Genomic DNA, 230,686 nt, shown 5'->3' on the forward strand with positions numbered 1-230,686 from the left:
GGTAAACGCGGTGTTCTTCGCGTTATTTTCTCTAAATATAGGTCGATCGTTTGCATGTACGGCCGAGAAATAATACCGCGCCCCTTGCACAGCGCCATTGAGCGAAAGGTTGTACTGCTGTGTCAATGACGATTGTAATATATTTTTCTGGATTTGCTCCCGATTGTTTAATTGGCCTAGTTCATTGAGCAGGACGTCTCGTTCGCTGATACTGATTTCACCGCGCTCCGCCTGGAACATAATAGACAAGGCTTCGCTGATGTTGGCATAGCGCCACGCAGTTGATGGATCCGGATAAAAATTGTTATCGAACATTTCCCGTTCAAAATCGATGTATTCGGCAGCGTCCATCGTTTTTAGTTTATGCATACTTGGTGCCGAAGAAATACCGAGTGTACTGGTAAAGTTGACACTGTTGCGTCCTGCGCGCCCTTTTTTTGTTTCAATAACGATAACACCGTTCGCGGCTCTAGATCCCCAGATGGATGCGGCAGCGGCATCTTTTAAGACCGTTATACTGGCGATATCATCGGGATTGAAATTGTTCAGGATACTGGGACTGTGGTCGGTGGCTGTTAACCTGCCGCCATCTCCTGTCGGGTTGGTGCTCAGTTGCTGCTGCATGGCAGGAAAACCGTCGATAACGATTAATGGACTGCTCGTAGCATTGCTGAACGTATTTGGTGACCGTACAAGTAGACGATTTGATTTCATGTCGAATTGCACGCCCGAAATCTGCCCTTCTAATCGCTGCATTAAGCTGAGTGCAGGGCTTTCTTTGATCTTTTCTTCATCAATAACGACCATTGATCCCGTAGCTTTACTGGGATCAAGTTTCTGATAACCGGTATTGGCCTGCACGGTGATTTCTTCAATGGCCGAGGTATGCTGTTTAAGGATAAAGATCGGTCCCAGTTCCTGGGCCTCTGTAGCGCTAAGATCGATCTGACGGGTCTCGTATCCGAGATAACGTATCTCCAAGACGGCGTTTCTCGGTATATTGTCCAGGCGAAATACGCCTTTTTCATCGGTTCTGGTTTGGTTTGAAGTGCCCTTGAGCCGGACACTTGCGCCTGCTAAAGGAACTTTATTGGCGTCCGTAACAACTCCGGTAATGGTTCTGCGCTGTTGCTGACCGGTAACAATGATGGTGTTGTTTGTTACTTTATAGGTTAAAGGCTGACCCTGAAAACATAAGTCCAATAGCGTGTTGATATCCACGCCTTTAAGTTGCAGGGTTAGTGGCGTGAATGCCTTGATGTGGTCTGGCTGGATGACGTAATCTAAACCGCTTTGTTGGCGGATGTGTTGTAAAACATCTTCTAGAGATGCTTGGCGTACGTCTAGGCTTAATTTTGGTTGAGCATTTACGCCTAACGCCGTCTGCAGGAACATGACAAGAAAAAATAGACAGAATAACTGAAACCGCATGAGTAATCTATGTGTGTTTTTAAAAAAGCGGTTGGCCTCAACGGTTAGTTTCAAAGCCTTTTGCCTTTCATTAGCTAAAAAATATTGGTACATTTGATTGCTGATTTTTTGTCGTAACATATCCTGTATACGGAAATGGCACGTAATTCATAATTTGATACAAAACGAATGATCGCTTATCAGAAAGTCAGTCGCTAGGGGCGCGCCAACGCTCCTAGTTTTTTCTAATAAACAGTGTCTTTAAGTCTGTTTAGGGGATAACCATGAGCCTCCTTTCTTTTCCTTTTTGTTGGATGTCAAAAGTTAGTCCTGTCGTACTCTCTAAAATTTCAAGTACTTCTTTAAGTGTTTTATTGCGGGAGATGGTACTTATGTACCGCTGCTCATTGACCGGACCCAAATATTGGACCTCGACGTTATACCAACGCGTTATTTGATCTAACATCTCTGGCAGGGTATTGTCCTCAAAATAAAAATCCCCATTTTTCCAGGAGAGTTCCTTGCGGATGTCGACCTCTTCCAGACGGAGGTCCGATTCGTTGGACAGGCTTGCCCTTTGACCCGGCTTGATTAATAATGCGGTGGGACTGCTTGGTGTTAACAATGATATAGATCCAGTTTCGAGTACAAAACTTTTGCTCTTGTCGGCCGGATATGCCTTGATGTTAAATTTGGTACCCAGGACGTGTACCGCGGATTCTCCCGTGTGTACGACGAATTCCCGGGAGTGACGTTTACCTTGAACGTCAGAAACTTTTTTATTTACTTCAAAATAGGCTTCTCCTTCGAGATACAGGTCATTTTTGATGTCGTTAAAATGTACTGGAAAGGTAAGTTTACTTTCTGCATTCAGCGAGACACGTGAACCATCGGCCAAAATAACGTCATAAATGCGGCCTCTGGGTACGACGATCGTATTTGTCTGTACTTCATTTGTGCTATAGTCGGACGGGGCTCCTTGATAGGCTATTTGACCGCTTTTGCTGAAGTCAATAGTTAGATTTTTATCGATTTTTTTGTTGTTCGCATGCCGCTCATCCAGATTGACTTTCTCGCCGTTGGATAAGATAAGTATGGCACCACTCCGGGCGGGGGCAACATCGGTTTTTGCGTATCTAACAGAATGCGAGCGGGGAACGGCGAGCGTGTCGCTGCGGACGATCTCCGGCCGTTGCTGCGGTATGATATTTTTCTCTTGGGACGTGAAATAGTAAACAGAAATACCCAATAGCATTACAGAGGCGGCTATTGCCAGCCACGTCTTCCGTTGTTCTTTTGGTTTAGGGCGACGGTTGTCTTGGGTGTATTGCTGTAAACGGGCCTTCACTTCCTGTAGATCTTGTATCAACATATCTTCTTCTAGGTCGAAGGAAGGAGAAAGACGTTTTTGTTCGATATACCACGAATCAATGAGCGCCTTTTCCTCCGGGGTACAACGGCCCTCGACGTATCGTTGGAAGAGTGCTGCATCTATTTTGATATTTTTATTCGCGTCTCTCATATTGAAGTTTCATTTATATAAACAGGTAACTGTTGTGATAGTCCCATAAGAATTTACAATTTTTTAAAAAAAACTTAAAACTGAGTTTTTATAACTAGGGTCGTGCTTGGAATAGAACTAACAAAAATATCAGGTGAGGAAGCCTCGACTTTAAAAGTTTAAGCGCATTGGTGATCTGGTTTTTTACGGTTTTTTCGCTAATACCTAATTTTTCAGCAATTTCGCGATGCGTGAGATACGCTGTTCTGCTTAGTTCAAATATTTCCCGCATTTTAGGAGGGAGTTGCTGGATTTCAGATTGAATACAGGCCTGCAATTGTTTTTCACGTATGCGATAGTCGGTATCTGCCACATAAGTTTTGGCATACCCGGATAGGTTGTCGAGGTATCTGTCGATAACTTTGTTATGCGCCAAGCTATTGATGAACATATTTTTGAGCATTTGGTAGAGGTAGGCAGAAAGATTGATTTCGCTATGCAAGGTGTCTCTTATATCCCATATCTTCGTGAAGACGCGTTGAAGGAGATCTTTAGTATCCTCCCGATTTTGGATCAGTCCATAGGCATGTACATATAAGGCTCCACTGTAACGCTCGTACAGGACAGCAAAGGCCTTTTCGTCGTCTTGACGAATAAGATTGATGAGGACTTCATCAGCAAGTTTGTTGTAGTCGCTATTTTTTATCCCGTTCATTTGCTGATAAAACGAAAAATGGTTGGAATCGATTACGTTATTTTTATATAAGTGGCAGTAAATATAGTTCTTTATTGAAAATTTTGTGTATTTGTTACGATATTTTTACCGCCGCGCTACATTGGCTTCGTAATGGGGATGTTTGCGGAGTCATTGATAATAGTTTTGGCGCGTTTTATCTACTTTGGGAAAGATAGTTCTTTTCTTTCGGCGGAAATCGGTGTCGTTATGTACATATACATGTGGATGCACGCACGTGATATAACGGTTTTGTACCACGACATAGCCGGTATGTCTGGTGTATTATTGCTGTTTTCACTGGACATATGCGTTATGTACTATGCGTTGACGATGCCTGCAAGATACATGTGAGTTTTGTTGGATGACTTGTTGAACAACTACAGGTAGTGGTGTGCGCTGTCCCGTAATTGGACGCATTTGTTGCCGGACTTCTCGACGATGTGCCTTGCATTGTTCGTTTTGTACCGTGACACAGCCGTCAACTACAATGCGGTAGACGCTATGTATAGGTACAAAATGGGGCATTTTTCGGTTAAATTTTATCAAATCTTATCAATTTCTATCAAATCCTATCAAAAGTTCATTTGAGGCAGGGTTGCTTTTTACGTTTGTACTGTTCGATCTCGCGAGGAGAACATAAAAAGCATAAAAAATGGCTATAAAATTTAAAGCGCTTATCGGCTTTACACGAATGAAAGACGATGAGCTCATGGTAACCGGTGCAACGATTATCGGTGCCATGACAGACAATGTACATTTCGAGCAACCAACGCCTGAACTGGCAACGGTACAAGGACTGCTGGATGATTTCTCAGCGAAGCTAACGGCTGCAAGACGCCGCGGCTCACCGGAGGAGACAGCCCTCAAGAATGAAAGCCGCCTGCCGCTGGAGGCTGCGCTGCGCCAGCTGGCGTATTATGTAAATGGCGTGGCAGAGGGACACTTATCGACTTTGTTAAGTTCGGGCTTCCCGACCAATGGCGCTAACGGCTCCGTCCAGTCTCCGTTAAAGGTGGAAGGTGTAAAACTCAGCGACGGGAGGCAATCGGGGCAGGTGAGGGTGGATTTTGATAAACAGCGGAATGTGTTGATGTATGAGTATCAATACCGCCTGCAGGGCGAAAATGAGTGGAGTGAGCGCTTCGCGACGAGCTCATCGCGTGCCAACATTATTGCACCGCTGACGGCAGCTGAACGTTATGAAGTGCGGGTGCGCGCACTAAACACGCAGGGAACCGGGGATTGGAGTGATAACGCAACAATGGTGGTTAGATAAGATGGCATTGAAAAGCACCTTTGTTCTCCGACGGACTTACGGAGAACAGGGAACCAATGGAACGATTTATTTCGACGGTGAGAAAATCTGCCATACGATCGAGCTACCTTGGCGAAACAATCTGCAGCGCTTGAGTTGTATCCCCGAGGGATGCTATAAGCTGGAAAAGCGAAAGTATACCAAGCATGGGGAGCAGATCGGTATCCCTGCAGTTTTAGGTCGAGAAGCGATCTTGATCCACGCAGCCAACAATGCCCTGAAGCAATTGCTGGGCTGTATTGCACCTGTCAAGACGCTCACGGGCCAAGGCACGGGCGATGAGAGCCGTAAAGCTTTAGCGAAACTTAAAGCATTGGTCTACAGCTTGTGGGATCGGGGAGATGAAGTGTTTCTTTTAATCCGGGAAGGGCGATGAAAAAGATCATCCGAAAAATCAGCCAGGCAGTACAGGTGGTACTGCTGGCACCGATCAAGCTCCCCGCCAAGGCCATGAGCGTATTGAAATACATCGCCGTGGGTTTGGGCATCATCGAGCAGGTAATGGATGACGGGAAAGGCGACTCCGAAGCAGAAAGAAAGGAGGGAAGCGATGCGGATGATGAGTAATGTGCAATTTGGTACGCTTGGTGGTACCGCCTGTTCTATATGGAACAGTTTCGACTGGAGCAATCTCTTGCACACGGCCTTGGTTGCTGTGGTAGGCGCTGCGGTAAGCTACCTTACGAGTCGGCTTCTCGAAGGCAGAAGGCGAAGGCGACGACGGTAACTGGTAAATTGTTGGTTTAATGTTACTGTGAACTCCCGGGGTGTGAACCTCGGGAGTTTTTTTGTAGCCATTTTCTTCACCGATAAGAAAGGCGACAAGCTTTGCTACATGCTCCGGTTGTCCTAACGAGCGAGTAGGGTTTCGCTACTCGAATAGGTTGGGCGCTGTTGTTAGCGCATACAAGGGTATGTTAGTCATCCAGTCCTCTTCTCGATAATTGCTCATAGAGGTTCGTATAGCTGTGTCGGGCTTATACTTGTCGTAATAAACGCGAAGGCTTTTGGCCTGCAGGTTTTCTTCGGCTTTTACCTCTATCGGTATAATTTTGCCGTTTTTTTGAATTAAAAAGTCTATTTCGGCTCTCGAATTTTCCAAAGACCAATAGTAGATACTCATGTCTCCGCGGGCGGTTAATTCTTGCAATACGTATTGTTCTGTCAATGCGCCTTTAAATTCCTGGAATAACGCTTGGCCTTCTAGCAAAGTGCGCACATCTAAATCGGTCATAGCTCCTAATAGACCTACATCTACCAAAAATATTTTAAACGAATTGAAATCCTCATAAGCTTTAAGCGGTATACCAGGCTTAGTTACATTATGCACGCGGTGTACAAGACCACAGTCAATCAACCAAGCGATCGCGAGCTCGTAATCCTTGGCGCGTGCACCTTGCCGAATAATACCATATATAAATTTTTTATTCTCTTTTGCCAGCTGTGCTGGAATAGAGTTCCATAGCATGCGTATTCGTGGTACGATCGAACTAGGAGCATGTTTGGAGAAATCTTGCTCGTATGCGGCAAGAATTCTTTTTTGTATCTCGCGTACTTGCTGGAAGTTTTTGTTTTTAGCAAAAGCAGTTACCGCTTCAGGCATCCCGCCAACGTAATAATACTGTCGCAGAAGTTCCACATAGCGAGAAGAGAATCCAGCAATGAGTGTCCAATCGGGATTCTCCAACAGGGTTAAGAGCGCATGTTCTCCTAATGCTGCAGCAAACTCGGAAAATCGTAGTGGGTATAAATCTAAAAATTCAACCTTGCCTACCGGAAATGACGTATGGCGCGTCAATGCTACTCCCAACAGCGATCCGGCACAGATAATATCATATTGAGGAGCATTCTCGTAAAAATATTTCAATGAGGTAATTGCCTCGGGTGATTCCTGTATTTCATCAAAGATGATTAAGGTATCCGTATCGATAGGCATACCGGTCTCAATCTGAAGGCCTAACAAAATGCGGTCGATGTTGAAGTCTAGCTTAAACAAATCACGGATTATAGCATTACTCTCCATATTAACATAAGCTACGTTTTTATATTCTGTTTTACCAAAATGTTTCATTAACCATGTTTTGCCTACCTGGCGTGCACCCCGGATAATAAGTGGTTTATGCGATTTTCGCCCTTTCCACTCGAGTAGCTTTTCGTAAAGATCACGTCTCATGAAAACAAAAATACAAAAATATGTACGACTTTTTGTATGAATACTACATTTTTATGTACGACTTTTTGTTCGATAGCTACACTTTTATGTATGAGTTTTGAAATTCCTGCGTTAAGACGTCTGATCTTACTGGAAAGAGGGTAAAATGAATTGTATTGGATGATGAAATCTGGGTGAAAAAGCAGGTTGCAAAGGGACTTCCGGAGCATGTCGCCCGATTTACCCTAACCATGTTTCAAGCTTCTAGAACGGACAAATTAGATAACGGCAGTAGCCTACTGGCCATATTGCGGTATGTTAATGAGTGTGTTGTCAATCGGTGGTTAAATAAGAATGCGCGGGGATAACATGTATTATTTTTTCATTTTCGACAAAGCGGTCTGTCTGGGAAAATGTCACGATGGTGCCTTCCTCGAGACCGAAAAAATCCATGGCTTCCAGCAACCCGTTCATTTCTCTTTCAAGATTGTCCTGATTGAGCGTGTAACAAACTTGTATAGCTGCTTGGATATCAGTCTTGTCAAAGACGACGAAATCGCATTCTCGTTGTTCTGAGAAATAATAGATCTGCTGATATGACCGTCGTAGGTGTGTATAGACAAGGTTTTCTAAAAGTCTTTCATCATCTTTTGTGAAGGAAGAGGAGTTTACCTTGATGAGCCCGGTGTCAATAGCATATACCTTCTTTGGTTTAACTGCCTGTTTTCGGAGAGAATAATCAAACTTGGGAATCAATTGTATTAAATAGCTATCCTCAAGATAAGATAAGTATTCTGTAACGGTGCTGGTGGATCCGATATCAACTGTACTTTTAAGCCTATTGGCACTAACCGGCTTCCCCACATTGGAAATAAGGTATAGGGCCAGTTTTTGAAGTTTGTCTACGTCACGTATGTTGTGTCGTATGGCGATATCACGTAATAGAATGTCTTCTAGAACATAATGCAGAATATCTTCAATACCCTGTTTGATGTATTCGGGGAAACCACCTATTTCTAGGTAATCTGCCAAAGACTCCGGAGAAAGCTTTTTAGTAGTAAATTCAGCAAACTCTTCAAAAGAAAACGGAAAGAGTTCTTTTGTAATATGCCGTCCGGTGAGTTTCGTGCCAAGTTCTTTACTCAGTAAATTGGCATTTGATCCAGTAATAACAATCTGGAAAGATTCATCGAGTTTCTGTCGTACGTATCGTTCCCAGTCGGTTATAATTTGTATTTCATCAAATAGTAAAACACGGGTTCCTAGACGTGCAATGATCTTATCCAGACGTACAAAATCTTTCAGGTCAAACCCATATAACCTAGGATCTTCAAAGTTTAGATATAGTGCATCTTGATATCGCTCATCCAAAAGCTGATAAAGCAGGGTGCTTTTTCCACAACGTCGTACGCCGGATACGATTAGTGCAAAGTTAGCTAAATCTGGTAACGAAGAAAGAGCCTCTCTGCGTTGCCCTGTACCGCGATATGCCATGTTTGCTCGTTGAGCAGCGATGACTTGTTCTATTGTTTCTTCTATAACCATAGTGTCTACATGTTTGTGTCCATTACAAATGTGCAAAAGTTTCCATTAGTAATGGATAAAAGTTTCCATTACTAATGGATGCTTAACTTGAGCTAGTGGAAGATTACCTTAGTCGGAGATAATACCTCTTTGAAAAATATGACAAAACAATGATGTAAGAATAAATCTAAATAATCAAGGTGTGTTTACCTTTGCTTTGCAATGAGAAAGGCGGTCTCTATATTCTTTTTAATGAGTTATATCCTCTCAACGACTTCTTTCGTGGAAGTATTGAAGTTACCGATATTGGTGGATCATTACCTAGAGCACGATGATGGTTTCTTGGAATTTATGGTACACCATTATGGCGGTCACGAAAAGGATGCCGATTGGGATAGAGATATGCAATTACCATTTATGACGGGCTCTACGCTTATGATCTTCGCTTTTAATATCCCGGTATCGCATATGGCACCAAAGCCGGTATCATCACCTTTAGATCCGGATAGTCGCCGTATTATGGACGACTCCCATTTCTCCTCTAATTACCTAGCAGACGTATTCCAGCCACCGAAAAGCTGTTAATTGATTTTACAATAGTATGTCGCTACACGAAAATAAGCGTGTAGTATAATTTTCTATTCTAAATTTTTTAATAGCACAGTTTATGTTGAACAGCATAATTGAGTTTTCTGTTAAGAATAAACTCATCATTGCATTGTTCACGATAGGGTTGATACTCTTTGGTTTATACGAGCTACGTAAACTACCGATTGATGCACAACCTGACATCACGAACAATCAAGTACAGATTATTACCGTTGCGCCGTCTTACGGAGCGGTAGATATTGAACGGCTGGTTACTTTTCCGATTGAACAGGCAACCAGCAATATTAAAGGTGTAACCGAGACACGAAGCTTTTCGCGCTTTGGACTTTCTTTGGTTACCTTGGTTTTTGACGAGTCTACTGATGTCTATTGGGCTCGGCAGCAGGTCTCTGAAAAACTTCAGATGGTCAAAGAGGAAATTCCCGATGAAATCGGCATTCCCGAACTGGGACCGATTTCTACAGGTCTGGGGGAGATTTTCCAGTATATTGTCCGGGCAAAAGAGGGATACGAAAAGCAGTACGATGAGACGGAACTGCGGACAATACAAGATTGGGTTATTCGCCGGCAGCTCTTGGGTACGCCTGGCGTCGCGGAAGTCAGCAGTTTTGGTGGCAAACTCAAGCAATATCAAATTTCTGTTGATCCCAATAAGCTACTGTCCTTTCATATTAACATACAAGATATTTTCCAGGCGCTCGAAGAGAATAACCAGAATACGGGAGGAGCATATATAGAGCGCAATGAAACGGTTCTTTTTATCCGTAGTGAAGGCCTCTTGGGGGGAATTGAGGATATCGAAAAAATACCGATCAAGATATCCGACGAAAGAACGCCGATCTTGTTGCGGGACGTGGCAACCGTACAGATTGGACATGCTATCCGTTACGGGGCAATGACCTATAACGATCAGGGCGAGGTATCCGGTGCAATTGTGATGATGCTGAAAGGTGAAAATGCAAACGAGGTTATAAAAAGCATCAAAGAGAGGCTTCGGACGATCGAAGAAGATCTCCCAGAAGGAATCGTTATAGAACCTTTTCTTGATCGGGCAAAGATGGTCAATAACACAATCGGCACGGTGAAAACTAATCTTATCGAAGGTGCGTTGATTGTCGTCTTTATCCTGGTATTATTTCTTGGTAATTTTAGGGCGGGTTTTCTAGTTGCCTCTGTTATTCCTTTATCCATGCTATTTGCGGTCATCATGATGAACTTGTTTGGCGTGGGCGGGAATCTCATGAGCTTGGGCGCATTAGATTTTGGCCTGATTGTAGATGGTGCCGTGATTATTGTCGAGGCTGTCTTGCATCAGCTGGCGCACCGTGGCGTCACAGGTGGAAACCATGTGCTAAGCCAGCAGAAAATGAATAAGCAAGTTACGGGATCAGCCACTAAAATGGTTAATAGCGCAGTCTTTGGGCAAATAATCATCCTAATAGTTTATCTTCCCATATTCTCTCTACAGGGAATCGAGGGTAAGATGTTTGTGCCAATGGCGCAGACGGTCACGTTTGCTTTGATTGGTGCTTTTATTCTTTCATTGACTTATATTCCGATGATGAGTGCATTGGTGCTGAGTAAAAAGATCAACGACAAGCCCACTTGGTCTGACCGTATGATGCATCGTTTGGAACGACTACATCGTAGGATGTTGGTCAAGGCACTGCGTGCAAAAACCGTAATTTTAATTATCGTCGCTGCACTGTTTGTTTTTGCAGCCGTATTGTTGTCTCGTATGGGGGGCGAGTTTATCCCGTCACTGGAGGAAGGTGACTTCGCGGTGGAAATGCGTATTTTGCAAGGAAGCAATATCAGTAAAACCATCGAAGTAACGACAAAAGCTGCCAAAATACTGAAAGAGCAGTTTCCGGAGGTTGAAAAAATCGTAACTAAAATTGGGAGTGCGGAGATTCCTACGGAACCCATGCCGATGGATGCCGGCGATATGATTGTGGTTCTCAAGCCCAAGAAAGAATGGACGTCTGCCAAGACCTTTCCGGAACTATCTGAAAAAATGAGTCAGGCGTTAACGACCATCCCGGGATTGACTACCGGATTCCAATTCCCCGTGCAAATGCGTTTCAATGAGCTGATGACAGGTGCGCGGCAGGATGTTGTTTGCAAGATCTATGGTGAGGATCTGGATAGCCTTGCGGCCTATGCACAGCGTCTTGGAGGAATTATTCAATCGGTGCGGGGAGCGGAAGATTTATATATTGAGCCGGTTGTGGGTGCACCTCAGGTTATTATTGATTTCGACCGATCCGCGCTGGCACGGCATCATATTTCCGTTTCTGATGCAAATAGGGTAATCAATGCTGCTTTTGCCGGGCAACAGGCAGGGATGCTGTACGAGGGGGAGAGGCGTTTTGATCTGGTCGTTCGGCTGGCGGACGAAAAACGGCAAAGTATAGAACATATCCGGAATTTATTGATTCCAACACCGACAGGTATCCAGATTCCGTTGTACCAGCTGGCGGATGTGGATCTCAAAAGCAGCCCTAACCAGATTCAGCGCGAAGACACTAAAAGAAGAATCGTGGTTGGCTTCAATATTCGGGGGCGGGATGTACAATCAATCGTCGAGGAACTGGAACAGAAAGTAAATGCAGATATGCCGTTGCCGAAAGGATATAATATCAATTACGGCGGGGCTTTCGAAAACTTGAACCATGCGAAAAAACGACTTGGAATTGCTGTCCCGATCGCACTGAGTCTTATTTTCTTGTTGTTGTTCTTTGCGTTTAGATCTGTGAAGCAAAGTTTACTGATTTATACCGCTATCCCGTTGTCGGCCATTGGGGGTGTATATTTTCTTGTGTTACGTGGAATGCCATTCAGCATCAGTGCGGGTGTGGGATTTATAGCTTTATTTGGGGTGGCGGTGCTAAACGGTATTGTCTTGATCGCTGAATTTAATAGACTACGCAAACAGGGTATAACAAGTGTTGTACAGGTGGTGTTACGTGGCTCTAAAGTGCGGCTCAGGCCAGTATTGATGACGGCTTGTGTAGCCTCACTTGGCTTTTTGCCTATGGCACTCAGCACGGGTTCGGGGGCCGAGGTGCAACGTCCGCTGGCAACGGTCGTGATCGGTGGACTCATGTTAGCCACGTTTCTAACCTTGTTTGTACTACCCATTCTTTATTTAATAAGTGAACAGACTAAAAGCAAAAAAATGAATACCAAAATCGTGCAGATTATTGTTTTCGCTTTGTGTTGTTTCTCGGGGGGGAGTTTGTCGGCTCAGCAACCTATTACGCTGCAAGAAGCATTGGAAATCGCGAAACAAAATAACCTGGAGATAAAAAACCGACAATTGTTTAGTGCGTATAAAGCTAAACTGACCGAAACATCGTTGGATATACCGCAAATGGAAGCGTATGTAGAATACGGTAAATTGGAGGGTTTTGAAAACGATAATCGATTAGGATTGAATCAGCAGATTAGTTTCCCTACGGTTTATGCGAAAAAAAAGCAGGTGTTAAAAGAGGAATCGCAGACAGCGCAATTGGAGGAAGCCTTGACGGCTGTTCAGACGGCACGGGAAGTCCGTCATGTGTTTTATCAGATCCAGATTTTGTATGATCGTAAAGCGATCCTGCAACATATAGACAGCATCTATAGTGAATTTGTTGATAAAAATAAACTTAGGCTAGAGCTTGGTGAAGCTAATGTACTTGAAACGACAATCGCTGAAACACAGCGTGAGCAAATAGCGGTTCAGCGCCGACTGGTTGAAAGCGGCTTACGTAACGCGATAGTAGAGTTTCAATGGCTATTGCAGGGTAACCAAGAATATGTTCCATTGGATGTCGATTCTAAAGCGATATATCTCCTTAAAGACCGTAGCGACATGGTAGGAGCTCACCCCGAATTGCAATTACTGAAGCAATCGATACGGACAAGCGAGGCGGAAACAGCGTTGGCTTCTAGCCGGCTTCTTCCGGATTTGTCGTTAGGTTTTAGCAGCCAGTCATTCAAAGGGATCAATAACGACCGTTTTAATTCGGTACGGATTGGCGTGGGGCTTCCCATTTTTACACAGGGACAAAGAAAGGCAATCCGCGCGTCAAAAATTAAAGAGCGTGTCGAAATGCAGCAACTGGATAACAAAACGGCTGAAATGCGTAAAGAGCATCGAAAATTGATCATCGAATTGGAGCAGCAGCTGGCTGTAGTAACAAGTTATGAGCAAAACCAACTGCCGCAGGCTGCAAAAATACTACATACGGCGAAACAACAGTTTTTGGCTGGTGATATCAATTACTTGGAATGGGTAATCCTCACAAATCAAGCGATCGATATAGAAGTTAAGTATTTGGATGCCGTGTCTGAACAAAATAGAACCATTACTGAATTATTTTATTTGATAGAGCAATGAATAACAAAAAATATATAGTAGTCATCATCATGTGCATGATTTTGCTACAGCTTGCTGGGTGTGGAAATGTAGAAAGTAATGTAGAAGAGCGTAAAACGACGGATTCTACAGAAAATACCCTCAGACTGAATGCAGAACAACTGCGTATGTTGGAGCCTTCCTATACGTCGGCCACCTACCGGGATATGCCGAAAACGATGCGGTTTAACGGAAAAGTAGATATCTTGCCGGAATATATAACGTCGGTATCTCATCCCTTGGGGGGGCATGTCAAGGCCATTCGGGTTGTGCCGGGCCAGATTTTTCGCAAAGGTGAGGTATTGGCGGTACTGGAAGACTATAAGTACGTGCAACTACAGGAAGATTTCTTAATGGCCAAAGCCCAGCTGAAAACGGCGGAGCGAAATTATAGGCGTCAACAGGATTTAAATGTAAACAAGGCGAGTAGTGATCGGGTGTTTGAAAACGCGGAAGAGGAGTACAACAAGCTCCGTATTGCTATTCGCTCGTTGGAGCAAAAATTGATACTGGCTGACTTAGACCCTACATCGATAGCAGAAAATAATATAAGTCGTTCGACGACCATTACAGCGCCGTTTAACGGTATGGTAAGCCATATAAATGTCCAAAAAGGTCAATATGTGAACCCTTCGGATATCTTGTTCGAGCTGGTAAATGCACAGGGATTGATTATTCATATCAAGGTTTTTGAAAAGGACCTACCGAGTATACAGAACGGACAGGAACTGACGGTCTATACTAATTCGCATCCTGATCAACCCTTGAAAGCCAACATTATGACAATCAATCATTATATTCAGGAAGATGGTTCTGCAGATGTATATGCTAAATTTCAGGACTCGCCGTCTAGATTGGCATTAGGCATGTATCTCAATGCTATCGTTACAACGTATAAACACAAAACTATTGTCATACCGGAGACAAGTGTGGTATCTTATGAGGATAAAAGTTATGTGTTTGAAAGGCTTCCCCAGAATGTATTTCGCTTGGTGCCTTTGGAGGTCGTATCGACTTATGAGGGCTATGTGGAGCCTGGGAAATCGGAACTGTTGGCGGATATGGAGATAGTGGACCGCGGGAGTTATGATTTATTGATGGCTATGAAGAATAAAGGGGATACGGAATAGCGGACGAGATGCATAAAACTGAAAACACACATGCAATCCATATCCTAGTTTTCGTGGACAATCTGTTATCATCTCCGCTACACAAATATGTTTTTTGCAAGTTCGAACAGATGTGCTTCTGATTCGTAAAAATGCATCATATATCCGGCGGTATTCGGAAATAGAATCAAATCGCCGATTTCCGGATACGATTTGAGGTAGACTTTTCGTTTAAGGATCAATTCCTGTTCCAGACAATAGCTCCCGACGAGATAGGCGTAGCAAGGATCATCGGTCTTCTGGTTTAGTTGTTTCGGCAGATGGATAGGGTCTACCAAAAAATCGGCACTGGAACTCCGGAGCTGCGTGCGGTTCATTTCGAGGCCTACCAGCAGACGGCCTTCGCTATCTTTTTTACGGAAGACAACTTTGGCCACCGTACAACCCACTTGATCCAGCAGCGACCGGCCAGGCTCCATGCGGAATTCTAGGGCGCGTTCGGTAAACAATTGGCGGATCGGAACGTTGAAGATAGCAGAGCGCGTGGTTAGAATCTCTTCCAATAATTTCGCCTTGTGCAGTTTATTGAAATAGGGGTATACCGTGGGTTCACCATAGAGCTGATCGTTGATTTTGACCATACCGAGCGCGTCATTCTGATAGGTTAGTTCCGACCGTGTCCCGAGTACGGCTTCGCGTAGTGCCTTATGGAAGTCGAGCCATTCCTGTTCAGATTGTAGGTAATTCATCAAGATACCACCACCTATGTCGAGCGATTTCGTCTGGATTCCATAGGTCAATAGTTCGTCGATGACGCACACCGATTGTTCGATGGCTGCCACACGCTCCTTGACAGAATAACCGTTGAGATGGAAGTGTAAACCGGTGTATTCGAGATTGGGATATTTATCCGCTAAATCGCTGATACACGCGATTGCGCGATCGATGGGAAAGCCGAAGCGCGTGGGCAAACGCTTGCCCTCTACGAAAAAGCCACCCACGCGAATGTTTACCTCCATGGTTTTATCCTTTTTTTGTGCTACGTCTTGAGCCAGTTGCAGTTCATCCTCATTATCCAATACGACAGGGATGTCGTGCTGCAGGGCAAGTTCAAGAAGTTTCCGGTTTTTAACCGCTGCGGTAAGCACAAGTTGTTGGCTATCAATTCCGGCCTCGACGCATTGCTGAAGTTCACGGTAACTTGCTGTATCAACCCCTTGACCCGTCTGTACTACAGCTCGGGCTATTTCCAAGCATTTATTGGCTTTGCGTGCAAAGAATATTTTGTGAGTGATCTGGTATTTGTTTAGTACCTTTTCATACGCGTTGATGTTTTCTTTCAAGGGTGATAGGTGGTGTATGTTTATAGGCGATCCTTGCCGTTCGATCGCTTGAAACAAAGACGTGGGTTGTTCTATAATATCTTGCACCCAAGGATGTAGGATGGGTGTTAGTGATAAAAATGTGTTATCCATAAAGTTCTTTTTACATTTGACGAAGTGTCTCTTGTACCCAATAACAGGCGGTATCATTTTTTGTTCGCGATAAGGTGTCGTTATCGAAAAAGACACCTTCGGTATTCGATCCGTAACAGTAAACAGGTAGACCTCCTATCGTGGTGCATTTCCCGCATTTATCGATGGACATGCTGCCCGGGATGTAATCTTCATTCTCGTGTGCGCGTATAGACCCTTGCAGTAGCAGGTTGTCATATAGTGCGGCATTTCTTTTTTGGAGGGCGGGGCGAGCGATGCGCGCGTCAATCAGGCTGTGTATCTGGATTACTTTTCCGCTCACATCATAAACGGAAAACGTTTGCTGATCGGCCTGCCAGCTAATCGTGGGGTTGGGCAATGCCCCGAACCGGATGATGCCGGCTTTAGCCAGAGCACATATTTTTTCCATGTTTGCTATCGGTGGACCGTAACTCACCCGGTTGAAGGCGCCAAAATAGTATTGATCCAACTGCTGCTGGGATGCACCGGTGAAGCCTACGGTCTTGTATAACGCAGCGATATGCGTACATATTTCCCCCCAAACGGCTGCGGCTGCCATCAGCGGACTTTTTTCTTCTCCTTTACGGGCCTCATCAATATTCATCTGGATATACTGGATGATTTTTTCTTCGCTGTTTAAGGCGGGTCGTAACAAATCGTTTAGCATAAAACGCTCGGACACGGGTATTTGTGTTATCTTATTTCGTGTCATCTCCAGATCTGTAATGTTAAACATTACCGCGTAATAAGCAAGTTGTACTTCCTCTTCGATCAAAGGCAGTACTTCCGTAACGAAATCAATTTTTGCTGACCGACGCATCCATTTCTTAAACTGTGATTCTGTCAAGATATACAAGGTGCGTTGCATCTGGTATTGCGGACCACGGCATAGTATAGGAAGTGATGTCCTGGAAAAGGGATAAATTGTAGGCTCTTTTCCGGAGCGATGATAGGTGCCCTGTTGAAAGGAGCCGCCACGGCCTTCGGTAAGGGCCAGAGCAATATCGATGAAGGTTAACCCTATGCCGATAATACCAACGTGCGCTTGCGGCGGAATATTCTCAAACTGCGAGACGGGGTAGGGTGTGCGTATATATTGCGCTGCCGGTATTCGCGGGTGATCGATTAAGGAACTGTTTTGGTAACAATGACCTGTGGTCAGCAGTAGGCTGTCGACGTCCCAATGCCCGGTATTGGTTTCTATTGTTGCCTTCGAGTCCCGATCGGTTATCGCGATAACCGGCTGCGAGATAAGCTCTATTTGTACATGCAATGGAAGGTTACGAATTGTTTGGGTAGCGACCCACTGTAGATAGTGGCCTACTAAGGCCCGTGAGGCAAAGTCGGTCGGCTCGACAGCTGTGTCGACAATCTTCACAGCAGTCAGCCAATCTACAAAGCTTTTTTGGTTTTCCAGGTCTCGATATGCCGGATGGAAGGCATGCACATGCCCTATGCAATAGTTGATCAACAGATAATTAGGTTGATGTATGTCGTAATTTGGGCCGCAAGCAAATAGCTCATCTCGATTAAACCACAAAACTTGATAGTGTTTTGTGGTTGGATTGAGGTGTATTTGATTAACAAAATGATTCAGGGCATACATTCCTTTCGGGCCGCCTCCCACGATGGCAATCGTATTGCTTTCGGTCGATGGAGAAGAGTTCTTCCTAAACGCTTGGGTAAAGGAATACAGGTCGTTCTGTGGTGTAATGTGTTCAGTTTTCCAGATCATGCCATTACTTTTTCAAAAGTTTGCTGGATCCATAACTCATTGTAGATGGTATCAAGATAACGTTCTCCGCTGTCAGGAAAAAGTAATGCTACCGACGCGTTTGTCGGGATATAGTTTTTTAATTTATGTAGTGCAGCGATGAGAGCACCGGAAGAACCACCGATTAACATGCCTTCGCGTTCCCGCATGATTTGACATCCCTGAACTGCTTCATAGTCGGAGACAAGTGTGTAATGGTCAATCTGATGTTTTTGCAGAAAGGCAGATGGGTGGCTAGCGCCCATTCCCGGGATGTGTCTTGCTTTCGCATTGTTTTCAAAAAGGATGCTTCCTTCCGCATCCACCGCAATCAGCCGCGTTGACGAAGCCGTCTTCTCGATGGCGTCAGCAATGCCACGGATCGTTCCACACGTACTAGTCGCAACCAGCATGTAGTCGGGTGCCGTGCCAAGCTGGTCGAGAATTTCACGAAATATTTGCTCGTGTGCGATATGCACGTTGGGATTCCCGTATTGGTTTGTCCAATAGCTATCGGGCACCGTGTCTAGAAGTTCCTGTACCTTTTTTAAGCGATTGCCGAGGTAACCTTGGTTTTTATCCTTTTCATTTACCTCGACCAAGTTTGCTCCATAACTGCGTAGTAATTTTCTGGCGTGCTGATTAATGTAAGGGTCGACAACAATATAGGAATCTAAATGCAGCAATTTGCATAGTCGGGCCAAAGCAATACCCATATTTCCAGAGGAAGACTCAACAATGGTGGTCCCCGCATTTATCTCGCCCTTCCGGATCGCCTCGATCAGGATGTTGGTGGCCGATCGATCTTTGACACTGCCGCTTGGATTTCCCATTTCCATCTTTGCATAGATTTGGATGTCTAGGGTGGAGGATAAGGATTCCAGTTTGAGCAATGGTGTATTTCCGATTCCCCGCTCTAGGGTAGCCGTGATATTTTCCTTGTTTAATAACCTCATAATCTGAATTCCGTAAGTTTATTGACTTCTGTTCTTACGCCAGCTCCAAAAAAAATGCCGTAAAGTAGGAGGGGCATGTTTATGGGTACTATATGCAAAAAATACGCGGTTTATACGCAGTATTCACCGCGTATTTGAATCTGTTTAAGTCACCTGATAACTTAAGGGACGTTCAGCTAACATCATATTGCCGAATGATCAAATGCTGCAATGGGCAGCGGCTGGATTTCTGTTGCGCTGTTCCGGGAAGTCGTCGTAAGATACGGAAGTTCCCACCAGCTAACATCGACGATGCTGTTTCAGCTGCTTGTCCATAAGGCTAGCAAAAGGGTTTTTCCCTTCCTTAATGTACGCCAGAAATTGATCGACGGAAAAAGTATCTTGTTCCGTCCAAAAATCAGGAGCGAACAGTTTCTGGGAATCTTCAAAATATTCCCATATCCATTGCCAATCTTTATTTGGATGCGCGCCCACTGCTATATCATAACGGGAAGCATGATCGCTTACTTGCATATGCACAAAATCCCCTTCTGCGCTGCCAGGCATGCTGTGGTCATCTATCAGAATATAAGGCGTATGTAGCTTTCCATAGATATCCAATTGACCGTCGTTATACTGCCCATATATGCCCTGGAGGATATGGGCATCGCCTTTAATTATTTGTTGTCCGTTGTAGGAATAAAAATAGTCACACTGGAGGTTGCCTCGTACGTACAGATGTAAATAGTTCTCATCAAGTATATCTCCGTTAACTAGCAGATCCCCGTCGACAATAATGCCATATATATTTTTGGGGGCTTCAAGCTCAGCGGCTTGCCGAAATACCCATTCCATGGTTAACGGGCCTTGCACGTGCAGGTCGCCAAGAAAAAGAAGATAAGCTGAATCCGCTGGCAGATAGTCGGGAAGACCATATTTTTCCGTCGCATCGACTCTGCCGATGACATTCTTGGTAGGTGCTTTTTCGGAAAAGTTTTCTCTACTTGCTTGCGCCTCCGCCAAGCCTTCTCGGATCTTATGGGAGATAGCTTCTGCTTTCTGTAAAAACTGCCTTTCTTCGTCACTGAAAACGATATGTTGACGACGCTCAAATTCTTTTTTCCACTGTCGGTAATTGTCATCTGCAAGGATGTCGTCAAAGTGGTTTACATAAGGATCATTAATTAGGCAGGAGCGCGTGATTTGATAGGCTTCCTCTTTACGGTCAAGTTTGAGCAATAATCGGACTTTTGTATCCAGTAGATAGCTGTGTTCGGGAGCATCGACATAGTTTTCGCCTAACGACAACAGTTCAAGGGCCTCTTGGAGATCTTGCCGGTTGTCGGTTGTCAAACAGGTATGCCAAGCTATACTGTTGGTGGCATATCGGATGACCTCCTCTTGAAACTGTCCTTGCTCGCTGAAATGCATGATCGCTCCGCTTTGGATAGCGGAATCTAAGATTTCAAGACATTTTCTGGCGTACGCGGCTGCTTGTTCAGTATTTTCGTCGGCATGCATGCGCATGAGTTCGTAATGGGCATATAGATGCTCAAAGTTGTCGTCTTCTGATCTACAAGCCTGAATAGCTTGTTGGTAAAGCTGTTTGGCCGATGCTTTCTGTTGATCATCTCCAAATTGGAGATCCAATGCTTTTTCAATGTATTCTCTAGGATTCATATAACTTTCTCTCCTAAAATTTCCGGAAGCCTTCGTTCTTTTTTTTAATATGTTTGTCCAGCAGTTGGAAATGCTGAAGTGCTTTTTTGAATTTAGCAAGCTCGGATACGGTAAGCTCATAAATGTCTGACGAAAATCAGATGCTTTATATCATCAAAATGAACTTTTTTCATAAGCCTTTTATCATCGTGTGTCCCTTACAAATATATAGGATCGATCCAATTTTCGTTATCCCCAAAAACCGGTATTTTACAGCTAAATCACGGAAGTGAAGCCTCTATCATCGCGATATTCGGCTCAGAACTCTTTCCGCATAACATCATGGATAACATACAGGTACACGAATAAGATCGACGCCTCCACTGTACATATTGAAAACCGCACGAGACTCCCAAACGATATTTTTGCAACCATTTCCATTTCCAGTGGATTCACCGCTGCTTTCACTGGCTAATTCCAGCCGTGTAGCCAAAATTGACCCGGCTGTTATTTCGAGCCCTCGAGGTACAAAGTCGACTTTGTCTTCCCTACGTAAGCTTTGCCATTCATTTTGCTGTTGAACCCATTTTCTGAGGAAAGATCATCCGAAGTGCCTTTTGAGCAGGCGGCAATAAGCATGAATCCATAACATCCTATCATCGCGCAAGCTATTCGTTTTGTCCAATTTTTCTTTATCATGTTAACCTCCTATATCAACAAATTTAAAGTTCCGTAAAAAAGATGGCGTGAGCAATCCACGAAAACAGGGGTTTTAAGGATAACATTTACGGTGTCGAACATATCCAAAATGATTGCGTAACAATTCAATTAGATTGGTATAAATATTGGGGTATACATATCGGATTCATTAAAAGAAATACAAATGGAAAAGACTTTTTTACTCGCTTTGTTTTCTATTATCTTATCTACTACGCTATATGCACAAGCAAATAATACCGAATGCGGATGCCCTGTAAATCAATTCACGGACGTAAATGCAGAAGCTGTGTTCAGTTTTTCCAACGATCGAGCGATAGCGGTATGTGGATATAAAAATACAGATGACACTCATCCCACTTATTCGGAATTTGTACTTGCGGTGTGCGGGGAAAATAAGGTTATTGATTTCTGGGATGCCACTACCGTATGTCGTTTAACGTCCCACCACGACACGCTGTTTGTACAGGAGATTTATCCATTGCCCATAGCGGATAATTTTGAATTTGAAGAAACGGTTTGGACAACAGAAAAGATTTATTTTACGGATAATAAAGTTAACCGTAAAAAGTCGGTTAACAGCGGTATAAGAAAATATAGCGCAGCGGAAATTAAAGAAGTTCTTGAAACTTATAGAAGTGCGGGTTCTGGTTTTGATGAAAGTAAGATGAAAATTGCCAACCAGTTATTTGTTGCAGCCCTATCTGGCAGCAAACAGGCATGGAGGAGCTTTACAGAGTTCAAAGATAGATTCGATGTTCCTGATGGCGCATATTCGCAGGAATATCGGGTTCTTAAGGAAATGTTAGCGCAATGGGAGGCACAAGAGGGTCATACCCAAATTGTTTCTTGAAGGCAAACGAAAAATGCGATAGATTTATAAAACCTGTTTCGTAACAAACATCGATGGGTTTCTTCTCAGCTCTGGCATCATAGTGAAGCTACTTGTTCTTAACGAGGTATTCGTAGCTGTTATCGTACTGCAAGATTTGGCCATAAGCATCTTTCATTAAGTAATAATATAGCGGATAATCGTATTGGGTATCTTTATCATCCCATTCTTGATGGAATTTATCTATCAACGTTAGAATATCTTCTTTACCCTCGGCTTTTGCTACCAAGCTTTCCTTCTTACCTCCGCGATAGTACAGCAGCATCTTACTGGCTGATATAGTTTCTTCATCAGTCTTGTCTAAGCTTTCACGTCCGATCAATTTGCGAAATGCCGAATTGATACTGCCTCGTACCGAGTCGCTTTCTACCATGATGACATACTTTTTACCGTATGCTACGGATGAAACCATATAGAGGGATTTATTCATGTCCGTCATCGCTTTGCGATCGTCATCACTCATCTTATAGGACATATCTGCGAAATCGATACTCATGTGGGTAGCTATCTCGCCGTTAAAAGAAGAGGAATAGGGTTTGCGGATTACGGTAGAATCGTTGACGGTGGCTAGTTCCAGGAACTTCTGGCGATCCACATTGTCGGGTAATAGACCTTTTATCAGTGCATAGTCGTCAAAGCTGCTCCCAGATCCTGCTGACGCCTGCGATCCTATAGCGGGTTTCGTCGTAACGACATAATCCCGCATCGCTTGGAAACTGGGGATGGTGGTTGTCTGCGGTATGTTTACGTTATCAAAGAAAAGGACGCATTCAAAAAGCGAGAATGGGAATTCTTGTTTTTCTATTATTACTTTATCTGTTGTATCCTGCAAATGCCACAGGCTGCCGAGGTATAAGTCTTGCTTAATATCACTTGCTGTATAATGTTGATTAACGGGGTTTCTCCATGTCTTTGTCGTGTAGGATTCTTTAGGGGATTCATCGTCATCGTCATTGTTTTCTTCTTTTCCTGGTTCTTCTTTCTCGGTTGGAGAGGGGGTGATCGGAGATTTGCTACATGCGGTAAAGCATAATGTGATGGCGAATGCGTAATATATGAACTTCATAATGGAGTGTTTTTTGAACTGCACGCCAAATATAATTTTTTTCAAGTATAAATGAAATTAAATGCGAACAACAGTCGAAGCTGGGATCAGTTACACGACCAGCCGCTTGTTGGAAGGTAGGCGGCGCAGAGGCGCCCACTCCTTGGCGGGGTTCGCTTGGTCCCACGCCTTACTAAGCTTTCCAAAATCGTACCCTTGCGAGGCGATATAGTTATTTACGATGCCACGGTATTTATCCCACAACTGCTTTTGTCCGGAGGTCTATCAGGGGATGTTGGTTGGGCATACCTTGGCTCCTGTAAATGCAAGAGAACTATCAACCACAAAGGAGTACGCTATAACACAGACAGTAACAATTGTTACAGAGTTAGAAAAGTGTCTATGTCTATTTATATCAATAATTCTATGTTATTACGGTTCATTTTTATTTTACCTTCATTTTCCAATGCTTTCAGTAATCGTGAAATGACCACTCTCGAACTGTTCAATTCGTAAGCAATCTCCTGATGGGTTTTTGTAATGATATTGGATTCGTTTATTTTACTCTTTTCAAACAAGTAGTTATAAAGTCGCTTATCCATATTAGTAAATGCTATATTGTCTATGGCAGCTAACATTTCATTGAAGCGATTGTTGTAACTTTCAAAAACAAAAGCACGCCAGCTTTTATATTTACCCATCCATTCTTCCATTTTACCAACCGGAATCATGGCTACTAAACCATTGTTTTCTGCCACGGCACGAATTTCACTTTTTTTATCACCCATACAGCACGTAAGTGTCATGGAGCAGGTGTCGCCTTTTTCGAGGAAGTATAACAGAAGTTCGCCAGTGTCAAAATCTTCCCGCATAATTTTAATGGCCCCGCTGATCAGCAAAGGCATGGTTTTTATGTACTTGCCGATATCTATCAATACATCGCCTTCTTTAAATTCGACAATTTTAGCGACAGAAATGATTTCGTCAATCAACTCTTTTTCGAATATCCCCCGGTAGGTTTCACGGATTAATTCTTCCATATTTATTTTGATTAATGAGGCAACTTGTCTTTGATCAAACCATAGAACCAAGTTCCTAATATCGCTCCTAAAATTACAACTAAAATAGGGAAATAGCCTGCTCCTGTCAATACAAACATTGGTCCCGGGCAAGCACCCGCCAACGCCCAACCTAAACCAAAAAGAATACCGCCTATTAAATAACGTGGAATACTTTTTTCTTTGTCTGCAATAATGATGGGTTCCCCATTGATATTTTTTACTTTATTTCTTTTAATGTACTGTACTACGACTATTCCTACTGCTAAAGCGGTTCCCATTAAACCATACATGTGAATGGATTGGAACTGGAACATTTCATAAATTCTGAACCACGATGCCGCTTCGGATTTGTACATGACAATTCCGAAAAATGTTCCGATGAGTAAGTAAACTATATTTTTCATTGCTTTTTAAAAATTAAAATTTGTTATTAGATTGATTTGGTTTCATAGCTTAATACGCCTCCAATAACCAGCCTCTTCATTGGTATTAAAAGATTAAAGGAAAAATAAGATGTACCATAACAAGCCCTCCAATGAAAAAGCCAATTGTTGCAATAAGTGAAGGAAGCTGTAAGTTACTTATTCCCGATATAGAATGACCAGAAGTACAGCCACCTGCATAACGTGCTCCAAAACCAACCAATATTCCGCCAATTAGTAGTATAGCCAATGTCTTAGGATCTGAAAATGCTTCCGATCCAAAAAGTTCAGTCGGTACGTATGCTTTTCCTGCACTTTCAAAACCTATTTCTTTTAAATGCTCAACTGTTTTCGGGTTTAAATCAGGTATTTGATTATCAGACAAATAATTTGAAGCTAAAAATCCACCGATGATAGCTCCGCTCATTACCAATAAATTCCAGCGTTGTGCTTTCCAGTCAAAACAAAAAAAATCACAGGTTTTGTCGGCACCGCACATAGTGCATAGCGTTTTTAAATTGGACGACATTCCAAAATTCTTACCTACGTAAAGTAGAATAAACATCGTCAGTGCAATCAATGGTCCGCTAACATACCACGGCCACGGTTGTAAAATCCATTCCATAAATTATAGTTTCATTCTTTTTTATTGTTGCAAATTTCGGCTTATAAAAAGAGATAGTCTGTTACATAGGTTACACAGGGCTAAACATACAGCTTTTTCTAAAAACTTAAAAATAAAAAACTCCCGAGGCTTTTACACCCCCCGGGAGTATGTTGGATCATATCTATGGCGGATCGGAAGTCTAATATCTTCCGTTTCATTTAAAAGATATCTTCCGTTGGTAATGGAAGATATTGGGGGTGCCTATATACCTGTATTACCCTTGGATAGGGGATCATCATTTTTTATCTTTACCAAGAAACTAAATTTGGGCTAGTGGAAGATTTTAGCAAAAGTATACAGCAGCATTTCGGCGAGCTTACACAGCAAGAATGTGAATTGATCATGCCCTTCTTTACCGAAGAGAAACTGCAGAAAAATGATTTCTTTACCATCACAGGTAAAGTCTGTGACAGATTGTGCATCATCCGTTCCGGAATTATCAGGGTTTACGCCTATGCAGATGGTAAAGATGTGACGCAGTGGATCGCGACAGACGGCTCGTTTATGACGGAAGTGCTGGGCTTCTTTTTCGATCAACCCAACCGCTATAACATCCAGGCATTTACAGATACGACTTTATGGAGCATTACCAAAGCAGATTACCAAAAACTGGGTGAAGTTTTTCCAAAATGGAAAGAGATCGAGAAGCAGTTTATGATGAAGTGCTTTGCCATGATCGAGAACAGGGTGTTCGCACATTTGTCGATGAGTGCAGAAGAACGGTACACTGTTTACTTTGAACAAAATAAAGACCTGTTCAACAAAATTCCGCTGCACTATATCGCTTCCGTGCTGGGGATGTCTGCCGAGACCTTTAGCCGGATCAGGAAGCGCCAAATGGAAAAACCTTGACTTTTGTCAAGAGGATTGAAGCAGTTATCGGCGTTGTTGGTTTTAGCCGTGGGGTTCTTCTTCCGGATCCCGGTATTGTCCTTGCCGGTATCATCCTTTTTGGCCATTCGGCTATGGATCGAATTTTCGGTTATGGACTAAAATATGGCGACGATTTCAAACATACGAACCTCGGCTGGATCGGAAGAAAAAAATAGATCAAATGAGGCGGAAAGCGTGCAATAAGTATTTTATTTCACGCTCTTTTATTTTCACAATGATTTTTTAAACGAAGCAAAAACATCGACCAATTGTAATTACACCACTGGTAATATTCTGTCAATTCTCTCCAATTTGAATGTTTTAATACTACACTCGTTATCCCTTCTTTTTGTGTTAGCTCAAAAGTTACCGCGGTACCAACCCATTCTTCGTCGGAATGAATACATTCCCAGTGAATTTTTCTGTTTTCGACGAGCTCCAATATTTTCATTTCTGTCAACTCCTCCTCACCAAAGTCAAATTGGTTGACAAAACCAATGTCTGCTTTTACCGTGAGTTTTCTTGTCCAGATGCTACGCAATCCTTCCGCAGTGATCAGCGTTTGATATACCTCCGAAACGGGTGATTTTATATAATTGATTAATTCAATAGTATACATATCTGCAATTTATTGTTCCTACAGCGACAAAGATATCAGTTTACTGATGAAAAAAACTTCGCACAGGGCAAGTTTGAGATGGCTGCACGCTAACATGCGGAGAGCGGATTTTTTCAGATTACTGAATTATAGAAATGCGACTAATATTTTTGTTTTTACCAAACAAAGTTAAGCTGCAGCGGTTTTCGTTAGGTAAACCCTTAAGTCAGTAATATGAAAACTATTCTCCCTATCGCCAATAGTCTTGCTTTGATCATCACCATCTTTGTCAATTATTACGCTAATACTGGAATCTTTGATGGTAATACCATGGGGACCGTGTCGGATCGATATGCCAATTTTTTCACACCGGCCGGATATGCATTTTCCATATTGGGACTTATTTACCTCGGACTATTAGGCTTCGTCGGCTACACGGGCGCAGTCTTTTTACGAAAAAGGAAACTGATCCTATTCTTTTCAAAATAGGGTGGCTTTTCGGCCGTGACATGGACCATCATCATGATCGGTGTGGCGGGCTTACTGAATGTGTTGATGATCGTAACGCGCAATCTACGTGAATATGGCCTAGTTGGTATCTGGGCGTTGATCGCTATTGCAGCGGCTAATAACACCGACAATGGGGAGAGCACTGTCGTGTATACGTGTTATATGGTAGCGTTTGTGATACTTATTTTCGCGGTGATCAATGTTGTGAAAAATCGTAGGCTCTCAAACAAATTACCCACCTCGGCTGGATAGGCAAGGAAAAACGAGCCCCTAGAAACCAAAAGCAAGCGCACCGCCATCTACACTAAAATCCTGTCCGGTGATATAGGTTGCCGCCGGCGAAGCTAAAAAACAGGTCATAGCAGAGAGTTCTTCCGGACGTCCAAAACGATGAAGGGGCATCCTGTTCAGTATCTTTGACTTTCGATCAGGATCCATCACTTGCTGGCTCATGAGCGAAGGAAACCAGCCCGGCGAAATAGAATTGACGAGTATATTGTCACGGCTCCATTCGACAGCTAAGCCTCTTGTAATGCCTAAAACGGCAGATTTGGACGAAGAGTAGGGGACGACCTCCGAAAAGCCAAGATAGGAAGCCATGGAGGAAATGTTGATAACTCTTCCTACGTGGGTAGATTTTTTTAAATATGGATAGGCTGCCTGCGAACACCGGAAAACACCGTCTACATTGACATCGTGGATAGAGCGCCATTGTTCTTCACTGATCTGCTCCGCTCTCACGCGTTGCGTGATGCCGGCATTGTTTACCAAAACGTCTATTCCGCCAGCTTCTCCAATTTCGTCAAATTTGCGACGGATATCCGATGGAGAAGAAACGTCAAGCTTATCAAAGTTGATGCTTTCGGGCATGGTGGTGTCTACTTCGACTTTCGGTGTTCCCGTTCTGCTCAATGCAAAGACTGTCGCGCCGCAATTGGCCAATGCAATAGCTTGGTGTAGTCCCAAGCCACTGGAGGCGCCAGTAATAACCACGCGAAGTCCTTTTAAGGAAAATGTTTTCTCAAGATAATTCATAAAATCAAGTTTAGGTGTTATATTATATCTCCTGTAAAAGACTATCTTTAAAGGAGAATCCCCATCCGGGTCGATTGTGTGGCAACGCGAATCCATTATTGATTTCTAACGGATAATCTATTAATGGATCTATCCAATCAAAGGATTCGGCACCGGTGCCATTGCTTATGGTACACAAAAGAGGGACATCATAATCTTTGTAATAATGGGGTAGCACCGGAATATGGTTAGCATTTGCTAATGCAGCACTGTCTCTCCATGCTTCGACGCCACCCAACCGGAGAATATCCGGCTGCCATATATCGATCGCATCAAGTTTAATTAATTCGCGCAAAGGGAGTGAGCTATATTCTCTTTCGCCCATAGCTAACGATATTCCCGCCTGATGGCGTAAGTATTTATATCCGTGGAAATCTGTGTGGTCAATAGGTTCTTCAAACCAGTGGATGCCGAGTTCCCGGGCGGCCTTCGCCAAGGATAATGCATCGGGTACCTTCATCCCTTGATTCGCATCCATCATGATCCCGATATCCTGGCCTACAGCATCCCGAACACGTCGTAAGCGTTCTAAATCTTCCTTCCAGTCTGGTTTTCCTACCTTTATTTTTACCGCTTTGAAGCCACGTTGTTTGTAGTCCGTAACCTCAGCAATGAGTTCGTCAATGCTATATGAGCTCCAACCGCCGCTTCCATAAATAGGGATGGGGCGTGCAGCTCCTCCAAGTATCTTCCAGATGGGTTGTCCTAATATTTTGCACCACGCATCCCACATGGCGATATTGAAAGCTGATTGTGCCCATCTGTTGATGCCCTCCATGCCGAAGTATTCATTGTGTTGATTTATCCGCTCAAAACAACCGACAGTATCGTGCACTTCTTCTCCGATTAGCATTTCACCCACATCTTTCAACGCGCCAACGATAGCTCTCGGACTATATTGGAAGCTGAGCAGGTAGGATTCTCCGATCACGCCTGAGGTGGTCTCAATCCGTAAAACGATAAAGGAAATTTCTGTGAGTGTATGCGTAGCGTCTGATATCGGGTTGCTCAAGGAAGCATTTGCCTTGAATAACGTGAAGTTCTTAATGTTTGTCATATATTAATCTGCGGAGTTATAAAAAGATTTACCGGTAAGTATTCAACCGCTGTAAATCGAGCTTTACAAGGTATATAATATCGTAAACATAGGTGTCCTGTAGCATCCTGTTGCAGCGGGCCGGGAGTTTTTTATGGCGTGTTGTTAATCCGTTGTTAAATGTCTTCCATCATCTCTGGTAAAAAATGAGGGATTTATTTTAATGAGCCCGGCTGTTTTATGACTTACTTTCCACATATGCTCCTTGCTAAAGATGGTCTTTGTCAGTAACTTCGGGTATGACGAAAAAGTTCGTTAGTAAAGAAAAAACTAGAGGATAAAAGAAATGAAAATAGAAATTTGGAGTGATGTGATGTGTCCGTTTTGTTATATCGGGAAAAGAAATTTTGAAACGGCGTTGGCAAAGTTTCCCGAAAAGGAACATATTGAAGTGGTTTGGAAAAGCTTTCAATTAGACCCTACGATTCCTGAAGTAGCCAACGAAACCCAGGAGGAATATTTGGTAAAACGAAAGGGAATGAGCGTAGAGCAAGTCAAAGGGATGCTGGAAAATGTAACCCAATCAGCCAAACAGGTAGGATTGGATTACCACCTTGACAAGTCGGTCATGGTCAATTCGCAAAAGGCGCATCAGTTGATCCAATTTGCTAAAACCAAGGGCTTGGGCGATGAAGTAGAAGAACGCTTGTTCAAAGCTTTTTTTACGGAGGGCAAAAGTATTGCAGACCTCGACACGCTGACCCAATTAGGAAAAGAAATCGGATTGGATGAAGCCGAACTGCAAACGGCGTTTACGGACGATAAATATGCTTATTTAGTAAAGCAGGACATCCAGGAAGCAAGGCAGATCGGTGTAAGGGGAGTGCCGTTTTTTGTCATCGACAGAAAATATGCGGTATCTGGAGCCCAGCCGGCAGAGGCTTTTGTTCAAAACCTCGAAAAAGCCTTTCCCGAGTGGCGCAAGCTAAATCCTGAAAGTCAATTGGAGATTACGGAGGGACAAAGCTGTACGACGGACGGGAAATGTGACTGATTTTATAGCAGGGGCTTTTTTAGTAACGTCCCAGGCTCGCTAGAGCAGCGTACGCCTATTATTAAAATAGCAAATTATTTTTTATGTTTGTGTGCATAACAAGGCAGGCAATTTATGGCCAATTGTAAATCTCACAAGACATCAAATCTATTATCCCGCTCACAAACACAGGATGAGCAGGCTTTTACTGCGCTCTATGAAGAGCATTGGGCGTATGTCTTTGAGCAAGCATTTATACGCTGCCGGCAATACGACATCGCAGAGAATATTACCCAGGATATTTTCGTCGCCTTATGGGATCACATGGAAGAATTAGGTATCGAAAATATTCGGGGATACCTTTATGCTGCGGTGAAGAATAGAGTGCTCAACTGGTTTGAAAAGGAGAAGCGCTATGTACCCATTGCAGAACTTTTGATAGAATATCAGGCCGCAACGGATTCCAGCGATACGCCGTTGTTGGATAAGGAGTTGGTTGCCGTGGCAGAGGCCCTTGTTAAGTCTTTAAGTGCTAAACAGCAGCTAATTTATAGAATGCGGTATGAACAGGAGCTGGACACGGCAGAAATTGCCAACCAGTTAAAAATGAACAGGAAAACTGTTCAGAACCAATTAAGTTTAGCGCTTGCACAATTGCGTGCCTCGTTAGCATTGTTACTCGTCCTGAGCAAGATTTTCTAATTTATCCGCACCGGTTGTTTATACCTTTTTTTATTTTAATAGGCTGGTATTTAGTTTTTTATATCCTTTTTTAAAAAAAAATGACGCTATTTTCGGGAAAATACCGCCGTCTTCTGTCTTATTAGTGTAAACCTCGCTAATCATGGACAGGAAAACTTTTTTAGAGCTTCTGGAAAAATATCGAAATGGCACAGCCTCTGAGGAGGAACGACATTTTGTAGATGTGTATTACCGGTTATTTGAGAAAGATAAAGATGTGCTGCGGCAGCTGAACGAAGATGATCGGAGAAGGCTGCAGGAGCGGATCAAGCGGGGGGTAGATAAAAAGATAGCACACAACAGACCGTCACGTCGATCTCTGTCATACGGCTACTATGCGGCGGCCGCTGCCTTGATAGTGGGGTTGTTGATCTTTCTTTATAGACCTACTTCTCTGGAGCAAGATGTTATAGCAACACAGCAGGATAGTATTGTGCCGGGCAAAAATAGGGCAACCCTCCTGCTCGAGACTGGGAAGGAAATTGCACTGAGTGATCTGCATAGTGGTATTGTAATCGGCGATTCGATTAAATATGAGGATGGCCAGGTCGTTAGCTCCGCGATCGCAGGGCAAATGCTAACCTTAAAGACACCGCGTGGCGGACAGTATGCGCTTACACTCCCGGATAGTACCCGTGTATGGCTGAACGCGGAATCATCACTACGTTATCCTGCGCATTTCGGAACGAACGAACGTTATGTAGTCTTAGAAGGCGAAGCTTATTTTGATGTAGCCAAAGTGGTGTCACTGGACCAAAACGGCCTTTCACGTAAGGTGCCATTTCGCGTTCAGACAGGCGTGCAGACGGTGGATGTACTGGGAACTCAATTTAATATTTCTGCTTATGCGGAAGACAATAAGATTCTGACCACACTTATCGAAGGAAACGTTAAGGTGTCCCTAGGTGATACGGAAGGTGAAAAGGAACGGATGTATCATCCGCTCAAACCGGGGCAACAGACTATTTTACAAGGACATAATTTGACGATAAATAAGGTTGATGTAAGCCTCTTTACGGCATGGAAAGAGGGTAAGTTCGTATTTGAGCAGGAACCTTTGGAGAATATCTTAAAAATGTTGGCGCGTTGGTATGACGTCGAAATTGTCTACCAGGGCGATAAGCCATCTGTTACCTTTACCGGTTCGATGAGCCGATACGAACATATCTCCGAGATTTTGGATAAGATTAGCTATACACAGGCGGTTCAGTTTGAGACGGAGGGAAGGAGGGTGAAAGTGATGTAAAAACTAACTTGTTGTAGGAACCCAACAAAAAGACGGAAGTGCTTGAGACCCCTTCCGTCCGATATTTGGCCGTTCCCTTTTCATCGTCTAAACAATTGAAGAATAACCAAACACACAAAGTTAATGATTATAAACTATACGAAGGTATTCGGCTGTACACAGCCGGATTATCGAATAATATCGAAAGCGATGCGCATAACCGTATTCTTTTTAACGCTGCTGATGCTACAGGTCTCTGCAGAATCACGCGCCCAAATCAATATAACGAAGAAAAACGCTCCACTAAGAGAAATCGTAAAGGTGTTGAGTGAGCAAAGTGGGGTGGATTTTATCTATGCAGACCGCGATTTAAAACAGACACGTCCAGTAACGGTAAAATTGCATAATGCTAGTCTGGAAAAGGCCTTAGCGGTATGTTTCGATGGGCAGCCGCTCGACTATACCATCCGCGACCGGACAGTACTCGTACGCCCAAAGGTAGCAACAAATATCACCCGCAAACGGAGCCCGGCTCTGCCGGAATCTCCAGAACAAACAGTACAAAGCCGTATGACAGGAAAGGTGACCGATGAAAATGGGTTACCGTTGGAGGGCGCAACAATATTGGTAAAGAATTTTTCTGCGGCAACAAAAACAGATGCCGCTGGAAATTTCAGTCTTGACTTGCCGGCCAATGCGAGCACTTTAGTGTTTACGCGCCTGGGATACGAAACCCAAGAAGTGGAGCTGAAAGGTCGCTCTAGTCTGGAAATTAGTATGCGAGCCGCCATGAACGACTTGGAAGAAGCTGTGGTGATTGGATACGGCACGCAGAAAAGAAGCGACCTAACGGGCGCCATTTCTCGCGTGGATGCGCGTGATTTCGAAAGCCAGTCGGCTACCAATCTGAGCGAATTTTTAAGCGGAACGGTGGCCGGTATTGCCAGCAGCCAGGCAACAGGTGCTGGGGGAGGTGGATCGTTGGAGGTGAGGGGAGCCAATTCCATTACTGCGGGTACGAGTCCGCTGATTGTATTGGACGGTGTGATTTATAACGGGGAGCTTCAGGATATCAATCCTTTCGACATTGCCACGATAGATGTACTGCAAGATGCCAGTTCGGCTGCCGTGTATGGTGCCCGCGCCGCGTCGGGGGTGATCATCGTGACGACGAAGCGTGGTAATAGCGAAGTGCCTACCGTGACGCTTTCCTCCATGTGGGGGCTGGCATCCGTATCCAACGATTATAAACCTTTTGATGCCGCAGGTTACTTAAGGTTTAGGCAGGATCTTATGCAGCAAATGGCACCACGGGATGGGGAAGGTTATTATTCGAATCCGGGGCAGCTGCCGGAAAATGTTTCGTTGGAGCAGTGGCGGAATTACAGCAATAATGCTGATGCGGATAATACGGTGGAATGGCTAAAACGATTACGCTTGAACAATCTCGAAATCGAAGGTTTCCAACAAGGACGGATCATCGACTGGTATGATAAACGGATGCAGCAGGGGCTCCGCCACAACAACGACATCGCATTGTCTGGAAAAGCATCTCGGCTAAACTATTACCTCTCAACTGGATATACAGATAATGAAGGGATCATCTATGGTGATCGGCTAAAGACCTGGCGGACGCGTTTAAACCTGGAAGGGGATGTTGCTGAATTTTTAAAAATCGGAGTAAATACGCAGTTTGCAACTTCTGACAACAGTTCTGTATCTGCCGGAGGCATAGATAGACTCAGCCCCTATGGTAAGTTTATGGAGGATGATGGCATGCTGGTCAGGTTTCCGCAGGAAGATCCTTCGTTTTCTAATGCTTTCTTGGAGCCCTATTATAAGGATCAGTATCGAAAAAATAACCGCTTGTTTGCCACGTTCTATGCCGAGTTGAAGTTGCCTTTTGGCATTAAATACCGGGCTTCTTTCCAAAACCGCCTCGTGACGGAAAAAGACTATAATTTTTGGCCTTCTACAACGATGTTGGGGGGCGTGACGCGCCGTAATGGATATGGAACGCGATCTGATGAACACTCCTATGAATGGATGGTTGATAATATCTTGACCTGGTCGCAACGATTCGATAAGCATGCGCTCGATTTTACCTTTTTGGTCAATGCAGAAAAATTGCAGATACAGCAGTCTTTTCAGGAAAATGAGAATTTTGGCCCGAATGAAAATCTTTCCTGGCACGGCCTACAATACGGCGCAAATCCTTCTATCAGCAACAACGATAGGGTGCGTACCGGTGATGCTTTGATGGCGCGTATGAACTACAATTACGACGAACGTTACTTGTTTACTTTGTCCTGGCGGAGGGATGGGTTTTCGGCTTTTGGCCAAAATAACCCCCGTGGTTTCTTTCCATCGGCAGCGTTTGCCTGGAGATTGTCACAGGAACGGTTTTTTGACGTGGCTTGGATAAATGATCTCAAGATGCGTGTTTCTTGGGGGGTGAACGGAAACCGGGATGTGCCTGCCTATGCGGCGCTTTCTAACCTCGCGCGCAATGCCTATTTTGACGGCTCGGCTGTTGTCGTAGGCCTGACCAACAGCTCGATGGCTAACCCTAACCTGAAATGGGAGGGCACGGAGGCCTATAACATTGGATTTGACCTAACCGCTTTTAACAGCAGGCTTACCGCGACAATGGATGCATACAAGGGAACGACCTACGATCTTTTATTGGACCGGAGATTACCGCGGATTATCGGCTATGAATCGGTCACGACAAATCTTGGCGAACTTTCCAACAGGGGTATAAATGCAACGGTACAGGGGCAGATCATAAAGAAAGAAAATCTAAATTGGCGGAGTAGTTTTGTGTTCTCGTTAAACCGTAATCGTATCGATCGCCTCTGGGGGGATATGATGGAAGAAGAGGTCAATGGAGAGCTTGTGCAACGGGAGGTTCCGGATTATGCAAATGGTTATTTTCCGGGGGAGGCCTTGGACAGGATCTGGGATTACCGGATACAGGGAATATGGCAGGTTGAGGAGGCCGAAGCAGCAGCACAATACGGCTTGCGCCCAGGTGAATACCGTGTAGAAGATGTTAACGCGGATGGTGCCTACCGGCAGTTTGACGATAAACAATTTATCGGTTGGCATCAACCACGGTATACACTGGGCTGGCGGAACGACTTCAGTTTCTGGAAACATTTTGATGCCAACATCTTCATCAGGGCTGACCTTGGCCACATGGGATCGCGCGGTGATTTTAATCACTCGAGTTCGAATATCTATGACCGGGCAAATACCTTAGATATACCGTATTGGACGCCCGAAAATAGATCGAATACACACCCAAGGCTCAATGTGAATTACCGCTTGTTTGAAGGGGGCATCAATATGTACGAGTCACGGAGTTTTTTGCGGTTGCAGGATGCCGCGATTGGTTACCGCTTACCGAAAGAGGTGCTGGACAAAGTTTCCATGAATAATCTCCGGTTTTTCTTGAGTGCACGCAATCTGCTCACCCTGACAAAATGGACGGGTTGGGATCCAGAATCACAGAATAGCCCAATGCCGCGGATTTTTACCCTCGGATTCAATGCATCGTTTTAGTTTATTTTTAATAGTTGATGAAATGAGAATAAGAATTTTATATAGTTTAATCGCAGTTGTAAGCATGTTGGCTGTTTCTTCCTGCTCTAAAGGATGGTTGAAACCAGAGCCGCTTTCATTTTATGCGCCAGAAAATCTACTGATCAATAAGGCTGGATATGAGTCGATGTTGGTTACCGCACGCAAGAACCTACGAAATTCGTTTTATGGAGAGCTCAATACCGTGGTGTCGGAATCTATCTTCACGGAGCTAGGGGTGGCTGGGCCGCTCAATGACAACGGTATACGGAATATGAACCTACAGCTGACGCCAAATGCCGATGGAAATTATTACGTCCTGGATAATTTCCAGTGGGCATATCGGCCGGTACGTGTGGTGAATGCGCTTATCTCCCGCATAGATGATATTACTTGGGAAAATGAAACGTACCGGAATGAAATACTGGCCGAGGCTTACTTCCATCGTGCTTACTGGTACTATCTACTGGTCAATCAGTTTGGAGATGTACCTTTTCTCGATAAGGAATTGCTGGAAGCCAAATTGGATTTCTATACCCATTCGCGCTGGACGATTCTGGATCGTATACAAAGTGATTTGGAATTTGCCGTAACGTGGTTGCCGGAACAGATGCGACCCGGCGTACCAAGCCGGTCGGCAGGCAAACATTTGTTATCGAAAGTATGCTTGGCTAATCGAGCGTATGAAAAGGCTGTTGAAATGGCTACGGATGTCATCGAGCGGCACCCCTTGATGCAGGAGCGGTTTGGACCGGAGGTAGAGATTGCACCTCATCGAAATCTGTTCTGGGACTTGCACCGTCCGGCAAACGTGCATAATGCAGCCAATTCAGAGACGATTCTTGGTGTGCTAGACAGAAACGATCTGCCGGAAGAAGTACGTACAGGAGGGCTGCACACCATGCGCAACTATCACCCGGCTTGGTGGAATGCCCGTGTGTTGGATAGTAAAGCGGCTAGAGGCACGTTAGATAGAGGTGATACCTATGACTCGCTCGGTCGCGGCAATTCGAACCTCAGGCCTTCAAATTATTACCTCTATGCGCTGTGGAAAGATGAAAATGACTTGAGGCGAAAGGATGGCAACTGGGTACTACAGGAGGAGTTGTTGTATAATAATCCGGCATCGGTCGATTTTGGAAAACCTATAGACCCGACCAACTTTTCGGCCGTGGTAGATACTTTCCAACATTACCATTCTTTCCCGTTTTATAAAACCTTTGTACCGCAAGCCACAACAGACCAGGTGCCGAATGGTGGACAGGGCGACTATTATGTATTCCGCTCGGCAGAAACCTATTTGCTGCGTGCAGAAGCTTATTATTGGCTGGGCAGGATGGAATCGGCGGCGGCAGATATCAACCAAGTAAGGAGACGGGCTGATGCAGCGGAAGTTGCTGCCGGCGACATGACCATAGAAACCATCCTCGATGAACGGGCGCGGGAACTTTTCGCAGAGGAACACCGTAAATCGGAGTTGGTACGGATTTCGTATATCATGGCAGCTGAAGGCCGCAACGGTTATTCGTTGACGGATTTCAGCAAGAAGAATTTTTGGTACGACCGGGTTATGGCGACGAATAACTTTTATAAGACTCATTTAAAGTGGGGTTCTTCTGAATGTCGGATTAGCCCCTACCATGTGCTTTTCCCCATACCGGCTGATGCGATTAATACGAATACCTTGGGTGTCATTAATCAGAATGAGGGATATCAGGGAACCGAACGAAATTTGCCACCGTTGACCACGATTGACGATTAAACGAACGACGATATGAGATTTACTTTTTGGATACTCGCTGCCGGAATGCTATTTTCCGCGTATGCGGCAGTCGGACAGGTTGTACCAGCTGATCGCCCCAATATTATTTTGATAATGGCTGACGATATGGGGTATGCTGATTTGGGTTGTTATGGAAGTGAAATTCATACACCAAACCTCGACCAATTGGCCGGGGATGGTCTTCAGTTCCGCTCTTTTTATAATGCGACACGGTGCTGCCCTTCCCGGGCGGCGCTGTTGACGGGATTATATCCGCACGAAGCCGGGATGGGAAAGATGGTGAGTAATGCCGGAAGCACACCGAAGCCGGGGCCCTATCAGGGATTCTTGAACGAACAAAGTGTGACGTTGGCAGAGGTGTTGAAAGAAGCGGGTTACAAAACCTATATGGCCGGGAAATGGCATGTGGGTGAACGTCCGGAACACTGGCCGCGGCAACGTGGATTTGATCATTATTTTGGGCTGATCAGCGGAGCAAGTAGCTATTTCGAACTGGTGGAAGAGCCGCGTAAACGGCAGATGGTACACGAAGATGAGTTATGGTTTCCGCCAACCGAGAATTTTTATATGACAGATGCCTTTACCGATACGGCGCTATCTTTTCTCGAAAAGCACAACCGGAAGGAACAGGATAAGCCTTTCTTTTTGTATCTGGCCTATACAGCTCCACACTGGCCACTACATGCACTGGAGGAAGATATAGAACGCTACGACGGGATGTATGATAAAGGCTGGGAGCACATTCGTAGGCAGCGCTACGAGCGGATGCAAAAGCTCGGAATAATCGATGGACGGCATAAACTTTCTGCTAGCCCCACAGAAATACCGAGATGGGAATCGTTGGATAATCCCGTAGCATGGGCGGATAGGATGGAGGTGTATGCGGCGATGGTAGACCGCATGGATCAAGGGATCGGTCGGATTGTAGCGACATTGAAAAAACAAGGCAAACTCAATAATACCCTGATTGTTTTTCTGTCCGACAATGGCGCAAGTGCAGAAAATATTGATGGACGAAAATTGCACGACCCGTGTGCAAAAGTTGGCCGACCAGGATCTTATTTGGCCTACGATGAACCGTGGGCCAATGTGTCCAATACACCTTATAGGAAGTACAAATCATGGACGGAGGAAGGTGGGATCATTACCCCCTTTATTGTGCACTGGCCTGATGGTACTCACAAAAGACAACATCATCAAACGAATGCGGTAGGGCATATTACGGATATCATGCCGACCTGTATCGATATTGCAGGAGCCAACTATCCTGAAAAATTCAAAGGTCATGCCATTAAGAACATGCGGGGGGTGTCTTTATTGCCTGTTTTTAAAGGTGACACTGGAGCGGAACGCATATTATACTGGGAGCATTTTGGTAAGTGGGCAATACGAGACGGGGATTGGAAGTTGGTAGGAGGAGATGCAGACGGAAACGTCAGGTTATTTAATATGCAGGATGATCCGGTCGAGCAGCACGACCTGAGCCAACAGGAGCCAGCTATGGTGGATAAGATGAAGAGGGCGTACGACAACTGGGCGATGGGGGTTGGTGTAGAAGATTGATGGCAACGTTTCGCTGTGCCCGTTGGATTTCATGATCGATCTTACTAATCTTTTTGTTGATCACAGATTGTTTGATACCGACTGAAGTAGAGGTGACTTTCAAAATATGTACCTCGGTCGGATCGGAAAGATAAAAGAGGGATAAGCCAAACGTTGGATTGATTTGGAGGAAGACACTTTGGACAAAAAAAGCAGGAAACATTTCCTGCTTTTTAACATTTGTTGCCCTTGTAAGCGTCCGGGCTGCTGTTGGGCAGCAAGCGAGGGATTACTGGCTTGGGCTTTCGCTGCGTATATAGATGTCACGTTGAGGAACCGCTATTTCAATTCCTGCATTCTCCAACGCTATTTTGCAATCGATGAGTAATTGTTCGTTCATGGTCCAGAAATGCTCGTTGGCGGTCGTTACCCTGACCGATAAATTCACCGCATTCTCTCCGAGTTCTGTGACCGCAACTTGGGGGGCTGGCTCTTTAAAGGCATATGTATTGTTTTCGGCCACAGCTAATAAGATCTCTCTTGCTTGCTTTAGATTGACCTGATAAGATACACGTATGTCAAACCACGTTCTCCGGGTGCCGAGTTGTGTATAGTTTGTAATACTGCTATTGGACATGGGACCATTCGGAACCACCACCAACTGGTTTTGTGGTGTGGTAAGCTTGGTGTTAAAGATGTCTATTTCCTGCACGGTGCCCGATACGCCTGTATCGGAAGAAATGTAATCGCCGACTTTAAAGGGTTTGAGAAGAAGAATTAATATTCCTCCCGCAAAATTTGCCAGCGATCCCTGCAAGGCTAATCCAATGGCGAGTCCTGCCGCACCGATCATGGCCACGAAAGCAGAGGTTTGCACACCGAGCTGGGTAACCACAACAATGAATAGAAGGATACTAAGTGTCCAATGGATGAGGTTTAGGAGAAATCGCTGAAGGGAGATGTCCATATTCCGTCGCTGAAAGGCTTTTTCAGCGATACGTTTTATAATCTTAATCAGCCAAGAGCCGATAAGGTATACCAGCAACGCAGAAATAAGTCCTGTTAAGATTCTTGGAGCCCACGCAATAGCAGCGGTGGCAAAGTTATCCCAATGTTGTTGCACATTATCAAATTCCAGATTATCCATAGTAGAGATGTCAATTTTTCAGTTTTATAATAGCTGGTTTTATAGCCGGTTTTTGGCTAAATATTCAAAGAAGAAAGTTCAATTTCCGCACAAAATATTTGTGTTTTAATATAGTCCGTGGATACCTTAAAAATGAGATAACTATACATTCTCTACCACAGACAACACATACCAACCTTAGTTATGTATGATGGGGCGGTAAGTCTTGCTACAAAGCACTGGCACCAGCTGTTGCGACGGCATGATCATCGTCGACGGTGCTGCCGCTTACACCCACTGCTCCAAGAACGTTTCCGTTGCTATCTTTTATCAGGACACCTCCTGGAAAGGTGATCAAGCCGTTGTTGGAGTGCTCGATATTGTACAGCGGACCGCCCGGTTGTGACAGTTTGCCTATTTCGCCGGTATCCATATTGAAATACCTAGCCGTACGCGCCTTTTTCTGTGCGATATCAATCGAGCCCAACCAAGCGTCGTCCATTTTGTTGAACGCGACTAGATTGGTTCCCGAATCGACAACCGCAATATTCATTTTTACCCCTAATTCTTCTGATTTTTTGATCGCAGCATCCACGACTTTACGTGCATGTTCTAATGTGATACTATTCATGATTGTTTAATTTATAACCCGATAAACAGGAATGATACTGCCTATACAACAAAAAGTCATCACAATAGTTTTCAGGTAAACAGAAAGTTTATCGAGCATGGCCATGCCATCACATTCATGGTGAGAAACGGCCGTAACTATGTAACCGTAAAACTGGTTCCAAAACAGGATGGGGGTGTAACCATTAGTCAGGGATGTTCTCGCCTATTCCAGGAATGGTTGGGGCGGTAGATCAAATAGCGCCATAAAAAAACTCCCGGGTATGGGCCGAGAGTTTTTTTATGTTTTATATGATTTTAGTTTTCAACATCCCACCATACACGGGAGGTCATTTGATCGCCATTTTGCAACCTGGAGACGGCCTCTCGATAATGCGTGGGATTTACCGTAGATTCCGAGTTGGGATAGGTAAAGCGTCGCGGAATAGTGCCGTTGGTGACATTGCCGATGTAATTGACCGGCGTCAAAACGGGATAGCCCGACCTGCGCCAATTGGCAAAAGATTCGTATTCGTCTGAGAAGGTATTGATATAATATTGGGTATTGATCTGCTCCAATGCCGTAGCTTCTTGATACGGATTAGCTTGTAGATAGCTGGAAATTGCAGCGTCGCTGATGCCGGATATACCAAATTGTTCAAACTGTTTCATCGCAGCGGTGACGCCTGTATTGTAATATTCTTCCGCGGTTCCGGTAATCCAACCACGGTAGGCTGCTTCGGCCAACAGAAGTTGGTTCTCGGCGTGGGTGAGCAGAAAGGTTGGGGCATCTATGCGAGCATACGTATAGCGGTTTGCTACCGAATAGTTATTGATGGTATCTGGAAATAAAGGGTGGTTTTTGATGTTTGTTGCGCCAGTTGTTGTTTTATCGTAGCCATTGGGCATACCGATTTGTTTGGTCGCGGTAGTATCACCAAAATCCCAAGCTTCGTTATCTAGTTTGATACTGGGATCTTCAACGACGGTCGCCAGAAAACGCAGACGTGGATCGTCTGTGTCTTTTAGCAAATTGATAAAACTCTCGCTCATTCGATAAGCGTTCGGGTCTTCATGCACATACACTTTTCCAAAAGGTTCGCCAGAGTTATTTGCGGTTACCGCACCCGGGTGTAAAATGATGGCGCTTTCACTATTATCCGCAAATAAGCCACCATTGACAGCTTCATTGACCCATTTTTTTGCTTCCTCTTCATCAACTTTGGATAGGCGCATCCCTAAACGAAGCATAAGTGAATACGCAAATTTTTGCCATTTAACTACATTTCCTTTGTACATAATATCGGCATTGCCAATGGATGAGCTTGTACCTTCTAGGGCGGCCGCGGCTTCCTGTAGTTCTTTCAACATATCTTTATAAATAGTTTCCTGTTGATCGTATTTTGGATAACCATTTCGGTCGATGAAACCTAAACCTGCTTCGGTATAGGGTACATCCCCATAAAGGTCGGTCATCCGGTGAAATAAAAAGGCACGCAAGATCCTCGCCATTTGATATTCGGTTTGGAATGCTTCGTTGTCTTTCCATTCGTCAAGGAGAATGACCACATCGCGGATGCCGTTAGGGAAGATCCTGTCCCAGTATGCGGCGTTGTAACCAGGGTCATAGGTATATTTATCGCCGTGCCAGTAGCTTTCTACGGAAGCGGTATGTTGGATCATGGTGCTGATGTAGATCAAACCAGTCCGCCAAGATTCATATTCCGTACCGTAGGCGTGTTGTAGCACATTTGTAAACAGCATACGGAAATCCATCTGCTCCTCGGAGGCGGCCTCGGGATCGAGGTTCATATCGTCAAATTTGTTGCAAGATGTGATCAGGAGAAAACCTGCTGCAACGATATATAAAATGTTCTTTTTCATTTTCTCTGCTATTAGAATTTAATATTGAGATTAAAACCAAAACTACGGGTATAGGGATATCCATTGAGATCCAGACCCTGACCGTTCGAATTGTTGATAGACGATTCCGGGTCAATATTGGGTGTGTTTTTGAAGATTGTCCACAAATTACGACCTACTAAGGAAATCGAGGCACCTCGGATAGGTACGTTTCCGAAGAGGGAAGTTGGCAGGTTGTAGGCAAAGGAGAGTTCGCGAAGTTTAACAAAACTGGCATCGTAGACAAACTCTTCTGTGATACCTTGGCTCACAACATGTTTCCAGTATACCTGTGCGTTTGCATTTTGACTGTTTACCTCGCCAGTTTCGGTTACCCCAACACCCACGATTCCGTCTTCTCTGCCGGCTACCGTATTTTGATGCAAACCGCTTCCATAGAGGTTAAGGTTGGTCCCCGAAAATATCTTCGCGCCTAACTTGGTGTCCAAAAGTAGGGACAGCCTAAAATTCTTGTAGGTGAATTCATTTCTGAAGCCTCCCGTAAACCGATAAACACCGCTGCCCAACACTTCGAGATCATCGGAACGCAACGGGAGTCCATCTGCATTGAAGACCCGGTTGCCCTGAGCGTCTGTTTTATACTTGTAACCTACGATTTGTCCATAGGTAAGACCTACAATGTTTTGGATCGAAGCGTTTCCGCCATTGGCTACCGCGCCTTCGATGGATATCCGGTCTTGATTTCCGAGGTATTGAACTTCACTGTCGTTGAAACCGAAGTTGATGGAACCATACCACGTAAAGTCCTTGGATCGTACAATATCACCATACACTAACGTCTCGATACCGCGGTTTTGGATTTCACCGATGTTTTGGATGGCGCTGGAAAAACCAGAGGCCGAACTGGTGGTGACATAAGCAATATCATCCGTCGTTTTCTTGTTATAGACGGATAGGTCTAAGCCGAATCGGTTGTTAAAGAATTCAAGGGCTGTTCCGGCTTCATATTCTTGAATGTGTACGGGTTTTAAAATAGCGTTGGGCACGGAAGTGTTTTTTACCGTTCCGATAGGTTGCCCCTGTAGCTCAAAATTTAAAGACTGGTAGGTCATCGCCGTACGGTAAGGATCTGTACCATTAGAAGATGCAGCATAAGCTAACCGAAATTTACCCATGCTGAGCCAGTCTGGTAGGTTTAGGTGATCGGTAAAGACATAACTTAAACTTGCGGAAGGGTAGAAGAAGCTATTACTGGTCGGCGAAAGGGTAGAAAACCAGTCATTACGCCCTGTAAGATTGAGGAATAAGTAATCTCGGAAACCGATCTCTGCTGTCCCATACAGGGAATTGACCTGATACTCTTCGTACAGCTTTTTAAAAGTTCGGGTTCCGGCGGCAACGTTGCCTGTAGAGTGGAAGCCAGGTATAATGAAAGGGCGTATGCCGCCATCTGTACCCCAAGTCTGCGATTTCGTGTTTTGTATGTTTCCGCCCATAGTAGCTGAGAGGGTAAAATCACTGAAGCTGGTGTTGGCACCGATCAGGTAGTTGACGTTCAATTCCTCAAATTCGGTGTCGTATTCGTTGATGAAACCATTTGGATCTGCAGCGGCTCCCATGGGCTGAACCTGTTTAAATGCCAGGTTATACCCATCCCTTGTTACAGCGCCCTGCGCATACAGCCAATCGGTTACGTCATACCTTAGGTTTAAACCGCCGGTCAGGCGTTTACGGGTAGATTGGTTGGTCTTGCGATGTTGTAAAAAATAGGGGTTGTTAAAGAAAACATTGTTACCCGGTTTCAATTCTAATCCGTTTGCATCTACGGCGGGCTCTAGCCAGCGTACATCGTAACTGTTGGCCAAATACAGTAGGGTAGCATTGGTATTACCGTTGCCATCGGAAAGATTCGGTCGGTTGTCAACAAATTCAAACATGTAGTTCGCATTAAGTCCTACTTCGACGCGCGGGGCCACTTTATAAGTGGTATTTAAATTGAGCCCACGTTGATTGGATTTTGAATTGGGAAGAATGGCCGACTCATGGGCATTGTTAACGCCTAGACGAAAGCTTGATTTCTCGTCGCTTCCGCTAATAGCGAGAGACGTTTGGTTCGTCAATCCGGAGCGATAGAAGTTCTTCCAATTGTCAACGGGATTGTAAGCATAGGTGTTTCCTAATATATTGACCGCGTTACTCCCGTCCATAGGAGCACCCCAGCTTTGGTTATAGGTGTCAATAGCTGCGTCGGCAGAGGTGGGTTTCGTTCCTTGTACACCTTGACCATACTGGTTTTGAAACTCCCGGTAATCATAGATAGTGTTGACCGTAAAATTGTTGTTCAGGTCGATTCCCAGCCCCGTTTGTCCTTTCCCTGATTTGGTGGTGATCATGATAACGCCATTTCCTCCGCGATAACCATATAGCGCAGAGGCAGCAGCACCCTTCAGGACTTGGATGTCTTCTATATCGTCTGGATTAATGCTATTCATCCCATCGCCCATGTCCATACCGCCCCACTGTCCGGCTTGTCCCTGATTGGTATTGTCTAACGGGATTCCGTCAATAATATAGAGAGGTTGGTTGTTACCTGTCAATGAGCTGTTACCCCGGATGACCACACGGCTACTACCACCAATGCCGGTAGAGTTGCCGGCTACGCTAACCCCCGCAACTTTGCCACTGAGCGCGTTTCCAAGGTTAGGGTCTCGTGATTCGGTGAACTGGTCTCCTTTGACGCTTGTGGTCGAATATCCCAATGACTTTTTTTGTCGACGGATACCAAGGGCCGTAACCACCACTTCTTCGATATTCACATCGGCAGCTGTGAGGGTAGCGTTGATAACCGTTTGGTTGCCGATGGGTTGTTCGAACGGATTGTATCCTAAGAGATTGAATACAAGTACTCCTTCGGCCTCCGATACGGATATGCTGTATTGCCCGGAGGTACCCGTCGTTGTCCCGTTAGTCGTCCCTTTCAAGGAAACAGTTACTCCAGGTAAAGGTTTTCCATCCTGATCGGAGACTGTACCCGTGATGGTTCGTTGCTGGTACGATAGCGTACGATTCGGGATGTGATAGTGGGCATGAGATGCCGCTGTAACCGGTTGCATACTACAGTACAAGGTTACGGTAAGTAAAGGAACCATGCAAATGATTGCTTTCTTTGTACGTTTTAGTACATACGTCTTTAACATAAAATTAGAAAATTAATGTATCAAACCATATTCTGTCCAAAAAATGGAGCTGATCCCAAACGTAAGTATTTTTTGAAAATAGTATCTTAAACAATTATGTGTATAAATACGTAAATGTTTATTAATGAGTATTATAATTTTTGTTTAGTACGTTTTGTTTGTAACAAAAGCGTCACATGCAACTAGTTTAATTATGTAGCGGTGTTTAGTTATTATCAGCGACCTTCCCGTTGAGTAAGCAACGCCGTTGGGGCATACCCAAATTGTTTCTTGAAGGCAAACGAAAAATGCGATAGATTTTCAAAACCTGTTTCGTAACAAACATCAATGGGTTTACTTTTTCGCTCGGAAAGTTGGTAATGTGCCAGTTCCAATCGTTTTTGTGTGAGCCACCGCTGCGGTGTCGTGTTAAATGCTTTTGCAAAATCACGCTTAAAAGTGGTCAGGCTTCTGCCGGTTAAATAACTAAACTTCTCTAAAGGCATATTGAACATATAGTTCTTTTCCATAAAGCTTATTAAATTCACCTTATACGGCGCGTCAAAATTTGCCAGCACACCGTCGATCTCCATGTCAATTACCCGCAGGATACTAATTGCTTCCATAATTTTTAGCGAAGCAATGTCCTTCGGAAAGTTATCCTGCAGCTCAAAATAGGGTATCAGTGAAGCCAGGCAACTTTGTAGTATGGGATGTTGGAGAAAACGCACTGCTCTCCTCGGAGCCGTTGTTACTGCTATCTCTATCTTGGCATAATAGTTCCGAAGTCTTTCGGTAGACAGGTGCATGGCAACTGCTTTGTGCGGCAATCCATCTTTTGGTGTATTGATAATCGTCGCCAACTGGTTCCGGTGAATTAAAAAAACGCTACCCGCCTCAAAAGTTAGATTTTCGTGTGCTTGCACAATTTTCGTTTGGCCGGAAATCAACCACACAAGCAAATGGTCATCAAACGCCGCTTCCGTTCTAAACAGTTTTCCCTCATAACAGGAGAGTTTGATTTCCGGGCTAATATAATTTACGTGATAGTCCATATTGTTTGTGTGGTCATAAAATTACAAATATCAGTCAAAATCGAAAAATACCCCGGTAGATTTTTCAGCCCACACCCACAAACGTTTTGCATTTGTTTCATCCAGAGAGTAGGGTTTTACACCGCCGATAATTGTTGTGTCTTCCCTTAGACTGGCCACGTCTACATTTTCACAATATAGCCCGCCAATTTCATTTAGCAACGGACTTGTGGCACACCACACGGTAGTAGCAGCACCTTGCGGAATGGTTTTGAGCGATGCCGCAACCTCAGGTAAAATATTTCCGTCTGCATCGCTGTATCCTAATTTCTGAAACAGATCGAGTGGAGCCTCTCTGGATAATTCTGTTCCGCCTACTGAACCGGGACATAATGAATATGCGCTGATACCAAACTTTTTTGCACAATTGTCCAGTTCAACCGAAAATAGGTTGACAGCGGTTTTTGACTGTCCGTAACCAAGCAGTGTTTCGTATTCCCGGTTTTCAAAATTTGGATCGTCAAAATCAAAATCAGCAAACTGATGGCCGCCCGAAGATACGTTGACCACCCTTGCGCCATTGGCCTTTTTAAGTGCAGCCAAAAGTCTTGCGGTCAATTGAAACTGTGCCAGATAATTAGTTGCCAGTTGCGATTCGATACCACGATTGTCCCGGCGTAGCGGCACCCACATGATACCGGCGTTGTTGATGAGCAGATGAAGTGGCCTGCCGGAAGCAATAAACTTTTCGGCAAATGCATCAATAGATGCCGGGTCCATCAAATCCATTTCTTCTATTTCCGTACGTGCAATACCTTTCAGATTACGCTTAGCCTTTTCTACATCTCTTGCAGGAACGATCACGGTTGCTCCTGCCTGTGCCAATGTTTTGGTCGTTTCCAGACCGATACCGGTATTGCCTCCGGTTACAATAGCGATTTTTCCCGTCAGATCAATTCCTTTGATTACCTCTGCTGAAGTTGATTTTGCGTGGAAGCCTGAACCGATCGGTTGTTGTAATGCTCCCTGATAATTATGCTGTTCCATCTCTTTAATTTTTTATTGTTATTGATGAAACAAAGGTAGGCAGGCCACGAAAAATTCATTTTGTTTAAACGTCCGAAGTTACTTTGTTTAAAAGGCCATGTATAATTTCAATGTCGATACTGGCGAACACACTACTACATATGATATCCGGAAGTCTAATACATGTCAATGTAGATACGCTTTATTGATCTATGTAATCTTCGGCTGGTGGGTGGCTTAACATCTGCCGAAAAATATCATTTATCGTTTTTTTTTGTATCTTCGAAAGCAATTTATAAACTGCTTCATTATTTAATGATAAATTAACACGCTAACCGTTACATTTGTCCATGCAACCGGTTCAAGGAAGATGATTACAAGGAAGAACATATCGAGAGAGACATTGTTAAAGCTTAAAAGCGGGGATGCGAAAGCCTTTGTTGAGATATATGATGCCTATCATAAGGGTATTTTCCTTTTCATTCACAAATATCTGCGAGACGATATGTCGACAGAAGATATTGTGCACGAAGTCTTCATGAAAATATGGGAAATAAAAGAAAGGATAGACCCTGATAAATCATTTATAGCTTATATGTACCGTATTGCTAGAAACGCTACCTATAAGGAATTAAAAAAGCGCTTGGAACATGCTTCATTGGATATTTTCGAAAGTGAAGGAACCGAACCTTTAGCGACGGAATCTTTGGAAGAGTCGTACCAAGCAAAAGAGTATGACCTGCTTCTTGATCATGCGGTAAAGTCTTTACCTCCTCAACGACAGAAGGTGTTTGTATTATGCCGTCAGGAAGGAAAGACTTACGAGGAAGTTGCGAATCAGTTGTGTATTTCGCCGTATACGGTGAAAGAGCACATGTCATTAGCCATGAAATCTATTCAGGATTATATGGGAAAGAAAGCTGGTCTATCTATTTCCCGTACAGCCTTTATTTGCGCGTTAGCAATGGGTATGTTATAGCGCCGATATATCAACGTTTCTTTTTCGAAAGCGCAACTGTTCCAACATTGCTGCCGTCGTCTTTAATCATATTGATCGTTAAGCTCTTTCGGTCGGCAGCGACATGCGTCATCGTACGGTTTCCTTCTTTTGGACTCCCTCCAATTACGATATGGTACGTATGATCCGGCTGAGGCTTGTATATGCCATAGCGATGCGTATGACCCGAAAGCACGACGTCTACTTGATATTTGTCAAATAACGGAGAAAAAAGTTCCCGACAATGCAGGGTACCATGCCAGTCCCCGGAATGGAAAGGAGGGATATGCATCACCACGACTTTGAATGGTGCTTGCTGATAGTCTTTTGTTTGCATAACCTGTTCCAACCACGTCGCTTGTTCCTTACGATAGTTATCGTAGTCTACAATTCCCGCGTAAACGGGTTCGTCATCGGGTTTGTCTTCTCCGGTATCCAGCATAATCCAAAAGATAGGGCCTTGTCGAAAAGCCTGGTAGTACTTCCCCTCGAGATAGTCAAAATATTGTTTTAAATTACGTGCAAACCGTCCTCTGGTTTCATGATTTCCACGGTTTAAAACAAATGGCTTTTCACTCGCAAATAATTCAGTGCAGGGGTGAAGTAGATGCTCAATAACCTGTTTTTCGTCGGTTTGGTAGTTGAATAGGTCACCATTTAAAACGACGAATTCATAGGGGAGTTGATGCGCAAGCCGAAACATAGTGGCATAGGATTCTGGTCGATCATGAATGTCGTTAAGGACAAGAGCGCTCACGGTATCTGCATCAGTTTTTGGTGTCCTAAAGGTGTATATCTCGCTTTTTATTTCTTCACCGTATTCGAGTTTGTAAGGCGCAAAAGAGATGATTTCCTTCGAAATAACCTGGTAGTAGTATACGGTATCGGGCTGGAGATCAGCTATACGTATACTGGAAAGCGTATTGTTGGCTTGGACCATGCCGTCTTCCACAGCATGTGCCTTATCAGACAGTTGTTCTTTGCCATACATTATCCACGTATAGGCTGGCCGTGATGTAATACTCAACAGCGACACGCCGGTTGGTGTAAGTGCCTGCAGGTAAGGGGGGATTATAAATTGATGGGGTGTGGGTGTGGTGGCACTGCGTGTGGCGGTAGCGGGGATGCTCCCAAAAGCGTGTGCTGTTGCTAAGCTAGTGGTGCCGGTGGCAAGTGCGGCTAGAAATTGGCGTCTATTGGAAATCTTTGACATGGTCATACTTTTTATGGATGAAGGAAGAAATGAATTTTTAATGCAATTTAAAAGTAGAAATAACGGGAAAGTGATCCGATTCACTGTATGCGCGTGTGTCAACGGTATAAGATTGTATGGAAAGTCCCGTAATCGGCGCGTACATGATGTAATCGATCACACTGCGGGGGTTATCTGTTGAAAATGTAAACTGTGAGCAGTTATTATTGAAACACCCCAACGTAAGATGTTGTCGAAGTATACCGATTGTTTCGGAATTGGGCAAAGCATTAAAATCAGCACCTACAATGACGGGTTTCTTGTATTCCTTAAGGATAGTAACAAAGTCTCTGGCCTGCTTTAGGCGGTTCGCCTCATTGCTGAGGTGATCAAAATGGGTACTAATGAAATAGAATTCCTTCCCTTCTTTTTCTACCGTTACTCTTGCTACGGAGCGGATCTCACCGGGAAGCTCGGCTGTTACACCAAGATTATAGGCTTTCGTCTCTTTAATGGGAAGCTTAGACAATACGGCATCACCATATTCGCCGCCATGACGCGGCTCTGCAAGTGCAAAGAAATGCGACATGCCTGTGAGGTCAGCCAGTTCTTTGGCTACGTCGCCGACTGGCTGTCCGTTGCGGGTCGTGAATCGGTCCACTTCTTGTAAGGCCACAAGGTCAGGATCGTGTTTTTTTATCACTTCTGCAATTTCTTGAAGTTGAGGGGTGTGTAAACCACCTTGTCTGGCCCCCCAGATATTATACGTCATGGTTTTTACCAAAACAGCATCGTCATCAGGCGTGGTGTCATCAGGTGTGTCTGCACTTTTACCGCAGGAGGTCAAGAAGAGAATACAAGTAAGAAAACGGATTAATTTCATTATCGTGTTATGGTTTTTAAAGGATTCATGCTTAAGGTATTGACTGCTATTAAGTGAAGCGTAATAGCAGTCAATATTCATCTGTTCTAAAAGGCTTCGATCTCTGCGATTGCACTGGTATCTCCATTATTACTGTGGCTGTTGATCACTGTAATCCTGAAATACCTGCCTTTGATGTTTTGCTCAAAATATAACGTGAACTCGGGGGTGGGGGTTGGCTCGAGTGCAGTGGAATAGATACCTGCCGATTCCCAAACAGAACCATCCTCGCTTACTTCGACGTTCACCAATCGTGGAAAAAGATAGAAGTTGTGGTTCATGTTATCTGGATTCGTTCCCAATCGACCAAATAGCTCTACGCCGTGCAGCGTTTGGCTAACGCCCATATCTATGCTGATATGATGCGGATGGACCGGACGTTGATTGTTCGCATCCCGCCGCCATTTCGTTAGCCAGTGTGTGCTGTTATCGCCATCGATTGCCTTCCAGGCCGGTCCTTCATCATTGACGTCTTCTTCAGACGAAAAGTCATGTATTTCCCAGTCATCTTTGGCGTAGGGGGTATAAGGATTGGTAACATAACCGCCATTTACGACATAATAGGTCGTCCGCTTGGACTCTTCGATAGGCACGTTTCCGGTAGCTGATTTGATTGAAATCGGAACGAGGACAGGGCGAGTACCACCGAAATACAAGGGATTTACCTCCAAATATATGGAATTACTCCCTGTTTTCCCGACGGGGATCGTGACGGTGTTTTGAGATATCCGATAGCTGTCTTCAGGGGCTATTTGATAGTTGGTGCCGTTTTGGGCATTGAAGGTCTCTACTAATTCTGGCGCCACCTCGAAGGTGATTTCCAGATCTTGTGTAAGTTGGTTAAAACCACCGTAGCCGGCACCGAAAGGTATTTGGTGCCATTCGTCGGTAATATCGTAGGTTTTTTCAATTGATGTTTCGCTTGCGGATGACATGAAGACACGGGAATACCGCGCGCTGTCTTCTATGTTGAGCGATTGGGGTTCGCAAGAGAATAAAAGTGAACCCATTCCAATAATAACTATATTTCTTATTGTTTTTGTCATGACATGATTATTTATGGATTACCAACCTGGATTCTGTACACAATTGGGGTTACGCTCCACCTCGCGTTGCGGTATGGGGAACAGGTAGAATGCTCTTCTGAATACCCTACTTTCAAAGGCTGTCCGTTGGAAAAAATTCGGATCGCTATTCGAGGTTCCTCCATCTACGTTCATGCCATAAAAAGGTCCTGCATCGGTCTGTTCTGCAATTTTCCATCTTCGGGTGTCAAAATAGCGTAGGTGCTCCATCGTGAGTTCGATCCGTCGCTCTGTACGGATTTCCTGACGCATTTCAGCCTGACCGGGATCACCCGCCAATGCCGGAATACCACCTCTTTCCCTGATCTGATTTAGGTATTTCAATACGTCAGGATTGCCGGCGTCATATTCATTCAGTGCTTCTACATAGTTGAGCAGAACTTCGGCGTAACGCATCATGACATAAGACCGTTGTGCACAGGTTTGGCGTGGGTCGTAGGTTGGTGACACATTCTTACGAAAAAGATAGCCGGTCTCCGAGTAATCATGCGATCCGCCTTTTCCCGATTCACCGGTTAAATATAATTGTATTTCGCGTGCACCGAGACCAGAGGTCGTATTGATCCAATCGCTACCACTGTACGTGACGGTTGCATAAAAGCGTGGTTCGCGATTGATATACATATGGTATGTGCTGACACTGCGCGTAGCTCCGGGTGCGCGGAAAGAGCTAAATCCCGTTTCGCTGTATCCAGATGCGGTATTGATAATCGGCTCGCCATTACTGTTGTACCCTGTAATGGGAATGGCACCATTAGCCATGCGGTAGGTGTCTACCAATTGTTGGGTTGGCCCCATACTGGCGTACCCACTTGCTAACCGAGGAGTACACGACCGTTGATAACTGCACAAACCGTTGGAATTTCGAGCCATGATCCATTCGATATTCCAGGAATCCAGAAATACATCACGGTAGGATTGAAAGGCATTGATCTCTCCGTTTTGCATTACTTTGTATAGCCCTAATTGGCCAGATGATTCTGCATAATCGATCACGTCTTTGGCTGCTGTAGCTGCTCTTTGCCATTTGGATATATCGTTCGTCGTGTTCATGAGCGGGGTGCCATCCGGATTCGTAAATCCAGCATAGTCGCTATTACCGTTGAATAGGGGGCTCGCGGCATAAAGCAAGAGTCGGCTTTTGACGGCTTTGCACAAAATCTGACTGGCCCGGCCAAAATCAGCGACCATATCCTGCTGGTTGATATAATGAACGGGAAGGTCTTGTGCGGCAAGATCCAGTTCACTGACTATGTAATCTACGCAAACGTCAAAGGGGGACCGTGGTATTTGCATGACCGGATCGTCCGTCGGTAGATCAGGCGCAATTTCTTCATCGCCCAGTAGAATCACAGGTCCGTACTGTTTTAATAACTCGGCATAGAAAAAAGCACGGAGAAATCGGGCTTCGGCTTTACGCTGACGGATGAGTGCCTCTCCCTCTCTTTCTAAGAGTATTTGTTCGTTGCCGTCAATATTATTGATAAAGGTGGTCGCCGATCGAATGCCTTTATAGTAATGCTCCCAAAAATTCCAGTAATTTGAAGCGGCATTCCAATTTCCTAGATTGACGCGGAATGGCGTGTTGCGTTGCGACACATCGGCATCATCGGAGATAACGTCCCACGGCGTGCTATTGGTGCGGTGTGCTTCGTCCCGGATTTGATTGTAGACTCCCGCCAGCCACTCCTCGGAGAGATCGCGCCGGTTGAAAATCTCCTCGATGGTGAGGATATCGTCTGGGACTTGGTCAAAAAAGTCCTTATTGCAGGCGCTGGTATATAAGATCGCAGCAACCAAGAGTAACTTCGTGAAGGTGTTTTTTATTTTTTTCATTCTCTTTAAGATCAGGAAATTAAAAGTCTAGTGTAAAACCGAGGGTATACGAGGCGGTTAGTGGATACCGGGTACCGCGCCCTTCCGGCAGTTCAACATCCCAAAACTTGAATGGACTCCACGTGACGAGATTGTAGCCGGCGAAGAAGATATTGGCGTTGTCGATTTTAGCACGTTCTACCCAGCTTTTGGGTAGTGTATAAGTAAATTGCAACGTTTTTAGTCTAACATACCGGCCGTTTTTGACCCACCAGTTGCTCTCGACAAAGTTATTGTTCGGATTCCCGTCACTCAATCGAGGATAAAAAGCATCTTGTCGGGGGTTTTCTATCGTCCACCGATCTTCGATGTTGCCGAGCAGGTTACCCCGGTTCAAGCCCTGCTGGAAAGGCATCAATCCTTCGCCATTCATGCGGATATCCACATTGCCCACACCTTGGAAGAGTGCTGATAGGGAAAGCGCTTTGTAGCCGATGGTAAATCCAGCACCATAAACCCACTCGGGAATCGTACCATAGCCGTAGGGTATTTTATCGAAGTCGTCGATGATGCCGTCACCGTTGACATCTTGAAAACGGATATCGCCAGGACGAACTGTGCCGGGATGCAACGGACCGTTATCGATCTCCTCTTGATTTTCAAATAAACCTGTTGCTACGAAACCAAAGCGTTGCCCAACTTTGCGACCTCGCTGATCTAACCACGGGTACATCGGTGTGGGTTGGTCGTTCTCGACAATGAGGTTCCGGGTATACGTGAGGTTTCCCATAAGTTGTAATCGCAGTTCATTGAATTGTTTATTAAACGTGACGTTGGCATCAAAGCCTTTGTTGTCTATAATGCCCAGATTACCTAGTGGTAGGGTTTGTAGACCTAAGTAGGCGGGTACTGCACCACGCTGTAAAAAGATGCCTTCGCGTCGTTCTTTGAAGAAATCAAGTTGAAAGTTTAACGCGTTGTTTAAGACTTGCAGGTCTAGACCAAGATTGGATTTGGTAGCTGTTTCCCAAGTTACATTCACGCCATAGTCGCCTATGTTGTGTGAACGTAAAAAGGCATCATTTCCTCTATCGCGACCAAATAGGTAGCCGCCGCTACTGGAGGTGGATATGGTAGATAGGTAAGCGAAACGCCTGCCGGTAATTTGACTGTTCCCTACTTTACCGTGTGAAAAACGGAGCTTAAATAGATTAACTGCGTCTTTCAAAGGCTCAAAGAAGGGTTCTTCGCTCAGTACCCAAGCGACACCTCCTGAGGGAAAAAAGCCGAAACGGTGATCGGGAGCAAAATTTTCGGAACCATTGTAACCAAAATTGGCATCAATAAAATAGCGGTTGTCATAGCCATAAGTAGCTCGCCCCGCCAGACCGAGAAACCGATAGGGAAGAGAAGCGGTCAGATCTCCTGCTTGGGAGTTAAGTTCGTCGCTTTGGTTGTATAACAACATCCCCGTGACATCGTGTTTGCCAAAGGACTTATTATAGTTTAACGCACCTTCCCAATAAATCGTACGTGTACCTTCACTGGATCTGTTAAAGGATAGAAAGCGATCGCCGCGGTAAGTCTCCTCGTATAGCATGCTGCCGTCGGTATCACGGCCGGTTGCAATAAAAGTATCGGGTCGGCGTGTACGCCTCATGGATGTATAGTTATAGACATCAAAGGAGAACATGGCGGTTGCGGAAAGACCATCGGTAATAAAGGGAAGATCTTGCGTAGCGCGTAAATTGGAGAAGAGTTGGTTGCGCCACTGATTCGCGTATCCGGTCTGGGTAATCAATGCATATGGATTTTGCAATGATCCAGAACGCTGATCAGCAATTTTTCCGTCTTCGTACATCACCGGATGTACCACGGGAGTCATGTACCATAGGCCCTCCACTATGTTGTCTTGAGTCGTTCCTGGTATATTGATGTTGAGCAAATGACCGTTAATACCTAATTCCACCTTCGTTGTGTTGCTGGCTTGTACGGTGAGGTTACTGCTTAGATTGTAACGCGATCGGCGCGATCTGTTGTCATAATCGGCATCACCTTGCTTATATAAACCCAGTTCGTCTAAGTAACTCACGCCAACGTAATAGTTGGTTCGGTCCGACCCGCCGTTGATGTTCATGTTGCCTCTGCGCTGATAGCCCCATTTGTTAAATGTCGCAGCGGCCCAATCCACGTTGGGATAAAGATAGGGATCGGTACCTTCAGCGGTCATACGGATGACGTCATCGCTGTATATCGGTGCAGCCCCACGGTTTGTCAGGGCTTCGTTCGACATGCGCATAAAGGTCGCACCGTCCGCGAACTCAGGCATCTGGGTAAAGGTTGTAAGTCCGTCGTAATATCGGAATCCGAACTTTGGCTTCCCCGGAGTACCTTTTTTGGTGGTTATAAGCACTACGCCATTCGCACCTCTCACGCCGTAGACAGCTGTGGCAGCCGCGTCTTTTAGTATGGTAAAATTTTCTATGTCTTCCGGGTCGATATTTGCCATGTCTCGTGGGACACCATCGACCAGTACAAGTGGGCGACTCAGCCCCTGACTGAAGGTCGATATGCCGCGAATAAATACGTCTGAGTTGTCAAATCCGGGTTCGCCACTGCGTTGTACAGCAACTACACCCGCCAATCGTCCGGCTAGTACATTTGTTAGGTTCGCGGCGGGGACTTGTAATTCACTGGGATTCACGCTGGATTGGGCGCCTACGAGACTGATTTTCTTTTGTGTGCCGAAGCCGACTACCACAACTTCATCAATGCCAGATTCAGTAGGGGTAAGTACCACGTCGATGACTTGCTGGTTTCCAATGGACTGCTCGTGTGATTTATATCCTACGGAAGCAAATACCAATACAGCATATGGAGGTACGGATAAAATATACCGCCCATTAAGATCTGTCGTCGTTCCGATCTGCGGTCTATCTTTTACGGACACCGAAACCCCGGCCATGACATTTCCGGTACTGTCCCGGACTGTCCCGCGTACTTCGACGTTGCTTTGAGCGTAGAGGGTTTTTATATCTGCATTTCGTGGTATTTCCTTCAGGACTACAAAACCGTCTTTTACTTCATAATACAAAGCGTGCGGCGTAAGGATTTCTTTCAATATGTCCCGTACTTTTTTATTGCCATTGTACGTAACGCGTGCGTCATTAGGTAACTGCGAAGAACGGTAGGCGAGTGGAAGTCCTGTTTTAGTCTGGAGTTCTTCCAATGCTTTGCTCAAAGGTATGCCGGGGAAAGAAACTTTTGTCTTGTTCTCTAATTCGGCCTGACCAAAACTGGGATGAGAAGCGGATACCAGCGTGATGGTGAATGTAAGGGCAGCTACTAAGCTCGTAATACGCATAATTTTCCCGAATTTAAATCTGCTTCTAATTCGTAATTTTTTTTGCATTTTTGTTAAACTGAAAAATGGGTTAAACAATGTTTGATTCGTTTCACAGCAAGACAGTAAGTTTCTCAGGCTTTGGTTGTCTTGTTGGATCCAGTACAATGCGGGGGAGTATTCGATGAATATTCTCCCGTTTTAGGCTTGGGATTAAGGAGGAATGATTTCTTTTCTCATATAGGTATTATTGAGTTACTACGTTTTTTTGCCTATTGGCATTTTGATCCGGATATGAGCAGTCCGTTCTCGATCGTCTTAATCTGTCCATCGCGGATTAGTCGTACTAGACCATTCAGTGCTTCATCTAAGGTCTTCTTATTTGCCGCTAGCGTAATTTTGCATCCTGATAGCGCCGGATCAATTGTTATCTCTTTGCCATAAAACCGCTCTAATTGCTGTACGACAAGCTCCAAAGACTGGTCGTAGAATGCGAGGTCTTTGTGCATCCAGTTATTGATGTTGGAGACGTTCGTTTTACTTAATCCCGTATGTTCTCCAATACCAGCTTTTTCAAATGGTCCGAGTGCAACTGTAGGGGGGCTGAGGTGTTCGGTTTCTACTTTGGAGAGTTTGGGAGAGTGTACCTCTTGTTTGGTGTCGGACTGCGCAAGATGAAGCCATACTTCAGGTAAGGTATGTAAGCTTTTCGATACACTATTTTCATCAATCTGCATCACTTGTACTTTACCCTCGCGTACGGTAACCGACTGCTCTAATTCGGTGTCGACATTGAACGAAGTACCTAAAACTCGAATACTGAAATCTCGGGTGACCACAAAGAAGGGCCTGCTCGAATCGGGTGCTACGTCGAAGAAAGCCTCTCCACTCAGTTTGATAATGCGGTAGCCCAATGAGGTCATGTTTTTCGGAATCTGTACGGTTGCACCGCCGTTGATGAAAATCACAGAGCCGTCAGACAGTTCTATTTTCTTCTGTTCCCCGAATGTCGTCCGCATTGTTTGCCATTCTACGTCTGGATCTTGTGTATACATATGATTAGACCACCAGCCAATAACGAGCAAAAGTATGGTGGCGACCATTCCTCTAAACCATGCACGTTGGAGGATTGGCTTAATGGATACCACAGGAGATATTTCTTTTAGGAGACGATTTCGCATATGCTCTGAAGTGGTTTCTGGCACAATGGATGCAGCACGTAAGCTGTCGCTGAAAGACTGCTTCATATCTTCGAATAATGTTTCTTTGCCTTCTTCGCTTTTGATATATGCAGCGAGTTCCCTATGCTCGCTTTTATTTAATAGGCCGGATTTATATTTCGCTAGGAGATACTCTATCCGATCTTGGTGTTTCGCCATCGTGATCGTATTTTGACTGTCCGTTTACTAGTATATATCCAAAAATCACAAGACCGGGGGGATCATGTAAGTTATTTTTTGTTCATATTTCGTACTTTGTAAAAAATATGAACAAATTCCATGAATGACTCTTCTTATTTCATTGTCGCGAATAAGATATCCGAGAATATGCGGGCACCAGCCTTGCTAAAAGAGGATCATCCGAAGTTATACCGTATGTTGGATCATATCTATGGTGGATCGGAAGTCTAACGGAAGATATTGGGGAGTTACTTGTATACCACTAAAGTACGGTGATGGTTGTCTCGCAAAGACAAAAAAAGCCCAGCGTATAACCCTGGGCTTTCTTTCTATGTATAATTACTGATCTTAAAGTGCAAATATTTTTGCGAGCTCTTCTTCTACTTTTTCGCCGCGAAGGTTGACGGCTACAATAGTTCCGGTGGGATCAATCAAATAGTTTTGCGGGATGCCGCGTACACCATACAACACAGCAGCTTCGTTGCTCCAGCCTTTTAGATCGGCCACGTGTATCCACGGTAAACCATCCTGTTCGATGGCTTTTAGCCAAGCAGCCTTACCTTTGCTGTCGTCCAGGGAGACGCCCATAATTTCCAATCCTTTGGCATGGTATTTTTCGTAAGCTTTCACCAGATGCGGGTTTTCCGCACGGCAAGGTGCACACCAGCTAGCCCAAAAATCAATCAACAGGTACTTGCCCAAGAAATCGGAGGCTTTGATCACCTTGCCGTTTACATCCGGTTGGGCAAAATCAGGTGCTTTCGCACCAACCTTAATGGTTTTATCGGCTAATATCCTCGCCTCTAGTTCCCGTGCAGCGCTCAATTGTCTTACTTCTTTTGACAGCTTTTGGAATACCGGTTCTATTTCGGAGAGTTTTCTTTTGTTGGCCACATCTTTCAGCGCGTCGATCGAAAAGATAGATTGGGGATTGTTTTTGGCAAACGTAAATTCTTTTTCGCGCCGCTGATCAAACTTGGCGTCGTATTTTTTTCGTATTGCTAAATACTGCGCGTCTTTATCGGGTGCATTTTGATCTACGCCGGAAAACTCCTTATTGGCCGCGTCGATGATATCCATAAACCCGCCGCCGATTTCTTTTTCGTAGGCGGTGTACGCCTCGTGTGTGGCGGACCCTGTAATGTTGGCTGTCCGCAATGAATCTGTAATCGCCATCTTATAGGTTTCGTTTGCGAGATAGAAGTAAAGCCGATCACCATCGTTCTGGACCATCATCTTCCCTTTACCTTCAGGGTCAAATACCATACGCGAATAGTTGGGTTCATTTACCACCCCACTAAAGGAAAAGGTACCATTTTGGATGGTTGCCGAGTCAGCTATGCTAAGGCCATCCTGCGTGTAGTCGAGGTAGACTTTTTTTCCGTCGAAATTTTGTGGCGCCGTGCCTTGCAGTTGGAATCCATTCTCTTGCGCCTGTATAGCAAGCGGAGAGAGGAGTACTAACGCTGCTGTTAATTTTAAGATATCCATATATATTGTTTTAGTATTTTTTGTTTACTTATTTTCTCCAAACCATATCTACTGGTTGCCCGGGTATACCCTCTATTTTTCCTTGGATATTCCCATTCTGGCCAACTTGGATGTCGAGGTAATACACGCTGTTGCCTGATCCAGCGAGGAGGGTGTTTTCGTCGTCATCAAGCTTTAGCATCGTAACCGGACTGGTAAGGCTTGCTTCCAGTTCGAGAATCTGCTCGTTCAGCGGATTGTAGCGATATATTTTGTTTCCAGCGGCAATATATATATAGCCTGTTTTAGTAGCCACTAATTTCGTGTCGGCATGCATCCATTCTTGACGCGCAAAAAGACGCTTATGAAGTGGTCTGAACGTGAATGGGTTTGTATGGAAGGCGGCCGTAAATTTTAGTTCGTATACCTGTCCATCGGCATCTCGCATATAGGCATAAGTATCGGCACTGTTGATCTGCACGATCTGTACCAAATCCAGTCCGACAGCGTGCGGATCAAAAGCGTCTATCGTATTGTCCACGGCGTATTGTGTGCCAAAATAAACGGGACCTGCCTGCACAGCGAGGCGTACAAATTGACCCTTATCTTTTTCGTAGGCAATCATACTGACGTTGTTGCTGATGGTCGTCAATATAAATTGTGGCGCTAACATATAGTTTCCGACAGCGTAAGCACCAAACATTCCGTAAAGATCGTTCTGATCCCACGTGGTGGTCGTACCCCCATAAAGTTTACCGTTTATGGTACCCATGAGTACGCCTTGAAGATGGTTTTTAAGTGAACCGACTTCAATAACTTCTGGCGGGAGAAAGAAATTGTCGTGCAAGGTGCCCGGCTTGGTCGTTTCTTTTTGCAGATCATTTACGTTGAGCCGTACACCGCCATTTTTTGTAATAACCCAGTAGGCCAAGGGGAGCCCGCCACTATTCATGTTTCGGAGATAATGGATGTGTAGGGGATCGTTTGGCAATTGTTCATTGTTTATGGCTTCGTATACGTTGGGCTGCACGGTACTATCTGGTCTGATAAACGATAGTTTTGCGATACCGGCTTCTTCGCTCAGAACGAGTGATCCTTGTGAAAATTCGGTTACACCTTGGATAAAAAAGTTATGAAAATACTTCATGCCATTTTGGGTATTGGTAACCGTTAGCCTTGCGCGGTAACGCTTCGCTTGCAAACCGAATACAATACGTAGATCATTCCCTTCATAACGGTTGTGTTCGGGGAATATTTCCTCCGGTACATATAGCCGCCAATCACATTCAAGATGTTCGGAAGAAATGCCGGTAATGTGGGGCGTGATGATTAAACTGTCGCCCACGATGGCACGATACAGGGTATCCAGACCTGTTACCTCGGGCTCAATCGGCATATCGATTTCATAGTTGCCTTTATCTTTATGGCAACTGGATATACAGCCCAAAACTATTGCTACGCACGCAATAGCATATATTTTTAGTGTTTTTATTTTATACATTTTATCGAACCTCCATTCCGTTTTCATCTATAAATGTGTACTGACCGGTGCCGCTATTTCGTTTTAACAAGGTTATCCGGGCGGGATTATCTTGATGATAAAAATGATAGGTGGCTCCGTTATCTGCTGTGGTCAATAGGTATCCTTTTTCTGGATTGTCCGCTACCCAAGCAAACGGGTCGTTGAGCATCATCGTTAGCATATCCCTAAAGTAAAGGTTTCGTGGAGCGTCTGTGCCCTCCATCGTTAAGCTGCGCTGCTCGGTTACTAAGTAAAAGAGCTCATGCTTGACGCGGGAATAGCTGCCAAGCCACATATTCCACCATGCAGGTTGTTCCAGTCGGGCGGATAGGATAACCTTGGCCCGGATCCGTTGTTGGTTTTCGATACCGAGGTCGTCTGTGCCCTGTAATTTAAGAATAAGCGATACGGATTTTTCTTCTAGGTCTGGATGGTTGTACACGATGATCGGTAAACTATCGCGGCCATTATTCCCCGGCATTGGGTACAATGGCTCCAGCGGTTTATAATGTTGGTCGACTACGGCAGTCGAAGAATCCTGATCGACGTAAGCCTTATAATGTCGGTCATCCGGGGCGCGATGGCCAATAATCTGCACAGGAATATAGATGGTGTCCTCGGTTTTGCTCATATCGTATGCAAAGGTGAATATCATACTGTCCCGTAAGGCTGAATCCAAACTGAAATAGATGTTTGGACGGTGATTATACGTTTCTAATGGTGTCTTCTGGCAGGAGAATAATAGTAGCAGACTGAACCAGACTATAAATAGCGCTTTGATATTTTTCATAAAGTGAAGGGGTTTAACGCTGTCCATAAATAATTTCATCGTTCGGCAGGGGCCATACAAAGATCTGCTGGCTTGCTGGTATAGTTTCTCCTCTTAGGCCGATAATCGGCGCATGGAGCCTTTTGTAGGCATAAAAAAGTTGCCCTTCGGCAAACATTTCTTTTCGGTATTCTTTTAATAATTCCGTTTGAAATTCAGCGAGGCTCGTGACTTGTAGCTTTTCATCAATTCCTCGATTATTACGCACCTCATCGAAGTATTCCAATGCTCTTGTCGAATTTGTTTCGAACATACATTCGGCTGCGATGTAGTACATCTCACTTAGCCGAATGGCGGGGGCTACCATGTAATGGAGATTGGCAATAAAGGTGTCGCCAAGCGGATTTCTCCTGTATTTTATAACGGTCGAAAAGAAGGAATTGTTGGCACTGGCGATAGCAAACCACTGGGTATACCGCCTATCTCCACTGATATCGGAGGTTTCGTATATAGTTTGGGCATCGGTGTTCTCTAAATACATACCATGCTGGGTCGCCGTAAACCAATTGCTGTTCAGTGCGTTGTTCAAGGTGGGTGTATACCAGCTGAAAAGCAATTCCTTATAGAGTATGCGATCTTTCTTATCGTCGGCGACGGCTAGGAAATCCGTAGCGTTTGTCCATGGGAATTTTTGTGCGTTGATAATGATCAGGGCATTTTCCAAGGCCTTTTCTTTGTCGTCTTTATAGAGATAAACACGTGCCAATGCGCCACAAACTGCGTAATAGTTGAGGCGGTGTCTTCTGTTCTGTAAAAAGAGATCCGGGCTGTGGAGCTCCGTATGCTGTAAGGTATCGCTCACGGTGGGGTAATTGATGATATAGGCGGCCGAACGGATGGGATCATCGACAAGCAATTCTTTTGCAAGCTCTAGATCGTTGACAATGGAATCCAAAGCGCCACGGACGGAGGTCATCGGGGTCGTTCTGTTGGAATAAGAAGTGACGTAGGGGATGGCTTCCGCCTCGGGCGCTATTTTGTATGCAGGGGCAAACATGCGCAACGCATCAAAGTGTAGGTATCCTCTTAATGCTAGGGATTCGCCTTTGACGATGTGGTAATTATTCCCCGTAAAAAGACGTTGTTGGTTATCGATCTCTTCCAATATCAAATTTGCATTGACGATGCCGTTATAGAGTCCGACCCAGATCGAATCTTTTCTTCGGATGAAGTCGGCATCGTTATAGCGATAGTTCTTTGTGGGTAGGTACTTATAGTTATCTGCAGACGAGATCTGGTAGTTCTGGACCAAGACTTCGGGCGTACCTACCGTAAGCTCCCGTCCGTACAGATCGGTCTTTGAACAACGGGTATAAATGCCGAGAAGCGCTTCTTTGAAACCTTCTTCGGTCGAAAATAATATCGATCGATCGATTTCACTCTCCGGTTGGATATCGAGCCACTTCGAACAAGAGGCCAACCCGAAAGTGGATAGTAGTAGTAGTATGTATATAATCGTGTTTTTCATCTAATTATCTATTTGTATTCGCCTAGGTGGAAAAAATCATGAATTATAAAGATGCCTGTAAACTAAAACTGATACTCCGGGCAAATGGATAATTTATCCCGCGTTCTACCTCCACAGAGGAAAAGCGGAGTAGATCGTTGGCGGTAAGGCCTATACGAAGATTGCTGAGAGACATTTTTTTGACCAGAGAATGCTGCAATTCATAGGATAGGAAAACGGATTGCAGTGTTAATAAATTATCGGGCATCACAAACCGGGATGATACCTCTGTTTGCCCTTGGTCTTGGATGCTCTTAAAAAACGTAACATCTCCAGGTGCTCGCCATTTTTCTTCTAGCACGCGTCTATCCACGTTGTAACGCGGGTCGGCATTTTCTACCCGGTCTACGAGAGTTTGGTTATACATTTCGCCTCCCAACCGGGCTTGGAAAAAGACAACGGCCATGAACTGTTTATAACGAAACGTTCCGCCAAAGGACCCTTCGATCTTGGGCGTAGCGACGCCCACCACGTCGATATCGCGGGGATCCCAGACATAGGATAAACTGCCGTCCCGCTTCACGAACACTTCCCGGCCGTTTTCCGGGTCAATACCTAAAGACGGCGCAGCGTAAATGGCGTCTACAGATTGTCCTTCTTTAAAACGCAGCAGCGGGACACCTCTCAGATCATCGGTTTGCTGTGCGTCGTCTACACGATCGTTGTAACCGTTCAGTGCATTGGAAATACGTACGATCTTGTTGGTGTTGTGCACCAGATTTGCCATGAAGCTGACGGTCCAATCTGTGTTCTTGACCGCTATCAGGTTTGTGTTGATTTCGACACCCTTGTTTTCGATGTCGCCTAAGTTCTCTTTGTAGGACACAAACCCTGTCGAGGTGGGCAGGCTGATGTCGGATAGGAGATCGTTTGTTTTGCGATAATAAAAGCGCGGGGAAAGCATAATGCGATCGTTAAAAAGCCCCATGTCGAATCCGATATCCGTATTCTGTGTTTTTTGCCAGGACAGGTTCTCATTGCCATAGTTGTTGACGATGGCCCCGATTCCCGAAGAGTACCAATTTCCCTGTTCGTAGGTATAGGTCGTGCGCGACATATAGGGTGAAAATTGGACGGATCCTGTCAAACCTGTGGTGGCGCGTAACCGCAATTGGTTGATCACCGGATTATTAAACCAGCTTTCATTATGTATATTCCATCCTGCACCGATAGACCAGAAAGGTGCTACGCGGTTATTACTGCCAAATTTAGACGAGCCATCGGCACGCACGGTAGCGTCTAATAGGTACCTGTTGTCGAAAGAGTAGTTGGTACTCATAAAAGCACCAAACAAGCGCGAAGCTATGTAATTGCTGGAAGGACTGGCATTTTCCGCATATCCTCTGGCAAATCCAATGCTCGTAAAGCGATCATTCGGAAATCCAATAGCGGTAAAGGATCGCTCATCCAGATTTTCGGTACGTATATTGGTGCCGGCAACCACATTGAAATCGTTCTTCCCAATCCGTTTTAACCAATTTAGGCGTATATTGGCATCCCAATATAACTCGTTATTTGAGTAGCTCGTATAACTGCCTTTTTCATTGGTTCTTTCCGTAGTGTAATTGAAAAATTGATTTGCCATAGGCGATCGGAAATCGTCTCCGGTATGCATGCGTTTCATTAAACTTACCTGTCCCCGAAGCCTTAATCCGCCTCCCAGATCAAAATCGCCAGAAAGATTATTCATCACTTCGGTGTATCCTAACGTTTCGAAACTATTTAGGGTTGCATTATAAAGTGGATTGAGTACATACTCGTTGGTGCCTTGCCCTGATGCGGCTACCCGTCGCCAGGTATCTACGCGTTGGATAATATTGCCATTGTCGTCGGCCATCCGGTAATAGGGGTTCATACGAGCATATTGAGAAAAACTTCCGTAGGGGGATTCATTGCCTTTCACGACGGTGATCGCGAGTTCATTCTGAAATCGGATCTTGTTTTTTAGGTTGTAGCTGAAATTCAGGCCGCCCGAGTATTGATTACGGTCGGAACCTTTCATTACGCCCGGTCTGGTCTGGTAACGCATGTCTACACCGTAGCGAAACACGGGGGAACCGCCTTCTAAAAAGAGTCCGTGCCGTTGCCCGATAGCTGTCCGAACGGGCTGTGACAGCCAGTATGTGTCAACGCCACCTAATACATTGGCACGTTTTTGATAATAAAGTTCGTCCAGTGATTCTTGGGGCTGGCGTTGTAACGTGCCATCAAATAAGCCTGCTAATCGTTCATACTCCAGTTTTTCGGTGGCGTTGAGGAGATTGTATTCGGATAGATCGGGCATATTGACATTGGTCTCGTGGGTATAGGAAACACGGAGTTTGCCTTCTTTTGGTGCTTTCGTGGTAATCACCATCACACCGTTAGCAGCTCTCGAACCGTAGATAGCAGTCGCGGCAGCGTCTTTTAGTAATGTTACGGTTTCGATTCTGGTCATGTCCAGGTCAAGTACTTTTTGCACATTGACTTCATAACCGTCTAGGATAAAGGCAGGCATATTGGTCGTTCCGGTGACATTATCCCGCCGCAATATTTCTCCGCTTCCGCTAGGAAGTGATGAAGCACCGCGGACATTAATGTTTGGTAGCGCATTGGGATTCGACCCTGCGAGATTATTGTCTAATAATTTGAAAGAGGGGTCAAAGACCTGTACAGCCTGTAGCAGATTCTGCGGGTTTACCTGTCGCAGCTCTTCACCGCTTTTGGTAATGGCTGTTCCGGTGTAGGAGTCTCTTTTGATGACTTGATATCCCGTGACGACGACTTCCTCTACATGGGCGATTTCTTCCTTTAGCTGGATCGTATACGATAATTTATTTTCCTGCACGGCAAGTGTTACGGATAGGTATCCAACCATCGTTACACTAAAAGATTGTCCGGGAAGGACATCCGTTAAGATAAAACGACCGTCTGCATCTGCTACGGACACGATTTTACCGTTTATAGCGACACTAGCTCCGCTCAAAGGGGTGCCATCCACACGGAGTACACGTCCATGTATTGTTTGTTGTGTTTTTGTGTCTGTTGGACGAGGCGGTGTGGGGGTGCGTTTAGCGGTACGCTTTCGCTCCAAGATGATCGTGCGATCTGCGATGCGATACGAAATGTCTCTCGGAAGTAAGATCTGGTCAAGGAATGTGGACAGTGCCATGTTTTTGGCGACGATGCTTACGGGTTCTTTATTGACCAAGATATCGTTGGTTCCTAACACTTCGTAAGAAATCTGCTGCTTTAAAGCTTGCAAAACGACGGTGAGCGGTTCGCTTTTTGCCGTATACGTAATGGTTTGTGTGTATGCCGCATAGCCATACTGTAGACATACGACAAAATACAGAATTGCACTTAGCTTGATCACGCTGATAGAGTAACTTAAATTCATTAATTTGTTAAGGTTGGTCATTGGACAGTGTCCGATTCAGTTAATAATGCTTATTCACTTTTTATTTTTTCTTTGGGTAGCCTCCTTCCTATTTTTTTTCTGATATGATCAATTTATTGTCTGCAGTCATATGATACTGTATATTGTTGCTTTCCAGTATACTGAGGATGGTTGATAGTTTGCTGGAGCGAAAGGTTCCGCCGAAAAAGTCTAGGGCAGGGACGTCTCCTTCGTAAATGACGTCGACGTTGTACCATCTGGACAGGTCGTCCATTACCTCTTTTAGGGTTTTTCCGTCGAAATTAAACTTTCCTTGTAGCCAAGCAAGTTCCTGATCAACGTTGACATCTCTTTTTGAGAGCTTACCATTCTGTAGTATGGCCTGCTGTCCAGGATGAAGGAGGAGCTCTGCCTGATTGATGTTTTCTTTTATGCGTATTTCTCCTTCTGTCAACGTCGTTTTTGTGGGGTAGGCGCCCTCGTGTGCCTCGACATTGAAATGTGTGCCTAAAACGGTAATGACTTGATCGGAAGTATGGACAAGGAATGGCTGGTTTTTCTGCGAGGCAACTTCAAAGTAGGCCTCGCCCTTAAATTGGACCTCCCTGCTATGTCCTTTAAACACTGTAGGGTAGTTCAATTCGCTTCCGGCGTTCATTTTGACATATGTTCCATCCGGAAGGGTGAGGTTATATAGCCCGCCTCTGGGTGTTGTAATTTTAATCGACACGACAGATTCTGTTTCGGCAATGAGCGTTCCGTCGCTGTAATTAATGCCACTATGGTCCATGACGATCTCATTTTGCACTTCGTCCAGATTGAACACGCGGCCATCGGATAGGGTTACCGTTGCTTTGTTGTCCGCCGGTCCATAATCGATGTGGGCTGTTTTTTGTTCGTCAGTGACTTTATCTGCATTACTGAAATATACGGTATATACACCGAAAATTCCGACAAGAAGAATGCCTGCTGCTGCAAGATAACGGCTTAGCCTTGTCCTGATAAAAGGTCGACGACTCTCGTTTTCTGTACGCGTATGCTGCTGAAAGCGTGCAAACGCTTTTCGAACATCAATGGATGATAAGTAGCTATAACTTTCGGTCTGTTCTTGTATGTTGTGACATTTTGCGTAAACTTTTTGGTTTTCAGTTGAGTCGGAAAGCCATTTTTTAAGTAGTTCCGTTTCGATATCGCTAAGATCTATGTTCTGTATAGTCTTCGCGATTATTTTTCCGATGATAATCTGCTCGTTTTTCTCTTTATGGGGCATATGTTTAGTGTTCTCATTTAAGTATACCGCACGAAACTGAGAAAGTACTAAAGAAATTTAAATTAATTAAAAATTTTTTATGATAAATGCGCCAAGTAGTAATAAATCGAAGGTTTCTCGATTTAATCTGGATCGTAAAAGGCTAAGCGCCCGTAATTTTTGGTTTTTTACGGTCTGTATGCTGATCTGCATTTCTAGGGCGACTTCGCCGTTGCTTTTCCCTTCTAGGTAGGTCGCTTTGATGATCTTTTGGGCCTTGGGGGGGAGGCTCTGGATAGCGTGGTAAAGTTCACCCATCGCTTCTGCATATACGATCTGTTGGAGGTGGTTTTCTTCGATCTGCTCTTGCGAGGAAACATAATAGTCGGTACGTACGTTTCGGCGGAGGTTTGCTGTTTGGTTATTTAAACCGATGTGACGTGTGGTTTGGTATAAGGAACTTTTAAAGTGGTCAATGTTTTCAAAGTCTCGTTTTCCACGCCAAATTTTCATAAAGGATTCGTCTACAATGTCTTCTGCCTCTCCTGTTTCCCTAACAAATTGTGCTGCAAAGAGGCAAAGTCTACTGTAATAGCGATGGAAAACGAAAGAAAAAGCTTCCTCTTTTCGGTTGTTCAGGTCATCGAGTAGTTGCTGCTGATCTTCGTACTGCATGATGTGCGTTTTATTGAGCCATATCGTTTTCAGATTTAAGCTGTAAATATAAATATTTTATTTACTGTTTATTTAATATAGCCGTGAATCCCGGGCGACTCGGAATTTTTTTTGGTATCTTCGGTCTCACTAAATTTGGGCTATTGGAAATAAAGACTTGTTCAACAAAATTCCGTTGCACTATATCGCTTCCGTGCTGGGGATGTCTGCCGAAACCTTTAGCTGCATCAGGAAGCGCCAAATCGAAAAACCTTGACTTTTGTCAAGAGGATTGAAGCAGTTATTGACGATCTTTGTTGTATCAAAAAATGAAATACCATGACCAAGCAAATGGACACATTATTGAAACTCGAAGAGGTAGGGCAGTTTTTGCTGTCCATCATACTGTTTACGCAATTGGATTACGCCTGGTGGGTTTTTCCGGCTTGCCTTTTATTGCCCGATATCGCTATGCTGGGCTATGCGGTAAATCCCAGGGTAGGAGCCGTTGCGTACAATATTTTTCATCATAAACTCCCGGCGTTGTTGGTATTAGCCGTTGGATTCTGCTTTCAGATCCCAATATTGTCCTTGGGGGGTATCATCCTGTTTGGCCATTCGGCTATGGATCGAATTTTCGGTTATGGGCTAAAATACGGCGACGATTTCAAACATACGCACCTGGGCTGGATCGGAAGAAAAAAATAGATCCGGCGTTACGGCATCCTGCTCCCTAGAAACCAAACGGCTAATAACTCATCTTGACGATTTCGTATACATCATCCGGTGTCAAGGATTGGTATTCGCCGATGCCGGTCATGTTTCGCTTGATGAACGTCTCCTTTACACGTGTTGCCGTATCTTGATAATCCGTTACGTAATCGGAAAGTTTGGTATCGATATCCATGCTATGGAAAAAATGTTCCATTTGCGCGATGCCTGCGGCAGCTTTTTCATCAACGGTACCTTCGGTAATTCCCCATACGCGTGCTGCATATTGGGCCAGCTTGTCTTTTTTAGTCTCAAAATTATAACGGTAATGGGATGGGGCGACGATGGCCAACGTACGCGCATGGTCGATACCATAATAGGCCGTCAGTTCATGCCCCATCGCATGTATCGCCCAATCGGTAACCACGCCTTTCTGAATGAGGCCGTTGAGGGCCATGGTACAGCACCACATGAAGTTGGCAGCAGCAGCGTAATCAAATGCTGCTGTCATCAGTTTGGGGGCCGTTTCCTGCAGGCTGATCAGGATGCTTTCTGCAATCCGGTCTTGTAGATCGGCACCCGAAGGTACGGTCATGTATTGCTCCAGTACGTGCGTATACGCATCGGCGATGCCATTGACGATTTGCCTTTTGGGGATCGAACGTACGACTTCGGGATCCAATATTGAAAATTGTGGGAATAGCCCCGGGCCGCCAGCAGCCAACTTTTCGTTTGTTTCTTTTCTGGATATCACATACCCGGAGTTCATCTCGGAACCGGTTGCCGGTAGCGTCAGAATAGTTCCGAAAGGCATGCCTTGACCTTCTTCTGTCCGAATCCGAAGTGTCAGGATATCCCAGGGATCGCCCGGGTAACCTAATGCAGCGGATAGAAATTTGACGCCATCGATCACAGATCCGCCCCCAACGGCTAAGAGATAGGTTACTTTTTTCTCTTTAATAACGGCCAAAGCCTGTAGCAATATGTCATATTCTGGATTGGCGGGAATACCGCCGAATTCGTAAACTGTATGCTTATGCAGTGCGTCCTTAACCTGCTCGTAAATGCCGTTTTGCTTGATGCTCCCACCACCATATACCATCAATACGATGGCATCCTGTGGGATTTCGAGCGCGACTTTAGGTATCTGACCTTGGCCGAAAAGTATTTTTGTAGGGTTCTTATATTCGAAATTGATCATGTTTCTTGCGTAGTTTATGGTACGAAATTAAAGAATAAAACACATCTCCATGTTGTTTTATTGTCAATTCCGATGTGTATTTTGTAGTTTCAAAACTGCAAAATAGAAACGCTTATGCTCCGCACACCGTAGGATTGAGCGGCTTCATTCTTCCAAAATTTCAGATCGGAAACGTAGGTCCAAACAAGTCCGTGATTGAAGCTGGAGGCGGAAAGCAACTTGATATCATGGGAAAGATCCCTAAATTGTTGACATTATGCAATTACGGATCCCGGTGAGTAAGCATAATAAAAAATCAGGATTACAAACACATTCAAAAGATATTTGTTCATCATAGTATGATACTGAATTCTTCTCGTATTCCCTTACGCTACATGCTTAACAAAGTAAAAAGGGAAGTGACCACAGTCGCTATTGTAGGCTTATTTTTTAATGCCTTTACGTATTTTCTGGGTGATCGGCTTCCAGACATGCCTTTGGGTGTTCCGGCATTTTTAGGTACAGCAATATCGGTGTTATTGTCATTTAAGATGAGCCAGTCGTATGAACGGTGGTGGGAGGCACGCAAAATATGGGGCGCCATTGTAAACGATTCCCGTTCGCTCGTCATACAACTTCAAAATTATATCGACAGCGCATACGAAGACGTGATTAGGGAAGTTTCTTATAAACAAATCGCATGGTGTTATGCCTTAGGAGATTCGCTGCGGGGGCTGAATCCATTGGCTAGGCAACTGAACCTCACGCCGGTGGAACAAGATATACTTCGACATCATAAAAATGTGCCATTGGGCATAACCCAGATGCAGGCAGCCCGTATAAAGGAAGTCGCAGATAAGCAGCCAATCCCCGAATTTTACAGGGTGCAACTGGATCAGACCTTAGTGCGTCTTGTGGATTCTATGGGCAGGGCGGAACGTATAAATACGACCGTATTTCCAGTGACATATCGTTTTTTTCTGCATGCGGCTATTTATCTTTTTCTGATTACGTTATCGATTGCGATACAAGATGTCCACGCAATTTTCGAAATTCCGCTGCTGGTACTTATTGCCGCTTTGTTTTTTCTTGCTGAAAAAACCGCATACAACTTGCAAGATCCTTTCCGTAATCGACCCAGCGATACACCTGTAACGGCGATAGCGCGTAATATCGAGATTAATATAAAGCAGTTGCTAAAAGAAACAGAAATTCCTGAACCGCTAAAACCGAAGACCTTCTTTATTCTTTAAGGGATGCTAATGACAATATAAATATTTATTAACAAGTCGCTCGAAGGTTGGCGGCCCTAGCGGAATTTATCCCTTATTGACGAACTTGAGGGCCACGATCCGCGTTCCTTGCGATGGTCAATGTCCCTTTTGAATATGCTGTTGATAACGAGCCTGTTCGGTTTACAGGTTCGATTAAACCATTCAATCACTTCTCGACTTCGTCTTTCAATTTTTGCAAAGCTGTTTTTTCCGTCCGGATGTTAAGATACTCCACCAGAACCGAGAAAGCCATAGCAAAGTAGATATAGCCTTTCGGTATATGCTGGTCAAACGCCTCAGCTGTTAACGAAACACCGATAAGTAGCAGGAAGGCTAATGCCAGCATTTTGACTGAAGGGTAATCGTTGACAAATCTGGAGATTGTTGAAGCAGAAAGCAGCATAATAACAACCGCGACAATGACCGCTGCTATCATTACGCCGATTTGATCTACCATTCCAACGGCTGTGATGACCGAATCAAGTGAGAAAACCAAGTCTAAAATAATGATCTGTATAATGACACTCCGAAAGGTGATAGGCCTATTTCGGCTGGCAGATGTCTCGATATGCCCTTCTACTTTATGATGGATCTCCGTGGTTGCTTTATAAATCAGGAATAAACCGCCAAAAAATAAGATCAGGTCTCGACCGGATAAGGTTAGGTATCGATACCATGAAGGATTTTCGATATTAAATGTATCGCCCAGATGAAGGAATGGTTCGGTCAGACCCATAATCCATTTGATAGAGAATAATAAACCGACACGCATGACCAAGGCGAGCAGCAAACCAAGCTGTCTCGCTTTCTTTTGTTGCTCCAATGGGAGCTTGCTGCTCTGTATAGAGATAAATACGATATTGTCTATGCCCAATACGATTTCTAACAACGTCAGCGTAAAAAACGAAATCCATATTTGAGGGTCGGTGATCCAGTCCATAATGTATAATTGTAATTTATTGTAATAATACAAATAACCAACCAGAAATGTTTAATGCGCAACCCTAAATATGAAAATTGATGATCTTCTATTTGTTGGGATAGGTATCTCGGGATTTTTTTCATCATAAAAGTATTTTTCAAATAAGGGATACATATGCTATCAAGAGATCGTAAGTAAAGCGTTATAAACCTGCTCGGGCTGTTGCAGCGCATCCATCACCTGCTCATAAATGCCGTTTTGCTCAAGCAGGTGTTGGATGACGGGAAAGGCGACCCTGAAGCAGAAAAAACATCGGAAATATAAACGAATGATGGATTTTACAAAACAGTATGCAGTGTATAATGTTTATTAATAAAAAAATAGACATGACAGTACGCTTTTATCTAACATATCTGGTGATAATACTGCTGGTAAGCTGCGGACAAGATAGCGGAAAGCAGGCGCTCGCTGATCGTGAAAAGGCGCTTGAAAAACGGGAACAAAATATGGCATCAATAGAGGAGGAGTATCACACGTTGTTAAAGATGAGGGACAGTCTGCGGGCCAGCGAATCGATACCATTGGAAGGAGATACCGCCTCCAGTCATGAACCTTGGCCAGATAATGTATTAGGCGAATGGAATAATCGGATGGTGTGCCGTGCTTCACGTTGTGCGAACTATGTTGTTGGTGACCAACGCCATGAGGTCTGGCGATTTTATTCGGATTCCATTGGATCGTATGTTCAGGTGGTCAACAACGACGAACATACTCGCATATTTAAAGGACAACAGAACGGCAATGAAATTACGCTTCATGTCTTAGCCGATACCAATATGACTAAAAATAGTGTAACCAGACGTGCTCAGCTGGATGATATAACGCCTAGTGTAATGAGAGGTACACTTGTCTTAACAGGTAAAAATAATTGTGAAACCGTATTTTCCGTAGAATTGACACCCAGAGCAAAATAACGATATATGATGCTTGCTATTCATCCAATCACCCTTCCGATTGCAGATCCGTTAATCAAATTTTTGATTGAATTGGTTATTATCTTGTTTATCCCCCTTTTGCTGAACAAAATTAAAGTTCCACACATATTGGGATTAATTATCGCTGGAGCCCTGATTGGACCTAACGGTTTTCATGTGCTGGAACGAGATAGCAGTGTTATCGTAATTGGGACCACTGGTCTGCTTTATATTATGTTCCTAGCGGGATTAGAAATCGATATGGGCGATTTCAAACGGAATAAATGGAAGAGTCTGACATTTGCATTATACACCTTTATATTTCCCTTTATTCTGGGTTTTATAGGGGGCTATTATGTGTTGCAATTCTCCATTCCGTCATCCATTTTATTCGCTAGTTTGTTTTCGTCGCATACACTTATTGCGTATCCGCTGATTAGCGGTATGGGAATCGCAAAAAACTTATCTGTAAATATTACGGTGGGAGGAACGATGATAACCGATGTGCTTTCGCTTTTAGTACTAGCTGTCATTGTTGGGATGTCCCAAGGAGAGGTAGGTACAGCCTTCTGGGTAAGACTTGGGGTTTCTATGGCCTTGTTTTCGGCGATCGTATTAATGTTGTTTCCGATCATTGCCAGATGGTTTTTCAAACGTGTGGAAGACAAGATTTCACAATATATCTTCGTGGTTGTGATGATATATCTGGGAGCGCTTCTCGCCGAGATTGCGGGAATAGAAGCTATTATAGGGGCGTTTTTTGCTGGTTTGGCGCTCAACAGACTCATCCCCCATACTTCTTCACTGATGAATCGGGTAGAATTTGTAGGTAATGCCATATTTATTCCTTTCTTTCTGATCAGCGTGGGTATGCTGATTGATTTTAAGGCTTTTATAAACGATTGGGAAACGCTTGGGGTGGCGGCAATTATGCTCGTGGCATCCATAGGCGGAAAGTATATGGCAGCATATTTGACCCAACGGACTTTTAAACTTACTGGCAACGAAGGACGCCTAATCTTTGGCATGAGTGCAGCGTCTGCTGCGGCAACATTGGCTTCTGTAATGGTCGGTTATACGATTATCATTGGCGAAACTGCGGACGGCGAACCAATCAGATTATTAAATGACCATGTATTAAATGGAAGTATCTTACTCATTTTAGTGTCTTGTACAATATCGTCATTCGTGTCGATGTCGAGCGGACAGAAAATAGCGGATGCTGATAAGGACAATACGGTGACCGGTAAAGGTGTCGAAAGGGAACGGATTCTACTGCCGATCAACAATGAGCAGATGACAGAAAAAATGGTAAACCTTGGACTGCTTATTAAAACAGAGTCGAATAAAGAGGGAATATTTGCGCTAAATATTATCAATGAGGATAAAAAGGAGTCTTCGGTCAAAAATGCGGAACGTATTTTAGATGCGGCGGTAAAAATGGGAGCAGCAGCCGATGTCGTTATTACACCGATAACGCGGCATGATGAACAGGTGGTATCTGGTGTTAATAATGTCATTAAAGAGAAAAATATCACCGATTTAATCATTGGTTTGGAACGTGAAAAGGGATTTTCTGCGTCGTTTATTTATAATCTCTATAATGGTTACCTGACAAACGAACATGTAAATTTATTGATATACCGTGCTATTCAGCCAATATCGACGGTAAAAAACTATGTTGTTATTATTCCGCGTGACGCCGAGGAGGAACCAGGTTTTTTTCACGCGCTGTTAAAAATCTGGAACATTGCGCGTAATTCAGGGGCTACGATGACATTTCACGCTAACAAGCGGATGCTGGGCGTTCTCGAACGTATTTTAAAGAAATCAGCAATCGAAGCCGAACTGCAAGAAATGGAATCTTGGAACGAAGCGGAGAATGTATTGCTTGGATTAGAAACAGATCAAGGATTAATTGTGCTCATGGCTGATAGAAATCGATTCTCTTACACTTCTCCAATGCATGCGGTACCAGAATTCCTAAATAACAATTTGCTTCATAATAATTATATCTTGATTTATCCGTATTCGGAAGCACGAGGAAACCCGATCGAGAGGAGAGCCGTCAATAATCTTGATGATTTCGCTGCAATCGGTAAAGTTATCGGTAAAGTTTTTGGATAGAAAGCGCGGTGAGATCTTCTCGAAATGGAAAGAGATCTTCAAGAAACCCGCCTTGCTAAAAGAGGATCATCCGAAGTTATATCGTATGTTGGATCATATCTATGGTGGGGCCGCAGAATCCTGAATGTGGTATGTTAGTATTTTAGTCTACTTGCATATGCCACGTGAGTGTGCGTAATGATAACATAAATATTCGTTAACAAAACCTTTATACGAGTTACGTAACCTTGTAAGGTGAATTTTTCCTTATGAGACCACACGCCAAAGATATTTCCGATGAAGAGTTTACGGCGTTCCAGAATGGAAGCCAGCGCATTTTTCGGAAAATTTTTGATACTTATCAAAATACACTTCTTCGGTATGCGTATTCCGTGTGCGGAAAAGAGGATATTGCTTCCGATGCGGTTCAAGAGAGTTTTGTTCAATTATACCAATGCCGGTCGACGGTTGACGGCCCTAGCGGGATTTACCCTTTGCTGTTCGTCATGACCAAAAGATATCTGTTACGTGTCTTTCGTCGGTCAGTTGTGGAAGCGAAATTTAGGGATGAGCTTAGTAACAGCTGGGATGAACGTTGTACGGCAACAACCGATGAACTTGATGTCAATGATCTGCGTTCCTTGCTATCGGAATTGGTAGAACAGCTGCCTGATAAACAAAAGAAGATATTTCAACTGAATAAATTTGCAGGTTACTCTTACGAAGAGATTTCTGAACTGACGGGAACCTCCAAAAATACTGTGAAAAACCAATTAATAAGCGCGTCGCGAAAAATAAGGCTGAGCTTGCACAAGCTGTACGCTTTTATTTTTTTAATTTATTTCTTTCATCAGTAGTCCTTCTATCAGCTTAAGGTAATTATAGTTATAAAGGACTATAATATTGGAAAAAGATAAGCTATATCTCTTAGTTCAGCGGTACCGTGAGGGAACGATAACAGACCAGGAACTGAAACAACTGAAAACATATATTCATCAGGAATCTTCGGATCACCTATTGGAGGATATTTTTGACGAACTTTCTGACAAAGCACCTTTAGTGTGGCGGACGAGTGAAAATGCGAACGAGCGTTATGACGTGATTCAGCAAAAAATAAATAAACAATATAGTGACGCACCGCACAAACGTATTAGAAAACATACTTTTTTGAGAAATGTAGCTGCTACAGTACTTTTTGTACTGATGGGAATCACGGCCCTTCTCCTTAAAAACACATATTTATTGGACCAGCACAAAGAAGAAACGGATCGGGAGCAGAAAGAATGGTCGGCAATTGTTCCCGGAACGAACAAAGCCAAAATCGTATTGGAAAACGGTCAGGAAATCGATCTGGAGAAACTTGCGGATAATACGTCAGTAATGATGGATGGATATTCGCTGACGAAAAATAAGAAAGGGGAAATTTCCTATAAGATGTCAGGTGGAAAAATGCCCAAAAGTGGTTTATACAATACTATTATTGTACCACGGGGTGGCGAATATAAACTGAATTTGCCGGATGGCACTGAAGTCTGGTTAAACGCAGCGAGCAGTCTCCGCTATCCATTGAATTTTGGAGAGTCGGCTAGAAAAGTTGAACTCACCGGCGAGGCTTATTTTAGTGTCGTTAAGAAAACCGTTGGTACAAAAAAACTACCTTTTATCGTACAGGTGGGCGAGCAGGAATTAGAGGTGCTGGGGACGGCGTTTAACGTAAATAGTTATGTCGATAAGATAAAAACAACCCTGGTCGAAGGGGCAGTTCAATTACGATTTCCTAACAGCAGGAGGGAAAAGCTCCTGCCCAACCAACAATCTATTTACAGCACACGATCAGGGAAAATCCATGTAGAAGAAATAAATCCATACTACACCATAGCTTGGCGGAGTGGCTCGTTCGCTTTTAACAATGCACCGCTGGGAGAGGTTTTGGACTGTCTGTCCCGATGGTACGACGTTTCTTTTGAATATGCTGTGGATAAAGAATCTGTTCGGTTTACAGGCTCGATCTCCCGCTACGAAAATATAGAGAAACTGTTGGGATTGATTGAAATGACAAACAGTGTAAAATTTGAGGTAAAAGAAAGGAGGATTATAGTCAGTAGATAGACACGGAAGACGTATTTATGGAGAAGTAATTATCAGGAGCGCCGCGAACGCTCCCGATAATATAGTAAAAATGTTGATCAACGATTGCATAAGTAAAAAACAACCGCAATAGCAAATGTATAAAAAAAATAGTATTTCAATACGTAGGAAAGGTTCTATTCCTCGAATAAACAGGCTTTTGCCCATGAAATTAGCACTTTTAGTAATGTGCGCAACAACAATACAGGTCAGCGCAATGACTTTTGGCCAGACCATTACGTTGAAGCGAAAGAATGCGAAGATGACCGATGTGCTACAGGAGGTCCAAAAGCAAAGCGGCTATCATATTTTTTATGATGCGGCATTGGTGCCACCGGATTTGAAATTGGATGTCGATTTACGGGGATTATCGTTACAGGCGGCTCTTTCGAAAATTTTGACTGCTTATTATATCGATTATAATGTCGTAGATAAGAATGTTATCCTAACGGAAGGCAAAAAGATAACAGTGGTACATGGCGTCAAACAGGCTCCAGCGGAAGTATACCAACAAGCCGTCGTAAAAGGGCGTGTAAGAAATGTTGGCGGGATAGGGTTAGCCAATGTTTCGGTGATGGAAAAACAGACAGATAACCGTACAGTTACCGACGAACAGGGATATTTTGAGCTACGTGTTTCTAATTCGCCTGCGGTGGTCACTTTTTCCTCTGTGGGGTTCCAACGGCAGGAAGTTACGATTGTTGAGGGAAGGGAGGTGATCGTCGAAATGGTTCCCGCCATCACCGAGATGGATGAGGTTGTGGTGGTCGGATACGGCACGCAGCGCCGGAGTGACCTCACGGGATCTGTATCCAGTATCAAGGCAGAGCAATTGAGCGTGGCGCCCATAGGGCAGTTGTCCAATTCTCTTCAGGGGCTGTCGTCTGGACTTGAAATCGTCTCAGGAGGAGGGTCTCCAGCAGAAGAACCTACTATACAGATTCGGGGCACAGGCAGTGTAAATTCATCTAATCCATTAATTGTTATTGACGGTGTGCCTTCTGGAAAATTGACGGATATCAATCCCAATGATATTGAACAGATAGAAGTATTAAAAGACGCCTCCTCCGCGGCAATTTACGGTACGCGTGCGGCCAATGGAGTTATTTTGGTAACCACGAAACGAGGTAAACTGGGGCAGCCGGCGCAATACAGTGTCAACTTGTATTCGGGGATTACCAGTGTAAATAATAAACTCGATTTACTTCGTGCGGAAGACCTTGTCATGCTTAAAAAGGAACGCTATAGCAATGATGGAATCGCAGAAAATGTCTTTTGGAACGACGCTTATTATGCGCAAGATCGTACCGACTGGCAAAACGAGCTTTTCCAAACGGGTAGGTTGGAGAATCTCGATTTAAGCATCAGAAGCGGTGGAGAGAAGTCATCTTATCTGACCAGTCTGGGGTATTATAACGAAAAAGGGATTATGTTAAGTTCTAAATTTCGTAGGTTATCGGCACGGGTCAATTCCAATCATGTGATTTCCGATAAGCTGAAATTAGTACAGAACTTTCAATATAACTATCGGAACTGGTATAGCCCGTCTACGAGTTCGGTATATAGCGGTGTGCTGTGGCAGGCTCTTCGTTTTAACCCCGCGATTCCGGTGATGGATGAAAATGGGGAGTGGGGAACGGCATCGGCAAATAATGAGCTTGGTGACATCAACAATCCTATCTACGAGCTTTCAACAGAGGATAGGACAAAACACAACCATAATATGTTGGCTTCCGTAACCCTGGAGTATGCGGTTACGGGCGATTTGAAATGGAAAGGCAATGTTGGGTTTGAGGGAAACCTGTATGAATCGCGGGATTTCTTCCCAAGCGTAACCCAACAGATGAGAAGGCGTAATGACGCAGAGCTGGGCATTACCAACCAAAAAAGTTATACGGTTTTGGGCGAAACGTATTTAGATTATAGCCGGGCTTTTGGTAGTCATCATCTCGATGCGGTAGCCGGGGTTTCTATGCAGTCTAAAAACGGCAGTTTCCAAACGGTGAAAAAGATAGGTTATGCAGATGAAAGTTTAGACCAGATTGTATTTGATAACGGCGCGACGATGAACAGCATCATCGGAAACTATGATGTGCCACAAAAACTTGCTTCGGCTTTTGCTAGGCTTAACTACGGCTACGCGAATAAATATCTTTTAACCATGACAATGCGGAGTGACGGCTCTTCTAAATTTATGCCTGGCAGCAGATGGGGGTATTTTCCTGGATTTTCTGCAGGCTGGCGGATATCGGAGGAAAATTTCATGAACGATATATCCTTTCTGGATGATCTAAAGATCAAAGGGGGATGGGGAATGTTGGGCAACCAGGAAGTGGCCGATTTGCAATACCTCACCATCATCAAAAGGAATATCGACTACGGCAATAAATATACGTTCGGCGCTGACCAAGTTGGCGGATCCCGCATTACGAGCCTTGCTAACCCATTCATTACCTGGGAAAAAACGGCAATGACCAATTTAGGGGTAGATGCCATTTTATTCCATGGTAGCTTGACGGCAAATGTCACCTGGTTTGATAAAAGAACAAGTGATATGCTCATCCCCGCAGTGGTCATTGGTACCGTAGGCAGGGCAACTATTCCAGATTCCAATATAGGGGAGATGCGTAACTGGGGCTGGGAAATAGAATTGGGACACCAGAAACAATTAGATAACGGCTTTGCTTATAATTTAGGTTTCAATCTCACTCTCCTTAAAAATAAGGTAACCAAGCTCTATGGGAACAATAATTACATAGGCTCTCTTTTCTACGGACGTCAGTCTCAGGAGATTTCCCGCACCTACGAAGATATGCCTTTGGCATCCTTTTTTGGCTGGAAGACCGATGGTCTTTATCAAAATCAAGCCGAAATCGATGCTGATGTGCACATTAATAATGACGAACGAAGAGGAGATATACAACCCGGCGACGTCAGGTTTGTGGATATCAATGGCGACGGACAGATTGATGAGCAAGACCGGGTATATCTTGGTGATCCAAACCCGGATGCAATTCTGGGATTGCAGTTGGGCGTGGGATATAAAGGTTGGATGTTGCATGCAAACCTAACGGGGAGTTTTGGTGGACAGCTTTATAACGCCGATCGTATGCAGGGGCTTGACCCTACGTATTCGTATAATATGTACGCCGAAGCATTAGACCGTTGGCATGGCGAAGGTACGAGCAACACGATTCCCCGTATGAGCACGCAACGGACCAATTTAAACCATCGGACGTCCGATCTTTTTGTGGAGAATGGAAATTTTGTAAAGTTGAAAACGCTGACGTTATCATACAAGATACCGACCTCGAAAAGAAACTTTATCCGGGAAATGAATGTGTACGTCATGGGGGAAAACCTTTTTGTGATAAGCGCTTATAAAGGATATAATCCGGAAATAGGCTATTCCGATGGAAATCTGCAACGTGGGGTGGATTACGCGAACTTTCCATTTAGCAGAAAAATTAATTTGGGTCTTAGATTTGATTTTTAAAGATGAAGAACAACCGTATTTTAACCGTCATCCTTTTATGTTTATTGTGGGTAGTTTCATCCTGCGATGATCTGTTGGACATTGACGTAAAGGGACAGTATACCGAAGAAAACTATTTCAAAAATGAACAATCTGTCGTGGATGCCGTTACCGGGCTTTACGGAATATTGATTGCGGAAGATTTTGTAGCCCATGGGGATTATACATGGGATATCGCATCCGACGATGTATACCGTGCTGGCGACCATTCCGAGGACGAAGCGATAGAAACGTTCACCTTTGATGCTTCCAATCCACAGTTGAGTGCTGGCTGGACGTGGAAATATGAAATGGTCTCGAGAGCTAATATTATTCTTACGCACGTACCGGGGCTTTCCGATATTTCTCCGGAAATAAAGGATAGAAGTCTGGGAGAAGCCTATTTCTTTCGGGCTTTTGCCAATTGGTGGTTGTACCTGCCCTATGGCGAGTTTCCACTGCTTACCCAAGAGGATGTCGCAAATGCAAATTATAATAAGCCGAAAGCGAGTATCGAAGAGGTGTTGCAAGCTATCGAACAAGATCTCCAGGCTGCAGAAGAGCTTCTTCCCGCAACATCAGGCGCCGGACGTATCAATAAAGGTACGGCGTGGGCTTATTTAACGCAGTTGTATATGCATTGGGCGAGTTACCCGGATAACGATAGTAAACTGGATCTGGCTATCCAATCTGGCGAACATATTACGACCAACACCACGTATAAATTGGCAGACAACTTTCAGGATAATTTTCGTCAGAAAACCACCGCACTTCCCGAAATGCTGCTATATGTGACATCTTCGCAAGCATGGCGGAATTCGTCTACCATATATTATTTCAGTCCGCGCACACTCGGGGGATGGAACTTTTTCCACCCGATGAAAAGTCTTTTTGATGCGTTTGGTGATGATTCACGAAGGTTGGCCTCGATGTGGAGTGATGGAGATATGATTGATGTAGGAAACACAAAGGTAGGATATGATGGTAATAGCTCCGAAACAGGTTATCATTTTAATAAGTATACGACTTTCACTCCGGAGGGTAAACTAAGTTTTGATTTGCTCATTCCGCTGATGCGCTCCAGTGATGTTTATCTATTGGTCGCAGAGGCCAAAATCCGGAAGGCGGGAGCAGGTGCCGGTGATGCCGAAATTAATCTGGTGCGTACAAGAGCACACGCCAGACCTATCTCGGGAGCGGATAAAGATGATCTTATATTGGAAAGAAGGTTAGAACTGGCGGGAGAAAATAGACGCTTTTTTGATCTGATCCGCTGGGACAAGATCGGGTGGGTTGATATAGCAGAAATATTGAAAAATCCGGATGCGGTATACCATACAGATCGTAATCGTATTAATTTTTCAAAACCTAAGCATTACTTTTTTCCACTACCGCAAGTAGAGATTGACAAGAGTGGTGGCGTGTTGGAACAAAATCAAAATTACAAATGAACAAATATATATTTTTGATGCTCCTCATGCTGGGAGTAGCACCTTACTGTAAAGCACAGTTTGGTCCATTTAAATTGATCGCCCATAGGGGCGGAGTCGTAGATGATAACACCGATGAAAATAGTATAGCTTCGATAGAAAAAGCGGCGGAGAAAGGATACTATATGGTGGAACTCGATGTGCGTATGACCAAAGACAGTGTCTTAATCGTACAGCACGACCGAGATTTAAAGCGATTCTTTGGTGTCGACAAAAGAGTAGATGAGCTAAATTGGAATGAATTACAGTCCTTTAAATCTACCAATGGACATATCATACAAAAGTTGAGCGATATGTTGCGCGTGGTGTCGGACAAGGGATTACAGGTTATGATCGATCTTAAGATACCAGGCTACCACCCGCGTAGATTTGAAGAAATCTATACCACGCTGTCCGATTTTCATCTGGCCGATCAAGCCTTGATTATCCCTAGCGAGGATGCAACAGACTACTTTAGGGGGAAAATCAAACTAAGCTGTACAAGAAAGCAAATTGAAGGCTATCAGCAACGAAAGGACTATGCTGCAAATCACTATTATTTATTTAGCAATCCCTCGCCCGACGATTTTCAATGGGCAAAATCAAACAATATACAAGTGGTGGGGGTCATCAACTATCATCCCTCGAAAGAGGACAATTATGAGAAGGTGGCGAGAGAGTTAAAAGAAACAGGAGTGGAATATATCCAGTTAGATAGCCGCTTCGATAAGTTTTTTAGAAAGCGTTAATAAAAACTACAGTCATAATAACTTACTTTTAATAACACCCGAGACGAATGCCTCGGGTGTTTTTTTTAGGCTGTATACTTACTGCCATCCGCCACCTAAGGAACGATATAGGTTCACTTTAGCCATATATTGGTCACGTTGGGCTTCAATGAGCTCCATCTTCGTTTCTAAAATATCGCGTTGTGTCATCAAAACCTCCAGGTATTCTGCGTGCGCAGCGTTGAATAAGTCATTTGCAATTTCGATGGATTTGTTAAGGACATGTACCTGCTTGGCTTTGTACCCAATGCTTTCTGAAATGTTTTGATAATTGACCAATTGATTGGCAACTTCGATATAGGCATTTAGCAACGATTGTTCATAGCTGTATACCGCTTGAACTTGTTTGGCATTGGCGCTCTTATAGTCGGCTTGTATCGCTCTTTTGTTGACCAACGGTGCCATTAAATCTCCAGATAGCGAATAGATCAGTGATTGCGGCGTTTTTAGTAAATACGCGGGGTTGAAAGCTTGATAGCCGAGGTTAGCAGATATGCCGACCGATGGATAAAACCGTGCTTTGGCAACCTTGATATCTAGATCTGCGGCAGCGATTTCCAGTTCTGCCTGTCGGATATCGGAGCGATTGGTCAGCAACTCGGCCGGCAATCCAGGCGCGAGAGACATGAGACTGCTATTGACGGCATAGTCTGCCTCGGGTCGGGGGATGTGTTGAGGATATCGGCCGGCGAGATAGTTTATCTTGTTTTCCGTTTCTACGATTTGCTGCTGTACGGCAAACTGCAGACTTTGGGTTCGTAGCAACTCGGCTTCGAACTTTTTCACCGCCAGCTCTGTGACGCGTGTTGCCGCTTTCTGGACTTTTGCTATTTCCAGTGCCTGCGATTGCAATTGGATGTTTTGCTGAATCATCCTGTTCTGTTCGTCAAGAGCTAACAATTCGTAGTAGGAGCGGGCAATCTCGGCAACAAGGTTGGTTACCATGAAATTTTTACCTTCGATCGAAGATAAATAGCGGAGTTGTGCAGATTTGGTCGCGTTACGCAGTTTTTTCCAGATGTCAATCTCCCAGTTGGCAACAAGCGCAAAGCCTACGTCTGGCATCGGTTCGGGGTTTTCTTTCCCGTGTCGGATTTCAACTTGTCTTTCCATCGCACCCAAAGGCGTATTCTCGCTGCGCTTTTCTATTCCGCCCTCCGCTTTTATACCTACCGCCGGAAGATATTCTCCATGACGTGCCGTCACTTCATTGGCCGTTATCTCGATTTCTTGCATCGTGATTAGGAGTTCCTGGTTGTTTTGAAGTGCGCTATCAACGATAGTCGTCAAATATGGATCGTGGAAGTAGTCTTTCCAGTCAATTTGCGCCATATTGGTTCCGCCGTCGTTTACGGTTTGATGGTCGTATTGCGTAGGCAGTGCTTTATGTACTTCCTGTTTTGCTACCTTGGGGACACCACAGGCTGCGGACAGGATGGATAGCAGGAGAATGCTGCTGTAAGATATATATTTTCTCTTCATCTTTTTTCTGATAAGTTTGCTGGATGTTAATTCTCTATGCGTTCGGATAAAGGCATCTTCTCTTCGTATTTAATGAGCTTGCGTTTGTTGGCAATGCTCCCAAATAGAAAATAGAGACCAGGCACAACAATAACACCGAAGATGGTTCCCAACAACATGCCACCTGCCGAGGCGGCACCAATGGTTTTGTTTCCGATAGCGCCCGGCTCATGCGCAAACAGCATAGGTAGCATACCGGCTACAAACGCGAAAGAAGTCATCAAAATCGGTCGAAAGCGCGCTTTAGCACCGTGGATGGCAGCTTTATAAGTGGATAGTCCTTCGGCATTTTTCTGCATGGCAAATTCGACAATAAGGACGGCGTTTTTGCCCAAGAGCCCAACGAGCATAACGAGCCCTACTTGTGCATAAACATCGTTCGATAGCCCCATCAGTTTAAGCAATAGAAATGTTCCGAAGATACCTGCGGGTAACGACAGGATCACCGCAAAGGGAATGATAAAACTTTCATATTGTGCAGCGAGTACGAGATAAACGAATACTAAAACGATACCAAAAATGTACAGCGCTTCGTTACCGCGTGCAGCTTCGTCTTTTGTTAGTCCTTCCCAACCGATGCCATAACCTCTCGGAAGGGTCTGTGCGGCTACTTCTTGAATAGCTGTAATGGCCTCGCCTGTGCTATAGCCTGCTGCTGGTTCGCCTTTAATGGATGCTGATGGATACATGTTGTATCGCGTAATTTCATTCAGTCCGTGGGTCTTCTTCATTTTCATGAAAGCCGCATAAGGCACCATCTCGTCCCGGTTGTTTTTGACATAAAGCTTCATGATATCTTCCGGGAGGGCGCGGTGTTCCGGAGCGGCTTGTACATAAACTTTGTAAAAGGTGCCGAAGCGGATAAACCCCTGTTCGTAGGTACTGCCAATCAGTATCGACAGGTTATTCATAGCGGTCTCGATATTAATGCCTTTCTGCATAGCGGCTTCATTATCGATTTCCAATTCGTATTGTGGATAATTGGCACTAAAGAAGGTGAATAATCCTGTTAATTCTTGACGTTCGCCAAGTGCTTTCATAAAGTCATTGTTGACCTGTTCGAGCGCCTTATAATCATCTGAATTGGTCTTATCGAGTAACCGCATGGAAAAACCACCTGCAGCACCGTACCCTGGCACCGCCGGCGGACCAAAAAATTCGATCGTTGCTCCGGCGATATCTTTGGTTTCTTCTTCCAGTTCTTCGATGATTTCCGCTGTGGTGTGTTTGCGTTCGGACCAGTCTTTCAACGCGATCAGACAGGTGCCGGCATTGGACCCCCGGCCTTCTGTCAACACTTCATATCCAGCTAATGCCGTCACAGAGGATACATCGTCGATATGTTCAGCAACATGCTGTAGTTGCGTGGTCATGTCATTCGTTCGTTCTAAAGTGGAGCCTGGTGGCGTCTGCACGATCGCGTAAATCATACCTTGATCTTCATTGGGAATAAAACCGGAAGGTAGGGTACTGCTGATTCCGACGATTGCTACAGCGAATATGGCGAATAATAAAAACGTAATGAGCCTGCGGTTAACCAGCCGTTTCATCAACACGGCATATCGGGTCGTCGTACGCTCGAAACGTTTGTTGAAACCATCTAGCAGCTTGTCCAAGATGCTTTTCTTCTTCTTTTTGCCATGCTGGCCTTTTAATAGCATGGCACACAAAACGGGTGTCAGTGTTAAGGCAACAAAACCGGAGATTACGATGGAGCTGGCCATGGTAATCGAAAATTGCCGGAAAAATACGCCTACCGGACCGGTCATGAAGGCTACTGGAATAAACACTGCGGTCATCATCAAGGTAATAGCGATAATAGCGCCGCTAATTTCCTTGACGACCTCGAGCGTTGCGGGATAGGCATGCATATGTTTGTCATGCATCTTCGTATGTACCGCCTCCACCACCACAATGGCGTTATCCACCACAATACCGATGGCTAAAACCAAAGCGAACAACGTAATCAAATTGATCGTCAGTCCGAAGGCCTGCATACAGAAGAATGCGCCAATTAAGGACACCGGAACAGCGATGATGGGAATTAAGGTAGATCGCCAGTCGCCTAAAAAGATAAAAACCACCAAAGCGACCAATATAAAGGCTTCGACAAGGGTATGGACGACTTTATCCATCGAGGCATTCAAAAAGTTAGATACGTCATAGGTAATTTTGTAGTCCATCCCGGGAGGAAATGAAGACGCTTTAATCTCTTCAAGCTTGTTTTTTATCTCTTTTATAACGTCGTTAGCATTACTGCCATAACTTTGTTTGAGCGTGATGGAGGCAGAGGGTAGACCATCTAGATTGGAGTAGATATCATAGAATTCACTTCCGAGTTCCACTTTTGCGATATCTTTCAACTTGATGCTTTCACCCTCTGGATTGGATCGGATAATAATGTTGTCGTACTGCTCAGGCTTATTATACCGGCCTTCGTAGGTTAAAACGTATTCTAAAGACTGTGTTTTCTTACCTGTACTTTGGCCTAAGCGCCCTGGTGTTCCGATGATGCTCTGTTGGGCCATCGCTTCCATGACTTCTTCTGTCGAGACATTGTATGCACGCATGCGGTCGGTATTGAGCCAAACGCGCATAGCATAGGTGCGGCTTCCCAATATTTTTGCGCTCCCGACACCATCTAGGCGGCTTATTTCATTAATGATGTTGACGTTCGCAAAGTTGTATAGAAACTTTTGATCTGCATGTTTATCTTTACTGAACACGTTGACATACATCAGCATGTTAGGAGAGGTATAGCTAACGACTAAGCCTTCGCGCTGTACGAGCTCGGGTAGGTTGTTGGTGACTTGCTCTATGCGAGTTTTTACGTTCACCATGGCCAGACTGGGATCTGTACCAAGGTTAAAATAAACCATGATAGCGGCTTCCCCGGCGCTGGTGGCATCAGAGGTCATATATTTCATGCCGGGGGTACCGTTGATGGCTTTTTCCATCGGAATGAGTACCGATTCGGTAAGGACATTCGCACTCGCTCCGGGGTATGCAATATTCACGACGACAACCGGCGGCGCGATATCCGGAAATTGGGAGATGGGTAAGAAGTTGATGGCCAATATCCCCATAAGTACGATAAAGATGGACATGACGATGGCCAATACGGGGCGTTTTATGAAGTTCTCAAACATATGTTATGTTTTAAATGTGTTATATTTATTATTCACTGGGCAAGGTCAATTTATCTAAGACCTGTTGCGGCTCGTGGTAAGCAAATTTTATTTTATCACCGTCCTGAACCTTGCGAATGCCTTCCAGCAATATTTTCTCGTCACCGTTCAAGCCGTCCGCCACCACATATAGATCCGGGAGCTCGGCTTTAACGGAAATGGGGGTAAGTTTAACCGTTTCGTTAGCATCCACGACATATACATATTTTTTATCCATGATTTCGAACGTCACCTTTTGTGGGATAAGGATACTTTTCTTGAAAGGTTTAGACATCAGGATGGTACCGGTCTGTCCGTTTCGCAGAAGATTATCTGGATTAGGGAAGGAAGCCCGAAAGGCAATATTGCCTGTTTCGTGGTTAAAGTCTGCTTCGATAGTCTCTACTTTTCCTTGTTGGGAAAACACCTGTTGATTCGCCAACAATAGCTGCACATTGCTGACGTCCTGCTGATCTTTATTGGTTTTGAAATCGAGGTATTCGCGTTCCGTGACATTGAAATAGACCCACATGGTACTGTTGTCGGAAAGACTCGTCAGTAGTTCGCCTTCATCCACTAGACTGCCCAGTTTAAGCTCCAGATGATCGATGTAACCATCGTAGGGAGCGGTAATTTTGGTGAACTGTAAATGTGTTTTTGCCAGTTCCATTTCGGCTTCCGCTCTTTTCAGTTTCGTTTGGGCCAAGGCTAATTCGTTTGGTGCAATGATTTGCTTATCCGCTAATGCCTGTGCATTGCTTACTTCCAACGTACTTGCCTCCACTTCGGCTTGAGACTTAAGATATTCTGCCTGATAAATTTTAGGCATAATTTGGAAAAGGAGCTGCCCCTTGTGTACGAATTGGCCTTCATCTACATAGATTTTCTCCAGAAAGCCGCGTTCTTGCGAACGTATTTCAATATGCCTGGCAGAGCGGATCTGGCTGACGTATTGTTGCGTAATAGTGGTGTCTTTAATAAGGGATGAAGTAACGGGGAAAATGTTGTCTTCTTTCTCTGTTTGATGAGAATGACAGGACGATAGGGTCAACAAAGTGCCCAACGCGCCAAAAAAAATGATACGTTTCATAAAAGTTTATTTGAAATAATATGGATTGTTTTTCAATAACGATGTCCGGACACCTATTGAAAAACAGGAATTATTAAGAAAATTTGCGAGGTAGCGTTATCCTAAATTCTAAAGTTGGAAAAAAGAAGGTATCGGCCAGCTGGATGTACGTCTTGTGGAGGAACAAAGCCATAAAGCACCGGTCTTACTTCTGGTAATATGGTATAGTATAAAAACTGGATCAGTAGGGTTGTAAAGGATGCTGCTGAAAAAGGGAAATTGATCAAACTGGAATCACCGTTCTCCAAAACCTCGGAAAGGTTTTTGTGAAACGCTACAGGTATACGCTCGAATGAAACGGAAGTGTCTATCTTGTGGAGTAAGGTCGTTTGCTGAACGTTTGAAGAGCAGCAGGGAAAATGTATAGCCGCGTATAAATCAAAGCTCCCTATGATCTGCAGCATAAGAAGCAGTACGACGGCAATATATTGTTTAATCCTTTTTCGCATATTGCGAAGCAAATGTATAAAAAAAAGCAAAATCTCAATAAGTATATATGTTTTTTTTATTGTAATCTTTTTATAGTGGTTGAAGGGTATCCGTTTGCTCATGAAATTCTTCATTCCATTTTACCAGCTGACACATGATCGGTATCAACGCTTTTCCCTTTGCTGTCAAGGAATATTCAACCCGGGGAGGTATTTCCTTGAATTCTTCTCGCATGACAATACCGTCTTCCTCCAATTCTTTGAGCGAGGAAGTTAAAACTTTTCTTGAAATGCCCTCTATCATAACGGCTAACTGCCCAAAACGAATCTTTCGATCAGCTAACTTATAGACAATGACTGGCTTCCATCTCGTGCCTAATATTCCCATCGAACGCTGCATGGCGCAGGAACAATTTGTAAAATCAGTTCTTTTCATCTGCTATTCAATAACAGTTACATTAAAGTAACTACTTTATACTATTAATAGTTACAAAAGTAAACTAATAAGTCTAGATTTGCAGCATATTAGATTAAAAAAAACAAAAAGATGAGTATACAAACACTATTTAGCCCCTTCAATTACAAGAAACTATCTCTTCAAAACCGTTTCGTCATGGCGCCGATGACCCGTGCTTTTGCTGCCAACGGCATCCCAGATGAAAATATAAAAGGTTACTACGAACGTCGGGCCGCTGGTGAGGTAGGCTTGATCCTGACAGAAGGTACTGTCGTAGAAAGACCGTCATCAAAGAATATCGAGACGATACCTAACTTCTATGGCGCACAGGCGCTAAATGGATGGAAGAATGTGTTAGAGGCCGTTCATCGTAAAGGAGGTAAGATAGCACCACAAATTTGGCATGTAGGTAACACACCCTACCAATGGACGCCCCCGGCACCGTTCGAGAGTCCGGACACGATGACATTGGAGGATATTGAAAACACCATACAGGCTTTTGCGAATGCTGCTAAATCAGCTAAAGATTTGGGTTTTGATGCATTGGAAATCCACGGTGCACATGGTTATCTGATCGATCAGTTTTTCTGGGAGGGAATGAACCATAGAACGGATGATTTTGGCGGTAAAACTTTGAAAGAGCGGTCTAAATTTGCAATTGACGTCGTGAAAGCGATGCGGCAGACGGTAGGACCCGACTTTGTCATTATCTTGCGGCTGTCTCAATGGAAGCAGCAGGACTACACCGTGAAGCTCGCAAAAACACCAGCGGAATTGGAAAACTGGATTTTACCTTTAGTGGATGCAGGTGTAGATATCTTCCACGGTAGTCAACGGAGGTATTGGGATCCGGAATTTGAAGGTAGTGACCTTAACTTTGCCGGCTGGTTGAAAAAAGTTTCCGGTCAACCTACGATAACGGTAGGATCTGTTGGACTTGAAAAAGATTCTGCTGATGTATTCACTAATCCCGAATCAAAATCTTCTCCTGCTTCACTAGACGAATTGGTTAGAAGATTCGAAAGAGGAGATTTTGATCTCGTAGCCGTGGGGAGAGCTGTTTTGCAAGATCCAAACTGGGTAAAGAAAGTTCATCAACAAAAATTTGACGAATTGACCACCTTTGAAGCAAAAAGTTTAGCGACGTTATCTTAATCAATCTTGATTTTTCGTAGATTGCACGTAATCCCAATATGGAAAGTATGAATTACAAGCATCTACAGGAAAAGGCGAAACAATTTGCTGTAAACTTTATCCAACAAAATAAAACGGAGACGCATTGCTTTCACGATAATATACATACGGATGATGTAGTACTCGCAGCGGAAGAAATGGCTGCACATTATGGTCTGGATGAACAGGATCGGTTTGTCGTAACCTGTGCCGCATATTTTCACGATCTCGGATATTGCTCCGGGGGAACCGCAGGGCACGAGGCGCGGAGTGCAGATTTAGCGTTGGCATTTTTACAAAAGGAGGGGATTTCCGAAGATCTGCAGCAAAAAGTGAAAGGCTGTATCTTAGCTACGCAGATGCCCCAATCGCCAACGAATCTCCTCGAAGAAATCGTTTGCGATGCAGATCTTTTTCATCTGGGGGGTGACACATTTGAAGTCAGAAACAAGTTGATGCGTCAGGAGGCTGAACAGGTAGCTGAATTCAAAATTGCTAAAAATGTATGGCGGGATCTTACGATACAGCTGCTGAAAAAACATCGCTATCATACCGACTACGCGCGACAAAAGCTCAATGAGGGCAAGCTAAAGCATATTAAGGAGCTGGAAAAGCAACAAGGGAAATTTTTAGCTAAAAAAACAGCGGATAACGCTGAAAAAAGACCGGAAAGAGGTATAGAAACTATGTTTAGGGTTTCTACGACGAACAGCCAACGGCTAAGCGATATGGCGGATAACAAAGCCAATATTTTGCTCACCGTTAATTCTATTATACTTTCTGTAGTTGTCGCTGTGCTGGTGCAAAAGCTAGACACAAATCAGCATCTTACCCTCCCAACGGTATTGCTCCTGGTGGGTGTGGTGACCACGATGGTGCTCGCGATTTTATCGACTATACCAAAAATCAAGGACGGCCGTTTCAGCCCCGAAGATGTGGGAAATAAGACCGTGAATCTTTTATTTTTTGGGAACTTCCATCAAATGCCGTATGATGCTTATCGTGATGCGATGAGGAAAGCGATGGATGACTATGAATTTCTATATAGCATGCTAACACAGGATGTTTACGCGCAAGGGGTGGTACTGGGTAGAAAATATAAATTGCTGCGATATGCATACGGTGTCTTTATGTTTGGATTGATCATATCTGTCGTGGCTTTCATCATAGCAGTGATTCTTGTACATTGAAAAATTCTAAGCACATGAAGCACTATCTTCTCATTGGATTATTTTTGTTTACCATTGGCATGGGTGGCTGCCAGTCGCAAAGCCCAAAAGCCACCTCCGTAGCCGGAGGTAAAAATTCTATTCCTTACTTGCTGACGGCGGATGAAAGCCATGCCATGCCAAAAAAACTAGAAGAGATATCAGGTATTACGTTTATAAAAGACCAACCAAGCCATATATTTGCCATACAGGATGAAGACGGATTGCTTTTTGAGTACGACCTGCTAAAGAAACAGATTGTCTTAACGACTTCTTTTGCTTCAAAAGGAGACTATGAAGGGCTGACAACCGATGGTCAGTATTTTTATGTACTGAAAAGCAATGGTCACATCTACAGTTTTCCTGTTGAACATACCTCGGCATCTGGAAAGGTGATCGTCAATAAGGATTTGGTGCCGAAGGGAGAATATGAATCCATGGCTTTCGACGCATCCAGTAGTCGTCTTTTTCTGTTGTGTAAAGTGTGCAAGATAGATAACAAAGGGGAAGTCGTTTCTGGATATATTTTGAAGGTAGGTGAAAGCGGTCGATTATCCAACGGGGGAGAGTTTAGCTTACAGATAAGTGCGCTTTCGGCCCTTGATAAAAGAATCAAAAAGACGTTTAAACCTTCGGCCATGGCCAGACGGGAAAGCACGGGGGAGTGGTATATTCTTTCTTCCATCGATCAGGCACTCGTGATTACGGACGACGCATTTAAACCCAAGGAGGTGATACACTTGCCGCGGAAGACCTTTGAACAACCGGAAGGAATTGCCTTTGATAAAGATGATAATCTTTATATCAGCAGTGAAGCGGGTCGACAAAAACAGGGAATGATTTATAAATTTAATCTTATAAAATGATAGCACGCCTCCTATTGATTTGGTTATGGATATACCCGGTTCTGCTGCATGGGCAAGAGATCGGGGACCGGCTTATTTTGATAGGAGATGCGGGCGAGATCAATACAAAACAGGAAATGTTGATACCGGCTGCCGCAGAACTGGTATTACCGGATAAAACCAAGGTTTACTTCTTGGGAGATAATATTTATCCTACTGGAATGGGGCTGGATGACAGTAGCCGGCTGCAATCTGCTGATATACTGCGGTCACAATTTGAGCCGTTTAGACAACGCGGCGTGCCCGTATATTTTATGGCGGGCAACCATGATTGGGATAAATCGGGACCTGACGGACTGGCCAAAATCAAAGCACAGGAAGCTTTTATACACGGTTTGGCAGATAGCGGTCTTCGGTTCGTTCCTTCTGCTGGTAAGCTGGGCCCGTTTGTGGAAATGCTGACGGACAGTATCGTCATCGTAATATATGATAGTGAATTTTGGCTTTTTCCACACCACGACACTGCTCAGTCTGCAGATCTATTGCAACAAAAGAATGAGTTTCTGGCGAAGTTGACCAGCCTGGCAGAAGAACACAGTGAAAAGCAACTTCTGGTGATGAGTCACCATCCGATGAGATCATATGGCGAGCATAGTTTGAAATTTTCTGTAACCGACCATCTATTCCCGCTACGTAAGGTGTGGAGAGGCTTGTATATACCTTTGCCGGTGGTAGGCTCGATATATCCGCTGTTACGATCCACGGTGTTTAGAACGGCAGAGGACTTAAAGCATCCCCGTTACCGCGAACTAATCGAATCCGTGACAAATGCCTTCGGCAGCCACCCTAGCGTGATCTATGTCGCTGGGCATGATCACGGGCTGCAACTGATTCAAGACGACACATTTACGCAAGTGGTTAGCGGCTCCGGTGCAAAAACTTCCAATATCCGCACAGCATCGGATTTGCGGTATAGATTTGGCCAGCAGGGCTTCACGGTAATGGATTTTTTGACAAATGGTGAAACGAAAGTGAGCTTTTATATCGTAGACAAAGATCTGATCAGAAAAGATTTCGAAGCTTCTCTTGTGGATGGGAAAGCCGTACACTAAACACAAACATGAGCTATGTTGTTAAAAGACATCCAAATAGAAAACCTACAAGAATCTCCCTTGGGAACGGGTCATATCTCGCTGGCTCCCTTGACTACCTACCTGCATAAGATACTGGACAGCCTGGGTGGCAGAAGGCACCTAATTCCATGGTTTGGCTTGGAAATGATCAAAGGCGTCGAGCAGACACATGGGGAAATTGGCGAAAGCAATCTGGAACCTTACGAGGGTGTATTCGAGATGATACATTCGTTACAAGACGGTCTGCGTTTGGAAGAAAAGGGACTATGGGGGCTTGGGTACCCTATACCTCAACAGGCCTTTTATGGAACCGCTGAATTTTATACCTTCATTGAATCTGATGCACGATTAATTTCAGAGGATAAAAAGATAGGCTTAACCCCGATCCAGCAACTGCTATATAGTGTCATTCTGGAACGATTTTACGAAATTCCCACGAGCACGAATAAACTTCTTTATAAAGTGGATCAAGAGGGTGTAGACCGTTATTACGAACTCGGGGTGGATTTTTCCTTTGTGGATATACAACGAAAAGGAAAGCTACCGGCTATTGATCTAGCGACATTGCGTGATAAAGATGAGTATTGTCTCGAGGATGTTGAGCCCCTATTTCAGTTGCTGGATCCTAATAATTTTACGTTCAACGGTTTTACGATACTCACATTCGAGGACAAAACAGTTGCTTATGTTTCGGACTGGCTCCATACAATGATCGCTAATCTATCCCAATATAAACAAGAGCGTTTTTTCGGAGAACTGCATGAAATTCTTTCGACAATCGCGGGATCCAAAGAAATCTCATCTTCGTTACTGCCGGTTCTGGAGTTGAATGGATATCCGATATTTTCGTCCGATTTTACGCGGGAGAGTATCTTTTTTCGGGAGCTGCAAAAAAGAAATATTTCGGGCGTGATAGATCCTGCAACGACTGCTTACCTCGAAAAGCCTTATCCTGTACTTTATGGAATAGAAAAATCGCTGGATACGGAGGATCCGTTGTTTCGTGAGCTGATCGAACGGGAGGGACTGGCTTCTTACATTAGTATTCCGCTCAAACATCGACAGAGCCTGGTGGGGTTTGTGGAACTGTATAGCTACATACCTAACAAGCTGGACAAGACTACGATGATGATCTGGAAAACATTTATTCCATTATTAACACAACTCACTGCGGAGATTGTTTTGCTTTTCAAAAACAGCCTCGAACGTATTATCCTGAATAATTTTACAGCACTTAATCCAGCAGTAGAATGGCGTTTTAATGAGGTAGCGGCAGATCGCCTTGCCGCCTATATGCGGGAGGAGGAGGAACCATCGATGGAGAAGGTACGGTTTGAAAAAGTGTATCCTATATACGGCGCCATCGATGTAAAAGGCTCAACGCAGCTGCGTAACAAGATTTACAAAAAAGATAATCTGTCGAAAATAGACCACCTTGAACATTTTTTAGATACCTTACCCCGCGATAATGAAGACGGTTTGATTGCGGAATTGAGACGTCGAGCAGGAAAGATGAGAAATTGGTTGGAGGCGACAGATTACGAAAAACATATGCTCGATGTTTTCTTGTTTCTTCAGGAAGAGCTGTTCGAAATATTGGAAAGTATCAAATCCGAAAACGCGGTTTATAAATCTCTCATCGACAATTTTGTGAACCAACAAAAAGGCCTAGGCGGTAACCATACGGATGTTTTTGAAACATCGCTCCAGCAACTGAATAGCCTGATCAAGGACGAAGTACAGCAGTTCAATGCTACTGTACAGGATATTTTCCCTTCGTATTTTGAGCTCTTCCGTTCTGACGGCGTAGAGTACGATATGTACGTGGGACAATCGATAACGCCCACAAAAGTATTCGAACCTTATTTTTTAAGAGAAATCCGGAAGCAACAGATCATCTCCATGGCTCGTATCGGTATACATGCAGCGCAGATAGCGACATCACTTGTCGTACCCATGCAGGTTACACTGTTAATCTTCGTGCATACCTCGACAATTGATATCAGCTTCAGGGAGGATGAGCGACGTTTTGATGTGGAAGGAGGCTATAATATCCGTTACCAGATGGTGAAGAAAAGGATAGATAAAGCACGGATAAAGAACAGCAAAGAGCGGCTTGTGCGCCCCAATACATTGGCTATCGTGTTTCAGGGGGATATGCTGGAAACAGAGATTGGAGACCTATTAGCCGAAGTAGCCGCAACGGGTTTACTGAAGCCCGATTTTGAATTTTGCACGTTGGAAGAGATACAGGGAGTGAGTGAGCTGCGGGCGGTGCGTGCCGATATCGTGTTGGATGAAGATTAAAGAAACGATGCCACTTGAACGTTAACGTATGAAGAGATTTTTGCGGATTATTGGTTTGATCATGTTGAGTGTTTTAAGTACCTATGCGCAGAAGCGGGACAGCATTACGGCCGTCATCGCCCCAGAATATGATAAGGTGGGTCTGGCACATCGGTATTGGCTTGGCGATAGTTATCGGAAATTGTATAATACACCGGTAAAGATGAGGGTGATGGATCTTAGCGTGGAAAAGGGTGGGCTCGAAGTGGTGAAACTTGGTGGCGGTATGCAAACGCAATCGTTGCGTCTAGTTGACACCACAGGAAGGGAATGGGTATTACGCTCTATCCAAAAATATCCCGAAAGGAGTCTCCCCGAGAGCCTTAGAAAAACGGTTGCCAAAGACATCGTCCAAGACCAGATATCCATAGCACATCCTTTCGGTGCACTGACGGTACCTCCGTTTAATGTAGCCTTAGACATTCCACATGCATCTCCAGAATTGGTGTATGTAGGTGATGACTCCAGACTGGGCGAATACAGGGAAATCTTTAAAAACAGACCGTATATGTTTGAGCCCAGAATGCCGTTTGAAGATAGTAAAACCGATAATACGCTCAAAGTGATCCGACAGCTGCTGGAGGATAATGATAAATGGGTAGATCAGGAATTGACGCTGCGTGCCCGTCTACTGGATTTTGTCTTAGGCGACTGGGACCGACATGAGGACAACTGGCGCTGGGACCCGGAGAAGGAAAAAGGCAAGAAGGTATATACGCCGGTACCTCGGGATAGAGATAAGGTATACTACAAGACGTCTGGTGTGTTCCCCATTTTGCTTTCTTACCAATGGCTTAAAGCGAATGTGCAGCCTTTTGGTCCTAAAATTAGAAATGTGGCTCACTGGAATTTTAACGCACGTCATTTTGATCGTTTTTTTCTGAACAACTTGGGTAAGGACGACTGGCAACGGGAGGTGACCGTGCTGCAACAAACGTTGTCCGATTCCTTGATTAATCGGGCTATGCAGCAAATGCCCGATACGATTATTGCCCTGAGTGCGGACGAGTTGGTAGCGAATATAACCGCTAGACGTGATGGATTGATGGAATCTGCTATGGAGTACTACAACTCTTTAGCACGGGTAGTCGATATACCGTTGTCGGGAAAAAACGAATTTGTAGACGTCCGCTACCGGAAGGATGGTCGCATTACTTTGGATGTGCACAACAAGAAGAAAGATGGTACAGAAGGACGTCGTTTATTGAAACGAACCTTCCTGCCCGAAGAAACGAAAGAACTGCGCGTCTATGGTATTGGGGGGCAAGATGTGTATAAACTACGCGGGTCAGGTCGATCACCTATCAAACTGCGCGTCATCGGCGGAACAGGACATGATCATTATGAAAGGACAGACGCCTTTCAAAACGGAAGAAAGGTCTGGCTTTATGAAAGTAAGGATACGGCATCAAATTCTTGGAATAACCTTGATGCTGTACGTATGCAGCTGCGTGCAGATAGCACGGTGCATGCGTATGTATACGACAGCTTCGTCTATGACCGGAAAGGTATTCTTTTTAATCTCAACTATGGAGTTGATAGAGGATTGATTCTAGGATTAGGTTACCTAATCGAAGACCAGGGATTCCGAAAAAAACCCTACGCCTACCGACATGAGTTTATGGCAAACTACCTCACGGGTCGAGAGTCGTTTATGTTGTATTATTCGGGCATCTTTAAGGAGTTGGTGGGTAAACAGGACCTGACGGTTAAATTCTCGTCTTTGGGGCCAAAGAATCTCAGTAATTTTTTCGGTTATGGTAATAATACGATTTATGAAAAGGGAGAAAAGGGTATTGACTTTTATCGTAACCGCTATGACGTTGTGGATGGCGATATATTTTTACAGCATAATTTGGATGAGCGTTGGAAACTTTACTACGGCTCTTCGTCGCAATTTTACAGTAGCAGTCTGGAAAATAACAACGGGCGGTATTTTGAGGAATGGTATGCTCAGCATCCTGATGAACCGCTATTTGGGAACAAATTTTTTACAGGCTTAACCTTAGGGAGTGCATATGATAGTCGGGACAATGTCGCGAATGCAAAGAGGGGAGTATGGTGGACAAGCAGGGTGGACTGGAAGTCGGAGCTTGGTGGGCAACAGCTAAGCCACATAATGCTACAGTCTTCATTCAGTTTCTACAGATCAACGGCCGATGAACGATTGACCGTGGCTAATCGAACGGGCTTTGAAACTGTTTTGGGAGATCCCTACTTTTTCCAGCATGCGCAGATTGGCGGAGAGCAGAGCCTACGAGGATTCAATTCGAGAAGATTCACCGGAAAAACGGCGCTATATAATAATCTAGAGGGTCGGGTCAAGCTCTTTAGCTTTGCATCTTACCTACTTCCTGGTACGCTGGGGGCAATCGGGTTTTACGATCTAGGCCGAGTTTGGATGACGGACGAATCCTCCGATACTTGGCATATAGGGTATGGGGGAGGCCTCTATTTCATGCCTGGCGATTTATTGACTATCCAGGGTGCGGTTGGCTTCAGCAAGGAAGCAATATTGCCGTACATTCGCGTAGGACTGGCTTTTTAATTAATCCCAAATCCCGTTCATTTCCGTTAATACAATCGGATTTCCGCCGGTAACGACAATGGTGTGTTCGTGCTGCGCCATATACCCACCTTTGTTTCCAACCATCGTCCAACCATCAGGGAGTTCTACTGCATAAGAAGAGGTGGTGGAAATGAAGGTTTCAATAGCCACAACGGAGTTTTTCTTAAATCGTCTTTGGTCAAATCGGTTTTTATAGTTGAGTAATTCATCCGGCTGTTCATGTAAACTTCTCCCGATGCCATGTCCGCCAAGATTTTTAATAACCTGGAAGCCATTTTTTTTTGCTTCTGTTTCCATCAAAGACCCAATTTCCGAAATTTTTATACCGCCTTTGATATGGTCAATGGTTTTTCTTAAAATTTCAACGGAAGTATGCACTAATTTTTGGTGTTGGTCTCTATCATCTCCAAGAATAAATGATGCACCATTATCTGCCCAAAATCCATTAAGTTCCGCCGACACATCAATGTTGATCAACGTACCTTCTTCTATCATTCGGTTGTCTGATGGGATACCATGGCAAAATTCCTGTCCTGTACTGATGCATGTACAACCGGGGAAACCATAGGTTAGGTGTGGTGCTGATCTTGCTCCAAAACTCGCGAGGACTTTTGCTCCATAATCGTCTAACTCCTTCGTCGACATCCCAACCTGAACATAGTCGCGCATTTCCCTTAAAGTGCAGGCTACAGCCTCACTTACTTTCTTCATTCCGATTAATTCTTCTTCTGTCGTGATCAACATAATTTTGCTTTTATTCGTTTAGTATGCGCTATTCCATTTCTACTTTATGATTCAACGAAATTAAAGCTTACGTAAGGAGTAGGAAAGTAAAAATCGGACAATTTTAATGCGTATATTGCAAGCGATATGCCCATCAATTTTTTACAAAATATTAAAGTATCGGATTCGCTCAAGTTAAACCCAATAGCGGATCAAGGTGTGCAACGTTTTGATTTAGTAACGGAGCATATACGAGATGCTTATATTTTCTCCTGTAGCGGTTTGAGAGGTAACCAACCTTTATTTAACGATGGTTGTCCGTCCCTTATTTTTATGCCCCAGAAATCGGATGTCGTAATTTTAACGGAAAAGGGCGAAACGCGAAAAGTTAACTTTGCTTGGATATGTTGCGGGGTCATCAAAAATACGTACTGGGAAATACCAAACGACCTCGAATATATTTTGGTTATCCGTTTCCAGCCCTCATCTTTTTATTCGCTTTTTAACGTGCGTCCCTCCGTCTTTTTTTCAAAACCAATCTGTAATTTGGAAGACATTGTGGGGGAAAAATGGATGCAGATTTTTAATAAAATGTATGAAGAAAAAACATGGACGGAGCAGCTCTCTTTTTTAGATGATGTTTTTTCATTATTCCAAACCAATCATAGCTGCCCACATATTTTAAACGCCGCTACGAATTATATTGAAGATAAAAGAGGTAATGCGACTGTTTCAGATGTTCTTCAACATTTAGGTAAAGGAGTTAATGCAAAATGGTTACATAGGAATTTTGTTAAATATATCGGGATTTCTCCCAAAAGGTATATTTCTCTTCAGCGATTTATTTATACCTATAGACAATACAAAATAAGTAAATCTGAGGGTTTTTTGGACGTCATTCTGCCTTCGGGTTATTATGATTACAACCATTTTTTGAAGGACTTCAAGCGCTACATTGGCATAGCACCGTCTAAGCATTTCGGGATTAAACGATAATGACAACTATGATAAGTTTCTTTCGCTTGATTTTGTTTTCCAGCGGTAACGATTGTGGTGGGACAATCGCCTTTTTAGATGGAAAAAGCTGAGTTTAAAATAATCGTAAAACATCGCCATGATCAACAATCCTACAGCTACCAGAAGGGTTTTAAAATGGAATTGAGGGACGAGAAATCCGCCAAGGACAGAACCTATAAAAAAGAAAAAAATGATGAAACATTTTAAATAAACACCCTGTTTTAAATTTTTTAAACGGTGTTTGTAGCGTTTTCGAAAAATGAATAAAGATAATTCTATACCTAAGTCGGTAAACAAACCCGTTAAGTGGGTTGTACGTACCACGGAGTTAGAAACGCGGGTCACTAGTGCATTTTGAAGACCCATGCCGAATAACAAAACAAGAGCTAATACGTTAGCGTTGGCCCAGGTAGAAGAAGATAAAGCAACAAAAAGTAAACATATTATTTCAACGGAAATCGGAAAAATATAAGGGCTCGCAACCGATCTTCTTGAAAAAAGCTCTATCAATAAACTCGAACAAAATGCACCCAACATAAAGGCGGCGACATAGAATACAAATACGATTGATGACGCATATTTATGGAGTACGATATTTTCTGCAAAATAAGCGAAGTGACCCGTGACGTTGGTTGTAAGGACCTGCAATTGCATCACACCACTGACATTTACCAGGCCGGCAACAAATGACAGCATGGATGCTAACCTTAAATTATGTGTATAGGTTCTTTTTTTTCCTTCGTGGCGAAACATTTTACTTTTAACCTTCTTATTAAGATATGGACAAAGGTAAACAAAATTAACTCGGTATACTCCAATGTGATAATTTTGTCGTAACAGATCAATACGGTTCCATGCCGATAAAAATGCTGCTATATATTGAAATCTGAATGCTTAAAACGAGGAAAATCACGACCTTGACATCCTCCGCGTTACGCTTCGGAGAACATGGAGCGTTGCAACGGAATTTCGAAACGGTCGTATAACTTGGCTTCCATATCATCCGGTTGGGTCAACGTATAATATGCTCCCGTCAGTTTCAGGCCTTCATCCGTTCTGATAATCCCCATTTTAAGAAAACCAAAACGCTCCTCGCAATAAGCAACTAGTTCGACGTTACTGTTCTCAAGTTGTAAAGGGGCGACTGTGAGATCATCATAGGTCGCGATGTTATGAAGAAGCGAATAACCCCCGGCACCGGCTACAATATACGGTACCATATTACCGTCTGGATATGTTTTATGAAAGCGCTGGTAATTGTGTACATGACCGCTGAACACAACATCGGGTATGACGGAAGCTTCTGCGAAAGCGTTCTCTAGAAAATCAATCATGACGATACTTGATCCGTGGTTCGTATCGGCCGAGTATGGAGCGTGATGTATACATACGATAATAGCCTGCTCATCTCGCTGTATGGCGGCATCCCGTAATTCTTCTATAAACCATTCGCGCTGCTCATCGGTAATGATACCATGCTTGGTGGCGTTGGCATACAGACCTATAAAACGTGCAAGCGGTGTTTCTAATGTCCAATATACATTGGGCTGTACCATGCTCTTCCGGTTGACGCCTGAACCATAACTTACGGGTCGGCTGTGTGTATCACAGAAGACATCCATGAAGGCGTCGAGACTTTGGTACGGACTGGACGCACTCGGATTGATATCGCCATCGTGGTTACCCGCTATAGCGAAGATAGGAGCTGGATAATGATTATAAGGCTTTAGAAATTGTACCGGATATTCATGTGCTTCACCATGATTATAAACGATATCGCCCAAATGGAAAAGGAAAGTAGGCGGTGCATCCGGATGTTCTTCAATTTGTTGGGCTAGCGTATGGGCAACCGTTGCCTGAAAATCAGAATGACGGACACTGCCCGTGTCGCCAACCATGTGGAAAAACATACGGTCTTGTATTTCGTTGGTCGTTTTCCCAATGACCTTTTCTATGTTCAAGCGATATGGATATTCGCCCGTAGGAGTAGGTAACGGTTTGAAGTTGTGTGAATCATCACTGGTATGGGTCAACACAACTGGGACATTGTATTTTATATTTTCCATAAAGCAAACATAAGAAATCAATATTAACTTAATGTGAAATGATGGATACTTAACATGATAAGGCAGACTTATGACATAAAAGAAACCAATAAGCCTGCCTTGATTCATTATTTTAAGCCAGTGCTTCTTTAACAGATTCGGCTAACGGCGTTGTGGATCGTCCGATTAAATGGGATAAAACCTTCTTGTCGTCGAATAGATCACCTTTGGAGGCGCCTACATCCCAACTCGCAATAGCTTGTGCAAGTGGTTCAGGTAAACCTAACGACGCCAGTACATCGGCATATTCCGATTCGGAAAGGTTATTGTAAGGGATGTCTTTCCCAGTTTGTCGAGAAATTTCGGCAGCTAAGTCTTTTAAGGTATACGCTTCGTCTCCTGCTAATTCGTAGACCTTTCCAACCTGATCTTCACTGCTCAGCACGATTGCCGCTGCTTCTGCGTAATCGGCGCGTGAAGCAGATGAAATCTTGCCGTGGCCTGCACTTCCTACAAACGCACCGGCACCCAAAGCACCCGGAATGGAAGCAGTGTAGTTTTCCGTATACCAACCGTTTCTTAAGATGGTGTAGGGAATGCCAGAAGCTTTGAGTAGTTCTTCGGTTTCGAGATGTTCGGGTGCTAAGCTCAAAGAGGACGAGTCTGCACGAAGAAGGCTTGTATAGACAATCCATCGGACACCCGCTTGACGTGCGGCATCGATAACATTTTGATGTTGTACCTTGCGCTGCCCAACCTCATTTCCAGAAATGAGCAAAAGGTGGTCGATCCCCTGAAGTCCTTCAATTAGGGTTTCAGGTTTGTTGTAATCAAACGCGGAGGTTGCAATACCTAGATCTGTAGCTTTTTCCGGCGAGCGTACAAGCGCAATCAAATTATCCGCATCTACACGTTGTTTTAATTTTTCTACTACCAAACGACCCAGTTGTCCAGTAGCTCCGGTGATTCCTATTTTTGTCATATTATTAATATTTATTTGTAATAAGATTTGTTACATTAAGGGGCAAAAAAAATTATTCAAATTGCTCTACAAAATTTTTAAGCGTTTTGTGAGAAAGGGCAGTAGACACCATCTCATCCGTTTCGACAAAAAGTTGATCCAATTTTTTGTTGATATGTTTTCCTATGGGGCATTTTGGATTGGGAGTTTGATTTTTTTTTCCTAATACGCTCGTGTTTTTGACAGCTTTGTAAATAGCAGCCAAACTTATTTCATGGGTTGGAACCCCCAACATAGACCCGCCTTCTTTACCTTTTTTGCTGATCACCCAACCTTGATCCTGTAAAAAACCGAGTTCTTTACGAACAATTACCGGATTGATATGGATACTACCTGCAATCCAATCCGAGCTCAGCCACTGTTCAGGAGTTTTACCCAAAAGCGTCAATATATGTATCACTGTTGCAAACCGTGTGTTGTTCATGGAGGCAAAGTTAATCATAAATATTTAACTGTAATAAATAATATTACAGTTAAATAAGGGATGTACTTTTATAGATAATATATAACACATTAGTGACAAATAAGAGCTGTTTAATCCAAACATTTTGGCTATGTTCGCAGCTTTTGGTTTTGAAGTCATGACTATAATTTTTACATATGATCGCGGAATTAGAAGATAAGGAAATTAAACAAGTTTATAAGACATCCATTATCCAACAAACGGCCTATTGGTCTGAAGTGAAAAACTTACAAGGATTGCACACGAGAGCATTCAATTTTAGAACGAAACAATCCGATTTATATATCGATAGTAAAAGTGATGCTTATTTTATAGGAGATTTATTGATTGTTATCCAACCGATCGATAAGGAGCATAGTATTGCTTATGTACCTTATGGTCCCGAAGTAGAACCATCGGAGGAAAATCAAGGTTATTTTTTGGAACAGCTGTCCGAAAGCTTACGGACACTTCTTCCGCCGAAGTGTATTATGATCAGGTATGATTTGCCTTGGCAATCCCTATGGGCAAAAGACGAAAGTTGTTATGATCTGCACGGCAATTGGCTCGGTGTACCGGAAAAAAGTATACAGGAGATCCGGCTCAATTATAGTACGACCCATTGGCGATTGAGAAAAGCCAATACCGATATTCTTCCTTCCAATACGATGTTCATGGATCTGCGGAAGGATGCGGATATGCTCTTCGGGAGTATGAAACCGAAAACACGATATAATATCAACCTGTCGAAAAGGAAAGGTGTAAATGTACGTTCATTGGGAATTGAAAGTTTAGAGATTTGGTATGATTTATATCGTCAGACAGCGGCTCGAAACAATTTCTTTTTGCATGATATCCATTATTTCCGAATTGTACTCTCCGCCAGAGCGAACGATACTTCTTCACCCGCAGATGTGTATTTATTGGTTGCCGAAGTCGAAGACAAGCCGCTAGCGGCGATGTTTTTGGTAATCTCGGCCAATAGGGGGACTTACCTCTACGGAGCTTCCGCTTCAGAAAACCGAAATTATATGGCTACTTATGCACTGCAATGGCGTGCAATGGAAATGGCGAAGGAGCGGGGTTGTACAGAATACGACTTTTTTGGAACGGCACCCAACCCGGACCCATCTCATCCGATGTACGGACTTTATCGGTTTAAAAAAGGTTTTGGTGGGGAGATGTACCATCGTATGGGATGCTGGGATTATCCCTTGGATACAGAGAAATATAGCTATTACACTTCGGTGGAATTTAAAAACCAACGTTACCATTTAAGTTAATACTGATTTTATATATCACTATCCCCCCCTTTACCTTAAAAGGGTCACATCCGGAAATTTGACAACTGTAGAAGTCCATTTTTTGTATTATCCTCGATGTCAAATATCCGAAGTGACGAGGTTTTTGTGTACTTTTTTACGGGAAAAAAGTACAAATTTATCCTTCCAATTCCATGATCTCTTCGGCTAGCTTTTCCCAATCTTGTTGGAGCTGCTGAAAAGAAGCTTTGGCAGAATTATACGTCCGGGTGGCTTCTTGAAGCTTTGGTGCATCCGAATAGACTTCTTCTTTTGCTAAATGTGCTTCAAGCTCCTTCACGGATTTCTCGCTTTCTTCTATTTGTTGTTCAAGCGTTGCCAACTCCTTGTTTTTACGTTGGATGAGCCTGTTTTTGTCTTCCGATGGAGGAGCCTTCTCTTTTTTAGGCTGCTCTTTCTCCTTCGCTACTTTCTTTTCTCCCTGAGGCTCTTTCTTCACTACACGTTTTGAACTCCATTCCTCATACTCTTGATAAGTACCCGGATACTCCTTAATTTCTTTATCTTCAATGAACCAGATTTTATTGGCCACCTGGTCTAGAAAATAACGGTCGTGCGAAACAACGATGAATGTACCCTCATATTGGTGTAACGCTTGGATAAGGATATTGACCGATGCCATATCCAAGTGGTTGGTAGGCTCATCGAGTACGAGAAAATTTGCGTCGGCAGTCAATGCCTTCGCTAACGCAACGCGTGATTTCTCCCCACCCGACAGCACCTTGATTTTCTTAAATACATCATCACCTGTGAACAGGAAGCAACCTAAGATGGAGCGTAATTCCGTCTCGGTATGTTTCGGTGCAAAGTTGACCAACTCCTGTATGATGCTGTTTTCGAGATGCAAGGCTTCTAATTGATGCTGTGCGAAGAATGTTTGGGATACATTATGTCCCTTGATGCTCTTACCATCAAACTCTTTGTCGGCATCCGCGACAATGCGAAGTAAGGTAGATTTACCTTTACCGTTCGCACCGATCAGTGCTATTTTATCTCCTTTTTCAATGATGGCGCTCGTATCTCGTAAAATTTCCAGATTGGGGTACGACTTGGAAACATGCTCTAGGGTAACGACGTGCCGTCCAGAGGGTTTAGAGAAGTTAAAGCTGAAATTTACCTCCGGGTTATCATCATCCACATCGTCCACTTTTTCCATGCGGTCGAGCGCTTTGATACGTGATTGTACCATTTTCGCTTTACTCGCTTTGGCACGGAAACGTTCTATCAACCGTTCTTCCTGCTTGATCTTCGCTTGTTGATTTTTGAACTGATTGCTTTGGATTTCTTCACGAAGAGATTTCTCCTCCAGGTAGAAAGAATAGTTACCTGCGTAAACAGTCAGTTTAGCCCGGCGTGATTCCACGGTTTTATTAATAATTCTATCCAGAAAATAACGGTCGTGCGAGACGATGACGATAGCGCCCTCAAACGACTGTAGATAGTTCTCCAACCATTTGATAGACGGTAAATCCAAGTGGTTGGTAGGTTCATCCAATAACAGGATATCCGGCGTTTGGAGAAGAATGCGTGCCAACATTACACGCATACGCCAGCCGCCTGAAAAGGTGGCTAAAGGCCGTTGCTGCTCATCTTCCGAGAACCCTAATCCGGCTAAAATCTCATGCGCACGAAATTCGATATTATAACCATCGAGTGCCTCAAATTCCATTTGTTTATCGCTGAGCTTGTTCAGGATCTCTTCGGAATAATCGGTTTCCAGCTTTTTTAGTAACGTTTCAATCTCCGAATGCAATTGGTTTTGCCGCTCAAAAGCTTCCATAGCTACGTGCAGGATACTTTTATCGGAATGATACGATAATAAATCCTGGTTAAGATAGCCAATTTTCAAATCTTTCGCCATGGAAATGGTTCCTGAAGTTGGTTTGTAATCTCCTACGATTAACTTCAGCAAAGTGGATTTACCGGCGCCATTTGCACCGATTAACCCTGCTTTATCTCCAGGTTTTATATGCCAATTGGCCTCGTCATACAACGCACGCGAGCCAATCTCGAATGTTAAATTATTAATTGATATCATTTGCTGCAAAAGTAATGAATATTTCTGCTTCTTTGGCTACCTTTGCACATATGTATAAAATTGTTAAGCCCTTATTCTTCACGATGGATCCCGAAACTGCACACCACAGGGTCACGGGAGGGTTGCGCTCGTTTACGAAAATTTGGGGTGCAAAATCAGTGCTTAAATCGCTCTATGCGGTGAATAACCCACGTTTAGAGCGTGAAGTATTCGGATTAAAATTTAGAAATCCGATTGGGCTGGCAGCTGGGTTTGATAAAAATGCGGAGTATATCGAGGAGATGGCAGGTTTGGGCTTTGGCTTTATCGAAATTGGTACCGTAACGCCACGACCACAACCGGGAAACGATAAACCACGGATGTTCCGATTGGTAGAAGATGAGGCTTTGATAAATCGCATGGGTTTCAATAATCAGGGAGCCGATGTGGCTGCCGGTCGCTTGAAACGACTAAAAGATCGGAATAAGTTGATTATTGGGGGGAATATCGGAAAGAATAAGATGACACCTAATGAGGAAGCCGTAAACGATTATACCTATTGTTTTAATGCCCTTTTTGAATATGTAGATTATTTTGTGGTAAATGTTAGCTCACCGAATACACCGGGTCTACGGGATTTGCAAGAGAAGGAACCTTTAAAGAAAATTTTGAACACGCTTCAGGATTTGAACCATACCAAATATATCCAACGACCCATTTTACTCAAAATAGCGCCAGATTTAACAGATTCCCAATTAGATGATATTGTGGAAATTGTGACGGAAACAAAAATAGCAGGTGTTATTGCCACTAATACGACTATCTCGAGAGAAGGATTGTATAGCGATCCTTCTTTAGTGAAAGAAGCAGGAGGGGTGAGTGGAAAACCGCTTACTAAACGTTCTACTGAAGTTATTCGATACTTAGCGGAACGCTCCAATCGTTCATTCCCGATCATTGGCGTAGGGGGGATTCATTCGGCCGAAGACGCCGTAGAGAAACTGGAAGCAGGAGCAAGCTTGGTTCAAGTGTATACCGGGTTTATCTATGAAGGGCCTGCCTTGATCAGTAAAATCTGTAAGGGATTATTAAAATAAAGTCAATCGCGATCCAAAAATTTCCGATCTTCCTCGGATAAATTCGAATAGGGGGTAGGGTTGTCCGCATCTGCACTATCTATGACCGTTGTATTATTAATGCTATACTCTTTCGGATGACTCTTTTTCCGGCGGAACATAATACCACCCGTAATAATACCTAAAATAAAAAATACACCTAAAATCAACAATTTCGAGGTGCGTATTTCCCCAAATAACCAAAAGCTCGCTTCTTCCTTGTTGTTAAATAGAATCACCAGCACTAATGCCGTGATAATACCGAATATGACCGTTTTAGGCTTCATACATGTGTATATTTTTTTGCAAATTAACAAAAATTACCTACTCCACGAATTTCTAAGAACTTATAAAGTTAATATTCATTTAATATTCGTACGGTATATTTGAATACATAAAATAACGCATGACCCAAGAAAACCTGTTATATGAAGATTGGTTAATAGCTATCCGGGAAAGAGATGATAAAGGGGCCTTTGGAAAGCTTTATCATCATTTCTGGGATGGGCTTTATGGTCATGCTTTGCTCCGTACCCGCGACGCACAACAGGCGGAAGATATTGTGCAGGAACTTTTTATACAGTTTTGGGAAAAGCGTGATCGGCTGGATTCGCAAATGACCCTACCCGGGTATCTTTATGGTATGCTAAAATATAAGATCGTGGATTTCTTCAATTCCAACAAGATCAAGCCACAATTACTTGATTTCTGGGCGGAAGATTTATACGTTTTTGTGCAACAACATCCAGAAGAACTCGAAACTTACCGTGCTTTAGAAGAGCTGTTATCGCAGGAATTGGATCGCATGCCGACTAACATGAAACAGGCCATTTTACTAAAATGGGATGAATTTAGCATCCGGGATATAGCAACACGTCTAGGGCTGTCCGAGCAGACGGTAAAAAACAATATCAGTGAAGGTAGCAAGCGCCTAAAACATGCTTTATTATCCCGCGGTATAGATCGCTATAGTACCATGATGGTCTTGTTTGCCCTCCAATCGCTCACCACTGCCGGAATATAAGAATCCGCTTTACAATAATTTAATAAAACATTAACGATTAATCAAAGTACCTTTTTGCTTTTTTTCAGACATATCATAAACAACGGATAAAAGTGAAAAGAAAGCTATTTCGATTTTTAACAAATCGGTACCGGCAGGAACAAGTGGGCAAGCCAGAGCGGGATTTGTTCGACACCTGGTATAAAAGTTTAGATCAGCGGACGGATGTTCAGGCGGCGGACAAGGACGCGCGACGTAACCGTTCCTGGCAGAAGATACAAGATGCGATTGGAGAAGGAGAGGAGCTGATCGACAATAAACAGAAACAGATTATCGCGTTCAGACCTTGGATGGGCAGTGTTGCTGCACTTTTACTCGTAGCGTCTGGTTTTTTCTATTGGCGTATACAGCAGGAGATGCAGCAGACACAGGAAATGGTGTCCATGCCGGCTTACCGTATTTTTAATACCGGGGTAGGCGAACGTAAAGTGGTCAATCTTCCTGACGGTTCCACCGTGACGTTGAACGCCCGAACAAGCCTACGTGTTGATGAAAATGCATACGGACGATCTGCGCGCGAGGTCGAACTCCTTGCCGGAGAAGCCTTTTTCGAAGTCGCGAAGGATAGCAGCCGGGCGTTCATCGTGCAGGCAGGCCGTTTGCAGACCACCGTTTTAGGAACTTCTTTTAATATACAGACCTATGCAGAGATGGAAGAGCAAGTGATTTCGGTATATACCGGCCGTGTGAAGGTACAGCGTGGGAACAACAATCTAGGTACGCTCGAAAAGGGACAGCGTATCCGTTTTGAAAAACAATATGCCAATAGTACAACGGAAGATTTCGATACCGGAAATCGCTATTCCTCCTGGACCAGCGGTAAACAGGTGCTGCAGGATGCCGGGTTTGAAGAACTGGCACTTGCCGTCAAAAATACCTACGGTATAACACTCGTTGCCGATAACGACCGTATTGCCCGCCAGCAATACAGCCTGCCGATCCGCAAGTCAGTACCGTTGGACGAGTTCCTAGAGGCTATACAATCCATTCACCACAACAAGATCAGAAAGGAGGGCGAGCGCGTGATTCTTTATTAACCTAATCTATACAACAAAGGAGTTAACGACCGCCATCGTTAACTCCCCATCATCGTTATAACATCGTATTATAAAATCATATCCATACAACATTATACATAAACAAATTTATGCAATTTAATCTGTACTATTTCCATTTCATTATGCGAATATTCATGCTCAGTGTCATCAGCATCCTGTGTTTGACGGAGGTACTACTTGCCTCGGGAGCCAATGCCCAGCTTTTACAGAAGAAAGTAACCTTGGAAATTTACGAAGGCAGTATTGCCGATGCCGTAAAAAATCTGGAATCCAAGAATGTACTGATCGCTTATGATGCGGCGAAATACAATCTGAATAACCGGAAAGTAGTTTCGGGACGTTTTAGAAATACCCCCGTAAAAGATATCCTGAACCATATTTTTCGGAGTACCGATATGACCTTTCGCGAAACAGGATCGTATATTATTTTAGAGAAAAAGATACCTCAGCGCCCGGGCCGTATCAGCGGTACCGTGTACGACGAGCGCGGTTTGCCACTGATTGGTGCCAATGTTCGCGTCATCGGTAATAAGTCTGCGCAGACAAGTGTAGATGGTACTTATAATATGGAGCTTCCCGCCGGTACTTATGTCGTGGAGATCAGTTATCTCTCTTACAAGACACGACGCATACAAGAGGTCAAGGTAGAAGCAGGAGAGCGTACAGCGCTGGACATTGCCATGCAGGTCAGCAACCAGCAGATCGACGATGTTGTCGTGACCAGTACCTTCAAGAGGTCGTCGGTAGCCGGGCTCTATGCCGCGCAGAAGAACGCAGCCAGCGTAACCGATGGTATTTCTGCCGAACAGATTGCCCGGACGCCGGACAACGATATGGGCGCCGCGTTGAAGCGCATCACGGGACTAACTACGGTCAACAACCGTAATGTGATTGTGCGCGGAATGTCCGACCGATATAACCAGGCTATGCTCGACGGGGTGAGCATCCCGAGTACGTCGATGAACCGCAGGGATTTCTCCTTCGATATCATTCCTACGGAGATGGTCAGTTCGGTGGTGGTCAATAAAACGGCTACGCCGGATGTTTCTTCGGAGTTTTCGGGCGGGCAGGTGTCGGTGAATACGCTGGATATCCCGGACGAAAACTTTACGAGTATCCAGATCGGTTCGGGCATCAATAGCCAGGCGATCGGCAAAGATTTCTACCGATTGGGCGATCGGAAAAATGCAGAGTACTTCGGTTTCTTTGATAAATCGGCGAAATTACCGGAGGGAATGTTATCGTGGCAGTTCCAACGTAATATCGAAGTTCCTCCTCCCGGCAACGACCAGACGGACTTTGATTTGATTCCGGGAAACGGCATCCCCTACAGCAGCTTGGACGCGGTAGCACAATCGAAAAGACTATCCGCCGAACCGCTGCAAATGCATCGCTATAACGGGCAACCCAACCAAAACTACCGCTTGTCGTTAGGACGCGTGTACGAACTGAAGAACGGCATGCGCTTCGGTTTTTCAGCGGCGGCAAGTCTGCGCAACGAGCAGCAGGTGTGGGAGTTCAACAACGTGCGAGGCTCTAATTACGGAAATGCCGTTCATTATATAGATAGCACCAAGATCGGGCAAAACGGTGCCGGGATGTCCTATCGCTTCAATAGCAACAGTGGTTTTGCGGCGAACCTCGGGCTACAAGGAGATAAGTTTAAGGTAACCTTAAAAAATATGTATGCCCGTACGTATAGCAACCACTACAACGAGGCGATCCGCTTGAACTATGCTGACGTGTCGCTAGGTCCAAATAAAGAACAGTACCAGTTGCCCGAGGCCATGTCCTTGCTGCAGCATCAGCTGAGCGGCGAGTACGAACTCCCTTGGGCGATTAAGGCGACGGGCATGGTCGCCTACAACAAGATTAGCCAGCGCATCCTGGACGAGCGCAAGTTTAAATACCGGTTGACGACCCAGATCGGGGATGACTATTATTTCCAAACCCCGAATGTTAGAGACCCTTCCCAATCCGGTGGTGATAACCTTTTGGAGGATTCGCGCATGTGGACGGAGGTGAACGAGGATGATTTCCACTGGGCCGCGAGCTTTGCCAAATCCTTTGGTACGGGGGAAACGCTTAGCACACTCATTAAGCTGGGTTACCAAGGCTTTGATAAGCAGCGTGACCTGTCGGTATTCCGTATGATCCCCTATTCGGCAAGGGGAAGCAATATCGAGCAACCCTATGAGGTCATTCTGGATCCCGCGAATATCGGCAGCGGTGTCAACGAGGCGTATTATTGGGCAAAAAATATTAACGGTCGCGTATTCGACGGGCACATGAAAATGCATGGGGTGTATGTGATGGCAGACCAAAAGCTGCGGAACAGGCTGCGCCTCGTGTATGGTGTGCGCGGGGAATCTTTTGACTTGAACAACAGCCAGGAAGAAATATTGAACCGGCAATATACGGATCCCAGCGAGTTTATTTTGTTTCGAAGAGGTGTCGCCGAAAGCGGCTGGCGCTGGTTACCGTCCATCAACGCCACTTATGAGGTAACCTCTACGTTTAATGTGCGTTCTTCCTATTCGCGGACCGTCATCCGTCCCGATTTCCGGGAGAGTTCCTTCTTTGGTTTCTATGATTATGAGCTGGAAGGCAATGTGGCCGGCGACCGCGTGGAGTCCACGGTAGTGGACAATGTGGATCTACGTTTAGAATTGTATCCGGGAGCAGGGGAGATTGTTTCGCTTACGGGGTATTATAAATTTTTGGACAGACCCATTGAACTGATCAGAGACGGTTCATTGCGTCAGGGTAATTACTATGTACTTACCAATATGGAGTCTGCTACCAATTTGGGGCTGGAGCTGGAAGTAAGGAAAAACATGGGCTTTTTGGGCGAACAGGACTGGTTGGAGGATATCTTTGTCTACGGCAATGGAACTTTATTAAAATCAAATGTGAAGGTAATGACGCCTTGGGGTTCATATCCTGCAGAAGGGGGAGGTTCAGAATGGCGGCAGGAAAGACAGGGTAGTCAAGACCGACCATTGATTGGGCAATCCCCTTGGCTGCTGAATCTAGGCTTGGGCTACTGGGGAGAGTCTTTTGGACTGACGGCAAGCTATAACCAGCGCGGTTACCGCACCAATCTGACTGCTTTCACTCCAAATGAGGTGGAATATGAAAAGGTACCGGGGCAACTGGACGGACAGTTGTATGCCCGGATACTAAAAAAACGGATGGAAATCAAATTCAATATGGCAAACCTGCTGAACGACTGGGCCATTTTTTATGCCAATACGGAAGCATTCAACATCGAAGGAGGAGGCATCAGTGGGGAATTACAAAAAGGAGACTTGCGGTACAACAAAGAAGACAACGATACGATACTCTATCGCCGGAAAGAGGGAAGCCGTTTTAGCCTGTCGCTGACGTATAGCTTTTAATAGTAATAAGTTATAAGTGATGAGTAAAAAAAGTATTTCATAATTATTTAATGGAATCGCAACAATTAATCAAAGTACTTTTTCGGTTTTTTTCAGACATATAATAAACGAACAACAAAAATACTAATTACCGGGCTTGGTTCTTGGCTACCTTGAATAAGATAAACAAAAAAAGTTCCGCGCATTGTCCGACAGCACAATCCGGAAAAAAGAAAAAAATAGAAAACGTTTGTCTTGGAGGAAAATCAGAAAACGAAGAAAGTAATTAAAAAACTATACCGCCTTTCGAGAATTGCCGTGCGAAAAGCAGTATAGTCAAGCTAAAGATAATGGCGGCAAATTTATAAATTATTTAAAACTTACCGAAATGAAAAAAGTTTTAAGTTTAGCAGCATGTGCTGTGGCTCTATTCAGCTCATGCAACAAAGATGTAGCAACGCCTGAGGGCGATTTTAATGCCGGTTTGCCGACTGGCGTGGTGCAGGCTCCTATTCCTACGGATGCTGATGGCTTGATTACCAAGACGTTTCTTCCGAATGATACCATTTGGAAAATCGATGGTGTATCTTATGTTGAACCCGGTCAGACATTGACCATTGAGGCAGGGACCTTCCTGACTTCCGGTGATTTCAAGACTTATAACGATCCGACCTATGGTGAGCAGGAATTACGCGGTGTATTGGTGGTACCTAAAACAGCGACCCTAATTGCAGAAGGTACAGCAAACGCGCCGATTGTATTTACATCGCCGAACGCAACGAACCGTCAGGCGGGTGACTTCGGTGGGGTCGTTATTTTAGGACGCGCACGCATCAACCAACCGATTGCACAACGTATTGAAGGTATTCCGCAGCCCGACGATACCGATGTAACGTATGGTTCAACAAACGATACGTATAATACCGAGAGTTCAGGTATCTTAAAATACGTGCGTATTGAATTCGCGGGTTTTGAACTTTCAGAAGCAAATGAAATCAACGGTTTAACGTTAGGCGGTGTGGGTAGTGGTACAACCCTATCACATATCCAGGTTTCCTGGGGCCGGGACGATGCGTTCGAGTTTTTCGGAGGTACGGTAAATGCAGATCACCTAGTAGCGTTGTCTACAGATGATGATGATTTCGATTTTGATTTCGGTTATTCGGGTACTATTCAGTATGCGCTTTCGTTGAAAGATCCACAGTCTACCAATAGTACTTCTGGCGGCAACTCGGATTCCAATGGTATCGAGTCTGATAATGACGGTTCTGGTTCTAATGCTTCTCCTAAAACTAAACCAAACTTGCAAAACTTTACCTTCCTGGGCATCAATAGCGCCGGTACGGCTGGTACGAAGCTGGAAAATGGCAACCACTGGAGAAGAGCGTCTGCGTTGAACATCACGCGTTCGATTATCGCAGGTTATAATGTCGGTGCAGCTTTCGAAAACATTACGGCTGGAGAAAGTATATTCAGCAATAACGTGGTGCATGCTTACACTACACCTTTGGATGTTATCAGTGGCTCCGCACCGGCTGGTTATACAGGTAATAGCACAAGTACAGCTGCAATTGCGAATAGCTATTTGTTGTTAGGTGGTGATGCTGAAATTAATCCGTTTTATTCGACTGCCACTGCATCGACGTTTGATCCTTGGAACTTAGTTCCTTTTGCAGGTCCTGCTTCAGGTCCGGATTACAAAGGTGCCTTTGATCCGGAAGCTGAAACCTTGTGGACAGACGGATGGACAGAGTTTCAACCCAAGACTTACTAGTCTAGGCTGATCGAGTTTTCTTGAAAAATAAATATTAGACCTGTCGGTGATGAGCCGACAGGCAATTTTAAAATCATTTTAGATATCAATAATTAATAACAAATTATAATATGCGTATATTTTTATATACTTTTTTTGTTGCACTAGCCATTTGTACATCCTGCGAAAAAGGTGAACTGGTAGACAATTATACCCCTTTTACCACACTTTCTATAGAAAACTATGTAAACGGCTACAAGATTGAAATTGACGGTCATAAATACGCTACGCGGTCGATTAAAGTACCGATTTCTGATAACGAAAACTCTTTTGTGTTATATAATGCAGCTGATGAAGTTGAATTTGAGGGAAGTTTTCAGCTTAAACCGGATAAGGATACGCTGGTGCTTTTTAAAATCAACGATGATATCCCTTCAGCGTTGATGCGTAAAGAGAATTTAAATGAATCCAAGGAGGAAGGAAAGTTGAAATTTAGAATTGTCAATAGCAACAGTGAAATAACAGAATTGACGAACGGAGAACCTTTTCATCTGGTGTTTTATCAGATTCTTGAACGATTGTCGGGACCTCCCGCCCGTAGAAAGGTTGTTTATCACGAACAGGGAGATACCGTTTTTAATATTACCAATCAACTTCCAGATACTTATCAAAGCATTGATATTACAGACAATATGGAGTCTGTTTTCGGATTTGATGGGAGAGCACAAATACTGAAAGAGGATTTTAGTCCTGTTACAGTGGAAGGCGCAGAAGTTTTTGTTTCGTACAGTTCAATAGATATCAATAAAGGAGCACATATTCTTTACCTGCAAGAATCTACAGGAAGTCTTTTTTCTTTCTATCCTAATATAGATCCTTGGTGGAACTTCGATACAACTTTGCTCTCAGCTTACTCCAATTAACTAAGTTATTTACCATGAAAGCCATCGACAAAAGAAAACATGAATGGTTGCGGATCAAACTCTTCCGGCTAGCGCAGGACGCGGCTGATTCCGAAGCGCGGGAAGCTGCTGCGGATGCTTTGCGGGCTTTGCTGCAGCAGTACGAGACCTACCAAGAGATGATCGAACAGTTGAAGGATTGCATATCAGCCTATGAAGAGATGCAGAAAAATTTTCGTTCCGATCTGGTGGCGCCAGCTCTGCGCGAAGAACATAAGGAACGTAAAGCTACAAAATATAGTGTTCGTGATTTTCAGTTGATGGCAATAAAATAAAGGACAATACAGCAAAAAATATTTTTCTTTTTCGGGTAATAGTGGGGTTTGTATGTAGGCGGTACCAGACGGTGCCGCCTTTTTTCGATTTCCTTGTATAGTTGTTTTGGAAGAGGAAGTAGCTGTTTTAGAAAAAGACGAAGTTGTTTTAGAAAAAGACGAAGTTGTTTTAGGAGAAGAGGTAGTTGTTTTAGGAGAAGAGGTAGTTGTTCTGGAAGAAGAGATAGTTGTTTTAGAAAAAGATGGAGTTATTTTCGGAGAAGACGAAGTTGTTTTGGAAAAAGACGAAGTTGTTCTGGGAAAAGATGTGGTTGTTTTGGAAGAAGATGAAGTTGTTCTGGGAAAAAATGTGGTTGTTTTGGAAGAAGATGAAGTTGTTCTGGGAAAAAATGTGGTTGTTTTGGAAGAAGATGAAGTTGTTTTGGAAAAGGAAGTAGTTGTTGTGGAAGAAGACGAAGTTGTTTTAGAAAAAGATGGAGTTGTTTTAGAAAAAGATGAGGTTGTTTTAGAAGAAGATGAAGTTGTTTTTAGACGTGATTTTAAAGACAAAATACCCTAAAAAACGTCTTTAAAGTATATTAAACAACAATTTTTGTCCGAAAAACGTATTTCGAAAGGTATAAAAATGCGCCAAAAATTTTTTTGATGCACCCCAAAATTGGCGAAAACATACACCTTTCTATCGTTTTTTTATTGTATATTCGCGGCCTTTGGCCGGCCCGCTCACTGCCCTTAATTGGATTCAAGTTGGCATACCGTATTTCACCCTGCCTGAAGCTCATATTACTGGTCATTTTAGGTCCGTTCCAATTCAGACAAATAATCTGTCATACCTTCCTCTGCGATCTGCATAATGTCAATGTCTTCACCCGCTTTTTTATAAGATTGGATATAGGCAGCTTTATTGAGCTGATCAAGGTAAACCCGAAGCGCTTTTTCTATAAGTTTATTATTGGGAAGCTTTAACTCTTTGGATTTTTTTGTCAATTGCGACATTAAATCGTCAGGCAGCGTGCTAGTGAACGTGGGCATGGTATTTTATATTTGTTATTTACAAAAATAAAATACATCTATGATTCCCAAAAATAGATGGCGCTTTATTCTTGCTCCGCAGGCGGACGCAATAGGATAGGCTTTGCTCGGTAAGGCGCCGATTGAAAGAGCAAATGTGGTTCTGCAGATGCCTTTACGGGTTCATTGGTATTCGACTTCATCTGCTTTTGTCCATCACCCAGCTGTGTAATCGCTTCAGCAACCAAAGCATCGCGTTTATCACCGAAAGGGTAGAGGGGCTGTACGCTATATTCGGCTATTGTCTGCTGCGGTTGCAGTCCTGCGTTATATTCTCCTTGATCGTGGGCATTATAGATTTTATAAACCATTGGCTGGATAAGCCAGCTGGGATCCGATCCGGCCACGGAGGCTGGTGTGGTCAGCGTTGTGCTGGCCATATCCTTGCCATAAGTAACACTACCGATATGGATCACGTCGATATAAGGACGGAGGTTGTTGATGAGCATCTCTGAAGCGGAAGCGGTGTGACCGGTACCCAACACCAATAGCCGCCGCAACCCCAGCCCTTTTTGTCGTACGTCACTGGCGGAAAAACTGTAGCCATCCGGTTGGCGTCCAAGTGTCTGGGAAAAAGTTTCCTGTAGATTTTGTAGGCGCCCGTTGCCCTTGTAGTGCACAAATACATCGTTTGGCTGTACATTTACCAATGCCAATGCGGTAAAGGCCACGAAAGCTACACTTCCACCATTATTGTAACGAAGATCAAGAATTAGTTCCTCTACACCATAACCTCGTAATTTCTCTATCGCTTTTAGCATATCGTAACCGCCTGAAAAATCAAAATGGCTTAGGAATAGATATCCAATCTTATTTTCGATATCAACCATGAACGTTTCAGAAGGGTATATCACCGGCTGGGAAATATAGGAAGCAGGTAGGGTATAGGATTTTCCGTTAGCCAGCGTGAGTAAAATACTAGTTTGCTGGGTTACCTGTTGTACCCATGTGGATAGATTATTTTTCGTAGGCAATTGGCCATTGATACTTTCTAGGGTATCTCCGCGCTGCAGACCAAGTCTTTCGCCTATACTACCCGGTACTACATGGCTAATAAGAGTAACCGTGCGGGAACCCTGTGTAAACTGCATAAAATCAAACCCGAATGTATTCAATAACGTATTACCATAGGCGTCTGTCCGTCCTGTTTGCATGATACTGGAAAATCGATCTTCCGGAACGAGCAGCGACTGAAAGTAATCTGAAGGTGTTAGAAGGACGTTCTGGTTGGAAGGAAGGGCCGAAGACCAATAATAGTATTGTTCCATCTGTTCGCTGATCCAGGTATTGATAGCGCCCGTTGATCCTGGAGGAAAATCGGGATTGTCTTTTTTACAAGATGTAAACGATAGGCAAATTAAAAGGAAAACACAACATGTTGATGGTTTGCTTAACATACGTAAAAGATCCTAAATAAATATGACCATACGGTTAAGCCTATATGAAGTTTTTGGACGAGTTTCTTTATCGTCCAAAAACTATATGCTTCCTATCATTAAAACTTAGCGCCTAGTGTCAACACCACATTTGTACGTTGGTGTTTGATGTCTGCAACTGGGCTCGTACTGTTCCAAAATTCTTCGTTAAGAAGATACGGACTTACTTTATAATCATTGATAAGATGTACAACCGCCAGATCAAGATAAAGGGTGTTTGTAAGTTTTGTACCCAATCCCAAACTACCACTATATTGTTTATTGTCTGCGTTCTTATAAGGATTTCCAAAATAGTTGAAACCAGCACGTCCACTGATGGTATTGGTAATTAAATATTCACCGCCTACGCGTAGATTAACGGTACCTTGATAAGCATCTTTAAAATCTTGATCCCAAAGCGCATCTTCTGATGAATTTGGTCCTCTGGTGTCCCGAATTTTAATACTACCAAAGTTAACATATTCGGCATCTGCTGAGATCAATCCGCGTCCGAAAAACTTAGACACGCCAAGGCCAAATTTCCAAGGGGTAACCAAACGGTAGGTAAAATCGTCCCTAAATTCGGTTTCGCCGAAATCAAACGCTTCTTCGGCATTCTCACTATCGTAATAATCGACACCAATATAACTTTCCGTATATTGATCTATGGTATACCAGGTAGGCGAGGTAATGGTGGCTCCGATGTTCCAATCGACCGTAGGTTTATAAATAGCACCAATTTTGAAATCTATTCCCGTTCCTTCCGAACGTTGGTAGTAATCGTCCAGCATCTCATAGTTCTTACCTAAGAAGGCATGATTTGGATGGGTTGGGTCGATAAAATTGGATCCGGGATTATCCGCGGCCACTGCCGCGGCATCTTTTGTCCAGCCATATTCGGAGAACTGGGCCGAATTTTCATGTAGAAAAGAACTGAAGCCAATATTACCACCAATATAAAAGACGTTATTGTAATTACCGCCAAAAGCCAAAGATGTTTTGAAACTATTGCCCGTTGTCAGTATGTCACTGATCTGATCTTTATTTCCCGACTCGTTGGTGATGGGGAAATAGCCTTTTTCGGTATCGGCAAAACCTTCAACGAGTTTCATACCTACTAAACTGTTCGCAAAAGCCTGATCTCCAAAATCAGCTATATCATCTGTATACGCGCTAACAATGGTATTGTTTGGGTTTATACCTTCGTAGCGTACATGGTTAGAAAATCTATTCGTGTTTTCATAGCTTATCCCAACATTGAAATTTTGCCATCCATAGTAACCTTCATTCTTCGGGAAGTGGAAAACGACCCCTGCATGGTCGACACCAAACCGACCTTTATTCTTGGTAACACTATTTCCAAAGTAATTGCCTTTGTTCGCGGCATTGTCATAATTGAACGTTACGGATATATCGGATTGCCCAAAAAAGCCTAAACCAGCGGGATTTCCGGTAATGGAACTGATATCGCCTCCCAATGCTGTTTTTGCATTTCCTAACCCCTTAAAACGGGCGGTACCACCGTTTGTCTCTTGCGAAAAAATCAATCCGTTACCAACAGATTGGCTATAAGCAGACATGCTTACGCCCGAAATTAATAAAGATGTGAAAATTATATTTTTTATACGCATAGTTTATTTTAAATAGTAGAGACGCAAAACCTTGCGTCTCTACATCATGTCAATTATATCGCTGTTAAAGAAAATTATCTTGTTCTTCCACCTCTGGAGCTACCTCCACCACCGCCAGAACTTCTGGATGCGCCACCTCCGCTAGACATGGAGCCACCTGAAGAGCCTCTTGAAGGCGAATATGAAGGCGTGCTTCGGGTAGTTGGTCTTGATGGTTGCGTTGTAGTAGGTCTAGAACGCTGCGTTGTCGGACGAGTAGTTGTCCTTGACGTGCCTGAACGCGATGTACTAGTGCCTGTTGTGGGGCGAGTTGTTGTTCTCGATCTGTTTCCTACTGCTTCTCTGTTGGATGCTGCTCCACGTGTACGGGTGCCGACACGTGAAGGGTTAGACGATCTGTTCGCAGGATTTCTTGTAACGTTGCCGTTCTCAGACCGAACACGACTTGTATTTCCGACAGCGGAACGCGTCGTTGTTGTACGTGTACCATTTGCTGTAGCACGAGTTGTCCGTCCAGTCACGATGCGACCGTTTCTATCCCGGGCGACACGTGTGGTATTACCTACGCGTGTATTGTATCCATTGCGGGAGGCAACACGGGTAGGTGCATTGCGTGGCCGTACACTATATCGGTTTCCACCGTAGTAACGGTTTCCACCATAATAATGATTGCCATATCCATACCCAGGATGTCCCCAAGCATTGTAGCCCCAACCGGCATAAGGGTATCCACCCCAGCCCCAATTACCGTATCCGTAATAAGGACTTCCCCATCCCCAGCCAAAACCAAAGGAGGGACGACCCCATCCGAATCCTAGAGACCAACCTCCTCCCCAGCCCCAGCTAGACCATCCGAGGCCAAAACCTCCTCCGTATCCATACCAAGGGTCAAACCAGGGGTGATAATAAGGCATACCTGGCGCACCGTAATAAAAACGATTGATGCGGTTAGCATATTCCAAATTATTGTCATATTCAAATCCTTCTACATATTCTTCATCAGAATACTCGTCAGCATAGTATTCATTTTGAGCGTATTGCTCTTCCTGTGCTTCTCCATCGGTATAATAATAATCCGGACTCAGATAATCTTGGGGAGCTTGGGATTGATTATTATACACATCGTCTCGGTGGGCTACCTGCCTACTTGTTGAACACGAGCTTAATGCAAAAATGGCTGCAAGTGTCAAACTACCGAATAATAATCTATTTTTTTTCATGATAACCTCTACTGTTAAACTTCGCTAATGCAGTCTTTATTTATTAACTTAGACCCGTTTTTTAGACTAGGGTTTAATCCTATGTCAAAAATATAAATAAAACTGGAGGACTACTTAAAGTTCTTATAATAATACGCATAAATTACAGTAATTGTTACAGAAATAATAATTGAAATAAATAATGGGAAAAGGTATAACAAGTCGTAGTGAAGATTACTCACAGTGGTACAACGACTTAGTCGTCAAGGCTGATTTGGCAGAACATTCTGCGGTTCGCGGTTGTATGGTTATCAAGCCTTACGGATACGCTATTTGGGAGCGTATGCAAGCTATATTAGACAAGAGATTTAAAGATACCGGGCATTCGAACGCTTATTTCCCACTGTTTATTCCCAAGTCCTTTTTTTCTAAAGAAGCGTCGCATGTGGAGGGATTTGCTACGGAATGCGCCGTGGTAACACACTATCGATTGAAAAATGATGGCGAAGGAAATATCGTGGTGGATGAAACGGCAAAATTGGAAGAAGAACTTATCGTACGGCCAACCTCGGAAACCATTATCTGGAATACCTATAAAGGATGGATTGAATCATACCGTGATTTACCCATTCTGGTAAACCAATGGGCCAATGTGGTACGATGGGAAATGCGCACCCGTTTATTTTTACGTACGGCGGAGTTTTTATGGCAGGAAGGACATACGGCACATGCCACACATGACGAAGCGGTTGAAGAGGCCGAACGCATGTTGGAGGTATATGCAGACTTTGCAGAACAGACGCTTGCTGTTCCTGTCATCCGAGGTGTAAAAACAGAAAACGAACGCTTTGCCGGGGCATTGGAAACGTATTGTATCGAAGCACTTATGCAAGATGGCAAAGCATTACAGGCTGGTACTTCGCACTTCTTGGGGCAAAATTTCGCGAAGGCATTTGATGTAAAGTTTACATCGAAAGAAGGAAAACTGGAACACGTTTGGGCGACTTCCTGGGGTGTCTCGACCCGCTTGATGGGCGCATTGATTATGGCACACTCTGATGATCAAGGCCTGGTGCTGCCACCGAAATTGGCACCGATTCAAGTGGTTATCGTACCTATTTACAAAACAGAGGAAGAGAAAGCGAATATCGATGGTTTTGTTCAGACGCTGACAAACGAATTGCAAGACATGGATATATCGGTAAAATATGACGACCGGGATACACAACGGCCTGGTTTTAAATTTGCAGAGTGGGAAATGAAAGGTGTGCCGCTGCGTGTTGCCGTTGGTGCGCGTGATCTGCAAAATGGTACCGTGGAGTTGGCACGACGGGATACGCAGACCAAAGAAACTGTATCTCAGGAAGGACTTGCTGTAACCATAGAAAACCTGTTGGGTATTATCCAGGAAAATATTTATCATAAGGCATTATCTTTCCGCAGCGAACACATTACAGAAGTGAATTCTTACGAAGAATTCAAAGATGTATTGGAAAGCAAGGGCGGTTTTATTTCCTGTCATTGGGATGGTACCGTAGAGACCGAAAAACGTGTAAAAGAGGAAACGAAAGCAACGATACGTTGTATCCCTTTGGATGCGAAGGAAGAAGCGGGCGTGTGTATTTTTACAGGTAAGCCGTCCGGTAAGCGTGTATTATTTGCAAAAGCATACTAGGGGTACGTAGATATATAAAAAAATATGTTTAAAAAAATAGTGGCGGTTGAGCCGCTAAACTTGATCCCATCGGCGGAACAGGCATTGTTCAATTATGCGGAGGAAGTTGTCTTTTATCCGGATAGTCCGCAATCTGCAGAAGAGATGGTGTTACGGATTGGTGATGCGGATGCTGTTTTGATCAGCTATATTTCCCGGCTGGGCGAAGATGCATTGGAAAAATGCCCTAACGTGCAATATATTGGTATGTGCTGCTCCTTGTACAATCCGGAAAGTGCCAATGTGGATATCCGGTATGCGAATTCCAGAGGTATCACGGTGCTAGGTGTTCGTGATTACGGAGATGAAGGGGTCGTAGAATATGTGGTGAGCGAATTGGTACACTGTTTCCACGGTTTTGGGACAGAGAACGATGGTACACCGCGTGCTCCTTGGGACGGTGCGCCTCGGGAAATTACCGGCACAAAAGTCGGGATCCTCGGCTTAGGCAAGTCCGGCGGGATGATAGCCGATGCACTCCGTTTCTTTGGTGCTGAAATTTCGTATTTCGCGCGTTCAGAAAAAGAAAATGCGAAGCAAAAAGGCTATCGGTATTTACCGGTTCGCGAATTGGTAGAAGAAAATGAAGTCATCATCACCTGCTTAAACCGTGGGGTAGTTTTGCTGCATGAGGAGGAGTTTGAGGCCATGGGCGATCGGAAGATTCTGTTTAATACCGGACTTTCGCCCGCTTGGGATGAGGAACCTTTTGAAAAATGGATTGCACGAGATAACCGCTGTTATTGCGATACCTTAATTGCTTTGGGAAATGAAAAATTTCTGACACACCCCAATGTAAACTGCATGCAGGTTTCCGTAGGCCGTACCCGCCAGGCGTTTGTACGCCTGAGCGAAAAAGTACTGGCCAATATCGAAAATTATCTTAAAACACAATAGGCGAAACAATATTTCGTAAAGTGTTTACAATGCTCCAACCCGCAATCTGGGCAGTAGTGCTATATACATCAACTACCGCATGGACTTGTTCGTTTTTGATCTCTATGCGGTGGTTATCCCCTACAAAGTCGGGCGTTGAGGTTATCGAGACACGCATGTTTTCAGGGCCTACGGATGCAATTGACGCGGCGACAGATACGTTGACGCTGGTCGGGAAAAGCGAAATCGCCTCGATGGCGTTTCCTTCGAATACCTTTTTTTTCTCGTGTTGTAAGGATTCTTGATAGAGCGCATATTTTCGAAGCGAGTTGGGGCTTTTTTCGGTTTGAAAAGAAGCTTCACAACTTCCCATCAATGAAACGGTCCGTAATACATCCAGTCCGCCGATAGCCCCAGAAGCAATATGTACTTTCGTACCATGTTCTTTAGCTGTTTTAGCGACCTCCTCATAAAATACTTGGTCTGCAAAAGCACCCATCGAGAGCGTCACGATGGAAGAGCTATTTTTTAAAGCATCCAACGCAAATTCCTTGAGGGCATTCGGCGAGGCCGTTTCGACAATATACGCGGGTTTAAACGCTAACACATCTTGAATCGACGCACAAGGTACGCAGGATGAGCTGGAATCCATGGCGTTTACTTTATCAGCAATGTGTTGTGCTTTTTCCTTGCTTCGGGAATAGGTAGCAACCAATTCGTACTCCGGCAGTAAATGGGCATTATACGCATCCGCAATAAGTGTGGCTAGTTTGCCACAACCGACGATAGCTAAAGTCTTTTTTTCCATGTTGTCCAACATACAGCTTTTTTCAAGCAAAGCAAAATCGTTTTTGCTTTGGGTTGCACGTATCCTTATATTAACGCTTCTTTAATGATACGAAACGACTCCAGACGCTTTTGATTGTCATAAACATAATTTGTCGTCATGATTTCATTGACCTGATAACGGTCGACAAAATCATAGACATCTTGTTTAATCGTTTCCTTATCTCCTGTGAAAGTGCATGCTGTCATACTGTGGACGGCGTTTTCGATTTCGGGGATGCCGTAGTATATTGGCTGTTCTGTGGGAGGAGACAAGGGACGGCGATGGTTGGTGATGATACCGGCAAACATATTATGTAAGCTTGTGGAAAGAAAGTCTGCTTCGTCCGTCGTTTCTGCGCCTATGATATTCACACAGGTGATAAAATAAGGCTCTTTCAGATGGTTGGAAGGTCTGAACTCCCTTCTGTAAATCTCCGCTGCCTGGGCGAGCATAGCCGGTGCAAAATGTGCAGCGAAAGCGTAAGGTAAGCCTAATTCAGCCGCTAGATGCGCAGAGTCTGTACTGGAACCTAAAATATAAATTGGCATCTCCAATCCTTCACCGGGGAAAGCACGTACTTTCTCTGATGGATCATCATTTTCAAAATATTGTTGGAGGGCCAGCACATCATCTTTGAAATAAAAGGCTGTATTTAGGTTGTTCCGACGAAGCGCCATCGCTGTTACTTGGTCAGTGCCTGGAGCACGACCCAATCCCAAATCGATCCTGCCAGGGTATAATGTTTCCAGCGTGCCAAATTGTTCGGCAATAACCAAAGGCGAGTGGTTGGGTAACATGATGCCTCCTGAACCAACCCGAATGTGGTTGGTCTTGCCCGCAATATTCCCGATCAAAACGGCTGTTGCCGAACTGGCAATATGCTCCATATTATGGTGTTCGGCAAACCATATCCGTTCATACCCTAATTTTTCTATGTGTTGTGCTGCTTCCACACTTCTAGCAATGGCCTGTTGGGCATTTTGCCCTTTGCAGACGGTTGCTAAATCCAAAGCCGAAAGTTTTATTTTTTTCATAGCACAAAATTACTGGCTTTGTTATGAAATATGGTAATCCCTGTGTAATACCTAGTCTTTGCGAACGTCTTTATCTTTCTTGAACGCCACGGGCATATCCAGCGCTGAGCCATCACGGACAGCCCGGAAATGCGGAGACAAAAGTTCAATGCCAGCCGTATGAAATACATCTAGAATATTCTTATGCAATTCAGAATAGATGGCTGCTTGTTTATGGGGGTTTCGCGTATACGCATTGATTTGATAGGTCACATAAAAATCGTCCAGACTTGTTTGCAGGATAAAAGGTGCGGGGGTCTTTTCCAATAAATCTACTTGTTCACATGCTTTTTTTGCCAGCTCGTGTACTTGCTGCCAGGGGATTTCATAAGCCATCGTGATATGTGTATACACAATCAAAGGATTTTGCTCTACATCCATACTGTAATTGATTGTATGGCTATTCATGACTTGCGAATTCGGAACGGAAATGACTTCATTCTTAATCGTACGAATACGGGTTACCAGCAAACTTTTCTCGATAATGTCACCCGAAACGTCGCCAATCTTTACGCGATCGCCGATAGAGAAGGAACGCATATAGGTCAACAGAAGACCGGCTATGATATTGCCCAATGCGCCTGCGGAGCTGAACGTGAAAAGGACGCCGATAAATACCGATACACCTTTGAATATAGGGGTGTCGGCGCCCGGAAAATAAGGAAAAATAATAATGAGCAAGAAAGCAAATAGCAATACGCGGACAATCTGATAGGTAGGGAGTGCCCACTCTTTATAAAAGCCAGGAAAGTTCAATACGCCATTGTGTATTTCCTGTGCAAAGAAGCGGAGCATTTTCAACAGATACCTGAAAATAATACAAATGACGAGGATCGTTATCAAATTCGGCAAGTAGTGAACCACGGCTTGAGCAACATCTTTAATGGGCTTGATGAAATAACCCAATAGAATAGGTGCATAACCCTCTGTCGTCGGAAACAGATTCAGCAATACAGGAAGTGCGAGATAAACAGACGTTAAGATAAGTATCCACTTCACGAAGTTAAGAAGTGTCCAGACGAACTTTATCTGCCGGTTAGCAGAGACTAGCTCATAGCCTTTTATACGGAAGCCTTGGAAAAGATTGCCTCGTAACAAGAGTAGTCTCTTTTTGACCCATTTTGTCATTTTGCCTATACCGATAATAATGAGGGCTACAACGAATATAATAATGACGGCGAAGACGATTCCCAATGCTATTTTTCGCAGGCTGGTATCCTCCCGATATTGGGCGATACTATTTTTTATACTGGTCAGATAAATATTTGCCAATTGCGCTGTTTGTAGATCAGCCCACATAGCGTCTTCATCGTTTATACTGATAATCATCTGATCTTGCCAAATCACAACCCAACTCGTTCCGTTATCTTCCAAACGTAGGGAGTCTATTTCGAACTTATAATTGTCGGCAAGCGACCGGATTCGGTTCTCGATGGCGGTAGCACGCTCTTGCGGCGTATAACTTCCAACATAGGTATAAACAGTAAATAAGGTATCCCTGAAAGGAATCACGGCTACCCCCTTATTTAATGTCCGTAATGAATCTACGGCCTGTTTTCTTTTTGCAAACAGGATCGAGTCCCGACTTCTTAGTACATTAATCTCCTGTAAGAGACGTTGTCGTTCATTGTCGCCCTGTGTTGCAACGGATACAAGCTGTTCCTCCAGTTTTTTCCGCTGAACAGAATCTTTTTTTTGTTGTTCGCGTATCTGCAGTAGATCATTTGCTTTGGATGAGATTCTATCTGTAGTATCGGAAAGTGTAATGGTGGTATCCTGGGCCCGTGAAAGCCCGATACTAGCTATACATATTGCGATAAATAAGAATAATAACCGAAAAGAGAACATATTTTTACTTTATACTATGCACTAAATATAATAAGATAACCTATAATATGAAAGATTTTGCTAATATGAAGGCATATTTGACATATCGCGCAATATTTTGGGATAATAAATGCCGAGCATAACTGCCCGGGCGACGACATAGATAATGAAACTAATCCATAAGCCCACATTACCATAGGGAGTTGTTAACAACAGGGCTACGCCAATGAAGATAAATAAGGCCAACAGCGTTGCGTTTCGCATTTCCATACTTTTTGTTACGCCGATGAAAACACCATCTAGTTGGAAAGCCGCGAACGAAAGCGCGATATAGATGGCGGCATATAGACTATGGGCGGAAGCAATAGCTTGAACTTGTATGTCTTTTGTGAGCAGCGGAATCAGCAAATCGCTCAACATATATATGCTCCCCGCGAGCATAAGCGCCGTGATGCCTGCCAAAACACTGGAATGGCGTACCTGTTCGATAAAATAGGGTTTATCCTTTGCTCCATAAGCTTTACCTGTCAGCATTTCGGCAACATGGGCATAGCCATCCAGAAAGAACGCAGAAAGCGATACAAATTGGAGCAGGACATGATTCGCAGCTAAAACTTGATCGCCAAAATCCGCTCCTTGATTGGCGAACCAAGCAAAACCACTAAGAAGGGCCAAAGTGCGAATCATGATGTCGCCATTTACTTTAAATAAGGCAATAAGTTTTTCCTTATCGAAGACACGAGATCGCAATTGCTGTAAACGGTGAGAAAGACCCTGTAGTTGCATTTTTTTGAGGAGGAGGTAAGAGGCGAAAAATAACGTAGACCATTCTGCTATGACGGTGCCGAACGCAATGCCGCGCACGCCAAGATCGTATCCCACAACAAAAAGCACGTTCAGTAAGATATTAAGCCCATTGAGAAATAACTGTACAAACAGCAAGTGCTTTGTCCAGCCCATACCGATAAAAGTGCCCAGTAAGGTAAAGGTAATTAAGGTGGCGGGGGCTCCCCAGATACGTATATAAAAATAGTCCCTCACAAGAACTTTAATCTCATCGCTCGCTTTCAGCAAGCTGATGGCAGTTTCACCAATGAGCGATTGGAGCAAAATGAGAAGTAAGCCGATTATAGCGCCTAGTAGCACCGCGCGAAACAATAAAGCATGCATTTCATCTGTATCATTCGCTCCGGCGGCTTGTGATACAAAACCAGTTGTACCCATGCGGAGAAAGCCGAAGCCCCAGTACACAAAATTAAAAATCAAGGAGGCCAAGGCAATGGCGCCCAAATCTACAGCAGCACCCGTTTGTCCGATAGCCGCAGTATCTGCCAATCCTAATAGGGGAACGGAAGCATTAGCCAGAATAACCGGAAGCGCAAGTTTGATAATGCGGATGTAGTTCTTATGGATCATAACCCGCCCAAACTTACATAATATCTTTCTTAATTAGATTCGTCTCTTGTATTGAATTCGTTAAATAAAGTAGTGAATTCTGCTTTTTGTCTATCTCCAACGGACGAATCAAAAGATAGCGTAACTTCGTAATCATTCAGCACACGTCCTTCTGGTAAGGCGCCGGTTATATGATCCATATGGTCTTCAATCGTTTCCCTTATCTCATTTTTGTCCGTTATCGACTCCTCTTCCATAGCAATTACTTCTCCGTTTTCTGTCTGGTCGTTCAACGTCCACTTTAGTCGTTTAAATTGCGTTTGATAAAACGATGTAACATCAATATCTAGTGTACTTTTCATATCTAGAGAACAAAAACTGACAGAAATAGTTTCTTTTTTACGAAGTACTGTGCTTACGTTTGTCAACAAAGAAATATATTAGATAAGCAATTGTCGCGCTGGCACACATAACAGCGACCATCGGCAACATGGAGCCATCGTGGAAATAACTGACAGAAGCGGAGGTCAGTGCACCCAACGCCATTTGGATACAACCCAAAAGTGCCGATGCAATACCCGCAAGTCTTCCGAAAGGAGCTAAAGCTAAAGCGGAGGTGTTCGGAAAGATAAATCCTTGGCTACAAAGGAAGAGGCATATGAGGCCAAGCAGTATATAGAGATTCATTCCGCCGGCTAGGGTGATCAGTACAAGCAATATACCCGTAGACGCTTGGAGAAAGCTTGCTTTTTTGGAAATTCCTTCGCTATCCCATCTATTGAGTAAAACACGATTAAGCTGTGTCGCCATAATCAAGGAGGAGGCTACTAATGCAAATGCTCCTCCATACTCGGCCTCGGACAAACCAAATAAACGCTGGAGTACAAACGGCGAGCCAGATAGGTATGCATACAGCCCGCTCGACGCAAAGCCACCAACAGCAGCGTATAAAAGAAATGTGGGGTTTCGAAAAACGCTCCAGAAGTCCGCTATAATATCCCGAGGTCGTAATGACATTTCCTTATTGCCCTGGTAGGTCTCCGGTAAGATAAAAATGACACTTAACAAGATTAAAAGGGCGAGTATGGCTAGTATGACAAAAATGATATGCCAATCAAAGTTGGTCAATACAAAAGCTCCCACGCTTGGTGCCACAATAGGAGAAATACCAATCACCAACATGAGCATGCTGAACACCTTGGCGGCTTCCCGCGGTTCAAAAATATCCCTTACCATCGCCCGACTGGCTACCATACCCGAACAACTACCCAGGGCTTGCAGAAATCGCAAGAAAATAAGATGGTTAGGCTCCTTCGTATAAGCGCATAATATAGATGCGCCGATATAAATCACCAGACCGATAAGAAGAGGTTTTTTCCGGCCAAATTTGTCCAACAGCGGACCATAAATAAGTTGACCGAAAGCAATTCCGATGAAGAAGGAGGTCAGCGAAAGCTGTATATGTTCAATAGTTGTTTCGAAATTTAAGGCAATAGTTTCGAAAGCGGGGAGATACATATCTATCGAAAATGGACCGATAGCAGCTAGTAGACCCAATGTTAATAATATTGCAAAACGCTTTTTTCGGGAAACGGCATTAATATTCATGTGTGGAATGTCTCTTTGTCGTGGGATAATGTCGGCACAAAATTAAGATATTATATGGGATAAACTACCTGCTATTTTCTGAAAATTTGGTAACTTATTTAAAATATAGTTCATTTGCATTTCATGACGGAATTACCAAAAGAGTATACATTAGCTAATACAAACATAGAAAGCCTTTCGGTGTTTGAGTTGCTGAAACATACAGCAAGTGGAGATTTTATGGGGAAGCGAGATTTTCAACATATTTCCGCTATTTCATTAGCATTGAATGCTGGTGTATTCACGAAAATAAATGTGGTGGGATTTCCGAATGTGGCGGTGACCCAGGTGGATAATGCCATTATATCTTCCTGTTCTTGTGGGTACACTGCTGGTACGTTGTGTCCACATCAAGCCGAAATCATCCATGGTATTCTGGAACGACAGGACTACCGTATTTTTTTTGATAAGATGCTTCGGCATAAAACATTGCTGGCGCACGCGAAATCCTACGGTTTGGAAAATGAACCTCATTTGGACAGCTATTTCCAGTTGAGCCATCAAGAAGGAAAACTTCGCGTTGAAACAAGGATCAAAGAATTGCTCCCTATGGATAAACAGCTTTTCAGAAAAGATCTGCTGCCTAAACAACAATCCATTTTAAAAGATTTGAATGCAAAGGATATCGGTAAAAAACAGATATTGGTGATCGGTAGACATCGCTATTACCAACAATTGAATTTCTTGTTGATGGAAGCGGCTATAACACAATCCGGCAAAATCAAGAACCCGATAGCGAATGTAGAGCCGATAAAGCTCGTCTGGAAAGCGGAGATCCGCAGGAAATCAAATTCTACACCGCCCTTACGACTTTTCAACAGACCTATAGTGAAGATCATACAGAAGCAGAACGGGAAGCATTAAAGTTGATTGTTGCGAATCCACTAGACTTGGAGGTTTACTATCACGATCGAGATATTTCAGAAACGGTTACAGCAAAGTCATTGTTGCCTGTTGAATTAGCAGTGCTAAAAGCGGAGATACGGTTGCGGGTATTTAAAAAAGAACCATTTTACGAGATCACGGGCGAATTACAATTTAACGATACGTCACTTCCATTTAAGCATACTGGTATTCGGCATGATTATTTCGTTTACCATCAACAGGTTTTCTATTTCGTGGACCGTCCGGATATGCTTCGGGTGATCAAATTCTTCAAATCGAATAACGAGATTTTGCTGGTGCATGCTTCGAAATATAATGAATTCTTTCAAACGGTACTGGCACCATTAGAGGAGTTGCTACATATCGATTATAGCTATGTACGCGTTGCTACTCCGGTACAATTGGCAGAAAAAAACTTTGAAACCGAACCCATTATATACTTACACCAAGAAGGCAACTATATATCCATAACACCGGTAATGAAATACGGTGCTATCGAGATTCCGGTTTATTCCCAGAAACAACTGTTAGATACGGACCAGAATGGAAACGAATTCAAAATCGAACGGGATAAAGAAGCGGAAGAACGTCTTACGTCAGTTGTGATGCAACAACACGCAGATTTTCGGGAACAAATGCAAGGACATGAATATTTCTATTTGCACAAAGATCAGTTTTTGGATGAAGATTGGTTTCTGGAAGTCTTTGAGGTATGGCGGACAAAAGGAATTACCATATTGGGTTTCCATGAGCTTAAAAGTAATAAGCTAAATCCACACCGGGCGAAGATAAGTATCGAGGTGATCAGTGGTGTGGATTGGTTTAACGCCAAATTGAAAGTGCGTTTTGGGAAAAATAACGCCAGCTTAAAGCAGGTGTACCGAGCCATTCGGAACAAAAGCAAATTTGTGCAGCTGGATGATGGCACACAGGGGATATTGCCCGAGGAATGGATAACCAAAATTTCCCGTTATTTTCAAATAGGCGAAATCGACAAGGAATTGCTGAAAATTCCAAAAATAAACTTTTCCGAGGTAACAAAGTTATTTGAAAAAGACGTCTTGAGCGCGGAAGTACAAACCGAAATCCTCGCTTATCAAACACAATTCGCAGAACATAAAAGCTTTTCAGCGGTTTCGGTGCCCACCACGTTACAGGCGCAGCTGCGGGACTATCAACGGGAAGGATTGAAATGGCTAAACTTTTTGGATAGCTTTAATTTTGGGGGATGCCTTGCAGATGATATGGGGTTAGGAAAAACCTTGCAAATTATTGCCTTTATCTTAACGCAACGGGAAAAATATGGACATACAACGAATCTGGTTATTGTGCCGACCTCTTTGTTATTCAACTGGCAGGAAGAATTATCTAAATTTGCACCGTCCGTAAAAATATTATTGCATTACGGAGCGGAAAGGGGTAAAGGTGTTGAGGAGATGGACCAATATGAAGTGGTGTTGACCAGTTACGGTATGTTACTGTCAGATATCCGTTTTCTGAAAACGTTCCGTTTTAACTATATCTTTCTGGATGAATCGCAAGCTATCAAGAATCCAAGTTCTGAACGATACAAAGCTGCCCGGCTGTTGCAGTCACGCAATAGAATTGTATTGACAGGAACACCTATGGAGAATAATACATTCGATCTTTACGGACAGTTGTCGTTTGCCTGTCCGGGATTGCTGGGTAGCAAGCAATATTTTAGAGATACATACGCCATCCCGATTGATAAATTTGAATACAGCAAACGTGCTATAGAACTTCAAGAGAAGGTTAGACCATTTATACTACGCCGGACAAAAAAGCAAGTTGCAAAAGAATTGCCCGAAAAAACGGAAATGATCATTTATTGCGAAATGAATGCGGAGCAACGCCGGATTTATGACGCTTATGAAAGAGAGTTACGGGAATTTATATCGGCGACTGATGAATCCGAAATTCATAAAAACAGTGTGCATGTATTGACGGGGTTAACCAAACTCCGCCAGATTTGTAACTCGCCTGTGTTGCTTAAAGAAGGTCATTCTGGTGATAACGCGATCAAAATTGAAGTGCTGACGGCACAAATCGAAAGCCAATCCAAAGAACATAAAATTCTGATTTTTTCGCAGTTTGTAGCGATGCTGGACCTGATTAAAGTTGAACTGGAGCGTAAAGGTATTCCGTTTGTGTACTTGACTGGACAGACGAAAGATAGAGGAACTCCGGTGAAGCATTTCCAAACAGACGAGCATGTCCGTGTATTTCTAATTAGTTTGAAAGCGGGTGGGGTGGGGCTCAACCTCACCGAAGCGGATTATGTTTATCTTGTTGATCCTTGGTGGAATCCCGCAGTAGAAAATCAGGCGATAGACCGTAGCCATCGTATCGGTCAGCAGAAAAATGTAGTGGCCGTTCGGCTCATCTGTTCGGACACGGTCGAAGAAAAAATCATGTATCTGCAAAAGAAAAAGAATAAGCTGGCGCAAGCGTTGATTAAGACCGATAAATCTTATTTAGATGGTCTATCCAAGCAGGACTTGTTGGAAGTTTTAGGTTTTATTCCAAAAAAAGTATTATCTTAGTGCCACACTTTAGGGGTGTCTGCGTTTAGCAGACTGAGATTTTACCCTTTGAACCTGATCCGGATCATACTGGCGTAGGGAAAAGTAAGATGTCTTCACTGATGCATTCCGCATTGTCGTAGCCATTCCTAAAGTTTTATTTATTAGAATAAAATGTCAACAGGAATGGAACTTATCATCAATCACCAACGAAAGTTTTTTGGAGAGGCTCCGGCTTCATTGGAGGAGTTAATGCAATTGGAAGCTCCGGGGAAATCCAAAGGTATTGCCGTAGCCGTTAATAACCAAGTTGTGCCCAAAACACAATGGCCCTCTACTGTATTACGAGACAGGGATTTCATTCTCATCATCACGGCCACACAAGGTGGTTAATTCCGTCATCTATCAATCAGCATATTATGATCAAGCAAACAATCACACACAAGCCGTTTCCGAATTCCAAAAAGGTCTACGTCGAAGGGAAGCTCTTCCCGATTAAGGTTGCCATGCGCGAGATTGCGCAACATCCAACGAGATTAAGTACAGGAGGGTTGGAAATTAATCCGCCAATAACCGTGTACGACACTTCCGGTCCCTATACAGACGAACATGCAGCAATAGATGTCCGTAAAGGTCTTGCCAGGATTCGTGAGCAATGGATATTGGACAGGGGAGATGTACAAGTGTTGGACAATATCAGTTCCGAATATGGGAAAGAGCGTTTGAAAGACCAAAGCTTGGACGAATTACGTTTCGAATATAGCCATAAACCGAAGGTTGCTAAAGAAGGATATAATGTAACGCAGCTACATTATGCTAAAAAAGGGATGATTACTCCCGAAATGGAGTATATCGCTATTCGGGAAAACCAGCGTATAGAGCAGCTGGAAGCAGCAACAACCGCTATGCGTCAACAACATGATGGACATAGTTTTGGTGCCCGCACGCCGAAACAGAAAATCACACCGGAATTTGTACGCGATGAGATCGCAGCAGGAAGAGCCATTATTCCCAATAATATCAATCACCCCGAAAGTGAACCCATGATCATCGGGCGCAATTTTTTGGTGAAGATAAATGCCAATATCGGCAACAGTGCGGTTTCGTCAAGTATCGAAGAAGAGGTGGAAAAAGCCGTATGGGCTTGTCGATGGGGAGCCGATACGATTATGGACCTGTCCACCGGAAAAAATATACACGAAACCAGGGAGTGGATTATCCGCAATTCGCCGGTGCCGATCGGAACCGTACCGATTTATCAAGCGTTGGAGAAAGTAAAAGGCATTGCCGAAGATTTAACTTGGGAAATATTCAGGGATACGTTAATAGAGCAGGCGGAACAGGGCGTGTCCTATTTTACGATCCATGCTGGTGTCCTGTTGCGGTATATCCATTTGACGGCAGAACGTGTGACGGGTATTGTTTCCCGCGGGGGATCTATCATGGCAAAATGGTGCCTGTTTCATCATAAAGAGAACTTTTTATATACCCATTTCGAAGAAATCTGCGAGATCATGAAACGCTATGATGTGGCCTTTTCGCTAGGGGATGGCTTACGCCCAGGCGCCATTGCGGATGCCAACGATGCGGCCCAGTTTGCCGAACTGGAAACGTTGGGAGAGTTGACTAAGATTGCGTGGAAACACGATGTGCAGGTGATGATCGAAGGGCCAGGGCATGTACCGATGCACATGATTAAGGAGAATATGGATAAACAGCTGGCGGAGTGCGATGAAGCGCCTTTTTATACGCTAGGTCCATTGACTACGGATATTGCTCCGGGATACGATCATATTACGTCCGCTATTGGGGCGGCTATGATCGGCTGGTATGGTTGTGCGATGTTATGTTACGTGACGCCGAAGGAACATCTGGGGCTACCCAATAAAAAAGATGTGAAAGATGGTGTGATTACCTACAAACTGGCAGCCCATGCAGCTGATTTGGCGAAAGGACACCCGGGAGCACAGTATCGGGATAATGCATTGAGCAAGGCGAGGTTTGAGTTCCGCTGGGAAGACCAGTTCAATTTATCGCTGGATCCCGATACAGCACGCGAATTCCACGATGAGACCCTCCCCGCAGATGGCGCCAAGGTAGCGCATTTCTGTTCGATGTGTGGTCCCAAATTCTGTTCGATGAAAATCACACAAGAGATAAGGGATGTGGCCAGAGAGGGAATGGCAGAGAAATCGAAAGAATTTGTGGAACAAGGGAAGGAAATCTACCTATGATGATGTTGCTATCGCCGGAACAGCCCGTAGCGCATGAATCAGCAGTTGTCAATACGATCTTCGACAGAGGTCTGTCACTGTTCCATATTCGGAAATATCAGCTTACCGATGTGGAGATGGCGGCCTATGTGGACGCTATTGATCCTGACTATCGTAAACAGGTGGTGTTGCATTCGCATTTTCACTTAGCAAACGAACTGGGGATTGAGCGCTTGCATGTACGGGAAGAAGACCGTAAGCAGAACAGACAAGAAGCATTTATGACGGGGTTTACGTTATCCACTTCGGTTCATACGATAGCCATTTTTAATACCCTGACAGCCATATGGGATTACGCTTTCTTATCTCCGGTTTTTTCCAGTATCTCGAAAAAAGGATATGGTATGACCCATACCGTTTTGGACGAGTTGCATCTGCGGTGTAATCCACATGTGCAACTCGTCGGATTAGGCGGTATAGACGAACAAAACTATACCCAGGTTTTTACCGCAGGAGCAGATGCCATAGCCTTATTGGGTGCTGTTTGGAACAGTCCGCAGCCGGTACAGGTATTTGACACTATAAATAAAGACATCCATACGAAGATTCATCATGATACGAAGTAAACTACAATATATATCACAAGGAACTACGGCCAAAGAACAAGCATATAATATTCTGCAAGCTTTGGATCACGGAGCGGATTGGATTCAGCTGCGCTGGAAAACGGCTACCGATGAAGAGCGCGTAAAGCTCGCCGAGCAGGTAAGACAACGATGTCAGGATTATCAAGCAACCTACATCATTAATGATAGCATTGCTATCGCCAAACGGGTAGATGCCGATGGTGTGCATTTGGGATTGGACGACGAGGGAATTGAAAAGGCACGGGATGTTTTGGGTAAGGGAAAGATTATCGGCGGTACAGCCAATACGATAGCAGATGTTACAAAAAGAATCGACGAGGGGTGTAACTATATCGGCTTAGGACCATATCGAACGACGAACACCAAGGAGAAACTGAGCCCGATATTGGGAATTGAAGGTTATCGGAAGATCATCCTTCACTTAAAAGAGCATCATATCGATTTTCCACCCATCTATGCCATCGGAGGGATTGACCTTACCGATATCCGATCCTTGTTGGAAGAAGGAATTTATGGTGTCGCTATATCCAAGGCTATAACCGATACGCCTATACTTGTTTCTGATTTTAAAAAACTATTACGATGAATACATTAACTATAGCAGATAAAACGTTTAACTCTAGGCTTTTTTTAGGAACAGGGAAATTTGGCAGATTAGTTGAGATGACAGAAGCCGTCCGCGGTTCCGGATCGGAATTGGTAACTATGGCTTTGAAACGCGTGGATTTACAATCGGATTCGGATGATTTGCTACGGGCGTTACAAATTCCCGACGTCAATCTATTACCGAATACTTCAGGTGCGCGAAATGCCGAAGAGGCTGTTTTAGCGGCGCAACTGGCTCGAGAGGCGTTGGAGACCAACTGGGTGAAATTGGAGATTCACCCCGATCCAAGATACTTGCTACCTGATCCGATAGAGACGCTCAGGGCTACCGAACTATTGGCAAAAGATGGTTTTGTTGTGATGCCTTATATTCATGCCGATCCTGTCTTGTGCAAAAGATTAGAAGATGCGGGTACAGCCGTGGTGATGCCGCTGGGTGCTCCGATTGGTAGTAACAAAGGTCTGTTGACCTTAGATTTTCTGGAAATCATTATGGAGCAAAGTAACGTTCCTGTAGTTGTCGATGCCGGTATCGGTGCGCCTTCGGACGCGGCGAAAGCAATGGAAATCGGCGCAGATGCGGTCTTGGTCAATACCGCTATTGCCGTCGCAAAGGATCCGTCAGCGATGGCCGTGGCGTTTAAAGAAGCGGTCATTGCTGGCCGCAGGGCTTACGAAGCCGGTTTGGCTACGAGGCATTCGGTTGCCGTGGCATCAAGCCCTTTGACGGATTTTTTGCTGGATTAAATAACGAAGAAAATGCAATCATTTGAAAAAACATTTCATCAATATAGCTGGACTTCCGTTCTCGACAGCATCTATAGTGCTCGTAAAACGGATGTACAACGGAGTCTTCATAAGACCAAAAAAACAATAGATGATTTTCTGGTGCTGTTATCGCCCGCGGCGAGCGACTCGTTAGAAGAGATGGCACAGCTCACGCAACAACTTACCCAAAAGAGATTTGGAAAAACTATACAGCTGTATGCGCCGCTGTATCTTAGCAATGAATGTCAGAATATCTGTACGTATTGCGGTTTTAGCATGGATAACCAAATCAAACGCAGAACCTTGAGCAGTATCGAGATTATGCAAGAGGCCGCTGCGCTGAAAGCCATGGGTGTAAATCATGTCCTCTTAGTCAGCGGCGAAGCCAATAAAACAGTGGGTATAGATTATTTTCTCAAGGCGATAAAGCTGTTACGTCCCCATTTTGCACATATCTCCATTGAAGTGCAACCGTTATCGCGAGAGGAGTATGAAGCCGTGCATCAAGCGGGCGTGCACGCCGTATTGGTGTATCAGGAAACCTACCATGAAGAGGTGTATAAGCGCTATCACCCAAAAGGGAAAAAATCAAACTTCGCGTTCCGCTTGGATACACCCGATAGGATAGGGCAGGCGGGATTACATAAAATAGGTCTGGGCGTTTTGTTGGGTTTAGAAGATTGGCGGGTAGACAGTTTCTTCAATGCACTGCATATCGATTATCTGCAAAAAACGTATTGGCAAACGAAATATTCCGTTTCCTTTCCGCGTCTGCGGCCAGCCGAAGGTATTATAGAACCCAACTTTATCATGGAAGATCGGGATTTGCTGCAGCTGATCTGTGCCTATAGGATCTGGAACGCAGATTTGGAGATTTCCATTTCGACCCGGGAGAATGAGAGGTTTAGAAACCATATCATTTCGCTGGGTGCTACGACAATGAGTGCGGCATCGAAAACCAATCCGGGAGGATATGTGGTGGATCTGCAATCTTTGGAACAGTTCGAAACCAGTGACGAGCGTAGCATGGACGAAGTACGAAAGGTTATTTATCAAGCAGGATATGAGCCCGTTATGAAAGATTGGGATAATTATTGGTAATAAAAAAAGATGCAGACAAACGACGTATTTAAGCGCTATAGCAGACAGATATTTATGGAAGAGATAGGTGTAGATGGGCAACGGAAGATCGGCAATGCCAAGGTCCTCGTGGTCGGCGCAGGCGGATTGGGCAGTCCGGTCATACAGTATTTAGCGGCTGCCGGCATAGGAACGCTGGCGGTTGTTGACTTTGACGAAGTGGAAATACATAACCTCAACAGGCAGGTTATTCATCGCGAAAGTACGGTTGGAAAATCCAAGACGGAGAGCGCTGCTGGTTTTATAAGGGATTTTAATAGCCATATCACTTTCGTCCCTATCTGTCAAAAAATAGACGCCGAAAATGTACAGGATGTCATCCGTGATTACGATATTGTGGTAGATGGTTCTGATAATTTTACAACACGCTATATCGTGAATGATGCCTGTGTAGTTTTAAATAAACCACTCGTTTATGGCAGCATTTTCGCTTTTGAAGGACAGGTAGCTGTTTTTAACTTTCAGGGGAGTAAAAATCTCCGGGATCTGTTTCCGGAGGCTCCCAATCCAGAAGATGTGCCTAATTGTGATCGGCACGGCGTGTTAGGCCCGCTACCGGGAATTGTGGGTACAATGATGGCCATGCAGGTACTTAAAATGATTACGGGCTTATCCATAGTAACCAACCAGCTTACTATTATCGATACATTAGACTGGCAGTTTATGACAATCACATTTTGATGTCTTCGAATTATGACTTTTAGATGATGTGTATTCCCGCTAATTTTGGCTGCATCAATGAAAAAGTTTTTAATTCGAAGTATGCAGATTCTACTTGTCCTCATTATACTAATCGTTATCGGTGGACTTATATACCTGCGACATGATCGCTTCGGTGCAAATGCTACCGGGGATCGTCTTGCGCTGATGGAAAGCAAGCCTAATTATCAAAACGGCGCGTTTGATAACCTAGAACCTACGCCGGCACTAGCAGAAGGAGTTACTTATCGAGATATTATCAGAGCATTCTTCTTTACCAAAAAAGTGCGCAATGTACCGCAGGATTCCATACCTGTCGTCAAAACTGACTTGCACACCCTTCCTGCGGACAGTAACCTTTACGTATGGTTTGGGCATTCCTCGTATTTTATCCAACTGGATGGAAAGAAAATTTTAATAGACCCTGTATTCAGCAAATACGCTACACCTATACGTATTAATGTGCGTGCCTTCAATAGCACGTATAACTACACGGTTCAGGATATGCCGGAAATAGATATACTTTTTATTACACATGATCATTGGGATCATTTGGATTACAATACGTTTATGAAGCTTAAGCATAAAGTTAAACATATCGTCACTGGTCTAGGGGTAGGTGCCCATTTGGAAAAATGGGGATACCCGGCCAATCAGATTACGGAATTATATTGGGGAGATAGCGTTGAACTTGAAGGTATGCAGATTACGTCCACTACAGCAAGACACTTTTCAGGTCGTACGTTTAAAAGGAATACGACACTTTGGTCATCGTTCATCCTGAATGGATCTAAAAAATTATTCTTGGGTGGAGATAGTGGTTATGGTAAGCATTTTAAAAATATTGGGCAGCAATATGGACCATTCGACTTTGCGATTTTGGAAAATGGGCAGTACAATGAGATGTGGCATAATATCCACATGATGCCCGAAGAGGTCGTCACAGCAACACAGGAACTACAAGCGGCTTATGTGATTCCTGTCCATTCTTCTAAATTTCCGCTTGCGAACCACCCTTGGGATGAACCGCTGATCAGGATTACCAAAGCGGCGCAGGAAAGCGACGTTGATGTCATTACTCCTCAGATAGGGCAGGTGGTTTATATGGACAGTATTGCATCGAATAGCGCTTGGTGGGAGGGGATTCGGTAACCTTGTCGATTGGTCCAGATAGGAGAGTAGCCAAGTTTCAAAAATGGCTACTCTCGCAAGTTCTATTTCTTCTTTTTCTTTCCTTTTGTCGCTTTCTTTTCCTTTTTATCTAATACGTCTTCAATAAGCTTTTTTAATTTCTTCTTGAGCCCACCAAGTGGTTTTTCGTCTTTTATCTTCGTTTTCTTATCAGCCGTTTTTTTGGATTTTGGTTTGGTCTTTTTGCTGTCTTTCACTTTATCTTTTTCCTTCTTTTTACCAGGCTTGACTTGTTCTTTTACCTCGCTTTTATAAGAAGCCTCTTTTACGAGCTTCTTAGCGTCGGCCGATTTTTGCTTTTTCTGTCCACTTTTTTCCGTTGACGAAGATGTAGAACCCTTTTTTAACTTAGGGGTATCTTTAGGTGCATTATCGGTTTTTGGTGCTGCGGTTTTCGTTGTAGAAGCAGCTTTTGGTTTGCTAGCGGTAGCTAGCTTAGCAGGTGCCGTCTTGCTTGCTGCGGCAGCCGTAGGCTTCGCTGCACTATTGGTTTTTGGTGCTGCGGTTTTCGTTGCGGAAGCTGCTTTTGGTTTGCTAGCGGTAGCTGGCTTAGCAGGTGCCGTCTTACTTGCTGCGGCAGCTGTAGGCTTCGCTGCGCTATTGGTTTTTGGCGCTGCGGTTTTCGTTGTCGGAGCAGCTTTTGGTTTGCTAGCAGTAGCAGGCTTAGCAGGTGCCGTCTTGCTTGCTGCGGTAGCTGTAGGCTTCGCTGCACTATTGGTTTTTGGTGCTGTTTTTGGTTTGCTAGCAGTAGCTGGCTTAGCAGCAGTGGTCTTATCTACGGTTTCTGTAGGTTTTGCCGATGATGCCGCTGTTTCTTTAAGCGGCTCATTTTCTGGATTTGATTTTTTTTCTGTAGCCATGAAAATATGTTTAAGTAAAACTAAAAGTAAGCGTTTCTTTGTTCTAAATATAAAGAAAATAAATAAATTTTCGTAAATTTGTGAGCTATATAATCATGGGGTCGACTGGAATTGACAGGATAGCGATGGTTATGTAAGCATGCAGTGCATTGTTAGTCTAGCACTTTAATCTGAACTTTCAACTTTATAACTGGCGAAGAAAACTACGCCTTAGCTGCTTAAGTTAGACTTAACATAGCTATTTGTCCCGTTAGATCCTGTTCTTTGGTCTAACATCAGGGGCATCGAACTATAGAACTGGCAAGTGTGATGTTGCTAAACACTTGCGAGATACAGCAACTACGGAGAACGGTATAGGTAGGTTTTTCACCTTCCCTCTCCCGACAACAAAAGAGAAACTAAGCATGTAGAAAGCGTAAATCATACTATGTTTGGACGAGGGTTCGAATCCCTCCGGCTCCACAAAACAGAAGCTCAACGAAAGTTGGGCTTTTATTTTTTTAGGAGAAATGAGACGCCGATAGGAGAGTTTGAAAAGACATTCGCTGCTTGTGTCACAAACAGCCTAATACGCTTAAATATTCCAAGTTCCTAACACAGAGTTTTATGTATAGTTTATGAAGAACGATGATTGTTTTACGTATATTTTGTAAATTGCAATATATCACCGAACACAGATTAATCTTTAATATTGTACTTTGAGACGATATGGCCAAAATACCCACTAAAGCATGAATATACAACTGCTCAGTATACAAGATTTGCCTTTTGCCCGACATCTCAGTTTCTATTTGCGATTTGTGTATAAAGACTTGCATTAAATTGCAGTATATCCACCATCGACATTAAAGTAGCTTCCGTTGATAAAAGTACTGCTATCTAAACTTAGAAAGAGCGCCAAATTTGCCACTTCATCTGCCGTTCCCAAACGTCCAATTGGGTGTTTGGAGATTAAAGCTTTTTTATGTTCTGAATCCAGTTGATTTAACAAAGGCGTATCTATATAACCGGGACCGATTGCGTTAACACGTATGTTTTGTGCGGCATATTCTACACCAAAATTACGCGTAATACCCAAAACGGCATGTTTGGAAGCGGCATATCCTACGGAGTTTGGAACAGCTGTGATACTATGGATAGAACCCATATTGATGATAGCACCCCCGCCATTTTTTAACATTTGAGCTGCAGCATACTTACAGCAGTAAAACACGCCGTTTAGGTTGATGTCAATAATGTTTTTCCAACCTTCAATACTCATATCTGCAGCAGGATTAGCTTCGCCCCCAATACCTGCATTGTTACAAGCAATGTCTAAGCGGCCATATTTTTCAACGGTTCTCGCCACAAGAGCTTCAACCTCCTCATGCACAGCTGTATTAGCTTTGATATAATACGCTTCTCCCTGTGTAAGTTGGATTTCCTCCACTACGGTATTTCCGTGGTCGTCATTAATATCTGAAACCACAACCTTAGCCCCTTCCCGGGCATACAGAAGGGCAATCGCCCTACCGATTCCAGACCCTGCACCTGTAACAAATGCAACTTTATCGTTTAATTTTCCCATAATCGTTATACTTTAATTTGTTTTTTATCAAGAGGCTGCGTCAATAGCTTCAACGATATCCGATACAACAATGCATTGGGCTATTTGTTTATGAATAAAAGTTTTTATGGAATCAACCTTTAGTCAACTACAAGTGGATTTTACGGATAATCTGTTGTTGGTTGATTCTTCGGATCCTAATATTGAATTATAAAAAAAGAGTTTTTTCTGAAGGTTGACCACGCAATAAACCAGTTGCCACACCAAACATTGCTTGTATTTCGTTTGATAAAAGAAGCAGGAAAAAACATAAAGAAGTGGCTGATTTATTGGATATTTATTATAAAAGAAGGTGGTCTCTAAAAAAGACCACCATCTTTTATAATTGTAGTATGTCATTCCGGAGATTCAGCCCGCATCTTTTTTGTCAGATGATGGCATTAATCCTTTTTATGACCAAATTCGCCATCCGCTTTGATCTGTACTTCGTCACTGATCATTGGTGCTGGAAATTTAGCACCTAAACCAAAATCTGAACGTTTTATTGCTCCGGTAATTTGAATACCTGCTACAGGAGCGCCATCAGCATTCGGATTCTGGGTAGTTCCCCGATGTTTCATCGTCATGGTAACCGGTTTTGTAACACCTAGTAAGGAGAGATCTCCTTTAATTGTATACGTGTTTTCTCCAGATTTTTCAATAGATGTACTTTTAAATGTCATGGTAGGATGTTTTTCAGCATCAAAGAAATCAGCACTTTTTAAGTGGTTATCTCTAGGTTCCACTCTGGTGTCTATCGAATTTGTCTGTACAGTGAGTTCGATAGCAGCATCACTAAAATCTTCTTTAGATGAAACGATAGAGACATCGTAAGCGTTGAAATGCCCGGGAACATCTGCAATACCCAAGTGGGTAACGGTAAAACCTAATTTAGAATGATACGGATCTGCCGTCCAAGTTGTCTGGGCAAACAATCCTATCGATGCGAATAGGAATGCGAAAAATAAAGTTAACTTTTTCATGTTCTTGATATTTATTAAATAATTAATTGTTATTATATTTCCATTGGGACTTCCATTAGTAATATCTCTGCGTTTGCCGTTGCTTCCAGCGTGAACCTTTCTGTCTGCCACAGTCCATACCCATCACGTTTGTCTAAAATTTGGTTACCAACTCTTACACTACCGTTAAGAACAAAAATGTATACACCATTGTTTGCAGGATCTTTAAGCGTGTATTCCGTACTATTTCCCTTTTCGAGAAGACCGATATGAAACCAGGCGTTTTGGTGTATCCAGACACCTTGATCTTCTGCGCTAGGTGAAAGTATCTGCTCCAATTGATTGGGCTGTTCCCGATAGTTGATTTTAGCTTGATCGTAGCGCGGTTCGACGTTACGCTTGTTGGGTAGTACCCATATCTGAAGGAATTCGGTAGCTTCATTTGGGTTGTTATTGAATTCGGAATGATAAATGCCCGTACCGGCACTCATTACCTGGATTTCGCCAGGCTTGATGAAGCCTGCGTTCCCCATGTTATCGCGGTGCTTCAATTCCCCTTTTAAGGGGATGGAAATGATTTCCATATTGTTATGGGGATGTTCGCCAAATCCCTGCCCACCGTCAACACGATCGTCATTCAGTACGCGTAAAGCCCCAAAATGTGTACGATCAGGGTGATGATAGGAAGCGAAACTAAATGTATGATAGCTCTTTAGCCAGCCGTGGTCAGCTTTTCCTCGGGAATCTGCTGTATGTAAGATTGTCTTAGCCATAACTTTCTGTTTTAATAACACAAAGTTACGGCAAGCCGGTGTCCAATCTATTGATGTATGTTAAGAAATAAGATTAACCATGTATATTCGTTCTTACTTCCTTGTTATCCCGTTTTCGTTCACTTCGAATGATTAGACGAAGGTCGGAGTTAGCAGAATAGAAAGACCATACCCAGTTTCCCAACAATTTCCACCTGTTGCGGAAGCCCGCGATAGGGAAGAGGTGGATGAGCAACCACGTGAGCCAAGCGAAGAATCCGGTAAAAGAAAATTTAGGTAAGTCGGCGACAGCTTTGTAGCGTGCGATGATAGCCATACTTCCTTTATCCACATATGAAAATGGTCTTAACCGTTGTCCTTGATCTTTGGCAATGATGTTCTTGCCTAATAATGTCCCTTGTTGAATAGCGACCTGTGCTAATTGCGGATGGCCGTTTGCAAATTTGGGATCCGTATCTTGAAAACAGATGTCGCCTATAGCAAAGACGTTTTCGTATCCTTGCACCGTGTTAAATTGATCGACCAATACCCGGCGTCCTCTTCCAAATTTTTCAGCGGGTAATCCAGGCAATTCACGGGCAATGACACCGGAAGTCCAGATTAATGTTTTCGTTTTTATTTCTGCACCATTGGCTAGGATGACCGTATCATGCACATAATCTTTGACGGCCGTGTTCAATGTGATGTCTACGCCTAGTTTTTCTAGAACTTCAAGCGCTTCTTTCTGAGCGACGGTACTCATAGGGCCTAATAAAGCTGGTCCTGCATCTACCAGATGGATCGTTGGTTTTAATCCCACCAATTCTGGATATTCTTTTTTAACAATACGCTCACTCAGCTCTGCAATCATACCCGATATTTCCACGCCAGAAGGTCCACCGCCGGCAACGACGATGTTCATATAAGCTTCGCGATTTGGATCATCAGTCCGTTGAATGTAATCTTCAAGGTTCAGTAACAACTTATTTCGGATAGCCAATGCATCCGTGATGTTTTTCATCGGAAAAGCTTTTTTCTTGACATTATCCATGCCGAAGAAATTGGTTTCCGTACCTGTAGCTAACACGAGATAATCGTATGATAGATTGCCGGTATCTGTTTCAATGTAGTTGCTTTCCGCATGGATGTTCAATAACTTCCCGAGATGAAAAGAGAATCCCTGGTGTTTTCTGAACATTTTACGGAAAGGCATACTAATATTCGACGCTTCGATAAATGCAGTCGCTGCTTGGTAAATTAATGGAGGAAAGAAATTATAATTATTGATATCTACCAGGGTCACTTTGTAAGCGGGATTTTTTCCTAAGGATTTGACAAAATTTATTCCGGCAAATCCGCCACCTACAACGACTATGTGTTTTTTAGTATCTGTCATACTTAGCTGTTCGTTTGTTTAAGTATTTACCTAACAGTAGATAGAACAAAGCCTTCTGCTCTTTTGTTTGGGAAATGTGCTGCAAAGATAGGAAATATTACCTCCTTATCGTAATGGCATTTTTATGCGCATGCAATCCTTCTAGCTCTGCCAATGTCTCCACAATAGAGCCAATTTGTAGCAGTCCGTCACGAGAGATATGTTGAAACGTAATCTTTTTGACAAAGGAGTCTACCGACACACCCGAATAAGAACGAGCGTAGCCTGATGTGGGTAACGTATGGTTGGTTCCGGATGCGTAGTCGCCGGCACTTTCAGGTGTGAGGTGTCCCAGGAAAACCGATCCCGCATTGGTAATGCGTGGAAGTAAACTTTTCCATTCGTCCGTTTCCAAAATTAAATGTTCCGGAGCATACTGATTGGAAAAATCGAGTGCCTGGTGTAAGTCACTCACCTCAATAGCATAGGAATTTTTAAGCGCCATGTTCGCTATTTCTGCACGGGGTAATATGTCGAGTTGCTTTATAAGCTCTTCGTTGACACGTTGGATAATATCCACAGATGTGGCTACAAGAACCGCTTGACTGTCGGGTCCGTGTTCTGCTTGCGCCAGTAAATCCGCGGCAACGAAAGCAGGTTGAGCGGTATGATCAGCCACAACCAAGACCTCCGAAGGGCCGGCGGGCATATCTATGCTCACATTTGCCATGCTCTGAACCATACTTTTTGCTTTCGTGACAAACTGATTCCCCGGACCGAATATCTTATCAACTTTGGGCACACTTTCCGTGCCATATGCCATGGCGGCTATGGCTTGGGCACCGCCCACGAGGTATATTTTTTCAATTTTTAGCAGTTGCAGACAGTAGGCAACAAAACCGTTTATTTTTCCGGTTTGCTGTGGGGGCGAACAGACCACAATTTCTTTGCATCCTGCAATACGGGCTGGAATACCGAGCATCAGCAAGGTGCTAGGTAAAACCGCTGACCCGCCGGGGATATATAAACCCACTTTTTCGATCGGACGTATCTCGCGCCAGCATTCTACTCCCGGCATGGTTTCGACAACCCGTTCTCTACGGAGCTGGCTACTGTGAAATTTATGGATGTTTTGAAAAGCTATTTCCAATGCCCGCTGTTGATCGCGTGTAATAGTTGTCGCTAATGCTTCAATATCTTCTTTTTCTAAATAAAGCTTTTCAAGGACTACTTTGTCAAACTTTGAGGCGAGCTCTTGGAGTGATTGGTCGCCTCGCTGACGAACATCATGGATAATTTGCGATACAGCATCTTGAATGGTATGTGTGGCATCCGTGTTGCGCGCAACCAATTGTTCGATATCTGCAGCGCTTAAGCTGTTAAATGCATACTGTTTTAACATTATAGTATTATTTTTTCGATAGGCATGACCACAATACCTTGTGCGCCTGCGGCTTTCAGTTTATTGATTTTATCCCAAAAATCATCTTCGGGAATAACCGTGTGAACGGCAACCCAACCTTCTTCTGCAAGAGGCACTACTGTTGGGCTTTTTACACCTGGCAGAAGAGCAGTTATTTGCGGTAGATTGTTTTTTTTCACGTTTAATACAACGTATTTCGTTTCTTTCGCACGTAATACAGATTGTACTCGCTGTAATAGCTCGCATAGAATAGGATTCTCCGCCAATCCCTCGCGACCGATAAGAATGGCCTCTGAACGGCGTACATCTGCGAAGGGTTTAAGTCCGTTACTTTTTAATGTGCCACCTGTAGAAACAATATCGCAGATGGCATCACTTAAACCTAAGCCGGGCGCGATCTCCACAGAACCTGAGATTTGGCGTATCTCCGCTGATAAATTGTGTTCCGCTAAAAATTCCTGTAAGATGTTAGGGTAGGTGGTCGCTATCGCTTTGCCCTGTAGATCTTTAAGTTCCTGTATGTCGGAATCTTTAGGAATTCCGATCTTTAACGTACAGCGACCAAAACCAAGCCGTTGTAAATACGTTACTTTTTCTTGCGACTCATCAATGACATTTTCACCGACAATACCTAAATCGGCAATCCCTTGGGCAACATAACCGGGGATATCATCGTCGCGTAGAAATAAGATTTCCAGGTTGAAGTTATTAACCGTGGTGATAAGAGAGCTTTTATAGTTTTCAAAATCAAGTCCACAGTTTTTAAGCAATTGGACCGATTTTTCATTTAATCTACCCGATTTTTGGATAGCGATTTTAAGATTCTTCAAAATGTAGGATTTTTAATGTTTACTATTATTAAATAAAAGAAAGATAACTCGGGGTTTTTGCTTCACGTAGAAACACATTACATTACATATCGCCAAAATGGCGATGATGGAAATGGATGTGATGTGTAAACAAATAAGTCATTTTTATTAATAATGCAACAAAAGTATACTATTGTGATGTGTTTTGCAAATTATTTGATGATCCTTTTTATTTTATTGGACTTCTTTATGAGCTTATGTAACCCATCGTAATCTTCTTTATCTAATTTTGTATATAGATTCTGCAGCTGTTTGATATGCTCTTCCAATACTTCCAACACGTTACCACGATTCTGTTTAAAGATAGGGGTCCACATATCGGGAGAAGATTTTGCTAGACGAACGGTGGATTCGAATCCAGAGCCCGCAAGCTCGAAAATACGACCTTGTGATTTTTCTTTTTCTAAAACGGTCAACGCCAATGCAAAGGAAGTCAGGTGGGAGATATGCGATACATAAGCTGTGTGCATGTCGTGTTCCTCGGTGGTCATAAACGTTGTTTTCATTTCCAATTGTTCCGTCAGCGCATCGGCGAGCTCAAAGGCGTCTTCATCGGTTTTAAATGCTTCCACATAGACCATCACTTTGTCTTTGTAAAGATTGGGAATAGCAGCTTCGGGGCCTGAGTATTCGGTACCTGCCATCGGATGCGCTGCGATGTATCGTCCACGGTTAGGGTGATCTTCTATCAAGCGTAAGATGTTTGTTTTTGTAGACCCCATATCAATGACCACTTGGTTGGTCACCTTGTCTAAAATACTTGGTAGGATGTGCATGATTGCATCCACTGGAACAGTTAAGATAATAATGCGGCTGGATGCAATGGCATCATCCAATGATTGGATTTCATCGACAAGTCCCAACTGCAACGCTTTTTTTGCATTGGCTTCATTTTTTTCTACACCGATTATCTTTTTCCCAAATTGGGTTTCTTTCAACCGGATGCCGATAGATCCCCCGATTAATCCGATCCCGACAATAGTTATATTCATTTTTGAGTGCTTTAATCCTTCTTCTTCGCTTTTTGTTCTTTAATCCTTTCGATCGCTTGGTCAAGCACATCCTCTTTTGCACAAAGGCTGATGCGGATGTACTGTTCGCCTACGCTACCGAATATTCCCCCGGGTGTAATAAATACATGGGCTTGATGTAGAATATCATCGCTTAATGCATAACCATCGTTATATCCGTTGGGAACTTTTGCCCAAACGAAAAGCCCGACCTGTGAACGGTCATAATCACATTCCAATATATCCATGATATGGAAAACCTTTTCCCGTCTTTTTGCATATAGCGCATTGAGTTCGGAATACCAGGATGAGTCCAATCGAAGTGCCGTTGCAGCTGCCAATTGTAGCGGCAGGAACATGCCCGAATCCATATTGCTTTTAAATCGCAAAATTTCATTGATACGATTTTCGTCAGCTATGAGCATACCAATGCGCCATCCTGCCATATTGGAAGACTTGCTTAACGAGTTTAATTCGATAGCCACCTCTTTGGCGTCTGGCACGGCCATTAAGCTGAGCGGTTTGTCATTTAATATAAAGCTGTAAGGATTGTCATGGCAAATTAATATATGATGCTTTTTGCCAAAAGCTACAATCCGTTCAAATAAATCCATCGTAGCGGGTGCGCCGGTAGGCATGTGCGGATAATTAATCCACATCATTTTTACCATACTTAAATCACGTTTTTCCAGCGCCTCAAAATCAGGTTGCCAGTTGTTCTCGGCGTTTAATTCGTATGAAACAGCAGTTGCTCCACTTATGCGGACAGCACTTGTATAGGCCGGGTAACCCGGATTGGGGATTAATACCTCATCTCCTTCTTGTAAATAGGTCATACATATATGCACGATACCCTCTTTTGAACCGATAAGGGGAAGAATTTCCGTTTGTGGATTTAAACGTACACGATAATAGCGTGCATACCAGTCGGCCATAGCTTCCCGAAGAACTGGTGCTCCTCTATAGCTTTGATAGCCATGTACATTGTTTTTACTCGCTTCCTCATTTAAAACACGTAGTACATCCGGATGGGGAGGTAAATCGGGACTCCCGATTCCTAAGTTAATCACCTGTGCCCCACGCTTATTCATCTCGTCAATCTCCCGCAACTTCTTGGAGAAGTAGTATTCCTCTGTGTGTTGCAGCCTTTGGGCAACTTCTATATGCATATCAATAATTTGAAATTTAGCGCCTAATTTACAGATAAAATGCAATAAAAAACGGCATTTAACGGGAAAATATCAAAAGAGTGCAACAATAAGGAAATGTTGATGCTTTTAGATTAGGTAAAACGCTTTTGTTTCTTACTTTTGTAGTCTTATTATAGTAAATGAAGACATACTTTAGACTGTTATCTTTCGCAAAACCTATCGGGAAATACGCCGTTCCGTATATGATCTGTACCATTATTACGGTCGTTTTCGGTACACTTAATCTTGCTTTGTTAGCCCCTTTATTGCAGGTGTTGTTTAAGGGGACAGGTAATGCGGATGCGAACACTGTGAATTCTCCGGTAAGACCAGAGGGTTATGATATGGGCGATTGGTTTATGTATTTTGCAGATAAGCTGTATTATGATATTGGTCCCTATGAAGCGCTGAAATATGTCTGTATTGTTATTGTGACATCCGTGTTTATCAGCAATCTCTTTAGATACTTGTCTCAACGGGTTATGGAAAATTTGCGAATACACACATTGTTGAATTTAAGAAAAGCGGTTTTTAACAATGTGATGGATCTCCATGTAGGTTTTTTTACGAATAGCCGGAAGGGCGACGTGATGTCCAAAATAGCCTCAGATGTACAAGTCGTGCAGTTTTCCGTAACATCAACTTTGCAAGTAGCGTTTAAAGAACCCTTACAGTTGATTGCATATATTGTCGTCCTGTTTAGCTTTTCTGCAAAATTGACGCTATTTTCATTGGCAGTAATTCCGGTTTCCGCGTTCTTAATTTCGTTAATTGTTAAAAAACTTCGTGAACAGGCGCGAGCGGCACAGCAGACGTATGCCAATATGATTTCTTATTTGGACGAGGCACTTTCGGGTGTAAAAATTATTAAAGCATTTAATGCTATTCCCTTTGTCAAGAACCGCTTTAATGGTGAAAGTGAACGCTATTCGAAGATATTACGGCGGATGGTGCGTAGGCAACAAATGAGTTCTCCTGTTTCCGAACTGCTTGGCGTAGTGATGGTTGCTATCATCTTATTATACGGAGGGAATTTAGTGCTAGCTGGGCAAGGAGAGTTATCTGCTTCTGAGTTTATAGCTTATATCGGCATTTTTTCGCAGGTGATGCGGCCGGCGAAGGCGTTGACCGAATCGTTTTCTAATATTCACAATGGTATCGCAGCCGGGGAGCGGGTGTTGGAACTTATCGATGAAACTAATGCCGTCATAGATAAACCCGATGCGAAACCGGTACATAGTTTTAACCGTGGGATCGCGTTTAAAGATGTGGACTTTGCGTATGGCGAGAAGCAGATTTTACGTCATATTAACATCGAGATTCCAAAAGGAAAGATGGTCGCTTTGGTAGGACCATCGGGCGGCGGAAAATCGACGTTGGTTGATTTGATCCCAAGGTTTATGGATGTGACCGGAGGGGCTATTCTAGTGGATGATGTTGATGTACGTGACCTTCAACAGGAATCGTTGCGGACCTTGATCGGTACCGTTAACCAAGAAACAGTGTTGTTCAACGATACGATATTTAATAATATTGCCTTTGCGCAACCTAATGCGACGCAGCAAGAAGTGGAACATGCGGCGCGTATAGCGAATGCACACGATTTTATCTTGAAAACGGAAGATGGCTACGAGACGAATATTGGTGATCGTGGAGCGAAATTATCAGGCGGTCAGCGGCAGCGGATATGCATTGCGAGAGCCGTATTACGGAATCCGCCGATTATGTTGTTGGACGAAGCCACCTCCGCATTAGATACAGAATCGGAGAAACTGGTGCAGGATTCCTTGTATAAATTAATGGAGAATCGAACGACCGTCGTTATTGCCCATCGATTGAGTACGATTCAAAATGCAGATAATATTGTGGTGATTGAAAACGGAAGGGTTGTGGAACAAGGTAACCATCACGATTTGATTGCAAAAGAGGGGTTATATAAACGGTTGATTGATATGCAGCAGTTTATTGATTAGTATTTTGTGTTCTTTTTTTCCGTAAAAAAGAACCAAAAAACTCGCCACTTTAAAATTTTGAATGGAGGGGATATTGCGTAAATATTATTTCTACATATTTCAAAATTTTATATGTGGCATTTAAGGGTTAAAGAGGGAACAATACAATTGTACTACCTCTAATTAACATTAAAGGTCGCATCCGGATGTTTGAGGTTTGTAGAAACTCATCCTTAGTACTATCCACTATCTCAAATATCCGAAGCGACGATTTTTTCGTTCTTTTTTCTAAAAAAAGAACATAAATTTGTTTAGGAGGCAGAAATGAACGCAACGGAGAAACTTGATTTTTTAGTTCAAGACAAAAATTTAGATACAGATTTAAAACATATTGCTCGTAAAGTACTTGAAGGCGAGCGGATAAGTTTGGAGGAGGGCGTTATACTATATGAACGTGGAGAACTGGGATACTTAGGTGTGCTAGCAAACTATATCCGCGAAAAAAAACACGGTGATTATACATACTTCAACCGAAACTTTCATATCGAACCAACCAACGTATGTGTGTACGATTGTAAGTTCTGTGCCTATTCCCGTTTGATTAAAGAAAGAGACCAGGGGTGGGAAATGGATGTTACAGGTATGATGGACATTATCAGGAAATATGATGATGAGCCTGTTACCGAGGTACACATCACAGGCGGTGTCGTGCCAAAACAGAATCTGGATTTCTACGCTGATTTTTTTAAGCAATGTAAAGCACATCGTCCTGATTTACATATCAAAGGGCTTACACCGGTGGAGTATTACTACATATTCAAGAAAGCAAAAATGAGCCATTACGATGGTTTGAAATATTTGCAGGAATGTGGACTTGACTCGATGCCTGGGGGCGGGGCGGAAATTTTCCATCCGGAAGTTCGGGAGAAAATCGCGGGCGATAAGTGTACTGCCGAGCAGTGGTTGGATATTCACGAGCAAGCGCATAGCTTAGGAATGCGGACCAACGCTACCATGTTATATGGGCATATCGAAGATTTTTGGCATCGTGTAGACCATATGGAGCGATTGCGGCAATTGCAGGACAAGACGGGAGGCTTCCAAGCATTTATACCGTTAAAATTCCGTAACCAAGGCCATCAGATGTCACACGTTCCAGAGGTATCGGTTGTGGAAGATCTGCGAAACTATGCCGTTGCCCGGATTTATATGGACAATTTCGACCATATTAAAGCGTATTGGGCGATGATTTCCCGGGATACAGCACAACTGTCTTTGGCGTTTGGCGTGGATGATATAGACGGCACGCTGGACGATACGACCAAGATTTATTCGATGGCCGGCGCGGAGGAACAGCACCCGGCGATGAGCACACGCCAACTGGTGGAGCTTATTAAACAGGTAGACCGACACCCTATTGAACGCGACACACTTTATAAAATAGTGACGGATTATAAAGATGTTGTTTTTGAAGAAGCAAACAAACCAAATTATTATTCATTACCCGTAGTAGAATAACAGATAGATTAGAAATTGAAAAAGACGTTTTATTTTATCCGACACGGACAGACAGATTTAAATTTAAAAGGAATCGTTCAGGGGAGAGGTGTGGACTCTCCACTGAATGAAACAGGGCATAAGCAAGCACAAGCCTTTTACGAAGCTTTTAACCATGTGCCTTTCGATAAAATATATACATCCACTTTGTTGCGGACCAAACAGACAGTCCAACCTTTTCTGGAACAAGGTATACCGAGTGAAGAATTGATCGGCCTAGATGAAATTTCGTGGGGAATTTATGAAGGGAAGGAACAAAACGAAACCATTATGACAGGTTTTGAGGAGGTGGTTAATTCTTGGAGAAATGGAAATTTAGACTTGCGTATTGAGCAGGGAGAATCCCCAAACCAACTGGTGGCTCGTCAGCGACAAGCGATATCTTACATGTTGCAGCAGCCGGATGAAGAAACCTTATTAGTGTGTATGCATGGTCGGGCACTGCGCATCATGCTCTGTCATTTGACGGACGTTCCGGTACATCTGATGGATGACTTCCCGCATACCAATACAGCCCTTTATGTATTGGAATATAATAATCGTTGTTTTGAGATAGTTGACCATTATAACGTTAAACATTTAGAAGATATATAATGAAGAAAATAGCCGTATCTGCGGTTTCTTATACAAATACACTCCCATTTTTAAACGGTATAAGAAATTCAGAGGTGATAAATGCGATAGACTTATCTGTAGACTATCCGAGTGAATGTGCGCGGAAGGTGATTCATGAGGAAGTGGATATGGGAATCATTCCTATCGCTGCTTTAGCTGAGCTTCCTAATTACCATATTATCGGGGATTACTGTATCGGTAGTGATGGTGCGGTAGATTCCGTTTTTATTTTTTCGGAAAAACCAATTACCGAAATTGAAACCCTCTTGTTGGATAAGCAATCAAAAACCTCCAATGGATTGGCGCAAATTCTTCTAAAGCATTATTGGAAAAAAGATGTTCAGGTGCTAACAAAAGGAGAGGCAGATGCTTATGTGTTGATTGGTGACCGTACGTTTGGTGAAAAAAGCAAAGTGCCGTTTGCCTACGATATGGGATATTATTGGAAAGAGATGACGGGCTTGCCTTTTGCTTTCGCTGCGTGGGTTTCGAACAAGGAATTACCCGAAGATTTCAAAACAGCGTTCAACGATGCATTAGCTAAAGGAGTAGCATATCCGGAAGCGGTTATACCAGGATTACCTGTCTATGCAGATTTCGATTATCATAAGTATTTGACGGAGAACCTTGATTTTCTTCTGACGGCAGAAAAAAGGAAAGCGATAGATCTTTATCTGGAGCTGTATAAGGAACTTTAAGCCTAAAAAAACTTAAAGTTTTTAATCCTCTGTGCACTATAAATACCCTTTTTTCCTGAGATGATATAGCTCATCAGACAGGTTGTCAAGAAAAATATCCCGTATTGCCAACCGAATAGTTCCATGGCCATGACCGTACATGCAATAGGGGTTTTGGTGCAACCGGCAAATACCGAAACAAATCCCGTAGCGGCAAGAAGTGCTAGGGGTAGTGGGATGAAAGGGGCTAATGCGTTACCTAAGGTAGCACCGATGAAAAATAGGGGGGTGACTTCTCCTCCTTTAAAGCCAGCGCTTAACGTTAATGCGGTCAATCCTATTTTGATAAGGAAGTCTGTCGGAGGAAGCGATTGCTGAAAAGCATCCATTATCGTGGGGATACCGAGACCTATATGTTTGGTGGTCTGCAGAAGCCAGACCGCTAAAACCACCAATATTCCTCCAACAAAAGGACGAAGTAAGGGTTGTTTTATTTTTTTGAATCCTATGCTGCATACATCACCAGTATACCGAAATAGGATAGACGCTAATCCGAATAAGATACCGGCAAGTAGCAAATAAGCAAAAACAGAAAAGGATAACGCGGGAACTTCACCGATAGGGGGATAGTGGGTGTGTAATCCGCCACATAGTATACATATCCAATTGGAAAGTAAGGCAGTCGCCAATATAGCGCCTACACCTCGCCAACGTATCTTGCCCAATTGAACCATCTCCATGGCGAAAATAGCGCCTGTTAAAGGTGTTCCAAAAAGAGAAGCAAATCCCGCTGCTATCCCACATAATAAGAGAATACGTTTATCTTGCTTCCCCAGTGTAACAAACTTGTCGAATTGGGCGGCCACCGTGCCACCGTATTGTACGGCTGTTCCCTCACGCCCGGCCGAACCGCCGAAGAGATGTGTAATCAAGGTGGTGAAAATAACCATAGGAGCCATCTTCCATGGAACACCCTGTGCTGTAGGGTAATAATATTCTTCTAATAAAAGATTGTTTCCTTTTTGTGCATTTCCGCCATATCGTTGATACCACCATACAATAAAAATACCAGCAAAGGGTAGCAACAATATAATCCAAAGGTGTGCCTCCCGAAAGAGGGTGACTTCGTTTAAGGCATACAGAAATGCAGCGGAAAGGGATCCTACCAATCCGGAAACGGCCAATATTAAAAATAACCATTTAAAAAGGAGGCGTACCAAAGGTAAAACGGACTTTATCATGCTTTATCAATCTAAGAAACCGATTCCCGATACGCAGACGGCGTAGAACCGGTAATGGATTTGAACATTTTATGGAAACTGACGAAATTGTGAAAACCGCACTCGAAACAGATTTCTTTAATGGGGGCGTTGCCTTCAGCCAGCAATTTACAGGCGTGTCCTATTCGAAGTTCGTTAACAAATTCTATCAGTGTTTTGCCCGTGCGCTGTTTAAAGTAGCGACAGAAAGAGTTGGGTGTCATTCCAGCTACATGGGCAATATCGTCCAGTTGGATTTTAGATTTGTATTGTAGGCGGATGTAGTCCAGGATTTTGTTCATGCGAAGATAGTCACCTTGTTGCTGCGGGTTTGTGTAGTTGGAGCTTACTAACGTAGTTGGGGTTGGCAAGGTTGCGGTATAATCCAGTATGTCAAGAAGCATGATGAGCCGCTTAGTTGGCATTTGAACAGATAAATTTTCAAAGAAATGTATAAGGCGTGGGTCACTTGACGGAAATAAAATCGCCCGTTTAGCTAATCGATAAACCTGCTTAACATCAACGGCTTCGGGTAGCCCTAAAAAATCAGAACCGATAAAATCGGGTCTGAAATGAACGACATGGATGTCAGCTACATAAGACGGGCTTGATTTAATGTATTCTTCATCAAAAAGCCAGTAGTGTGGTGTCTTAGAGCCTATTAAAACCATAAAATTATCAGAGAACTGCTGTATGCAGTCGCCGACAAAGAAGGTTCCCTTTCCATGCTTAATATAGATAAACTCCAACTCTTCATGATAATGCCATACATTGTGGTTTTGTGGTGTATTGTCATGCCGTACCGCAATGGAGCTAAAGGTGGACGAAGTATGATCTAGCCGTTGCATAGAAAGGATGTAATTTATTTATTCGTATTAAAGCCTAAATATACGTAACCTGTGTTAAAATTGGTTAGTAAATCGGTAAAATAGTTCAATAACGTTGTGTTAATTTGCACTAGTTTTACTTTCCAATATAATTCCTATGGTGCGAGAGAAAAAATATACGCTAGCAATTGCTTTAATAACCTCTTTATTTTTCTTTTGGGGGTTTATCCACAATCTTGATCCTATCCTGATTCCGCATTTGCGAAATGCATTTAGTTTAACACATTTTCAGGCGTCTTTGGTAGACTCTGCTGTTTTTATTGCTTACTTTCTGTTAGCTATTCCTGCAGGTTACATTATGAAACGCTTTGGTTATAAGACAGGTATCACCGTGGGCTTACTTGTTTTTGCATTAGGATGTTTCCTTTTTGTACCTGCGGCGAACAAGATTAATTATTATTTCTTTTTAGGCGCTTTGTTTATCGTGTCCTGTGGTCTTGCTATATTGGAAACGGCGGCAAACCCTTATATTACCGTATTAGGTGATCCGGAAAAAGCGACCCAGCGGCTTAATTTCGCACAATCTTTCAATGGCTTAGCTGCATTTATTGCGCCTATTGTCGGGGGTAAATTTATTCTAACCGAGGAACCCAAATCGGCCGAGGAGATTGCTGCATTGAGTGAGCAGGCAAGAAATGCCTATATTCAATCGGAAACTGCTTCTGTAAAAGGGCCTTATCTCGTGTTGGGATTGATTCTGTTATTGGTAACCGTTTTCTTCATTTTCACCAAACTGCCCGAAATCAAAGAAAAGGAAGAAGGAGGTGGTTCTAAAGGTGTGTTTGGGTCGCTAAGACACAAAAATGTATCCTGGGCAGTAGTAGCACAGTTTTTCTATATCGGGGCACAAGTTTGTATATTAAGTTTTTTGGTCATGTACGCGACGGAGGTTTCTGGTGTTGCTCCTACACAAGCAAGTTATTATGCAGGTGTTGCTGGACTTGCCTTTATGCTCGGTAGGTTTATCGGAACATTCTTTATGCGATATATAGCGCCGCTTAAGCTTTTGCTGGTATATGCATTGATTTCTATGTGTTTAACGTTGTACGTTATTTATGGTGATGGGATCGGGACATTATACGCTATGATTGGTATTGCCTTTTTTATGTCTATTATGTTTCCTACAATATTTGCAGTGGGTGTGGAAGGTATCGGTGCTGATACGAAATCGGCGTCTAGTCTGATTGTCATGTCCATTGTCGGTGGAGCTGCATTGCCACCGGTATTGGGGTTAGTGTCCGATTGGACGGGAAATTTCCAGTTGGCGTATTATGTGGTGTTTATTTGTTTTGTGGTGGTGGCGCTGTTTGCCTGGAATAATAGGAATAATAAAGAATATAATATATGAAGAGATATGCGTTAGCTCTTGACCTCGTAGACGATCTAAAATTAATAGCGGAATATGAGGCTTATCATCTAGCTGTATGGCCGGAAATCCGAGCATCAATAATCGCTGCAGGCATAGAGAATATGGTTATATATCGTTTTGGTAATAGGTTGTTTATGACTATGGATGTGGAGGATACATTCAGTTTTGAGAAGAAGAACGGAATGGATGCTGCTAACCCAAAAGTACAGGAATGGGAAACGTTGATGTGGAAATATCAGCGAGCGGTACCGGGAGCTAAACCTGGAGAGAAATGGGTATTGATGGATAAAATTTTTGAATTGTAAGAATGGGTAGAGCACGATTGTCATATTTACAAATACACCCCAAAGACAATGTATTGGTGGCGTTACGGGATTTGCCACCAGGATTTGAGGTGGATTTCGGTGGGAAAAGATTCACGCTGCGAGAAGCTGTCCGGGCGAAACATAAATTCACGATTTCTCCCTTAGAGAAAGATGCCGATGTGCTGATGTACGGTGTTTTAGTAGGCAAAATGAACGACGCAGTTGCGGACGGTGTGCTTATCACTACGGACAATTTACGTCATGCTTCCGATGATTTTAAGCTGGGTACTAGAAAATTAGATTGGGAGAAGCCAGATGTATCCGCCTTTGAAGGACGTACTTTTAATGGTTTTTACCGTAGCAATGGTACGGTAGGGACTGCAAATCATTGGTTGGTAATCCCCCTTGTGTTCTGTGAAAACAGGAATGTGCTCACATTAAAATCTGCGTTGGAGGAGAAATTGGGTTACCAGGTAGAGTCAAAAGATTATTCGGATGAGGTGGATGAATTAATCGCTCGTTATCAAGCGGGCGCTTCCGTGCATGAGTTGTTGGCCGTAGACCTCTCGCCAGCGAAAGTTGGTAAGGAGAAAATACGCCTATTTCCGAATGTAGATGGGGTCAAGTTTTTGAATCATGAGATGGGCTGTGGGGGGACGCGGATGGATTCGGATGCGCTATGTGGCTTACTTGCGGGGTATATTACACATCCTAATGTAGCTGGTGCTACCGTTTTGAGCCTTGGTTGTCAGCATGCACAAGCTTCCATATTGCGGGATGAAATTAAAAAGCGGGATACGGCATTTGATAAACCGTTGTATATTTTTGAGCAACAGTTTGAGGGTACGGAACAGGAGTTGATGCAGAAGGCCATTAAAGCGACTTTTGCCGGACTCACGCAAGCGAATAGACAAACCCGCCAGCCGGCAACTTTAGATAAATTATGTATCGGCTTGGAGTGCGGTGGGTCAGATGGATTTTCGGGTATTTCGGCGAATCCCGCTTTAGGATATGTATCGGATATGTTGGTGACGATGGGCGGTTCGGTTATTTTAGCAGAGTTCCCGGAACTCTGTGGTGTGGAACAGGAATTAAGCGATAGATGCATAGATGAGGCCACTGCTGAGAAATTTATGCATTTGATGAAAACATACAACGCAAAAGCGGAAGCAGACGGTTCGGGTTTCTATATGAATCCCTCACCGGGAAACATTCGTGACGGATTGATCACGGATGCCATAAAATCTGCAGGTGCCGCAAAGAAAGGAGGAAATTCTCCTGTGGCGGCAGTAGTGGATTATCCTGAGGTGGCTAATGCGCCGGGACTGAACCTGTTATGCACGCCGGGTAATGATGTGGAAAGTACAACGGCAGAGGTTGCAGCGGGGGCGAACATCGTGCTTTTTACAACCGGATTGGGAACACCAACAGGAAATCCTATTGTACCCGTGATTAAACTTGCTACCAATACAAAGACATTTGAAAAGATGCCCGATATTATCGATATTAACTGTGGGACCATTATCGATGGAGAGGAGACCATCCAGGAAGCTGCACATCGGATATTGGAATATGTCATTACGGTGGCGAGCGGAGAGGAACAACCTAAGGCCGTCCAGCTGGGACAAGATGATTTTATTCCATGGCGGAGAGGAGTATCGTTGTAAAATTAGTGCTGAAATTAACACTTAAATAATATGTCAAAGCTAAATAATAAAGTAGCGATAGTTACCGGGGGCGGCAGCGGTATAGGGAAAGCAATAGCAGAACTTTTTGCCCAGGAAGGAGCATCCGTACATATCGTAGATTTGAATGCCGATGTGGCACAACCTGTTGTCGACGGTATTATAGCAACAGGCGGAAAAGCGAAGTTACACGCTTGCAATGTCGCGGAACAGGCCGATGTTACACGTGTTGTGGAAAGTATCGGACGAGTAGATATTTTGGTCAATAATGCCGGTATCGCACATGTCGGGAATCTGGAAAAATGTTCGTCGGAAGATTTTGAACGCGTATTTCATGTAAACGTAAAAGGAGCGTACAATGCCCTTTATGCGGTAGTGCCTGTCATGAAAGCCAATGGAGGAGGTGCGATCTTGAATTTAGCCTCTATCGCAGCAGTCGTGGGCATTAGTGATCGATTTGCCTACTCCATGAGCAAGGGTGCTATCTACGCCATGAGCATGTCCATCGCGCGGGATTACATGGGAGATAATATCCGCTCAAACTCTATTTCTCCAGCAAGGGTACATACACCTTTTGTGGATGGTTTTATCGCGAAAAACTATCCCGGACAGGAAGCTGAAATGTTTGAGAAGCTCTCAAAATCTCAGCCGATAGGCAGAATGGCGAAACCAGAAGAAATTGCTAAATTAGCATTGTTTCTGTGCTCCGACGATGCGGGGTTTATAACAGGAAACGATTACCCGATCGACGGAGGATTTATTAAATTGAATAATTAATTGGATACTAATATTTAAATACTTAACACGAACATAATAATGAAATTAATACGATTCGGAGAATTTGGAAAAGAAAAAATCGGTGTACAAATCGATGGAGTACATTATGACGTCTCTGCCTTTGGCGGAGATTATAACGAACAGTTTTTCGCGGAAAATGGTTTGGCGAGATTAGCGGAATTTGTAAAAGCAAACGAGGGCAAACTGATAGAAGTGCCGGCAGGTACACGCTTAGGAGCTCCTTTTGCGCGCCCTTCTAAAATTGTTTGTATCGGATTGAATTATAAAGACCACGCGGAAGAAACTGGAGCAGCAATACCAAGCGAGCCGATTATCTTCATGAAATCAACAACGTCATTGGTCGGGCCTAACGATCAAATCGTTATCCCCCGAAATTCTACAAAAACCGACTGGGAAGTGGAGTTTGGTATTGTCATAGGGAAAAAGGCTTCTTATGTAGAGGAAGCAGAAGCATTGGATTATGTGGCAGGATATGTGTTGCATAACGATGTTTCGGAACGGGAATATCAATTGGAGCGTGGTGGTACGTGGGATAAAGGAAAAGGTTGTGACACGTTCGCGCCGATGGGGCCTTATATGACCACCGTCGACGAGATTCCGGATATCAACAATGTACGTCTTTGGTTGAAAGTGAACGGTAAAACATATCAAGACGGTAATACCGCTAATTTAATTTTTTCCGTGCAGCATGTTGTATCCTATGTATCCCAATTTATGACCTTGTTACCTGGTGATGTGATTTCCACCGGAACACCTGCGGGTGTTGGTTTAGGTTTTAATCCGCCAATTTACCTCAAAGCCGGAGATGTTGTTGAACTGGGAGCAGATTATCTGGGCGAATCACGCCAGGAGGTTGTTGCTTATGCGTATTGATTCTCATCAGCACTTCTGGATATTCAATGCCGTACGGGATGCTTGGATAACCGACGATATGGAGACCATTCGGCAGAATTTTTTGCCGATTGATCTAGCTTCTGTGCTCAAATCGAACAGGATAGACGGAACAATCGCTGTACAGGCATCGCAATCGCACGAGGAAACACAATTCTTGGTGGACTTGTCGACCATGTATGCGATGATCAAAGGCGTGGTTGGATGGGTAGATCTACAATCAGAAGACGTAGAGCAGCATTTAGCGCATTTTAGTCAGTACAGTGTTATTAAGGGATTCCGGCATGTGATTGAGGCAGAAGAGGATCCCGATTTTTTAATCCGTCCGGCGTTCTTACGCGGGATTAAAGCATTGACAGCACGTCAATATACGTATGATTTATTAATCCGTCCGAGGCATTATGGCAGTACCTTAGCCTGTGTGGAGCAAAACCCGGAACAACGGTTTGTATTAGACCACATGGCAAAACCAGCCATACGAACGAGAGAATTTGACGAATGGGCGGCATTTATCGAGAAATTGGCAGCGTTTCCGAATGTATTTTGCAAGGTTTCCGGGTTGGTTACAGAAGCTGATTGGAAGAATTGGACACTAGATGATTTCAAACCTTATATACAGCATGTTGTCGCCAGTTTTGGAAAGCAGCGTATCATGTTTGGAACGGACTGGCCAGTTTGTCTTGTTGCGGCCACCTATGAAGACGTTATGCAGATAGCAGATACGGCATTGATCGATTTTTCCGCTGAAGAGCAACTGGCTTTTTGGGGTGGAAATGCAGCTAGGTTCTATGGTGTCAAGTAAAGTGTAAAAAAGGAATGGATTTAAATTTAAAAGATAAAGTAGTCATCGTAACGGGCGGCGCAAAAGGTATCGGTAAGGCAGTTGTCCTGGCGTTGGCAAAAGAAGGAGCAGTACCTGTTATTGTGGGAAGAAAGCAAGCGGATAATAACCTCGTTAAGGAAGAAGTAGAGGCATTAGGAGGGAAAGCTCTTGTTATTGAGGCAGAGCTTTCCAAGCCCGAAGAATGTAAAAAAGCGGTAGAAGAGACGCTGCATGCTTTAGGGCGTATTGACGGCTTGGTCAATAATGCAGGGCACAATGATGGTGTCGGACTTATATCTGGGGACTATGAACGGTTTGTGGAATCATTACATAAGAACTTGATTCACTATTATTTAATGGTTCATTATAGTATTGACGCTTTACGTGTGTCCAAGGGCAGTATTGTAAATATTAGTTCAAAAACAGCAGAGACCGGTCAAGGAAATACCTCGGGTTATGCCGCTTCAAACGGCGGGCGGAATGCACTCACGCGCGAGTGGGCGGTAGAGCTGTTGCCGTACAGTATCCGGGTGAACGCCATCGTGGTGGCTGAGTGTGCAACGCCACAGTATGATTCCTGGATCCAGACGTTGGATAACCCCGAAGAAACGTTACAGAAAATAACGGATCGCATACCGTTGGAACATCGTATGACAACTCCCGAAGAGATTGCAAATACCACGGTATTTTTGCTGTCTGATAAATCAAGTCATACGACCGGCCAGCTCATCCATGTAGATGGGGGATATGTGCATTTGGATAGGTCGTTGATTAAGTCGGATTAGTCAACATCCTCCTCAAACGGTTCAATATGCACAAATACGTTTCCAATATTGTCTAAATTTTCGATGAGATAGTCTTTGAGGTTATGGGCTATCGCATGCCCTTCGCGTACAGACAAATTGGGGTTAACGACGGCATGCAGATCTATTTGGAAAAGCATGCCGATTTTTCGGATATAACATTTTTCTATCAACTCAATTCCCGTTACATGCAGGGCGTGTTGACGGACCTCTTCCTCCAACTCTTCGTAACGATTCTCGTCCATAATTTCCGCCAACGCCGGGCGAAATATACCATAACAGTTATAGATGATCAATCCAGAAGCCAACAGTGCTGCCCAATCATCCGCACTTTCGTATCCCTCCCCGAAAATTAACGCAACCGATATGCCTATAAAAGCAGCTACAGAGGTAATGGCATCACTACGATGGTGCCAAGCATCAGCTTTGAGGGAGGTGCTGTTGAGTTTTTTGCTTCTCCGCATGATAATCCGAAAAGAAATTTCTTTCCAGATAATAATCGCTGCTAATACATATAGTGTCCATGATCTGGGGGGCTCGTGTGGCGTCTGGATATTATGGATACTCTCTTTAGCAATGATGAAAGCCGAAACAATAAGGAAAATAACAACGATAAAGGTAATCAAAGGCTCTATACGTCCATGTCCATAGGGGTGGGTCTGGTCGGCAGGACGTTTGGAATATTTTAACCCTAATAATACTAAAAAGGAAGAAAAAATATCCGCGGTAGATTCAATAGCATCAGCGATCAAGGCATGGGAGTGTCCGAAGTAACCTGCTAACCATTTTATCACTGCCAATAAGAAGTTGGTCAGCATACTAAAGTAAGTCGTTCTAATCGCCTTATCCGAGTTTGACATTATTTCGCCCTATTTTCCTCAAAGATATGGTATTTTGAGAAAAAAATCCGTTCTTTAAGGCATAGAAATACCGCACATAACCAGAATGATTCAAACATATATATGGAAAGCATTGTAAAAACGATATCAAACCTTGTTTGGAGTGATTTTTTTATCTATCTCTGTCTATTTACCGGGTTATACTTTTCTATCCGCACCCGTTTTTTGCAAGTAGGTTACATTAAGGAAATGTTACGCCTCTTATTTGTAAAACGCGACTCCAATAAAGGCATTTCTTCCTTTCAGGCATTTGCTTTAGCTATTTCGGGACGCGTTGGTACGGGTAATATCGTAGGGGTAGCGACGGCTATTTTTATGGGAGGGCCGGGTGCGGTATTCTGGATGTGGGCAATTGCTTTCTTGGGCTCTGCTTCTGCTTTCATCGAAGCAACATTAGGACAGGTTTACAAACAGGAGCTGGATGGCGAATATCGAGGTGGACCGGCTTACTATATAGAAAGGGGGCTTGGTGTCAAATGGTATGCCGTCCTTTTTGCGATTGTGACGATCATCAGTACCGGGTTTCTTTTACCAGGTGTACAGAGCAACGCCGTAAATGGTACCGTGTCCAATGCTTTTAATCTACAATTGACAACCCTGTCGATTTTCGGAATGGATTTAACCATCAGTTGGATCGGGATAGGGGTTATTGTGTTACTGGGTATTATTATCATAGGCGGAGTAAAACGTTTAGGAAAAGCCGCTGAATATATTGTTCCTTTTATGGCGGGAGCTTATATTTTAATGGCATTAATAATCATCGCACTCAACGTCGCGGAAATTCCTGCAATATTCAAGCTTATTGTTTCCTCTGCTTTTAGTATGGATGCGACTTTTGGCGGTATTGTGGGAATGGCTATCGCCTGGGGCGTGAAACGCGGGATATATTCTAATGAGGCGGGGCAGGGAACAGCGCCCCACGCAGCTGCGGCGGCGGAGGTTAAACATCCTGCCCAGCAGGGTTTGGTACAAGCTTTTTCTGTATACGTGGATACCTTGTTTATTTGTACAGCAACGGCTTTTATGATTTTATTCACCGGGACGTTCAATACAGGAGAAACATTTGATGCCGCCGGGAGCGCGTTGACATTTGTGACCGAGCACGTGCCGGGGGTAGAGGCAGGTGGTTTTACACAAGCTGCGGTAGCCCATCAGTTTCCTGCCATAGGAAACCAGTTTGTAGCCGTTGCGTTGTTCTTTTTTGCCTTTACCACGATTATGGCGTATTATTATTATGCTGAAACCAATATTGCGTACATCTTTAAAAAAGGGAATACGAAGGTAGTCATCTGGATATTGCGGATTGGCTTTCTGGCAGCAACGTATTTCGGCACCGTTAGAACAGCCGGGCTAGCTTGGGATCTGGGTGATATCGGTGTAGGATTGATGGCCTGGGTGAACTTGATCGCTATCTTGTTGCTAAGCAAGCCCGCATTGAAAGTGTGGAAAGACTATAAAACCAAACGTAAAGCAGGAATCAAAGATCCGGATTTCAACCCCAAAGAGCTGGGGATTAAAAATGCAGACTTTTGGGAGAAAGAGTAAAGTGGATTTATGCTACGCCCGTACAGGTAGTGGCAAATATCATTATCAATGCAACTAGGGCTACTATTGTTATCGTGGTGTATGGTGTTCTTCTCATGACTTCATCCTTTTAGTTTTCTATATAGAGAATAACAAAAGGCATGCCTTGCTCCGCGAGGAAACGAAATAAATATCATTCTGTAGATAATCGTCGACTCTGCCGCTTTATTCCAATCCCGCACATGTAGTTGCAAATATCAATACCAGCGCTATCAGCGCTAGTATAACGAAAGTAGTTGCAGGTGTTCTCTTCATTATTTTTTTACTGTTAGTTGTTTGTTCAAGGACAGCAAAAGCTATGCCTTAAACATACATAACGGTACAAATCGTTAAAAAGTAACAGGTTGGTGAAATTTTTTATACTATTTTGCTACGATAGCTGTGCCATTAAATCGTCAAATTCTTTCTTTAACGCAGCTAGTTGCTCTTCCAATGTGCTTACCCTTTCTTCCAGTTCCTGTATGCGACCTGAAGAGCTGCCGTCCGAAGCACTGGAAAAGTTTTCATAATCTTCTTCGTTTACTTCACCAAGCAAATGTACATAACGTACTTCCTTTTGACCGGGGCGTTTAGCCAATTGCTTTACAAACGGAGGCTCTTGTTCTTGCAGACGATTCAACACCTCCTGTACTTCATCTATACTGTCAAAATTAAACAATCTACCGGCATTGGAATTGATTTCTCCCGGCGTTAAAGGGCCCCGGAGGATAAGTAAACACAGTGCTGCCAATTCCTGTGGAATTAAAGGGTACTGTATAGCCAGGTTGTGTTTATATTTTGTCACACGGCTACCGCCACCGACTGCCGTAGACACCAATCCCCTTTTTCTTAGCGTATCCAATGCTTCTATAATCGTGTTTTCGTCATAAGAAACAACGGGTTTCCGGGACGTCTTCTGGTTGCATGCCGTCTGTAACCCGTTTAAAGTCATAGGATAATATTCCGGTGTCGTTTTGGATTTTTCCAAAAGCGACCCTAGAATGCGCAACTCTTCTGCACTTAAAATAGGTAAATTATTCGTTTCTTCCATTTTTTCTGATGAATTGATTCGGTCTGTAGTCTTCGAAGATAAAAAATATCCGTTAACTTCGCGAGGAATAAAACAAGAAACATCGTGTTACGCATAGCATACCATCCGGGTTACGTACATCCCTTGCGGGCGGGACACCGTTTTCCCATGGTCAAATATGAGCTTATTCCGGCGCAGCTACTTTACGAAGGGGTAGTCTCTGCAGATTGCTTTTTTGAACCAAAACTTGTCGAGATGTCGACGATTGCATTGGCACACGATGCGCATTATGTCAGCCAACTGATGGATTTATCATTGAATGCAAAAATGGTGCGTAGAATAGGGTTTCCGTTATCGCAATCGCTGGTAGACCGCGAACGGTATATCTTGGACGGAACAATCCAAGCATCTTTATATGCCTTGGAACATGGTATTGCTTTTAATGTTGCTGGCGGGACGCATCATGCTGGACGTGATTTTGGAGAAGGTTTTTGTTTGTTCAATGACCAGGCAGTGGCGGCCGCTTATTTATTGGATAGGAAATTAGCGAAGAAGGTATTAATCATCGATTTGGACGTACATCAAGGCAACGGTACCGCTCATATTTTTGAAAAACATCCAGGTGTATTTACTTTTTCTATGCATGGCGATAAAAATTTTCCCTTTATAAAAGAATGTTCGGATTTGGATGTACCGCTGCCGGATGGTATGGATGACGGAGCCTATCTGGCCTTATTAAAGGAGAATCTTGACAAAATATTTACGATTTTTGATCCCGATTTTGTATTTTATCAAGCCGGAGTTGATATTTTAGCTACCGATAAATTGGGAAAGCTTAAATTAACGACAGATGGATGCCTACGCCGGGATGAAATGGTATTGCAAAAATGCCGACAAAACGGACTTCCCGTACAAATCAGTATGGGGGGAGGATATTCCGAGCACATCAAGGATATCGTGAATGCACATGTGAATACATATAAAATAGCCATGGATATTTTTGGCTTTTAATAAAGGAATACGAATTTTAACACGCAATAAACAATGTTCTTTCACCAAGACGCAACTTTTGAACAACTTTCCATACACCGTGTAGGAAACAAGGCACAGGATGAGTTTTACGTATTATCCGATACGCCCATTGAGATTTCCCAGGATGAAGTCCTACCTGATCTGCTGATGCAGTATTTTATGAAGCCTTTTAGCAAAGCGAATGAGGTATATCGCTTCTATCATCCAAACGACGATTTGCAACTCAACGAAGTCTATTATTTTGCAAAGCAATATTTTGAAGGGAAGATCGCTTTCCACGATATGTCCCAGCAATTGGCGAAACACTTGTATGAGGTTTCGGAGCACCCGAAAATAAAAGCGGGTGAGGTATATGTAGTTGCTTTGAAGAATGTGCAACTGGAGGGTGAGGAACACGATGCCGTTGGTATCTTTAAATCCGAGAATAAGGAAGCTTATTTAAAGGTATATCCAAATGCGGGTGGTTTTGACCTGGATTATGAACAAGAGGCGATCAATATCAATAAATTGGATAAAGGGGTGGTTATTGTGAAGACAGAGGCGGAGGAAGGATACAAAGTGTTGGTCGTAGATCAAACTAATCAATCGGAAGCCGTGTATTGGAAAGATGATTTTCTGAAAATCAAAGCGCGTAACGATAATTTTCAGCAGACCGGAAATTTGCTGAAAGTGTATAAGAATTTCGTCCATGATAAATTGGATGAAGCGTTTGAATTGGAAAGTGCGGACAAAATAGATCTTTTAAACCGCTCGATGAATTATTTTAAAACAAAAGAGACGTTTGATCAGGGCGAATTTGAAGAGGAAGTCATCGGAAATCCACAAGCGGCATCGTTATTCAAGGAATATCAAGAAAATTTTGCGGAAGAGTTCGATACGCCGTTTCAATCAAATTTTGAAATCGCATCTCCAGCGGTAAAAAAAATGGCCGCTTCTTATAAGTCCGTCATTAAACTGGATAAAAATTTTCATATTTATGTGCATGGCAAGCGAGACTATATTGAAGCTGGTTTTGATGAAGAACGAGGTTTAAATTATTACAAACTATATTTTGAAGCCGAAAGTTAACCTAAAAAACGGAAATAAAAGCTATTTCATAGCGATAGCGGTATGCCTTGTCGTGATGTTCGCCTTATCCTGGATAAAGCAATCACCGGCATTTATTGAGCAATATTATAGCCGACAGTTTTATCCCGTGTTTTCGTATTTGCCGAAATTCCTGTTCGGTTGGTTACCATTTAGCGTAGGAGATATATGCTACGTACTCCTATCGGGCAGTTTGCTGTGGCTGGCGATATCGTCGGTCATAGCACTAGTTAAACGTAAGTGGGAAATAGCGCAGAAACGATTGATGCGGCTTGTGCTCGTTTTGCTCGGCACTTATATCTACTTCTATGTGAGTTGGGGATTACATTATTATCGGATACCATTGCAGCAACAGCTCGGACTGCAAATTGATACCATTGTTCAAGAAGATTATATCGAAATATTAGACCGTTATATAATAGAAATCAATCAGCTCCGGGAGCAGTTGGATACGTCCATAATGGATAAGCCCCAGGCACGACAAGCATTGCAACAGCTGATGGATGAAAGCGGCGATCGGTTACCCATGTTGTCCCGTACGCAGGTAAGAGCAAAGCAACCTTTATCCAGTGAGTTGGTTTCTTACTTTACGGTTACCGGTTATTTTAATCCCTTTACGCAAGAAGTACAGGTGAATGGTAATATGCCCAAAACTTCTTATCCTTTTACGGTGGTACACGAGTTGGCGCATCAAATGGGAATCGGATTTGAAGACGAATGTAATTTTATCGCTTTTCTGATGCTTCGAGACCATTCGAATATATGGTATCGTTATGCCGCCTACTACGAGACTGTTCAATATCTGCTTCGGCCGTTGTACTTTGAGGATAAAATGCTTTATGAATCTTATGTTGCAAAACTATCGGCGGACGTCCGTCGCGATTACGCGGAAGAACGTCTCTTTTGGGAACAATATTACGGTGCATTTAATCGCTTGACGAACGTATTTTATGGTAGCTATTTGCGCCATAACAACCAACCGGAGGGCATGGCGCGTTATTCACTGATGAGTCGTTTGGTCATTGCCTGGGAGAAGCAGCGTTCCTCCTAGATGTTCATTTTCCCTTTGACCACTTTTCTCCAGAAAACATATGCGAGTATAGCACCCATACTCGCCATGCTTACACCTACGAGTGATGGATAATTGTACGCGTATCCGAGTGTAATGGGGACGGCACCGAGATAAGCGCCAAGCGTGTTCCCGATATTAAAACTTGCTTGTCCGGCCGCCGCGGCGAAGGTTTCCGCACCTTTGGCATTGTTGATCAGCATCATCTGTAGTGGCGAACCGATAGAAAAGGATATCATCCCCGTAATGAATGCCATAGGATAGGCCAAATAGGTGATGTGCGCAATGAAAAACACAACCAATAAACACATTGCCATTGCAATAAAACCGATAATAACCGCTTTCGAGGGTGTTATGCTGTCGGCAAGTTTACCGCCGATGATATTCCCGAAAAACATACCTAATCCCACCAATATCATGATGACAGGTACGCGGTTTTCAGGAAGATTTGATACGTCTGTTACCAACGGGGCGATATAGGATATCCAGGCGAACAGACCACCCGTCCCGATAGCAATAACAGCTACCATTAACCAGGCATCCCAACGGGCAAAATAGCTGATTTGTTTCAATACATTGTTTGTTTTGCTGGCTTCCATTTTCGGCATCCAAAAATAGATGGCCAAAAAGGTAATAAGACCTAATAAACTAATGACAGCGTACGTTATCCGCCAAGAGTAATGATGACCTATATATGTTCCCAACGGTACGCCTGCTAAGTTGGCGATGGTCATTCCCGTAAACATGATAGATATCGCCTGTGCTTCTTTACCCGGCTTCGCTAGTCGCGCAGCAACCACCGAACCGACTCCAAAAAAAGCCCCATGTGGAAAACCGGAGATGAAGCGCGAGGTGAGGAGCAGCACCTTGTTGGGCGCAATAGCAAAAATGCCATTAAACACAAAAAACAACAGCATCAGAAAGAGCAATATGTTGCGTGGAGAATACTTGCCACTGAACGCGACCAGAGTAGGAGCACCCACGACCACACCCAATGCATAAAGTGCAATTAAGTTGCTGGCTTCCGGAATTTCAATTTGTAAATCTTTGGCGATGTCTGGAAGGATGCCCATCATGGTGAATTCTGTCATCCCGATAGCTAATCCGCCAAATGCTAATGCGATAAGTGCTTTGTTCATTTGCCTGTGCTAAATAGAGAGCGCAAAGGTAAATATTTTTATGTTCTTTTTTCTCTCAAAAAAGAACCAAAAAAGTCGTCGCTTCGAATGTTTTACATTTTGGGTTAGTACGAAGGATGAGTTTGTACAGTTGTAAAACATTCGGATGCGACATTTAGTGTTAAAGGGGGATGGTGCATGGTGTGGATTAATACTAAGCGTTCTTGTTTAAGATTTTTATTTCTAATTTTACGTGTAAAAGTATAATTGTTGACTAAAATAATGAGTTATGCAGTATAGAAATTTGATTTTACGGTTAATTGGTGTTGGAGCTATGGCATTTTTTCTTTCCTGTGAGTCTGGGGGGAAGCGAAAAGAGGTGAATGGAGAAAAAACTGCCAAGGTGGAACAATTAACCCTGAACGAGGAGACTGCAAAGCAAATTTTCGAACTGCCTACGCATTGTTTAACGATTGAATATCCAAATAAACTGGGGCAGGTATTGGGAAGCGAGGCTGACCTAAAATCTCCGAAGGCACTACGTCCTATTTTTTATGGTTGTTTTGATTGGCATTCGTCGGTACATGGCTATTGGTCTATCGTCCGGTTGTTAAAGCAATATCCGGAACTGGATTCGGAGGGGAAGGTTCGCCAACTTTTAAACGACCATATTACCAAAGAAAACCTTGCGGTGGAACTCGCTTTCTTTCAGGATAAAAATAACCTGAGTTTTGAGCGTACTTACGGTTGGGCGTGGTTGTTTAAACTGCAGCAAGAGTTAACATCATGGCGAAATGAGGATGCACAGGAATGGGCGAAGACACTGCAGCCGCTGGTTGATCTGCTTTCGGAACGTACACAGCAATATTTATCTAAATTGGTGTATCCTATCCGGACCGGACAGCATGACAATACGGCTTTTAGCCTCACGTTGATGTATGAATATGCAGAACAAGTTGGTGATATGGTATTGCTAAATGCGGTAAAAACCAATAGTATACGTTTGTTTGAACAGGATAAAAATTGTAATCTAGCTTATGAGCCCAGCGGTTATGATTTTCTTTCGCCGTGCTTAGAAGAGGCTTATCTGATGAGTAAGATCATGCCGAAAGACGCGTACAAAAACTGGCTCGTGAATTTTTTACCGGTGCTGTTTGAATCCGAAATCGAAACACTCCAACCGGCTATTGTAAGTGACCGCACGGATGGCAAGCTGGTACATCTGGATGGTCTGAACTTTAGCCGGGCAAATTGTTTGTATGGTATTGCCCATGTATTACCGGAGATACAGAACACGTTGATCCCGCTTGCCAATACACATATTGCGTTCTCCTTAAAGAATATTTCCGGCGATGATTATATGGGAAGCCATTGGTTGGGTTCGTTTGCGTTGCTGGCGCTGTCTAACCAGTGAGGTCTAGAAACTATTACTCATCTGGAACATTGGCAGGTACATCGCTATTAAGATCAGTCCGACGACCAAACCCAAGAAAATGATAATTAAAGGTTCCAGGACAGTGGAAATCGTTGAGGTCTTGTATTCCACCTCCTCGGTGAGCTGATTGGCAATCTTTTCGAAGAAAAATTCGAGACGGTTCACTTCTTCGCCGACGCGTATCAGTTGGATGATCTTTGGCGGATAGAAATCGAAGCCCGCGAGGCTCTCGTGGAGCGATTTGCCCCGTACAATAGCCTGTTCGGTCTGCTGCATAGATTGCTGGATAGGGTAAAAGTCCGTCATCTGCTCCACCAGCTGTATAGCGTATAAAAGAGGCGTATTGGTTCCCACCAAAAGCCGCATGGTATTGGCAAACCGGGCAAGATGTATTTTGCGCACGATTTCACCCGCCACAGGTATCTTTAGAATAATGAAGGAAGACCACTTGCGGTACCATAGCTTCTTACGGTTCATATACAAAAAGATAATAAGTGCAGCGAGTAGGAGTACACCCCACAGAAACGTGCTGTCAATAAAGTTGGAAGTCCGTAAAATAAAATCTGTAATCCAAGGGAGTTCACCTCCAAAGCGGGTGAAGACATCGGCAAACATCGGTACGACAAACTTCAACATAAAAAATACCGCACCGAGGGATGTACAGAGCACAATGATCGGATAGGTCAATGCAGAGATAACCTTGCGGCGTTGCGCAATTTTACTCTTGTAGTATAGCGCCAGCTCACGGAGTACCTCACCAAGCTTGCCTGTTTCCTCTCCAATACGGATGCTCTGGAACTCATAGTTGCTGAATTTTCCACTTTGTTGTACGGCGCTCGAGAGCGTTGCCCCTTTAACCACATTATCCTTGATACCGGTAAATATATGGGTTTCCTTACCTTTCTTTTGGTCGATGAGTACCAGGTCGAACGCCGTGCGGATATCGATACCCGACAGTAAAAGTGTGCTGAACTCCAGATAGAACTCTTCTTTCTTCCGGTCGGCAAGCTGCCCGTTGCCGAAGGAAATGTCCCGGTTCAACCATGCCATGATATCAAAGTTTATGTTGCCTTCGGTTCCGGTTTCCGAAATCGTAGCGGCTTTATTTTTCTTGTACGATGAAATATCAATTTTTGGCATGGTCACGTTAGTTACTATTCCGCAGGTAAATTTATTAAATTTTCGGCACTATACACTTTTCGCAATACAAAAGGATAGCGTTTATTTTCCGTCTGTAGCTCAAATTGACAAACCTCGACAATCTCTTGTCGCAAATTTTTGATATATTCGACAGTCAGATATTCCGGTTGTCCATAAAGCGTGTCGGTCGGTATATCCTGCTGGCTGCGGATAACGGTCGAATCCAAAAAGACATACCGTGTCTGTCCGATATCCCGATCCAGTACCAGTGTATTGTCGGCGAACCGTACATAGTCGGCCTCCAGGAATTCCCTTTGCATGCGGTGCTGGAAAAGCTGTAATCCAAAAGCGGCCTGTTTCTCACGTTGTTGCGCTTCGCCCATCTGCGTGAAGGTGCGCAGGACATAAAAGGCTATTCCCATACAAATCGCGGCAATCAGCATCGCGATGGTCATTTCCAGTAGCGTAAAAGCGCTATAGCGTATCCTGATCGTCATCTAGGGGAAGGATTAAGATTAAACTATCTAGGAGACTGTTATTTTCAATATCGTAAGCATAAAATCTGACCCGTTTACGGTCAGTATACGGTGCCAACATTTCTTCTTCTACGTTATAGGCGGCAACGTGGGTAATCTTGGTTCCCTGATTATCGGAGTCTCCGGCAAGGTAGGCATTGCCAAGTTGCTTTAACTCCAATCGTACCGTCGTTTGGCGTTTGCTGGTGGAAGCATTTACCAAACGCGTAAACAGCACCATCCCTGCCGCAAACACAGCGAGCAGTATGATCAGCGCAATCAATACCTCCACCAAGGTTGATGCACGAAAAGACAACGTCTGGTATCTACTCAATTTAACCATTTTACGATCTTTTGTGGCGCAGGCTCTTCTGTAGTCCAGAAGAATGGAGCGATATAATAGGGGTGAAGCTTATTGCGTTCGAGGTTCAGGCTGATCAGGTAATTCTCATAAAGGGAGCTGGGGCGCTGAATAATCAAACGGTGTGCATATAGACCGCCCTTAACGGTCAGTGGGTCTGTATATTTGAGTAGCCCGAAGCTTATCAGTTCACCTTCTACTGTTACATTTTTTTGAAGTTCCAATAAGTCCATTTGATCGGGTATGTTGGCACGGTGAAGCAGCACCATTCCCTGTATACGACTGTTTTCCCCGACTGTCAACTTTAATGGGCCATTTAAGCTGTCTGCTGTTAAGAGTGCTAAAACAGAAGGATAACGTAAAGCAACATTTTTACCTACGGTTAAGGAATCAAATGCAAAAAACTGGCCGTTACCCGAAAAATCGTCTTCCAGTTTGATGTGTGGAGCAATAACAATAGCGTCTTCCCATACCGTCTGTGCAGAAATATGGACAGTGGAATCCGCCAGAATGACCAAATTGCCCGATATGGAATCCGCGAGCAGCGGAGCAGCCTGTGGCAGGTGGTAATACCGCGTCGCTTCAAAAAAAGAATGACGCAAAGAATGGTTTGATGGTACATCCGCACTTTCGGGGAGTTTTTCGGTATATAGTGATTTAATAGCGTTGATGCGTTCAACCTCATAATCCGGAAGTGCTTGACTGCTTTCCTTGATCTGACCGTCGACCATTTTTTCTATGCCCTGATAGTATTCTCCGTCGACAAATGCCGGACGTATACCCGATTGGGGTAGAAATGCGGTACCTTGGATAACGGTTTTGCCGCTGATGGACAGTGGACGGTCTTCGTCTACAATGTAAAGCACCGTTGAGTCTTTCGGCTGTATGCCCGACAGAAAACTACGCTTTAACGTGTCCTGACCACGCCAACTATGCACGGTAACAGCATCCAGAAAACCCCATTGCTTTTTTTCGATACGTAAGCTATCCCGCAGGGTGATCGGTGATAACAATAAGGTTTCTCCGCTTTGGGTATGTGGAAAATAAGCAGACAACGCGAGTGAAGTTCCGGCTTCCAGATCCTGCGCCAACATATCCCATCGATCGATTTTTTGTTGTTGCTCGCGGTAAAAAAAATGGAGGTAGATCAAACTCCCAAGAAGTACGGTGATGACAAGTGTGATAACCAGGACAAGGTGCAGGGCAGAGGCTTTGACCATCACACTATTCAATTATGTCGTCATTGTCTGCTTTCCTACTGAAGATGCTGTGCCATGTCTGTTCAAAAAATCGTCCCGTGCGTCGGAAGAGATTCGATTGGATGTAACCATCCCGACTGATTTGCATTCCTTGTTTATAATAATCCCAGCGGTAACTGCTGTCCGCCGCATCGAATATCCATACCTTGCCATGCCATTTACCGTCTTTCATCTTTCCTTGTAGTAGCAGCTTGCCTTGCTCGTCATAATGTCTGGCTTTGCCGTCTTGTTGTCCTTTTTTCCAATGCTCTTCTTTCGCTAGACGATGGTTCGGACGCCATTCTTTCCAATTGCCATCAGCTAATCCTTTTTTATACGTTCCCTGCAACATAAGTTGTTTGTTGGGAGCATAGCGGTTATAGTTGCCGTGTAGCAGTTTTCCTGTATAACCTCCCTGTGTCTGTTGCACGCGTTGTGCCTGGTACCAGTGGTAGAGCCGTTGCGATCTTGCTTTTGCGGTTTTTGGTGTCACGGTAAATACCTCTTTTTCACCATTATCATGGTTAATGGTGATGCGGTTTTGTACCTGCTCCAACAGGTCCATTTCCGATTGCGCGTAGCTTCCCTGTAACGTTAGCAAAAAATAGGAAAGGAGAAGGCTATAGGAGATATACGGCTTCATTGCTTGGCTATGGTAAGGGTTTGGTAATCTGTTTTTATCTTAATATCAGTCGGATTTACGTTTATGAGTGTCACTCCGTCGATCTGTTCTTTTGGATGCATATAATACTGCCGGCCGTTGATCTGTATTAGGGCAATGCGCTGTCTTTGGCTTTCGTTTTCGATATAGCCCAGGTATTGTACATCCATGGCCGGTGCATAGGCTAAAGGATCGTAAGGTTCTTCGTATACCTGATATTCACCGTCGGATGTTGGTTCTTCTGAAACCAACTCCAATAGCTGGTCTTCTGCGGAAAAGGGCGAACGATACAAGGTGTCGTATTCCAGCGAATCTTTCCATCGGTAATAGGATAGGTCGCTTTCCACGACAGGCCTTACGACCAGCGTTGGCATATCCGTGTCGTCTCCGCCAACTTTGGCCAATATGGTGTAGATGACGTAGCCCCAGATACCGATCACGAGCGCCAGAAGGACATATGTCATGACCTTACTGTTCTTCATCTTTACGAATCTTCAGTGTTCGCTCTTCCTTGAACAATCCTACGCTGCCGTCATTCTCGGGCCGTACGCGCCAGGCATAGTCGCCTGTTTTCAATTCCAGCGTCAGTTGGTTGGTTAACACGACGGAGTCGGCTATCAGTTGTTCGGTTTTTTCAAAATCAGGACGTACCAGCTGCAAGCGGTAATATTTGGCGTCTTCGTGTGTTCCCCACCAAAAGGTGAGGACCGTATCGCTGGTTACAATACCATCAGCGGGAGCCAAAAGCTCCACATGCTCCTCTTCCAACGGGTATTCGACAAAATCAGCACATGAACAACAGATAAGGCTAATAAATGCACCAATAGCAACTTTCTTCATAATAACATTAGTTATGGAGTAAATATAGGGAAAATTGATAAATGTTGCGTCCGTTTTGTTTCTAAAATAGTAATATTAACAACTTTCTTAATAGTTTATAATTTATTTTATTGATATTTAGTTATTTGTTGTTTTTATTTGCACAACTATTTTCATGCTGGGTTGAATTGTATAAGTTTGATTGTTAACTAACTGAACAAAATGTAATGAAAATTAATCAATTGAGCTTAAATTAGGTAAGTAGAGAGCTTGCAGAAATAAATCCTATTTTACAGACTATTAGCCATGATAAATTGACAGCAGATTACTGATACTGAAAGTTAAATTATATGAATCTATTAAAACGATATAGCGTACATAACGAGTTAAAATTTTTACGGGGTATATTTTTATTTTTCCTTTTCGCAGGTATCTGTACAGTTAAAGCACAACGAATTTCGGATATGAGTGATCTTTTTGCTTCTCCGCAAACTACGGCTATTTTTAAATTAATTGAAGCGCCAGTGACCTATTATACTGGACAACCAAATATTTCAATCCCGATATATACAATTGAGGAAAAAGGTATATCTATTCCTGTCACAATCTCATTTAATACAAGTGGCATATATGTTACGGAAGAATCCACTGCTATAGGTATTGGAGCAAGGTTAGATTGGGGGGGAGCAATTGTAAGAAGCGCCAATGGCAGACCAGATGAACATGGTTTTTTTTCTGAACCTTATATGATCAACGAGTTAAAGCAAGAAATACCTAAAAATTATAATGCTTTTCAAACACCCTCAGCGGTATGTTACCCATACTGTAATATGTCATCAAGCATATTAGAATTCGTTAGGCGAGCAGAGATATATGATGTAGTAAAGAGTTACAACGATCCATATAAAACGGGTAACTCCGGTACGATAACGGATCTTAGACCTGATAATTTCTTTTATAATTTTTCTAATAAAAGTGGATTATTCCGTTTTAATCAATCAAACCGAAAATTCTTGACATTCCCCTTAGATGATATAAATATTAAACATTCTATTGGATCCTCATTTCGAATTCAAAAATTTGATATAACAACATCAGACGGAGTGATGTATACTTTCGGTGATGGAGCAGTTGAATTTACAAGTGAATTTGCAAACCCATTTGATCAAGCTTGGTTTATAAGAAGAGTCTCAAATGCAAACGGGAGTAGTGTTGAATTCGAATATCTTTCTAATCACTATATTAGGGCCAAAGAATTGAAAGAAGAGTATTGGGTTCCCTATCCGAACGGTGGATACAGTTCTTCAACTGGAGGAGAAGGTTATATAACAGAGGAAATGCTAATACAGCAAATAACTTTTAATAGTGGAAGGCTGGAATTTAAATACATTAGAGATAGACAAGATTTCAGTCTAACGGCCCCAAATTTTGCAAATGCTGGAATGCCTGCACCTAGACTTGATGAAATTTTGCTCTTTAACAAAGAGAACGAGCTCGTTAAATCTTTCAAATTTCATCAATCCTATTTCGTTGCAAATCAATCAAATGATCCGGTACTAGACAAACGACTAAAACTGGATTCGTTAAGTATTAAGGATATATCTAGTAAAGCCATCGAACGATATAAATTTCTTTATTATCAAGACGGTTCGCTGCCCACTAAACAAACGAAAGGGAGAGACCACTGGGGATATTATAATGGAGCGGACGATAACACCTCCCTTATCCCATCATCAAGTAAACCTCTAGCAGAAGGTTTCCGCCCCTTAAACTACTGGGGAGTTTATAACGATCGTGCTATTAATGAGCAGAAAAGTAAATGTTTTACAATAAAAAGTATTGTCTTTCCGACCGGGGCAAGACGAGAGTATGACTTTGAAAATCATGATGTACGGTGGTATGAAGAGTATAACGAGATGAAAGAACTTTCGAATGAAGGATACGATTTACATAGGGAGCAATTGATAGTGGGTGGAAGCACATTATCCCAATGTTCTCCTATTCCTGATTACATTAGTACAAACGGTGCGGAACGAATCATTTACTCAAATGAATTCGATGTGCTTGATTTTAACGATTTACCAATAGGTGATCCAAGTGTGCACATTCAAACAAATTACATTCATTCTGAAATAACAAATTCCGAACTTAATATGTGGGACTATCGTATTATTATTGGACTGCAGAAAAAGACAGAGAATACTTTTAATAATCATGTTGTACTCGCTAGCGTAGATCAATCTAATTTCACAAAAGACACGGAACTTAGAGCGAAATTACCTTTTCTGGTAGATGGAACTTATCGTATCTATGTTAGATTGTTAGCGCCCCCCCCATTTGTCATGGATCAATGGGATAGACAATATGATCATAATACTATTATCCGGCTAGCATACAGAAGAAAGAACTATGGAAATATACGTGTTGGTGGATTACGGATAAAAGAAATTACAGATTACGAAGGCGACTCTACATATTCAACCAATTTCGAATATGTGGTTAGTGACAATTATTCATCAGGAAACTTGGTTAATGCTCCTCAATATAAAGAATATATTTCCACTAAGCAACAAAATTCCGTTTCAGGAGGTTCCCCGATACCGTATCATGGTTATCGTATTTGTTCGGAACCTGTAATACCCCTTGCTAAAACTCAAGGGTCAAATGTTGGCTATACGAATGTTATTAAATCTAGGGTATCCGGAGAAGAGGTACTAAAGGAAGAATATTCCTTTAGTTTCAAGAAAAGCTTAAATTCTGGATATTATAAAGAATACTATCAGGAAATAGAACCTAGAATCTGGCAAAACGGAAAACTGAACACTATGACAATGTTTAAAGACAACATACCTATATACAAAGAAGTTTACGATTACTATGGGACAGAAAAAGAAACAGACAAGGGATTTGTTGAAGAAATTAACACAAATCTACTTGGGAATCTAGCAGGCTATGGTTATCAAACGAATACTTCCGATATAACGATTGGTCGTCGTGCGTTCAACGATTACACCGTTTTGTATCATGTAGACAATTACTCAAGAATAATCTCGCCTTATGAATCTAGTATTGTGGTTTCTCCTCCCATTAAAATTCCTTATTTCAAAATCTATACAGGGTTTGACAAGATAAAGAGTAAGAGAACTATAAATTATAGTCCGTCGGGCACTACCGAACAGTTAACTACATATTATTATGATAATTTGGATCACCTTCAACCTACCCGTATAGAAGTAATAAGTAGTGAAGGAAGTAAAAATATTACTCAGATAAGTTATCCAAATGACTATATAAATATTTCCGGTTTCATTGGTGATATGAAGGAGAAACACTTAATCGCTTATCCAATTGAACAAGTGAATTATAAGGAAGTGGGCACTGCTCGTACTATTCTATCGGGTAAACTCACAACTTATAAAACAGGGGGGAAGGGATTGCTAGACGAGATATTTTTGATTGAAACTGCAAATCCAATTGCGCTATCGACTTTCAAGTTCAGTAATCGTTCCGTAAACCAGCTTCCACCGATAGGTATTATGACGTCTTTTTCTCCTGACGAGCGTTATCATTCACGTTATACGTACAATTCGTATGATATAAAGGGCAATCCATTACAAGTTACAGAAGTCGACCATCCGCCTACTAGCTACCTCTGGTCGTATAATGGTCAATATCTTTTAGCAGAGATCAGGAATGCAAATCAATCTGATATTGCATACTCGGGTTTTGAGGATGAGGGAAAAGGAAACTGGACGTACAGCGGTTCAACCATTAGAGATGCGACGGCGCCAACGGGACGACTTGTTTATAGTTTACAAGGAGGTAGTATGGTGAAAGCGGGGCTTGCTCCGTCTCGTAAATACATTTTGACATATTGGGCAAAAGGTGCATCTGCCGCGAATATCAGCGGTGGCATAGCAATGAAAATGAATACAAAGGGGGGCTGGATACAGTATAGACGAGAGGTGACAGCGGTTTCCTCGGTAACGCTATCGGGCAATGTTTTGATTGACGATGTGCGTCTATATCCACTGGAAGCATCTATGTTCACGGCCACTTATATTCCCTTAGTAGGAATGACGAGTAAAAGCGATCCACGGGGCATCACGGAATACTATGAATACGACAGCTTCGGCCGGTTATCTACGGTAAAAGATTTTGAAGGGAATATACTGAAGACATACTGTTACAATTATGCCGGTCAGCAGGTTGACTGTTATACCGATCCGATAGTTTATAAAAATGTTCCGAAGAGCCAGATCTTTCAAAAGAACAACTGTACGGCGGGGCTAATCGGTAGTAATGTTACGTATACCGTTCCCGCAGAAGTGTATACCTCTATTATTTCCCAGGCAGATGCTGATCAGCAGGCGCTAGACGATATCGATGCGAACGGGCAGAGCTATGCCAATCAGCACGGTTCCTGCGTTTCCCCTGTTACGGCGCTGACCCTTCATAATAAAACCGGTCAGCAACTTTCAAATGCGTCGATCAGCCTCTGGCAGGGGACGGTGCTTGTGGGAACATATTCGTTTCCCCAGACTGTGGGTGGAAGTCAGATCTATTTCAATATTCCTGCAGGTACCTATCGCATAGATACGAATATCTCCACTGCAAACCCTACCCAGTATACTTTTCGCCTGCCCACCTTGGGCTTGACCAAAATTGGAAATTCGAGTTTTGGCCAGATCCAGCTTGTGGCAAATGGCATATTGCCGGTTGAACTGGAATTTAATTTTCATTAGATCGATATCATGAAACTATTCAATTTAATATATAGCATTGCCTTTTTTATGTTTTGTGGTTTCCTTGGAGAAGCTTACGGGCAGACGGACACAGTTGGTGCACATCTGCGTAACCAAAGCTATGAGATGCCGCAGCAGATGTTTTCGGTTCCTTCCGGACAGGGCATGCAACCTCTGGCAGCCAGTGCTCCGGTTATCAGCTATGGTTCCGCGCGAAGCATTGCCGTGAACCAGGAATTCAACTGGGCACCGTCCAACAGTGGAGGCGGTGCGGAATTTGGTGTAACGGTCGAGCAGACCCTTACGGGCTATTACAACCCGCTGAGTTCGATCTGCGCACCGGATGGTACGCTCTATATAGCCAATACTGGGTATCATTCTATCATGAAGCGAACCGCGGGTGGTGTTCAGACGGTATTTGCCGGCGGGAACAGCACCGCCTATGGCTACGTCAACGGCACAGGTACAGCCGCCCGCTTTCGCCATCCTAGCTTTGTGGTGCTCGATGCTTCGGGAAACATTTTTCTGACCGACCAGCAGAACCACCGTATACGGAAGATTACACCCTCGGGCGTAGTGACGACCTTTGCCGGCAGCGGCAATATCGGTTCGGCCAACGGTACGGGTACGGCGGCTTCATTCCATTATCCCATGGGTCTGGCTTTTGATGCTTCGGGAAACCTTTATGTTGCCGATGCCTACAACAACAAGATCCGCAAGATCACGCCTTCAGGCGTGGTAAGCGACTACGCCGGTAGCGGTGTCCAGGGTATGCAGGACGGAACTGCCGCGACGGCCAGCTTTTATCAGCCGAGGTCTATATATTTTGATGATAACGGGGACATGTACGTTGCCGACCGGCTTAACGACCTCCTGAGGAAGGTCAGCGGGGGTATGGTTACGACGGTAGCGGGGAACGGTACTACGGGTTTTGTTGACGGTCAGGGCGGTGCTGCGCGTTTCAACGGTATGGGGGATATGATTGTTAAGCGGGGGAATATATACTCGGTGGATATACACAACCATGCCCTGCGCTATGTGTCGCCTTTGGGGAATGTTATCACGATATCCACAAGCGGTCAGTTTACCACTCCTGTCAATATATGTGAAGATCCTGCAGGGAAGTTCTACATAACGGAGAATACCGCTAACCGTGTCAAGCGGGTCAACGTACAGCGTGCCTACAGCATCAGTCCCTCGCTTCCCGACGGTCTGATATTCGATGAGAGTACGGGGAGGATCAGTGGCAGACTGGGTTCCGTCCGGGCTTCACAGAGCTATACGGTCACCGCGCGCAACAACATGGGCAGCTCAACCTCAACGGTTACTTTCTCCGTGGCAACCGGAGACGGGCCGACCGTATCCTCGGACCAGAACTATATCCTGGAAACTATCCCGAGACAGGCCTACAGCAGCGTTTCGGCAATGGAGGACAAACCGGTAGGTTCGGTCAACAGGCGTGTCCAGTACTTCGACGGGCTGGGCCGTCCGCTCCAAAATGTCGAATGGCAGGGCAGCCCCTCAAAGAAGGATGTTGTACAGCATATCGAGTACGACGGTTTCGGCAGGGAGACCATCAAATATCTTCCCTACGCAGACGACACGAGCAAAAACGGGAGTTTTAAGGTCGACGGCAAGCTTAAGCAGCAATATTACTATAAAAACGCAGGTGCCATAACCGGCAAGACGACAGGATGGGATCCTTACATAAAAAAAACAGGTAACCCCTACGCCGTAACAGTGTTCGAGAACAGTCCCCTGAACCGGATAAAGGAACAGGGGGCTCCGGGAGAAGTCTGGCAGCCTGCAGCAGCCCGTACGCCGGATGTGGGCCGTACGGTGGTAACGGAGTATGGTACGAATACGGAAGATGATGTACGGCTGTGGCGACTGAATGGTTCGGGTGCCCTTGGCGGAAAGACCTATTATGCGCCCGGCCGGCTGTACAAAACGGTGATGAAAGACGAAAACTGGGATTCCGGTAACAAAGGCACCGTGGAGGAATACAGGGACTTTGAAGACCGGGTGGTACTGAAGCGTGTTTGGGAGAGTGAAAGCAACAAACTGGAGACGCAGTATGTCTACGATGATTTCGGTGACCTGCGGTATGTCATCCCGCCGGCAGTTACGACAGACACCCTGACGGTCAAAGCCGGTGATCCCGATTTCTGGAACTATGTGTACGCCTACCGTTACGACGGGCGCCGGCGTCTTATCGAAAAGAAGATCCCGGGCAGGGGCTGGGAGCATATTGTCTACAATAAGAACGACCAGCCGGTATTGACGCAGGACAGTGTACAACGGATTAAGCCTGTTCCGGAATGGAGCTACACGAAATACGACGCCTTTGGCCGTGTTACGGAGACGGGCATCTTCCGCAGGAACCTTTCCCGTTCGGCCCTGCAGGACACGCTGAACTTGGAGCAGGCGGATGCATCGAGGGCATTCTGGGAAACCAGGGGACATAACGCCCTTTCCTACGACAACAAAAGTTACCCCCGGGGAACTTCCACCAAGACGGTCCTTACGGTTAACTATTATGACGATTACGGCTTCAAGACCACAAATGTACTTCCTGCAAGTAGCGGCCTGAACAGCACGACCATGGTGAAGGGACTGCTTACGGGGGCGAAAGTCAGTAAGGACGACGGAAGCACGCCACTGCTTTCGGTAAACTATTATGACAAGAAAGCCCGTTTGATCGAGACGATCTCGAATAACCATCTGGGAGGAACTGACCGGATAACGAATACATACACTTTCCCGGGCGAGCTGCTGACCAGCAATCACGAGCACAAGGCTTCGCCTACAGGGACAGCAACGACCATATTGACAACGAACATATATGACCACGTAGGGCGTTTGGTGGAAACGAAGAAAAAGGTGGGTAGCCAGCCGGAGATCATCCAGAGCAGGCTGGCATATAACGGGATCGGGCAGCTGATAACGAAAGCCCTGCATGTTGTCGATGACGGGACGGATATAGCCGAAGATATGGTACTGGACGGGAGCGATGTGATAAACCCCCAGCAGACATATGAAAAGGTAGCGACGTCCAGTATTACATTAAAGCCGGGCTTCCATGCGCCGTTGGGTTCCAGTTTCCACGCCTCTATCGTGCCAGGAAATTCCCTGCAGACGATCCAATATACCTACAACCCGCGGGGATGGTTAAAGAGCGCCATTTCAAAGGACTTCGAGAGCGAGCTGTATTACGAGGACGGCTCGGTACCGCAGTACAACGGCAACATCTCCGAGCAGCACTGGAAACACGACGATGGTACTCCAAAATGGTCTACCTATGCCTACGACGGTCTCAACAGGTTGAAGGACGGCAACAGTGTAAACGGTGGTATGCATGAACAGCTGATCTATGACGATATGGGTAACATTACAAAGCTAACGCGCGATGGCACGGCGATCAACTATACATACACCGGTAACCGCCTGACCGCGCTGAGCGGTGGTCTGGGGGGCAGCTATCTTTATGATGCCAACGGCAATGTGACGAAAGACCGCATGGGTACGAGCCTTACCTACAACCACCTGAACCTGCCCAAAACGGCGAACAGAACGCAGTCGGGCGCTAACCCGGCGGTAGCTGTACAGTACCTCTATGATGCTGTGGGTACCAAGCTGCGCAAGACTTCTACCGTTGGTGGTACGGTCACGACGCGGGATTATGTTGGAGGTATCGAATACAGTAAAGTGGGCAATGCAGCGAGTGCAATTGAGATGATCCATACGGAGGAAGGCTACCTGCAGCGTAACGCGAGTAACAATACCTATACCTACCATTACAACCTCACGGATCATTTGGGCAACGTACGGGCTACTTTGCAGCAATCGACGGGTGAGGTTATCCAGAAGCATGACTATTATCCTTTCGGCAAGGCCAAAGCTCTTGTAACTTCGGGGATCAATAAGTACCTTTATAACGGAAAGGAAATACAGGATGAGTTAGGGGGACATTACGATTACGGCGCGAGGTTCTACGATGCGGAGATAGGAAGATGGAACGTCGTGGATCCGCTGGCGGAAGTGTATTCTTCGTATTCCCCTTATGCCTACGTTGAAAATAGTCCTATTAATTTTACAGATCCAACGGGTATGTATAAAGTGGATGCTAATGGCAACATTAGTATCACGGATCAAGATGAGATTGAAAAGTTTTTGGGATTTTTAAATTCTAATCCAAATGCTGGATTTAATGAGTCATCTGACCATATTCGCAATGCCGATAACGGTTTTAAGCTTGAGCTGGATGAAGTAATTGTTACCGGGCGAAGTGCATTTGAAAGTGGAGGATGGCTTGGAGGCGCAGAAGGGCAGGCTTCTGATGCTATGAGTAGGATGGCGAATGCAACTGGCATATATTGGCAGGAAGGAGGACGGCATAACATGTTGTCCAATCCCGAGAATGTGACCAGGTTGGAAATGCCTTGGTATGTGGCCGGCCGGGGAGGCCCGAACGCTCTTGGTGGCGTAGCAAAAGGTTTAGGAAAATGGTTACAAGGAGGAAAGACGTTTAATCAGTATAAGAGGCTACAGGGAGGCACCCAAACTTTAAGAGAGATTTCAACTTCAACAGGAATACAAAGAATAAGTACTGAGTTCCATCATGTTTTCATCACCCAACGAATGCAAAAAATGTATAATATTCCAAATTGGTTGGTAAATAATAGATTAAATGTATGGAAACTCAATACGGTACAACATTCGTTAATTGATTCCTACCGTTATAGGTTTTTAAGGCAAGGTTTTAAATCAGATGTTAGTTGGTTCGGTAAATATAATTGGTTCACTAAATTTTAGAAATTAATGGGCATATTTAATTTTTTTAAAAGAACGAAGATAGAAGAATGGGAGCTTCTTTTGCTTAAGAACGTGATAACTAACCTTCCTAAAGAGTATTTAAAACTAATTAACCAAATAGATGATGGGTTGTTTAGGAACGTTTTACTGGATGCGAGCGATATACCTGGGTATGTGTCTTTTGGTTTCAATTTTAATGTTTATAAAAAATATTGCAATGAAAACGAAAAGAGTTATAAACTAACAAGCATTAAGGTATATGATAACCGTACATCGACCTTTTTAAATTATGCTGTTTATGTTTCAAGTGGTGTAATAAATGGTTATTCATTAGAAAGAGACAAAAAGTCTAAAATTGACGTCAGTAGAATTGATGTGTCCGGTTTCAGGAAAGAAATAATCGGAGAATCGGATTATAGCCGAATTGTAAATATTCTTAATGAAGAAGAAAGGAAAGTTTTAACGTCCTCAGAAGTTTATTCTGTCTTTGTAAAGAACAAGGAATACTTTCATATTAAAGATTTAGAAGATGGCGACTTTATTGGGATAGATAAGAAGAAATTTGTCTACAAAATCACGCATGATCCGTTGGAAGTAGTCTTACTCAATCAAACAATAATAGATGTTTTTAAACAGCCATCAAAATAGTGGTAATGTGTAAGTTTTTACCTCTTTCTGATTTCTTCCAAAATCTACGAGGGGTCAGTTTTACTTCAAAGAAACCTGTTATGTTTTCTAACTATAAAAAAGGCTGAAAGTTAGCTGTCGAAAAACATGCCTAATTGGCAAGAACTTTTTTAATGGTGTTGAAATGATGTTGAAGAAATTTTTTGGGTATTTTTCCGTTAAATCTATTCCTTTTTTAGATTATAGTTTTCTGATGGATTTTCAGACCGAAAATGTATATTGTTCATATATAGACCTTGAGCCGATTTCGGGCGTGGCGGGAACAGTTTTATTAAGCGTATACTCTTCAGGCACAAGCGATGAAAAGCTTTTTGGTGATATTATTTGCTATCAGTTCAGCAAAAGTGGCATGAATAAGTTTGTTGTGGATCACATAGAAGATATTGAGATAGATGGGAAAGATCTTCCATCTTTCAAATATATATCGGATAATGGAACAGCGTTCTATTTGTCAGGAGGACGATATCTACTTATGTATGCAAACAAAGTTCAAAACCGTAACTTAATAAACCATTTAAATTATTTTTTTATTCATAGTGCCATCCATATACGGTTTAAAATCGTTTTAGAATACTATAAGCGTGAATATGGTCTGTTTGGGGAAGATCGAGATAAGTTGTACGATATCATGTTTCAAATTATGAGTCAAGATAAAGTTACCAAGAGATTTTCTAAAGAAGAAAAGAGTGAACTTGTAGAAGAGTACCTTAGTATAGAAAGTACGACACCGCCTTTTAAAGATATGCCAGAAAAGAAGAGAGAAAAAGTCACTTAATAGTTTTTTGTTAATAAGCCCAATCTCCATTTTAGGTCGAGCTTTTTTATTTTAGTATCGCCTGCATCTTGTTCTTGGCGAGGAATGCATCGAGCAAGGCGAAGACATGCTGCTTTTCACCTTCTTCGAGTTGTTCGATATCCTGTATCCTTTCCACTGTCCGGCGGTCGAAGGCTGCGCTGCTGGACTCACCAGCAAGGTAGTCGAGCGTTACGTCCAGTGCCGAAGCGATTTTCTTGGCCGCCTCGATGGAGGGTACGGCCTCACCGCGCTCGTACTTACCGATCATGCCCCCCTCGATATGCTGCTTTTTGACTAGGTGGTTTGTTGTAACAGACGAACTTTCCAACCGTAGATATCGCTTGCACAGTCCGCTGAAAACATTATCTTTGGGTCAGTAAAGTTCTTTGAGAAAACCGTCTTGAGAATGCTACGGAATTGGCGGAACAGTAGAAAATTTGCGGAAGGCAATACGATTACGGCGCGAGGTTCTACGATGCGGAGATAGGAAGGTGGAACGTTGTGGATCCGCTGGCGGAACAGGATAGGGCATGGTCTCCTTATAACTATGCCCGGAATAATCCGATAAGGTACATCGATCCTGATGGGATGTTTTGGGGGGATTTCCTTGATGAGAAGGGTAAGCTTATCGGTACTGACGGTATAGACGATGGTAAAATTTATGTTGTGAAAACAACCCAGACTGACTTTGATAGTGGTGTTCCATCTGCTGGGATCTCAAAATCTGATTCAAAAGCCACTGTTGATTTTATTAAGAAAAACTCTGGTAATACCGAGGCTTTCCAAAACAACTCGATTGCTTATGATAATAGTGTGGAAATCATTGGGGACGCTAGCGTTCGTCAAGGAATGGTCGATATTGTAAATAAGGATAGCGGCAAAGGAGGAACATCTGCTGCTAATAATAGAGAGTATGGAGGTGTCGTTAGGGACGGAAAAATTATAGAATCTCCAATGGGGCCAGTCGGTAATCCTAAAACAGACCTGAGCGCTTCGGTCACTCATCCGAGTGTGCGAGCTGGCGATATAACGTTTCATAGTCATCCAAGCGGTCAGATTGTTGAGGGACCTGGTTCTTCAACGATAGGAGGAAGCACTACAACCTATCAATGGGGAAGAGCACCATCAGGCCATGATATAAGGGGAGCAGGAGGAAACGAGTATGTGTTTTCTCGCGGAAACGGTACGGTTTATATATATAACAGGTCTGGAGTTGTTGTCACAATCCCCCAAGCTAGGTTTGTAACCCCTAAAAAATAGAATGAGATGAAACAAACCATTGTCATAATCACCTTTGTCTTTTGTAATATGTTTTGTCGTGCTCAAGTCACGAATGAATTGACAGCTTTGCTTTCTTTGAGTATTGAAAAGCATCTTTCCTCAAAAGAACAACTTGTCAAAGAAGGGGTGCTTATCAGAAGCTACTTGGATAAAATTGTCTTTTTGAAGGATAACTTTCCTAGTGACTTTTCTTTCGTATCCAAAGACGGGTACAAGGTGTCCTTCTTTGATGAATCGCAATATCGGAAATCTGAGCTAAGGAAAGGTGTAAGAACTTTTAGAGTGTCTTCTATTGTTTTAAATAATGACTTACTAAAAGTTACGATAGTGGACGGCATATTATCAAAGAGAGGGGGAAATATTACTTTGACTGGGGGCGAAAGTTCAACTTATCAGTATACCTATCGGTGTGACAAAAAACGATGGGAGGCATTATAGTCCTTGTAAAGTAACAAAGGCCCAATCTTTATCGGATTGGGCTTTGTTGTTTATTGCGCATACGTTTTCCTTGCCTTGTAATCTCGGATAAGCGCATCGAGTACAAGGAAGACCTGTTTTTTGTCATCTTCCGGCATCACGGATATCTCCCTGATCCGACCGAGAGTAGCCGAATCCAGTTCGGTATCGGTCTTGCCGGAGAGGTAGTCCAGCGATACTGGAATTACCACTTAAAAGTGGAGACTTTTTTATGAATTATCTTCCTTCCAATACCTCAACACGCCATCAATAGATTTCTTCTGGAGCAAAGCATGTCGGGTACCGCAAAGTATCTTCATACACTTCTCGATTTCACTTATTTGAAATACCAAGCTAGATTCCGAATCGAGCTTTTTATAGATTTCCAGCGCAGCCCGTTTTTGCTCAAAATACCCTTCGTCGATCCAACGCTTCAAAAGGGCCAACAGCTCTAGGTTTGTGCTGCGTGTGCTTCCCTTTGGCGCTTTTTGTTTCCTCCAGAGGACGCGTGTGCCTTCACCTTGATACGAGTAGATGATATGACTGAACCCCTTGTAACTAGCATCATCTATAGCTTTCGTATGATAAAGCTGGATGTTGCTCCGTTCAGTATCGTTGGGAATAATCTCAGTGAAGGTACAGTTCAAAATGTATGGGAGCAGGTCTATCTGGTTTTCGTTAAAACGATTCTTGTCACTGGGCTTGACGATAAAGCCAAAAACATAGTTATTGGGTTTGCCCAACAGAAAAGAAAGTTCATCGTCCGACATGCCAATCTTATTCAATTGCTCGATGACCCGGCAGATAATGACATAATCCATGCGAGCCATAATAACGTCTGGCTTGTCTGCTTTGCGAATAGATGGTTTTTGGATGACTTCGATCAATGGGGTGAAATAAGACTGGTTGCGGTTATGCGATTAAAGAATTTTCGAGGGATGCCGCTTCGCGTGGAAAATGGATAACACAGCAACTTTTGCATTGGTCTCATCAATCCAATACACAATCAAATAAGGAAAAACCTTCAACGGCACCATACGTATCTCATTGGGAAAGTGTACTTGGAATAATTTAGGGGACTTGCTTATCGTAGTGAGGTATTTATTGACTTCTTTAAGTAGCCGGGTACCTAATCCGGATAATTGTTCTTCATACCATTCATAGGCTTCATCCAGTTCGTACAAAGCTTTCTGCGAGAGCTCAATTTCATATAAGGCCATAGCGTTCTTTGATGGTCTCCCATGCTACAGGTTTATCTTTCCCGGATTGATAATCGGCTTTCCGCTGCTGGAACTCCGCAATATCGGCATCCGATATCCCGTATGCCGTTATGTAATCAGCAGTAGGGGCATCTGTTATCACTTCGTCCAACAAATGGTCAATTTGCTCCAAAGTCGTATTTGTTGAAGATGCTTCTGTAGTGACTTTAAAGTTGAGCGCTTTAGCCATGGATAGTAGCCATTCGTAATCACGCTTACTTACGTTATCCAATATGAGTCGCATAATTTACTTTATCTTTTAAACAAAGATAAACCATAATGGGCTTAGTTCCAAATTTACAGCCAATAAGCTATCCAGTGGATATTTAAGCACTAAACGCCTCCCAAACCTTTTTTATTACAGCTTTTTCGTTGGCGTCTTTGACTTCCCAGTCATCCGGTGGAAGAATCTCGGATAGTTTACATCCCGGTTCGGTAGAAAACTTGATACTAATCAAGTTATGTTCGCTTTTTGATCGTAAAATGTTATATTTTATGTAAGTTTGAATCAATAACAATTATAACATGCTTCCCATATTTATTATGACCAATAAAAAACGATCGAAACCACCTAAGCAAAACGATGAATTGCTCAAAGGAGCATTTGAAGAGAACTTTCCCGATTTTCTAAGGTTTCTTTATCCGAACGCTGACAATCTTTTTGACTTCTCCAAGAACATACAGTTCATGGACAAAGAACTGCTGGCGATAGTGCCAGACAGAGATCGGAAGAAAGGTAAACGCGTAGCCGATCTCTTGGCAAAGGTCTTTCTAAAGGATGGTACAGAAAAACACATCATGCTCAACACGGAGATAGAGGGTGGCAATGATGTTAAATTTGCAGAGCGTATTTACCAATATAATTATAGAATCAGAGATCGATATAGTATCTCCGTGGCCACCATCGCAGTCTATACGGGAAGTCATAACCAACCGAAACCTTCCGAATACATCGATGTGATATTGGATACCTCCGTCCATTTCAGGTATCGTGCCTACCATATCTTCGACCACAGCGAGGAAGAATTATTAGCTATGGACAATATCTTTGCCTTCCTTGTGGTGGCATGCCAAAAAGCATTATTGGAGGGAAAGATACCGGATGAGGAATTAGGTGAAGATAGGTTAACCATCGCCAAAACATTGTTGCGTCATGACTACGACCATGACCGTATCAAGAATTTTCTTATTTTTCTCAAAAATTTTTTGTATATTAATGATGCAGAAATAAATCGTATATTTGATGAACAGATTATACAATTGTCAGGAGGTACAATCGATATGGGCGTTATAGAAGTAGTAAAAAAACAGGAAAGGCAAGAAGGATTGCGAGAAGGATTGCAAAAAGGGCGTTTGGAAGAGCGCGCCAAAACGGCAAAGCTATTACGTGAAGAGCGCGCCAAAGCTGAGGCTGAGAAACTGGAATCCGCATTAAATTTTAAAAAGATGGGCGTCCCGGTAAAAGATATAGCTAAAGGTTTGGGACTCACCGTTGAGCAGGTAGAAAAATTGAAATAGCCTTTGTTATAAAGCTAATAAAACAAGAAAGCCGAACAAGATAAAATGTTTAGCTTTCTTCGTTTATAAATTGTAGCACTGTTATTCTGGAATTACAACTTAAAAGTGGAAACTTTTTACGAATTATCTTCCTTCCAATATCTCAACACACCATCAATAGATTTCTTCTGGAGCAAAGCATGGCGGGTACCGCAAAGTATCTTCATACACTTTCGAGTTCGTTTATTTGAAATACCAAGCTAGATTCCGAATCGAGCTTTTTATAGATTTCCAGCGCAGCCCGTTTTTGCTCAAAATACCCTTCGTTGATCCATGTTTTCAAAAGTGCCAACAGCTCTTGGTTTGTCCTCCGTGTGCTACCCTTTGACGCTTTTTATTTTCTCCAGATGATGCGGGTGCCTTCACCCTGATTGGAATAAATGATATGGGAGAACCCCTTGTAACTAGCATCATCTATAGCTTTCGTATGATAAAGCTGGATGTTACCCGGCTCAGTATCGTTGAGGATAATTGCGGAGAATGTACAGTTCAATATATAGGGGAGCAGGTCTATCTGATCTTCGTTAAAACGATTTTTGTCACTGGGCTTGACGATAAAACCAAAAACATAGTTGTTGGGTTTACCCAACAGAAAGGAAAGTTCATCGTCCGTCATGCCCATCTTGTTCAGCTGCTCGATGACCCGGCAGATAATGACATAACCCATCCGCGCCATAATAACGTCTGGCTTGTCTGCTTTGCAAATGGACGTTTTTTGGATGACTTCGATCAACGAACATTAAATTGAATGAAGTTAAATAATGGTTTTATCCCCTAATTTTATATCCCGGGATATATAGCGGTTCAAATTTTTCCAAATTATCGGACATACCCCTAAATCGGTTCTCTTTCTTGTCAGAATTAACGGTAGGTTGAGCCTTAATAGCCTTATAGACCGTCTTAGGGCTTTCACAGTTAGTTTGTTTCTGCAAAGATGTCTTCATATTTTTATTAATTTATAGTTCATTTAAAAGGTCTTCTACTGGGCGACCTTTCAATTTACCGCGTTTTATGAGATTTACTTCTTTAATAGCCTCTCGGATATTCCACAGCTCGTCGGGCGAGCAGGATATGTTATTTTGTTAAATTCACGTCTCCAGATGTTCTTGGTATTCATCGTGGGTATAGCGAGCATCAAGCGGATTTCGGTATTTCCGTTTTCTGTTGCCAATCTTTTTAATAAAGCATGCTTGGTGCTACACGTACAAATTATTTCATCTCTTTTTCAATATGTTCCGTGTGAGCTTTTGAAATCGTAGTGATGATTGATTCTACTTCTTTTTCAGTCAGCTGCATACCGTACTTCTTTTTAAGTTTTTTACCTTGATATTCCACCGAGTAACCATCAACTAAATCAAAGTGAAATATTATGATACTATAATAATCGAAATTTCTGAAATTTTCCCTATTAAAGCGTTCAAACCGATATTCCATATAAATTCTATTGAACGCTGTATGATCGTCATATCTTTCCAATATTTCTCTTCCTTCAACAAACGCTGTGTTTGATTCAAAGCGATATGCGTCAAGATTTAACGCAGCTTTAGTATGGATATAAAAACGATCAAATTTTCTATTAGCGATAAGGAATGCGTTCCACAGTTTAGCCACGGAATTATCATATACATCGAGAAGTACTTCTTTGGTTTTTCTTAACTTCAAAACCTCACTGCTTGATTTTAGCCGGTGTTCGAGTAGCGCGATTTCTTTGTCTATATCATCCGGTTCGTTTATGCTTTCCCCCTTAGCTCCAGAAATCATGATCTGCAAAGAACGAATAAGGTTTTGTGAAATATACGTTATAAAAGGTTCAATTATTCCGGCATCGGCTTGTTGCAAAGCGAAAAAATAGTTTTCTTTATCCTCTGTTCTAATGATTACAGGTGGATAACCATACTTCATTAGTATGAAATTCATCAAAATACGGGCAGTGCGTCCATTCCCATCATCAAACGGGTGTATTCGAATGAAGCGATAATGAAATTCTGAAGCTAATATTATAGGGTTGGTTTCCAGATCCGAACTTTTCGTATGGTACCAAGTGAGGAGATCATGCATCTTAGCCGGTGTTTCCTCTGGTGTGGCAAAACGGAATATCTCACCGGTTTTAGTCTTGACATGATTTGGAGCCGTTTTATATTGCCCAACTTCGATCCTACGCGTTGTTGGCTGGCCATCAGGTGTGATCGCTTTGACTTCGTATGGAGATTTAAGGAGTAAAGTGTGTAGCTCACGTATAAAGTTTTCAGTAAGGGGATAATCTCCCTTCACTAAGTCTTCGATCCATTTAATGGCCTCATCGTGACCGGTAATCTCAAAATGATCTTTTAATGGCTTTCCCTGTGCAGTGATTCCGTGTAATAAAAGTGCCTTTGTTTCGCCATAAGTTAAGGAATTTCCTTCAAGATTATTCGAATTGTAATTCCAGTCAAGCCTAAATTTTTGCATAATGATATCCTCCTGCTCTTTCGTGAGAGGACGAAGAGCATCCAACTCTTCTTTTAATGCTAAAGCTTCTTCAATGGGCTGCATACAAGTTCGTTATTTTTTTGATGATATGTTTTGTTTAACAACTTCTAATAAGTCGTTTCTTACTGCTATAAGCTGTCTTTCGAACATCTCAATAGTTTCTTTTAATGGGTTGTGGATATTTTCCACATTCGCTACGATATTGGATGCTGATACTCCGCAGTTTTCATAAAAATTATTCGTATTATATAGCACCTTTTCTTCTGAAAAATCACGTAGACCTTCAAAGGTAACTTCAAGAGCCCTCGCCACCTCTCCCAACTTCTCGTCCCCAATGTTTTCAGACTGTTCCAATTTAGAAATTGCTTGCTTAGATACACCAAGCTTAGTTGCAAGTTCAGATTGTGTCCACCCTCGCAACTTGCGTACACGTTCTATTTTACGACCTCTGTGGAGGCTTATCTTATCTGTGATATTTTCTGACATGCGATTATTTATTATGTTGTGATTTAAGTATCTCTATTTTTTCTCTTTCACTAGCTAACAATCGTTCATATAATTCAACAACTTTCTCGACTGGACTAAACACTTGATGTATCCCGTGGGCATGTTCATGTAGCGTATTATGTTCAACTTTGTTTTCAATACTATAAAATGCTTGGTTCTCATTGAATTCCCTAATCAACTCCGGTGTTACATTTAATATATGAGCTATCTGAATCACTATTTGGTCGTCAACCTCATCTGAATTTTCAATCAAAGAGTACTCAGCTTGGCTTATCCCCATTTCAACTGCCACCGCTTCTTGTTTAAGGCCCTTTAAATTCCTAATAAATTTGATATTAGGTCCAATCTTAACTGTTTTTTCCATAATCAGCATATTTTCAAAAACAAATATAATATAAAAGTCAACCTAAAACAAATAAAAATCAACCTAATTTTTTCTTTATTCTAACTTTACTTGTTCATTTTTGTGAAATGAATAGATTAAAATTGATATGAATCTAAGAAAACAACGATATAAAAATATTATTTCAGCCCCCGATTAATTAGATAGTTAATTCGGACATTCTCAAAGAATGCGATATACTAACCGTTACATACCAATTTGCAAAGCGTTTCCATCGCATTCCTTTCAAAACAATTTTACTAACTGTGTAATCTAGGTTCAGCTTAGGTCACACCATAAACAACCTCAAAATGAACAATTTTTACGAGGGTGGGAGAGGACTGACCTTTTTCAGATATCTATTCCGCCTTTTCAAATCAAGAAATAACCGAAGCCGAACGCTGTTTAGCGTCGCGATATCTATTTGTTTGTTTAATCTATCAGAAGCCTGGGCGCAGTCCGCGGAATCGCGGACTGCCGAAGGGCAAAAAAGAGTCTTGGAAGGAGAGGTACGGTCTTCGGCCAACGACGAACCCGTCCAGGACGTTTCCATTCGTGTAGATAGACGCTCAGCCAGTACCGACGACAAGGGAACGTTCCGTATCATCCTATCAAATAGCACCGGAACAATAGAAGTTAAGCACATCGGCTATAAACAACAATCTATTGCCTATGATGAAGAGACTACCTATTTAACCATATCACTGGATCCACTCGAAAACCAGATCGATGACGTGGAAGTAGTCAGTACCGGCTATCAGCAATTGCCAAAGGAACGTGCTACAGGCAGTTTTGTGCAGATCGATAACGAGCTGTTCAACAGGCGGGTATCCAACAACGTTCTTGACCGCTTGGCGGACGTAACGCCGGGATTGATATTCAACAATGGAAAAGGAGCCGCTGCACAGATGCGTATAAGGGGACAGAACACGATACATTCCGATGCCCGCGTGCTCGTGATCGTAGATAATTTTCCATACGAAGGTGATATCAACAACATCAATCCAAACGACGTGGAGAGCATCACCGTGCTGAAAGATGCGGCGGCTGCCAGTATCTGGGGTGCGCGGGCGGGTAACGGGGTAATCGTTATCACGACAAAGAAAGCCGGTAACCAAGACGGTACGCAGGTCGAGGCAAATGTGAATACCACCGTAGGCCATACGCCGGACCTGCATTACCAGCCGCTGATGTCAAGTGGTGATTTTATCGATATTGAACGCATGCTGTTCGACCGTGGCTTTTATACCAACTACGAGAACTCGGTATCCAGAACGCCGCTGAACCCTGCTGTCGAACTGTTTATCCAACAACGTGATTACCCCGAGCGCCATGACGAGCTTGAGCGGGAGATCGAGAAGCTGAAAGGATACGATATCCGTTCGGACTACGAAAAGTATTTCTACCGGGCGCCGATCATGCAGCAATATGCCTTTCGTACGCAGGGCAATAGCGGCAGGAATCGTTATCACGCCTCCATCGGTTACGACCGTAACCAGACCGAAGTGATCGGTAATATCGGAAACCGTTTCAGCGGTACCATCGGAAACACCTGGTCTTTATTGGATAACAGACTGGAGCTTTCAGGACAGGCTTCGCTGACCTCGCAACGGAACGAAAATAACGGTATGACAGAGATTACCTACATGGGATACCGGAATATACGGACATCTACCATATTTCCCTATGCGAGGCTTGCCGATGAACAGGGAAACCCCTTGCCGGTAACAAAGGACTACCGGTTAGGGTATTTAGAGTCGATAGTAAACGACGGGCTGCTGGACTGGTCCTATGTGCCTATTCGCGACCGAGACAACAATGACAGAACCTCTAGAGGAAACGATCTGCGGATGGACGCCGGGATTCGCTATAAATTAATGGAGGGAATCAATATACATGCCCAGTACCAATATTGGACAGGCAATATGCACAACAGGCAACTGTATAATCTGGACAGCTATTATGCGCGCAATGAGATAAACCGGCTGACGCAGCGGAACGCTACTACAGGTACACTTTCCTATCCCATACCGATGGGCGGTATACTGGATCTCGATAATGTACGCTCCCAGGCACACAACATCCGTCTACAGACTGATTTCAATTATAATTTTAATGCTTTGCACGAGCTCAACGGTATCTTCGGCTACGAAATCCGCGACCAACAGATGGATACCGATAGGAGACGTTCCTATGGGTACGATGACCGGGTGGGCGCAAGCCAGTCGGTAAACTACAAGGATTATTATACTGCTTATTTCAATCCATACAGTGCTTACAATCTCATACCCTTTATGGATAATGAAACCGGAACAATAGATCGTTTCCGTTCTGTTTTCAGCAACGTTTCCTATGCATATAATCAGCGGTATACGTTTACCGGAAGTTTACGTTTTGACGAAAGTAATCTGTTCGGCGTAAATACCAACCAAAAACGTGTTCCGTTGTATTCTCTTGGTGTCGGGTGGAACCTGGCAAACGAAAGCTTTTTCCGTTCCGAAACTGTGGATCGCCTGCACTTCCGTGCAACATACGGTCGCGCGGGGAATATAAGTAGAAACCTGACGGCATATACCACGGCTTATTATAACGCGCAAGACCCGCTAACACAATTGCCATTTGCAAATATTGCAACGCCGCGGAATCCTGATTTACGATGGGAAAAGGTAACGACAACCAATTTTGGAGTGGATTTTTCATTATGGAAGGGTCGCGTTTCCGGTTCGGCAGAATATTACAATAAGGATGGCGATGATGTAATCGGTACGATTCCATCCCCCGGTACGGCCGGGATCAAAAGGATTACCGGAAACTTTGGCCAAACCAATGCCAGAGGTTTTGAATTCGTACTGAATACAGTGCCTTTTAAAGGAAAAATTAAATGGAGTAACCAGTTATTGGTCAATACAGTGCGGGATAAGATTGTAAGCTATGATGGGCCGCCGTTGGTGCCGCTGAATGTAATGGGTAGCTCAGATGGACTTACAGCCTATCCGATAGAGGGACGCCCTCTGTGGGCGCTCTATAGTCTGCCCTGGGGAGGGCTCGATCCGGAGAACGGCGATCCGATAGGCTATCTTCACGGAGAACCATCAAAAGATTATAGTGAAATTATGAGATCGGTAAGCATGGACGGACTGATTTACCACGGACCGGTCAGACCATCAAGGTACGGATCTTTCCGAAATACCTTCGAATATAAGGGCTTGGCATTATCGTTCAATATCACTTATAAGGGTGGACACTATTTTAAGAAAGAAACACTCAGTTATTACAATCTGCTGAATGGTATAGCTACACATGGCGATTTTGATAAAAGGTGGCAAAGCCCGGGAGATGAAAAGTATACACAGATTCCTTCGTTTGAAGATAAGGTCAATACTCCCCGCGAGCAGATCTATGTTTACTCATCAGCTAGAATTTTCAAAGCGGATCATATTCGATTGCAGGACATACGTCTCGAATACGATTTGCCTATTGCTGGCAAGAAGACAAATCAATGGCTAAAACGTCTGAATTTATACATGTATGCCAATAATATCGGTCTGCTCTGGAGGAGATCAGATACCGGATATGACCCCGATTATGCTCATGTGGATTACGTACCGATCCGAACATGGAGTATCGGCATAAATGCTATTCTTTAACCCTTTAATACCGAAAACAATGAAGAAGTTCCACCATAATATATACTACTGTTTTGTGCTGCTGACAGTACTACAGTTGTCAGCATGCTCCAGAACGTTCCTGGAGGTAAAGCCCCAAAAGCAACAGGTCGTTGTCGAAACGCTCCAAGATATTACTGCCCTGTTGGATCATGCAAATGTAATGAACCGTACAGATTATTCTCGTCTGATTTCAGACGGTGATTTCTATTATACGGATGCTAAGGTGGCGTCGATACCAGAAGTACAAAGAAATTTATATCTCTGGAATGTAACGATTGACCCGACAAATCTACATACCGCCTCTTGGGATCTACCTTATCAACAAATAATGTATGCTAACATCGCGATGGAGACATTGGAAGAAATGAGTAGGGGCAACGATAACCGAGCATCATGGGAGGAGTTATATGGCAGGGCGCGGTTTTTTCGTGCATGGGCGCATTATCAGTTGCTTCAGGATTTCGCAGAAGGGTATGATAACAGGCGCAATGATCAGCTTGGTATACCTATTCTTACCAAAAGTACCTATCCGCAATCTATCGAACGGGCGTCCATAGAGGATGTCTACAATTTTATTCTTACGGATTTAGAAGAATCGGTTTTACATTTACCCGAAAGATCTTCCATCAAGACACGGCCAAGTAAACAGTCTGGCTATGCTTTAATGGCGCGGGTTTATCTAAACTTAGGTGATTTTGAGGCAGCTTTACTGCATGTGCAGTACGCGTTGGAACTCGACAAAACATTGCTGGATTACAATATGCTTTCACTGACTGATCCTTTGCCTTTTGCCAAGTTCAACTTTTTGTCACATCCGGAAATTATATTCTTTACGAGCTCCAATGTCCCGTTGGTCGCTATAGCAGGCATTGAAGGGGCTGAACAGGTGTACAGCAGATATAGTGATGATGATCTTCGTAAAAAGGTGTTTTTTAACGACGAAAGACTATATACAGGGACGTATTCTGGTGCATCGTCTTATCATTTTACCGGACTCGCAATTGATGAACTTTATCTGATTCAAGCGGAAAGCCTCATACGGCTAGATCGATTGGAAGAGGGAATCAACGTGATGAAGGAACTGTTGAGCAACCGGTTCGTATACAACGATGTCACTGTCGATATTCCAGACCGTATGGAGGAATTGCTCTACTGGATACTGGAAGAGCGGCAAAAGGAACTGGTGGGTAGGGGAACGCGCTGGACAGACCTGAAAAGAATAAATCGGGATAGTGAAACGCAAGTTGACCTGACGAGAGTCTATAACGGAGAACAATACGAGCTTCCCGCTAACAGTAGTCGTTACACCTTCACGATACCACTGGATGAAATCCAGATATCGGGGATAGAGCAGAATGTCCGGAAATAAAAAATAAAAATATGAGATACTTGATAACAATATCGATGATTTTAGCCTTTATTTTACTGAAAGCGCAAAGCGAACTCGTCAACGTTGACGTGGGAGATGAGGTGCCTGAAGTTGTTTTATACGACATTTATGACCGTACAGACCGATCCATGAACGTTAATAAACTGAGTAATGAAAAGTTAATCATTATTGATTTTTGGGCGACATGGTGTGGTGCCTGTCTAGCGGCGATGCCGAAACTTGACAGCATTGTTGAGCAATACCCCAACGATATGGAGGTAATTACTGTAACCTATGAAGATAAAGAGCGGGTATTGAATTTTTTAAAAAAGCGTACCGATCAGGGACAATATGTTTCAAATGCTCCAAAGCTATTCGCCGATACTGTTTTGTCTTCATTGTTTCCGCATCGTATTATTCCACATTATGTTTGGATAAAAGATAATCGAGTGGTCGCGATTACAGAAGAGGTTAACCTTGAGCAAGTAGAAATTGCTTTGTGTGGAGAATATCCTACTTTACCTAAAAAAGTAGATCGTACTTTAGCGTTATATGACCGAAGCAAAACGTCTTTACTTGACTTGCTATCGGGAGAGCAAGGTAATCGCCTATCTTCAGCAATGTCGGGTTACTCTTTTTTTACGAAGTTCAACCCTGCGCTGGGGTACAATGGCGGATATCAATCTGTGATTGATTCGTTTGGATACCGTAGAATTACCGTTACCAATATGAATCTGATGTCATTATACCGTTTGGCTTTCGGAAAAATGAAAACGTACATTAATGATGGAGCTGTAGAGATAAACTCGAAGGATACACTATTGATACGTACAGATGTGTCGGGTAGCAAAGCACGCCCTATAATTGAAAATAGATCGTTTTGTTATGAAATTAGATATAGGGAAGATTTACCGATGGATCTCTTCGATAAGATGCAACAAGATTTAAGGTTTGAGTTTCCTCAATTCATTCCTTCCATAGAGACACGGTTAGACACCTGTCTAGTATTAGAATGTACGGATAGGAACCTGGCAAAACAATTAGAAACAACTGGTTTTTCAATGCCTTCATATAATATAGAGGATTATTGTGTTCGTGTCCGTAATGGCACCATGGGAGGTTTTAGAACAACCCTGGAAGCTATTTTTTATAGGTATAAACAGATAGCTGTGGTCGATCATACGGGTATCACAAATGACATAGATATAGATCTGTGCGGTGATTTGTATTCAGAAGAGGGACTCAATAAAGCCTTAGCAAAGTATGGGCTGAGGGTATCGAGAAAACTGGTACATCATAACTGTTTGGTAATAATCGATAGATAAGTATAAGAAAGGGGGCGTGCAATACGCCCCTTTTCTCTTAAAGACCGGGATAATTTCCTGTTTCGAGAACGATGAAATTCCCTTGGCTGTCTTGCATCGCTTTACAATCACGATTTGGATTAGACTCACACGACAAACTACCGTCACCACCTGGTACGATAGGTTCCCAATTAGGCGTCTGATCTGGTGCATCCAGCGGTGTCGAATTGTAATGCGTAGCGGTTTGAATATTTTTTGAACCGGCGTAACCAGCGCCGGCGGAGAACATAATAGCAGTTGCTGCCATTATTCCCCAAAAAGTGGAATTGTTTTTCATGATGTTTTTAATCATGTTGTTTATAAAATAGTTTGTATTGCCTACTCTGGTAGCGGTTTTCGGCTTCCCCGCGTGTTTGTTTGTTATATAATATCAAGCTGGTAACGGCGACACCGAGCATCACGATGTTGAACCCTAAATGGAAAACATAGCCCAGCGTTGGAAATATCCCTGCACAGGCGCAGGTCTGCCCAGGGAATATATCCGCGAACGCAACAAGAATAAATACCGTGAAGGATGCGAGTAAACCGATAGAGAGCAGAAAGCCTGTTCTTATACTGTAGAATAAGAACACAATGCTCAAGACCGCCATGACCGGTATAAGGTAAGCCAAAATATCGCCGATATAGGCCGGAAAGAACTGCTTGTGCATGGAGTCTAGGTTTCGATCCATGTTTCCCAGTTTCATCGCGGCTGTATAGGCCCACAGCGCTATCAACAATATCCGTATCCCTTCTATCGTCATCGTTTTTATGTGCTTTGCTTTATTTGTCATTACTTTCACTTTTATGTGTCGACATGCATGTAGCAGTTAAACATTTTCTACTTTTCAAATATCGAAACAGAAAAAGTAGATTTTAGGCCCCATTGGTGGGGCTATTTTTTGGGTCTTTTTCCGGTCAGCAGGAAATAACTAGCCTCTTGTACGGTCCTTCTTGAAATACCGAGAAAATCCGCCTGTTCGTTCTGGTTGGTAACGCGTCTTATTTCCGGCATCAGCCTGTCGAATAAAAGGTAGCGCTGAAAAGGAGAGGTGCTGTGGATGACCCTGAGGTACGTTTCCAGTTGCCGCTTCTTCCTGTTGGTCAGTACATCGATAAGGGTCTCTACGGCGGGATCATCCTCTTTAAAGGAAATGATGGCATCGTAGGGAATGATTATAACAATACCCGACCGGAGTGCTACAATATCTCCGCTGGTCGGCGTACGGCTATAAAGATGGCTCGTACTCGTCAGTGCGAAATGAGGTAGGGCAATACTTGTAATCTTTCGCTTTATCCTCTCCTTGAATTCTATATAGTCTACCCTGGCGAGCAACCCTTCACACACCAGGAATACCATCCTCCGCTTCTCACCGACACGATGTAGTACTTGACCTCGCCTTACCGGAACTATCCCTACATGGGTGCGTGCCCATGCGATATGGGAAGCGTCGAGTTGATGGTACTTAGACCAAAATTCGAACAGCAATCTAAACCCCTTATTATTCTTTCGTATAGCCGGCATACTTCATTTATCTGGTCAATCCTTCGCACCCATCGTCCTTTCCTCTCTAATTTCCCAAACCGCCGATACAATAAAAAATCAAAGTGCAGGATGTACTTTTTCGGGTGTGAACCCTGCGATCTTGCGTATGAACCCTGTAGAATGGGATATAAAAAATTTCATAACGCTGGAAATACGATGTACACTTTTATTGGGATTTGATAAATAAATTCTTGAAATTAGCATTGACAACCAATACGTTGAAAAACATCGTGTATACATATGCCGTCTATCGGCGGCTATAAACTTGGATATAAATGTCATTATTTTTTTACTTAATCGATATAAACTATGAAGCTTTTAATCTTTTTTTTGGAGAGGCGCCGTGCGCTTGTCCACTGTTCTTTCTGTATCCTTTATTTTAGTGTTTTCTTTGCACTCAACTGGCGGCCGGGAGGAACCAACGTCATGCACACACTTACATTGCTTCTGATAGGTGGGGTGGGAATCGGCATCGCCTATCAGATATATTATCTATTGGTGTTGGCGTATCGGCATAAAAAGCCTTTGCTCGCTACTTTTGGTTTTTTTATCGGATTCTCGGTTATTGGCGCGATTGGATATGCCTTGTTCATCGGCTCGGAGAATAAGCTGTCCACGGAGATCGTTGACCATGCGGCAGAACATACCGTATGGAATTATCTTCTCTTTTTTGCACCATGGTATATCCACCTGGCAAAATACGGCGTGATCTTTTATTTTGCCGAAAAGTTGCTTTTCGAAAAGCTGGATGTATGGCTCTCCCGCTACTGGCCCGACCTTATCGTTCCTGTTGCCACTTTCGCCGGCTTTAACCAATTGGTGCCGCATTTTTTTAATAACCTGATGCACCTTGTTTTTGAAAGGCTAGTATCCAATAGACGGCTGAAGCCCGTCCAGCTGGCCCATCTGAGCAACCTGGTGAAATACGGCACGGTAAACCATTTTGCTCCTGTGAGGAAGCTGGCACCACTGGAAGCGGAAATTGCGGCGGTACGCAATATGCTTGCCATGGAAGAAGGCCACCGCGTTGGCCTGCAGGTCAGCGGCTGTGTAAGCGGACTGCAGGTTCCCCCGATGCTGCTGCTCAGTATTGCCAAAAATATGATCAAGCATGGCGAGGTACTTCCCGGAGGAGATGAAGCGCTCCTGGAGGTGCGAGTGGAAGACACGTCGTTGCATGTCATCGGTATGAACGGGGTTCGGCAAACTCCCGGTTGGGCAGTGCAGGATGGCGGGCAGGGATTACAGCATATGCGGCAGCTGCTGAAGGCGATCTACGGAAACTTGGCTACACTACATACCGATACGATCGATGGTTGCTTCTATCTTTATTTACGTATTGATAACCTAAATCCTAACAACCATGGGAAATAGAACAATTAAGCTCCTCCTGCTGGACGATGACAAGGAATTCATCCAGTTTGCCAAACAGCTGATCGGCCTGATACCTGACGTTAAGATAACAGCGGTAGCGGCCAGTGCAACCAAGGGTGTGAAACTTCTTCTGGAGAAACATTTTGACATCGTGCTGCTGGACATCGATATGCCGGTACTGGACGGATTCCAGGTGATGAAACAGATCAAGCATCTGGTGGAACCCGCTGATCCGACTGTAAGACCGTTGTTCGTCGTCATGTGTTCGGGTTATAATCCCACGCCGCGGACATGTTTTAAGCATGGTGTTTCCCACTTTTTGGAGAAACCGCTGAGCTATGATGATCTGGTCGATACGATAGCAGCCTTCAAAAGGAAAATGCAGATTGTCCCGACAGTGGATGACCTCAACGGCGGGCGTAGACTGCTGCTGGCAGAGGAATCGGACTCGGAAAGGGTATCGCCTACCATATTTGACCACATTTCGGCCATAACTGTCAGCGATAAGATATGCACGGTTTATTTGGCTGACGGACGGATAGAGACTCACGAAAAGGCATTGTCGGGATTTATGGAATTTTTACCGCGCAATGTCTTTGTACGGATCAGCCTTCAAGCGGCCATATCGCTGGACCATTTTGAATACCGCCAAGGAGATGATGTTTATGTCAGGGGCTGTCAGGAAAAACTCGAATTAGGTGGCCGCGAAGCCTATCCCGCTTTTTACCAGTGGTACGATGATAATTACGAAGGGAGGAGATTGGGATAGTTATGCTCATCCAGCTGCTGAAGGAAATATCGAAGACACAGAACCGGATTGAGAGCCGATTAGGTACCTCGGAAGGGTTCGATATGTTTTCTCTTTTCTGGCAGCTGGTCGAGCAGCAGCGGACGACCAACCTATTGCTGGAGCGGTGTCTGGCGGAGCTTTCGCAGCACTTACCAACTCCATCCGAAGAAGAAAACGTAAAGCGCGAAGGAAATGCCAGACCGGATAGACTTCCCCAAGAAGAGCTGATCACCATAAAGCAGGCGGAGGGAATCCTTGGCGTAAGCCGCTGGAAAATAGCGAAGATGAGGGAGGAAGGTGAGCTGACTGATTACGACAGAAATGGTCAGATCCGCCTTTCCAGACGTGAGGTAGAAGCCGCAAAGATATGGTACTCCATTCCGAAGGGGAAGGTCTAATTTCTATCTATAAACTTTCAGCTATCGGGTGGAAGCTGCGTAACGCGGCATAGCATTTCGCTATCGTTTGGTGGAAGAGATGTAGTTTTATATGGAACTAGGTTATAGCTGTCTTAAAGTTGACCACACTCGGTTAGGGATACCTGAATGTTACGTTGAATCCGTTTCTCTTCATATGAAGATATGTTATAGCTATATAGCCATAAACTGTTGCGATGCGGAAGCAACCGACGGAAGTATAGAAGTAACATATAGCCGTCTATGACTTCGCTGCCGCTATCCGGGAATTCCCGGATCCTTTCCCGGAATACGCCCGAGACACATAGTTTCTTTTTATTTGTATGTAGAGATACGCTATCGATGGCTGGCAGTTGACTATCTCTATGCCGGAGCGCGGAAATTCTACATAGCGCCCGCATGTACCCTGTTAGGTTTTGCGTGTCAATATCAAGAAGCAGCAAGCTTCTGTTCCGAAAATCGCTACACCGACATGGAAGTTGCGTACTTCTATGTGGAAGTACGTTATCTCTATGCGGTAGCCGGCTTTTTCGAGGTGGAGATTGCTGGTTTCTATGTAGCGTCCGGGGCCTGACGGATGCATTCCTGTAGTTTGTTGCGCGGTTTCTGTTGTTTGTTGCACGGCGTTGCGCGTTTTCTCTTTACGGCGTTTTGCACCGCTCATATTTGGGCATGCAAACGATAATAAGCCGTCCGAGAGGACCTCCTATAAGGAGAAATGGAGCGGTAGCTTCCGGAAAGAAAAAGAAAAATAATCTGGACAATTTAAAAAAATAAGAACATGAGAAAAGCAACAGTATACTTAGCCTATGAAAAATGGGATGACTATTCCCTGTCAACGTTAGCAGGTCGCACGCTGGCGGCGATGACCGACAATGAAAATTTTCCCGATCCGCGCCCCGCTGTGGACGCTTACGCCCTTTTGGTAAACGATTACCGGGAAAAACATGAGGTAGCCAGCAATGGCGGGAGCCGGCTGGAAAGAGAAGCAAAAGACAATGCTAAGAAAGCGTTGGCACTGGCAATGAAAGAAATGGCTTTCTATGTCAACATGCTGGCCGATGGCAACCGGGAGATGTTGGCAAGTTCGGGATTCGAGCTGGTATCCGGCCCTACAGCGAGAAAAATACCGGGGATCCCACGCGATATCCGGCTGCTCGACGGTAACGTAAGTGGAGAAATGCGATTGGTGTTCGGTTCGCTGCGCACGGCATGGGAGTACGAGTATAGCTATACCACATTGTTGGATGGAGACGGGACCCCTGATTGGGGCGAAATCATCCGTACCACCAACTCCCGGTTAAATTACATCAATGGCTTAACGCCGGGAGAACGTGTTTATGCCCGCGTGCGCGCGCGCAACAATAAGGGAGCAGGCGACTGGAGTGAACCGGTATCGTTGATTACGCGATAGTGGAGAGTGACATGGAAATCCATGTAAAACGTATCAGGCAGGGGAAGAACAGTACCCTGTCTGAACTTTATATCGACGGTGAGTTTGTCTGTTATGGGCTGGAAGATTTGATACGCGAGGAAAAAATCCCAGGCAGTACCGCTATTCCGGCGGGTCGGTATAAGCTGGCGTTCAACCGTTACGGTTCTATGAACGGACGATATAAACGCTGGTACCCAAAGTTTCACAAGGGGATGATCGAACTGACAGGGATCCCGAATTTCTCATATGTCTATATTCACAAGGGCAATACCCATGCGAACACGGCAGGCTGTCTACTGATCGGTAACACCATGCGATATGACAAGAATTTCGGTGATTACGAGGTCCATCAATCTGAAAAGGCCTATAAAACAGTCTATAAAAGGTTGAGTGCCATGATGGAAAAGGGAGCGGTATATCTGGTTATAAGTGATGTGTTATAAATGGAAGAAAAAAGATGAAAAAGTTAATATCAAAAATTAGCCAGGCAGTACAGGTGATACTGCTGGCTCCGATAAAATTGCCGGTAAAGGCGTTGAATGTATTAAAATACATCGCGGTGGGTCTGGGAATAATGGAGACGGTATTAGACAGAGAGGAAGAAAATTCTCCTCAAACGGAAGGAAAGGAGGGGGGTAATGCGGATGATGACTAATGTACAATTTGGAACGCTTGGCGGTACCGTCTGTTCGGTATGGAGCAGCTTCGACTGGGGGAATATGGTACATACGGCTGTGCTAGCTGCTGTGGGTGCAACAGTGAGCTATTTGGTCAGTAGATTGTTGGACGGTAGGAGATTGCGCAGGCGGCGTTGAGTAAAGTTTTTATAAGATAGTAGTAAAAGGCTCTCGGAGACATTAGTTTTCGGGAGCTTTTTTATTTTAATAAAGAGTTATTGAAAATTTAAACACTAAAATATAAGGTTTTCGATAGAAATGGCTACTTTTACCTAATTAACAAACTGGAAAAATATTAACCTTAACTAACTACGCATGTCAAATTGCTTTCGTGCATTCTTTCTGGGATTGCTTCTATCAGCAGGGCTATCTGCAAAAGGCCAGAGTAATGTATTTCCGACATCTGGAAACGTGGGGATTGGAACATCAAATCCGATGGAACGACTACATGTCAGAGGTGATGTTCGTTTTCAAAGACTAACTGGCGGGCAAAACTACCTCGCAATTTCAGCAGATGGTACAGGTAGTTATATTACTGCAAATGATCCTGGGACGAACATGAAACATCTTTTTATTCGTGTATCTCCAACAGGTGAAGATGCTACAGATAGAAATTTATACTTTCAAGCTGGTAAAGTTGGTGGTGCATTCCAAACAAGGGTAACCATAACCGGCGGAGGGAATGTAGGTATTGGCACCAACAGTCCTAAGGCAAAACTTGCCGTAGAGGGTAATATCCTCGCCAAAGAGATTAAAGTAACCAATAATATCGCTGTTCCAGATTATGTTTTTGAACCTGATTATAAACTGACTAACCTATCAGATATTGAAACTTATGTAAAAGAACATAAGCACCTTCCAGAAATTCCATCGGCAAAGGATATTGATCAGAACGGACTCGATTTGGGCGAAATGAATCTCTTGCTTCTAAAGAAAGTGGAGGAATTGACTTTACATTTGATCGAGAAGGAGAAAAAGATGGATGCACTGGAAAAGCGACTCTATGAAGTAGAAGCTGAACTCGCTAGCAGATAAAAGGAGATTTAAATCGAACGCCATAATATAATTAGCCTTAAAATGAATAAAAAAAATATTCTCTTATTTTCATTCCTATTTATGCTGTTGATGTCCGTGCCCTTATGGAGTTTCGGACAGTACAGTATGGAAAAATCCTTTATGGTTAAGTTTCCTAATCAAGAAGCTAACCGCGTTTGTTATATCAATATCTCGCCTGGTAATCGTCTCTGGGGCAGTATAGATATTCAGTTGACTGGGGGATACAACAACCAGCTGAACCGTGGCTCGTTAACCAAGCGTATTGATATCGTCTACAACGGCCAGCCAAGTGGTTATCTTAACCAATCTTTTGAGATAGTACAGGCTTCTGATCCACTTGCGACGCAGTGGCGTATAGGAGATTTCGATCCAGTACAATCGCGTATCCCTATCTACCATTTGGCGTCTACTGGAAATGAGCTGATAGTAAGAGTCAAAATACTGTCTTCCACAGCTGCTGCGTTGCAGAATATTATGAACGGCATGGCGGTGTCGGAAATCGAGGAGGGAGAATTTGATAAAACCCGATCCTATCGTTACTTGAATGAATCAAGAATTGGTATAGGTACACAAACACCCGAATATCGAGTTGATATCGTTGGGAGTTTGCGGGCGCACGAGATTCGCGTTAATACACAGAAAACGGCGGATCATGTTTTTGAAAAAGGATATCCTTTGATGTCGCTCGATTCCGTGGCGGAATTTATTTCGAAACACGGTCATTTGCCGGAGATTCTCTCAGCTAGTGAGATGAAAGAAACTCCTTTGAATGTCGGCGACTTTCAAATTGATTTACTTCAAAAAATTGAGGAACTTACGCTGTATATGATTGAGGCGAATAAAACGATCAGGGAGCAGAATACACGGATTAAAGCACTGGAAAGCAAAAATGCTATAGAGTAACTACAAATTGAAATAAGTGATGATTTTGATTATATAGTGTTCTAATCTAGGGTTTTATCTAATAATTGTTTAATTAACTTTCTATATTTTATATATTTTTTGTACGTTTAGGCATTAATTATCCTTAAAGTTATGAAGTGTAAAATCCATAAATTACGCCTAAAAGCGTATACCCTAACAGAAATACTCGTCGTACTGGTCATCATCGGTATCCTCGTGTTGTTAGCGCTACCAAACCTAATGCCTTTAATCACGAAAGCGAAGAGTACCGAGGCGAAGATGCAGTTACAACATGTACAGACACTTCAGAAAAACTATTTTTATGAAAGGTCCAAGTACGCCGTGGATCTGGAAGAGATCGGCTTCATACAGGAAAAGCTGACGACCGAGGGAAATGACGGAAAAGCCAATTACCGTATTGAAATTGTACAAGCAGATAACAAAGGTTTTCTTGCCCGTGCTACGGCCGTAGTTGATTTCGACGGAGATGGAGCATTTAATGTCTGGGAAATCGATCAGGATAAAAACCTCCGCGAAGTGACAGCAGACTAATTATGATCTGGTTTGTCATAGCGATGATAGGCGCTTGTGGTATAGCCCTGGAAGACTTTAAGTGGCGGATGGTACACATATGGTGGTACTTGGTGCTATCTGTAGGGCTTGGCGGGCTGTCGATAGCCTTAAAAGGAACGATGGATACGCTTTCTATGGTGATATGGAATGTTGGATTCATCTTGTTGCTCCTTTTGATATTGACGGTATACCTATCGCTGAAAGAAAGGAAACTGGTTTTCCTGTTCGACCGCTATCTGGGTTGGGGCGATGTGTTTTTTTTCGTGTGCGTAGCGTTGTACTTGGATTTAGCAACCTATATCACCTTCTTGATCATCAGCCTTATTGCTGCCTTGATCATTGCACCAGTTATCTTTAAGTGGCAGGGGAAGGACAAACATATACCGCTGGCGGGTATTCAGGCTATCTGTCTAATGCTGTATTTGCCTATGGTACATTTTGACCTATTTCCTTTAAAGCTAACGATAAACGGATAGATATTATTATTAACCTATACGCATGTTGTCTATACAGATACCATATACTATTGACGAAACGATTGTCAAGCAATTGCCAAGACCATTGGCCCGGCATTATCGTATCATCGCCGCTCTGAAAGAAGGGGGGAGCATACTTCTCTTGACTGATCAGGATGTTCCACCATTGGAGGACGAATTACGGATGGTTCTGGAATTTGAATTTAGGTTGGTGCAATTGACGGAACCCGAAATTGAACATCTCCTGCAGCGCTATTATTACGAAAGTGAAAATTCGGATGCAGAAAGAAAAGTGAAATCCCTGGCCTTTGACAACAACTTTTTGGATGGTCTGATCTGGGAAGCCAGGCAATTGAAAAGCAGCGATATCCACATTGAAAGTTTTGAGGACCGTGGGCGAGTGCGTATCCGTATCGACGGGATGATGGTGGAACGCTATTCCCTTTCTAAGGCTGATTACCCGGCGCTGGTCAATAAAATTAAAATTATGTCCAATATGGACATCGCCGAAAAGAGATTACCCCAGGATGGAAGAATTCATTATGAGAAGCAGGGCGAACGATTCGATATCCGCGTGTCGGTATTGCCCACATTGCATGGCGAGAAAGTTGTCCTTCGTTTATTGAACAGTAATGCGGCGGATATCGATATTGAATCGCTTGGCATGTCGGAAACCGATATGGCCAACTACCTACATGGTGTGAAAAAACCGAATGGTATATTGCTGATCAGTGGCCCCACCGGTTCAGGAAAGACGACCACACTGTATGCGACGCTGAAATACCTCAACAAGGATACAACGAATATCCTGACCATTGAAGACCCGATCGAATATACATTAGAAGGTATCAACCAGGTACAGCTGCGCGAGAATATTGGGTTGACTTTTGGAGCTGCATTGCGTACTTTCCTGCGCCAGGATCCGGATATTATCATGGTGGGAGAGATACGGGACCCCGATACGGCGAATATGGCCATCCGCGCAGCGCTGACAGGGCACTTGGTTCTGTCTACTATACATACGAACTCGGCTTGGGGCACCATTTCGCGTCTGATCGATATGGGAATCCCCGGTTTTTTGATCGCCAATACCTTGAACACCACGGTGGCCCAGCGCTTGGTACGGCTTTTATGTCCTGCCTGCAAGCGCACGGAGCCTATGGACAATGCCGACTATCCTAAGCAATTTAAGCCTTATTACGTGGTAACGGAACGCGCGGTGGCAACAGGTTGCAGCCAGTGCCATTATACTGGGTTCAAAGGTCGGAAAGCCGTGTATGAAATTATACCGCTGGACCGCGAACTGGCCGAAGAAATAAAAAAAGAAAATATGCAGGTTGACCACCTCATAAAAGAAAGAAATATAAAGACATTGGGCGAAAATGCCTTTGAACTTTTTGCTCAAAAACTAACAACCATAGAAGAAATATACCCTTTGCTTTTCAATTATTGATAGATGAACTGGAAAAAAATTATTGCCATTTTATATTTTGCCTGTTGTTTTATCCATTTCGCAATGGCACAACAACATGTAGAGCAACGTTATCAAGAGGTGGAGAACCGTTTGCGGTCCCTCACATATATGGTGCCGGGATTGAACGAGAAAGTAAAGCTTTCGGTATCGGGTGTTTCCCTGCAGGAATTTGTACGGGCGTTGGCGGAATCAAACGGTTTGAATATCAATGTCGCACCCGACATCAATGCACAGATCGTAAACAATTTCCGCGATGAGACGGCCCTCAATGTGTTGCTCTTTCTGAGCAGAACGTATGCCTTGGATATACAGGTGATTGGATCGATCATGTCCATCAGCAAGATGCAGGGAATCGAACCGATTCCGCAACAAAAACAGATAAATGTAACATACAGTGCATCGGATGCTAGTTTAGGTTATGAATTGAACAACGATAGATTGGTGGAGGTGGCGCAAGTTATATCGAGTGTGTCGGGAAGGAATATTGTGGTTCCGGTCGCTTTGCAGGAAAAGACCGTTAGTGGTTTCATGGCGGCTGCACCTTTTGAAGTGGCGCTGGAAAAATTGGCTTTTGCCAATAACCTGAAATATAATAGGACACAGGATGGTGTATATGTATTTGAAGCATTGATTCCGGGGGAGGAACTGTTTATCAACCAGCAAAAAGAGACGGCTGTTCGCTATCGCAGTAACATAGCGCAGCAATCGCCAGGAATGGAGGGGATGCAGCAACATATGGGAGCTCCCGGTGGTTTTACGGTATATGGGCAGATGCAACAGGAAGGGAAACGCTTCACCATCCAGGCAGAAAATACGCCTATTGCGGATCTGATCAAACGGGCGGCACAGGACGCGGAAGTCAACTATTTTGTCTATTCGCCTATTCAGGGACAGGTGAGTGCGAATGTAAGGGATATTTCTTTTGAAGATTTCTTGACCACTATTTTCCAGACAACGGCCTATACGTTTCGAAAAGAAAAAGATACCTATCTGATCGGTGATCGAAAGATGGAGGGGTTGCGGGATAGCCGGATCGTGCAATTACAGCATCGGTCGATTGATACGGTGCTCGCCATGATTCCGGCAGACTGGCGACGAGATGTAGAAATCAAGGAGTTTAAGGAGCAGAATATGCTGTTGTTATCGGGCTCTTCTCCCCAGATTAAGGAGATTGAACGCTATATACAGAAACTGGATAAATTGGTTCCGATGGTGCTGATTGAGGTTACGATATTGGATATACAAAAGGGAAATACCGTTAAGACTGGGATTAGTGCCGGTATAGCGGATAGTGTTGTTGCGACTGGAGGTAGTCTGCTTGGACAGGGAATAGATTTTACCTTTGGTGCTGGCGGTGTCAACCGGTTTCTATCGCAGATTGGAAGGAACAACTCTTTCAATCTGGGAAGGGTGTCGCCTAATTTTTATCTGACGCTTAAGGCATTGGAGGAAAACCAGAACGTGGAGGTAAGGGCGGTGCCCAAGCTGTCGACGTTGAACGGACATAAAGCAAATCTGAGTATAGGTAGTACCCGATATTATACAACAGAGACGCAAAATGTTATCCCGTCCTTCCAATCGCAGACCATCGTTACCCAGCAGTTTACGCCTGTGGAAGCGAATATGGATATTGATATAAGACCTGTAGTTTCCGGGGATGACCAGATTACCTTAAATATTAAAGTGGATATTACGGACTTTATTGGGAATCCACCGGGTGATTCCCCTCCACCAACTTCCACAAGTAAATTTGAATCCATCGTACGGGCGCGAAATGAGGATATGATTGTTCTGGGCGGTATTGAACGTATGGAAAATAGTAGTAATGGCAGCGGGGTACCTGTGCTCTCTCGTATTCCGGTACTGAAATGGCTCTTCAGCAGCAGGGAAAAGACGGTGCGCAAAGTGGTATCGGTCGTATTCATAAAGCCAACGATTATTTATTAGATAGTTATGTTAAAACGTCTGGAAGAGTTGTATTCGATAAAGGAGGTCATCGGGATCAGCTGTACGCTGGATTCCGAAGGACCGCTGTTTAATATTTGCCATCTCAAGCGGCAGGGCGACAGTATCGATATCGTCGAGCAGAAATCTTGTGCAGACAAAGCGGAACTATTCCGTTATCTGGAGGGGAAAAGATCTTTGCCTCTTTCCCTCCATCTACAGGGGCGAGGCGTACTGGTTAAGCAATTGAAAGGAGTAGAGACCGTAACGTTGGAGCATATACTTTCTGTGTTTCCTAACTACAGTGAAGAAACATACGTAAATAGTTATATCGCAGGTGTTGAAGTAGGTTGGTTGGCTCTTATGAAAAAGGAATTGCTCGAAGAGATGCTACAATCGTTTTGGAGCAAGGAATTGGATGTTGTTCGTGTTTTTATCGGTCCCGCTGTAGCAGCCAACATCTTGGATCAACTGAATGGTTATAGTGGAAACTATCTTTTTGACGGTCATGTTATCCAACGAGATAACGAAACTGGGCAATGGCAATCGTATCGATACGAAATGGGTTTGAAAGCTACTTACGCTATCAAAGTTCAAGGTACGGATATAACGGAACGTTCTGTTATGGCATACGCGGCAGCATTCGCTGTACTCATGCACCGTCTCGTGCCAAACCTGCAGATTGATATGACAACGGTTACTGATCGTTTTGACGAACTTTTGCAGAAACAGCGCTTCAAAACCAATGGGATAGCTATATTGATTGTTCTTTTTGTTCTGCTGATGGTCAATACGATGTTGTATATGTACTATCAGGACAAGTATGAAGCGATGAATTACCAAACGAAGGAAAATTTTTCAAACGCAAACGAATTAGAAAAACTGTCCGCTGCTGTTGCAAATAATGATGTATTGCTTCTTCAACTCGGCTGGAACGGTGGATTACAAAAGTCATGGATCATAAATCAGTTGGCCAAGTCGATAGAGGGGCGGAAAGGTATTGATTGGCAAAAGGTAGAAATTAATCCCTACACCACCCGCCGTTTAGGAGGAACAGTGCGTGAAGCCGATAACCGCTATAAGATTTCGATAGCGGGAATATGCTTAACATTGGGTGAACTGGAACGTTGGGTACGCACATTGGGGCACCGACCGTGGGTAGAGCAGGTAGAGATAAGCCGGTTCGTGGATCAAAACAAACCCAATGCCACGGGTAAGGATTTCGTAGTTACCATACATTATACCTATGCTTTTTAAAGATTGGACATATCGGAGAAAGAACCGCGCGTTGCTTGCATTGGTTTTGTTGCTATTGTTGCTGTCCTGGTATCTTGCTTTCGGAAAAACCTACCGGTTGATTGCAGGATACCGCGAATTGAGCAAGGGTATGGCAGGTGATCAGCTAGATGCCGTACATGTACCTGTGTTGAAGGGACGAGTGTCTGTACAAGACAGTCTCCTTGATCGTTATAGCGCTGACTCTACACAATGGATATCGCGTTTATTAGTCGAAGTAGGCGAGGTGCTGGACAGCTACCCGGTTGGTGTAAGTTTTGAGAACAAAGCTGTTGGATCGACAACCGATATCGTGGAAAGAGAATTAGTGCTACAAGGTTCTTTTTCCGTCCTACAACAGGCATTGGAAGCACTGGAAGAGCGGTTCTTCATTAAATCTATCCAGGCTTATGTGGAAAAGGAGCAATTGAGATATAAGGTGAAGCTGGCGACGGTGAAGGCGGTACGAGAATAACGAATTTAATATGATACAATTAACGCATAAATACTAACAATATGAATCACATGTTTCAAAAATGGGGGCTGACGATAATGCTCATTTCTTTTTTTGTCCTTGCGAATGCACAGACTTCAACGTTTAGTAAAACCATTGGGGTAAGTGTTAATAATAAAGTAGAATTAACGGATATGAGTAACCAACCGTTGAAAATAGGTGGACTTTACCGGGTGCAATTATCAGTTCTTTCCACAGGAACGAAGACGGGCGCGGAATATTTGGTTTGGTATAATAACGCGAATTCTCAATGGACAACAAGAATGGTAACTGTAAGTGGGACGACCTCAAACTATCCCACTTTGGAAGTGATTGACAATGTCGTTAAGGTTGCTACCCAGCATACCAGCACCTATCAAATAAAGGTGTTCGTGGAGTATTACGATGCTAATAACCCCAATACTATTCCTTCTTTTTTTGGAGCCTCTTACCATTGGCAAAGGAATACGAGCAGGCTTTATTATTTGGATGGCAATGTAGGAATCGGTACGGCGACACCTTCAGATAGATTGGCAGTTAACGGGAATATCAGAGCGAAGGAAATCAAAGTGGAGATTGCTAATTGGCCGGATTATGTTTTTGGTAGAGATTATGATTTGAAACCGTTGTGGGAAGTGGAAAGATACATCAACGAAAACGGACATTTGCCTGAAATTCCTAAAGCTTCGGAAGTAGAAGCTGAGGGTATATCGCTTGGTGAGATGAACAAACTTTTACTAAAGAAAGTGGAGGAGTTGACGTTGCATTTGATTGAGAAGGAGAAGGAGGTAAAGGAAATGCAGACAGCGATTAAACGAGTGGACGAGTTAGAAAAAAAAATGAAAGAAATCCAAGAGGCTCTTGGAGGCAATTAGACAAGAATAAGAATTTATAAATTAAATCTAAATGAAATATGAAATTACTACAATTATTAACCGCGGTGGTAGCTTTTTTTATGTTGACATTCGTACCTTCCATTGTTTATGGTCAGACTACATATACAGGTGTATTCCGTTCACCGACCAATACATCTACCTATCATCAATTTATCCGAGAAGGAAGCGGCGCAGCGGTTTATATTAATCAAGTCGCAACTAACCAACCTATTTTACGACTTTCAAGTGGTACTGCAACCGCTAATCAGAATGTGGTAATGACCGTTCAAAATGATGGTAGCGTAGGCATTGGTACTATAAGCCCGCAAGCTAAGTTGGCGGTAAATGGAAATATTCTCGCTAAAGAAATTAAAATCAAAACAGATATTTCCGTACCGGACTACGTTTTTGAAGATACCTACGATCTTCCAAGTTTATCGAGTATCGAACGTTATGTGAAGGTACATAAACATTTACCGGAAGTACCGTCGGCAAAAGATATCGAAAAAGATGGCCTCGACTTGGCAGAGATGAATCTTTTGCTATTAAAAAAAGTGGAAGAGTTGACATTGCATTTGATTGAAAAGGAAAAGGAAGTAACAGACTTGAAAAATGGCATGCTTAAAGTGGAAGAACGAATATATCGACTAGAAAACAAAAACTAAAAACTATATGAGAATTAACCTTTTTACATTGTTCTTAGGGTTTGTACTTAATAGGCTCAATACGGTTTTTATCAATACCTCTTCAGTCTGCCAGACTACAAGTGGTATCGGACCTCCTACGAAGATGACCTGGCTGTTTAATTTAACTAAATTATAATGATCATAAGGGAATTAATTCATAAGACGATCTGCACAAATCTTTTGAAGATACGCATAGGCAAGAGATATTCCCAGGAGCACATCGCATCGGTATTGGATATTAAACAACCATCTTATCACAAGATGGAAGGTGGCCTAACAAGAATCAGCGGTGAACAGTTAGGGGTACTAGCTGAGTTTTATAAGGTCAATATCTGTTTTTTTTATCGTGAAGTGGTCGATTCAAATAGCGATGAGGGGAACCTACCGCGAGACATGCTTAAAATTAATGAAGATTTAACAAACCAAAAGTTATTGGTATCATTGCTTGTTAAGCAAAATGAAGAATTGGAGCAAAAAATTAGAGATAAGGATCTTATGATAGATCGCCTGTTAAGCGAATCAATGGATAATAACGAAAACAAGTAGCACCAAAAAACTAACTTTTATGAAATACCGGCTATAAAAACTATAGCTCAGGGCTATGACTTTTATAACCTTTAGAAGTGTTTCATATTTTATATCCTATTATTTTTATTCCGTAGGAGAGCAACTATCTCATCCTGATCTGATCAAGGATAGGAACTTATTGATTTAACTTTATGAAGAATGTATTACTACTAATAAGTCTTTTTGTCATTTGTAATTTGACTTATGGGCAACAAAAAGAAACGGCACCCAACGAGATTTTGGTCGAAAAACTTATTAAGGAAAAAGATATCGACCGAAACCGAGCGTTGAAAATCGCACAAACGATACAAGATACTGCCGATGAGATAAATAATGTTTATAACGACAGCACGTTGACAGACAATGTTAAAAGGGATAAAATCGATAAGCTTTATTTATTGAGGTTTGACAAAATTAATCATATTGTGCCAGGTATATTCCGTCGTGAAGAAATAGTTCCCAACCGCAAGCAGCTCCGATAACATGATGATGAAGCAAAATAATCGGATAGCGTTATTGCTGTCCTCACTGAGTCTTATTCTCTCTATAGTTCTGATTGCAAAGTCCTTTACGAAACAAGATATTGTTTACATCGACTCCAATAAAATCCTCGCTGAATACAAAGTTGCAATAGCTGTTCAGCAAGAATTTGAAGGGAAGGAGAAAGAATGGCAGCGAAACATTGATACGCTGCAACAGGAACTGACCCATGCCTTTCAACAATATGAAAAGTCTATGGTAGTGGGGTCTGCCAAGGAACAGCAACTTGCTAAAAAAGAAGTGGAACACAAAAAGACAAACCTTGAACGTTACATGCGCGCAACGCAGGAGAATTCCGAAAGCGAGAAAGCCAAACTGATCAATCCCGTCTATCAAAAAATCAATCAGTTCTTAACAGTATATGGACAGAAAAAGGGCTATAAATTAATCTTGATCGCGAATCCGGTAGGAACGATTTCGTATGCGGAAGAAAATCTAAACATCACGGACGAAGTGATAGTAGAATTAAATAAAGCTTATGACAATTAGGTGTATACTTCTTCTCTTGATTTTTAGCTGTGTCTGCTTCTCATGTGGTCACAATATCTCATCGAAAGAAGATCTTATACGATTTATACACCGTAAAGACAGTGGATTAAAGAAAGAAAACGATACGCAGAGCAACATCAGGATGGCTATGGTTTACATGCCCTATCAATTGTTCCCAGTCAACGTTAAATCAGACGGACAGGATAATTTCTATTTTTCTTTGCAGTTATCCTCCGATAATAAACCGTTGTCCACACAAGTATCCCGAGAGATGTATGGCGAGCTCATCCAGCTTTTTTTGTTTGATTTTCAGCAGTATATAACCTATTCTTATGGTGCGTCAGCGCATACCGTAAAACACATATCGTATAATCAGCATGATCAGAATCCCTACTACGACAATCTGATCGTGACGATACCACGTGATGCCGCGTTTGAAGGAAGCAAAGTGCTACGTTTTACCATAAAAGAGTTTGGGTTTCAAAGTGGTTCCTCAAGCTTTTCATTCAAGACCAAAGATATAAATCGAGTAAATGGATTAATTATCGACTAAATTATAAGCCTTATGCATATTGGATTCCTACAAAAGAAAAGATGGAGGAGGATATTTGCTTCTTTTATTTTACTGTGTTTCGTTAACGAGATATTCTATTTGCCTGTATATGCCTTAACAGCCGGACCTTCATCGGCGGACTACGGTAGTTTTGAACCAATTGACACGACCGATATGGTCAGTACGTTAACTGGGGATTTCGTGTACAATATGCCTCTGTTGGAAGTGCCTGGACCCGAAGGCGGATACCCTTTGGCATTATCCTATCATGCCAATATCAGTCCGGAGCAGGAGTCCAGTTGGGTGGGCCTAGGCTGGACACTCAACCCGGGAGCTGTCAACCGGCACGTCAATGGTTTTCCGGATGATTGGTGGAATACAGAAACATCGAGACGTGATTTCTGGGAAGGCGGCAAATCTGAGACTACCCGGGTCGGCGTAACGGTTCCGATATATGGCTATTATATATCTGCTGGATTGACATTTGCCAATGATACCTACAAAGGTTTCGGACTCGGGGCAGATCTGGGAGCAGGTATTGGGATTAAAGATGTTGCATCTGTCGGTGTTGACTTTGGTGTCGGTCCTTATGGCGGGTTTTATGCCTCAGCCGGAATAGGTATTGGTTATCAGGACCACGCCACAGGTTTCGGACTCGGGGCAGGTCTGTCCGTGTCAACAGATTTCAAGAATGGCATTGTAGCTGGCATTGGGGTCGGTGTGTTCTATCAGACTTCCCTATATAAAAACCCAAAGCAGGGCATATTAGGGATAAGCCTGTCTTCCAGAGGGGATGTCTCCTATTCTGTCGGCGGACTGTCGAGTTCGTTGCACAATGCCCGGGCCAGTGCTATGCGGAGCAGCACAACAACCTATACGGTCAATCTGTTGCTTGCATCTTACCAAAATACGCAAACGAGATATTGGTCTGATGAAAAGGACTCTTCCGATATCATAGGCGCGTTGCATGGTGACGGTTCGATTGGGGGCTTGAAAGATACTCATGCCGGTGACGCATACAATCTGCAGGAAGAGGACAAAAATTTAATCGACCATCCTAATGTATCCAAGCATCAGGGTGGTGCCTATCCCAATTTCGATAAATATGTCGTTGCCGCCCAAGGCTTAGGAGGCTCTTTCAGGCCCTACAGATCTCAAGGATTTATATTTACCCAAAACCAACGGGAATTCAATGAAGACAGGACACTACGGTTTATGTCTGTGCAGTATTATGAAAATGGAAGCCAAACCACGCCCTATTACAGGTTTGAGAATGAGTTTTCCAGTTATGATTTACAGCTCTATCCCGGTCTAACGAATCCTGACCTGTGGGATTACCGTAATAATGTAAGTTTACCCTTTTCGGGTTCCGTGGATCATGAAGATGGTGATGAAGACCTTATGACGACTGCACCGGGGAAGCATATCATCGACCATGAGTATGCCGAGGTTTATGTAAATGGTTCGCCTCGTGCTTCGTTTTTATTTCCCAAGGTGAACTTTGAGGTCAACAAGACCGTACCCCCGTCCACCCGGGTAGACAATGGACAGATTACGGGTTATTCCATTACAAATACCGAGGGAGTCACGTACCATTATAGCTTGCCTGCGTATGTATATGCGGAGGAAACTTATCAAGAGAACCGTGATCACAAACAGAAGCTGATCTTCAATAGGCAGACCAAGACAATGGGATATGCCTATATCTGGCATTTAACGGCTATTACCGGTCCTGATTACGTAGACCGAGGGGAGTTAAATGTGATTGATGATGCGGACTATGGTTATTGGGTCAGCTTTGAGTACGGCAAATGGAGTGGTAGCCATGTTTGGCGGAATCCCGCAGAAGGCATGTACGTTGATGACGATGGTGAATTTAGCCAGCTGTCCATGGGTAGGAAGGAAGTGTACTATCTCAATGCGATCAAGACCAGAAGCCATACTGCGGTTTTTGCCAAATCCATCAAAAAGGATGGTAAGGGCGCATCTCCTGAAATCTTCAATAAAAATTATAACGTAGAATTACAGGCGTCTACAGATTACGTAAACAGTGGTATGTTCAACGCAAATTCGGCTTTGAGTATGAAATTGGATCGTATTTACCTCATGAACCGCGGAGACGAGGATATCATTCCTATCCCTACGTCACAACAGAACAGCAGCCCCACCAGGAGCATACCCTGTTCTGATTGTGAGATCATTAGTAATGTCTATAATACCGGTAATATCTCATCTGTGAGGCAACAATTGGAAAATAAGGCGATCCAGATTATTGACATGGAGTATGATTACAGTCTGGTAAAAGGCACAGCAAATAGTTTTGAAAATGATATCTATGCTGTAAGGGACGGAAAATTAACGCTGAATGCGGTTAGTATAATGGGACGTGGTGCCGTACCGTTGGCTCCACCTACTACTTTTGAATACGAACTGGATGTTGCGGATCGTAAGCAAGTCTCTGGCATTCTCTCGCCGGGAGGTTTTACCAGCCAGAATGGAAGTCTAGAAATAGGAGACCTTTTGAGGGTCGAAGCTTATGCCCAACAGCCGGAATTTGCTGGCGTTATTGTTCGTAAGACTGCTTCGGGAAGCAGTTATGTGTATAGCCTACGAAACGGGAATTATTCGGGCGCGTCGAAGAATACCACAGTAGTGACGACCAAAAACCCTACATACAACAAAAATGCCGTGGATATGTGGGGGATGTACAAATCGGATTATTTAGCATCTAATAATGAAACGGTAAGTCGGACGACTACGGCCACGTCAGGTAAATCTGTCGATGTTTGGAGTTTGCGAAAAATAAATACTAGCTCGGGAACTACTATGAAAGTAGCGTATGAAAGCGATACATACAACAGGGCCGTGCTCAATTCCAACAGATCGTTTATCATAACGAATTTTACCAAGATCAACGATCTGGACTACTATTTTGATTTAGATATTGCTGAGGGATGGGATCTAAGTCATTTTTTTCAGGCGACGGACGAAATCGATTTGGTGTTGGCGTTTACATACAGGCCAATTATGATACTGCCAACGATGGAGTTCGAATCCTATTCTTTCAAGCCCGTTGTGCAATCTGTCGATCAGAACCTAAAAAGAGTATATGTACGAAATAGTACCTACTCTATTCGGAATTTTATCAACGCTCTACCCGGTGACGCTGGCTTCAAATCGGTATTGACGGGCAATGTCATAGTTTCCGATCAGGGAGGATTGTTTTATGGAGGTGGAACCCGAGTAAGCTCGATAACTACGGACCATATGGACGGCGTACGGACCACTATGAATTATAGCTATCATCTCTCGAACAACCCGCAAATCTCCTCGGGCGTTACGGTCAGTGAGCCGAAGCTATATCCTGAGGACAATATGAAGGATGTCTTGACTTCGTTTGGTACAAGTACAAGTGAAATTGAAGCAAAACAAAAAGTAAAGAATGAGTATAAGAAATTTCTATTTCAGCAGCTCGATCCACTGGCCGACCTGGCACGGGAGTTACCAGGGGCCGGGGTCATGTACGAATATGTCACTAGGAGCCATACCATTACCCATACGCTTGATCAGGTAGAACGGGAGCTGCCGACGAAAACAGAAATTCACTATCAGGTATTCAAATCCAATATGGTGGGGAGGCAGGATGTAGAACCGCGACAATCGCAGGCCGGAAATGGAGGGAACTTTGTATATGGCAGAAATTTGGTTCTGAAAAAATTTGTATCAGCTATAGGTCAGGTTAAACGGATGACGACCTATAATCACGTAGGTACAAAGATGAGTGAAACCCTCAACCATTATCTTCATGATGGCTTGGAACACTTACCTCACGACCAGTTTTTTGACGCGTACGAACAGCGGCTCAAGCAATATAAAAAACAAGGGGTTTTCAAGGAGCGATATGGCGAAACCAAACAAATCTCCAGCAGAGGAGGATCTGGAGATACAGATCATTTATATGTGACGATGAGTGCCAAGGCAGAATATCCTTGCGTATCGATCGGTAGCACGACCACAGATTACGTTTCCCAGGTGACCTCGTCAACGAAGATACAGGAGTATGACTTTTATTCCGGCAGTGTTATCCGATCTATTTCCGAGGATTCTCGAGGCAATTATATAGAAGAGGATATAACACCCGCCTATCATATATTCACGCCGATGGGGCCTATTCGATTGTGGCAAGGCAGAAATATGCTGACGCAAGTGTATGAGAAGAAAGTGTCTCTTTTAGACAAAAATGAGATACGAAAAGGAATTATATCTTCTGATGTAAGCTTGTGGGGGACATCGGTGCCGGCGAAGGATAAAGATGGAAATGCCATCAGCCAGCCGAACATCTGGAGGCCCTATGCTCAGTACAGCTGGCTTCCTTCGGATAGTGATGCCAATGGGTTGAGTGCGACGGTGCCGGCGTTCGACTGGTATAATCCAGCCAACAATAGTCTAAACTGGAAAAAAACAAATGAAGTGACTTTATTTAATGTATTTTCCAACATACTAGAAAGTAAAGACATCAACGGGCGGTACGCTGCGCAGCAATACGGCTATAAAGCAACAAAAGCTGTTTTACATGGAGATGATGGTCGCTTTGAAGAATTTACCTTTGGCAGCGCAGAAGACCATGTCATCAAGAACGGGGTGTATTATTACGCCGATAATCTTAAGGGGACGGCAAGAAGCAATGCAATGGCCCACACCGGAAAGTACAGCGTGTTGATGTCCCCGGCGCAGAAAGGGTTTATCTATGACGTTCCCATTGAGAAACTTGATAGCCAAAAGGATTATATTGCGATGGTGTGGGTGCGGTCAGAGGGAATAGCTGATATCAATGGCCCGCGATTATATTACAAACTAGACAATGCGCCTGAGGTGCTTAGCCCTTCTGCCGGAAAGGTAAAATATGCCGCGGGATGGAACTTGATCGAAATGGTCATCTCCAAGGAGGTGCTTGTCGGGAAGCAGAATCTCCAGGTAGGTTGTATAAATACAGGGGGCTATCAGGTGTATGCAGATGATTTCAGATTTAGTCCCCGAGATGCCGTTATGAGCGCCTCCGTATATGATCTAATCCATGGGTATCTAACCTATACGTTGAATAATAACAACCTGTATACAAAGTATACCCATGATCTGGAAGGCAATGTTATGCGTACCTATACGGAGATGTTAGGCAAAGATTATATACCGCTATTAAGCCGGAATTTTAAGAACATTGCAAACTTTAGTTATCAAGTCTATACGAATATATTGACAACGGAGAACATACTGCCGCAGGGCTGTTCCACTCCGGTTACCTATAGGGTGCTTCCCGGGAAGTATATCTCTTATTTTAGCCAAGAGGACGCCGATGATCAAGCACAAGAAGATGTGCGGCAGTATGGGCAA

General features: G+C 43.6%; 202 protein-coding genes, 1 other RNA gene and 1 riboswitch (2 of these 204 only partly in view). Of the genes, 108 read left to right on the top strand and 95 right to left on the bottom strand.

The window, feature by feature from the left end; translation table 11 throughout:
- The 3 genes from FXV77_RS09680 to FXV77_RS09690 all read right to left on the bottom strand — a co-directional run.
- Window positions 1-1,431, bottom strand: partial view of a SusC/RagA family TonB-linked outer membrane protein gene (locus FXV77_RS09680; protein WP_222867762.1) — the start only. It extends 2,100 nt beyond the left edge of the window; only the first 1,431 of its 3,531 coding nucleotides appear in the window; it begins with the start codon at window positions 1,429-1,431; the stop codon falls past the left edge of the window.
- 250 nt (window positions 1,432-1,681) lie between these two features.
- On the bottom strand, window positions 1,682-2,932 hold the full coding sequence (locus tag FXV77_RS09685; RefSeq protein ID WP_148919032.1) for a FecR family protein: 1,251 nt from the start codon (window positions 2,930-2,932) through the stop codon (window positions 1,682-1,684).
- Window positions 2,933-3,026: 94 nt separating this feature from the next.
- Window positions 3,027-3,626: an RNA polymerase sigma factor gene (locus tag FXV77_RS09690; RefSeq protein WP_148919033.1), complete on the bottom strand. Its 600-nt coding sequence runs from the start codon at window positions 3,624-3,626 to the stop codon at window positions 3,027-3,029.
- A 673-nt stretch (window positions 3,627-4,299) separates the two neighbouring features.
- On the opposite strand from FXV77_RS09690, the gene FXV77_RS09695 reads away from it, so the two are divergent.
- The 4 genes from FXV77_RS09695 to FXV77_RS22095 are packed head-to-tail and all read left to right on the top strand — an operon-like array spanning window position 4,300 to window position 5,689.
- The gene (locus tag FXV77_RS09695) at window positions 4,300-4,923 is read left to right on the top strand and encodes a fibronectin type III domain-containing protein (protein WP_148919034.1); all 624 of its coding nucleotides are present in this window, start codon (window positions 4,300-4,302) and stop codon (window positions 4,921-4,923) included.
- A 1-nt stretch (window position 4,924) separates the two neighbouring features.
- The gene (locus FXV77_RS09700; protein WP_148919035.1) at window positions 4,925-5,338 is read left to right on the top strand and encodes a DUF5675 family protein; all 414 of its coding nucleotides are present in this window, start codon (window positions 4,925-4,927) and stop codon (window positions 5,336-5,338) included.
- Complete coding sequence (locus FXV77_RS09705) at window positions 5,335-5,529, top strand: hypothetical protein (protein ID WP_148919036.1); 195 nt, start codon at window positions 5,335-5,337, stop codon at window positions 5,527-5,529. Before FXV77_RS09700 ends, FXV77_RS09705 begins: the two co-directional genes overlap by 4 nt.
- Entirely contained in the window at window positions 5,519-5,689 is a 171-nt protein-coding gene (locus tag FXV77_RS22095; RefSeq protein WP_187444083.1) for a hypothetical protein, read from the top strand. The genes FXV77_RS09705 and FXV77_RS22095 overlap by 11 nt, the downstream gene beginning before the upstream one ends.
- 144 nt (window positions 5,690-5,833) lie before the next feature.
- On the opposite strand, the gene FXV77_RS09710 is transcribed toward FXV77_RS22095, so the two are convergent.
- A complete protein-coding gene (locus FXV77_RS09710) occupies window positions 5,834-7,135 on the bottom strand; it encodes an ATP-binding protein (RefSeq protein ID WP_148919037.1) in 1,302 nt (433 codons plus the stop codon).
- Between the two features lie 312 nt (window positions 7,136-7,447).
- Complete coding sequence (locus tag FXV77_RS09715; protein ID WP_148919038.1) at window positions 7,448-8,659, bottom strand: ATP-binding protein; 1,212 nt, start codon at window positions 8,657-8,659, stop codon at window positions 7,448-7,450.
- A 231-nt stretch (window positions 8,660-8,890) separates the two neighbouring features.
- On the opposite strand from FXV77_RS09715, the gene FXV77_RS09720 reads away from it, so the two are divergent.
- The 3 genes from FXV77_RS09720 (at window position 8,891) to FXV77_RS09730 (ending at window position 14,782) form a co-directional block, all read left to right on the top strand.
- Window positions 8,891-9,223 (top strand): hypothetical protein, encoded by a 333-nt coding sequence (locus FXV77_RS09720; protein WP_148919039.1) that lies wholly within the window; start codon window positions 8,891-8,893, stop codon window positions 9,221-9,223.
- An 82-nt stretch (window positions 9,224-9,305) separates the two neighbouring features.
- Window positions 9,306-13,634 (top strand): CusA/CzcA family heavy metal efflux RND transporter, encoded by a 4,329-nt coding sequence (locus tag FXV77_RS09725; protein ID WP_148919040.1) that lies wholly within the window; start codon window positions 9,306-9,308, stop codon window positions 13,632-13,634.
- Complete coding sequence (locus tag FXV77_RS09730; RefSeq protein ID WP_148919041.1) at window positions 13,631-14,782, top strand: efflux RND transporter periplasmic adaptor subunit; 1,152 nt, start codon at window positions 13,631-13,633, stop codon at window positions 14,780-14,782. The genes FXV77_RS09725 and FXV77_RS09730 overlap by 4 nt, the downstream gene beginning before the upstream one ends.
- 77 nt (window positions 14,783-14,859) lie before the next feature.
- Here FXV77_RS09730 and FXV77_RS09735 read toward each other — a convergent pair whose 3' ends face one another.
- From FXV77_RS09735 to FXV77_RS22100, 5 genes are all read right to left on the bottom strand, one after another.
- A complete protein-coding gene (locus FXV77_RS09735; protein ID WP_187444084.1) occupies window positions 14,860-16,236 on the bottom strand; it encodes an alanine racemase in 1,377 nt (458 codons plus the stop codon).
- Window positions 16,237-16,246: 10 nt separating this feature from the next.
- Window positions 16,247-17,992 carry an FAD/NAD(P)-binding protein gene (locus tag FXV77_RS09740; protein ID WP_148919043.1) on the bottom strand — a complete coding sequence of 582 codons (1,746 nt, stop codon included), beginning with the start codon at window positions 17,990-17,992 and terminating at the stop codon, window positions 16,247-16,249.
- A complete protein-coding gene (gene sbnA / locus FXV77_RS09745; protein ID WP_148919044.1) occupies window positions 17,989-18,966 on the bottom strand; it encodes a 2,3-diaminopropionate biosynthesis protein SbnA in 978 nt (325 codons plus the stop codon). The genes FXV77_RS09740 and sbnA overlap by 4 nt, the downstream gene beginning before the upstream one ends.
- Before the next feature lie 279 nt (window positions 18,967-19,245).
- On the bottom strand, window positions 19,246-20,625 hold the full coding sequence (locus tag FXV77_RS09750) for a hypothetical protein (RefSeq protein WP_148919045.1): 1,380 nt from the start codon (window positions 20,623-20,625) through the stop codon (window positions 19,246-19,248).
- Window positions 20,626-21,111: 486 nt separating this feature from the next.
- Complete coding sequence (locus FXV77_RS22100) at window positions 21,112-21,303, bottom strand: hypothetical protein (protein ID WP_187444085.1); 192 nt, start codon at window positions 21,301-21,303, stop codon at window positions 21,112-21,114.
- A 184-nt stretch (window positions 21,304-21,487) separates the two neighbouring features.
- Between FXV77_RS22100 and FXV77_RS09755 the strand changes: the two genes are divergently transcribed.
- Window positions 21,488-22,174, top strand: a complete 687-nt coding sequence (locus tag FXV77_RS09755; RefSeq protein WP_148919046.1) for a hypothetical protein — start codon at window positions 21,488-21,490, stop codon at window positions 22,172-22,174.
- Between the two features lie 88 nt (window positions 22,175-22,262).
- On the opposite strand, the gene FXV77_RS09760 is transcribed toward FXV77_RS09755, so the two are convergent.
- The 4 genes from FXV77_RS09760 to FXV77_RS09775 form a co-directional block, all read right to left on the bottom strand.
- A complete protein-coding gene (locus FXV77_RS09760) occupies window positions 22,263-23,279 on the bottom strand; it encodes a hypothetical protein (protein ID WP_148919047.1) in 1,017 nt (338 codons plus the stop codon).
- A gap of 389 nt (window positions 23,280-23,668) precedes the next feature.
- On the bottom strand, window positions 23,669-24,298 hold the full coding sequence (locus FXV77_RS09765) for a Crp/Fnr family transcriptional regulator (protein WP_148919048.1): 630 nt from the start codon (window positions 24,296-24,298) through the stop codon (window positions 23,669-23,671).
- Between the two features lie 11 nt (window positions 24,299-24,309).
- Entirely contained in the window at window positions 24,310-24,723 is a 414-nt protein-coding gene (locus FXV77_RS09770) for a YeeE/YedE family protein (RefSeq protein WP_148919049.1), read from the bottom strand.
- A gap of 85 nt (window positions 24,724-24,808) precedes the next feature.
- Window positions 24,809-25,366, bottom strand: coding sequence for a YeeE/YedE family protein (locus tag FXV77_RS09775; protein WP_148919050.1), 558 nt, complete (start codon window positions 25,364-25,366; stop codon window positions 24,809-24,811).
- 315 nt (window positions 25,367-25,681) lie between these two features.
- Here FXV77_RS09775 and FXV77_RS09780 point away from each other — a divergent pair, with 315 nt between their 5' ends.
- Window positions 25,682-26,260, top strand: a complete 579-nt coding sequence (locus FXV77_RS09780) for a Crp/Fnr family transcriptional regulator (protein WP_148919051.1) — start codon at window positions 25,682-25,684, stop codon at window positions 26,258-26,260.
- Window positions 26,257-26,457, top strand: a complete 201-nt coding sequence (locus FXV77_RS22325) for a DUF4260 family protein (protein ID WP_222867763.1) — start codon at window positions 26,257-26,259, stop codon at window positions 26,455-26,457. The genes FXV77_RS09780 and FXV77_RS22325 overlap by 4 nt, the downstream gene beginning before the upstream one ends.
- A gap of 38 nt (window positions 26,458-26,495) precedes the next feature.
- Here FXV77_RS22325 and FXV77_RS09790 read toward each other — a convergent pair whose 3' ends face one another.
- Entirely contained in the window at window positions 26,496-26,900 is a 405-nt protein-coding gene (locus FXV77_RS09790) for an SRPBCC family protein (RefSeq protein WP_148919052.1), read from the bottom strand.
- 213 nt (window positions 26,901-27,113) lie between these two features.
- Here FXV77_RS09790 and FXV77_RS22330 point away from each other — a divergent pair, with 213 nt between their 5' ends.
- Window positions 27,114-27,368 (top strand): hypothetical protein, encoded by a 255-nt coding sequence (locus tag FXV77_RS22330; RefSeq protein WP_222867764.1) that lies wholly within the window; start codon window positions 27,114-27,116, stop codon window positions 27,366-27,368.
- 15 nt (window positions 27,369-27,383) lie between these two features.
- Window positions 27,384-27,641 (top strand): hypothetical protein, encoded by a 258-nt coding sequence (locus FXV77_RS22335; protein WP_222867765.1) that lies wholly within the window; start codon window positions 27,384-27,386, stop codon window positions 27,639-27,641.
- A gap of 18 nt (window positions 27,642-27,659) precedes the next feature.
- On the opposite strand, the gene FXV77_RS09800 is transcribed toward FXV77_RS22335, so the two are convergent.
- Together FXV77_RS09800 and FXV77_RS09805 are read right to left on the bottom strand one after the other, a co-directional pair.
- Window positions 27,660-28,424, bottom strand: coding sequence for an SDR family NAD(P)-dependent oxidoreductase (locus FXV77_RS09800; protein WP_148919053.1), 765 nt, complete (start codon window positions 28,422-28,424; stop codon window positions 27,660-27,662).
- Between the two features lie 22 nt (window positions 28,425-28,446).
- Complete coding sequence (locus tag FXV77_RS09805) at window positions 28,447-29,520, bottom strand: mandelate racemase/muconate lactonizing enzyme family protein (protein ID WP_148919054.1); 1,074 nt, start codon at window positions 29,518-29,520, stop codon at window positions 28,447-28,449.
- 325 nt (window positions 29,521-29,845) lie between these two features.
- On the opposite strand from FXV77_RS09805, the gene FXV77_RS09810 reads away from it, so the two are divergent.
- From FXV77_RS09810 to FXV77_RS09835, 6 genes are all read left to right on the top strand, one after another.
- Window positions 29,846-30,553 carry a DsbA family oxidoreductase gene (locus tag FXV77_RS09810; protein ID WP_148919055.1) on the top strand — a complete coding sequence of 236 codons (708 nt, stop codon included), beginning with the start codon at window positions 29,846-29,848 and terminating at the stop codon, window positions 30,551-30,553.
- A gap of 114 nt (window positions 30,554-30,667) precedes the next feature.
- The gene (locus FXV77_RS09815; RefSeq protein ID WP_148919056.1) at window positions 30,668-31,234 is read left to right on the top strand and encodes an RNA polymerase sigma factor; all 567 of its coding nucleotides are present in this window, start codon (window positions 30,668-30,670) and stop codon (window positions 31,232-31,234) included.
- 142 nt (window positions 31,235-31,376) lie between these two features.
- The gene (locus FXV77_RS09820; RefSeq protein ID WP_148919057.1) at window positions 31,377-32,519 is read left to right on the top strand and encodes a FecR family protein; all 1,143 of its coding nucleotides are present in this window, start codon (window positions 31,377-31,379) and stop codon (window positions 32,517-32,519) included.
- 123 nt (window positions 32,520-32,642) lie between these two features.
- Window positions 32,643-36,065 (top strand): SusC/RagA family TonB-linked outer membrane protein, encoded by a 3,423-nt coding sequence (locus FXV77_RS09825; protein WP_148919058.1) that lies wholly within the window; start codon window positions 32,643-32,645, stop codon window positions 36,063-36,065.
- 22 nt (window positions 36,066-36,087) lie between these two features.
- Complete coding sequence (locus FXV77_RS09830; protein ID WP_148919059.1) at window positions 36,088-37,845, top strand: RagB/SusD family nutrient uptake outer membrane protein; 1,758 nt, start codon at window positions 36,088-36,090, stop codon at window positions 37,843-37,845.
- A gap of 12 nt (window positions 37,846-37,857) precedes the next feature.
- Window positions 37,858-39,429: an arylsulfatase gene (locus FXV77_RS09835; protein WP_222867766.1), complete on the top strand. Its 1,572-nt coding sequence runs from the start codon at window positions 37,858-37,860 to the stop codon at window positions 39,427-39,429.
- Window positions 39,430-39,697: 268 nt separating this feature from the next.
- Here FXV77_RS09835 and FXV77_RS09840 read toward each other — a convergent pair whose 3' ends face one another.
- The 6 genes from FXV77_RS09840 to FXV77_RS09865 all read right to left on the bottom strand — a co-directional run bounded on the left by FXV77_RS09840 (window position 39,698) and on the right by FXV77_RS09865 (window position 48,263).
- Window positions 39,698-40,555 carry a mechanosensitive ion channel family protein gene (locus tag FXV77_RS09840; RefSeq protein ID WP_148919060.1) on the bottom strand — a complete coding sequence of 286 codons (858 nt, stop codon included), beginning with the start codon at window positions 40,553-40,555 and terminating at the stop codon, window positions 39,698-39,700.
- 208 nt (window positions 40,556-40,763) lie between these two features.
- Window positions 40,764-41,165, bottom strand: coding sequence for a GlcG/HbpS family heme-binding protein (locus tag FXV77_RS09845; protein WP_148919061.1), 402 nt, complete (start codon window positions 41,163-41,165; stop codon window positions 40,764-40,766).
- Window positions 41,166-41,461: 296 nt separating this feature from the next.
- Entirely contained in the window at window positions 41,462-43,027 is a 1,566-nt protein-coding gene (locus FXV77_RS09850) for a SusD/RagB family nutrient-binding outer membrane lipoprotein (protein WP_148919062.1), read from the bottom strand.
- 11 nt (window positions 43,028-43,038) lie between these two features.
- A complete protein-coding gene (locus tag FXV77_RS09855) occupies window positions 43,039-46,155 on the bottom strand; it encodes a SusC/RagA family TonB-linked outer membrane protein (protein ID WP_148919063.1) in 3,117 nt (1,038 codons plus the stop codon).
- A gap of 263 nt (window positions 46,156-46,418) precedes the next feature.
- Entirely contained in the window at window positions 46,419-47,237 is an 819-nt protein-coding gene (locus FXV77_RS09860) for an AraC family transcriptional regulator (protein ID WP_148919064.1), read from the bottom strand.
- A 30-nt stretch (window positions 47,238-47,267) separates the two neighbouring features.
- Window positions 47,268-48,263, bottom strand: a complete 996-nt coding sequence (locus FXV77_RS09865; protein WP_148919065.1) for an SDR family NAD(P)-dependent oxidoreductase — start codon at window positions 48,261-48,263, stop codon at window positions 47,268-47,270.
- Between the two features lie 349 nt (window positions 48,264-48,612).
- Between FXV77_RS09865 and FXV77_RS09870 the strand changes: the two genes are divergently transcribed.
- The gene (locus tag FXV77_RS09870) at window positions 48,613-49,221 is read left to right on the top strand and encodes an RNA polymerase sigma factor (RefSeq protein WP_148919066.1); all 609 of its coding nucleotides are present in this window, start codon (window positions 48,613-48,615) and stop codon (window positions 49,219-49,221) included.
- Between the two features lie 10 nt (window positions 49,222-49,231).
- On the opposite strand, the gene FXV77_RS09875 is transcribed toward FXV77_RS09870, so the two are convergent.
- The 6 genes from FXV77_RS09875 to FXV77_RS09900 form a co-directional block, all read right to left on the bottom strand.
- Window positions 49,232-50,452: a metallophosphoesterase family protein gene (locus FXV77_RS09875; protein WP_187444087.1), complete on the bottom strand. Its 1,221-nt coding sequence runs from the start codon at window positions 50,450-50,452 to the stop codon at window positions 49,232-49,234.
- 37 nt (window positions 50,453-50,489) lie between these two features.
- Window positions 50,490-51,314 carry an endonuclease/exonuclease/phosphatase family protein gene (locus tag FXV77_RS09880; RefSeq protein WP_187444088.1) on the bottom strand — a complete coding sequence of 275 codons (825 nt, stop codon included), beginning with the start codon at window positions 51,312-51,314 and terminating at the stop codon, window positions 50,490-50,492.
- Window positions 51,315-51,400: 86 nt separating this feature from the next.
- Window positions 51,401-52,399, bottom strand: a complete 999-nt coding sequence (locus tag FXV77_RS09885) for a BT_3987 domain-containing protein (protein ID WP_148919069.1) — start codon at window positions 52,397-52,399, stop codon at window positions 51,401-51,403.
- Window positions 52,400-52,417: 18 nt separating this feature from the next.
- Window positions 52,418-54,274 carry a RagB/SusD family nutrient uptake outer membrane protein gene (locus FXV77_RS09890; RefSeq protein ID WP_148919070.1) on the bottom strand — a complete coding sequence of 619 codons (1,857 nt, stop codon included), beginning with the start codon at window positions 54,272-54,274 and terminating at the stop codon, window positions 52,418-52,420.
- Window positions 54,275-54,293: 19 nt separating this feature from the next.
- A complete protein-coding gene (locus FXV77_RS09895; protein WP_246162395.1) occupies window positions 54,294-57,617 on the bottom strand; it encodes a SusC/RagA family TonB-linked outer membrane protein in 3,324 nt (1,107 codons plus the stop codon).
- Between the two features lie 251 nt (window positions 57,618-57,868).
- On the bottom strand, window positions 57,869-58,975 hold the full coding sequence (locus FXV77_RS09900; RefSeq protein WP_148919072.1) for a FecR family protein: 1,107 nt from the start codon (window positions 58,973-58,975) through the stop codon (window positions 57,869-57,871).
- A gap of 120 nt (window positions 58,976-59,095) precedes the next feature.
- Between FXV77_RS09900 and FXV77_RS22515 the strand changes: the two genes are divergently transcribed.
- On the top strand, window positions 59,096-59,227 hold the full coding sequence (locus tag FXV77_RS22515) for a zinc-dependent peptidase (protein ID WP_148919073.1): 132 nt from the start codon (window positions 59,096-59,098) through the stop codon (window positions 59,225-59,227).
- A gap of 117 nt (window positions 59,228-59,344) precedes the next feature.
- On the opposite strand, the gene FXV77_RS09910 is transcribed toward FXV77_RS22515, so the two are convergent.
- The 7 genes from FXV77_RS09910 to FXV77_RS09940 form a co-directional block, all read right to left on the bottom strand.
- Complete coding sequence (locus FXV77_RS09910) at window positions 59,345-60,487, bottom strand: AhpC/TSA family protein (RefSeq protein WP_148919074.1); 1,143 nt, start codon at window positions 60,485-60,487, stop codon at window positions 59,345-59,347.
- A gap of 28 nt (window positions 60,488-60,515) precedes the next feature.
- Window positions 60,516-61,967, bottom strand: coding sequence for a PKD-like family lipoprotein (locus FXV77_RS09915; protein WP_222867767.1), 1,452 nt, complete (start codon window positions 61,965-61,967; stop codon window positions 60,516-60,518).
- A gap of 1 nt (window position 61,968) precedes the next feature.
- Complete coding sequence (locus tag FXV77_RS09920; protein WP_187444089.1) at window positions 61,969-62,778, bottom strand: DUF4843 domain-containing protein; 810 nt, start codon at window positions 62,776-62,778, stop codon at window positions 61,969-61,971.
- 13 nt (window positions 62,779-62,791) lie between these two features.
- Window positions 62,792-64,285, bottom strand: coding sequence for a RagB/SusD family nutrient uptake outer membrane protein (locus tag FXV77_RS09925; RefSeq protein WP_148919077.1), 1,494 nt, complete (start codon window positions 64,283-64,285; stop codon window positions 62,792-62,794).
- A gap of 43 nt (window positions 64,286-64,328) precedes the next feature.
- The gene (locus FXV77_RS09930; protein ID WP_148919078.1) at window positions 64,329-67,703 is read right to left on the bottom strand and encodes a SusC/RagA family TonB-linked outer membrane protein; all 3,375 of its coding nucleotides are present in this window, start codon (window positions 67,701-67,703) and stop codon (window positions 64,329-64,331) included.
- A gap of 88 nt (window positions 67,704-67,791) precedes the next feature.
- Window positions 67,792-68,973: a FecR family protein gene (locus FXV77_RS09935; protein WP_148919079.1), complete on the bottom strand. Its 1,182-nt coding sequence runs from the start codon at window positions 68,971-68,973 to the stop codon at window positions 67,792-67,794.
- Between the two features lie 66 nt (window positions 68,974-69,039).
- A complete protein-coding gene (locus tag FXV77_RS09940) occupies window positions 69,040-69,627 on the bottom strand; it encodes an RNA polymerase sigma factor (protein WP_148919080.1) in 588 nt (195 codons plus the stop codon).
- A 318-nt stretch (window positions 69,628-69,945) separates the two neighbouring features.
- On the opposite strand from FXV77_RS09940, the gene FXV77_RS09950 reads away from it, so the two are divergent.
- Window positions 69,946-70,314: a DUF4260 domain-containing protein gene (locus FXV77_RS09950; RefSeq protein WP_246162397.1), complete on the top strand. Its 369-nt coding sequence runs from the start codon at window positions 69,946-69,948 to the stop codon at window positions 70,312-70,314.
- Window positions 70,315-70,354: 40 nt separating this feature from the next.
- Here the strand turns inward: FXV77_RS09950 and FXV77_RS09955 are convergent, their stop codons facing one another.
- The gene (locus FXV77_RS09955) at window positions 70,355-71,518 is read right to left on the bottom strand and encodes an iron-containing alcohol dehydrogenase (protein ID WP_148919081.1); all 1,164 of its coding nucleotides are present in this window, start codon (window positions 71,516-71,518) and stop codon (window positions 70,355-70,357) included.
- Between the two features lie 338 nt (window positions 71,519-71,856).
- Here FXV77_RS09955 and FXV77_RS09960 point away from each other — a divergent pair, with 338 nt between their 5' ends.
- A complete protein-coding gene (locus FXV77_RS09960; protein ID WP_246162399.1) occupies window positions 71,857-72,750 on the top strand; it encodes a bestrophin family protein in 894 nt (297 codons plus the stop codon).
- A gap of 187 nt (window positions 72,751-72,937) precedes the next feature.
- On the opposite strand, the gene FXV77_RS09965 is transcribed toward FXV77_RS09960, so the two are convergent.
- A complete protein-coding gene (locus FXV77_RS09965; RefSeq protein ID WP_148919082.1) occupies window positions 72,938-73,711 on the bottom strand; it encodes a TerC family protein in 774 nt (257 codons plus the stop codon).
- Between the two features lie 368 nt (window positions 73,712-74,079).
- Here FXV77_RS09965 and FXV77_RS09970 point away from each other — a divergent pair, with 368 nt between their 5' ends.
- The 7 genes from FXV77_RS09970 to FXV77_RS10000 all read left to right on the top strand — a co-directional run bounded on the left by FXV77_RS09970 (window position 74,080) and on the right by FXV77_RS10000 (window position 84,632).
- The gene (locus tag FXV77_RS09970) at window positions 74,080-74,667 is read left to right on the top strand and encodes a hypothetical protein (RefSeq protein WP_148919083.1); all 588 of its coding nucleotides are present in this window, start codon (window positions 74,080-74,082) and stop codon (window positions 74,665-74,667) included.
- 6 nt (window positions 74,668-74,673) lie between these two features.
- Window positions 74,674-76,794, top strand: coding sequence for a cation:proton antiporter (locus FXV77_RS09975; protein ID WP_148919084.1), 2,121 nt, complete (start codon window positions 74,674-74,676; stop codon window positions 76,792-76,794).
- A 248-nt stretch (window positions 76,795-77,042) separates the two neighbouring features.
- Window positions 77,043-77,630, top strand: coding sequence for an RNA polymerase sigma factor (locus tag FXV77_RS09980; RefSeq protein WP_148919085.1), 588 nt, complete (start codon window positions 77,043-77,045; stop codon window positions 77,628-77,630).
- Window positions 77,631-77,676: 46 nt separating this feature from the next.
- Complete coding sequence (locus tag FXV77_RS09985; protein WP_148919086.1) at window positions 77,677-78,882, top strand: FecR family protein; 1,206 nt, start codon at window positions 77,677-77,679, stop codon at window positions 78,880-78,882.
- A gap of 184 nt (window positions 78,883-79,066) precedes the next feature.
- Window positions 79,067-82,396 carry a SusC/RagA family TonB-linked outer membrane protein gene (locus FXV77_RS09990; RefSeq protein WP_187444090.1) on the top strand — a complete coding sequence of 1,110 codons (3,330 nt, stop codon included), beginning with the start codon at window positions 79,067-79,069 and terminating at the stop codon, window positions 82,394-82,396.
- A gap of 2 nt (window positions 82,397-82,398) precedes the next feature.
- On the top strand, window positions 82,399-83,865 hold the full coding sequence (locus FXV77_RS09995; protein ID WP_148919088.1) for a RagB/SusD family nutrient uptake outer membrane protein: 1,467 nt from the start codon (window positions 82,399-82,401) through the stop codon (window positions 83,863-83,865).
- Complete coding sequence (locus FXV77_RS10000; RefSeq protein WP_148919089.1) at window positions 83,862-84,632, top strand: glycerophosphodiester phosphodiesterase; 771 nt, start codon at window positions 83,862-83,864, stop codon at window positions 84,630-84,632. Before FXV77_RS09995 ends, FXV77_RS10000 begins: the two co-directional genes overlap by 4 nt.
- Window positions 84,633-84,710: 78 nt before the next feature.
- On the opposite strand, the gene FXV77_RS10005 is transcribed toward FXV77_RS10000, so the two are convergent.
- From FXV77_RS10005 to FXV77_RS10025, 5 genes are all read right to left on the bottom strand, one after another.
- Window positions 84,711-86,153 carry a TolC family protein gene (locus FXV77_RS10005; RefSeq protein ID WP_148919090.1) on the bottom strand — a complete coding sequence of 481 codons (1,443 nt, stop codon included), beginning with the start codon at window positions 86,151-86,153 and terminating at the stop codon, window positions 84,711-84,713.
- Between the two features lie 26 nt (window positions 86,154-86,179).
- Window positions 86,180-89,341 carry an efflux RND transporter permease subunit gene (locus FXV77_RS10010; protein ID WP_148919091.1) on the bottom strand — a complete coding sequence of 1,054 codons (3,162 nt, stop codon included), beginning with the start codon at window positions 89,339-89,341 and terminating at the stop codon, window positions 86,180-86,182.
- 28 nt (window positions 89,342-89,369) lie between these two features.
- Complete coding sequence (locus FXV77_RS10015) at window positions 89,370-90,449, bottom strand: efflux RND transporter periplasmic adaptor subunit (protein WP_148919092.1); 1,080 nt, start codon at window positions 90,447-90,449, stop codon at window positions 89,370-89,372.
- A 101-nt stretch (window positions 90,450-90,550) separates the two neighbouring features.
- Window positions 90,551-90,937, bottom strand: coding sequence for a hypothetical protein (locus FXV77_RS10020; RefSeq protein ID WP_148919093.1), 387 nt, complete (start codon window positions 90,935-90,937; stop codon window positions 90,551-90,553).
- Window positions 90,938-91,007: 70 nt separating this feature from the next.
- Entirely contained in the window at window positions 91,008-91,352 is a 345-nt protein-coding gene (locus tag FXV77_RS10025) for a winged helix-turn-helix transcriptional regulator (RefSeq protein ID WP_148919094.1), read from the bottom strand.
- 111 nt (window positions 91,353-91,463) lie between these two features.
- Between FXV77_RS10025 and FXV77_RS10030 the strand changes: the two genes are divergently transcribed.
- Genes FXV77_RS10030 through FXV77_RS10055 form a run of 6 tightly spaced genes read left to right on the top strand, consistent with a single transcriptional unit; the run spans window position 91,464 to window position 100,626 of the window.
- The gene (locus FXV77_RS10030) at window positions 91,464-92,528 is read left to right on the top strand and encodes an NADH:flavin oxidoreductase (RefSeq protein WP_148919095.1); all 1,065 of its coding nucleotides are present in this window, start codon (window positions 91,464-91,466) and stop codon (window positions 92,526-92,528) included.
- Window positions 92,529-92,575: 47 nt separating this feature from the next.
- A complete protein-coding gene (locus tag FXV77_RS10035; RefSeq protein WP_148919096.1) occupies window positions 92,576-93,736 on the top strand; it encodes a Pycsar system effector family protein in 1,161 nt (386 codons plus the stop codon).
- A 14-nt stretch (window positions 93,737-93,750) separates the two neighbouring features.
- Window positions 93,751-94,620 (top strand): SdiA-regulated domain-containing protein, encoded by an 870-nt coding sequence (locus FXV77_RS10040; RefSeq protein WP_148919097.1) that lies wholly within the window; start codon window positions 93,751-93,753, stop codon window positions 94,618-94,620.
- Window positions 94,617-95,711, top strand: coding sequence for a metallophosphoesterase (locus tag FXV77_RS10045; RefSeq protein ID WP_148919098.1), 1,095 nt, complete (start codon window positions 94,617-94,619; stop codon window positions 95,709-95,711). The genes FXV77_RS10040 and FXV77_RS10045 overlap by 4 nt, the downstream gene beginning before the upstream one ends.
- Before the next feature lie 15 nt (window positions 95,712-95,726).
- Window positions 95,727-98,039: a hypothetical protein gene (locus tag FXV77_RS10050; protein WP_148919099.1), complete on the top strand. Its 2,313-nt coding sequence runs from the start codon at window positions 95,727-95,729 to the stop codon at window positions 98,037-98,039.
- A 28-nt stretch (window positions 98,040-98,067) separates the two neighbouring features.
- A complete protein-coding gene (locus FXV77_RS10055) occupies window positions 98,068-100,626 on the top strand; it encodes a BamA/TamA family outer membrane protein (protein ID WP_148919100.1) in 2,559 nt (852 codons plus the stop codon).
- On the opposite strand, the gene map is transcribed toward FXV77_RS10055, so the two are convergent.
- Window positions 100,627-101,391 (bottom strand): type I methionyl aminopeptidase, encoded by a 765-nt coding sequence (map, locus tag FXV77_RS10060; protein WP_148919101.1) that lies wholly within the window; start codon window positions 101,389-101,391, stop codon window positions 100,627-100,629.
- Window positions 101,392-101,517: 126 nt separating this feature from the next.
- On the opposite strand from map, the gene FXV77_RS10065 reads away from it, so the two are divergent.
- Window positions 101,518-102,366: a helix-turn-helix domain-containing protein gene (locus tag FXV77_RS10065; RefSeq protein ID WP_148919102.1), complete on the top strand. Its 849-nt coding sequence runs from the start codon at window positions 101,518-101,520 to the stop codon at window positions 102,364-102,366.
- A 6-nt stretch (window positions 102,367-102,372) separates the two neighbouring features.
- Here the strand turns inward: FXV77_RS10065 and FXV77_RS10070 are convergent, their stop codons facing one another.
- From FXV77_RS10070 to FXV77_RS10085, 4 genes are all read right to left on the bottom strand, one after another.
- Entirely contained in the window at window positions 102,373-103,083 is a 711-nt protein-coding gene (locus FXV77_RS10070; protein WP_222867768.1) for a YoaK family protein, read from the bottom strand.
- A 236-nt stretch (window positions 103,084-103,319) separates the two neighbouring features.
- The gene (locus FXV77_RS10075) at window positions 103,320-104,453 is read right to left on the bottom strand and encodes a metallophosphoesterase family protein (RefSeq protein ID WP_148919104.1); all 1,134 of its coding nucleotides are present in this window, start codon (window positions 104,451-104,453) and stop codon (window positions 103,320-103,322) included.
- 112 nt (window positions 104,454-104,565) lie between these two features.
- On the bottom strand, window positions 104,566-105,414 hold the full coding sequence (locus FXV77_RS10080; protein WP_148919105.1) for an SDR family oxidoreductase: 849 nt from the start codon (window positions 105,412-105,414) through the stop codon (window positions 104,566-104,568).
- A 52-nt stretch (window positions 105,415-105,466) separates the two neighbouring features.
- Window positions 105,467-105,877 carry an Rrf2 family transcriptional regulator gene (locus tag FXV77_RS10085; protein WP_148919106.1) on the bottom strand — a complete coding sequence of 137 codons (411 nt, stop codon included), beginning with the start codon at window positions 105,875-105,877 and terminating at the stop codon, window positions 105,467-105,469.
- 176 nt (window positions 105,878-106,053) lie between these two features.
- Here FXV77_RS10085 and FXV77_RS10090 point away from each other — a divergent pair, with 176 nt between their 5' ends.
- Window positions 106,054-107,178: a lipid II:glycine glycyltransferase FemX gene (locus tag FXV77_RS10090; RefSeq protein WP_148919107.1), complete on the top strand. Its 1,125-nt coding sequence runs from the start codon at window positions 106,054-106,056 to the stop codon at window positions 107,176-107,178.
- Window positions 107,179-107,335: 157 nt separating this feature from the next.
- Here the strand turns inward: FXV77_RS10090 and FXV77_RS10095 are convergent, their stop codons facing one another.
- Window positions 107,336-109,255, bottom strand: coding sequence for an ABC-F family ATP-binding cassette domain-containing protein (locus FXV77_RS10095; protein ID WP_148919108.1), 1,920 nt, complete (start codon window positions 109,253-109,255; stop codon window positions 107,336-107,338).
- A gap of 50 nt (window positions 109,256-109,305) precedes the next feature.
- On the opposite strand from FXV77_RS10095, the gene FXV77_RS10100 reads away from it, so the two are divergent.
- Complete coding sequence (locus tag FXV77_RS10100; protein WP_148919109.1) at window positions 109,306-110,331, top strand: quinone-dependent dihydroorotate dehydrogenase; 1,026 nt, start codon at window positions 109,306-109,308, stop codon at window positions 110,329-110,331.
- 2 nt (window positions 110,332-110,333) lie between these two features.
- Here FXV77_RS10100 and FXV77_RS10105 read toward each other — a convergent pair whose 3' ends face one another.
- Window positions 110,334-110,636 carry a hypothetical protein gene (locus FXV77_RS10105; protein WP_148919110.1) on the bottom strand — a complete coding sequence of 101 codons (303 nt, stop codon included), beginning with the start codon at window positions 110,634-110,636 and terminating at the stop codon, window positions 110,334-110,336.
- A 119-nt stretch (window positions 110,637-110,755) separates the two neighbouring features.
- Between FXV77_RS10105 and FXV77_RS10110 the strand changes: the two genes are divergently transcribed.
- The 7 genes from FXV77_RS10110 (at window position 110,756) to FXV77_RS10140 (ending at window position 119,399) form a co-directional block, all read left to right on the top strand.
- Window positions 110,756-111,373 carry an RNA polymerase sigma factor gene (locus FXV77_RS10110; RefSeq protein ID WP_148919111.1) on the top strand — a complete coding sequence of 206 codons (618 nt, stop codon included), beginning with the start codon at window positions 110,756-110,758 and terminating at the stop codon, window positions 111,371-111,373.
- A gap of 92 nt (window positions 111,374-111,465) precedes the next feature.
- Window positions 111,466-112,449 carry a FecR family protein gene (locus tag FXV77_RS10115; RefSeq protein WP_148919112.1) on the top strand — a complete coding sequence of 328 codons (984 nt, stop codon included), beginning with the start codon at window positions 111,466-111,468 and terminating at the stop codon, window positions 112,447-112,449.
- A gap of 110 nt (window positions 112,450-112,559) precedes the next feature.
- Complete coding sequence (locus FXV77_RS10120) at window positions 112,560-115,871, top strand: TonB-dependent receptor domain-containing protein (protein WP_148919113.1); 3,312 nt, start codon at window positions 112,560-112,562, stop codon at window positions 115,869-115,871.
- Between the two features lie 367 nt (window positions 115,872-116,238).
- Window positions 116,239-117,624: a hypothetical protein gene (locus FXV77_RS10125; RefSeq protein WP_148919114.1), complete on the top strand. Its 1,386-nt coding sequence runs from the start codon at window positions 116,239-116,241 to the stop codon at window positions 117,622-117,624.
- A gap of 110 nt (window positions 117,625-117,734) precedes the next feature.
- The gene (locus FXV77_RS10130; protein WP_148919115.1) at window positions 117,735-118,526 is read left to right on the top strand and encodes a hypothetical protein; all 792 of its coding nucleotides are present in this window, start codon (window positions 117,735-117,737) and stop codon (window positions 118,524-118,526) included.
- 47 nt (window positions 118,527-118,573) lie between these two features.
- On the top strand, window positions 118,574-118,840 hold the full coding sequence (locus FXV77_RS10135; protein ID WP_148919116.1) for a hypothetical protein: 267 nt from the start codon (window positions 118,574-118,576) through the stop codon (window positions 118,838-118,840).
- A 106-nt stretch (window positions 118,841-118,946) separates the two neighbouring features.
- Window positions 118,947-119,399, top strand: coding sequence for a hypothetical protein (locus FXV77_RS10140; protein ID WP_148919117.1), 453 nt, complete (start codon window positions 118,947-118,949; stop codon window positions 119,397-119,399).
- Window positions 119,400-119,635: 236 nt separating this feature from the next.
- Here the strand turns inward: FXV77_RS10140 and FXV77_RS10145 are convergent, their stop codons facing one another.
- From FXV77_RS10145 to FXV77_RS10160, 4 genes are all read right to left on the bottom strand, one after another.
- Window positions 119,636-119,872 carry a CopG family transcriptional regulator gene (locus FXV77_RS10145; protein ID WP_148919118.1) on the bottom strand — a complete coding sequence of 79 codons (237 nt, stop codon included), beginning with the start codon at window positions 119,870-119,872 and terminating at the stop codon, window positions 119,636-119,638.
- A 65-nt stretch (window positions 119,873-119,937) separates the two neighbouring features.
- Window positions 119,938-121,308, bottom strand: coding sequence for a S41 family peptidase (locus tag FXV77_RS10150; RefSeq protein ID WP_148919119.1), 1,371 nt, complete (start codon window positions 121,306-121,308; stop codon window positions 119,938-119,940).
- Between the two features lie 98 nt (window positions 121,309-121,406).
- Window positions 121,407-122,957, bottom strand: coding sequence for an OmpP1/FadL family transporter (locus tag FXV77_RS10155; RefSeq protein ID WP_148919120.1), 1,551 nt, complete (start codon window positions 122,955-122,957; stop codon window positions 121,407-121,409).
- 74 nt (window positions 122,958-123,031) lie between these two features.
- The gene (locus FXV77_RS10160; RefSeq protein WP_148919121.1) at window positions 123,032-124,177 is read right to left on the bottom strand and encodes a hypothetical protein; all 1,146 of its coding nucleotides are present in this window, start codon (window positions 124,175-124,177) and stop codon (window positions 123,032-123,034) included.
- A gap of 181 nt (window positions 124,178-124,358) precedes the next feature.
- Here FXV77_RS10160 and proS point away from each other — a divergent pair, with 181 nt between their 5' ends.
- On the top strand, window positions 124,359-125,831 hold the full coding sequence (gene proS, locus FXV77_RS10165; protein WP_148919122.1) for a proline--tRNA ligase: 1,473 nt from the start codon (window positions 124,359-124,361) through the stop codon (window positions 125,829-125,831).
- Between the two features lie 24 nt (window positions 125,832-125,855).
- Window positions 125,856-126,767 (top strand): NAD(P)-dependent oxidoreductase, encoded by a 912-nt coding sequence (locus FXV77_RS10170; RefSeq protein WP_148919123.1) that lies wholly within the window; start codon window positions 125,856-125,858, stop codon window positions 126,765-126,767.
- Here the strand turns inward: FXV77_RS10170 and FXV77_RS10175 are convergent.
- The 6 genes from FXV77_RS10175 to FXV77_RS10200 form a co-directional block, all read right to left on the bottom strand.
- Window positions 126,754-127,554: an aspartate dehydrogenase domain-containing protein gene (locus FXV77_RS10175; protein ID WP_148919124.1), complete on the bottom strand. Its 801-nt coding sequence runs from the start codon at window positions 127,552-127,554 to the stop codon at window positions 126,754-126,756. The two genes, FXV77_RS10170 and FXV77_RS10175, sit on opposite strands and share 14 nt — an antisense overlap.
- A 65-nt stretch (window positions 127,555-127,619) precedes the next feature.
- Complete coding sequence (locus FXV77_RS10180) at window positions 127,620-128,609, bottom strand: LLM class flavin-dependent oxidoreductase (protein WP_148919125.1); 990 nt, start codon at window positions 128,607-128,609, stop codon at window positions 127,620-127,622.
- A gap of 51 nt (window positions 128,610-128,660) precedes the next feature.
- Window positions 128,661-130,496, bottom strand: a complete 1,836-nt coding sequence (locus FXV77_RS10185; RefSeq protein ID WP_148919126.1) for a mechanosensitive ion channel domain-containing protein — start codon at window positions 130,494-130,496, stop codon at window positions 128,661-128,663.
- A 60-nt stretch (window positions 130,497-130,556) separates the two neighbouring features.
- Window positions 130,557-131,891 carry an MATE family efflux transporter gene (locus FXV77_RS10190; protein ID WP_148919127.1) on the bottom strand — a complete coding sequence of 445 codons (1,335 nt, stop codon included), beginning with the start codon at window positions 131,889-131,891 and terminating at the stop codon, window positions 130,557-130,559.
- Between the two features lie 29 nt (window positions 131,892-131,920).
- Complete coding sequence (locus FXV77_RS10195) at window positions 131,921-132,232, bottom strand: hypothetical protein (RefSeq protein WP_148919128.1); 312 nt, start codon at window positions 132,230-132,232, stop codon at window positions 131,921-131,923.
- 37 nt (window positions 132,233-132,269) lie between these two features.
- The gene (locus tag FXV77_RS10200) at window positions 132,270-133,478 is read right to left on the bottom strand and encodes a multidrug effflux MFS transporter (protein ID WP_148919129.1); all 1,209 of its coding nucleotides are present in this window, start codon (window positions 133,476-133,478) and stop codon (window positions 132,270-132,272) included.
- A 123-nt stretch (window positions 133,479-133,601) separates the two neighbouring features.
- On the opposite strand from FXV77_RS10200, the gene FXV77_RS22340 reads away from it, so the two are divergent.
- From FXV77_RS22340 to FXV77_RS10245, 10 genes are all read left to right on the top strand, one after another.
- Entirely contained in the window at window positions 133,602-134,381 is a 780-nt protein-coding gene (locus FXV77_RS22340) for a hypothetical protein (RefSeq protein ID WP_222867769.1), read from the top strand.
- 2 nt (window positions 134,382-134,383) lie between these two features.
- On the top strand, window positions 134,384-136,966 hold the full coding sequence (locus FXV77_RS10205; RefSeq protein WP_222867770.1) for a DEAD/DEAH box helicase: 2,583 nt from the start codon (window positions 134,384-134,386) through the stop codon (window positions 136,964-136,966).
- 1 nt (window position 136,967) lies between these two features.
- Window positions 136,968-137,064, top strand: a riboswitch (TPP riboswitch).
- A gap of 55 nt (window positions 137,065-137,119) precedes the next feature.
- The gene (thiS, locus tag FXV77_RS10210; protein ID WP_246162401.1) at window positions 137,120-137,338 is read left to right on the top strand and encodes a sulfur carrier protein ThiS; all 219 of its coding nucleotides are present in this window, start codon (window positions 137,120-137,122) and stop codon (window positions 137,336-137,338) included.
- 26 nt (window positions 137,339-137,364) lie between these two features.
- Entirely contained in the window at window positions 137,365-139,179 is a 1,815-nt protein-coding gene (gene thiC / locus FXV77_RS10215; protein WP_148919130.1) for a phosphomethylpyrimidine synthase ThiC, read from the top strand.
- Window positions 139,176-139,784 (top strand): thiamine phosphate synthase, encoded by a 609-nt coding sequence (locus tag FXV77_RS10220; protein WP_148919131.1) that lies wholly within the window; start codon window positions 139,176-139,178, stop codon window positions 139,782-139,784. The genes thiC and FXV77_RS10220 overlap by 4 nt, the downstream gene beginning before the upstream one ends.
- Window positions 139,771-140,391: a thiamine phosphate synthase gene (gene thiE / locus FXV77_RS10225; RefSeq protein WP_246162403.1), complete on the top strand. Its 621-nt coding sequence runs from the start codon at window positions 139,771-139,773 to the stop codon at window positions 140,389-140,391. Before FXV77_RS10220 ends, thiE begins: the two co-directional genes overlap by 14 nt.
- The gene (locus FXV77_RS10230; protein ID WP_148919132.1) at window positions 140,388-141,158 is read left to right on the top strand and encodes a thiazole synthase; all 771 of its coding nucleotides are present in this window, start codon (window positions 140,388-140,390) and stop codon (window positions 141,156-141,158) included. Before thiE ends, FXV77_RS10230 begins: the two co-directional genes overlap by 4 nt.
- Window positions 141,159-141,170: 12 nt before the next feature.
- A complete protein-coding gene (gene thiH, locus FXV77_RS10235) occupies window positions 141,171-142,280 on the top strand; it encodes a 2-iminoacetate synthase ThiH (RefSeq protein WP_148919133.1) in 1,110 nt (369 codons plus the stop codon).
- A gap of 9 nt (window positions 142,281-142,289) precedes the next feature.
- Window positions 142,290-143,000 carry a HesA/MoeB/ThiF family protein gene (locus FXV77_RS10240; RefSeq protein ID WP_148919134.1) on the top strand — a complete coding sequence of 237 codons (711 nt, stop codon included), beginning with the start codon at window positions 142,290-142,292 and terminating at the stop codon, window positions 142,998-143,000.
- A gap of 81 nt (window positions 143,001-143,081) precedes the next feature.
- Window positions 143,082-144,170: an MBL fold metallo-hydrolase gene (locus FXV77_RS10245; RefSeq protein ID WP_148919219.1), complete on the top strand. Its 1,089-nt coding sequence runs from the start codon at window positions 143,082-143,084 to the stop codon at window positions 144,168-144,170.
- A gap of 62 nt (window positions 144,171-144,232) precedes the next feature.
- Here the strand turns inward: FXV77_RS10245 and FXV77_RS10250 are convergent, their stop codons facing one another.
- Window positions 144,233-145,069: a hypothetical protein gene (locus FXV77_RS10250; protein ID WP_148919135.1), complete on the bottom strand. Its 837-nt coding sequence runs from the start codon at window positions 145,067-145,069 to the stop codon at window positions 144,233-144,235.
- Window positions 145,070-145,166: 97 nt separating this feature from the next.
- Here FXV77_RS10250 and ssrA point away from each other — a divergent pair.
- Window positions 145,167-145,534, top strand: a transfer-messenger RNA (tmRNA) gene (ssrA, locus tag FXV77_RS10255).
- A 352-nt stretch (window positions 145,535-145,886) separates the two neighbouring features.
- On the opposite strand, the gene FXV77_RS10260 is transcribed toward ssrA, so the two are convergent.
- From FXV77_RS10260 to FXV77_RS10295, 8 genes are all read right to left on the bottom strand, one after another.
- The gene (locus tag FXV77_RS10260) at window positions 145,887-146,636 is read right to left on the bottom strand and encodes an SDR family NAD(P)-dependent oxidoreductase (protein WP_148919136.1); all 750 of its coding nucleotides are present in this window, start codon (window positions 146,634-146,636) and stop codon (window positions 145,887-145,889) included.
- A 419-nt stretch (window positions 146,637-147,055) separates the two neighbouring features.
- The gene (locus tag FXV77_RS10265) at window positions 147,056-147,637 is read right to left on the bottom strand and encodes a YceI family protein (RefSeq protein ID WP_148919137.1); all 582 of its coding nucleotides are present in this window, start codon (window positions 147,635-147,637) and stop codon (window positions 147,056-147,058) included.
- A gap of 32 nt (window positions 147,638-147,669) precedes the next feature.
- Window positions 147,670-148,389: a pirin family protein gene (locus tag FXV77_RS10270; protein ID WP_148919138.1), complete on the bottom strand. Its 720-nt coding sequence runs from the start codon at window positions 148,387-148,389 to the stop codon at window positions 147,670-147,672.
- Between the two features lie 73 nt (window positions 148,390-148,462).
- The gene (locus tag FXV77_RS10275; RefSeq protein ID WP_148919139.1) at window positions 148,463-149,764 is read right to left on the bottom strand and encodes an NAD(P)/FAD-dependent oxidoreductase; all 1,302 of its coding nucleotides are present in this window, start codon (window positions 149,762-149,764) and stop codon (window positions 148,463-148,465) included.
- Window positions 149,765-149,861: 97 nt separating this feature from the next.
- Window positions 149,862-151,145, bottom strand: a complete 1,284-nt coding sequence (gene hisD, locus FXV77_RS10280; protein ID WP_148919140.1) for a histidinol dehydrogenase — start codon at window positions 151,143-151,145, stop codon at window positions 149,862-149,864.
- A complete protein-coding gene (hisG, locus tag FXV77_RS10285) occupies window positions 151,145-151,996 on the bottom strand; it encodes an ATP phosphoribosyltransferase (RefSeq protein WP_148919141.1) in 852 nt (283 codons plus the stop codon). The genes hisD and hisG overlap by 1 nt, the downstream gene beginning before the upstream one ends.
- Before the next feature lie 191 nt (window positions 151,997-152,187).
- Window positions 152,188-153,027: a prephenate dehydrogenase gene (locus tag FXV77_RS10290; protein ID WP_148919142.1), complete on the bottom strand. Its 840-nt coding sequence runs from the start codon at window positions 153,025-153,027 to the stop codon at window positions 152,188-152,190.
- 11 nt (window positions 153,028-153,038) lie between these two features.
- The gene (locus FXV77_RS10295; RefSeq protein ID WP_148919143.1) at window positions 153,039-154,214 is read right to left on the bottom strand and encodes a pyridoxal phosphate-dependent aminotransferase; all 1,176 of its coding nucleotides are present in this window, start codon (window positions 154,212-154,214) and stop codon (window positions 153,039-153,041) included.
- A 161-nt stretch (window positions 154,215-154,375) separates the two neighbouring features.
- On the opposite strand from FXV77_RS10295, the gene FXV77_RS10300 reads away from it, so the two are divergent.
- The 4 genes from FXV77_RS10300 to FXV77_RS10315 all read left to right on the top strand — a co-directional run bounded on the left by FXV77_RS10300 (window position 154,376) and on the right by FXV77_RS10315 (window position 159,057).
- Window positions 154,376-156,208 carry an ABC transporter ATP-binding protein gene (locus tag FXV77_RS10300; protein WP_148919144.1) on the top strand — a complete coding sequence of 611 codons (1,833 nt, stop codon included), beginning with the start codon at window positions 154,376-154,378 and terminating at the stop codon, window positions 156,206-156,208.
- 303 nt (window positions 156,209-156,511) lie between these two features.
- A complete protein-coding gene (locus FXV77_RS10305) occupies window positions 156,512-157,705 on the top strand; it encodes a radical SAM protein (RefSeq protein WP_148919145.1) in 1,194 nt (397 codons plus the stop codon).
- A 15-nt stretch (window positions 157,706-157,720) separates the two neighbouring features.
- Window positions 157,721-158,338, top strand: coding sequence for a histidine phosphatase family protein (locus FXV77_RS10310; protein ID WP_148919146.1), 618 nt, complete (start codon window positions 157,721-157,723; stop codon window positions 158,336-158,338).
- Window positions 158,338-159,057, top strand: a complete 720-nt coding sequence (locus FXV77_RS10315) for a menaquinone biosynthetic enzyme MqnA/MqnD family protein (protein WP_148919147.1) — start codon at window positions 158,338-158,340, stop codon at window positions 159,055-159,057. The genes FXV77_RS10310 and FXV77_RS10315 overlap by 1 nt, the downstream gene beginning before the upstream one ends.
- Window positions 159,058-159,059: 2 nt before the next feature.
- Here the strand turns inward: FXV77_RS10315 and FXV77_RS10320 are convergent, their stop codons facing one another.
- Both FXV77_RS10320 and FXV77_RS10325 read right to left on the bottom strand, forming a co-directional pair.
- The gene (locus tag FXV77_RS10320) at window positions 159,060-160,277 is read right to left on the bottom strand and encodes a chloride channel protein (protein ID WP_148919148.1); all 1,218 of its coding nucleotides are present in this window, start codon (window positions 160,275-160,277) and stop codon (window positions 159,060-159,062) included.
- Between the two features lie 11 nt (window positions 160,278-160,288).
- Window positions 160,289-161,143: an AraC family transcriptional regulator gene (locus tag FXV77_RS10325; RefSeq protein WP_148919149.1), complete on the bottom strand. Its 855-nt coding sequence runs from the start codon at window positions 161,141-161,143 to the stop codon at window positions 160,289-160,291.
- 136 nt (window positions 161,144-161,279) lie between these two features.
- Here FXV77_RS10325 and fucP point away from each other — a divergent pair, with 136 nt between their 5' ends.
- From fucP to FXV77_RS10360, 7 genes are read left to right on the top strand one after another with little or no spacing between them, the layout of a single operon-like run.
- Window positions 161,280-162,530 (top strand): L-fucose:H+ symporter permease, encoded by a 1,251-nt coding sequence (gene fucP, locus FXV77_RS10330; protein ID WP_148919150.1) that lies wholly within the window; start codon window positions 161,280-161,282, stop codon window positions 162,528-162,530.
- Window positions 162,527-162,856, top strand: a complete 330-nt coding sequence (locus FXV77_RS10335; protein ID WP_148919151.1) for an L-rhamnose mutarotase — start codon at window positions 162,527-162,529, stop codon at window positions 162,854-162,856. Before fucP ends, FXV77_RS10335 begins: the two co-directional genes overlap by 4 nt.
- 2 nt (window positions 162,857-162,858) lie before the next feature.
- Window positions 162,859-164,523: a UxaA family hydrolase gene (locus tag FXV77_RS10340; RefSeq protein ID WP_148919152.1), complete on the top strand. Its 1,665-nt coding sequence runs from the start codon at window positions 162,859-162,861 to the stop codon at window positions 164,521-164,523.
- 30 nt (window positions 164,524-164,553) lie between these two features.
- Complete coding sequence (locus FXV77_RS10345) at window positions 164,554-165,318, top strand: SDR family NAD(P)-dependent oxidoreductase (protein ID WP_148919153.1); 765 nt, start codon at window positions 164,554-164,556, stop codon at window positions 165,316-165,318.
- Between the two features lie 39 nt (window positions 165,319-165,357).
- Entirely contained in the window at window positions 165,358-166,212 is an 855-nt protein-coding gene (locus FXV77_RS10350) for a fumarylacetoacetate hydrolase family protein (RefSeq protein ID WP_148919154.1), read from the top strand.
- The gene (locus FXV77_RS10355; protein ID WP_246162406.1) at window positions 166,145-167,032 is read left to right on the top strand and encodes an amidohydrolase family protein; all 888 of its coding nucleotides are present in this window, start codon (window positions 166,145-166,147) and stop codon (window positions 167,030-167,032) included. The genes FXV77_RS10350 and FXV77_RS10355 overlap by 68 nt, the downstream gene beginning before the upstream one ends.
- 14 nt (window positions 167,033-167,046) lie before the next feature.
- On the top strand, window positions 167,047-167,838 hold the full coding sequence (locus FXV77_RS10360) for an L-fucose dehydrogenase (RefSeq protein ID WP_148919155.1): 792 nt from the start codon (window positions 167,047-167,049) through the stop codon (window positions 167,836-167,838).
- Here the strand turns inward: FXV77_RS10360 and FXV77_RS10365 are convergent.
- Entirely contained in the window at window positions 167,835-168,716 is an 882-nt protein-coding gene (locus FXV77_RS10365; protein WP_148919156.1) for a cation diffusion facilitator family transporter, read from the bottom strand. The two genes, FXV77_RS10360 and FXV77_RS10365, sit on opposite strands and share 4 nt — an antisense overlap.
- A 102-nt stretch (window positions 168,717-168,818) precedes the next feature.
- Between FXV77_RS10365 and FXV77_RS10370 the strand changes: the two genes are divergently transcribed.
- A complete protein-coding gene (locus FXV77_RS10370; RefSeq protein WP_148919157.1) occupies window positions 168,819-170,300 on the top strand; it encodes an alanine/glycine:cation symporter family protein in 1,482 nt (493 codons plus the stop codon).
- Window positions 170,285-170,413 carry a hypothetical protein gene (locus FXV77_RS22520; RefSeq protein WP_262713621.1) on the top strand — a complete coding sequence of 43 codons (129 nt, stop codon included), beginning with the start codon at window positions 170,285-170,287 and terminating at the stop codon, window positions 170,411-170,413. The genes FXV77_RS10370 and FXV77_RS22520 overlap by 16 nt, the downstream gene beginning before the upstream one ends.
- Window positions 170,414-170,709: 296 nt before the next feature.
- On the opposite strand, the gene FXV77_RS10375 is transcribed toward FXV77_RS22520, so the two are convergent.
- Entirely contained in the window at window positions 170,710-171,369 is a 660-nt protein-coding gene (locus tag FXV77_RS10375) for a YceH family protein (protein ID WP_148919158.1), read from the bottom strand.
- A gap of 84 nt (window positions 171,370-171,453) precedes the next feature.
- Here FXV77_RS10375 and FXV77_RS10380 point away from each other — a divergent pair, with 84 nt between their 5' ends.
- The 3 genes from FXV77_RS10380 to FXV77_RS10390 are packed head-to-tail and all read left to right on the top strand — an operon-like array spanning window position 171,454 to window position 174,517.
- A complete protein-coding gene (locus FXV77_RS10380) occupies window positions 171,454-172,359 on the top strand; it encodes a histone deacetylase family protein (protein ID WP_187444091.1) in 906 nt (301 codons plus the stop codon).
- A gap of 33 nt (window positions 172,360-172,392) precedes the next feature.
- Complete coding sequence (locus tag FXV77_RS10385) at window positions 172,393-173,448, top strand: nucleoid-associated protein (RefSeq protein WP_148919159.1); 1,056 nt, start codon at window positions 172,393-172,395, stop codon at window positions 173,446-173,448.
- Complete coding sequence (locus FXV77_RS10390) at window positions 173,432-174,517, top strand: DUF3810 domain-containing protein (RefSeq protein ID WP_148919160.1); 1,086 nt, start codon at window positions 173,432-173,434, stop codon at window positions 174,515-174,517. The genes FXV77_RS10385 and FXV77_RS10390 overlap by 17 nt, the downstream gene beginning before the upstream one ends.
- On the opposite strand, the gene FXV77_RS10395 is transcribed toward FXV77_RS10390, so the two are convergent.
- On the bottom strand, window positions 174,514-175,674 hold the full coding sequence (locus FXV77_RS10395) for an MFS transporter (protein ID WP_148919161.1): 1,161 nt from the start codon (window positions 175,672-175,674) through the stop codon (window positions 174,514-174,516). The genes FXV77_RS10390 and FXV77_RS10395 overlap by 4 nt on opposite strands.
- A gap of 268 nt (window positions 175,675-175,942) precedes the next feature.
- Between FXV77_RS10395 and FXV77_RS10400 the strand changes: the two genes are divergently transcribed.
- On the top strand, window positions 175,943-177,067 hold the full coding sequence (locus FXV77_RS10400; protein WP_246162408.1) for a DUF2891 domain-containing protein: 1,125 nt from the start codon (window positions 175,943-175,945) through the stop codon (window positions 177,065-177,067).
- 3 nt (window positions 177,068-177,070) lie between these two features.
- Here FXV77_RS10400 and FXV77_RS10405 read toward each other — a convergent pair whose 3' ends face one another.
- Genes FXV77_RS10405 through FXV77_RS10435 form a run of 7 tightly spaced genes read right to left on the bottom strand, consistent with a single transcriptional unit; the run spans window position 177,071 to window position 181,843 of the window.
- Window positions 177,071-178,228 (bottom strand): type II secretion system F family protein, encoded by a 1,158-nt coding sequence (locus FXV77_RS10405; protein ID WP_148919162.1) that lies wholly within the window; start codon window positions 178,226-178,228, stop codon window positions 177,071-177,073.
- A gap of 14 nt (window positions 178,229-178,242) precedes the next feature.
- The gene (locus FXV77_RS10410; RefSeq protein ID WP_148919163.1) at window positions 178,243-178,725 is read right to left on the bottom strand and encodes a PulJ/GspJ family protein; all 483 of its coding nucleotides are present in this window, start codon (window positions 178,723-178,725) and stop codon (window positions 178,243-178,245) included.
- The gene (locus FXV77_RS10415) at window positions 178,703-179,086 is read right to left on the bottom strand and encodes a type II secretion system protein (RefSeq protein ID WP_148919164.1); all 384 of its coding nucleotides are present in this window, start codon (window positions 179,084-179,086) and stop codon (window positions 178,703-178,705) included. Before FXV77_RS10415 ends, FXV77_RS10410 begins: the two co-directional genes overlap by 23 nt.
- Window positions 179,074-180,327, bottom strand: coding sequence for a hypothetical protein (locus FXV77_RS10420; RefSeq protein ID WP_148919165.1), 1,254 nt, complete (start codon window positions 180,325-180,327; stop codon window positions 179,074-179,076). The genes FXV77_RS10415 and FXV77_RS10420 overlap by 13 nt, the downstream gene beginning before the upstream one ends.
- A 1-nt stretch (window position 180,328) precedes the next feature.
- A complete protein-coding gene (locus FXV77_RS10425) occupies window positions 180,329-180,985 on the bottom strand; it encodes a toxin-antitoxin system YwqK family antitoxin (RefSeq protein ID WP_148919166.1) in 657 nt (218 codons plus the stop codon).
- On the bottom strand, window positions 180,982-181,485 hold the full coding sequence (locus FXV77_RS10430) for a hypothetical protein (protein WP_148919167.1): 504 nt from the start codon (window positions 181,483-181,485) through the stop codon (window positions 180,982-180,984). The genes FXV77_RS10425 and FXV77_RS10430 overlap by 4 nt, the downstream gene beginning before the upstream one ends.
- A complete protein-coding gene (locus tag FXV77_RS10435) occupies window positions 181,472-181,843 on the bottom strand; it encodes a hypothetical protein (RefSeq protein ID WP_148919168.1) in 372 nt (123 codons plus the stop codon). The genes FXV77_RS10430 and FXV77_RS10435 overlap by 14 nt, the downstream gene beginning before the upstream one ends.
- 329 nt (window positions 181,844-182,172) lie before the next feature.
- On the opposite strand from FXV77_RS10435, the gene FXV77_RS10440 reads away from it, so the two are divergent.
- From FXV77_RS10440 to FXV77_RS10455, 4 genes are all read left to right on the top strand, one after another.
- Entirely contained in the window at window positions 182,173-186,567 is a 4,395-nt protein-coding gene (locus FXV77_RS10440; RefSeq protein ID WP_148919169.1) for a DUF5977 domain-containing protein, read from the top strand.
- Between the two features lie 9 nt (window positions 186,568-186,576).
- Complete coding sequence (locus FXV77_RS10445) at window positions 186,577-191,382, top strand: DUF6443 domain-containing protein (RefSeq protein WP_148919170.1); 4,806 nt, start codon at window positions 186,577-186,579, stop codon at window positions 191,380-191,382.
- A 6-nt stretch (window positions 191,383-191,388) separates the two neighbouring features.
- Window positions 191,389-192,030: a hypothetical protein gene (locus FXV77_RS10450; protein ID WP_148919171.1), complete on the top strand. Its 642-nt coding sequence runs from the start codon at window positions 191,389-191,391 to the stop codon at window positions 192,028-192,030.
- A gap of 163 nt (window positions 192,031-192,193) precedes the next feature.
- Window positions 192,194-192,844, top strand: a complete 651-nt coding sequence (locus FXV77_RS10455; RefSeq protein ID WP_148919172.1) for a hypothetical protein — start codon at window positions 192,194-192,196, stop codon at window positions 192,842-192,844.
- A gap of 46 nt (window positions 192,845-192,890) precedes the next feature.
- On the opposite strand, the gene FXV77_RS10460 is transcribed toward FXV77_RS10455, so the two are convergent.
- On the bottom strand, window positions 192,891-193,133 hold the full coding sequence (locus FXV77_RS10460; RefSeq protein ID WP_148919173.1) for a helix-turn-helix domain-containing protein: 243 nt from the start codon (window positions 193,131-193,133) through the stop codon (window positions 192,891-192,893).
- 167 nt (window positions 193,134-193,300) lie between these two features.
- Between FXV77_RS10460 and FXV77_RS10465 the strand changes: the two genes are divergently transcribed.
- Entirely contained in the window at window positions 193,301-194,125 is an 825-nt protein-coding gene (locus tag FXV77_RS10465) for an RHS repeat-associated core domain-containing protein (RefSeq protein ID WP_148919174.1), read from the top strand.
- 6 nt (window positions 194,126-194,131) lie between these two features.
- Window positions 194,132-194,584: a hypothetical protein gene (locus tag FXV77_RS10470; RefSeq protein WP_148919175.1), complete on the top strand. Its 453-nt coding sequence runs from the start codon at window positions 194,132-194,134 to the stop codon at window positions 194,582-194,584.
- A 50-nt stretch (window positions 194,585-194,634) separates the two neighbouring features.
- On the opposite strand, the gene FXV77_RS10475 is transcribed toward FXV77_RS10470, so the two are convergent.
- From FXV77_RS10475 to FXV77_RS22525, 5 genes are all read right to left on the bottom strand, one after another.
- The gene (locus tag FXV77_RS10475; RefSeq protein ID WP_148919176.1) at window positions 194,635-194,814 is read right to left on the bottom strand and encodes a hypothetical protein; all 180 of its coding nucleotides are present in this window, start codon (window positions 194,812-194,814) and stop codon (window positions 194,635-194,637) included.
- Between the two features lie 18 nt (window positions 194,815-194,832).
- Window positions 194,833-195,489, bottom strand: a complete 657-nt coding sequence (locus FXV77_RS10480; protein ID WP_148919177.1) for a hypothetical protein — start codon at window positions 195,487-195,489, stop codon at window positions 194,833-194,835.
- A 33-nt stretch (window positions 195,490-195,522) separates the two neighbouring features.
- Window positions 195,523-195,822, bottom strand: a complete 300-nt coding sequence (locus FXV77_RS10485; protein WP_148919178.1) for a type II toxin-antitoxin system RelE/ParE family toxin — start codon at window positions 195,820-195,822, stop codon at window positions 195,523-195,525.
- On the bottom strand, window positions 195,809-196,105 hold the full coding sequence (locus tag FXV77_RS10490) for a hypothetical protein (RefSeq protein ID WP_148919179.1): 297 nt from the start codon (window positions 196,103-196,105) through the stop codon (window positions 195,809-195,811). The genes FXV77_RS10485 and FXV77_RS10490 overlap by 14 nt, the downstream gene beginning before the upstream one ends.
- Window positions 196,106-196,187: 82 nt before the next feature.
- The gene (locus FXV77_RS22525) at window positions 196,188-196,319 is read right to left on the bottom strand and encodes a hypothetical protein (RefSeq protein ID WP_262713622.1); all 132 of its coding nucleotides are present in this window, start codon (window positions 196,317-196,319) and stop codon (window positions 196,188-196,190) included.
- Window positions 196,320-196,386: 67 nt separating this feature from the next.
- On the opposite strand from FXV77_RS22525, the gene FXV77_RS10495 reads away from it, so the two are divergent.
- The gene (locus tag FXV77_RS10495) at window positions 196,387-197,379 is read left to right on the top strand and encodes an RpnC/YadD family protein (RefSeq protein WP_148919180.1); all 993 of its coding nucleotides are present in this window, start codon (window positions 196,387-196,389) and stop codon (window positions 197,377-197,379) included.
- A 373-nt stretch (window positions 197,380-197,752) separates the two neighbouring features.
- On the opposite strand, the gene FXV77_RS10500 is transcribed toward FXV77_RS10495, so the two are convergent.
- The 5 genes from FXV77_RS10500 to FXV77_RS10515 form a co-directional block, all read right to left on the bottom strand.
- Complete coding sequence (locus FXV77_RS10500; protein WP_148919181.1) at window positions 197,753-198,151, bottom strand: hypothetical protein; 399 nt, start codon at window positions 198,149-198,151, stop codon at window positions 197,753-197,755.
- 285 nt (window positions 198,152-198,436) lie between these two features.
- Window positions 198,437-198,589, bottom strand: coding sequence for a hypothetical protein (locus tag FXV77_RS22115; RefSeq protein ID WP_187444093.1), 153 nt, complete (start codon window positions 198,587-198,589; stop codon window positions 198,437-198,439).
- A 38-nt stretch (window positions 198,590-198,627) separates the two neighbouring features.
- Window positions 198,628-199,950, bottom strand: a complete 1,323-nt coding sequence (locus FXV77_RS10505; protein WP_148919182.1) for a Fic family protein — start codon at window positions 199,948-199,950, stop codon at window positions 198,628-198,630.
- Window positions 199,951-199,959: 9 nt separating this feature from the next.
- Entirely contained in the window at window positions 199,960-200,373 is a 414-nt protein-coding gene (locus FXV77_RS10510; protein ID WP_148919183.1) for a helix-turn-helix domain-containing protein, read from the bottom strand.
- Between the two features lie 4 nt (window positions 200,374-200,377).
- Entirely contained in the window at window positions 200,378-200,758 is a 381-nt protein-coding gene (locus tag FXV77_RS10515; RefSeq protein WP_187444094.1) for a helix-turn-helix domain-containing protein, read from the bottom strand.
- Window positions 200,759-201,087: 329 nt separating this feature from the next.
- On the opposite strand from FXV77_RS10515, the gene FXV77_RS10520 reads away from it, so the two are divergent.
- From FXV77_RS10520 to FXV77_RS10530, 3 genes are read left to right on the top strand one after another with little or no spacing between them, the layout of a single operon-like run.
- Window positions 201,088-204,423, top strand: coding sequence for a SusC/RagA family TonB-linked outer membrane protein (locus tag FXV77_RS10520; RefSeq protein ID WP_148919185.1), 3,336 nt, complete (start codon window positions 201,088-201,090; stop codon window positions 204,421-204,423).
- Window positions 204,424-204,442: 19 nt separating this feature from the next.
- Window positions 204,443-205,813: a RagB/SusD family nutrient uptake outer membrane protein gene (locus tag FXV77_RS10525; RefSeq protein WP_187444095.1), complete on the top strand. Its 1,371-nt coding sequence runs from the start codon at window positions 204,443-204,445 to the stop codon at window positions 205,811-205,813.
- Window positions 205,814-205,824: 11 nt separating this feature from the next.
- Window positions 205,825-207,138, top strand: a complete 1,314-nt coding sequence (locus FXV77_RS10530) for a TlpA family protein disulfide reductase (RefSeq protein ID WP_148919187.1) — start codon at window positions 205,825-205,827, stop codon at window positions 207,136-207,138.
- 37 nt (window positions 207,139-207,175) lie between these two features.
- On the opposite strand, the gene FXV77_RS10535 is transcribed toward FXV77_RS10530, so the two are convergent.
- The 3 genes from FXV77_RS10535 to FXV77_RS10545 form a co-directional block, all read right to left on the bottom strand.
- Entirely contained in the window at window positions 207,176-207,469 is a 294-nt protein-coding gene (locus FXV77_RS10535) for a hypothetical protein (protein ID WP_148919188.1), read from the bottom strand.
- Complete coding sequence (locus FXV77_RS10540) at window positions 207,462-207,950, bottom strand: MauE/DoxX family redox-associated membrane protein (RefSeq protein ID WP_148919189.1); 489 nt, start codon at window positions 207,948-207,950, stop codon at window positions 207,462-207,464. Before FXV77_RS10540 ends, FXV77_RS10535 begins: the two co-directional genes overlap by 8 nt.
- Before the next feature lie 101 nt (window positions 207,951-208,051).
- A complete protein-coding gene (locus FXV77_RS10545) occupies window positions 208,052-208,681 on the bottom strand; it encodes a Crp/Fnr family transcriptional regulator (protein ID WP_148919190.1) in 630 nt (209 codons plus the stop codon).
- 330 nt (window positions 208,682-209,011) lie between these two features.
- Here FXV77_RS10545 and FXV77_RS10550 point away from each other — a divergent pair, with 330 nt between their 5' ends.
- The 23 genes from FXV77_RS10550 to FXV77_RS10655 all read left to right on the top strand — a co-directional run.
- Complete coding sequence (locus FXV77_RS10550; RefSeq protein WP_148919191.1) at window positions 209,012-210,076, top strand: LytS family sensor histidine kinase; 1,065 nt, start codon at window positions 209,012-209,014, stop codon at window positions 210,074-210,076.
- Complete coding sequence (locus FXV77_RS10555) at window positions 210,066-210,845, top strand: LytR/AlgR family response regulator transcription factor (RefSeq protein WP_148919192.1); 780 nt, start codon at window positions 210,066-210,068, stop codon at window positions 210,843-210,845. Before FXV77_RS10550 ends, FXV77_RS10555 begins: the two co-directional genes overlap by 11 nt.
- A gap of 134 nt (window positions 210,846-210,979) precedes the next feature.
- Window positions 210,980-211,264, top strand: a complete 285-nt coding sequence (locus FXV77_RS10560) for a MerR family transcriptional regulator (protein WP_148919193.1) — start codon at window positions 210,980-210,982, stop codon at window positions 211,262-211,264.
- Window positions 211,265-211,601: 337 nt separating this feature from the next.
- Window positions 211,602-211,856 (top strand): hypothetical protein, encoded by a 255-nt coding sequence (locus tag FXV77_RS10565; RefSeq protein ID WP_148919194.1) that lies wholly within the window; start codon window positions 211,602-211,604, stop codon window positions 211,854-211,856.
- A gap of 207 nt (window positions 211,857-212,063) precedes the next feature.
- Window positions 212,064-212,696: a fibronectin type III domain-containing protein gene (locus FXV77_RS10570; RefSeq protein WP_148919195.1), complete on the top strand. Its 633-nt coding sequence runs from the start codon at window positions 212,064-212,066 to the stop codon at window positions 212,694-212,696.
- Between the two features lie 11 nt (window positions 212,697-212,707).
- Complete coding sequence (locus tag FXV77_RS10575) at window positions 212,708-213,160, top strand: DUF5675 family protein (protein WP_148919196.1); 453 nt, start codon at window positions 212,708-212,710, stop codon at window positions 213,158-213,160.
- A gap of 14 nt (window positions 213,161-213,174) precedes the next feature.
- Window positions 213,175-213,372 carry a hypothetical protein gene (locus tag FXV77_RS10580; protein WP_148919197.1) on the top strand — a complete coding sequence of 66 codons (198 nt, stop codon included), beginning with the start codon at window positions 213,175-213,177 and terminating at the stop codon, window positions 213,370-213,372.
- Entirely contained in the window at window positions 213,362-213,532 is a 171-nt protein-coding gene (locus FXV77_RS22120; RefSeq protein ID WP_187444096.1) for a hypothetical protein, read from the top strand. The genes FXV77_RS10580 and FXV77_RS22120 overlap by 11 nt, the downstream gene beginning before the upstream one ends.
- A gap of 177 nt (window positions 213,533-213,709) precedes the next feature.
- Complete coding sequence (locus FXV77_RS10585) at window positions 213,710-214,429, top strand: hypothetical protein (RefSeq protein ID WP_148919198.1); 720 nt, start codon at window positions 213,710-213,712, stop codon at window positions 214,427-214,429.
- A 42-nt stretch (window positions 214,430-214,471) separates the two neighbouring features.
- Complete coding sequence (locus FXV77_RS10590; protein ID WP_148919199.1) at window positions 214,472-215,353, top strand: hypothetical protein; 882 nt, start codon at window positions 214,472-214,474, stop codon at window positions 215,351-215,353.
- A gap of 132 nt (window positions 215,354-215,485) precedes the next feature.
- Entirely contained in the window at window positions 215,486-215,905 is a 420-nt protein-coding gene (locus tag FXV77_RS10595; RefSeq protein WP_148919200.1) for a type IV pilin protein, read from the top strand.
- Window positions 215,906-215,907: 2 nt separating this feature from the next.
- Window positions 215,908-216,402: a hypothetical protein gene (locus FXV77_RS10600; RefSeq protein WP_148919201.1), complete on the top strand. Its 495-nt coding sequence runs from the start codon at window positions 215,908-215,910 to the stop codon at window positions 216,400-216,402.
- Between the two features lie 22 nt (window positions 216,403-216,424).
- Window positions 216,425-217,855: a GspE/PulE family protein gene (locus FXV77_RS10605; RefSeq protein ID WP_148919202.1), complete on the top strand. Its 1,431-nt coding sequence runs from the start codon at window positions 216,425-216,427 to the stop codon at window positions 217,853-217,855.
- A 3-nt stretch (window positions 217,856-217,858) separates the two neighbouring features.
- On the top strand, window positions 217,859-219,823 hold the full coding sequence (locus tag FXV77_RS10610) for a type II secretion system protein GspD (protein ID WP_246162411.1): 1,965 nt from the start codon (window positions 217,859-217,861) through the stop codon (window positions 219,821-219,823).
- Window positions 219,824-219,829: 6 nt separating this feature from the next.
- The gene (locus tag FXV77_RS10615) at window positions 219,830-221,077 is read left to right on the top strand and encodes a hypothetical protein (protein ID WP_148919203.1); all 1,248 of its coding nucleotides are present in this window, start codon (window positions 219,830-219,832) and stop codon (window positions 221,075-221,077) included.
- The gene (locus FXV77_RS10620; RefSeq protein WP_148919204.1) at window positions 221,067-221,570 is read left to right on the top strand and encodes a hypothetical protein; all 504 of its coding nucleotides are present in this window, start codon (window positions 221,067-221,069) and stop codon (window positions 221,568-221,570) included. The genes FXV77_RS10615 and FXV77_RS10620 overlap by 11 nt, the downstream gene beginning before the upstream one ends.
- A gap of 41 nt (window positions 221,571-221,611) precedes the next feature.
- A complete protein-coding gene (locus FXV77_RS22125; protein WP_187444097.1) occupies window positions 221,612-222,463 on the top strand; it encodes a hypothetical protein in 852 nt (283 codons plus the stop codon).
- Between the two features lie 38 nt (window positions 222,464-222,501).
- Complete coding sequence (locus tag FXV77_RS10630; protein WP_148919205.1) at window positions 222,502-223,128, top strand: hypothetical protein; 627 nt, start codon at window positions 222,502-222,504, stop codon at window positions 223,126-223,128.
- A gap of 201 nt (window positions 223,129-223,329) precedes the next feature.
- Window positions 223,330-223,695, top strand: a complete 366-nt coding sequence (locus tag FXV77_RS10635) for a helix-turn-helix domain-containing protein (protein ID WP_187444098.1) — start codon at window positions 223,330-223,332, stop codon at window positions 223,693-223,695.
- Between the two features lie 173 nt (window positions 223,696-223,868).
- Window positions 223,869-224,198, top strand: coding sequence for a hypothetical protein (locus tag FXV77_RS10640; RefSeq protein ID WP_148919207.1), 330 nt, complete (start codon window positions 223,869-223,871; stop codon window positions 224,196-224,198).
- Between the two features lies 1 nt (window position 224,199).
- Window positions 224,200-224,745 carry an OmpH family outer membrane protein gene (locus FXV77_RS10645; protein ID WP_148919208.1) on the top strand — a complete coding sequence of 182 codons (546 nt, stop codon included), beginning with the start codon at window positions 224,200-224,202 and terminating at the stop codon, window positions 224,743-224,745.
- Window positions 224,735-225,298 carry a hypothetical protein gene (locus FXV77_RS10650; RefSeq protein WP_148919209.1) on the top strand — a complete coding sequence of 188 codons (564 nt, stop codon included), beginning with the start codon at window positions 224,735-224,737 and terminating at the stop codon, window positions 225,296-225,298. The genes FXV77_RS10645 and FXV77_RS10650 overlap by 11 nt, the downstream gene beginning before the upstream one ends.
- Window positions 225,299-225,310: 12 nt before the next feature.
- Window positions 225,311-230,686, top strand: partial view of a DUF5977 domain-containing protein gene (locus FXV77_RS10655; protein WP_148919210.1) — the 5' portion only. 33 nt of this gene lie beyond the right edge of the window; the window shows 5,376 of its 5,409 coding nt (coding positions 1-5,376); it begins with the start codon at window positions 225,311-225,313; its stop codon lies off the right edge, out of view.

The sequence above is a fragment of the Sphingobacterium phlebotomi genome (genome assembly GCF_008180195.1).
GTDB classification, from domain to species: Bacteria; Bacteroidota; Bacteroidia; order Sphingobacteriales; family Sphingobacteriaceae; genus Sphingobacterium; species Sphingobacterium phlebotomi.

Excerpts from the sequence above, each read along its gene's own strand:
- FXV77_RS09685 (WP_148919032.1), bottom strand. The coding sequence starts at position 2,932 with ATGAGAGACGCGAATAAAAATATCAAAATAGATGCAGCACTCTTCCAA.
- FXV77_RS09690 (WP_148919033.1), bottom strand. The coding sequence starts at position 3,626 with ATGAACGGGATAAAAAATAGCGACTACAACAAACTTGCTGATGAAGTC.
- FXV77_RS09695 (WP_148919034.1), top strand. The coding sequence starts at position 4,300 with ATGGCTATAAAATTTAAAGCGCTTATCGGCTTTACACGAATGAAAGAC.
- FXV77_RS09700 (WP_148919035.1), top strand. The coding sequence starts at position 4,925 with ATGGCATTGAAAAGCACCTTTGTTCTCCGACGGACTTACGGAGAACAG.
- FXV77_RS09705 (WP_148919036.1), top strand. The coding sequence starts at position 5,335 with ATGAAAAAGATCATCCGAAAAATCAGCCAGGCAGTACAGGTGGTACTG.
- FXV77_RS22095 (WP_187444083.1), top strand. The coding sequence starts at position 5,519 with ATGATGAGTAATGTGCAATTTGGTACGCTTGGTGGTACCGCCTGTTCT.
- FXV77_RS09710 (WP_148919037.1), bottom strand. The coding sequence starts at position 7,135 with ATGAGACGTGATCTTTACGAAAAGCTACTCGAGTGGAAAGGGCGAAAA.
- FXV77_RS09715 (WP_148919038.1), bottom strand. The coding sequence starts at position 8,659 with ATGGTTATAGAAGAAACAATAGAACAAGTCATCGCTGCTCAACGAGCA.
- FXV77_RS09720 (WP_148919039.1), top strand. The coding sequence starts at position 8,891 with ATGAGTTATATCCTCTCAACGACTTCTTTCGTGGAAGTATTGAAGTTA.
- FXV77_RS09725 (WP_148919040.1), top strand. The coding sequence starts at position 9,306 with ATGTTGAACAGCATAATTGAGTTTTCTGTTAAGAATAAACTCATCATT.
- FXV77_RS09730 (WP_148919041.1), top strand. The coding sequence starts at position 13,631 with ATGAATAACAAAAAATATATAGTAGTCATCATCATGTGCATGATTTTG.
- FXV77_RS09735 (WP_187444084.1), bottom strand. The coding sequence starts at position 16,236 with ATGGATAACACATTTTTATCACTAACACCCATCCTACATCCTTGGGTG.
- FXV77_RS09740 (WP_148919043.1), bottom strand. The coding sequence starts at position 17,992 with ATGATCTGGAAAACTGAACACATTACACCACAGAACGACCTGTATTCC.
- sbnA (WP_148919044.1), bottom strand. The coding sequence starts at position 18,966 with ATGAGGTTATTAAACAAGGAAAATATCACGGCTACCCTAGAGCGGGGA.
- FXV77_RS09750 (WP_148919045.1), bottom strand. The coding sequence starts at position 20,625 with ATGAATCCTAGAGAATACATTGAAAAAGCATTGGATCTCCAATTTGGA.
- FXV77_RS22100 (WP_187444085.1), bottom strand. The coding sequence starts at position 21,303 with ATGATAAAGAAAAATTGGACAAAACGAATAGCTTGCGCGATGATAGGA.
- FXV77_RS09755 (WP_148919046.1), top strand. The coding sequence starts at position 21,488 with ATGGAAAAGACTTTTTTACTCGCTTTGTTTTCTATTATCTTATCTACT.
- FXV77_RS09760 (WP_148919047.1), bottom strand. The coding sequence starts at position 23,279 with ATGAAGTTCATATATTACGCATTCGCCATCACATTATGCTTTACCGCA.
- FXV77_RS09765 (WP_148919048.1), bottom strand. The coding sequence starts at position 24,298 with ATGGAAGAATTAATCCGTGAAACCTACCGGGGGATATTCGAAAAAGAG.
- FXV77_RS09770 (WP_148919049.1), bottom strand. The coding sequence starts at position 24,723 with ATGAAAAATATAGTTTACTTACTCATCGGAACATTTTTCGGAATTGTC.
- FXV77_RS09775 (WP_148919050.1), bottom strand. The coding sequence starts at position 25,366 with ATGGAATGGATTTTACAACCGTGGCCGTGGTATGTTAGCGGACCATTG.
- FXV77_RS09790 (WP_148919052.1), bottom strand. The coding sequence starts at position 26,900 with ATGTATACTATTGAATTAATCAATTATATAAAATCACCCGTTTCGGAG.
- FXV77_RS22330 (WP_222867764.1), top strand. The coding sequence starts at position 27,114 with ATGAAAACTATTCTCCCTATCGCCAATAGTCTTGCTTTGATCATCACC.
- FXV77_RS09800 (WP_148919053.1), bottom strand. The coding sequence starts at position 28,424 with ATGAATTATCTTGAGAAAACATTTTCCTTAAAAGGACTTCGCGTGGTT.
- FXV77_RS09805 (WP_148919054.1), bottom strand. The coding sequence starts at position 29,520 with ATGACAAACATTAAGAACTTCACGTTATTCAAGGCAAATGCTTCCTTG.
- FXV77_RS09810 (WP_148919055.1), top strand. The coding sequence starts at position 29,846 with ATGAAAATAGAAATTTGGAGTGATGTGATGTGTCCGTTTTGTTATATC.
- FXV77_RS09815 (WP_148919056.1), top strand. The coding sequence starts at position 30,668 with ATGGCCAATTGTAAATCTCACAAGACATCAAATCTATTATCCCGCTCA.
- FXV77_RS09820 (WP_148919057.1), top strand. The coding sequence starts at position 31,377 with ATGGACAGGAAAACTTTTTTAGAGCTTCTGGAAAAATATCGAAATGGC.
- FXV77_RS09825 (WP_148919058.1), top strand. The coding sequence starts at position 32,643 with ATGATTATAAACTATACGAAGGTATTCGGCTGTACACAGCCGGATTAT.
- FXV77_RS09830 (WP_148919059.1), top strand. The coding sequence starts at position 36,088 with ATGAGAATAAGAATTTTATATAGTTTAATCGCAGTTGTAAGCATGTTG.
- FXV77_RS09835 (WP_222867766.1), top strand. The coding sequence starts at position 37,858 with ATGAGATTTACTTTTTGGATACTCGCTGCCGGAATGCTATTTTCCGCG.
- FXV77_RS09840 (WP_148919060.1), bottom strand. The coding sequence starts at position 40,555 with ATGGATAATCTGGAATTTGATAATGTGCAACAACATTGGGATAACTTT.
- FXV77_RS09845 (WP_148919061.1), bottom strand. The coding sequence starts at position 41,165 with ATGAATAGTATCACATTAGAACATGCACGTAAAGTCGTGGATGCTGCG.
- FXV77_RS09850 (WP_148919062.1), bottom strand. The coding sequence starts at position 43,027 with ATGAAAAAGAACATTTTATATATCGTTGCAGCAGGTTTTCTCCTGATC.
- FXV77_RS09855 (WP_148919063.1), bottom strand. The coding sequence starts at position 46,155 with ATGGTTCCTTTACTTACCGTAACCTTGTACTGTAGTATGCAACCGGTT.
- FXV77_RS09860 (WP_148919064.1), bottom strand. The coding sequence starts at position 47,237 with ATGGACTATCACGTAAATTATATTAGCCCGGAAATCAAACTCTCCTGT.
- FXV77_RS09865 (WP_148919065.1), bottom strand. The coding sequence starts at position 48,263 with ATGGAACAGCATAATTATCAGGGAGCATTACAACAACCGATCGGTTCA.
- FXV77_RS09870 (WP_148919066.1), top strand. The coding sequence starts at position 48,613 with ATGATTACAAGGAAGAACATATCGAGAGAGACATTGTTAAAGCTTAAA.
- FXV77_RS09875 (WP_187444087.1), bottom strand. The coding sequence starts at position 50,452 with ATGTCAAAGATTTCCAATAGACGCCAATTTCTAGCCGCACTTGCCACC.
- FXV77_RS09880 (WP_187444088.1), bottom strand. The coding sequence starts at position 51,314 with ATGAAATTAATCCGTTTTCTTACTTGTATTCTCTTCTTGACCTCCTGC.
- FXV77_RS09885 (WP_148919069.1), bottom strand. The coding sequence starts at position 52,399 with ATGACAAAAACAATAAGAAATATAGTTATTATTGGAATGGGTTCACTT.
- FXV77_RS09890 (WP_148919070.1), bottom strand. The coding sequence starts at position 54,274 with ATGAAAAAAATAAAAAACACCTTCACGAAGTTACTCTTGGTTGCTGCG.
- FXV77_RS09895 (WP_246162395.1), bottom strand. The coding sequence starts at position 57,617 with ATGCGTATTACGAGCTTAGTAGCTGCCCTTACATTCACCATCACGCTG.
- FXV77_RS09900 (WP_148919072.1), bottom strand. The coding sequence starts at position 58,975 with ATGGCGAAACACCAAGATCGGATAGAGTATCTCCTAGCGAAATATAAA.
- FXV77_RS22515 (WP_148919073.1), top strand. The coding sequence starts at position 59,096 with ATGAATGACTCTTCTTATTTCATTGTCGCGAATAAGATATCCGAGAAT.
- FXV77_RS09910 (WP_148919074.1), bottom strand. The coding sequence starts at position 60,487 with ATGGATATCTTAAAATTAACAGCAGCGTTAGTACTCCTCTCTCCGCTT.
- FXV77_RS09915 (WP_222867767.1), bottom strand. The coding sequence starts at position 61,967 with ATGTATAAAATAAAAACACTAAAAATATATGCTATTGCGTGCGTAGCA.
- FXV77_RS09920 (WP_187444089.1), bottom strand. The coding sequence starts at position 62,778 with ATGAAAAATATCAAAGCGCTATTTATAGTCTGGTTCAGTCTGCTACTA.
- FXV77_RS09925 (WP_148919077.1), bottom strand. The coding sequence starts at position 64,285 with ATGAAAAACACGATTATATACATACTACTACTACTATCCACTTTCGGG.
- FXV77_RS09930 (WP_148919078.1), bottom strand. The coding sequence starts at position 67,703 with ATGAATTTAAGTTACTCTATCAGCGTGATCAAGCTAAGTGCAATTCTG.
- FXV77_RS09935 (WP_148919079.1), bottom strand. The coding sequence starts at position 68,973 with ATGCCCCATAAAGAGAAAAACGAGCAGATTATCATCGGAAAAATAATC.
- FXV77_RS09940 (WP_148919080.1), bottom strand. The coding sequence starts at position 69,627 with ATGCAGTACGAAGATCAGCAGCAACTACTCGATGACCTGAACAACCGA.
- FXV77_RS09950 (WP_246162397.1), top strand. The coding sequence starts at position 69,946 with ATGACCAAGCAAATGGACACATTATTGAAACTCGAAGAGGTAGGGCAG.
- FXV77_RS09955 (WP_148919081.1), bottom strand. The coding sequence starts at position 71,518 with ATGATCAATTTCGAATATAAGAACCCTACAAAAATACTTTTCGGCCAA.
- FXV77_RS09960 (WP_246162399.1), top strand. The coding sequence starts at position 71,857 with ATGATACTGAATTCTTCTCGTATTCCCTTACGCTACATGCTTAACAAA.
- FXV77_RS09965 (WP_148919082.1), bottom strand. The coding sequence starts at position 73,711 with ATGGACTGGATCACCGACCCTCAAATATGGATTTCGTTTTTTACGCTG.
- FXV77_RS09970 (WP_148919083.1), top strand. The coding sequence starts at position 74,080 with ATGACAGTACGCTTTTATCTAACATATCTGGTGATAATACTGCTGGTA.
- FXV77_RS09975 (WP_148919084.1), top strand. The coding sequence starts at position 74,674 with ATGATGCTTGCTATTCATCCAATCACCCTTCCGATTGCAGATCCGTTA.
- FXV77_RS09980 (WP_148919085.1), top strand. The coding sequence starts at position 77,043 with ATGAGACCACACGCCAAAGATATTTCCGATGAAGAGTTTACGGCGTTC.
- FXV77_RS09990 (WP_187444090.1), top strand. The coding sequence starts at position 79,067 with ATGAAATTAGCACTTTTAGTAATGTGCGCAACAACAATACAGGTCAGC.
- FXV77_RS09995 (WP_148919088.1), top strand. The coding sequence starts at position 82,399 with ATGAAGAACAACCGTATTTTAACCGTCATCCTTTTATGTTTATTGTGG.
- FXV77_RS10000 (WP_148919089.1), top strand. The coding sequence starts at position 83,862 with ATGAACAAATATATATTTTTGATGCTCCTCATGCTGGGAGTAGCACCT.
- FXV77_RS10005 (WP_148919090.1), bottom strand. The coding sequence starts at position 86,153 with ATGAAGAGAAAATATATATCTTACAGCAGCATTCTCCTGCTATCCATC.
- FXV77_RS10010 (WP_148919091.1), bottom strand. The coding sequence starts at position 89,341 with ATGTTTGAGAACTTCATAAAACGCCCCGTATTGGCCATCGTCATGTCC.
- FXV77_RS10015 (WP_148919092.1), bottom strand. The coding sequence starts at position 90,449 with ATGAAACGTATCATTTTTTTTGGCGCGTTGGGCACTTTGTTGACCCTA.
- FXV77_RS10020 (WP_148919093.1), bottom strand. The coding sequence starts at position 90,937 with ATGCGAAAAAGGATTAAACAATATATTGCCGTCGTACTGCTTCTTATG.
- FXV77_RS10025 (WP_148919094.1), bottom strand. The coding sequence starts at position 91,352 with ATGAAAAGAACTGATTTTACAAATTGTTCCTGCGCCATGCAGCGTTCG.
- FXV77_RS10030 (WP_148919095.1), top strand. The coding sequence starts at position 91,464 with ATGAGTATACAAACACTATTTAGCCCCTTCAATTACAAGAAACTATCT.
- FXV77_RS10035 (WP_148919096.1), top strand. The coding sequence starts at position 92,576 with ATGAATTACAAGCATCTACAGGAAAAGGCGAAACAATTTGCTGTAAAC.
- FXV77_RS10040 (WP_148919097.1), top strand. The coding sequence starts at position 93,751 with ATGAAGCACTATCTTCTCATTGGATTATTTTTGTTTACCATTGGCATG.
- FXV77_RS10045 (WP_148919098.1), top strand. The coding sequence starts at position 94,617 with ATGATAGCACGCCTCCTATTGATTTGGTTATGGATATACCCGGTTCTG.
- FXV77_RS10050 (WP_148919099.1), top strand. The coding sequence starts at position 95,727 with ATGTTGTTAAAAGACATCCAAATAGAAAACCTACAAGAATCTCCCTTG.
- FXV77_RS10055 (WP_148919100.1), top strand. The coding sequence starts at position 98,068 with ATGAAGAGATTTTTGCGGATTATTGGTTTGATCATGTTGAGTGTTTTA.
- map (WP_148919101.1), bottom strand. The coding sequence starts at position 101,391 with ATGTTGATCACGACAGAAGAAGAATTAATCGGAATGAAGAAAGTAAGT.
- FXV77_RS10065 (WP_148919102.1), top strand. The coding sequence starts at position 101,518 with ATGCCCATCAATTTTTTACAAAATATTAAAGTATCGGATTCGCTCAAG.
- FXV77_RS10070 (WP_222867768.1), bottom strand. The coding sequence starts at position 103,083 with ATGCTGTCATTTGTTGCCGGCCTGGTAAATGTCAGTGGTGTGATGCAA.
- FXV77_RS10075 (WP_148919104.1), bottom strand. The coding sequence starts at position 104,453 with ATGGAAAATATAAAATACAATGTCCCAGTTGTGTTGACCCATACCAGT.
- FXV77_RS10080 (WP_148919105.1), bottom strand. The coding sequence starts at position 105,414 with ATGACAAAAATAGGAATCACCGGAGCTACTGGACAACTGGGTCGTTTG.
- FXV77_RS10085 (WP_148919106.1), bottom strand. The coding sequence starts at position 105,877 with ATGAACAACACACGGTTTGCAACAGTGATACATATATTGACGCTTTTG.
- FXV77_RS10090 (WP_148919107.1), top strand. The coding sequence starts at position 106,054 with ATGATCGCGGAATTAGAAGATAAGGAAATTAAACAAGTTTATAAGACA.
- FXV77_RS10095 (WP_148919108.1), bottom strand. The coding sequence starts at position 109,255 with ATGATATCAATTAATAATTTAACATTCGAGATTGGCTCGCGTGCGTTG.
- FXV77_RS10100 (WP_148919109.1), top strand. The coding sequence starts at position 109,306 with ATGTATAAAATTGTTAAGCCCTTATTCTTCACGATGGATCCCGAAACT.
- FXV77_RS10105 (WP_148919110.1), bottom strand. The coding sequence starts at position 110,636 with ATGAAGCCTAAAACGGTCATATTCGGTATTATCACGGCATTAGTGCTG.
- FXV77_RS10110 (WP_148919111.1), top strand. The coding sequence starts at position 110,756 with ATGACCCAAGAAAACCTGTTATATGAAGATTGGTTAATAGCTATCCGG.
- FXV77_RS10120 (WP_148919113.1), top strand. The coding sequence starts at position 112,560 with ATGCAATTTAATCTGTACTATTTCCATTTCATTATGCGAATATTCATG.
- FXV77_RS10125 (WP_148919114.1), top strand. The coding sequence starts at position 116,239 with ATGAAAAAAGTTTTAAGTTTAGCAGCATGTGCTGTGGCTCTATTCAGC.
- FXV77_RS10130 (WP_148919115.1), top strand. The coding sequence starts at position 117,735 with ATGCGTATATTTTTATATACTTTTTTTGTTGCACTAGCCATTTGTACA.
- FXV77_RS10145 (WP_148919118.1), bottom strand. The coding sequence starts at position 119,872 with ATGCCCACGTTCACTAGCACGCTGCCTGACGATTTAATGTCGCAATTG.
- FXV77_RS10150 (WP_148919119.1), bottom strand. The coding sequence starts at position 121,308 with ATGTTAAGCAAACCATCAACATGTTGTGTTTTCCTTTTAATTTGCCTA.
- FXV77_RS10155 (WP_148919120.1), bottom strand. The coding sequence starts at position 122,957 with ATGCGTATAAAAAATATAATTTTCACATCTTTATTAATTTCGGGCGTA.
- FXV77_RS10160 (WP_148919121.1), bottom strand. The coding sequence starts at position 124,177 with ATGAAAAAAAATAGATTATTATTCGGTAGTTTGACACTTGCAGCCATT.
- proS (WP_148919122.1), top strand. The coding sequence starts at position 124,359 with ATGGGAAAAGGTATAACAAGTCGTAGTGAAGATTACTCACAGTGGTAC.
- FXV77_RS10170 (WP_148919123.1), top strand. The coding sequence starts at position 125,856 with ATGTTTAAAAAAATAGTGGCGGTTGAGCCGCTAAACTTGATCCCATCG.
- FXV77_RS10175 (WP_148919124.1), bottom strand. The coding sequence starts at position 127,554 with ATGGAAAAAAAGACTTTAGCTATCGTCGGTTGTGGCAAACTAGCCACA.
- FXV77_RS10180 (WP_148919125.1), bottom strand. The coding sequence starts at position 128,609 with ATGAAAAAAATAAAACTTTCGGCTTTGGATTTAGCAACCGTCTGCAAA.
- FXV77_RS10185 (WP_148919126.1), bottom strand. The coding sequence starts at position 130,496 with ATGTTCTCTTTTCGGTTATTATTCTTATTTATCGCAATATGTATAGCT.
- FXV77_RS10190 (WP_148919127.1), bottom strand. The coding sequence starts at position 131,891 with ATGATCCATAAGAACTACATCCGCATTATCAAACTTGCGCTTCCGGTT.
- FXV77_RS10195 (WP_148919128.1), bottom strand. The coding sequence starts at position 132,232 with ATGAAAAGTACACTAGATATTGATGTTACATCGTTTTATCAAACGCAA.
- FXV77_RS10200 (WP_148919129.1), bottom strand. The coding sequence starts at position 133,478 with ATGAATATTAATGCCGTTTCCCGAAAAAAGCGTTTTGCAATATTATTA.
- FXV77_RS22340 (WP_222867769.1), top strand. The coding sequence starts at position 133,602 with ATGACGGAATTACCAAAAGAGTATACATTAGCTAATACAAACATAGAA.
- thiS (WP_246162401.1), top strand. The coding sequence starts at position 137,120 with ATGTCAACAGGAATGGAACTTATCATCAATCACCAACGAAAGTTTTTT.
- thiC (WP_148919130.1), top strand. The coding sequence starts at position 137,365 with ATGATCAAGCAAACAATCACACACAAGCCGTTTCCGAATTCCAAAAAG.
- FXV77_RS10220 (WP_148919131.1), top strand. The coding sequence starts at position 139,176 with ATGATGATGTTGCTATCGCCGGAACAGCCCGTAGCGCATGAATCAGCA.
- thiE (WP_246162403.1), top strand. The coding sequence starts at position 139,771 with ATGATACGAAGTAAACTACAATATATATCACAAGGAACTACGGCCAAA.
- FXV77_RS10230 (WP_148919132.1), top strand. The coding sequence starts at position 140,388 with ATGAATACATTAACTATAGCAGATAAAACGTTTAACTCTAGGCTTTTT.
- thiH (WP_148919133.1), top strand. The coding sequence starts at position 141,171 with ATGCAATCATTTGAAAAAACATTTCATCAATATAGCTGGACTTCCGTT.
- FXV77_RS10240 (WP_148919134.1), top strand. The coding sequence starts at position 142,290 with ATGCAGACAAACGACGTATTTAAGCGCTATAGCAGACAGATATTTATG.
- FXV77_RS10245 (WP_148919219.1), top strand. The coding sequence starts at position 143,082 with ATGCAGATTCTACTTGTCCTCATTATACTAATCGTTATCGGTGGACTT.
- FXV77_RS10250 (WP_148919135.1), bottom strand. The coding sequence starts at position 145,069 with ATGGCTACAGAAAAAAAATCAAATCCAGAAAATGAGCCGCTTAAAGAA.
- FXV77_RS10260 (WP_148919136.1), bottom strand. The coding sequence starts at position 146,636 with ATGGGAAAATTAAACGATAAAGTTGCATTTGTTACAGGTGCAGGGTCT.
- FXV77_RS10265 (WP_148919137.1), bottom strand. The coding sequence starts at position 147,637 with ATGAAAAAGTTAACTTTATTTTTCGCATTCCTATTCGCATCGATAGGA.
- FXV77_RS10270 (WP_148919138.1), bottom strand. The coding sequence starts at position 148,389 with ATGGCTAAGACAATCTTACATACAGCAGATTCCCGAGGAAAAGCTGAC.
- FXV77_RS10275 (WP_148919139.1), bottom strand. The coding sequence starts at position 149,764 with ATGACAGATACTAAAAAACACATAGTCGTTGTAGGTGGCGGATTTGCC.
- hisD (WP_148919140.1), bottom strand. The coding sequence starts at position 151,145 with ATGTTAAAACAGTATGCATTTAACAGCTTAAGCGCTGCAGATATCGAA.
- FXV77_RS10290 (WP_148919142.1), bottom strand. The coding sequence starts at position 153,027 with ATGAATATAACTATTGTCGGGATCGGATTAATCGGGGGATCTATCGGC.
- FXV77_RS10295 (WP_148919143.1), bottom strand. The coding sequence starts at position 154,214 with ATGCATATAGAAGTTGCCCAAAGGCTGCAACACACAGAGGAATACTAC.
- FXV77_RS10300 (WP_148919144.1), top strand. The coding sequence starts at position 154,376 with ATGAAGACATACTTTAGACTGTTATCTTTCGCAAAACCTATCGGGAAA.
- FXV77_RS10305 (WP_148919145.1), top strand. The coding sequence starts at position 156,512 with ATGAACGCAACGGAGAAACTTGATTTTTTAGTTCAAGACAAAAATTTA.
- FXV77_RS10315 (WP_148919147.1), top strand. The coding sequence starts at position 158,338 with ATGAAGAAAATAGCCGTATCTGCGGTTTCTTATACAAATACACTCCCA.
- FXV77_RS10320 (WP_148919148.1), bottom strand. The coding sequence starts at position 160,277 with ATGATAAAGTCCGTTTTACCTTTGGTACGCCTCCTTTTTAAATGGTTA.
- FXV77_RS10325 (WP_148919149.1), bottom strand. The coding sequence starts at position 161,143 with ATGCAACGGCTAGATCATACTTCGTCCACCTTTAGCTCCATTGCGGTA.
- fucP (WP_148919150.1), top strand. The coding sequence starts at position 161,280 with ATGGTGCGAGAGAAAAAATATACGCTAGCAATTGCTTTAATAACCTCT.
- FXV77_RS10335 (WP_148919151.1), top strand. The coding sequence starts at position 162,527 with ATGAAGAGATATGCGTTAGCTCTTGACCTCGTAGACGATCTAAAATTA.
- FXV77_RS10340 (WP_148919152.1), top strand. The coding sequence starts at position 162,859 with ATGGGTAGAGCACGATTGTCATATTTACAAATACACCCCAAAGACAAT.
- FXV77_RS10345 (WP_148919153.1), top strand. The coding sequence starts at position 164,554 with ATGTCAAAGCTAAATAATAAAGTAGCGATAGTTACCGGGGGCGGCAGC.
- FXV77_RS10350 (WP_148919154.1), top strand. The coding sequence starts at position 165,358 with ATGAAATTAATACGATTCGGAGAATTTGGAAAAGAAAAAATCGGTGTA.
- FXV77_RS10355 (WP_246162406.1), top strand. The coding sequence starts at position 166,145 with ATGTTGTTGAACTGGGAGCAGATTATCTGGGCGAATCACGCCAGGAGG.
- FXV77_RS10360 (WP_148919155.1), top strand. The coding sequence starts at position 167,047 with ATGGATTTAAATTTAAAAGATAAAGTAGTCATCGTAACGGGCGGCGCA.
- FXV77_RS10365 (WP_148919156.1), bottom strand. The coding sequence starts at position 168,716 with ATGTCAAACTCGGATAAGGCGATTAGAACGACTTACTTTAGTATGCTG.
- FXV77_RS10370 (WP_148919157.1), top strand. The coding sequence starts at position 168,819 with ATGGAAAGCATTGTAAAAACGATATCAAACCTTGTTTGGAGTGATTTT.
- FXV77_RS10375 (WP_148919158.1), bottom strand. The coding sequence starts at position 171,369 with ATGGAAGAAACGAATAATTTACCTATTTTAAGTGCAGAAGAGTTGCGC.
- FXV77_RS10385 (WP_148919159.1), top strand. The coding sequence starts at position 172,393 with ATGTTCTTTCACCAAGACGCAACTTTTGAACAACTTTCCATACACCGT.
- FXV77_RS10395 (WP_148919161.1), bottom strand. The coding sequence starts at position 175,674 with ATGAACAAAGCACTTATCGCATTAGCATTTGGCGGATTAGCTATCGGG.
- FXV77_RS10400 (WP_246162408.1), top strand. The coding sequence starts at position 175,943 with ATGCAGTATAGAAATTTGATTTTACGGTTAATTGGTGTTGGAGCTATG.
- FXV77_RS10405 (WP_148919162.1), bottom strand. The coding sequence starts at position 178,228 with ATGCCAAAAATTGATATTTCATCGTACAAGAAAAATAAAGCCGCTACG.
- FXV77_RS10410 (WP_148919163.1), bottom strand. The coding sequence starts at position 178,725 with ATGACGATCAGGATACGCTATAGCGCTTTTACGCTACTGGAAATGACC.
- FXV77_RS10415 (WP_148919164.1), bottom strand. The coding sequence starts at position 179,086 with ATGGTTAAATTGAGTAGATACCAGACGTTGTCTTTTCGTGCATCAACC.
- FXV77_RS10425 (WP_148919166.1), bottom strand. The coding sequence starts at position 180,985 with ATGAAGCCGTATATCTCCTATAGCCTTCTCCTTTCCTATTTTTTGCTA.
- FXV77_RS10430 (WP_148919167.1), bottom strand. The coding sequence starts at position 181,485 with ATGAAGAACAGTAAGGTCATGACATATGTCCTTCTGGCGCTCGTGATC.
- FXV77_RS10435 (WP_148919168.1), bottom strand. The coding sequence starts at position 181,843 with ATGAAGAAAGTTGCTATTGGTGCATTTATTAGCCTTATCTGTTGTTCA.
- FXV77_RS10440 (WP_148919169.1), top strand. The coding sequence starts at position 182,173 with ATGAATCTATTAAAACGATATAGCGTACATAACGAGTTAAAATTTTTA.
- FXV77_RS10445 (WP_148919170.1), top strand. The coding sequence starts at position 186,577 with ATGAAACTATTCAATTTAATATATAGCATTGCCTTTTTTATGTTTTGT.
- FXV77_RS10450 (WP_148919171.1), top strand. The coding sequence starts at position 191,389 with ATGGGCATATTTAATTTTTTTAAAAGAACGAAGATAGAAGAATGGGAG.
- FXV77_RS10455 (WP_148919172.1), top strand. The coding sequence starts at position 192,194 with ATGATGTTGAAGAAATTTTTTGGGTATTTTTCCGTTAAATCTATTCCT.
- FXV77_RS10460 (WP_148919173.1), bottom strand. The coding sequence starts at position 193,133 with ATGATCGGTAAGTACGAGCGCGGTGAGGCCGTACCCTCCATCGAGGCG.
- FXV77_RS10470 (WP_148919175.1), top strand. The coding sequence starts at position 194,132 with ATGAAACAAACCATTGTCATAATCACCTTTGTCTTTTGTAATATGTTT.
- FXV77_RS10485 (WP_148919178.1), bottom strand. The coding sequence starts at position 195,822 with ATGGCCTTATATGAAATTGAGCTCTCGCAGAAAGCTTTGTACGAACTG.
- FXV77_RS10490 (WP_148919179.1), bottom strand. The coding sequence starts at position 196,105 with ATGCGACTCATATTGGATAACGTAAGTAAGCGTGATTACGAATGGCTA.
- FXV77_RS10495 (WP_148919180.1), top strand. The coding sequence starts at position 196,387 with ATGCTTCCCATATTTATTATGACCAATAAAAAACGATCGAAACCACCT.
- FXV77_RS10505 (WP_148919182.1), bottom strand. The coding sequence starts at position 199,950 with ATGCAGCCCATTGAAGAAGCTTTAGCATTAAAAGAAGAGTTGGATGCT.
- FXV77_RS10510 (WP_148919183.1), bottom strand. The coding sequence starts at position 200,373 with ATGTCAGAAAATATCACAGATAAGATAAGCCTCCACAGAGGTCGTAAA.
- FXV77_RS10515 (WP_187444094.1), bottom strand. The coding sequence starts at position 200,758 with ATGGAAAAAACAGTTAAGATTGGACCTAATATCAAATTTATTAGGAAT.
- FXV77_RS10520 (WP_148919185.1), top strand. The coding sequence starts at position 201,088 with ATGAACAATTTTTACGAGGGTGGGAGAGGACTGACCTTTTTCAGATAT.
- FXV77_RS10525 (WP_187444095.1), top strand. The coding sequence starts at position 204,443 with ATGAAGAAGTTCCACCATAATATATACTACTGTTTTGTGCTGCTGACA.
- FXV77_RS10530 (WP_148919187.1), top strand. The coding sequence starts at position 205,825 with ATGAGATACTTGATAACAATATCGATGATTTTAGCCTTTATTTTACTG.
- FXV77_RS10535 (WP_148919188.1), bottom strand. The coding sequence starts at position 207,469 with ATGATTAAAAACATCATGAAAAACAATTCCACTTTTTGGGGAATAATG.
- FXV77_RS10540 (WP_148919189.1), bottom strand. The coding sequence starts at position 207,950 with ATGACAAATAAAGCAAAGCACATAAAAACGATGACGATAGAAGGGATA.
- FXV77_RS10545 (WP_148919190.1), bottom strand. The coding sequence starts at position 208,681 with ATGCCGGCTATACGAAAGAATAATAAGGGGTTTAGATTGCTGTTCGAA.
- FXV77_RS10550 (WP_148919191.1), top strand. The coding sequence starts at position 209,012 with ATGAAGCTTTTAATCTTTTTTTTGGAGAGGCGCCGTGCGCTTGTCCAC.
- FXV77_RS10555 (WP_148919192.1), top strand. The coding sequence starts at position 210,066 with ATGGGAAATAGAACAATTAAGCTCCTCCTGCTGGACGATGACAAGGAA.
- FXV77_RS10570 (WP_148919195.1), top strand. The coding sequence starts at position 212,064 with ATGAGAAAAGCAACAGTATACTTAGCCTATGAAAAATGGGATGACTAT.
- FXV77_RS10575 (WP_148919196.1), top strand. The coding sequence starts at position 212,708 with ATGGAAATCCATGTAAAACGTATCAGGCAGGGGAAGAACAGTACCCTG.
- FXV77_RS10580 (WP_148919197.1), top strand. The coding sequence starts at position 213,175 with ATGAAAAAGTTAATATCAAAAATTAGCCAGGCAGTACAGGTGATACTG.
- FXV77_RS22120 (WP_187444096.1), top strand. The coding sequence starts at position 213,362 with ATGATGACTAATGTACAATTTGGAACGCTTGGCGGTACCGTCTGTTCG.
- FXV77_RS10585 (WP_148919198.1), top strand. The coding sequence starts at position 213,710 with ATGTCAAATTGCTTTCGTGCATTCTTTCTGGGATTGCTTCTATCAGCA.
- FXV77_RS10590 (WP_148919199.1), top strand. The coding sequence starts at position 214,472 with ATGAATAAAAAAAATATTCTCTTATTTTCATTCCTATTTATGCTGTTG.
- FXV77_RS10595 (WP_148919200.1), top strand. The coding sequence starts at position 215,486 with ATGAAGTGTAAAATCCATAAATTACGCCTAAAAGCGTATACCCTAACA.
- FXV77_RS10600 (WP_148919201.1), top strand. The coding sequence starts at position 215,908 with ATGATCTGGTTTGTCATAGCGATGATAGGCGCTTGTGGTATAGCCCTG.
- FXV77_RS10605 (WP_148919202.1), top strand. The coding sequence starts at position 216,425 with ATGTTGTCTATACAGATACCATATACTATTGACGAAACGATTGTCAAG.
- FXV77_RS10610 (WP_246162411.1), top strand. The coding sequence starts at position 217,859 with ATGAACTGGAAAAAAATTATTGCCATTTTATATTTTGCCTGTTGTTTT.
- FXV77_RS10615 (WP_148919203.1), top strand. The coding sequence starts at position 219,830 with ATGTTAAAACGTCTGGAAGAGTTGTATTCGATAAAGGAGGTCATCGGG.
- FXV77_RS10620 (WP_148919204.1), top strand. The coding sequence starts at position 221,067 with ATGCTTTTTAAAGATTGGACATATCGGAGAAAGAACCGCGCGTTGCTT.
- FXV77_RS22125 (WP_187444097.1), top strand. The coding sequence starts at position 221,612 with ATGAATCACATGTTTCAAAAATGGGGGCTGACGATAATGCTCATTTCT.
- FXV77_RS10630 (WP_148919205.1), top strand. The coding sequence starts at position 222,502 with ATGAAATTACTACAATTATTAACCGCGGTGGTAGCTTTTTTTATGTTG.
- FXV77_RS10640 (WP_148919207.1), top strand. The coding sequence starts at position 223,869 with ATGAAGAATGTATTACTACTAATAAGTCTTTTTGTCATTTGTAATTTG.
- FXV77_RS10645 (WP_148919208.1), top strand. The coding sequence starts at position 224,200 with ATGATGATGAAGCAAAATAATCGGATAGCGTTATTGCTGTCCTCACTG.
- FXV77_RS10650 (WP_148919209.1), top strand. The coding sequence starts at position 224,735 with ATGACAATTAGGTGTATACTTCTTCTCTTGATTTTTAGCTGTGTCTGC.